The organism is Paenibacillus sp. PK1-4R, from assembly GCF_030369595.1.
Lineage (GTDB): Bacteria > Bacillota > Bacilli > Paenibacillales > Paenibacillaceae > Paenibacillus.
In genome coordinates this window covers 3,978,351-4,209,036 of sequence record NZ_CP126535.1, presented here as the reverse complement: position 1 = coordinate 4,209,036, position 230,686 = coordinate 3,978,351, and the positions used below count along the sequence as shown (strand labels likewise).

The window sequence follows — 230,686 nt, the reverse complement described above, 5'->3', positions numbered from 1 at the left end:
GTGTAGACAAGCTCAACATTATCATGGCTGCCGATATGCACTTCGGACTTCTATCTGGCCCTGCACATGCCAAACGCATGGTAGAGGAGATTAATGCACTGAAGCCGGATCTGGTGCTGTATCCTGGAGATATTATTGATGACAATCTGGATATGTACCTCAATAGCGGAATCGCGGATATTATCAGTGACATTCAGGCTCCATACGGTGTCTATGCTTCTCTCGGGAATCACGATAAGTTCGATGGTCCGATTGAAGATCTAATTGCTGCGCTGGAGAAGAGCAACATGCAAGTTCTGTACGATGACAAGATTGTCCTGGATGACAAGATCACCCTCATTGGACGGAAAGATCGTACAGAGAAGGATCGTGCAGAAGTAGCTACTTTAATGCAAGGTACTGACTTGAGCCAACCGGTACTTATGATGGATCATCAGCCGTATGATCTGGATATTGCGGAGCAGAATAATGTAGATCTGGTCGTATCTGGTCACACCCATCGTGGTCAAATTGCACCGGCTCAGTTCATCACACAGGCCATTTATGAGAACGATTGGGGTTATCTGCAGAAGGGCTCTATGCACTCCATCGTAACCTCAGGATTTGGATTCTGGGGACCTCCAATTCGTACTAGTAGTCGTTCGGAGATTGTACAGATTAATGTGACGTTCCAGCAATGATGAAAGGCCCTTCGAAAGAAGGGCTAGCTTATATGCCACGTCAACCGTAGATTGATGATACCGGCTCCGCTTTTATGATGACAAGATCAAATCTACTGTCGTCATAAAGCGGAGTATTTCTTATGCAAATTTAGACGGATACTGATTAATTCGTAAAATAAAACGGCTCGATCTCCCGGAAATCGGAGCTTCAAGCGCTTGTTTTTTATTATGTAAGTTAGTTTCTTACCCCTTTTGAAGGAATGGCTTCAAACGAATAAAATGCGCCTTTTGTATTGATTTTACCGATAAGCGTTGTGGCTCCTTTTTTTGTAAAGGTGTATTCGTTTTCTTGGATACGAACGGAATAACCTTTTAGCTCAATATCAAATATAGATCTGACTGTGGGTATAGCGATGGATAGTGCTTTGTTTTTGCTGAGCTTGGGCTTGGCAAAAGACTTTTTGAAATCAGCATCATTTTTCCAGTTGATACCTAGTTCGTTGGTGACTTTCCATACCCTTCCCGTCTTGCTGCCGATATGTACGTAATTTAGATTGTCGTCATCCCTATACTGCCATAACATATCTTTTCCTTCTACGGTAAATAAGGTGTAATCAAAAGCTTTTACTGAGGGTATTCCAAGTGTTTTGAGTGAATTTCGTGCTATGTTTGTCATCCAGGTATAGGAATCATCGATTTTATATTGCAGAATTGCCGACATTTGATTACCTTTGTCCACATCGATGTAAAGTTGTTGACTTGGTCCAAAGATGACCCAGTAGTTTTGAAGTAAATGTCCATGTTCTGGATCATTGGCTTTGAAACGCCAGAAACCACCTTTAATGAAGATATCTTCATCTTCAAACGTTTTTAAGAAGGCATCAAGCTTCAGGCGCAGCGCATTATCCATGACTTTATTCAAATCAGCGTTATCATACATGATATGGGTGGACGCGACACGATTTGTATCAGGATCGTATGTTTGTGTGAAATAGGCGAACCCGGTTCCATCAATAGTTCCGTTAATGACCCACGGATCAAATAATCTGTCTATTGTGGTGAATTGAATGTTCTGTTTCCCCACGAGTTTAACTAGTTCATCACTCAAAAGTTGTTGTGTCTTCCGATCCAGCTGGTCAGCAGACTCTTGATTCTCAATCAACGAGAGGTCATTGGAGTTTGCGGCCAAGGTGAGTGGCGCAGATAATAAGAGTGACATGGCAGCAATGAATACAGTCATTGAAACGATTTTTTTCAAAATGAATCCTCCTGTTTAGTTTAGGCCATACTAAATAATGCTTACATATCATTTAATGTAACATAAAAGTAAAATATTGCATAAACATAATAACCCAAACATCGGTTTCCTGTTGACACCGTTTTCAGGTTATGATAAATTATATCCGAGGCTTGTTACCGGTAATGCGGGCAAAACCACTATGGAAATGATTTTATTATTTCTGTTTTGGTTTTGCCCTTTTTTATTCCTCAAAAAAAACCAGGTGGGTCCAGAATGATTATTAAACAGATATTTAATAACAATATTGTCAGTACCGTGGATGACAAAAATCAGGAACTACTGATCCTCGGCCGGGGTATCGGATTTAAGTTCAAAGCAGGCGATGAGATTGATGAAGAGCGGATTGAGAAGATATTTCGTCTTCAGGATGCATCGATCTATGAGAAATTCAAATCCATCGTAGCTGAAGTGCCGATTGAGATTCTGCAGGCAACAGATGATATTGTGACACTGGCACGAACGCAATTGAACAAAACCATCAGTGACGGGATCTATGTCTCGCTGTCTGATCACATTCACTTTGCTGTTCAACGCTTGGAAAAAGGAATGATTACTCGTAATCCACTTTCTTGGGAAGTTCAGCATTTCTATAAGGCGGAGTATGATGTGGCCAGAGAAGCACTGACCTTGCTGAAGGAAAGACTGGATATTGAGTTTCCCAAAGATGAAATCTGTAATATTGCCTTACATTTCATCAATGCGGAAGTCAATGATTCCATGAACGATGTCACCCATCTGATGCAGCTGTTGCAGGAGATTATGAATATCATTAAATATCACTTCAACGTCGAATTGGATGAAGATAGCGTCAATTATTTCCGCTTCATCACCCATTTGAAATATTTCTGTCAGCGTGTCATTACACATTCTTCACATGATGATGCTGAGGAGTATTTATATGAAGTGGTTCGGAAAAACTATCCGGAGACGTTCAAATGTATTGGCAAGATCGAGACTTTTATCCATAAGAACTATCAGTATGACATGACTCACTCTGAGCAGTTATATCTAACGCTCCATCTGGAACGTCTGATGAAAACCAAGCGGGACGAGAAGTCCACGCAATAGAATCAAATTACAACTGGATATCCTATGGGCTTGTTACTGTTCAATCAGGCAATACCCGAATGAGATGGCGCCATCAATATGCGCTAGATTCGTTCGGGTATTTTTTATTGGAAAAATGAGGAGGAAAACATCATGAAACATCAGGAAACGGCACAGGAAATCATTAAAGCCGTTGGGGGAACAAACAATATTAACTCGGTGTATCACTGCGTCACACGTTTGCGCTTTGATCTGAAAGACAACGAGAAAGTCGATAACGGCTCACTCAAGAAATTGGATAAGGTCATGGGAACGAATATTTCCGGTGATCAATTCCAGGTCATTATCGGTAATGATGTGGCAAAAGTATTCGATGCCATGGTGAAGGAAAATCCGGCAATCCAGCAAACTACAGAAAAGAAAGAGCCAAAGTCGGATAAAAAACAAAATGTCGTGCTGAAAATTTTTGAAACAATCGCAGGTGTCTTTGCCCCAATGCTTCCAGCGATTACTGCGGCAGGTATGCTCAAGGGATTACTTGCACTATTCGTGTCAGTAGGTTGGATGTCTGCCGGAACGGATACGTATCGTATTCTTTCAGCAATTGGTGACGGCGTATTCCACTACCTGCCTTTACTGATTGCAGTCAGCGCTGCTCGTAAATTCGGCAGTAACCCGTTTGTCGCGATTGCACTAGGTACGGCACTCATGTATCCAGACATGACAGCATTGTTATCTAGCGGTGAATCGGTTGGATTTTTGGGAATCCCGGTTACAGCAGTAAGTTATGCTTCATCGGTTATCCCGATTCTTCTTGCAGTATGGTTGATGTCCTATGTTGAGAAATGGGTTGACCGAGTTATCCCTGCTGCGCTCAAGCTATTGCTTGTGCCACTGATTACCTTGCTTGTAATGGTTCCGGTAACGCTGATTGCAATTGGTCCATTGGGTACATTTGTAGGTAGCGGATTGTCTGGCGGTATCAACTGGCTGTTGAATGAAGGCGGATTGATTGCAGGTATTGTTCTTGGCGGCGCGATGGCGCTCATTATTATGACAGGAATGCACTATGCACTTGTGCCGATCATCCTGAGTAATATCGCTACACTGGGCTTTGATAAATTCTTGCCATTGACCTTTATCTCCAATATGGGTCAGGCTGGTGCAACACTCGGCGTATTCTTCCGGGCAAAAGATAAAAAACTTAAAACCGTGGCATTGTCAACGAGCTTTACAGCTCTGATGGGTGTAACGGAGCCAGCTATGTACGGCGTAAATATGAAATACAAAAAACCATTTGCAGCAGCCATGATTGGTAGTGCAGTGGGTGGCGGATTCGCCCTTGCTTTTGGCGCGAAAGCTTACGTTCTTGCGGGCAATGGTGGTCTCCCAGGACTTCCTTCCCTAATCGGACAGACCTTCTGGTACTCCTTTGGGGGCATGATTTTGGCCTTTATCGTGGGTGCAATCATGTCTACGATATTTGGTATCAAAGAAGAAGAAGGAGACGCTGAGGCGTTAGCTCAATTCTCACCGGGTGCTTCTACAGCACCAGCGAAAGTTGTTTCCAACGAAGCTGCAACCGTAAATGTGGACGACATGGGCGATCCAACACCAACGAGTGATGCAGTAGCTGTTGCACCGATGACAGGTAAATCCATCCCGCTCAAAGAAGTCAACGATCCAACATTTGGTGATGAATTGATGGGTAAAGGTGTGGCATTTGTTCCAACGGTGGGCGAATTGGTTTCTCCAGTGACAGGTACCATCATGAATGTGTTCAAAACGAAACATGCGATCGTTGTCCGCAGTGATAACGGAATGGAATTGTTGATTCATGTTGGAATTAACACGGTAAAGCTGCGTGGACAGTATTTTGATGCACATGTTACTACAGGAGCACGTGTTCAGGCTGGAGACAAGTTACTTACATTTGAACTGGCCGAGATTGCAAAAGAATACGACATCACAACCGCTATGGTTGTTACCAATACGGCTGATTACAAGCAGGTTCTACCTGTGAAATTGGGCGAAATCACGATGGGTGAAGACGTATTGAAAGCTGAGATCTAAACTGTCCGTCTTAGGACTAACAATATCAACAAAAGAAGGAGAGATACGAATGATTAATCGACAAGGGTTCGCGGAAGGTTTTCTATGGGGCGGCGCTATTGCCGCTAACCAGGCTGAAGGTGGATTTGACGCTGGTGGCAAAGGATGGTCGACAGCCGACATGGTTCCTTATTTTGAAAAAAAGGATTATACCAACCTTAGAGAACTGATGCATGTTACGAGTGCAACGGTCGAGAAAGCGATGGCACATCACAGTGCAGAAGGTTATCCGAAGCGTTACGGGATTGATTTTTACCACCGTTTCAAAGAGGATATTGCGCTGTTCGCCGAGCTGGGCTTCAAGACATTCCGTCTGTCCATCAACTGGCCGCGTATTTTCCCGAACGGTTATGATGCCGAGCCAAATGAAGAAGGACTGCGTTTCTATGACGAAGTGTTCGATGAACTCCGGAAATACGATATCGAACCACTGGTAACCCTCTCGCATTACGAGATGCCTATGGCACTTGTTCTGAAATATAATGGCTGGGCTGGCCGCGAAGTGATTGGACATTTTGTAAGATATGCGGAAACCGTGATGACCCGATACAAGGACAAAGTCAAATACTGGTTGACGTTTAATGAGATTAACACAACGATTATTGAACCGTTCACAGGCGGCGGTATTATTGAAGATCGGGTTGAAAACACGATGCAGGCTTCATATCAGGCACTTCATCATCAATTTGTAGCCAGCAGCCTGGTGACAGAGAAAGCACGTCAGATTAACCCGAACTTCCAGATCGGATGTATGCTTGCTCGAATGATTCACTACCCGGCGACGTCGAAGCCAGAGGATGTACTGCAAGCACAGATTGATAACCAGCTGAACCTGCTGCATACGGATGTACAAGTTCGTGGTAGTTATCCAACGTTCATGGCTCGGTACTGGGCAGAGAACGGGATTACGATTGCCATGGAACCAGGAGATGAGCAAATCCTGCGTGAGCATACGGTTGATTTCATCTCATTCAGTTATTACACATCCTTGGTGTCCGCAGTGAACCCAGAGGAATATGGAGTAACTGGAGGTAACCTGTACAGTACGATCAAGAACCCGAACCTGGAGCGTACGGAATGGGGCTGGCAGCTTGATCCGATCGGTCTGCGCGTTGCACTGAAAGAGCTGTATGACCGTTATCAATTGCCGCTGTTTGTGGTGGAGAATGGCCTTGGCGCGAAAGATACGGTTGAGGCAGATGGTTCCATCAACGATGATTACCGTATGGATTATCTGAGAAAACATATTACACAAATGAAAGAAGCCGTTATGGATGGTGTGGACCTGATGGGATATACCAACTGGGGAGCGATTGATATCATCAGTGCATCCACTTCGGAAATGTCCAAGCGTTATGGCGTAATCTACGTGGATCAGGATGACAACGGACAAGGCACATTGAATCGTTATAAGAAAAAGAGTTTTAGCTGGTACCAAAAAGTTATTGCCTCGAATGGCGAGAACTTGGAATAGATCAACCTATATAGGCACCCCGGGCGTAGCTGGTATTACGGCGCCGGGGCGCCTTTTTAATATAATCAGGTGGAATTCTCATCAACGCTATTGGCATTTTAAGGTAAAAAAGATGACTACATAACATTCTGGATGGTATACTGTGATCGTATTGGGGGAGGGATAACCATGAAGAAGCCTATTATTGCTGTAGATATGGATGACACGATATGTCATCTGGTCAAGCGGGCTATATATCACAACAACCTCAACTTCCCGACCCATCCGTTGCGCTATGAGGATATGATTCATTGGGATACATCCCATTTGCGTCATCCAGAGAGCACGCATGATGTATTTTATGGTCGGCCGGGTCTGTTCGAGGAATTGGAGTTATACGACGAATATGTTGTAGATGAGATGCGAAAGCTGAACGATGCTTATGATGTTATTGTTGTGACGGCAGCAGAACCAAGAACAGTTGTTGAGAAGTGGAACTGGCTTCAGCAGCACATGCCTTTTATAACCGCAGAACAGTTTATTACATGCAAAAGAAAAAATCTGCTCGCTTTTGATTTGCTTATTGATGATGGGGCACATAATTTGATTCCCGCGCATGAGGATGGCAAAAAGGTCATCTGTATCCCGCATCCATGGAATATACAGGAGCGTGAGCGATACAACTTTCCTTTGATGTCTTCATGGAAAGAGGCCAAGGCATACATAGATGAAGTGTTACAGGTTGTTGGTGTCTGAAAGTTATGAACCTTATTGTCCAGAGTGCTGTGCTCTGGATTTTTTGCGATAGGCGAGAGGTGTTTCGCCTGTTATTTTTTTGAATGCAGCATAGAATGAATCCATATCCCGATATCCGACCAGCTCGGCAATCAGGCTGACTTTGTGCCGTGAACTCTTAAGCAGTTCACAGCTTTTTTGTATACGGAGATGTTGCAGGTGGGCGCTAAAGGTCTGTCCGGTATGCCGAAGAAACATTCGTCCAATTTGCTTTTCGCTCCAGCCTGATACACGTACCAGATCAGATACTCGGATTCGGTCGCTCACGTGTTGTTTGAGATAGTGAAGAATGTACTCAAAATCAGTGGAATGAATCGCTTCATCCTGAACCTCTTGATAAAGTTGTCTGTAGGTCATCAATACCAACTGGCTCACCAGGGTGTATAACATGGTAGACGAACCGATTCCGGGAACGGAGGATTCACGGTACATCTTCACCATTAGTTCTTCAATCCGATTGTTGTGATCCACAACGGATATATAAGGAACTTGATTTTGTGCCAGATCCAACAGATGATGGATGATTTCTTTTTCCTGAATGATCGCTGTCAGCGTGTTGATCAATTCAGCATTAAATAAGCAATTATATAGAATTAACGGATGTTCGGTTACGTTTGTACTCACAGGACGAAAGACATGAGGAACGCCGACAGGAATAACAAACAGCATCCCTTTTGTCACCGGAATGACATCTTTACCGATATGATGAAAGCCCTTTCCTTCGGCAACATAACTATACTCAATAAAATCATGTGCGTGAAAAGGAAGCACAAAATCTTCAGAGCAACGATTGACGAAAAGTTGCAGATGATTATGCAGAAAGTATTCGCTTTTCATGAGTTGTACAGATGAATTCACAAGCAACCTCCTCGCACAAATGGCTGAATCACCGGATGAAATAGTCCTGATTACCGGGTATTTAGGGCAACAGGATCGATATAATTATATCGTAACCCCGAATGGGAAGCCAAGATGGAAAGGACGATCTGCTAATGTTCAACGTGAGTCACCTTCGCTGTGAGTATAGAATCAATCCGATAGGCCTTGATGTCAAATCACCGAGATTAAGCTGGCAGTTGCAGTCTGATCGTCGAAACTGCATGCAATCCGCATACCAGATCCAGCTTTGCCTGTCAGAAGATTTTGATGAGATTGCATGGGATTCTGGCAAGATAAGCACGGATCAATCCATACATGTGGAATTAAACCATTTTCAGCCTTCTCCGCGAACGAGATACAACTACCGAATTCAGGCATGGGATGATGCAGGAAGTGATTCGGGCTGGTCCGAAACGGCTTATTTCGAGATGGGACTTAAGGATAGTCATAACAAGTGGCAAGCAGAATGGATCACAGCTCAACCATCAGATGATGGAGATACGTCATGCCCACGTATGCGCAAGCAGTTTAATGTGAAACAACCTGTTACGTCTGCCAGAATATATGTGACAGCACTTGGATTATACGAGTTGCATATGAACAACACAAGAGTAGGAGAAGATTATTTTACACCTGGTTGGACCTCTTATCGTAAGCGATTACAATATCAAACCTATGATGTAACTCATCTACTTCAGGATGGGCAGAACATATTAGGCGCTTATCTGGGTGATGGCTGGTACCGAGGGTATCTCGGCTGGAACAAAGAACGGGAGATATTTGGTTCAACGTCCGCATTGCTGCTGGAACTGCATATGAAATACGCAGATGGATCGGAGGAATGGATTTTATCTGGTGGGGATTGGACCGCTGCTCCTAGTGCGATTCGTATGTCGGACATCTATATGGGGGAGACGTATGATGCACAAATGGAGTCTGATTGGTCGGATTCATCTCAGACGAATTGGGCACCTGTGAACGTACTGGATCATCCCAAAGATATCATCGTTGCGCAGGAGAACGTACCCGTCACCCAAGTAGAACAGCTACAGCCAATCGCTTTGTTAACAACCCCACAGGGAGATCGTGTAATAGATATGGGGCAGAATATGGTGGGATGGGTGAGATTCAGCATTCAAGGTGAGACGGGTCAGACGGTTGAGCTGCACCATGCTGAGATATTGGATCATGAAGGCAACTTCTACACAGATAATCTTCGCGCCGCCAAGCAGTGTATTCGCTACACCTGCAAGGGGGATGGCGTGGAAACATTTGAACCGCATTTTACGTTCCAAGGGTTCCGCTATGTGAAGCTGGTTGGCTTCCCGGAACACGTTTGTCTGGATGAATTCACCGGAATAGTGCTGCACTCGAATATGGAGCAAACAGGTCAGTTCTCATGCTCCAGTCCACTGGTGAACCAACTGCATCACAATATATTGTGGGGGCAAAAGGGGAATTTCCTTGACGTGCCGACAGACTGTCCACAGAGGGATGAACGGCTCGGGTGGACTGGCGATGCACAGATGTTTGTCCGCACGTCTTCCTACCTGATGAATACGGCACCCTTCTTCACCAAATGGCTGCGGGATCTGGCAGCGGATCAGGGAGAAGATGGCGGTATTCCATTCTTTGTTCCGGATCTGAGAAGTTCCACCTCAGAAGGGTGGGGAGACACCAGTCATTCCTCCGCCGCTTGGGGTGATGCAGCAGTCATCTGTCCTTGGACCATCTATGAGGTGTATGGGGATGTTAGGTTATTGGCCGAGCAATATGAGAGTATGAAGCGGTGGATTGAGTATATTCAAGCGCAGGGTGACAATCCGTACCTGTGGAACACGGGATTCCACTTTGGCGATTGGCTGGGACTGGACTCCAAGCCCGATAGTTATGTCGGCGCAACGGACACGGATTATGTGGCAACTGCATTCTATGCCTATTCGGTTTCGTTAACACAAAAAGCGGCTGAGGTACTTGGAAAGACAGACGATGCTGAATATTACAAGCAGTTGCATACAAACATTATTCATGCATTTCGAAATGAATTCGTGACTCCAGCTGGCAAAATTGCTGTTCCTACGCAAACAGCGCATGTTCTTGCGCTCCAATTTGACCTGCTGGACACCACTGCCCGAACTCGTGCTGTCGATCAATTGGTTAAACTCGTGAAAGAGGCGGGGGATCATCTTACCACTGGCTTTGTAGGCACGCCTTATCTGAATCCGGTGCTGAGTGACGCGGGTCTTCACGACCTGGCATATAAATTACTTTTTCAAGAGGATTATCCGTCCTGGCTATATCAGGTGACTCAAGGCGCAACGACGGTCTGGGAACATTGGGATGGGATCAAAGAGGATGGCAGTCTCTGGAGTGCTGATATGAACTCATTTAACCACTATGCGTACGGAGCGATTGGGGAATGGTTGTATCGTTATGTCGCTGGCATCCGGTCCGATGGACATCAGCCAGGATTCCGAATGGTGCATATCGAGCCGCAACCCGGACCTGGACTGGATTGGGTGGAAGCGAGTTTGGAGACGATGTATGGTCAAGTTGCTTCAAGCTGGCACCGGCTGGCGGAGGGAGACATGGAGATACGGGTGCATATCCCCGCCAATACGAGAGGTACGGTGCGTCTTCCTGGAGCGGGTTCGCAGACTGTTCTGGAGCAAGGGAAACCGTTGGATCAAGTGAGTGAAGTTCAGGATATTCGAAGTATTGGAGACGATGTTGAAGTCACACTTGGATCTGGAAGTTACCAATTCACGTACAAGGACACGGGTGCGAAGAGGGAACGAGATGTTCAGGAGGCTACATTGACAGAGTCCGTATAATAATAGAATAAGCGATAAGAGGTACACTTGAAGAGGATCTGCACACACGCAGGTCCTTTTTGGAACTTGTCTGAGAGTAAATTTGTAGTTTTTGAACAATGAAAGGAGCATGACCATGGCAGAACCTGCATTCAAAGATGTACCTTTACGCCGCGAAATAGAGGATTTAGCTAAGCAACAAGATCACCATACATTGGCCTGTTGGGCTACGGAGTGTGCGGCACGTGTCTTGCATATATTTGAGAAGAAGAAGACGGAGGATCTCCGCGCCCGTGATGCCATTAATGCAGGAAGAGGTTGGATCCGTGGAGAGATTACCATGGTTGATGCTCGAAAGGCCGCTTTTGCAGCTCATGCTGCTGCACGGGAAGCCGATAATATCGCTGCCTCTGCTGCATCTCGTGCGGCGGGACACGCAGCTGCAACGGCCCATGTCAAAGGCCATGCGGTGCATGCCGCAACGTATGCAGTGAAAGCTATCTTTTATGACTGTTTGATGGAAGAGCAAGAACGTCGTGTCCTGGAAGAGAGAACGGGGCAATATCAATATCTGTTGGGAGGAAATACGGGTCATGGGGAAAGAACACGTTAGATTAATTAAACCATCACAAGCGTATAAGGATGCGTATTTGGCATTTTATGAAGACTGGGTCAGAAGTGGAGAATTGATGGTACCTTGGGTCATTTCCAAAGATCCTTATGCGTTCGATGAGATGTTGGCGTTTTTGCAGCGCAATGAACAAGGGATCGACATCCCGGAGGGCTGGGTCAAAGACAGTACATACTGGCTGGTCACGGAGAGTCAACAAATCGTGGGTGCCGTCAATATAAGGCATGAGCTTAACGACAAATTGTTCAACAGTGGAGGGCATATTGGATATGGTATTCGTCCAGGAGAGCGGCAAAGTGGCTATGGTTCTGAAATTCTCAGGCTTTCTTTGGAGAAAACGATAAAACTTGGAATCTCCAAAGTGTTGGTCGTATGCGATGCGGTTAATGAGCCTTCCAGAAGGGTTATCCTTCGAAATGGTGGCATTCGGGATGAAGACTATGTGGAGTCAAATGGCAACATTGTTGAACGATTCTGGATAGAAAATGTCGAATAATGCAGAATAATGATGTAATATAACGAAAATAATATGGATTATGATTGTATTACCCTCGTGTGCTGATTAAAATGAAGCATAGAATCTGGATTGCGGCCGGAAACTATCATCCCATATCAGGCACAAGTGAGGTTATCTTTATGAATCAACCGGTTAATCGGCCCCGGCGAATTGAGTACCTGGATCTCTATCGTGCGTTTGCCATCATGGCAGTGGTAGCTATTCATGCAACTTCAACTGCAGTTGCGCATTACCCCAAGCATACATTAGATCATGATGTGTATTATTTCTGGAACACGTTTTTGCAATTTGCCGTTCCAGCGTTTCTGTTCCTTTCATCCCTGGTCTTGTTCTACAACTACAGCTCCAAGGTGAATGAGAAGGGTTGGATGCTCGCTTTTTATAAGAAGCGTTTATTTAATGTATTTGTACCCTATGTGGTGTGGTCCCTTATCTACTTTGCTATTAAACAGTTGCTTGCGGGCAAAGAACCTTTGACCCATGGTGTTCAATTTGCCAAACAATTAGTGATGGGAACCGCTCATACGCACTTGTACTTTTTTTTGATTATTCTTCAATTCTATATCGTTTTTCCATGGCTTCTGTCCCTTACACGACATCGTTTGTTTAATCGTTATTTGCCATTATTTTTTATTGCTGGCCAAGCGATCTTCTATGCACTACATTTGCAGTTTCACTTCGAACGGACAGGGAGTTTGTTACCCAGTTATCTGATCGTGATTGGATTTGGCGCATGGGTTGGGTTGAACTTTGAGTGGGCATTGAAGAAACTATATGCTCACCGTTATGTGCTTATAGTTGCATTGTTGAGCGGAGGTGCCATTTTTATATATGGTAATGCTTATATCAAAACCGCTTTCGCTGCATACCCGGTTATTATCTATACCGTGCTGTTCCTGTTCCGAAATCTGTTTACGCTGTCAGCCTGCTTGCTCCTTCTGATCTTTACTGAACGAATCGGCACAGGAAAACATACCGAAGTTCGTAAAGCTACGCATGTTTTGGACTCCTTGGGTACCGTTGCATTTGGTGTATTTTTAATGCATCCACTCGTACTGCTCTTCTGGAGACGTGAATTCACAGATGAACTGGCTCGGCACTTCAGCGTAGGCATCATACTATCTTATGTTGTAGCGCTCCTAATCTCATGGATCTGCGCGATGGGATTGCGCCGGATGAAGTGGGGATGGGTACTGATTGGACGTTAAGTTAAAATAAACATATGTCATTTAAGATAAGAGATTTCAAGCCCTCACGCGTTGAGGGAATCACTTGAAACCTCTTTTTTATTTGCCCTAAAGAAGGTATTATAGAGTTTAATGTCCATAAAATTGAATTAATGGAATGAACACTACCTTGTCAGGAGTGATCGAAATGAAATTGGTGATTATTTTTGGTCCGCAGGCTGTGGGCAAAATGACGGTTGGGCAAGAACTGGAGAAGATAACAAAGCTTAAATTGTTTCATAACCATATGGCCATTGAATTGGTGTCTCCTTATTTCAGCTATGGTACACCACAAGGCAAAAGACTGGTGAGCCTGTTCCGGCAGGAGATTTTTGAAGAAGTGGCAAAGAGTGATTTGCCGGGTCTGATTTTTACTTTTGTATGGGCGTTTGATTTGGCGAAAGACGGAGAGTACATCCGTCAAATCAGGGAGTTATTCGAATCTAATGGAGGACAGGTCTGTTATGTGGAACTGGAAGCCGATGCATCGGAAAGATTGGAGCGCAATAAAAGTCCGCATCGCCTGTTACATAAGCCAACAAAGCGAGACATCGCGTGGTCTGAGCGAGATTTACTAGATACGATGAAGCATTATCGACTGAATTCGGAACCTGGAGAAATCACGCATGAGCACTACATACGGATTGATAACACACACAAGAGCCCGGATGAGGTGGCAAAGTTAATTCAGGAACGATTTAATTTGTAATCTATCAAACGTTTATCTTAGCAGAGTAGATATTTTATATGAGAGGGGGCATTACATATGTATTTCGTTATTTTTTTGCTCATTGGACTTGTTTTATGTTATCTGATCCCATTTGGTCCGATAGTGGCCGGGGGCATTATTTTTGCACTTGTTGTAGACCAATACCGTCAGACGATGCATATGCGTGAAGATATCCGAGACATCAAGAATCATCTGGGGCTAATGAACAAAGGCGAGGCGCAAGAGTACGAGATGGATCAAGAATACACTCAAGTCGATCGTTTGGATGCAGAAGAAATGAACATGATTAATCGAAGAATTGAAGCCGAACTGGAGAAAGGAAGCAAAAACAATAAACCGTGAATCCTTGTAAAATAATTCTTGTTTTGCACACTCCTGTGAGTATATTTACTTAGATCAGGAGTCATGTTAATACGATATTAACTTTTTGTTGCACTGTGTAGAAATTTGTAATATTATGAGGGAAGCGCGTACAACATATCGGGTTGTAACTGTTGAATCAGGCAAAGCCGTATACCTTGAGAAAAGGGATTGGTTTGTCTTTTTCTGTATATTGGAGTGATAAAGTGAAAATCGAGAAGGTGCTGAACAATAATGCTGTAGTTGCAATGAATGACGAACAGGAAGTTATTATCATTGGCCGGGGGATTGCTTATCAGAAGCGGGCGGGTGATATGGTTTCCGAGCAGCATATCGATAAGATATTTACTTTACAGAATGAAGATATTCAGGAAAACTTCAAGGCATTAATCTCAAGCATTCCTCTGGAATACATGAAAGTATCCGAGGAAATCATCGCTTACGCCAAATTAAAACTTGGCAAGAAATTAAATGAGAGCATTTACTTACATCTCACAGACCATATTCACTTTGCCATTGAGCGGTATCGCAAGAATCTGCCCATACGCAACGGGTTAATCTGGGAGACAAAGCAGTTATACAAAGAGGAATATGAAGTCGGAATGGAAGCGCTCAATATGATCTGTGATCAGTTTGGTGTGATCTTGCCCGAGGACGAAGCCGGTTTTATGGCACTTCACTTTGTGAATGCAGCTTTGAACGAGGAAATGCCCAACATCAAGAGTATGACGCAGGTCATGCAAGAAATCTTGACGATCATCAAGTATCATTTCAAGATTGATTTTGATGAAAACTCACTAACATTTTATCGCTTTGTGACGCATTTGAAGTTTTTCGCTCAACGTTTGGTGAAGGGAAAACATTACAAGAGCAACAACGATGATGAACTGTTCCTGATGATTCAGAAAAAGTATCCGGCAGCACACAAGTGCTCGGAGAAAATTAAGAAATTCATTGAAAGCAACTACACGTATCAACTAACTGACGAAGAATTGATGTACTTAACAATCCATATTGAGAGAGTTGTGAATGCAACTTCTGAATAATCCCATAGATCAGCTTGCAGGGTTGCAACCACTAGGGCAAAACCTGAACGCTTGAATGACAGAACATACCGTTAACCGGATGTTCCATACATTCAGATGTTCAGGTTTTTTTATTCTCTCCAATATGCTTTGAATCCGTGTCTAGCCAGAAAGGAAGAAAAGACTTCATGAAACACGAGCAATTAGCCAAAGACATTCTGTCTGGCGTTGGTGGTAAACAGAACATTAACAGTGTGGTGCACTGTGCGACCAGACTTCGTTTCAAATTAAAAAATGAAAATAATGCCAAAACAGACGAACTCAAAAATTTACCTGGAGTCATAACAGTAATGCAAAGCGGGGGGCAATACCAGGTAGTTGTGGGTAACGAAGTGTCTGATGTATATAAAACCTTGTTACAGGTGGGTAATATGAATGCGGATGAACCGGTCTCAAGTGATGAGTCAGAATCTTCCGGTAAAAAAGAGAGTCTTTTGGGTCAGTTTATCGACTTGATCTCAGGTGTATTTACACCAATTCTCGGATTGCTAGCTGCAACAGGGATGATCAAAGGTTTCCTGTCCATGTTCACTTCTCTCGAATGGCTGGACCCGGCTTCAGGAACATATCAATTGTTGAATGCTGCAGGAGACTGTCTGTTCTACTTCTTCCCAATCTTCCTGGGTTACACAGCTATGAAAAAATTCGGTGGATCTCCATTCCTCGGGATGGCCATCGGAGCATCACTTGTATATCCGACCTTATCCGGTCTTAGTGGTGGGGAACCGCTCTATACGCTGTTTGCAGGCACATTGTTTGAATCACCGATTCATATCACGTTCCTGGGTATTCCCGTTATCTTGATGAGTTATTCCTCATCCGTTATTCCGATTATTATTGCTGCTTATTTTGGGGCAAAGGTAGAAGCGTTCTTCAAAAAGATCATTCCATCTGTTGTGAGAACGTTCCTCACGCCATTCTTTACGATTCTGATTGTTGTACCTGTAACATTTCTCTTGATTGGTCCAATCGCGACATGGGCAAGTCAGCTGATTGGTGCCGGGGTATCGGGCATTTATGACTTGAGTCCGTTGGTGACTGGTATTGTTGTTGGTGGATTGTGGCAAGTGTTGGTGATCTTCGGGTTACACTGGGGTATCGTACCAATTATGTTGCTCAATCTGTCCACACTGAAAGCAGATCCGATTCTGGCGATGATGTTTGCTGCTTCCTTTGCTCAGATTGGTGCCGTTCTTGGCGTTATGCTTAAAACGAAAAATACCAAACTCAAATCACTGGGTGTTCCTGCCTTTGTGTCCGGGATTTTTGGTGTAACTGAGCCTGCTATTTATGGTCTTACTTTGCCATTGAAGAAACCATTTATTATGAGTTGTATTGCTTCTGCAACCGCTGGTGGTATTATTGGCTTCGCTGGTTCCAAAATGTTTGTATTTGCTTCAGGAATCTTTGGTGTTCCAGCGCTGATTAGTCCCACAGAGGGGATCAACTATGAATTCTGGATGGCCATGATTGCCACTATCATTGCTTTTGTACTAGGTTTTGTTCTCGTTTATTTTGTAGGATTCAAAGATCCTGCTAATCCAGAGGCTGCCAAACAGGCTCCAGAGCCAGTAAAAGAAGAGAAGGCTGCACTTGAGCCTAATCCAAACAATCGTTACGAAATTGCCAGCCCGATGACGGGTGAGGTGGTTCCTTTGCAAGAAATTAACGATGCTACATTTGCTGGTGAACATATGGGTAAAGGAATTGCTATTCGTCCAACCAGTGGGAGAGTTGTATCCCCGATTAATGGTGTGGTACAGACAATTTACCGTACCAAACATGCGATTGGACTTGTAGATGATCAAGGTGTAGAGATTCTGATCCATATCGGTCAGGATACGGTACAGCTCAAAGGTCAACATTTCACTGCCCATGTGAAAGATGGAGATCGTGTGAGTGTTGGCGATCTGATTGTTGAATTCGATCTGCAGGCCATTATTGAGGCGGGTTATGAGACCGTAACACCGATTATTGTGACCAATACGGCTGATTATTTGGACGTAGTTGCTACAACAAATCGTGAAGTGCAAGAAAAGGATAAATTGGTTACGGTTATTGGTTAATTCTGCTTTAGTGCGTATTTATAAATATGAACATTATGCAACACAGGGACAATTTCGATGTTTTCGAAGTTGTCTCTTTTTTCATTTTCGGTAACTCAAATGTATTTGCGAATTTAATAAAAATAAGTGTTGCAAACGTAGTTCAGATGTACTATGATGAGTTCAAGAAGTAAGCGCATACATCAATCGGGTTGTAACTGTTCAATCAGGCAATTCCGACCATCCTCAGTTAGAGGATATGGAATGCAACTTACTTTCGTTATCCAAATAATTAAATACCAATGTGTACAGCCTTACAGGGTTGCAACCGTTAAGGGCAAAACCTGAATTGCTGAATAACACGACTGATTTCCGGACGATCCGGTATGTTGTGTATGTTCAGTGGTTCAGGTTTTATTTGTTTCAAAAGTCATGGGGAGTCTACTTAGAGAGGGAGAATTACAATGAGCAACTACGATCAATTAGCTAAAGACATTCTGTCACGTGTAGGTGGTCGCGAGAATGTAAACAGTGTATTCCATTGCGTAACAAGACTGCGGTTTAAACTAAAAAATGAAAGCGTAGCCAAAACGGAAGAACTTAAAAATCTGCCAGGTGTTATTACTGTCATGCAAAGTGGTGGACAATATCAAGTTGTTATCGGCAACGAAGTACCGGATGTATATAAAGCAGTCGTTAAAGTAGGGAATTTCCCAAGTGAAGGACAAGTTGAAGAAGAAACGGACAACTCAGGCAAAAAAGTAGGGTTGTTCAGTCGATTTATCGACATGATCTCCGGTGTGTTCACACCGTTACTCGGTTTGCTGGCTGCGACAGGTATGATCAAAGGTTTTACAGCCATGTTTTTATCCTTTGGATGGATTACGGAAACTTCTGGAACGTACCAACTGTTGAATGCAACGGGTGACTGTCTGTTCTACTTCTTCCCAATCTTCCTTGGGTATACGGCAATCAAGAAATTTGGCGGTTCACCGTTCCTGGGAATGGCGATAGGTGCTTCGTTAGTTTATCCTTCGCTGTCCGGTTTGACTGCTGGAGATCCATTGTACACCCTGTTTGCAGGTACGTTAATTGAATCACCGATTCACATTACGTTCCTGGGTATTCCAGTTATTCTGATGAGTTATTCAACATCGGTTATTCCAATCATTATTGCTACATTCTTCGCAGTTAAAATTGAAAGATTCTTTAAAAATATTATTCCTAAAGTTGTTAGCACGTTCCTTGTTCCATTCTTTACATTGCTCGTTATCGTTCCGGCAACGTTCATACTGATTGGTCCAGTATCCACTTGGGCAGGCCAGTTGATTGGTGCAGGAGCAACAGGCATCTACGATCTAAGTCCAGTGGTTACAGGTTTGCTTATCGGTGGATTGTGGCAAGTGTTTGTACTGTTTGGACTCCACTGGGGACTCGTGCCAGTCATGCTTCTTAACTTGAGTACTTCTGGGGCTGATCCGGTAATTGCAATGTCTTTTGCTGCCTCCTTTGCTCAAATCGGTGCTGTACTTGCCGTTATACTGAAAACCAAAAATACGAAATTGAAATCTTTAGGTATTCCGGCCTTCATCTCTGGGATCTTCGGTGTAACCGAGCCAGCAATTTACGGTGTGACACTTCCACTGAAAAAACCGTTTATCATGAGCTGTATTGCAGGTGGTATCGGTGGTGGTATCTTGGGACTGGCCGGTTCGAAATTATACATCTTTGGTGGACTGGGCGTGTTCGGATTCCCAAGTTTCATTAATAAAGCAACAGGTGTTGATTCTGGTTTCTATATGGCTCTGGTTGCATGTGGTATCGCATTTATCCTTGGTTTTATTCTGACGTACGTGGTTGGATTCAAAGACAAAGTGGAAGCTGCACCAGCTCCAGCACCTGTACTTGATCCAAATCCGAACAGCAGATACGAAATTGTAAGCCCAATGGCTGGTGAAGTTGTTGCATTGAACGAAATTAATGACATAACGTTTGCAGGAGAGCACATGGGTAAAGGGATTGCAATTCGTCCAACCAGTGGCAGAGTGGTATCTCCGATCACAGGTGTCGTTCAAACCGTATATCGTACCAAACACGCTATTGGTCTTGTAAGCGATGATGGTGTAGAGATGCTGATCCATATTGGACAGGATACGGTAAAGCTGAAAGGTGAACATTTTACAACCCATGTGAAGGATGGAGACCGCGTTAACGCTGGTGACCTGATTGTTGAGTTTGATCTGCAAGCGATTAAGGATGCAGGTTATGAGACGGTTACACCGATCATTGTCACGAATACTTCAAATTATCTGGACGTTGTAGGAACAAAAGATGCATCCGTTCATGAGAAAGATAAATTGATCACGGTATTAAGCTAATTGAAATCACAGATGGTTTAGGAGGAATGCCTCAATGAATGAAAAAATTACAGCCTTCCCGGAGAATTTTCTCTGGGGAGGAGCAACTGCAGCGAATCAATTGGAAGGGGCTTATCTGGAAGGTGGCAAAGGTTTAACAACGGTAGATCTGATTCCGATTGGTGCCAATCGATGGAATATTGCTCTGGGTAACCTGGATTCGTATGAGCCAAAAGCAGGGGAATTTTATCCTTCACATGAAGCCATCGACTTCTATCATCGATATAAGGAAGATATTGCGTTATTTGCTGAAATGGGATTTAAGTGCCTCAGGCTTTCCGTAGCCTGGGCACGGATTTTCCCTAATGGCGATGAAGCGGAACCAAACGAAGCAGGCTTACAATTTTATGATGATGTCTTTGATGAGTTATTGAAATACAACATTGAACCTGTCGTGACGATCTGCCATTTCGATGTACCTGTACATCTGGTCAAGACTTACGGCGGTTGGAAGAACCGCAAGATGATTGGTTTCTTTGAGAAATATGCAACGACTTTGTTCAATCGATACAAGAATAAAGTGAAATACTGGATGACGTTTAATGAAATCAATATGTTGCTGCATCTCCCGTACATTGGAGCGGGTATTGTTCTACAGGATGGTGAAAACAAAGAACAGGTTCTATATCAGGCAGCACATCATGAATTGGTAGCGAGTGCACTTGCTGTTAAGGCTTGTCATGAGATCATTCCGGGTGCACAGATTGGTTGTATGTTAGCCGCTGGAATGGTGTATCCATACAGCTCTAATCCAAATGACGTGTGGAAGGCGATGGAGAAAGACCGTGAATCGTTCTTCTTCATCGACGTGCAATCGAAGGGAGCATATCCGGGTTATACTAAAAGATTTTTCAGGGAAAATGATATTCGAATTGAAATGCATCCGGAAGATGCGGAGATTTTGATGCAGAATACGGTTGATTATATCGGTTTTAGCTACTATGCAAGCCGCTGTACAAGTACGGACCCTGAGATTTTGAAAGATTCGACAGAAGGCAATGTATTTGGTTCGGTGAAGAATCCATATCTTCAAGCATCTGAGTGGGGATGGACCATTGATCCTAAGGGGCTTCGAATTACGCTTAATCAACTGCATGACCGCTATGGCAAACCGTTGTTTATCGTAGAAAATGGACTTGGGGCAACCGATGTGTTGTTAGACAATGACTCCGTTGAAGATGACTATCGCATCGAATATTTGAATAGTCATTTTGCCGAGATGGCTGAAGCGATTCAAGACGGTGTAGAGCTCATAGGTTATACAAGCTGGGGACCGATTGACCTGGTCAGTGCGGGTACCGGAGAGATGAAGAAACGTTATGGCTATATCTATGTAGACAGAAATAATGATGGCACGGGCACACTTCGCAGAGTGAAAAAGAAGAGTTTTCACTGGTACAAAGATGTCATTGCGAGTAACGGCGCACAATATTTCTGATACAAGATGTCCGACGCTATAGAATAGACAAAGAGCAGTCTCGTTATTACGGGATTGCTCTTTGTTTATGAGGAGATGAATTTGACCCATGATGTAGCTTTTAGATATAATAAAAAAATCAAGAGAATCTTGTCACTTAAGAAAGGGGAGCATTCACTCATGAAGAAAAAATCACTTGCATTTATATCTTCGGGATATGGATACTCCACTGCTGTCTTTTTCTAGAATCTATTCCAAGGGTGAAGTCTGCCCAAAATCGGAAGAAAACTAGGAAATAACGCAGAAAAATCTTAAGAATGATGAGGTAATTCAGATGAATATTGACAAAATTACTAGAAAAAATCCAGAAAATATGCCAGCTCCTGTAGGTCAGTACACGCATATTACAAGAATCCCGAAGAATGCAGAGTTATTTGTGACTTCGGGTCAAATTGGAGCAGATCATAGTGGACTCTTTCCAGAGAGTCTGAATGAGCAAGTCACTAATACATTTAATAATATTAAAACAGTTCTCGAATCTGAGCGTTTAGATGCTGGAAATATTATCAAAGTGAACATATGGGCAACCGAGAAAATCGATTGGGATTTCTTATATGCGGAGTGGGGACAATTATTTAGTACGGATTATCCTGCAATGACGATTGGATATATTACGGCGTTAGGTCTACCAGAGATTAAAATTGAAATAGAGCTTTGGGCAGCAAAAGTGTAACATCGAATACTTTTTAACCAAAAGAAGGAGCATCTCACTTACAGATGACCCTTCTTTTTTTTATTCGTGAAAAATGGAAAGGATATGCCTTTGAGCAATCATGAGCGATAGTAAGTGTATTATGGCACCTGCAAGCTCTGATAGGCATTCAGTCGACCATACGTCCAATAGATCCCGGAGCCTGATACCGGATCAGAAGCGAAACACAGCGCATCACGGATCTGGGCATTTGTTTTCCCACGTGCAGCAAGAAGGGCAGCGACTCCAGCCACATGAGGAGCAGCCATGGAAGTTCCGCTAAGGTAGGCATAGGAACCACCCAGGTATGTGGATAGAATGGTATCGCCCGGAGCAGCCATATCAACCCAGGAGCCATAGTTGGAGAAATTGGATTTGAGATCGGAGGTGTTGGTTGAAGCGACAGCAATCACGTTGGGATACGATGCAGGTACAATAGGGAATGAAGTGTTGTCGTTACCGGCTGCAGCAATAATCACAGCTCCCCGATCCCAAGCATATTGTACCGCAGCTTGAAGGAAAGCATCTCCCATCGGACCACCGAGGCTCAGGTTAACAACCTGTACACCGTTATTGGCCGCATAGACAAGCCCGTTACCGACATTACCTACCGTTCCTTGCCCGTTGTTATCCAGTACCCGGAGCGGAACGATGGATGCGAGTGGTGCAACACCTGCGATACCCACACCATTGTTGGTAACGGAGGCAGCGATCCCGGCTACATGGGTGCCGTGACCGTTCCCGTCCTCAGGGATGTTATCATAATCAACATAATCATAACCGGGGAGAAGCTTGGAGGCCAATTCTGGGTGGTTCAACTGTACACCGGTATCGATAATGGCGATTTTGACAGAGCTGTTACTTTGAGTAATGTCCCATGCGGTGGGTGCATTAATTTTGGACAGGTTATACTGGTAAGGAAAGAACGGATCATTAGGGGTGAAGGATGCCTCAACGAGGTAATTCGGCTCAGCATGTTCAATCAGCTCATGATCTTTGTAATGTTTAAGCATCCGGTGCATTTTTTTGCGGGATTCCACACGGTACCATCCTAAATCTTCATAGGTCTCAGCGACCTTACATCTCCCTTTTTTGTGAAGGGTGTGCATCTCATCCTCCGTTGTACCTTCCTTGAATTTGACTAAGAGCTGCTTGGGAGCATGAGGGTGAAACTTGCTCTCGGCACGTCGGTCCAGATAACGATACACGAACACGATTATTGCTAGCAAAATGAAACCAAAAACACCTAACCATAACCACATGAGCGTTTCTCCCTCCAATATGGATTGTGACACGCCTTATCGTATGCGAACTCTATCAGACTGCGTGGGCACTCTTTCAATTTGGTTAGTAGTGTAGATAGATTGATAGGAAGGGATAAATTCGGTAAGATGATATGAAGAGAGCCGATCTGGCATGAACAAGATTCAAGGAAGGGCCAAGAAGTAGCTCCTAATACAGAGGATAAGGAATGTGGATTTATTGACACAACTTCAGAGTATACCGACAGTCACACCAGTTCAGGCACACCAGATTCATGATGCCATTGATTTTGCCATGCGTGTACGCAGAGAAGTGTTTCCGATGCTGGATCATACGAGATTACCTGTGGACTTCGAGCAGTTCAGAGAACATTATCTGGATTCCGATGGTTCGGTCTTTCTTGTAGCAATGATGGGGGATGCGGGCATCGTCGGAACGATTGGAATATTACCATATGATGGACGTATTCAGACCGTAGACGGTCGATATGCAGCCCAATCCGCAGCCGAAATTGTAAAATGTTATGTAGATCCTGCGTATCGCAGATATGGCATTGGTTCCATGCTGGTAAAAGAACTGGAGAATGTGGTGAAGGATATGCACTATACTACACTCTACTTGCATACACATCGCTTCTTGCCAGGAGCCGTAGATTTCTGGAAACGTCAAGGGTTTACGGTTATTGCTGAGGAAAATGATGACTGGCAAACTGTACATATGGACAAGTTGGGATGAAGGTAATCATAACTCAATGACATTACAATGGTATTGGAGGAGATCTATCCATGTATTCAAGTCTGATTGAGAAACTGGAACATACCGAGGCTATACGCTGGTTCCCGAACCATCAAGTTCAAGAGAGCTGGATTGTTGAAGTTGAACAAGAGTTGGGCTTTTCGTTACCCCCATCCTATCGCTGGTGGCTTCTGAATTATGGTCAAGCGCTGTTAAGCGGAACAGAAATTCTGACGATTACGTCTTCGGAACACCGAGAGTATACCGATGCTGACATTTTGTATAGATACCGACTTGCCGATGAAGAGGCGAAGAAGGAAGGGAAGCTGGAGCTGTTTGTACCGGACGAGGATGAATATTACTACTTTGATACGCAGACGGCTGATCACCTTGGGGAGTATAAAGTGATGCGTTTGGATTACTTTAATGGGGAACCTGAGGTATACGCGGATTCTTTTGCCGGATTTTTGGAGAAGTTGATCGATCAGCGAACACCACGAAATAGGTAATTTTATATCAGGAAAATGCCTGTCGGCACTCGCTAAGTTAGACATAGACAACATTACATGACAGGGGCATAAGCAGATGCAAGAAATGAAGCGGAAAATTGTATTTATTGATATTGATGGCACATTGGTAGATGATGACGGAAACATTCCGTTGTCAGCGCAGAAGGCTTGCAAACAGGCCAGAGAAAATGGACATTTGCTCTATTTATGTACAGGCCGGTCCAAGGCGGAAATCTATGATTCCATCTGGGATGTAGGGTTCGATGGCCTGATCGGTGCAGGTGGAGGTTATGTGGAGTTTGGCAAGGATGTGTTGTATCACAAAAGGGTAACAGCGGAAGACGTACGTCATATGGTTGATTTCTTCAATGAAAACGGCATTGACTTCTACCTTGAATCCAATTCGGCTCTGTATGCGAGTAGTAATCTGCAACCTCACCTGGAACGCCGTATCTATGGTGATGTGGAGAATGATCCTGTAGCCAGAGAGAAGAAGGAACTGAAGCCACACCCTTTTATTGCTGGATTGACTTATGGAGAGGCCGACCTGTACAAGGATGACGTGAACAAAGTATGTTTCTTGGAGAGCTCGGTCATCCCGTTTGAGCGAATCAAGCAGGAGTTCGAAGGCAAATTTGAAGTCATTCAGTGCACGGTGCCGATTTTTGGTGAAGGAAGTGGCGAGCTGATGATCCCAGGCATTCACAAAGCCATTGCAATCGCCGATCTGCTGAAGCATCTGGGCATGTCCCAAGAAGATACATTTGCCATCGGTGATGGCATGAATGATGCCGAGATGCTGGAGTTTTGTCACGTCGGCATTGCGATGGGCAATGCAAAGCCAGGTCTGAAAGCCATTGCAGACGATATTACTGGAACCGTTGAGGAAGATGGATTGTATCATAGTTTTGTGAAGTATGGATTGATCACTTGATAAAGAAAACAAGGTGAGAGATAAAAACGGTTAATACGTACACCCTTTGTCCCAAACCTTATTTTAGACCCTGCATATATTATTGCAGGGTCTTTTTTTGGTTTAAACAGATCAATTTATTTTTCGCAAAAGGGTTGTAATCAGACCATAACATCTAAGTGGAGGAGAGAATCGAAATGGCCATTCTATCAACCGGACCTATCGAGAATAATACCGTAAGTGATGTACGGCCAACACAACAAGTTACTGTTAAAATTGATAACAGGAATTCTCTGGATGAATCCGTTCTTTTGATACAAGGGTATAATTTGACCTCTACGAGGACTTTATATGTCAGCGAGCAGATTTCACTTGCTCCGGATCAGGTAGTGACAAGAACTTATTTTGCCAATCTTGATGCATTTGAATTTGTCTTTACAGTTGAAGGTGTAGCCATAGAGCAGACGGAGATTTCCGTGTGGGGCAAAAATGAAACCGGCCAGCTTGTTGCCGCACATCGATTAGTTTCTTCCGAACTTGAAATAGAGGGGGATACTACGTCAGTCAACCGCATATATGTAGCCAATTTTAATAGTAACGATGTTTCCGTCATTAATGGGGAAACGAATACGGTGATTGCTACCATTCCTGTGGGGACGAATCCTGCAGGGATTGATGTCAATCCACTAACGAGTCGTGTTTATGTCGCAAACAGAGGCAGCAATACCATTTCCGTCATTAATAGTTTAACCAACGCAGTGATTGCTTCTGTTCCGGTTGGGAGTGAGGCAGGTGACGTAGGGGTCGATATAGCGACCAATGCTATTTATACGGCAAATTTTAATTCATTGGATACAACTGAAGATGTAACCGTTATTGATGGATTGACCAACACGGTGATTGATACTATTACTATTCCGGGACTCAATTTTTTAACGGGTATAGGCGTCAATTCCTTAACCAATCGGATCTATGCAGTAAATTTTAATTCTGATGCTGTGTCTGTGATCGATGGAATAACCAATACAGTGATTGCTACGATACCCGTTCAGGTTAATCCATTCCGCGTAGGGGTCAATCCAGCCACCAACCGTATTTATGTATCGAATTTTACCAGTAATACAGTTTCCGTTATTGATGGTGTGACGAATACCGTAATTGATACCATTCCGGTCGGCGTTACGCCAGCTGAAGTAGCGGTTAATACCTCCACAAACGCCATTTACGTACCAAATCGAGATACGGATAATGTTTCAGTAATTAGTGGATTAACCAATACGGTGATTGCTACTGTTCCTGTCGGAATTAATCCAAACGGAGCGGGCGCCAATCCGTTAACCAATCGAGTTTATATAAGCAATCAAGATGACAATACCATTTCTGTGATCGATGGCGAAACGAATACGGTGATTGCTACCATTCCGGTGGGGGCACGTCCGTTCGCAGTAGGTGTAAATCCGTAGAAAGGTGAGGGGATTCGTATGAAAGAAGTTATAACGGCATCAGACTTAATGGAGCAGCTGATCACCATGAACAAAGAAAATTCTGTATGCCAAGTTAGGATTCCAGGTAAGGGAATATATGCAATTGTATTACAGGGCGATTATTCAACTGTACCATCTTCAGATCAAATGTTGAGTGATACAGAGAACGAAGTGAGCGAAAAAATCGGATCTGAAATAAAGAGGAATCCGTTTCTCTGAAAATAAGGAGAATCGTGAGTCTTGAAGGATCAGATCAGAAAGGAACAGGCATCTCTTCAATGGAGGTGTCTATTTGCATAGTACTCAGACTACAGACAAGATCCAGTAAAGAACAACACTAAATGTTCCAACACAGAGGACAACAAGGAGCCCAAATAGAATGACGAATTTTTTTCCGTTCATAGAAATAGATGACCCTCCTTTTGACTTTATTATTGCATAACTCCTAATGAAAGTTTATTATAAATTTTGCAAACAAGGAATTTATTGGTTTTCAGTTGTCGAAGTGCATGAAATATAAAGTTGATACATGGAGGATGCTGGATGAGTAATGTAGCTCTGTTGTTTCCTGGACAAGGTTCTCAGATGGTTGGGATGGGTAGAGACTTTTGGAATAACTTTGATGTGGCTAAGAAGTTATTTGAAGAAGCCAGTGATGCCATTTCTTTCGATTTGAGAAAGTTATGTTTTGAAGGTAGCATGGCTGATTTGACAATGACAATGAACGCTCAGCCTGCACTTTTGACTGTTAGTGTCATAGCATATCAGGTGTATATGCAAGAAATAGGGATGGAACCTGCTTATTTGGCTGGGCATAGTTTGGGAGAATATTCGGCTCTGGTATGCGCAGGTGTGCTCTCATTTCATGACGCCATTAAACTGGTAAGACAACGAGGTATCATTATGCACAATGCAGACCCGGATCAGAAAGGTACCATGGCCGCCATTTCAGGTATTCATTTAGATACACTTCAAAACATATGCGAACAAGTTTCCACGATCGAGCGTCCTGCTTGTGTGGCTTGTATGAACGCTGACCAGCAGTTTGTCATTTCGGGACATCGGCACTCTATACAAGAAATTATTAAAAGGACAGAAACCCTGGGAACGAAACATTCTTATATCAATGTAAGTGGTCCCTATCATTCTCCCATGATGCAAACCGCAGCAGAACAATTCAAAGTTGAATTGGATCAATATCAATATGCCCATGCAATAACCCCGATTATTTCCAATGTTACAGCAGCACCCTATGAGTCTGATCGATCTGTCGTTGAATATTTAAACATGCAGATGACGATGCCTGTAAGATGGTCAGAGTCTATGCTCTATCTGGTTGCAAATGGGGTTACTGAAGTTATAGAGTTGGGTTCTAAACATGTGTTAGTTAGTCTTATGAGTAAAATAACGAAGCGTATTATACCTTACTCGCTAAGTCAGACTTCCGATTTAATAATACTTACAAATACACAAGAAAGGAAAAATAAACGGTTAACGATTCGTAAAAAGTTGTTATCAGAACTAATAGTAACCGCACTCATTTCACGGAATTATAACCCAGATTCGATATCATATACCCAAACGGTTGCCCCCTTATTTCATCATTTACAACGGGTACAGGAACAAATACACAAGAATGGATACGAACTCAGCGAAGAAGAGATAAATGATGCTCTACAGGTATGTCATTCCATTATTATAGCAAAAAAAATTCCATTGGATGGAACCGCGTTGATTGATGCAATCTAGTACCCGATCTGTTCTTTTGCAAGATCTATTTTACAGCGAAAGGCTACCTTTTTATAAGGTAGTCTTTTTGTCCTTTAATGCATCTGAACTTGTTGAAGCTTCAGATGTTTTGTAATAAATATGTCAATAACTCACGAATCAATCTCTATTTTTTACCATATAGTAACAATAAATTGATTGATTTTACATATATTTCTATGGTAAAATTTTGCTTGAAAATATGTGTAAATAATTAGATAAGCATGTTAGAGATGATTCATTTGGAGGAGAGATATGTATACTAATCAGTTTCAAACACTAGTGGATGTTATCCGCGACAGAGGTAAAATAACGGACCGCGGTATTCGTTTTATTGATGCGGACAAACGTGAAACTTTTATATCTTATCATCAATTATTTACTGAGGCACAAGGGTATTTAGGTTATCTACAAGCCATCGGAATTAAACCTAAACAAGAGATTATTTTTCAGATTCAAGAAAACAAACGGTTTTTAGTCGCATTCTGGGCTTGTATACTCGGTGGAATGATCCCTATCCCTGTAAGTATTGGTGAAGATGAAGAACAAAACTTGAAAGTATGCCGTATTTGGAATTTGCTAAATAACCCTTTCATGATTGCATCTGAGAATGTGCTGGATAAAATGAAGAGATTTGTTTTGGAACATGACATGCTTGATTTCCATCATCAATTAGAAGTCAGAACGGATATGATCCAAGACACCATATATCATTATGAATCTATTAATAATATAGTTGAACCTCAGTCTGATGACTTGGCATTTATTCAATTCTCTTCTGGATCAACCGGTGATCCCAAAGGCGTAATGCTCACCCATCGAAACCTGATTTATAATACTTGTGCTGCTATTAATGGCACACAAATTAGCTCAAACGATAGTTTTCTCTCCTGGATGCCCCTTACCCATGATATGGGTTTGATTGGATTTCATCTCGTACCCCTCGTGGCAGGAATTCATCAGTACTTGCTCCCAACGGAATTATTTATTCGCAAACCGATTCTATGGATGAAAAAAGTAAATGAACACAAAGCAACCATACTGTCTTCTCCTAACTTTGGTTATAAATACTTCCTGAATTTCTTTCGCGAAGACAAAGCGGAGGGATGGGATCTGTCATCTGTCAGAGTCATTTATAATGGGGCGGAACCTATATTACCCGAAGTGTGTGATGAATTCCTAAATGTATTGTCAGCATATCACTTAAAGAAAACAGCCATGTTTACCGTATATGGATTAGCAGAGGCCTCTGTTGCTGTCTCCTTTCCCAAGGTAGATGAAGAATTTACTGCGGTGTACGTTCACCGGGATCATCTGAACTTGGGGGAGCGTGTCATCGAAGTCGAGAAACATGCTGAACATGTAGCATCATTTGTTGCCGTTGGCGAAGCAATTGATTATTGCCATGTTAGAATTTGCGATGAGGAAATGAACAGTGTTCCCGATTTGGTTATTGGAAAAATTCAAATCAAGGGGGATAACGTTACCCAAGGTTATTATAACAATTCACTAGCAACGGAGAAGTTATTAACGCACGACGGATGGGTGAATACAGGAGATCTGGGTTTCATCATGAACGGAAAACTGGTTGTAACAGGGCGGGAAAAAGACATTATCTTTATCAATGGTAAAAATGTATATCCCCATGACATTGAACGTGTCGCCATACAATTAGATGATATTGAACTCGGAAGAGTTGCTGCTTGTGGTGTGTATGATTCGAATAGTCAAAGTGAAGAAATTATTTTGTTTGTCGTGTACAAAAAAAAGATCGAACACTTCCTGCCTCTTGTTAAAGAAATCAAAAGACACCTATATAAACATGGGGGATGGAGTGTCAAAGAGGTACTGCCCATCAAAAAATTACCCAAAACAACAAGTGGGAAAATCCAGCGGTATCAGTTAGCCAAGCAGTATGAAGCAGGCAAATTCTCAACAGAATCTGCATTCATCCATGACTGGATCAAGAATGACAATGACAAGGCAAAAGAAAAGGTTGCTGTTTCGGTTCGAGTCATAGAACGTGAATTAACTTCACTATTTTCTGAAGTGCTGGTTGGGAAAAAGGTTGAACTTGAGGATAGCTATTTTGATATGGGTGCAACTTCATTACAGCTGGCCCAAATTGCTGAACGTATAGAACAAAAATACGGAGAAGAGCTTGCTGTTACGGACCTCTTTACCTATCCCTCGATAACTGAATTGGCAGCATATCTGGCTAGAGGCTACAGCGAGACCATGCAAGTCAACAAAAATCAAGAGGATCATACGCCATCCAAAGATATTGCTATTATCGGTATGTCTTTGAATCTCCCTGGTGCATCAAATGCAAGCGAGTTTTGGCGTGTTTTGGAAAATGGAACACATAACATTCGGGACTACCCGGAAAGTCGGATAAAAGACGCAGCGGATTATATACAATCCATGCGAAGTGAAATGAGCGAAATTCAATGGATCAAGGGTGGTTACTTGGATCAAATTGATCAATTCGACTATTCTTTCTTTGGCATAACCCCAAAAACTGCACAATTTATGGACCCGAATCAAAGGATGTTCTTGCAAACGGCATGGCATACGATTGAAGATGCCGGGTATGCAGGGGAAGGAATCAATGGAAGAAATGTGGGCGTGTACGTGGGATATTCCAAAGTTGGGTATGATTACGAACGGCTCGTGACGGCGAGTTACCCCGCAGAACTCAAAAATTATATCATTGGAAATTTACCATCTGTACTGGCGAGCAGAATTGCATATTTCTTGAATTTAAAAGGCCCGGCCTTAACGATTGATACCGCTTGTTCCTCCTCACTTGTTGCTGTTCACATGGCATGTAAAGGGTTGCTCGCTGGAGACTGTGAAATGGCAATCGCAGGAGGCATTCGAACGGCATTATTACCGATAAGTATCGGACTGGATATGGAATCTCCAGATGCATTGACGAGAACGTTTAGTGAAGATGCCAACGGCACGGGATTTGGCGAAGGTGTTGGGTCGGTCATGTTGAAGCCAATGCAGCAAGCGATTAAGGACGGGGATCATATCTATGGTGTGATTAAGGGAAGTGCGATTAATCAGGATGGCAAGACGGTAGGAATCACAGCACCTAACCCGGAGTCACAGACCAATGTGATCGAACAGGCTTGGAAGGAAGCCGGTATTTCTCCTGATACGCTTAACTTTATTGAAGCACATGGAACAGGGACAAAATTAGGTGATCCGGTTGAGTTCAATGCTTTGCGTAAAGCTTTTGAGAAATATACGGCTCGGAAACAATTTTGTGCAATCGGATCTGCCAAAGCTAACATTGGACATGGCTTTGAAGCGGCGGGGATCGCTGGATTAATTAAATCTATTCTTATGTTTCAACATAGAAAGATTCCACCATTGGTTCACTTTGACAAGCCTAATCCCCTGCTTAAGTTTGAAGCTTCACCTTTTTATGTGAATCAGGAATTAATGGCTTTTGGTGAAGTAGAGGGTCCATTAAGATGCGGGGTTAGTTCTTTTGGTTTCAGTGGTACCAATGCGCATGTGGTTCTCGAAGAATATGTTCCTTCCCCAACCGTAGATAAAAGAATGTCCCAAGAGCCTAATTTATTTGTTCTGTCTGCTGCCACGGAACGGGCGCTGGATGAATTGGTCAGAACGTATCATGAATATCTAACTGATCACACGGATGTTTCCATACAACAAATCTGTTATACAGCCAGTACGGGAAGGGCTAATCTGGATTATCGGCTTGCCATCGTAGTCACGAGTACACAAGAATTACATGAAAAATTGAAACGAATTGCAAGCGGAGAGGGTAAACTGCCAAATGTTTATTTTGGTTATGCCAAAAAAGACAAAACGCTTGTTAGCGATCATCTCTATGCTGGGGGAAAGGCAGAATCTTTAAATGAACTCGGTCAGTTATTTACACTGGGGGCAGTGATTGATTGGGAAAGGTTTTATGATCATGAAGTCATTCGGAAAATTCCATTGCCTCTATATCCATTTGAGCAGAAGCGGTGTTGGATTGAAGTCAAACATACGATACCAGCGGGACATAGGTCAGAGAGGAATGAGGTTCAAATGGAGATGAATACAAACGATATTGAATTAAAGATTAAAACAAGCATCAGTCGTGCATCTGGTTTGAAGTTGGAAGAGCTGGATCATCAAGCTCATTTTCTCCAAATGGGATTGGATTCCATCATTCTTGTGCAAATTCAAAAGGAGATCTCAGAGCTGTTCCGTTTGAATATCCCGATGGAAATGTTTTTTGAAACCCTTACAAATATTAATTCCTTAGTTAAATATGTGTCAGAGAATATAAAGCATAACGATATATCTGAAAATATAAACAATCAAACAGTTCAGGAGCATACTGAACAACGAAATCTGGCATCTGTGAACAATATAAACACGGCAAAATCATCAGGGAATGTGTCGGAACAAATTGTGATGTCTGCCATTCAGCTCATGGAATCCCAATTAAAAAGTTTGAATGTGCTGTTAGGCGAGCAAATGACTGCTGTTCAATCGCCTCTTTTGGAGATGAAACAGCATGAAACCAAACATCATGAAACCAAACCAACCAAAGAGATCCAACCCAATTCGGAATCGAAGGAAGCCAAACCTTTTATACCGTATCAATCGTTGAAAATTCATGAAGAGAGTGGATTCTCAGCGCTTCAGAACCAGTATGTTGAACAATTTATAGCCAAGTATACCGCAAAGACAAAAAGCTCCAAATATAAAACGAGCCAAACTCGTTATGCCCATGCGAATAATCGCAATGTGTCCGGATTCCGTTCGTATTGGAAGGAAATGGTGTATCCTATCATTTCAACTCGTGCAGAGGGATCTAAGATATGGGATATGGACGGGAACGAGTATTTGGATCTGACGATGGGATTTGGTGTGAATCTATTTGGCCATAATCCAGCATTTATTCAAAATGTAATAGCAGACAGCCTCCAGGAACAATTGCCTCCATTGGGCCCTATGTCAGACTTGGCAGGAGATGTCGCAGCTAAAATTTCCGAGCTAACGGGTGTAGAGCGTGTCGCATTTTATAATTCAGGAACAGAAGCTGTCATGGTTGTACTTCGTTTAGCGAGGGCAGCAACGGGGCGTTCCAAAGTTGTATTATTTTCAGGATCTTATCACGGTACACATGACGGCGTGTTGGGTATAGCGAATCCTGAGGATGCTTTATCGTCTGCGCTGCCTATGGCTCCTGGTATTGTAAATAGCGCTATGGAAGATTTGATTATTCTTAATTATAACCATCCACAATCCCTGGAAATGATTCAGAACCTGGGTGATGAATTGGCTGCTGTGCTTGTAGAGCCGGTGCAAAGTCGAAGACCTGATATGCAGCCAACACAATTCTTGCGGGAACTTAGAGAGATCACGAAACAGTTTGGTATTGCACTTATTTTCGATGAGGTCATCACTGGATTCAGAATCGGTCTGGGTGGAGCACAGGATTGGTTTGGGGTTCAAGCCGATTTGGTTACGTATGGGAAAGTGGTCGGTGGCGGGCTGCCTATTGGCATAGTCGCGGGTAAAGCTGAATTTATGAATCCGGTAGATGGTGGAACCTGGAACTTTGGTGATGATTCTTACCCTTCCGATGCAGATAAGAAAACGTTTGTCGGTGGAACCTTCTGTACACACCCTCTTACGATGAGAGTGACGTTAACGGTACTGCAGTATCTTCAATCCGAAGCAGGAACTTTATATAAGGAATTAAATGAAAAAACAGATTATCTTGTTAAAGAATTAAATGCGTTTTTCAAAACAGCGAATGTACCGATGCAAATGGTGAACTATGGATCTTTATTTCGATTTATATCATTTGGAGATATGGAATTATTCTTCTACCATTTAATTTATAAAGGTTTATATATTTGGGAAGGCCGTAACTGTTTTATATCGACTGTTCATTCCATGGGTGACATGGATACGATAATCAGAATCGTGAAAGAGACGATCCATGAACTACGCGAGTGGGGGTTTATCCCTGGTGAATCGCCTGTTTCGGAATATCCGCTCTCTTTAGAGCAAAAACAATTACTGTTAACTTCATTACATGGGGAAGATGCGAATGCTGCATTAAATCAGAGTGTTATTTTAAAAATGAAAGGTGGAATAAAGCCTTCCACACTGGATCAGGCCGTGAATCAGATCGCACAGCGTCATGAAGCCCTGAGAACAGTCATTCATGCCGATCGTGAAACACAACAAATCAGATCCGTAATGGAATTTCAATGTACATGGTTGGATTTCTCGGCATATGCAGGTGAGGATCAAGAACGGGAAATTTCAAATTGGTTATCTGCCGATGCAAATGAAGCCTTCGATTTACAGTCTGGGGAACCTCTATTTAGAATCACCTTGCTTAAAAAGGCAGCCGATCAATACCTTATGGTGCTGACATTTCATCATATTATTGTAGATGGCTGGTCGATTGCTGTATTCATTCAAGAGTTGGAACATACCTATTCTGCTCTGGTCCGAGGAGTTCCGATTCAATTACCTGAAGCCACTCCATTCCGTGAGTATTTAAGATGGCAACGCCTTGAACATGAAAAAGGCTCATTTACCGAAGGAGTCCAGTTCTGGAAAGAACATTTTTCCTTATCCTATCCCAACATTTCACTTCCAACGGTACAGTCCGATGATGTGCCCAGGGGATATTCTGGTGAAAGGTATTCCATCAAGTTGGATCATCAATTAACAGAGTCTTTGCGAACGTTAAGTATAAATAATAAGAGCAGTTTGTTTGTAACGATGTTTGCAGCGTTTCATTTATATTTGCATCAACTAACAGGGCAGTCTCACCTTGTCATCGGCGTGCCTACAGCGGGTCAGTCTCATATGGGAAAAAATGCGCTGATTGGCAACTGTGTCAACATTGTACCTGTTCATCATGCCTTGTTAACGAAGCAGTCCGTCGTAGAGCATGTTCTTCAGCTCAAGGAAACGCTGGCTCTTGTCATGAAGCATCAGCATGTCCCACTGACTCTCGTATCCGAACAGCTTGCTCATATGACTGCACCGGATACCCGGATTTTATTCAATATGGACAGAACGATTCATCATCTTCAATTTGAAAATATCAAGACTGAATTCATGTCGTATCCGATCAAACATATTTCTTACGATTTATTTCTTAATATTACGGATGTTAGCCATGAATTGTATCTGGATTTTGATTACAATACCGATCTCATTGGACCTGAGATGATGAAATTGTGGTCCGAAGGATTTAAGTGTTTACTGCAAAATATGGTGAGTCATCCAGAGGCTGAAATTTCGTCTTTGACGTTGTTCTCATCCGAGCAACAGGATCAATTACAAGAGATGTACAATCGATTTGTTACGGAGCGTCTTCCTCACGTTAATCATGCAGCCATATTCGAGCCTCCAGTCAATGTAGTGGAGAAAAAGCTGGCTTTGATCTGGGTAGACGTATTATCCCTCGATCAAGTGGGGAGACATGATCACTTTTTTGATCTCGGAGGAAACTCGCTCAAGGCGACTGTAATGCTATCCAAGGTACATGAGCAGTTTCAACATAAAATTTCAATCGTTCAATTCTTCCAAAACCAACGTCTGAAAGAGCTTGCCAGTCTGATTACAGGCGAGAGCGAGGAAACATTCATTCCAATCAAGGCATTGGACGTGAAGGAGTTCTATGAGACGTCAGCTGCACAACAGCGAATCTACTTTCTGGATCAATTTGAGCCTAATAGTGTGTTTCAGAACATGTGCGGCCATATCACGGTCACAGGAAATATCGATGAAGCTAAACTAATTTCGTCATTGGAACAAATCGTGCACCGTCACGAAGCTTTTCGCACCAGTTTCCATCTGATGGATGGAGAGCTTTACCAGCGTATTGCTCCAACGATTGATTTTGAAGTAAAACAATCTCAGGAAAGCTCTGCTTCATTCGAACAACATGTTAAGGCGTTTGCAAAACCATTTGATTGCTCCAAAGCGCCATTAATACGTGCCGAATTTATTCGTATAAACGATGATCATGCAGAGATTCTCATCGAGATGCATCATATTATATCGGACGGATATTCCGTTGGCATTCTTGCGAATGAACTGATCGATGTGTATGACGGAAGAAACATGCCGGAAATTGAGATTGAATACAAAGACTTTGCAGCTTGGCAGAAAGAATTTCTGGCGGGGGAGTCTTATAAGCAGCAAGAAAAATATTGGCTGGATCAATTCAAAGGAGAACTCCCGAACCTTAATCTGCCTAATGATTTTGTTCGGACACCTCATTTGACTTCGGCAGGTTCAAGATTGTCATTTGTGTTGGACGCACACTTGAAGCAGTCGCTGGAGAAGCTTGCGAAACAAACGGGAACTACGATGTTTATGGTGTTATTGGCAGCGTATAATGTGCTGCTTCATCAATATACGGATCAAGAAGACTTGATTGTAGGTACACCAACATCAGGAAGAAACCATCCGGATGTCGAGAATATGATAGGTGTCTTTATCCAGACGGTAGCGATTCGATCACAGCCGGTGGGGAATAAGTCATTTCGATCCTATCTCGAGGAAATAAAAAAACAATCCCTGGATGCATTGGATAACCAGGACTATCTTTTTGACAATCTTGTAGAGAAATTAAACACACATCGTGATACCACTGGGACAGCACTTTTTAATACGATGTATATCTTCTTAAATACCGCGTTGAATCAACGGCAAGAACAGGATTGCAGCTTTAAAGTTAGAGAATTAAATGTCGGTGTATCGTTGTATGATCTGATGTTCATCGTTGAGGATGATAACGAGTGTCTGGAAATGCACTTTAATTACAAGACGGAGCTGTTTGAACGGGATACCATCGACAAAATGAAAACACATCTGTTTAACATCCTCAGAGACATTGTGATCGAACCTGATATTGCCTTGTCCGATATTCAAATGCTGTCTGAACATGAGCAGAACGTTCTTTTATATGACTTTAATGATACCAACATAGAATATTCCCGGGATCAGGCCATCCAGGAATTATTCGAAGCACAGGTGGAACGGACACCCGATCAATTAGCCGTCGCTTTTGGAGATGAGCAATGGACGTATCATCAATTGAATGAACGGGCGAATCAGTTGGCATATACGCTTAGAGCTGAGGGAGTGCAGCAGGATCAATTTGTAGGTATTCTGACAGATCGTTCGATTGATATGATCGTTGGCATCTTTGGCATTCTAAAAGCAGGCGGGGCGTATGTACCGATTGATCCGGATTCTCCTGAAGAGCGTATCCGCTATATCCTGCATGATTCGGGGGCAACGTTGTTAGTCACGCAAAAGCATTTGAAGCAGTTGGTATCGTTTAATGGAAAAATGATTGATTTGGACGATGAAGAAACCTATGCAGCTAATCTGTCGAATCTGGAACCGGCAGGGAATTCAGAGCAGTTGGCTTATGTGATCTATACTTCAGGCACAACAGGCATGCCAAAAGGTGTGATGATCGAACATCGTCAGGTTCATCATTTGGTTAAAGCGTTGTACATTCAAGTTATAGATGATCAGCATAGCGGTTTGCATGTCGCTTTACTTGCGCCTTACTATTTCGATGCATCTGTGAAGCAGATTTTTGGTGCACTGCTGTCAGGACATGCCTTGTACATTGTAGACAAGGACACGGTACTGGATGGACAAGATTTGATGAATTATTATCAGCACCACCAAATTGATTTGACGGACGGAACACCTGCACACCTGAAATTGCTTTCGAAGGCAAAAAACGTTCAAGGCATATCGCTAAAATATATGCTCATTGGCGGTGAAGCTCTTTCTCAGCAAAGTGTAAATGATATCACATCATTATTTGCTCACAATCATATAACGCCTCCAACCATAATTAATGTGTACGGTCCAACAGAATGTTGTGTGGATGTTGCGACATACCGTGTACTTCCAGAACACCTGGATACAGCGAATCAACGAGCTCACCTACCGATTGGTCGAACATTAGGAAATAATCGCCTGTATGTATTGAACAAACATGGCAAAGTTCAGCATGTAGGCGTCGTAGGGGAATTATGTATCTCTGGCGATGGGGTTGGTAGAGGATACTTGAATTTACCTGAGCTGACAGCAGAAAAATTTGTACGCGATCCGTATGTCCAGGGAGCGACAATGTATAAAACGGGAGATTTGGTGAAATGGCTTCCCGATGGCCATATCGAGTATTTGGGAAGAATGGATCACCAGATTAAAATTCGCGGATACCGGATCGAAGTAGGGGAAGTCGAAGCAGCACTGTTAAATATAGAGTGTGTGAAAGAAGTTATCGTTATGTCACATGAGGATGATCACGGGGACAAATCGTTATGTGCATACTTTACAGCGGATTCCACGCTGACGGTGGGAGAGTTAAAACAAAGCCTCTCTAAGGTGTTGCCGAATTACATGGTTCCAGCCTACTTTATACAATTGGATCACATGCCTCTGACATCGAACGGGAAAATCGATCGCAAATCGCTTCCGAGTCCAGAAGAAAACATACAAACGGGAAGTGAATATATAGAACCCCAAACTGGGGTGGAAAAACAGTTGCTGCCTATTTGGCAGGATGTGCTTGCCGTGAAAAAAATCAGTGTAAAAGATCATTTTTTTGATGTAGGAGGCAACTCTTTACGTGCGACCAAACTGGCCGCCAAAATCAATCAAAAGCTGAATATCCGCATATCGGTAAAAAACGTCTTTGAATGGCAGACCATTGAACAGATGGCTCAATCTATTGAACAAATGGAACAGGATGTATTAGTGTCCATTCCTCAAGTAGAGGAAAAAGAATATTATCCTATTTCTTCGGCGCAAATGAGAATGTACATTATGAGCATCAAAGCCGGCAAGGAACTCATGTACAACATGTCAGGTATGTTTATGTTGGAAGGATCGCTTGATCGGATCAGATTGGAAGAAGCATTCCAACAATTGATTCATCGTCATGAATCGCTTCGGACCGCATTCAAAGTCATACACGGAGAACCGAAACAGATCGTATATTCTGAAGTGAATTTTGGGATTGAATCGATCAAGTCAACGGAAGAAGAGATCGAAGACCAGATTGAACAATTTGTTCGATCATTTGATCTCGGGCAAGCACCTCTTATGAGAGTGAGGCTGATTGAGCTTCAGCAGGAGCGTCATGTATTGCTGGTAGATCTCCACCATATCATTGCAGACGGACTATCTGTACAGCTTCTAATGACTGAACTTAGCCAGTTCTATAAGGGAGAGGAGCTATCTCCTCTTCGAATTCAATATAAGGACTATGCTGAATGGCAGCAAATGCAACTTCATAGTGAGCGGATGAAAAAGCAGGAGAAGTATTGGCTTACTGTGTTTGGTGAGAGTATCCCGCTATTGGATCTGCCAACAGACTATGAAAGACCTGAAACGCTAAGCTATGCGGGAGATGTATTGGACATTGTTGTGCAGGAAGACCTCCTTCCAGGCTTGAGAAAAATGGAAGCTTTGACAGGAACAACGCTATACATGATTCTATTAGCCGCCTATACCATTCTGTTGTCTAAATACAGCGGACAAGAAGATATCATCGTGGGCACGCCGATTGCAGGCAGGACACATGCTGAGCTGGAGCCGGTCATGGGGATGTTCGTAAACACACTGGCTATTCGAAATTATCCTGCAGGGGATAAAACTTTTACGGAGTATCTGCTGGAAGTCAAAGAAAATATGTTGAACGCATATGAGAATCAGGATTATCCGTTTGAAGAATTGATTGAGAAAGTAAATGTAACCAAAGATGCTCGGAGGAATCCGTTGTTTGACACCATGTTTGTATTGCAGAATACAGATGCTTCAGAGATTCAGATGGATGGAGTAACCTGTAAGCCTTATGCTCCTAATACGAGAGTATCCAAATTCGATTTAACGCTGTATGTTACCGAATTGCAACACAAGTTAGAAGTGGCCTTTGAATACAGTACGATTTTATTTGAGAAAACAACGATTGAAGCGATGTCACAAAATCTGTTGGTCATATTAACAACCATTGCCAACGACCCTCATATTGAAATCAACAAGATTCAATTGGTTGAAGAATTAATAGATGGGGATACGCTGGCTGATCTAATTGAAGTAGATTTCTAAAATAACTAAAAATATAAATGTGATCGGGGTGCCGTATGTCTATTTTTAAGAAACAGGAATCGTATTGGGCAAGCCGATTTGAAGATGATGATCATCTTGTTCATTTGCCTTATTGCAAGACAACCTCCAAACACCCAGACGATACGCAGCACCAGAATGCTATATATAAGTCTTTGTCAGCCGATGTTTCACATAAAATCAAGTCCATGTCGCGAAATGCTCCTATGGCGATATATACGATCTTATTAACGGGAGTTCAGTGTCTGTTATATAAATACACGAATGAAACCAAGATGATTATTGGCATACCAACGATGGAAGAAAAGAACAATGATCTATCGCTCTCGAATAAGGTTCTTGTCTTAAAAAATAATATCAATCATGCGATGACATTCAAATCCTTATTTAATCAAGTGAAGTCCAGTTTAACCGAAGCTATTCAGCATCAACGAATCCCTTTCAGAAAAATGGTTGAACGTTTAAATGTTCAGTATGATTCGAACCATGTACCTCTGATTCATACCTTGGTTTCGTTGAATGAAATTCATCCTGCCCTTGATGAAAATAACGTAAAAGCGGCGACAATGTTCCACTTTGATCTGGAGAACGACTCCATTCAGTTAAGATTAGTTTATGATGATGATCGTTATGATCGAGAGTATATGGTTCAAGTTGTAGAACATCTTGACCAATTGTTATCCGTTGTGCTGTACCAACCTGATCTGGAGTTAAGTCAAGTTGATATGTTATCAGAGTTTCATCGAAACAAGCTGTTATATGACTTTAACGATACAAGGGTGGGGTATCCACAGAACAAGACGATGCATCAATTATTTGAAGAACAGGTGGAACGAACACCGGACCATCCGGCAGTCGTATTTGAGAATAGACAGTTAACGTACAGAGAGTTAAATCAAAAATCCAACCAATTGGCCCGATTGCTTCAAGCTAAGGGGGTGCAGGCGGGTCAGTTCGTTGGCATTATGGCAGAGCGCTCACTTGAGATGATCATAGGTTTATTCGGTATTCTAAAAGCTGGCGGGGCATATGTCCCAATCGATCCGGAATATCCGCCAGATCGTATTCATTATATCCTTGAGGATTCAAAAGTGGCTTGGTTGCTGCATCAAAGTCATATACAGAAACCTGAACATTATGCAGGGACATTTGTTATTCTGGATTCTGAAATAAATCACCATGATCATCATTTAAGTTTGGAAGATGGAGCGATCTCCAGTGATTTGGCATACATGATCTACACGTCTGGAACAACAGGTCATCCCAAAGGCGTAATGATTGAACATGCCAGCATTGTGAATTCCCTGCAATGGAAATCGGATTTTTATCATTTTACCGGAGATGATCGGGTATTAATGCTGAATCCTTTCGTTTTTGATTCATTTATTACTCATTTCTTTGGTCCGATGATATCTGGCTCGACAGTGTACTTGTTAAACCAGCAACAGTGTAAAGATGCTGTAGCCATCAATACGATGATCAAAAAACAGGAGATCACGCACATTCAAAGTCCACCCAGTTTCTTGATGACACTGTTGGAACAAGTAAGCGCGGAAGATTGGGCATCCATGAAAAATGTGGTGGCTGCGGGAGAGAAGATTGTTCCTGCCTTAATACACAAATTACAGCGCATCAATCCACTGATTGAAGTGTGTAATGAATACGGTCCAACCGAAAATAGTGTTGTATCCACAGTTCTGTCGATCAAGTCGGCAGATCAAAATATCTCAATCGGGAAGCCTATTGCGAACAATAGAGTCTACATTTTAGGAGAACGGAATGAATTGCAGCCTATTGGAGTTCAGGGAGAATTATGTGTAGCCGGAGCAGGGCTATCCAGAGGTTACTTGAACCGTCCAGATCTGACGGCGGAGAAATTCGTGGATGATCCATTTGTTTCGGGAGCGAAAATGTACAAGACAGGTGACTTCGCAAGATGGCTGCCCGATGGGAACATAGAGTATATAGGAAGGGGAGATCATCAAGAGAAAATTCGTGGACACCGGATTGAACTGGGTGAAGTGGAGACGGCTCTTCTAAATAGTACCCAGATAAAAGAGGCCATCGTCATAGCCAGAGAAGATGAAACGGGAACGAAACAATTATGTGCGTACCTGGTAGGAGAGGATGCAATCACGATTGGGGAACTGCGGGGGGCGCTGTCCCAGCAGCTGCCAAACTACATGATTCCGTCCTATTTTGTACAGCTGGATCAGATGCCGCTCACGTCTAACGGGAAAATCGATCGCAAAGCTTTGCCTGCTCCCAAAGAACATATGTTGAAGGGCATGGAGTACGAAGCACCCCGAACGATGGTGGAACAACAACTTGTATCGATCTGGGAAGAGGTACTTGGGGTAGAGAACATTGGGATTTTGGATAATTTCTTCGAGCTTGGAGGAGATTCGATTAAATCCATTCAAGTTTCTTCGAGGTTATATCAAACAGGTTACCAGGTGCAGATGGATCATCTGTTTAAAAATCCAACCATAGCAAGATTGATTCCCTATGTTCAACCCATAAGTACCCTGTCAGAACAGGGAATCATCACTGGAAAAGTGATGCTGACTCCAATTCAACATTGGTTTTTTGAGCAATACAAGGTGGACGCCCATCATTATAATCAGTCCGTGATGTTGTATCGGAAAGAAGGTTTTCATGAAGCCACACTTCGCCATGTATTCGATAAACTGAGTGAGCATCATGATGCACTTCGTATGGTATATCGCCATACGGAGCGGGGGTATGAAGCGTGGAATGAAGGGCAGGAAAAGGAATCCTTATATACACTTGAAGTGATGGACTTTAAGTCATTAGCAGATCCGTCTCAAGAAATCGAGAAGAAGGCAAATGAAATGCAAAGCACGTTTAACGTGGAACGTGGACCCTTGATGAAGCTGGGCGTATTTCAATGTGCAGACGGAGATCATTTACTAATCGTTATTCATCATCTAGTCATCGACGGAGTTTCATGGCGAATTTTGATCGAAGACCTATCGAGGGGTTATGAACAATTAAGTGATGGCGAACCCATTCAACTACCGCAAAAAACGTCTTCCTTTCAATTATGGGCAGAACAGCTCCAGTTGTATGCGAACAGTGATGCGATAACGCAAGAGATTGCATATTGGAATGAGATTGAAAAAGCAACCTATAAGCCGTTACCTACAGATTTTAAAGCGGATCATGCACTGGAAAAAGACAGCGAAGAAATCACGATGGAATGGTCAGCGGCAGAAACGGAGCAATTATTAAAACAAGCGAATCGTGCTTATAAAACGGAGATTAGCGATTTGCTGCTCAATGCACTAGGCATGTCTATTCACCAATGGACAGGCATGGATAAAGTGCTGGTCAATCTGGAGGGACATGGAAGAGAACAAATTTTACCGGATCTCGATATTACACGAACGATCGGATGGTTTACAAGCCAGTATCCGGTTGTACTTGATATGGAAACAAGTTCAAATATGTCTCTTTTCATCAAAACAAACAAAGAAATGATTCGTCAAATCCCTAAAAAAGGGATTGGTTATGGTATTTTACGATATTTAAGTGCACATCAGCAAGAAACGCCCTTTACCTCGAATCCTGAAATTAGTTTTAACTATTTGGGACAATTTGATCAGGATCTTCAGAATAGTGGGATGCAGATCTCTCCCTATCCAGGCGGAGCAACAGCAAGCGACAATCACAGAAGAAATGTTCTTATCGATATGAATGCCTTAATTGTGGAAGGCAAATTGACGTTGTCACTTCGGTATAGTCGTACCCAATATCAAAAAGAAACGATGGAGCGAGTGGTAACATATTTTCGAGATCATCTGCAAGAAATAGTGATGCATTGTGTGACAAAAGAGAAGCCGGAATGTACACCAAGTGATCTAACGTTAAAAGGAATTACGATTGAAGAATTAGAAGGATTTGTTCAAGAATCGGAACACATTGGTGAAATCGAAGATATATATGCTTTGTCACCGATGCAAAATGGGATGTTCTTTCATCATTTGCTTCATTCAAAATCGGAAGCGTATTTCCTTCAAACCACGCTGGATCTTCATGGTCCGTTAGACGTGGAAGCTTTTACGAAGAGTCTGGATCAGTTGATGCAGCGAAATTCGATTCTCAGAACAAATTTTCATAGCAAATGGAAGAATGGACCTCTGCAAGTGGTATACCGTCATAAACGGAATGGGCTAATATACGAAGATTTGCGTGAGATGAACGAAAAAGATCGTGAAGCATACGTGGCAGAATATACAAGAGCAGATAAAATGAAAGGTTTCGACCTGTCTCAGGATGTGTTAATGCGTATTTCGATCTTGCGAACGGATGACCAAACCTATCGTTTCATTTGGAATTATCATCATATTTTGATGGATGGCTGGTGCCTGTCTCTTGTAATCCAGGAGTTGTTTGATGGATACTTTGCTATTCAGGAACAACGAAAACTGGAGGCAAAGAGTACGATTCCATACAAACACTATATTGAATGGCTGGACAACCAAGATCATGAAGAATCCCTGAAATACTGGAGTGACTATTTGCAAGGTTATGATGAGCAGACGACTTTGCCAAAAGAACATGCAATTACGAAGAGTGATGAATATCATTCAGAGCATATGATTTGTACACTTAGTCGGGAATTAACCGGACAAATCGCACAAGTCGCCAGTCAGAATCAGGTGACGCTGAATACGTTCATGCAGACAGCCTGGGGAATGTTGCTACAGATATATAACGGCAGTGAGGATGTTGTATTCGGAAGCGTGGTGTCGGGCAGACCTGCGGCGATTGTCGGAGTTGAGCGAATCATTGGTTTATTCATCAATACCATTCCTGTACGCGTTCAGACTAAAGGTAACGAGACATTTGCAGCGGTTATGAAACGGAATCAGGAACAAGCTGTGGCTTCGCATCCACATGACACGTATCCGTTATACGAGATTCAAGCGGAAACATCGCAAAAGCAAAATTTGATTGATCATATCCTGATATTCGAGAATTATCCTGTACAGGGCATTATGGAACAGTTTGGGGATCAGGAGGAGACAGCTCTTCGGATTACGAATGTAGAAGCAGATGAACAAACGAATTATGACTTTAACCTGATTATTAAACCAGGCCAATCCATGAAATGCATGTTCTATTACAATGCTAACGTCTATGATCGGGCAAGCGTAGAACGCATTCAAGGTCATTTGATTCAGATGTTGAAGCAAGTGGTCAACAATCCGAATATTCCGATCCATGACATTGACTTGACGACAACACAGGAGAAAACACAAATTTTGGAACAGTTTAATGATTCTATGGCTGAATATCCAATGGACAAGACAATTCATGGACTGTTTGAGGAACAGGCGGCAAGGACTCCTGCACACGTTGCGGTTGTATTTGAGGATCAACATTTGAACTATCAAGGGCTGAACGAGAAAGCCAACCAATTGGCAAGAACGCTGAAGGCTAAAGGCATTCAAAATGATCAGTTAGTCGGGATCATCGCTGATCGTTCGCTAGACATGGTTGTAGGAATCCTTGCGATTTTGAAAGCGGGTGGTGCATACGTGCCGATTGATCCCGAATATCCAGAGGATCGTGTAAACTACATGCTTGAGGATTCGGGTGTACATGTATTATTGCTGCAAAGTCATTTGCAAGAACGCATCTCTTTTGCAGGAAAGGTCGTTTGCCTGGATCTATCTGAGTCCTATCATGAAGATCATTCCAACTTGGGAGTGACTGCTGCACCAACAGGCCTGGCATATGTAATTTATACCTCAGGAACAACAGGTAAACCAAAAGGGACATGTATTGAACATAAAAATGTGGTGCGATTGTTGTTCAATAGTAAAAATTTGTTTGATTTTAATGCATCAGATACATGGACATTATTCCATTCTTTTTGTTTTGATTTTTCGGTATGGGAAATGTATGGGGCATTGCTCTATGGCGGAAAACTGGTTATCGTACCTCAAATGACGGCAAAAAGTCCGGAACAATTTCTACAATTGTTAAAAGACGAGCAAGTGACGATATTGAATCAAACGCCAACGTATTTCTATCATCTTCTTCAGGAAGAACTGGCAGGTCATGCAGCAGATCTGAAATTAAGAAAAGTGATTTTTGGAGGAGAAGCCCTCAATCCCGTGTTATTGAAGGGATGGAAGCTGAAATATCCATTTATCCAGTTAATTAATATGTATGGGATAACCGAAACAACGGTTCATGTAACTTATAAGGAAATAACCGACATTGAAATACATGCTGGAAAGAGCAATATTGGAAAACCAATCCCGACGTTGCAGACCTATATTCTGGATAAACATCAACGCATTCAACCGATCGGTGTTCAGGGAGAATTAGTTGTAGCAGGTGAGGGCCTTGCCAGAGGTTATCTGAACCGGCCTGATTTAACCGCAGAGAAATTTGTTGATCACCCCTGGATTACAGAAGGGAAAATGTATCGCACAGGAGATGCCGCAAGATGGTTGCCGGATGGAAATATTGAATATCTGGGACGAATCGATCATCAAGTGAAAATTCGCGGTTACCGAATTGAGCTTGGCGAAGTGGAAACTGCACTTTTGCAAATAGACTCCATTCAGGAAGCAGTCGTTATTGCCCGTGAGCATGAGGATGGTTCGAAGCAGTTGTGTGCGTATTGGAAAGGCCACAGCTCACTGACAGCGAAGAAAATCAGAATGGCATTATCTCATGAAATTCCGGATTATATGATCCCGTCTTATTTTGTTCAATTAGAGCATATACCGTTAACTTCCAATGGAAAGGTTGACCGAAAGGCATTGCCATCTCCACAAGAACATATGCAAAAAGGGACCGAGTATATGGCGCCGCAGAACGCTGTAGAACAAGCGATCGTCTCTGCCTGGGAAGCTGTGCTTGGTGTTCAAAAGATTAGCACATTAGATCATTTCTTTGAACTCGGGGGCGATTCGATTAAATGTATTCAAGTTTCCTCACGACTGCTTCAAGCAGGGTATAAAGTGGAAATGAAGCATTTCTTCACCTATCCAACAGTAGCAGAGTTGAGTGAACACGTTACATCTGTGAGTACTATTTCTGACCAAGGGGAAGTTAGGGGACAAGTGATGCTGACACCTGTTCAGCGCTGGTTCTTTGATCAAAATATGGTGGACGCACATCATTACAATCAGGAAATGATGTTCTTTCGTGAAAAAGGGTTTGATGTCCGCTTTATTCACAGCATCATGGATAAGATCGTTAAACAGCATGATGCTCTCCGCATCCTTTATCGTCAAGCGCCTGAAGGTGGATATGAAGCGTGGAATCGAGGGGCAGACGAAGATGGATTATACAGCCTTGAAATCGTTGACCTCAAAACAGAAGCAGATCCTGCATCGTTCATTGAAAATAAAGCAAAAGAAATTCAGAGTGGTATGGATCTGTCTCACGGGCCTTTGATCAAACTTGGGTTGTTCCAATGTGCTGAAGGGGATCACCTGCTTATTGCCATCCATCATTTGTTGGTAGACGGGGTTTCATGGCGTATTTTATATGAAGATATTCAGACAGGACATGATCAGTTCTTGAGAGGCCAAGAAATCCAGCTTCCTCAAAAAACGACCTCGTTTAAACAATGGGCAGAACAATTGTCTACGTTTGCAGACAGTGCGGCGATGAAGCAAGAGAATCCATACTGGAGTCGTGTGGAGCAGGCCCAGCTAAGCCCGCTGCCTAAAGATATGGATTGTGATGAGACGATTGGCAAAGATAGTGAAACGATCACCATTCATTGGACAGCAGCGGAAACGGAGCAATTATTAAAACAGACACATCATGCGTACCATACGGAAATTAATGATATATTGCTAACGGCATTGGGAATGGCAGTTCATGATTGGACAGGCATGGGAGAAATTCTTGTAAATCTGGAAGGGCACGGTAGAGAAGACATCCTGCCAGAGCTGGACATTACGCGTACAGTGGGATGGTTTACGAGCATGTACCCCGTTATGATTACGATGGAGTCCGGGGCTGACTTATCAAGGAGGATTAAGACCGTCAAGGAAAGACTGCGTCAGATCCCAACTAAAGGCATTGGTTACGGGATTTCAAGGTATTTGTCACATGGAAATGAAGGATTCAAGTTAGAGAAAAATCCCGAAATTAGTTTCAACTATATGGGACAGGTGAATCAGGATTCGGGCCAAGATGGCATTAAATTCTCGCATTATTCCAGCGGACCATCCATAAGTGAAAACAACAAGAGACCTTTTGTACTTAATATGAATGGCATTGTTACAGAGGGTCGGTTGTCGCTGTCCATTAACTATAGTCAAAAACAATATCGCCGGGAAACGATGGAGCAATTGGCTTGTCTCTATAAGGAAGGTCTTAATAGAGTCGTTGAACATTGTGTAACGAAGGAACAAACCGAGCTTACGCCAAGTGATATTTCATGCAAGTCATTAACCATTGATCAATTGGATCAAATCGTGGAACAAACTGGGCACATCGGTCGAATCGAAAATGTGTACCCACTTACACCATTACAGAAGGAAATGTTGTACGAAAGTGAACGGAATCCAATTTCGGGCGCTTACTTTGTACAAATCATGTTTGATATGCGTGGTGATTTCGATGTTGCCTCTTTTGCGCAAAGTTTGGATCAATTAATGCAAAGGCATGCGATATTAAGAACTAATTTTTACAGTGATTTCGTGGACATCCCTCTTCAAATTGTGTATCAAGAGAAGGAATTTGAATTTATCTATGAAGATGTAGCTGGCAAAAGTGAGCTGCAAGGTAAAACGTATGTTGACGAGTATATTGAGCAGGACAAGGCAAGAGGATTTGACCTACAACGAGATTCGCTAATACGCATGTCTGTTTTACGAACAAAGCCTGAGGAATACCGCGTTATATGGAGTTTTCACCATATTTTGATGGACGGCTGGTGTATGTCTCTTGTAAGCAAAGAGATATTTGAAAATTATTTTGCGATTCGGGAAAATAGAAAGCCTCAAGTGACTCTATTAACACCGTATAGTCAATTCATTGAATGGCTGGAACAGCAAGATCATCAAGGTGCAATAACCTATTGGAGTCATTACCTGGAAGGTTATGAAGGGCAAACGAAATTGCCTGGAGAAAAAATCAAACCGAAACATGAAAGACAGGATTCCAGAACGCTAAACTGTTATTTGGATGATGTACTAATCGAGCAAATGAAACAGATTGCGGAACAGCAGCATGTAACGCTCCATACGTTAGTTCAGACTGCTTGGGGTGTATTGTTGCAGCAATACAATGAAAGCAATGATGTTGTATTCGGAAGTGTTGTATCGGGCAGACCGCCTGTTATTCCTGGGATCGAAAGTATGATTGGATTATTTATTAATGCGATTCCTGTTCGTATCCAGGCTCAGGCCGATGAGTCATTTATATCTTTAATGAAAAGGAATCAGGCACAAGCTGTGGAGTCACATGCATATGACACGTATTCGTTATATGATATTCAAAATCTGACCAAGCAAAAACAATCTCTGATTAACCATGTTGTTGTATATCAGAACTTCCCGGTAGAGCATCGAATGGAGAGTTTGGGCCAAAAAGGCGAAATACCGCTTGAAATTATGAATGTTGGGGGTACAGAACACAATAGTTTTGATTTTACTTTGATCGTCAAGCCCCATGAGAACATGAAGATCATATTGATGTATAATGCCAATGTGTATGACCTATCTACCGTTGAACAGATTCAAAAACACTTTATTTCCATGATTCAACAGGTGGTAAGTAACCCGGAAGTTAAAATAAACGAACTTGCGTTGAGTACGTCGAACATTTATTAATGGAAAAATAATGGGCCTCTCCAAAAGTGAGTTTCCTCCTCACTCAAAGCGCTAACGAATCTGACGCGTCTTAAGAGGTAGATCGATGTGAACGGCAAACTTTAACGAATCTCAGTAACGTTATTTCATCATATCGGGGTGTCAGAACCTAAAAAACGACCCAATCGACGAAATAACGTCTCTGTGATTCGTTACACCACAGACTTGTGCAAATCAGAGCGAATAGCGTGTGCCAGGTTCATTAGAATAAAATAACTTTAATAAGGGATGTCCTCAGTCATGCTCATGACTTATGGCATCCCCTTTTTATGCTCCATTAATGATGCAAGGAACTGCCTGAAGCTGAGGGTGGTTATGATTGATTGGAATGGATTTCCGTATACATTTTGATCGACCTTTTAACAATTCCTCCCTTGTGACCGATATATAATAAGTACATCTATGTAATCAGAAAGTGAAAGGAGTGCAGAACATGGATATTGCAGCATTATCAATGGCGATGAGCCAAGCTTCAGTAGTGCAGTCGGCAAGCTTGCAAGTGATGTCGATTACAAAAGACATGGCACAGCAGCAAGGCCAGCAGATGGCGGAAATGTTGAAGTCAATGCCTGCTCCTCATCCCAATCTGGGTGGAAGTCTCGATCTTTCGGTTTAGTTGAAATTACAGCATGTGTCCTCATGTAACACCCATTGCAGCAAGCAAAACCCAAACAGCTCCAATTCGAATGAATTGAAGCCGTTTGGGTTGTTTTTTTTCTAAATACTCATTCCCGAAATTACGATCCTTTTATTTCGATCTTCTCAGCGAAACTTTGACAAACTTGGCAATCTGCCTTCAAAGGGCAGTGTGTCCTTCAATGTCCATAACTCATCGTAACTGGAAATCTGAAGATCGGCTTTGGACAAGTCCTGATTGCCTGATCCCGGATTACGATATCCGATGCAGCGCATGCCTGCACTTTTGGCGGCCTGAACACCATTGCGCGAGTCCTCGATCACCAGACAATTCGAAGGGGATGCACCAATCATCTCAGCGGTGGTCAGGAAAATATCTGGTGCTGGCTTGCCGTTTGTAACTTCCTCACCTGTCATTCGCACCTCAAAGTATTGTCCAAGTCCGGTTTTGTCCATGATCAGATCAATCAGTGCACGTGGAGAGGAAGAAGCAACGGCTATGGGTACGTGTTGCTCATGCAGCCAGCTTAACCAGCGTTCCACGGAAGGCATTGCTGTGAGATTCGGATGGGCAAGCATCGTTTGCATCACATTATGCTGATGATAAGCAAATATTTCTTCCAGCGTAGCTGTCAGCTGATGTTTGTCCAATACTTGCTGCCACATGGATTCCAGCGTAACGCCAACATAGGTATGATGTTCTTCATCAGTCACCCTTGCTCCAAAATGGGTAAAAGAGCTGCGCTCAATCTCGAAATAAATCGGTTCGCTGTCAATCAGTACACCATCCATGTCAAAAATGACTGCTTGAATGCTGTCATCATCGGCCGCTTCCAGTCCGCCAAACTCTTGGTTTGCTACCATGTTGTATTCCTCCTCCAGGATTGTGTATACATATATCTCTAATGTAATCCATTCATGGTTAACCTTCCACTTTAGAAACTGGAACCGCTGGATTGCAGCACAACTTTAATGGCATGTGAAGAGGCTTGAAGTGTGCGTCCCTGAATATCACAGCCAAGTGTACGGAATGCCTCTTCGTAATCCTCCAACGGGAAGGAGTGGGTGATGATTTTTTTTGCCGGAATAATCCCTTGTTCAATCATATAATGTGCGGTAGCAAATGTCCCCAGAGAATCGATGGAACCAATAATTTTTAGACTGCGGTCCACAACTTCCTTGGGATTGAAGGATGTGTTTCCATCTCTCAGACCAACCAGCATCAGATAACCGCCACTGGCGAGCTGGGAAAGCACTTGTGTGCCCACAACACCTGTTGTATCCACGATCATATCGACCTGATGGGTTGCGGGTGACAGCGATTCTATTGCACTTTCGAAGGATGAATGAACTTCCCAACGATCGGGTGCAATGGAACCGGCAATGGCTAAGCGTTCTTCGGAGATGTCGACCAGACAGCCGGTAACACCTTTGGAGGCGAGCGCATAGCTGTACAGAATGCCAATCGGGCCTGCGCCAAGGATGATTGTTCTGAAATTCGGCAGTAGATGGATCTGATTAATCCCCGTCAGCATACAGCTGAGCGGTTCCGTCAAAGTTGCTTCTTCATAGCTCACATGGTCCTTCAATTTGTACAAAAAACGATCCTCGGTCACATAATAATCTGTAAATGTTCCGTCAGCACTCACACCTGTCTCGGTAACAGACTTGTGTGTGCAATGATTTTGTCTGCCTGTTCTGCACATGTCACATTGTCCGCAATAGTAGGTAGGGTCGATCACAACACGGTCGCCCGGTTGTAATGTCGTTACCGCAGAGCCAACATCAATGACTTCTCCGGCAGACTCATGACCGAGAATGACAGAAGGAACTGCATGATATTTGCCGCTGACAATACCGAGATCGGTACCACATACTCCGGTTGCCCGAATACGAACCAACACCTGATTATCTCTTGTAATTTCCGGGACAGGCCGTTCCTCAAGCGCCACATCCCAAGCCGATTTGTATACCAATGCAAGCATGATATGACCTCCTTATAATTATATAAAAATATAAATATAGCGATTCATCTTAAAACTGTTTCTGACAAGATACAAAGTAGTGAAGGGACGAAATCGATTCTGGAGAAGCGGGAGCGTTCGCCTCAAAGCTTTCTGAAAGAAAGCTGCTTCGGAAGCATACGCTATCAACGGATTTTTCCCTTGGGAAAAGGGGAATCAAAAAATCCGGGGATAACAGCGATCGAAAGGTTGTTCTGTTTGCGTAGTGTTCGAGTGTAATATGAATTACTCTCTAATGAACGCTGGCAAGCACTGAATCCAGCCGCTCCACAATCTCAACCAGTTCGTCTTCGGTTGTGGTAAGGGAAGGCCGGACTTTAACAACGTTACCGAAGCCATATCTTGAACTTCTCAAGATCAGATGCTCAACTGTAAAAGCACGGTCAACAATGGCATTGGTTTTTAGTGTATCCGGTTCATTACCGTCACCTACGATCTCCAACCCCCACATTAACCCGACGCCACGAACTTCCCCGATACTTGGGTATTTCGTAGCCAATTCATGCAGCAATTCACCCAGAATTTCACCTTTGCGTGTCACGGCATCCAGAAATCCGGGTTCAGATACCACCTCCAGGGTGGATTTGGCAGCGGTTACGGAGATCAGATTGCTTCCAGAGGTGAAGGAGTGTTCGTGCTTTTCGAGCACATTTAAACGGGATTGCATTAATACAGCAGCAACAGGTACGCCGATTCCGCCAAGACCTTTTGCAAGGGTAATCATATCAGGCTGGATATCAAACAGTTCACTGGCAAACATGGTTCCAGTACGACCAATGCCGGTCTGTACTTCGTCAGCAATGAGAATAATATTGTACTCATCACACAGTTTACGCAGACGTTTGAAATATCCGGCAGGAGGGATGATATTGCCGCCATTGCCAAGAATGGGTTCGATAATCATGCAGGCGACTGAGCCGGAACTTGCATATTCTATCGCATCGGATATAGCTTCAACGCATTGATAGCCGCAGTCTCCATTGGAAGATTTGAATGGGCAACGATAACAGTATGGGGCAGGTACATGGACAGCGTTAGCCACAGCCGAATTGGGGAACCGTTTCCGCCTGAAGGCATTCCCAGAAATCCCGGTGGCAAATTGAGTCTGCCCATGATGGGACAGATACAGGCTGATGATGTCTGTTGATTCGGTATACTTCTGTGCAATTTTGGTTGCACATTCGTTTGCAGTTGAACCAGTGATATCCCGCATCCATCCGGCATTAATGTCGTTTGGAGCATATTCGATTAAGTGATCAAGCACTTCATTTACGTACGGTTCGGTGAAGGAGGAAGACATATGCGTCAGATTGCCGACTTGTTCCTGAATTTTGCTGACTACATGTGGGTGATTATAGCCCAGTGACAGATTGAACGTGCCCGACACGCCATCCAGGTATTCAACACCTGAATCGTCAATCAACTTAATCCCTTTTCCGGCTATGAAGCGGTTGTTGGTTAAAGTTTGCATACGATTTCCTCCAATATAATGGTGTACTAGCTCGAACAAAGCTCAACAATCCCGGATGATGCGGGCATCACCTCCCTTAAGAAACGATGTTTACATTTCCTTGCTATGTTGTGCGAGAGCAGCACGTACTGCATTATTTTTTACAGTCCATAGATGAGAGACCATCAATGTGAGCAACAGGATCAGACAGAATCCGGCCAAAATCCAGATCGTATTCACAACAGGCCCTGTACTCATACTCCATCCAGTCACATACTGCAAGATGGCACCTCCAATACCACCCGATGCGATCAGGATACTGGTTGTCCGCTCGGTCATACCGGGAATCAGAACATTTGCATAGACCAGTGCGATACAGAACAGCCCTGACATGAACAGACCGGTTCCGAAGATGAGCACATACGTTGCCCACTGTCCAGTTACAAATACCATAGCGACCGTAAACAAAAGCGTGCCAACCGTACTCCAGATCAGGAAAGGCATATAGTTGACGGATTCGGCTATTTTTCCGGAGAAAAGACGACCGATGATCATCGCAATCCACAGGATGGAGACACTCAGCGATGCGACAGATTCCTGAAGCTGCAATCGTTCTACGAGAATGGAGGGCAGGAAGTTCATTAATCCCAGTTCCAGTCCCATGTAGATGAAAAAGAAGATGACAAAGATCGTCAGCAGACCCAGCTGTTTTCTAGAATATCGGGCTTTACCTGCTGAGTGTGCCACTGTATTCTCGCCAGCCTGTTCCAGATACAGTGCGGCTGAACGGGGCATGGTGATCCACAGTAGCATGAGAACGAGTGACAACACGGCCACTGTATAAAAAGTAAGATGCCACAGATCCATCCAGATAAATAAAGCAGCGACAGCGGGGATGAGAAGTGCTCCAAGAGCAAAGAACACATCAAGCTTGGACATCGCTACGGCTTTCTGATTCTCAGTGAATTCGATCGTGAATGCTCCAACGGAAGGCTCAATAATGCCTGAGCCAAAGCCGATGAGAATAGTAAGTAGAAGAACGCTAGTCCAAGATGGCAAAAATCCGAGAACAGCATAAGCCGCTACAATACAGACCAGTGCAATCAGTAGCATAACTTTTCTTCCGATCCGGGCAGTCATTGAAGGAGCGACAAGAACCCCGACAAGAAATCCAAGGAACTGCAGAAATAACAAAAATCCGCCATCACTATAACCGCGCTCATAATATGTCAATAAAACAGGGAGAAGGGCGCCGAGCACAACGCTGGTTATGCCGATTAACAGATAAAAACCGCAGCTTAGAGCGAATATTCTTTTCATAAGTCTGCCTCCTAGTTGGATAAAAATTTTATATTATGTAATTAATGTTTATTTCATATATAACTTATACCATAAATGCACAAATGTACATGCTTTTTGTTGTAAAATAATGTTAAATTTTGATGAGGAGAAATATTTCTCGTGCAAAGTTTCATCTAAAACGATTTCGTGTCGAAAGGATAAATATGATCCAATCCATATGACCTTTTAACAGGGTTTGGCATTTGTATTGATCGAGGATAGTAACACGTGCATATATAAAAAACGTTCCCTGTCTGAGTAGACGGGAAACGTTCTGATTAGCCCTTTTATATGATGTTACCTGACCTCAACGTATCGCCATTAAGCAGTCTGTACAAAGAATATTCCATCGAATGGCGCGTGAGCAGACGCGGGACCCCTTCGCAAAAATAAATAACCGTTTGCATCGGGAAGACCCAATATATCCCGATAAGGCTCAGGAAAATCTCCGGAATATATTTGACACACCAGTTGATGTTCTTCTACCAAATGGTCAATTCCTTTCACACCATTTGGTAACGTGGGAGAGAAAAATGAGAATGCAGGGAATGCCTGATCGTCTAACTCCATTTCAATCAAACGTACGCCGCTTAACGGAATGGGTGGAACGGGACATACGGAAGTGAGTGGATGCGAAGATACCGAGACATAAGTGCACCCGGCGAGAATATTCTCGTTCCATTCCAGCTCATCTCCCGTATAGGTTACCTGATCCAGAAAATATTCGGAGGCGGAGTAGGTCGAGAAGACCGAGATATATTTATCTTGTGGTAAAGAAGGGATATGGACCTGCTGTGAAAGTGTATTACAATTAATGGAGAACAGATGCAATAAAGGCTGCCCCTCGGGGTTGAGAGGCCAGTCGGAAACGTATGCAGTTTCTCCACCAATCCACATGCCAGAGTCTTGGTTTGGATCATCGGGGTCAACTGTAAATCGAGTAACTTTGTACATGAGAAACTCCTTCCAGCGTGTATTTTGGCATTCCTATGTAACGTTGTATGTGTTTTTATATAACCATTCATTGCTTCGTTTCAGTATAAATGAGATGATGTGGAATGAAAATCAGTACAAGGTACTAACTCATTGCACGAAGCGAATGAACGTACCAGCACTCTAAGAACCAGTGGCAATACTATAGATGAGAAGTGGTGACACATGTTAATTAACAAATACATAAGTGAAACGGGATTCTGCTCCCGCAGGGAAACGAACCGTTTAATTGCAGCTGGACGCATAACGATCAATGGCAGGGTATGTGAAAAAGGGGCGGAAGTTGAACCTCATGATGTGGTACTCATTGATGGCAAGGAGATTCCTCGTAATGACAGTGAACCTGTCTACATTGCTCTGAACAAACCCATCGGTATTGTCTGCACAGCAGCAGCACATGTGGAAGGGAATATCATTCAATATATGAATTATCCTTCTCGCATATTTGCGATAGGCAGGCTGGATAAGGCATCTGAGGGGTTGATTTTGCTTACGAATGATGGAGGCATTGTGAACAAGATGATGCGTTCGGAGCATAACCATGATAAAGAATATGTAGTGACTGTAGACAAACCCATAACAGATCAATTTGTAAAGTCCATGTCTGAAGGCGTTGAAATTCTGGACGTGGTGACCAAGCCCTGCGAAGTGTATAGGCAAAGTGAAGATGTATTTCGTATTATTCTGACACAGGGTCTCAACCTGCAGATCCGTAGAATGTGCAAAGCCTTGGGGTACCGAGTGTTGAAGCTGGAACGCATCCGAATTATGAATATTAGGCTGGATCAACTGGAGCGGGGGCAATGGCGTCATCTGGAGCAAGAGGAACTGGAGATTCTGCTGTCTCAATTAAATGAGATAAAATGAATGACTTCTGCGCATGTCAACGGTGGTCAACCACGATGTCCAGTTTTATCAGTAAAAAATGAAGCAAACACTAACCCCTATGCGGATTAGTGTTTTTGTTGTTAAGCTTGTGTCCTTTTCGTTCTGAAATGTAAGAGCCAAATAGGGTTAAGAACGCACCGAGAACAATCACCCAGGTTATCTGCTCTTGAAGAATCAGTGCAGATGACACAACTGTAATGACAGGCACCAGATAGATATATACACTCGTTTGGATAGCTCCGAGAAGATTCACGGCCCGGTTCCAGGTCACGAAACACAATGCGGAGGCACCCAGACCGAGGTAGAGAACATTAGAAAGGTTGGTCATACTTGTGAAGCGTCCGAGTTCCCAATGGAATTCAAACAGGAACAGAGCTGGCAGCATGAAGATCAGGCCATAGAAGAACACTTTGCGAGTCGCACCAATGGTGTGATAACGAAGCTGGCCAATTTTCCGCATTAACACAGAGTAGATCGCCCATACCGCAGGTGCTATAAAAGCAAGCAGATCACCTACCGGATTCAATTGCAGAACGAAACTGCCGTTCAGTGCGATGAGTAGGATGCCGCTCAAGGCAATCCCAAATCCGATAAGAAAGCGGCGCGTTAACTTCTCACCATCCAGGAAGAAATTGGCGAGCACGGCAGTGAAGAACGGGGCAATGGAGACAATAACACCCACGTTGGAAGCGGTTGTGTACAGCAGGGCAATATTTTCAATGAGAAAATATAGAGTCACTCCACATATTCCTGCTCCGATAAATAACCATTCTTCTCTGAATGAGGCGATCCGCAGTGAACGCGGATAGATTAGCAACAGTACCAAATACCCGATCAGGAAACGGAAAAATAGAATCTCCACTGGAGTGAAATCAATCAACAAGACCTTTGTTGAGACAAACGTAGTTCCCCAGATCAATATGGTAAATAAGGCGAGCAAATGTCCGGTAGCAGCATTAGTGTCATGATGACTCGTCATACGAGGTTATCGATGGTTCGTTTCAACTCCGTATCATGGTTGAAGATACGTTTGTATTGCTTCGGCGTCAGCCCGATCAGTTTTTTGAAAAAATTCGTGAAATGGCTCTGGTCACTGAATCCTGTCTGTGCGGCTACTTCAATGGGAAGCAGGCCTTGTTCCAGCAGACGTTTGGCTTGATTAATGCGAATCGTTTCCAGATAGCGGTAAGGTGATATGCCTTTCTGGCGAGTGAATAAACGCAGCAGGTGATACTTACTCATCTCCGTCAGATCGGCTAACTCGTTCAGCGAGATGCTCTCCATGTAATGAGCTTCTATGTAATCACATATGCGTCTGATCTCTGCGGTAACATCCTGCGTGGATACAGGCGGTTCAGCATCCGCATAATCTCGCATTAATTGATCCAGCAGAAAGAGTAACAATTCTTCTTTGCAGAAATCCGATTGCTCCTCCAGAATCATCTGATGAAGCTCGTGCAGGGAACCCACAAGTTCACTCTGATAGAGAACGGGGGATGTGAACCGTGGCAAGTATGCTTGTCCAGTAATCTCTTTTGCATACTCTCGCATAACCTCAGGCTGGACGTTGATACAGCGATAATCGAGGGTTCTGCCATCGACCTGTTCGCAGGCATGAGGATCATGTGGATTAAAGACAATCATGTCGCCACTATTCAGAATGTATTCTTCGTTGTTGCAGACGAGGTGACGCTTGCCTTGCTCAATAAATCCAATGACGTAATAGTCATGAAAATGATTGGGAAATTTCTGCATAATGCCTTCAAATTGATAAGCTTCTAGCTGTAGATCGGTATCAAATACCACAGTCCGGACTTCCCGAGTCATGATGCACCTTCTTTCTGGTATGTTAAGGTCATTATAGGTTGCAAAGAAGGAATTTTCTTGAACGATATTGCTATTGCTCGAAGTGTTTGATCGCACAGATAGCTCCAAAAACAAAATACCCGCAATCCCGGAGGGAAAGCGAGCCCTTTGCATAGTATAGTTGATTCATGAGTTCGAACCTATATATAGGGGAGAAAAAATGTCTGGAACAATTAGTAATTGTTCTTAGTGTAACGTAGCCAGTGCTTCAGGTGTAAAAGCCTGAATCTCAGATACGCGGCCTTCGCGTATTTTGGCAGCCCATGCCGGATCACCAAGGAGTGCACGTCCAACAGCTACCAGATCAAATTCCTGCTGCTCATATCGCTTCATGAGTTCGCCCATACCTGGATGTTTTACTTCATTTCCTTCTTCTTCAGGCTCATCTGCCATACCTACAGAACCGACCGTTATCGTGGTTTGACCACTTAGCTTCCGCACCCACCCTGCAAATCCAAGATCAGATCCTTCAAACTCGGGCTCCCAGAAGCGTCGTGTCGAGCAGTGGAAGATATCTACACCTGCATCAACCAGCAAACGAAGGAATTGTTCCAGTTCTTCCGGTGTGTCGAACAGTCTGGCTTGATAATCATTCATCTTCCATTGAGAAATCCGCATTGCAATAGGGAAATCAGGACCTACCGCAGCACGAACTGCCATGACAAGTTCAACCGCGAATTGAGTTCGTTTCTGTAGGTCACCACCATAGCGGTCCGTTCTCCTATTCGTTGTTTTCCAGAAAAACTGATCGATCAGAAAACCGTGTGCACCGTGAAGCTCAATTCCGTCAAAACCGATGCGTTGCGCATTAACTGCTGCATCAGCATAAGCTTGAATCACAGTTGCGATCTCTGCCTCCGTCATGGGCGCACCTACTTGAGTACCTTCCATATCAACTCCCGATGGACTCAGAGATACTGCTTCCGGGTGAGGGTCAGATCCTGAAGGACGAACGATTCCCATGTGTAAAATCTGGGGGAAGATTTTGCCGCCAACATCATGAACTTGTCTGACCACTTCAGCCCAGCCTTGAAGAGCTGCTTCTCCATACATATGAGGGATTCTAGGCTCACTTGATGCAGACGGATGTTCAATGGTTGCACCTTCTGTAATAATGAGTCCAACACCATGCTCGGCACGTCGACGATAATATGCGGCTACGTCGGGGCCAGGGACACCGTCCGGAGAGAAGGCACGAGCCATGGGGGACATGACGATGCGTGAGGGCAGGGTTAACTTTGAAACGGTGTATGGTTGAAACAAACGCTCTGTAGAAATAATGTTATATTGTGGATTACTCAAAATATGCACCTCCATTATGTTGTACCTCTCAGTGGGTACGAGTGCAATGTTAGCAAGGTCTAGAGGCATGCTCAACCAACAGTTTGATTGTTTTGTTGCTTAAGCGAAAGACACGGATTATTGTATGGTGTCTTTGCACTTACTTTCACTTGTTGAACAAATAACACTTATCTATAATGAAGGAGTCTAACCAAATATTTTGTGTACAAAGGAGGATTGGGACATGTCGGGTGTATTGTCTCCAAACTCGAACGATCCGCGTGTGATTCGCACTCGGCAATTAATCCTTGATGCGTTTTTAGTTCAACTGAACCTTAAAAATTTCAACAGCATTACGATTCAAAACATTACGGAACAGGCCACAATTAACAGAGCCACATTTTACGCCCATTTTCAGGATAAATATGCACTCCTTGAATCCTTGTTATCGGATGCTTTTATGGAATATGTAACAAAAAGGGTGGACCCGGATGCACGGTTATCAGCGGAAACCATACAGCAGCTTATATTTTCATTATGTGATTATCACGTCTCAAGTAATGAGTGCATCAAAAAATATGAGACGGTTGCACCAATTATTGAAGAGAACATCAAGACTCAACTGGAGCAATTCCTTCTTGAATTAATGAGCAAAGTGGCGAAGGATGTAGATCCCAAAACGCTAAAAATGACTGCAACCATGCTAAGCTGGTCGATCTATGGAATGACGTATCGATGGAATGTGGATGGAAGACAGGAATCCCCTGCTGAGTTAGCTCAACGAGTTGTCCCCTATATGATGGGCGGATTGGAATTGTTGAATTAAATTGATTTGAATGAGCTGATCAAATGAATCAATCAAAGGCATGAGAAAAAGAGCAGATGATCTGCTCTTTTTTGGTATTCGCACTAACCGAATTTACTTATACAGCTTCATCGGAAGGTTTGTTAAGGACTGCCCAGCGGCAGATGGAGTCAGGTTTTCTTCCAGGATGAACCCTTGAACAGGTTCAATTTTGGTGAATGTCTTTAGGAATGCGGTTAATACGATCTTCGCTTCCAGGCGCGCCAGAGGAGCCCCAAGACAGAAGTGCGTACCGAAACCAAACGCAAGCTGTTTGTTATTGTTCGAACGATGAATATTCAGTGTGAATGGATCTTCGAACATGTTCTTGTCCATATTGGCTGCACTCATCCACGCCACGATGGCATCTCCTTTATTTAACTTAACCCCAAGAAGATCGTTATCCTCTTTGACCATGCGGTCCATTTTACTGATGTGAAAACGATATCTCAGCATTTCTTCTACCGCGGCTGGAACAAGTTCAGGATGATCTCTGAGTTCGGCATACAATTCCGGTTGGTCATATAGAAGGGCGTAGAACGAGTTGGCCAGCAGATTACTGGTCGTTTCGATGCCAGCTCCCAGAATAAACATTGTGGTTCGCACAATCTCTTCATCTGTAAAAAATTCGCCATCCAACTCAACCTGAATCAGGTCTGATATGATATCTTCTCCCAGATTGGATCGTTTGGACACAACGAAGGGATACAAGTACTTGAAGTATTCTTCACCGGCAATCTTTTTCAATTGGTTAATCTGTTCAAAGGTTGCATCGGTAGTAGGCATAAACATGGTGTCCACCCAATCCTTGAATAGATTACGATCTTTGGAAGGAATACCGAGCAGGTCAGACATGATAATGACAGGAAACATACTCGTATATACTTCAACAATATCCACTTCAGGTTGATGTTCAAATGCGCTGATTAATTCTTCGGCCACGGCCTCAATTCTTGGTTCCCAGAGCTTGAGACTTCTTGGTGTAAATGCACTGGCGAGTAAGGATCTCCGCTTACGATGTTCCGGGGGATCTACGTTGTGAATATCCAGCTTGTCCGGCATATGGTGCTCGTTCCCCGAACCTTCTTCTTCATTCGAATATCCTACGTTAACAATCGATCTTTTTCTCACACTGGAGAAGTGCTCGTGATCATTAAGCACCGTTTTGACAAGATCATACCTGAACACATGCCAGGAATCGGTTTCTTCGTTGTAGACGACAGGTTCCTGATTCAACATGCTGCGATACCAACGGTAGGGACTGAATTCTTCTTCTTTCGATTGAAAATTCGTGATTTCAGATAGAGAAATTATAGCGCTCTTCTTCATTCGTTTCGCCTCCTTGGTTGGTCTCATTGACAAATATACCAAACAAGAGTACTTTAATTCAAGTAGTTTATATTATAACAAACAAGGTGGAGTAGACAGTGAAGAACATACTGAAGCATGGCGGAGTCAAAGCAGGCATATTCATGATTGTTTTTTATCAGATCGTAATGTTGATCGTTTTTATGTCAGGGTATAGTGCCATCCCGAAAAATGTAACGAATCTTACCGTGGCTATTGTAAACGAAGACCAGCAATCCGGTACGGAATTTGTACAAAAATTGCAAGAGCAATTGCCGTTTAACGTGGTAATGGATGAATCGTTGCAACAGGCGAAGACAGGACTTGATGACCGGGATATTCATATGATCATTCGTATACCGGGTGATTTTACGGAGAAACTGTCTGAACAGGGCGGGAAAGCGCAGCTCCAGTACCTGATTAATGAATCGAACCCAACAACAATTACGAGCACCATGAAAAATGTAGCTGCTGAAATTACTGCGCAGATGGGAACTCAGATTCAGGCACAGAGCTTCGAGGGGGTACTGAGCAGTATGCAGGTTCCAGCGGAGCAATCGAAGCAGATTGTGGAATCCACTATGGGAAAAGTGTCATCTGACATCGTTCTGAGTAACCCGCAACCAGCAGGCATGCAGAATCAGATGGCACCGATGTTCATCACCATGGCGCTGTATGTCGGGGCTATGATCTATGCGATGCAAAGCATTGGCGGAATGCAGCATCTTCAAGGACAGATGGGGAAATGGAAAGCATTCTTTGCAATGCGAGGAGCCAACCTGCTTATTTCCATCCTTGCTCCACTTGTAGGGATCGGCATTTATTTTATGGTGCAGGGGTATGGGGTGGAAGTGTTTTTGAAAATGTGGATGGTACACAGCTTGCAGCTGTTTGTGTCGATTGAGTTCACAAGTATCTTTATCATGCTTCTCGGTCAAGGTGGAATGCTGATCAATATGATCTTTGTACTCAGCCAATCCATTGCGAACGGGACGTCCATGTCACCGGAGATGATGCCAGGATATTTCAAATTCGTAAGTCAGATTACACCGATGTTCTATTCAACACATCTGGATTATAATATTCTCTTCGGCGGAGGGAAAACAGTAGAATATGCGGTCGGACTGGCACTGGTGGGTGTGGGAGCCTTTATTATCAATACGGCCATCCATCATTTCAAAAAAGCCAAACAGATCGATACAACACAGGAGCCTGTACAACAGCCCGTTATGATATAAAATAGAAGTTATGAGGGTAGGCGATTAGGACCAAGCTGTACCCTTGGATGAGCAGAATGGGGGCAGTCACAATGTCGATTCAAATATTTATACTCGGTGCACTAAGTGAAGGGAATTATTACCCTTATGATATTAAGAAGCGTATTGGTAAACATCTGGATCAAACCGACGCCAAAATTACTGAAGGCACTATCTACTATAATTTTGAAGTGTTGCTGAAGAAGGGCCTGATCGAGAAGGTAGAAACGATCCAGACGGAAAATCGACCGGACAAAACGACATATGGAATCACCGAAAAAGGGCGACAGTCACTTGAAGAAAGCATATATAAGGTCTTCCAGAAGTTTACGAATGTGCAGTCACTGTACGCTGCGTTGGTCAACCTGGATAAGGTGGACAATCAGAAGATTGCTTACCTGATTGAGGATATTATCGAAAAGATGAAAAAGAAAATAGAGTATATTGAGCTTCATACCCCAGAACAGATGGATACTAAAGGGGAGCTGAAAGATGCTCTGTTATTAATGAGAGATCATGCTTATCAGAGTATTCAAAGCGATATCAACTGGTTGGAGAAACTGCGAAAACATGTTGAAAATAGAGTAGCAAAGAATTAACAGAGGAGGAATAACAAGATGTTTGAACATTTGGTTGTTTTTAAATTAAACGATAAAACCACGCTAGCCAAACAACAGGAATGGGTGGCTCAATTGCTCGCACTACAGGAACAAATCCCGGGAATTGTCACGCTGACCGCAGGAATCAATACAACGGAAGAAACGGACCGTATTCAAGGTTACACGATTGGATTGAGAGTGACGTTTGAAGATCAGGACGCATTGCGCGCTTATGGACCACATCCTGCTCATCAGGCATTTGTAGCTTCCCTGGATGGTTGGGTGGAAGATGTCATTGTAGTTGATTATGCGATATAAAGCCACGTTATCAGAGGGTTAACGAATATAGGAGTTGAAGATTCCCATGTGTTTAATTTTATTTGCTTACAACATGCATCCAAAGTATCCGCTTATTCTGGGATCAAATAGGGATGAATTCTATCACAGACCTACGGCTCAAGCACACTATTGGGAAGATCATCCTCATATATTGGCGGGCAGGGATTTGTCGAAAATGGGAACCTGGATGGGCATAACAACAGGTGGACGTCTGGCTGCTGTTACGAATTATCGTGATCCGAATGAAGAGGTACAGGCCAAGGGCTCAAGAGGAGATCTGGTTGCTGACTTTTTAAAAGGAACGTCCACACCTGAGAAATATATACAACATGCGGAGAGAAGTCGCAATGAATATCCTGGCTACAATTTGTTAGTAGGTGATCCTGACGACCTCTATTATTATTCTAATGTGGGTAATGTTGTAATGAAGTTGAAACCGGGAATATACGGGATTAGTAATCACTTGATTAATACAGATTGGCCCAAGGTGAAACGTGGGAGAGAAGGGCTGGAGAAAATCATTCAAGGGGAAGACGAAGATACCCTGACAGAACAAATGTTAGGTTTGCTGCAAATTGCAGATCCTTCAGTGGATGAACTCTTGCCTCATACAGGCGTTCCATTGGAGTGGGAACGTTTGTTATCACCCATCTTCGTTAGAAGTGAGAAATTCGACTATGGGACCAGAGCTTCATCCGTTGTTCTGATGAACAGAGAAGAAGTGTTTTTTACGGAGATGGTTCACCAGAACGGAGAGGTAATGGAGCAACGTTTTAACATTAAGCCTCTCAACTGGACAAGCTGAGAATATGAAATAAATGATGTTCAGACCTTATGCATTAATGTGTCAACTTATATAACGCGACATAAACGGTATGAGAATTCCTTTTGTATAACATGCCCAATTTTAGTTGGGCTCTTTATCTCTTATCACAATTCTATGTTATGAATCATGGAACTTCCCTGAATAGTTTATATAATGTGAATCAACATAACATGATTTTGCAGCGGTTCAGTTGATTCTAATTTCAGGGGGGCAACGTGGGATGAAAGAAACCAAAAAGATGAGAGTTTTTTCACTGGGGATTCAGCACGTACTCGCGATGTATGCGGGAGCAATTCTGGTGCCTTTGCTTGTGGGCAGAGCACTAAATCTGACTGCAGAGCAGTTGGCGTATCTGGTTTCCATTGACCTGTTAACGTGTGGGATTGCAACATGGCTTCAGGCTCGGAAAGGAAAGTACTTGGGTATTGGTTTGCCAGCGGTGCTCGGAAGTTCTTTTGTAGCGGTGACACCCATGATTGCGATTGGATCGCAATACGGGATTCCTGCCATATATGGGTCGATCATCGCAGCCGGGTTATTTATCGTCATCTTTGCTGTATTTTTTAGCAAAATCGTCAAATTGTTTCCGCCAGTTGTGATTGGTACAGTGGTAACGATCATCGGTCTTGCGTTAATTCCAACCGGTATTAAAAATATGGCTGGTGGAGCAAACAGCGAGAATTTCGGAAGTTTGGACAATTTGGCGCTTTCATTTGGTGTATTACTGTTCATTCTAATCCTGAATCGATATGCTCCCGGTTTTTTTAAATCTCTGGCTGTTCTCCTTGGTATTATCGTGGGGACCCTCATCGCAGCCTTCATGGGAAAAGTAAATTTTGCCGCTGTACAGGAAGCCTCTTGGTTCCATTTACCTCAACCCTTTTACTTTGGGTGGCCTACCTTCGAAATCGGCCCAATCATCACAATGATTATTGTAGGTACAGTCGTTATCATCGAATCAACAGGTGTATTTATGGCTTTGAGCAAAATCTGTGATCAACCGATCAACGAAAAAGATCTGGCACGGGGATATCGCGCAGAAGGTCTCGCGTTTGTCCTGGGCGGCATATTTAATGCTTTTCCATACAATACATTTGCACAGAATGTTGGTTTGGTTCAGCTCTCCAAAGTGAAAACGACCAATGTTGTTGTTGCAGCCGGAGGTATTCTGGTCTTTCTGGGACTTATTCCGAAGGTAGCTGCTTTTGCAACCATTATTCCAAGTGCTGTCCTCGGAGGAGCGACTGTTGTCCTGTTTGGAATGGTCGTCTCATCCGGGATCAAAATGCTGCAAAACGTTGATTTTGGAAAACAATCCAATCTATTAATCGTGGCTTGCTCCGTTTCGCTTGGGCTCGGTGTTACTGCTGTACCCGATCTGTTTGCCCAGCTTCCTCAGAGTATTCGGATTATTGTTAGCGATGGTATTATCACGGGAAGCCTGTCAGCGATCCTGCTTAATGTCTTCTTTAACCTCGCTTTGAAAAAAGAGAGCTTGCCAGTACAGCCTATACAGGCTCAAGAAGCACACACGTAATCCTTGTAATAACAGACGTGTCATCTGGTAGTAAGTGGAATAGATCCAAGATGGTTTTCTGGGAAGTGGAATGAAAGACAATGATTCCACTTGGCAAAGAAACCTCTTGGATTTTTTTTGCTTACGATTCATGAGGAATGCAAAAGGCATGCAAATATGCTAAAGTTTCATCAAGAACATTTAATATGTTCGTTTAAGTCAACATCCTCTTGAATTGAATTTCCATGCGACTACATAAATGAGCATCGGTTCACAAGGCTACAATATAACCAAGGGATATCCCTGGTGCAGAAAAGGAGTTGTGATCACATGCAACAAGAAACATTGAACAAAGGGTGGAACTTGGAGAATAGTTATGCGGAGTTACCGCAACCCTTCTATACAAGTCAGGGCGCAGTGCCTGTTCAATCACCAAAGCTAATCATTTTTAATAGACTGCTTGCTTCCAGCTTGGGACTGGATGTGGAGTCTCTTGACAGTGAGGAAGGAGCACAAATTTTTGCAGGTAACCTGATTCCGGAAGGAGCTGAGCCTCTGGCTCAGGCCTATGCAGGACATCAATTCGGAAATTTCAACATGCTTGGTGATGGACGTGCTTTGCTGCTGGGTGAACAGATTACGCCACAGGGCGAGCGAGTGGATATCCAGCTGAAAGGTTCAGGAAGAACACCGTACTCTCGTGGAGGAGATGGACGTGCTGCTGTAGGGCCCATGTTGCGAGAGTATATTATTAGTGAAGCGATGTATGCACTGGGTATCCCAACGACACGCAGTCTGGCGGTGGTATCAACAGGAGAAAACATTATCCGCGAAACAGAGCGGCCTGGGGCTATATTAACCCGGGTGGCTTCCAGTCACATCCGGGTAGCAACCTTTCAGTACGCAGCAAGGTGGGGATCTATTGAAGATCTCCGGGCGTTGGCTGATTACACATTGAATCGACATTATCCTGAGGTTGCTCACGTCGAAAATCGTTATCTTCTGCTCCTTCAGGAAGTGATTAAGCGGCAGGCGGCTCTCATTGCCCAGTGGCAGCATGTTGGATTCATTCATGGCGTGATGAACACGGATAACATGGCCATTAGTGGTGAGACCATCGATTATGGTCCGTGCGCCTTTATGGATGCTTACAATCCTTCAACCGTATTCAGCTCCATTGACAGGCAAGGTCGCTATGCTTATGGTAATCAACCGTATATTGCCGGGTGGAATTTGGCTCGTTTTGCCGAGACACTTCTGCCGTTGTTGCATGAAGATGAAGAACAGGCGGTGCAACTCGCTCAGGATGCTATGGCACAATTTTCTGAATTGTACCATCATCATTGGCTCAAGGGAATGCGTGCCAAATTGGGCTTGTTGGATGAAGAGGCCGAAGATGAAGCGCTGATCAAGGATCTTCTTGAACTTATGGAGAAGCATAGTGCAGATTACACCAATACGTTTCTGGCATTGACCTTTGATAGGTTGGAAGGGACAGCTTTGTTTGGCACGCCAGAATTTGCTGAATGGAATGAGCGGTGGCAAGCAAGATTGGAAAGACAGCAAGAGGAGAAGGAAGTCTCTCGGCAGTTGATGAGAACGAACAATCCAGCGGTCATCCCTCGCAATCATCGGGTTGAGGAAGCCCTTGAGCGAGCGGAGAACCACGGAGATCTTAGCGTGATGCAGAAGCTTTTGGCAGTTCTTTCAGATCCGTTTGCGCACTCACCTGAGCAGGCTGAATATGCCGAACTGCCTGCACAATGCAATACTTCGTATCAGACTTTTTGTGGAACCTGATTGAATAGTATGGAATGAGGAGGCTGCCTTGGGCAGCTTTTTCATTTTTCATTCTGTCTTCGACGTTAGAATCCAACGAGGGTATTGAATTTGGAGAATGTCATGCAATAATTAGAGAAGTAGAGATTTACTTTTACAGAGGCAGGTGCATTCATGTCCAACATGTTAAGCAAACAACAATTGGCAGACATCCTTTTACAGCTTTTAGAGCGTACATCTTTCCCTAGGGAACAGATGCAGAACTATGTTAACCGCTTGTTTGAGAGCTTTAAATGGGATGGTGTGCCCTATGTAGAGAGTGGAGAAGATACGTATATCGTTCGAATATACGAACGTGGTCTTGTCTCATTGGAGAAACGGGTGAAACAGCCGGATGAAGTCATCTATTGGTTGCTGGAAGATATTATTTTCACTGCGACGCATGTAGGGTTGTTGGAAAGACATGGCGTGGATAATAAAAAGACGCATTTGAACTATACAAATGAAGTGATGAAGGACCTGAACAGGGGTGTTCTGGAAGCCTTCCAGCAGATCGGTAATCCGTATTTACATTGGCATCAGACGGGTAAACGTCAGGAGTTAGAGAGCATGGCATAAAGAAAAGTGAGGTGTGTAACGTGAGTGAGCAAAATATTAATGATGTATGGTATGACTATGCTGTGTTATTTGTCGAGAAAAAGAATGAATCTGAACAGGGCTGGACTTCGTTGACTTCGAACGAGCAGGACATTGCTGCTTTGTGGCTGTTAGAGGCGGATATCTTTAATGGCGGTTTTATACAGTTTTTCTGTAACTGGGGGGAAGAGGTGTACCGTTACGCATTGCGGGCATTACATATCATTGGTGCGACTCAAGTCGTGGAGATTATAACGTCAGCATACGGCTGCATTGAGCACTTGAAAGAGGATGAAAGGCTTACTGAGTTGTGGGATATTCCTAAATTCCTGACAAAGGAACAAGAGCAGCAGTTAGATGCGCTGGACCAGCAGTTTTGGAACAATGAGGATCAGATCGCGGAGAAAGCCTATGGTTATTATCACGGAAAATTGAACATGATGATCATATAATCTGGTTTCAACTATGCATGCGTTGTTCTGTTCAATGATTAATACTTGGTCTTGCAATGACTGAAACGTTCGGCTATACTTGCTATAAATTGAATACATGAATCACGTTGATAGAGCGCAGTAGCGGCTTTGTCCCTGTTACAGAAAGTCAGGGGTTGATGGAACCTGATACATACAAGGGCTGCGAATTACACTCTGGAGTACTTGGGTAATGCCAAGCGGATGGGCAAACGATATATTGCCAAAAGTGGTATGGATAACGTGTTAAGGTCACGTGTTGTCCATGCAATTTGGGTGGTACCACGGTTATGATAATCGTCCCTGTGTCTAATGAAGACAAGGAGGCGATTTTTTTGTGTCCAAAAAAGCCGTTCCAGCGTGTTATTTCGTAATTTAACGTAGATCATGACTGAATCTTGAGGATAGAAAAGGGGTTATACGAATGAATATTATTGATGAACTACAGTGGCGTGACGCCATTAACCAGCAGACGGATGCAGAGGGACTGCGTGAGTTGACCGAAACCAAATCAGTTTCATTGTACTGTGGCGTTGACCCTACAGGGGATAGCATGCATATCGGACATCTCATTCCATTCATGATGCTGAAACGTTTTCAACTGGCAGGACACCGTCCGGTTATTTTGATTGGTGGGGCTACGGGCACAATTGGTGATCCAAGTGGTCGTCAGGCAGAACGTTCTTTGCAAACGATGGAGCAAGTGCAGGAGAATGTGGATGCACTGACAGCACAGATGAAGAAGTTGTTTGTAACAGACGGTGATAATCAGGTTCGCATGGTGAACAACTACGATTGGACGCACAAGATCAATGTCATTGAATTCTTGCGTGACTACGGCAAAAACTTTAACCTCAACACCATGCTGGCTAAGGATGTAGTTGCGAGCAGACTGGAAGGCGGAATTTCTTTTACCGAGTTTTCCTACCAGATCCTTCAATCACTCGACTACCTGCACCTGTTCCAGAACGAAGATGTACAGCTTCAAATCGGCGGTTCTGATCAATGGGGGAATATCACGAGTGGTCTTGATCTGATTCGTAAAAAAGAAGGATCTGAAGCGAAGGCGTACGGTCTGACTATTCCGCTCATGCTCAAATCCGACGGTACGAAATTTGGTAAAACAGCTGGCGGAGCAATCTGGCTTGATCCGAACAAAACGACACCATTTGAATTCTACCAGTTCTGGGCGAATACAGATGACCGTGATGTGATCAAATACCTGAAATACTTTACCTTCCTGAGCAAAGAAGAAATTGAAGCTTTGGCTGAAAAGGTAGAGACAGAGCCGCACAGACGTGAAGCACAGAAAGCACTCGCGGAAGAAATGACAAAATTCGTTCACGGCGAAGAAATGCTCGAACAGGCTAAACGTATTACAGCGGCGCTGTTCAGTGGTGATATCCGTTCCCTGACGGCGGATGAAATCGAGCAGGGATTCAAGGAAATGCCAACATTCGAGACGGACGGCGAAGCGAAAAATATCGTGGACTGGCTCGTAGATCTCGGCCTGGAGCCATCCAAACGCCAGGCGCGTGAGGATGTCACCAAAGGTGCGATCTCCATGAATGGTGAGAAAATCACGGAGCTTGAATTCACAGTGTCTGCAGAACACGCCATTGGCGGTAAATTCATCATTATCCGTAAAGGTAAGAAGAACTACAGCTTGGTCAAACTTCAATCGTAGTTTCCAAGAAATAGTACGTAACACAGGCACGTATAGAGACTAGAATAGACACACAAATAAAGATACAAATACAGAAACAAAAAGACCGTCTTCCATCTCTGTCAGGCGACAGAAGGGGAGACGGTCTTTAGTATAAGAGGTCATTACTTGACCTATAGTTTATTGATTAACGATCGCTGTGATTTCTTCATCCAGATCAAGTCGTACATTCTCACGGTACGCCCGGATGTTGTATTCACTGTGCAGGTAGCGAAGAATCGCTTCAATCATATTGGACTCGACCAGATATTGACTGCGTCCTTGGATCCAAACTTCAGCGGAATAACCTGTATCTTCTTCCCAGCTCAGTTCTACATTCACATCGGTTGGACGTACACCCTTACGTTCTGCCATATGAATACAGATTGCATTCACAATTTCATCCATGCTCAGAACCATAGAGATTAGTACCGTCCGTTTCTGTTACGGTCATCATCACGATCATTGCGACGGTCATAACGACCATCCGCTGCAGGTTTACGACGATTGGAGATGGCTCTGAAGAGTGCCATAGCCAGCATAACAATCAACATGATTGCTGCAACGTTCACGAGCAATCCGAGGATGTTACCCAGAGCGCCCATGCCACCGAACAATCCGCCAAACATCATACCAGCAAGACCACCAAGCATCATGCCTTTCATGAATCCGCCGCCACCGCCGAAGAATCCACCACCACGGGTTGCAGCTGCACCAGTACCGGAGTTATTACCGGAATTGGATTGATTCACGTTGTTGTTGGAGTCGGATTTCTTAGGAGTGTTGGTATAACTTTTTGTACCGGATTTGAATCCGCCACCACGTCTAGCATCCGCTGAATCCGGATTCGTTACTCCCACTGTTGCGAACAATAATGTAAAGGCCATAAATACCATCATTAGATGTTTAACTCCAAATTTTTTCTTCATTGTAAAGATCGTAACCCCCCGATTAATTTGTTTGAATCGCCCAAAAATGGGCCTTACTCATGTAATACGGTCAACTTGCAGGAACGTTTCAAATTTTATTAAATTTCTGAAACGCTTGGACTTGGGTCTTGAATTGCAGCTTGGCCATCAAGCAATTGGGTAACCCAATGACACCATTCCAGGCCTGTTTGTGCGTGCATTAACCCTTTTTGTACCAGGATGTAGCTTCCAAAATCTCGGTTGCCTACACGAAGATTATCCTGAGGTATACGTGACTTCAGATCCTCGAAATAACGTATGCGTTCCATAAACCAGCTTTTACGCTCATTCAGAATGCGTCTCATGCTTCCGTCTTCCGCTATGCCAACACACAAAATACGCAAATTAAATTCATCGCGTGTAACCGGTGCGGTAACAGGAGTGATCATCCATTCCAAGAGCTTTTCAATGCCTTTGTCCGTAACTGCGTACATTTTCTTGTCCGGTTTGTCAGACTGTTGTACCCAGCGGGAGGCCAATAACTCATCGTTTTCCATCTTGGACAGGAGTGGGTAGATCTGGCTGTGTTTCGCTTGCCAATGCGGCTGGATCTTCAGCATCAGATCATAGCCCGATGACTCCTCGCGGGTAAGCAGCCCGAGCAATCCGTAGGAAAGTATGTTCATGCACATGTCTCCTTAATATTAGGGCTAGGTCAGAGAGAACAATCGTTTTTACTTTCTTTGACCGCTTTCATAAAAAGTGTACACTGAAACTGTATGGTTTGACAACCTGACAGAACAACTGCCTTAATTTAGACAAAAAAAGTGCGAACCATAAGGTCCGCACTCCAAACCATTTAGAGAGATGCCTGTTGTCCATACCCCTCAGCGACAAGATCAAGCTCACCTGTGGCAGAATCGATAACCATGCCGTGGACGGGTACATTGGGAGGAAGTAAAGGATGCTTCTTGATCACTTCCACAGTATGTTTTACCCCTTCTTCGACGCTGTCAAACCCACGCAACCATTTTTGCAAACGGATGCCCGAATTCTCCAGAGTAGTCATGACTTCTTCCGATACACCACGCTCTACCATATGTCCAATCATGGTCTCAGCGTGAAGGGAAGCCATACCACATTCCGTATGACCCACTACCAGGACTTCATCTGCACCCAGTTCATAGATGGCGACAAGTACACTACGCATTACACTCCCGAAAGGCTGAGAGATAATTGCGCCTGCGTTTTTGATGATTTTCACATCACCGTTTTTCAGGTTCATGGCCTTGGGCAGCATTTCCACCAGACGTGTATCCATACAAGTGATGATAACCATCTTTTTGGTTGGAAACTTGCCAGCCGTATACTTTTCGTATTCTTTGGTCTCGACAAATGATTTGTTGTAAGCCAAAATCTCTTGAATGTTGTTCATGTCCATTGCCTCCTGTTATCCAATACGACGAGCACGGCCACTTGCATATGATGCAGCTTGTCCTACGCGCCTTTGCTTTAATAGTATTTCACGGTCAGCAGATGGCATTACTCCAACCCTTTAGAGGTTGTTCAAAAAGTCCACTTTTGATTACAAATCATGCCTGAGGGCATCATCGGCATCGAAGTTGAACGCCATTTCCATCTTCTCGGTAATGAAAACCAGACTTTTTGAACACGTATCTTTAGGAGAACAATGCAATTTTCATCTGTTAAAAGTTGATTATACGCAATGCAAAAAGTATCATCAATAGGGTATAACATTTTTTTTGAAGAGGTGAACGATAACAATGGATAAACAAACACAGGAACATTTGGAATCCTTCCGTAATCTGGCTCGTAAAATTAAGAGCTATCATGAAGCCATTGGTTTGCTTCACTGGGATCTGCGCACAGGTGCGCCGAAAAAAGGCGTTCCGACTCGTTCGGAGACGCTGGGTATGTTGTCCACCGAAGCATTCAAGCTGCAAACCTCGGCTGACATGAAGACTTACCTGGATGCATTAACGACTCCAGCGGTATTGGAACAACTCGAAGATATAGATCGTCGTCTGGTTGAAGATTGCAAGAAAGAATATGATCGCAGTCAGTCTGTACCACCTGAGAAAGTACAAGCATATACCGTGCTCACAGCCAAGTCGGAAACGGCATGGGAAGATGCCAAGCATAACAGTGATTTTGCAGGGTTCTCCCCATATCTGACAGATATCGTTAAGCTCAAACAAGAGTTTATTGATTACTGGGGTGTAAAGGATACGCGTTATGATACGCTGCTTGATATGTATGAACCGGATCTGACGGTTGAGAAAGTGGATGCTGTATTTGCCCGCCTCAAAGCACGTTTGGTGCCTCTACAAGAGAAGATTAATGCTTCAGAAAACAAGCCAAATACAGAGTTCCTGAATCAGTTGTTTGACACCGAACAGCAGGAAAAATTCAGTTTGTTCATCTTGGAACAAATGGGCTATGACTTTGAAGCTGGACGATTGGACGAGAGTGTGCATCCATTTGCAACGGGTCTTAACCCGGGTGATGTGCGTATTACAACACATTATCTGCAAGATGATGTAGCAAGCGCAGTCTTCAGTTCACTGCATGAGGGCGGACATGCCCTGTACGAGCAAAATATTGATGACAGTTTGGCGGGTACCCTTCTTGCCGAAGGAACGTCCATGGGGATTCATGAGTCTCAGTCCCGTCTTTGGGAAAACATGATTGGTCGCAGCCTGCCATTCTGGACACGTTATTACAAAGATTTGCAGCAGCATTTCCCGCAATTGAGCGAGGTTGAGCTGGAAGATTTCTATCGTGCAATCAATCGGGTGGAGAGTTCACTCATTCGGATTGAAGCGGATGAACTGACCTATAACCTGCATATTATTATCCGATATGAGATTGAGAAAATGTTATTCAACGATGGTCTGGAAGTGAAAGACCTGCCGGAGACCTGGAATGCAAAATACAAGGAATACCTCGGTATAATGCCAACGAATGATGGAGATGGCGTTCTTCAGGATGTTCACTGGTCCGGTGGTGACTTTGGTTACTTTGCATCGTATTCTCTGGGTAATATGTATGCAGCTCAAATTCTACATACATTGCGCAAGGAAATGCCGGAGTTTGATACCCTTATTGCCGAAGGTAATCTGATTCCAATTAAGGAATGGCTTACAGACAAGATCTATCGGTATGGTAAAAGTCGCACACCTTCCGAATTGATTGTTGCCGTAACAGGTGAAGAATTGAACCCGGATTATCTGGCCGATTATCTGGAAGCCAAATATGCCGAGATTTACAAGCTGTAGATATCCTATAAATAACATATTGAATAACATTTCGAAGAGCTGAAGAGTCGGGCATCATTGCCCGGCTCTTTTTTGCATTTAAGTTCTTAACCTTTTGTTGGGCATCGGCATATCCATAATAGAGAGAAACTGCTGAAACCAGTGAAGGAGGGAAACAACATGAAATACACGCCATGGTTCGTCCGGGGCATCGTTATTCTGCTGATTATCATTGTGGCGCTCACCAGCTGTAATAAGGAAGAGAATGAAGCCAAGATTACGATTGGCGAAGTGACTCGTTCGGTATTTTACGCACCGGAGTATGTGGCTGTGGCTCAAGGTTTTTTTGAAGAGCAGGGACTTGAGGTGGATATTCAGACGACTGCTGGCGGTGACAAAACGATGGCGGCATTACTCGCAGGTTCAGTGGATATCGCACTGGTAGGAGCGGAGACGTCCATATATGTCTATCAGCAGGGAGCGGAAGATCCGGTCATTAACTTTGCCCAGCTCACCCAGACGGATGGTACATTTCTGTTCGCTCGTAACACAGAAGGTAGCTTCGATTGGGAGCAACTGAGGGATTCCACATTTCTCGGTCAGCGCAAAGGCGGCATGCCGCAAATGGCAGGGGAGTTCGCACTGAACAAACATGGCATTGATCCGCAAAGTGATCTGGAGCTGATACAGAATGTGGACTTTGCCAACATTGCGTCTGCTTTTGCCTCAGGCACGGGAGATTATGTTCAACTGTTTGAACCCCAGGCATCCATCTTTGAACAAGAAGGTCGGGGCAAGGTTATTGGATCGTTTGGAACAGAAAGTGGTCGTCTGCCTTACACGGTCTTCATGACGAAACAGAGTTATCTGAACGACAATAAGGATATCGTCCAGAAGTTTACGAATGGTCTGCACAAAGCGCAGACATGGGTGGATTCCCATACGTCTGAAGAGATTGCTGAAGTCATTTCTCCTTTTTTCAAAGACATCGATCCGGCCATTTTGGTGAGCAGTGTGAACCGTTATAAGGAACAGGGCAGCTATGCAACGGACCCGATCATTGATGAGGAAGAGTGGAACAATCTGCTTGATGTCATGAGTGCCGCCGGCGAGTTGAAAGAACGCGTGGATTTGAGTGCAATTGTGGATAATGCTTATGCGGAAGAAGCTACGAAATCAAAGTGATGGGTATTCAGGAAAGGAAGTGAGCAGAATGCCTGAATCCGAAAGTGTGATCCGACTGGAGGGGATCTCTCAAGTATACGTCAGCGAGCGGGAAGCTTCATTGGTGATTGAAGACTTGAGTCTGGAGATCCAAAAAGGAGAGTTCGTCAGTCTGGTTGGACCGAGCGGATGCGGTAAAACGACATTGTTGTCGATCATCGCCGGGCTGCTCACACCCACCCGAGGAGAGGTTAAGGTTAAAGGAAAACTCGTTGGCGGCCCCTCAGCACAGATTGGTTATATGCTTCAACAAGACTATCTGTTTCCATGGCGGACCATTCTGGATAATGCATTGATCGGTCTTGAACTGACAGGCAGACTGGATGAACGGAGCCGTGAGCGTGTGCGTGAACTGCTGGTAAGTATGGGTTTGGCCGGAACGGAGAATCAGTACCCATCAGAGCTTTCAGGAGGCATGAGACAGAGAGTGGCTCTGGTGCGCACGTTAGCAACCGATCCGGGAATTTTATTGTTGGATGAACCATTCTCAGCACTTGATTATCAAACCAAGCTGCAACTGGAGGATCTGGTCTCGGATACGTTAAAACAGTTTGGCAAAACATCCGTTCTCGTCACCCATGATTTGTCTGAAGCCATTGCGGTCAGTGACCGCGTCATTGTGCTTGATCGCAATCCCGGCCGCATCCGCCGTGAGTTTATTATCCCTGATGGTATTCGGAAGGCTCAGCCGTTTCATGCTAGGGAGCAAGAAGGATTCAATGCGTTGTTTCAGGCGTTGTGGAGTGAACTGGATCAGTCTGGGGGAGGTGAGGAAGACGCGTGAATCCAATGAATCCGAAGCAGGAAAAGCGTGACGAATGGATGGGGCAGCTGCATCGGAATCATATTCAGCAGGTGGCCAGATGGCGACATCAAGTGCTTGCCGTACAGTTATCTATGCTAGTATGTATGTTTTTGCTATGGGAAGTGGCAGGCAGACTCCGTTGGATTGATGTACTGTTATTCAGTTATCCGAGTAAGATTTTTGCCCAGATTGGCAAGGACATCGCTAGTGGCGAGTTGTGGGCACATGTTGGGGTAACCGTAGGGGAAACGGCAGTTGGTTTTTTATTGGGAACACTGGTGGGAACCTTGCTTGCGGTTTTAATTTGGTGGTCTCCTTTTTTGTCCAAAGTGCTGGACCCCTATATGGTTGTGTTCAACAGTATGCCGAAGGTAGCACTTGGCCCGATCTTTATTGTGATGTTCGGCGCAGGTTTTACAGCGATTGTCATGACCACATTGTCCATCACGGTCATTATCACGACACTGGTCGTGTATAACAGCTTCAATGAAGTGGATCCCAATTATATTAAAGTCATTCGTACGTTTGGTGGAGACCGTTCCGAGATTTTTACGAAAGTTGTATTACCTGCTTCTTTTCCGGCGATTGTATCTACTTTGAAAGTGAACGTTGGTATGGCTTGGGTAGGTGTAATTGTGGGTGAGTTTCTTGTCGCTAAACAAGGGCTCGGTTATCTCATTATCTACGGATTCCAGGTATTCAACTTCACGCTTGTATTATCAAGTCTGTTAATTATTGCAGCAGTTGCAACAGCCATGTATCAACTTGTTGTCTATGCAGAACGTAAAATGCTGGCTGGCCGCAGGTGATTCGGACGTGTTTTACTCGTAATGTGACCGGGTATGATATGTATACAATTTCACAAGGGGTGTCACGTTGCCCGATACCGTAAAATCAAGTACCATATTTAGTATGAATATTCCGCGCAGATCCGGAATGAATGCGATGATTGGAGAAGAGGGCCTTGAGGTTCTGTCGCAACGATCTAACTTGCCAGCGTCCCTCATTCGGGGCGTGTTGCTGTGACCGGCATGCATGCGCATGTCGGTTGATGTCGTCTAGTTTACATTTGGATGAGACATACTAGTCATGATAAATGAATGAGGCGACGAGCTGGCTAAGAATTTTTTTGCAGCTTAGAGGAGATGGAATGTTAAATGGGTTTTAGGGTAATTAAAACCGCAATCGCCGCATTAATGGCCGTGCTGATTGCGGACTGGTGCGGCTTGCCAGGACCGACATCAGCGGGATTGCTTGCCATTCTCGGGGTGGATGTAACGAGAAAACGAAGTATTCGTACCATATCGGCTCGATTTTTTGCTTCAGTAGTTGGACTTTTATTTGCAAGTGTACTTTTTCACTTTCTAGGCTTCCATTACTGGGTACTGGCCGTATACATATTGATCGCATTCCCGGTTATTGTCCGGGTTGGCTTCAAGGAAGGTATTGTAACAGGTTCGGTCGTGGTATTTCGGGTGTTCGGCGGCGGGGAAATGGACGTGCATGTCGTCCTCGTACAAATTGCTTTGCTTCTGATTGGTCTTGGTTCCGCAATGGCGGTTAATCTGGCCTATATGCCGGCAGCGGATCCTCAGATGCTGCGCATTCGCAAACGAATCGATGAACTCTTTTCGAAGATTTTCAAGGAATTCGCGGCCACGCTGCGTAATCCCAATGAAGCATGGGCGGGGAGAGAACTGATTGAAGCGGATAAAGCTATCCTTGGCGGTATCGATGCAGCCAAGCGTTCTCTGGAGAATCAGGTGATTCATCCGAACGAAGAATGGAGTGTCTACTTCTATATGCGCAAAACGCAGCTGGACTCCATCCAGCATATGATGCATCTGGTGTCCCAGATCTATCAGAAGATGCCACATGCGGAAATGGTATCGGAGCTGTTCGATCAGCTTAGTCAGGATGTACTTACTGAATCTTACACCGGACGAACTGAAAAACTTCTTGCGGATGTGCAAGAAGAATTCAAACGTATGGAACTACCGGATACAAGGGAAGAATTCGAGATTCGTTCTGCAATTCTCCAGTTGTGCCGCGAACTCGCGCTGTATCTGAAAGTCGCGAAGAAGGACAAAGCACCGTCCCCAATCTCGGACCGGTCCCAATCTACAAACGAATAATAGAAAATAGTTGTCACCCTAGACGAATGCCCTGCATACACTTGTAGTGAATGATTGTATGGAGGAGGTTTAAAGATGTCATTGAGTCATAAACATCAATGTAGAGAGATTATCACGAAGGCGATCTGCGGCAAAGGTCGTAAGTTCTCTACCGTAACACATACCGTGACTCCGCCAAATGGTCCGACAAGTATTTTGGGGGCTTGGATTATCAACCACCAATATGAAGCCGTATCAGCGGGTGACGGAATTGAAGTTATTGGTACTTACGATATCAACATTTGGTATTCCTATGACAAGAATTCGCAGACGGATGTAGCCAAAGAAACGGTCTCGTATGTAGAACATGTGCCTTTGTCCTATCTGGACCCGAAACACCGGACTTCCACAGTGGAGGTATCTGCGGATGCAACGCAGGAACCTAGCTGTGTGGAAGCCACAGTATCCGCAGGTGGAAGCAGTGTAATTATCCGGGTAGAACGGGAATTCGCTGTGGAACTCGTTGCCGAAACCAAAGTTTGTGTGAAGGTCTGCACAGATGGTTGCGGTGATTACGAAGACAAGGACTATGACTTTGGCAGTGGCGATGGAGATTATGACGATCTCGATCCCGATCTGCTCGACGATGAGCTGTGAGTTTGATTCATCATGTATTTGTTAACCTAAGGTATCATATGCGCCAGAAGGCGCGATGAAGAGGGCGTAAGCCCTCTTTCTTCTTAAATATTGAAAAATGGGTGTTAACGAGCCTCGCAATATGCCTGGAATACCTTTCATGGGAAGGCTCCGCATTGCGGGGTTATTTTTATTTTAGTTGCATGCTCCGGGAGGGGGGACGTCATGAATGTGTTAGAACAAGCGGAGGAGGCATTACTCCGATATGAAAGGATGACTTCTGGAGAACGTACAGAACGGTTAAAACAGGCAGGCATTGAAGTATTGTCACTGCACGATCGGCGCAAACGCGAACCAGGCTTGCGTGTACGCTATGATGTAGAGATAAGTTGTCTGCAGGCGATCCGGATCAAGCGCAAGGATACTAGTGGCATGGGAGGGGCACAGGAAACTCTGTTGGAGCGTGAAGCGAGTTCAACCTTGTTCAAGCGCATAGAACGACTTGCGATCAAAACGCTGTATACGCTAGGACTGGATCATGGAGCTGTTCGAATGGAATCTTCAGGGAATGGCGGATGTGCAGTGATTTCGATTGATCCGGGTCCCTGGAAAGGGGTGACCAACCTTGCTGCTACCTATAGGGAAAGCTGGAAGCAGCATCAGGAACTACTGGATGAGGAAGTGAGTCACAGACCCACTCCGATACTCGGCATGGACCCGGAGTTTCTTCTGGTGCAGATGCCGGAATCCAAAATCGTACCCGCCTCTAGATTTCTTGAACGTACAGGAATGGCAGGCTGTGATTCCGTGACGATTGGTGGACGGCGCATATATCCGGTTGCCGAACTGAGACCTGCTCCCAGCTCCGAACCACGAGAACTGCTTGCTCATCTGATGAGGGCATTCGCAGCAGCTTCCCGCAGCATCAGTGATCACTCACTCATCTGGCAGGCAGGAGGGATGCCACAACGGGGGTTACCTCTGGGTGGTCATATTCATTTTAGCGGCGTGAATCTTACCGGGGAACTGCTTCGTGCACTGGACAATTATCTGGCATTGCCACTGGCATTTCTGCAAGACCCCCGTGGATCGGGAAGACGACCCCGTTATGGAGCACTTGGTGATTTTCGTCTGAAATCCTATGGTGGTTTTGAGTATCGTACGTTACCCAGTTTTCTTGTGTCACCCCTTGTTGCGAAAGGTGTTGTGGCCTTGGCAGGTCTTATCGCGAGCGGATATATTCAATTACGGCAGCGTCCGTTGGCAAAAGCTGAGGTTCATACCGCTTTTTATGAAGGAAAGCGCGAAGTGATTAAGGAACACATTCCAGCTCTCGTAGATGATCTGAAGAGGTTGGATGGATATGCACGTTATGAACGGTATGCGTCTCCGTTACTCCTTCAATTAAAACTGGGAAGAACTTGGGATGAGAGCCGCGATATTCGCAAACTCTGGAATATTCGGGCAGGTTCATGAAGTACGGACGTTTTTTTGATATAATAAGAAACAAGTCTTTTATGAGCATTAAGCTACTACGGAAGATATGGAGCAGCAACCCTTGAAGGAAGTGGCAAATAGCCAAAACATAAGGCGGAGGCGCAAACACAGTGCCTGACCGTCTTATTGTCCTTCCAGGACGCGTTTCTTCCTGACATTATAGGAACGGATGGAGGATATTCATCATGGCTCAGTATACGCCAATGATTCAACAATATTTGCAAGTGAAGGCCGAAGCACAAGATGCTTTTCTATTTTTTAGACTGGGTGACTTCTATGAAATGTTCTTCGAGGATGCGATTAATGCTGCTCGTGAACTAGAGATCACGCTGACCGCACGTAACGGAGGCACGGATGACAAGATTCCGATGTGCGGTGTACCTTATCATTCGGCTGACAATTACATACAGCGTCTGATTGAAAAAGGATATAAAGTAGCGATATGTGAACAGATGGAAGATGCGAGTGTAACCAAAGGCATGGTACGACGCGAAATTGTACGTGTGGTTACACCCGGAACGGTGATGGAAGGCAAAACGCTGGGGGATAAATCCAACAACTACATGGTGTGTCTTACAGGTAATCAAAATACGCTGGCGCTCGCGGCCTGTGATCTGTCAACGGGTGAGTTGTATGTGACATCCGTGCCCTATTCCAAGGAATGGCTTAAGGATGAAATCGGCATCTACGAACCATCCGAGCTGGTGGGGGATGCAGCGCTGCTTGAAACGGTAGAAGCCGAGGCGTCTCCAATCGGTCGCCCTGTGGTCTACACGTCGTGGACAAAGAATAAGGAAGATCTGGTCCGTCAGCAGTTTGGCGAGGCTGTCTGGGCAAGATTAGAGCCTGAACGTCAAGCATGCATTGCACGTCTTTTCTCCTATCTGAGTGAGACACAGAAACGTTCTCTTGGGCAATTAACTCAAATCTCTACCTATGAGCCCGATCATTATATGATCTTGGACCCGTTTACGCGCCGGAACCTGGAATTGGTGGAAACCGTGCGTGAACGCTCCAAAAAAGGTTCATTACTTTGGTTGCTTGATCGGACGGAGACATCCATGGGTGCAAGAATGCTGCGTCGCTGGGTCGATAAGCCATTATTGCAAAAAGGGAAGATTAATGAGCGTCTTGAAGCAGTGGATACGCTGTACAACCAGTTTATATTGCGTGAGGACCTGCGGGCAGAACTCAAAGACATCTATGATCTGGAGCGTTTGGTAGGCCGGATTGCGTTTGGTAATGCCAATGGTCGTGACCTGAATGCGCTCAAGTCATCGCTGGAGAAAATTCCAAGACTTCGTCAGCATTGCGCAGGATCATCTTCTGCAACATTGCAGCATATTGCCGAAACCATGGATGATTGCAATGATCTGCGTGAAGCTATCGGGCAAGCCATTGTGGACGAGCCGCCGGTATCGGTAAGGGACGGAGGTCTGATTCGTGAAGGGTATCATGAACGTCTGGATGAATTGCGTGAGGCTTCGGTTAACGGGAAGCAGTGGATTGCGGAGCTTGAAGCGCGAGAGCGTGAGGCGACAGGCATTCGATCGCTGAAGATTGGATATAACAAAGTGTTTGGTTATTATATCGAGATCACCAAGTCCAATCTGTCCTCGCTGCCAGAGGGACGTTATGAACGTAAACAGACACTTGCCAATGCAGAACGTTACATTACGCCGGAGTTGAAGGAAAAAGAGACGCTGATTCTCGAAGCTCAGGACAAAATGGTTGATATTGAGTATGGACTTTTTGCGGAACTTCGCGAGCGGCTGAACAAAGAGATTGCAAGATTGCAGAAGCTGGCTGAACAGGTAGCGGAAATTGATGTGTATCAATCTTTTGCGGTGATCAGTGCTGAGCGAAACTTTGTACGTCCTACGTTAACCGACGGTTATGATCTGGTTGTGGAAGAAGGACGCCATCCGGTCGTTGAGGCGGTCATGCGAGATGGCGCATTTATTGCCAATCACACAGCAATGACCAAGGAAGAGGCACGTATTCTGCTGATTACTGGACCAAATATGGCTGGTAAGAGTACGTACATGCGACAGGTCGCTTTAATCTCCATTTTGGCGCAAGTGGGTTGCTTTGTGCCTGCGGGTCAGGCGGAGGTGCCGATCATGGATCGCATTTTCACACGGATTGGAGCCGCGGATGATCTCATTGGCGGACAAAGCACATTCATGGTGGAGATGGCTGACATTCAGGTTATGACGGACAAAGCGACACCACGCAGTCTGATTATTATCGATGAATTGGGACGGGGAACGTCAACCAGCGAAGGTATGGCGATTGCTCAGTCTGTTATTGAATATGTACATGATATTATCGGATGTAAAGCCCTTGTATCAACTCATTTCCATGAGCTTGCTCATCTGGAAGAGAGTCTGGACAAGCTGGCCAACTACTCGATGGCGGTACAGGAGAGCGGGGACAAGGTGAATTTCCTGCGCAAATTGATTGCCGGAGCAGCCAGCAGCAGTTATGGTATCTATTGTGCACGCCTTGCAGGTTTGCCTGATAGCATTATCGAGCGCGCGAATGGACTATTGCATGGATTCGAACATGCGGCCGCGCAAGTAGCTGTGGGCAGTGAATATATCGGTAGCGAGAAGCAGGAAGCAGGCTTGAAATTAAAAGGTGGAGAATTCCAGCACACGGATTCAGTACCATTGATCCGGGAACACGAGATTGTGGAGAGTGCAGAGTACACACCTTCTATTGAAGAGCCGGTCGGGAAGCAACATGCCAAGAAATCAAACAGCAAGGTACAGTCCAGTGCAAACCATTCGGATGTGGTTCAACTGTCTATCTTTGGGGATGATGAGCCGAATGTGGCAACGAAACCGGATGTAGTTGCGGTGGATAAACCAGCGCGAGAATTCATCCGTACGATGAAAGATATCGATGTCATGAATATGACGCCTCTTCAGGCGATGCAGATATTGAATGATCTCAAATTGAAGGCACAGCAATTATCCTGAATATAAGGGAGGGGAAAACCTGTGGCGAAAATACATGTGCTTGATGAACATATTGCCAACCAGATTGCGGCGGGTGAAGTGGTCGAAAGGCCTGCTTCGGTTGTCAAAGAGTTGCTCGAAAACTCGGTGGATGCAGGCGCCACCAAAATTGAAGTAACTGTGGAAGAGGGCGGACTCCTCAGTATTCGCGTCAAAGACAATGGTTCAGGTATCGAGCCAGAGGATATGGAAACTGCCTTTTATCGTCATGCGACCAGTAAAATAGCTCATGGCCGAGATCTGTTCCAGATCACAAGTCTTGGATTCCGCGGAGAAGCCCTGGCGAGTATTGCCGCAGTGTCCAAGGTAGAGGTATTATCGGCAAGTGACAATGACGGGCGAGGACGCCGCATTGTAATTGAAGGTGGGAACCTTGTTTCTCATGAAGATGCAACCTCACCCCAAGGTACAGATTTTGCAGTGAGAGAACTATTTTACAATACACCAGCCAGACTCAAATATATGAAAACGATCCAGACGGAACTGGGACACATTTCAGATGTTCTTTACCGTATGGCTATGTCTCACCCGAACATTTCGTTCCGATTGCGCCATAATGAGAATGTGTTGCTTCAGACGTTGGGTAACGGCGATCTGCTGCAAGTGGTTGCAGCGATCTATGGGACAAGTGCAGCGAAAGCGATGCTTCCCATCCAGGGAGAAAGTCTGGATTACCGGGTGAGCGGGCTGATCAGCCTGCCAGAATGGACACGAGCGAATCGTGGTGGGATGTCGACGATTGTTAATGGGCGATTTGTTCGCAATTACGGTCTCAATCAGGCGATTCTCAAAGCCTACCATACCTTGCTGCCCATTAATCGCTTCCCGCTTGTCGTGGTGCAGTTGGAGATGCACCCATCCCTTGTGGATGTGAACGTGCATCCGGCCAAGTTGGAGGTTCGCTTCAGCAAGGAACCAGAACTATATGAATTTATAGAGACGACGCTACGGGGGATACTCCGGCAGGAGGTATTGATTCCACAGGTCAAAAAGCAGCAGATTCGACGTGGAGACGATAGTTCCTTTATCCAGGAACAATTCCTCTTTCCACGTGGTCCTCTGAAAGATCCATCTGATGCAGAAGGATATGGTCAACAAGGTCCGCTCGGGAAACCTGGTAGTGCGCCGCTGAAGTTGACTGCGGAAGATGATGATCTGGATTTGGATGCTCCGGCGGATGTGACCACAGGACAACCAGTATCTGAAGAGGGTCAGTCGGTGCCGCTGCCCGAAGCTCCACCTGAGATTACACACCCCCCTGAGCAGTTAGAAAGTTGGAACGGGGATATCTTGCAGAAGATTGCTAGTCATGACGGGGAGCAGACATCTGTTAACGTGCAAGAAGGCACTAAGGATGTAAGTACAAGTACAAGTACAAGTACAAATTCAAGTACAAGTTCTACCGAAACTTTTCCGAAAACTGACCTCTCTTCTCAAGATCACGGAGATCATAGAGCAACAGAGAAACCGTTGGGTGAAGGCACACCAGCTACGTACCGCTCCGATTCCGTATATTCATCAGTTAGGGAAGCACGTTCATCGTATAGCCCGTCTTCGATTGCGAGAAATGAACGGACGTGGAAAACTTCAGCTTTGCCTGATGCGACCAAACTGGCCGCTGCCATTAAATCGGATGCATCCATGCCCGCATTTCCGGAACTGAGTCTGATCGGACAGCATCATGGTACGTATTTGATTGCGCAAAATGACCAAGGTTTATATTTGATTGATCAGCATGCCGCTCATGAACGTGTAAATTATGAGTATTACTACGAGAAATTCGGTAACCCTGCCCAGGCCTCACAAGAGTTACTGCTGCCGATTACGCTGGAGTTCACACCTTCGGAGACGGAAAAGCTGAAAACAAGACTGGCCTGGTTTGAACAGGCGGGTGTATATTTGGAGCATTTCGGTGGACAGACGTTCCGTGTGCGTTCCCACCCGTTCTGGTTCCCTAAAGGGGACGAGAAAGACATTATTGAAGAAATGTCCGAATGGGTTCTTAGTGAACGCAGTATAGATGTCGCCAAGATGAGGGAAGCTGCATCCATTATGTGCTCCTGCAAGGCGTCTATCAAAGCCAACCAGAAGCTGACGGATCAGGAGGCAGAGGTGCTGATTCAGCGTCTGGGTTCATGTCGACAGCCCTACACGTGTCCGCATGGGCGACCGATAGTGATTTCATTTTCAACGTATGATCTAGAGAAATTATTTAAACGAGTGATGTAGCTATTTAGGGGGACATTATGTACATTACAACCGGTGACAAGGAGATTGCCTCTCAGGTGGAGCGTGCACGTAAGCTCGCCGAAACGACTGGAGGTACCTACGTACCGCGCAAGAGAACGTCTTTACCCAGACTAATTGAACATTATGGTATCGATGAAATCCTGGTCGTGCTCAATGGCAGAGCGCGCCTGTTTCGCAAGGATGCAACGGAGCTTGAGTTTCACCCCAGTATGGGATTTGTTCGCGCTAAACGTGTTCTAAGAGGTGAAGCCGATCCTATGCTGGAAGCTGGTGCGGTACTCGAAGGAGACACGATTGTTGATTGTACCGCTGGACTCGGCTCAGATGCGCTGGTATTTTCGGTTGCGGCTGGGAAGAGTGGACAAGTCATTGCATGTGAAAGTTCTCAACCGCTCTATACCCTGCTGCTGGAGGGCATGTCTCATTATAAGAGCAATCAGCCCTTGGTGGATGAGGCTTTCCGGCGCATAGATCTGCGGCATGTGGATCATCTTGAGTTGCTGCGTTCCATGCCAGATCGAAGCTGTGACACCGTATATTTTGACCCCATGTTCCGTGAGCCAATGATGGATTCAAGTGCTATACAGCCCTTGCGAGATTATGCAAATGCTCACGCGCTGGATGAACAGAGCATTATGGAAGCAAAACGAGTTGCCCGTAAACGGGTAGTGATGAAAGAAAAGCGCGGCAGCGCGGAGTTTGACAGGCTCGGATTTGAAATAATTGATCGGGCGAATGCAAAAACCCTGTACGGAGTGATTAATGTTGAAAGTGGAAGTTAAACCAAAACCTAAACTGCTTGTGCTGGTTGGACCAACAGCAGTAGGCAAAACAAGAATGAGCATCGAGCTGGCCCAAGCTTTCAATTGTGAGATTATCTCAGGGGATTCGATGCAGGTATATCGTGAAATGGATATCGGAACTGCCAAGATTACCTCTGAAGAAATGAAGGGTGTACCTCATCATCTTATTGATATCCATGAACCGGAGTATCCGTATTCTGTGGCCGAGTTCCAGGAGAGTTGCACACGATTGATTAGTGAAATCCATGAACGCGGTAAAATGCCTTTTATTGTAGGTGGCACCGGTCTATATGTGGAATCAGTATGTTACGGCTTCCAATTTTCGGATAGCGGTTCGGATGAAGCGTTCAGAGAGGAACAATTCAGCTATGCTGAGCTAAATGGAGCTCAGGCCCTTCATGATCGATTGAGGGAAGTTGATCCCGTTAGTGCGGATCGTCTGCATCCAAATGACCAGCGGCGAATTGTACGTGCGCTTGAGATCCATCACCTCACAGGCGAGAAGTGGTCTGATCAGCTGGCAGTACAGAAGAAAGAGTCGCCTTATGACCTTCTTATTGTTGGTTTGACAATGGATCGGCAGAAGTTGTACGCCCGGGTAGAAGAGCGGATTGATCTGATGATCGAACAAGGTCTGGTGGATGAAGTGAAGTCCCTGTTGGAACGTGGAGTGGCCAGAGGTCATATTTCCATGCAAGGACTGGGGTATAAGGAAATTGCAGCGTTCCTGCAAGGGGAAGTGAGTTGGGAAGCTGCGGTTGAGTGGTTGAAGAGGGATACACGTCGGTTTGCCAAACGGCAGCTTTCCTGGTTCCGTCATATGAAGGATATTGAATGGGTGGACATGACGGATACCCAGGATTTTGAAGGGAAATACAAGCAGATAAGTGAATTGATTACACGAAAATTTGATTGATTTGAGCGATTATTAGTATTCTTCTGACAGGCATCGATTAGATCAAGATATGTAAACCTCTACCTTTTAGTCATCAAAAGGATAGAGGTTTTTACTTATCACTAGAACAGATGGTAGAGATTAAGCATTCACCAAACAACGAATAAGTGTGCTTTAAAATGAAGATTTTGTCCCTCTTTTGCAAAACAGACAAGCGGTGTATAATGGATAAGTCTTCTATTTGTTCACCTCGCCAAGAATGGGGGTAAAATAGCAGACAAGGGGTTTTTGTGGATTATATGAAACTGTTCATGATATAATAGCACGAAAGCTACTCAGCGATATTGAATATTACTTGAACACGAATTCAAATGAACCAATGGGGGTACGGCTAATGAACAAGTCCATCAACATCCAAGATACGTTCTTGAACCAACTGCGGAAAGAAAATATTCCTGCTACGGTCTATCTGACCAACGGCTTCCAAATCCGCGGGACGATCAAGGCATTTGACAATTTTACGATCGTCATTGACAGCGACGGACGCCAGCAAATGGTCTACAAGCATGCCATCTCCACGTTCACGCCGCAACGCAGCGTATCGCTGATGCAGCAAGATAACAGCGGCGAAGCTTAAAAAAATTACGAAACCTTTTCACCAACCATTTCGTCTACAAGTATAGGTATTGAAACAGAGCAACCTGAATAAAGGGTTGTTCTTTTCATTCCGGGCAAAATATGTTTAATATATGCCTGAGCCTACAGACGATTAGAAATTATGCAACCGAAAGGGAGTCAGGAGGTAACATGCCAAACGATCCGTTGTCGAGGTCTAACAATCGCAACAACAATAACAAGTCACCCAAAAAAGCGAAGCCAAAGACCTCTAAAAAGAAAAAAATTACGGGTAAACGCGTTGGATGGACACTGTTTTTCACAATGGCAATCGCCATATTCTGTGCACTAGGCGGATATTTATTTATTATGGTGAGTGGTGAAAATCTGCTCAAAGCCAACAAGGACAAAACCACAATTAATGAAACTTCAAAAGTATATGATCGCAATGGCCAATTAATGGGGGAGCTATCCATTCAGAAGTTGGAACCCGTCAAAGAAGATGATATTCCTGAGCTGGTGAAGCAAGCCTTTGTTGCAACGGAGGATAAACGCTTCTACGATCATCAGGGCGTGGATATCTGGTCCATAGGGCGTGCGGCGGTTAAGGACGTCATGGCTCGTTCCATGGTGGAAGGTGGTAGTACACTAACCCAACAGCTTGCCAAGAACATGTTCTTGTCCCGTGACAAAACGTTCTTCCGTAAAGCAACGGAAGTATCAATTGCCATGGCATTAGAGCGCAAGTACACAAAAGACGAGATTCTGACGATGTACCTGAACCGGATTTTCTTCGGTCATCAGCGTTACGGGATTAAAGCAGCATCTGAATTTTACTTTGGAGTTACTGATCTCAAGAGGTTGAAGTTGTGGCAAATTGCTACATTGGCAGCTATGCCGAAAGGGCCTTCTGCCTATAATCCGGTGAGCAATCCAAACGACTCAAAAGCACGTCGAGGTGTGGTATTGCAGCTGATGTATGAACAAGGCTACATTACCAAGGCGGAGATGGACGAAGCAAAAGAGATTAACTATAACTACAAGCGACCAGAGAAAGACAGGAAGTATCAAGGTTTTATAGATTATGTGCTCCGTGAAGCTGAACGAGTAACAGGTAAAACGGAAGATGATCTGAATATCGGCGGATACAAAATCTATACAACTATGGATGCTCAGGCTCAAACAGCCATGGAAACTGCGTTCACAGATGATAGTCTGTTCGAGGCAAGTAAAGATGATCAACAGGTTCAAGGCTCCATGGTTATTATGAACCATGAGAATGGTAGCCTCGTTGCCCTCCTGGGTGGACGGGATTATCAGACTAAAGGTTATAGCCGTGTAACGCAGAGTCGAAGACAACCAGGTTCAGCTTTTAAACCGATTGTGTCTTATGCACCGGCGCTTGAATCAGGAAATTACAGTGCCAACTCGTCGCTGAGTAATGCAAAGCAATGTTTTGGTAACTATTGTCCTGGTAACTTGCATGGATATTCTTCGACGATCAGTATGACGGAAGCCATTACGAAATCGGAAAATATTCCTGCGGTTTGGCTGCTTGATAAAATAGGCGTTAACACAGGCATTAATTTTGCCAAGAGTGTAGGTATACAGCTGACAGATGAAGACAAAAACTTGGCGATTGCCCTCGGTGGTCTAAGTAAAGGTACAAATACACTGGAAATGGCGCAAGCCTATAGTGCATTTGCCAACCTCGGAGAATACCGACAAGCCTATTCGATTAAGGAAATTAAGGATAGCGCAGGCAAAACCACGTACAAACACGATAACTCGGACACAACGCGTGTCATGAGCGAGCAAAATGCGTATCAGCTTACACAGATGCTGCAGAACGTTGTTAATGACGGTACGGGACGTTCAGCACGTCTGGATCGCCCCGTAGCGGGTAAAACAGGAACTGTTCAAAGTGGTATCTCTGGCAACAGTGCCAACCGTGATGTATGGTTTGTTGGATACACACCGGAATGGACTGCCGCAGTCTGGATGGGCTATGACAATCCGGATGCCAATCACATGCTTAAGAACAGCAGTAAGCTGTCGGCAGCTTTCTTTGCCAAAGTCATGGGAGATGCTTTAAAAGGCGTTCCAGTGAAGCAATTCAAAGCACCAGCTGGAGGGCAGGCACCTCCGCCAGTAGAAGAACCAGAAAAGCCGGCTCTGTCCGTTAGTGGGCTGAGTGGATCATACGATCCAAATGCACAAACCGTCTCCCTAAGTTGGACTGGAACGGGTGACGCGAGTACGCAATATCGGATTTATCGGAAAGAAACATCGGAAGCCCAGTTCACTCATCTCATTGATGCAATAGGAGCGACCAATGCACAAGATTTAAGTGCGTTGCCTGGTCTAACCTATGAGTACTATGTGACAGCTTACGACTTGGCATCAGGACTTGAGACGGATCCTTCCAACACCATTTCCTTGATGATTGAAGCACAGGAAATGCCGCCGGAGGAACCTGATCCTGGTATAGACCCTGGAACAGAGATAGATCCTGAGCAGCCAGGTACGGAGAATCCGGACAATGGTTCACCGGATAATGGCAACTCGAACGGTAATAACGGTAATGATAATGGGAATGAAAATGGCAACAACGGAAATGGTAATGGTAATAACGGAAACAATGGCAACGGTGGTAATAACGGTGGACCCGGCCAAGGAAACGGTCAACCTGGGGGAGGAAACACGACCCCACCTGGCCAGGGGACAACAGAGCCAGGCGGTACCGGTGAAGGCTCCGATGATGGGGCCGTAACAACGCCGGGCGAGGTTGTAACTCCGGACAGCGGAACGAGTGGGGATACTGGAGGAACAGATGCACCTGCAGATTCTCAAGCTGGAACCGGCGGTTAAGCCAATGAATCACTAAATAGCTACATTAAAAAACTGCTTCCCGGAATTTCGGTGAAGCAGTTTTTTTTGTTATATGGAACCAACTGTAATGGAAGCTGATTTGATGATTAGGTGGGACAAAGCTTGATTTTGAGTGTAAACCTTAAATATGGTAAGCTGTAACTATTCGTAATACGTTGTGCAAGGGCGGGCCCAGAGCGCTGGAATCCATCAGGCGGACGTTATTACATTGTTCACCAATAACATCAGAGCAGGTCACGGACCTGTAGTCGGCAAAGAGGGGTTCGTATGAAACGGAAATTCGGGGACCGCGCGAACTGGCGCCGGATTACGAACCGACAATTCACATGCCGGTTCGTTCAATCCAAAATTTTCACAGGTTATATTACGTTGTACACCATACAGGATTTGAAAGAATCTCTGTGGAAAACTTATGGAGGCAGTACCTTCTGTATCGCAGATAAAGGTTATTCCTGGCTGCAATACTATCCGAAGGGAGAGCACTTTGTTGTAACGGCGATGTTTGACGATCAGGAACGGATTGTAGAGTGGTACATTGATACATGTCGTAGTCAGGGGATAACCGATCAGGGTGTTCCTTGGTTTGATGACCTGTATCTGGATGTCGTTGTACTGAAAGATGGAGAAGTATTTTTGCTGGATGAAGATGAGCTTGAAGATGCGCTGTCACGGAAGCATATTACTACAGGCGATTATGACTTGGCTAACAAGACGGCAAAAGAACTGCTGCATGCCATTGATGCACATGTATTCCCATACTTTCAGTTATCACTGAAGCATAGGCAGAGTTTGTTTGAGAACGGAGAGTTTCGAAAAAACATTCAGATTTGAGACATCTATTTATCCGTAGAATTCTTCATGATCCTTCTAATATTGGAGCACCTGATAGAATACATTAATAATCAGGAGAGTTCAGCCCGATAAAATAGAGGTGATGGCGAATGAACGGACGGGTCATGGCTGCAGGAGAGCAACCAGGAGGCAGACCATCCAGACAAATTAATATTGTGTTGCGTAACCAGGAACCTCAGATGTTGGTCAAAGATGAAGCAGCGGCAGTACAGGCAGCCAAGAGTATAACCAAACATGCTCATTTCCAGGAGATACAGGGTGAATTGGAGCAACTGGTTGGACTTGAAAATATCAAAGACTTGGTATTTGAAATTTATGCTTTCCTACAGATTGCTCAGATGCGCACTGAAGCAGGCCTACTTAGTGGTGCGCACGTGTATCATATGATCTTCAAAGGCAATCCGGGAACTGGTAAGACCACCGTGGCGAGGATCGTTGCCAAACTCTTTCAGAAGATGGGGGTGTTGAGTAAAGGTCATCTTATTGAAGTAGAGCGTGCGGATCTGGTTGGAGAATATATTGGTCACACGGCGCAGAAAACAAGAGATTTGGTCAAGAAGGCACTCGGTGGGATATTGTTCATTGATGAAGCTTACAGTTTGGCCCGCGGGGGAGAGAAGGATTTTGGAAAGGAAGCTATTGATACGCTTGTTAAGTCCATGGAAGATAACAAAAATCAGTTTATACTGATTCTTGCCGGGTACTCGGAAGAGATTGATTTTTTTCTCCAGACGAATCCGGGATTACCTTCTCGCTTTCCCATTCAAGTGGAGTTTCCGGACTATAGCATTGATCAGTTGATTCAAATCTCTGAGATTATGGCCAAAGAGCGTGATTATATTCTAATGCCTCAGACCATACTCAAACTTAAGCAGCATTTGCTTCAGGAAAAAAATGATTCGCTGCATGCGTTCAGTAACGCCAGATACGTTCGTAATGCCATTGAGCGTTCGATCAGGCATCAGGCGGTTCGTTTGTTGGAACAATACTCGGAAGGCAGTCCAGGAAAACTGGAGCTGATGACAATCCGTACAGAGGATTTGAACTTTGAGCGAAAGTAAGCGATAATATAGTTTTTACACCAGCCGGCCGGGCCAACCGGTTCGGCTTAAGGCATGCCATGGCATATTCGTGGTAATGAATATCAACAGAATAGTAATTAGAGGGAGTGAACATATACATGACAAATGGCACACATGATACAGATATGGTCAAAAAAGATCGCGCCGTCTTGGTGAGTCTTGTTACGGATGATGTAAAACGTACAGGTATCAACCCTGAGTACTCTTTAGAGGAACTGGTGAAACTTGCCGAGACAGCTGGAGTGGAAGTGCTAAGTGTACTTTCTCAGAACAGGGAAAAACGTGATACCAAATGGTTCATTGGTAAAGGTAAGGTGGAAGAGCTTCGTGCGATTGCAGAGGAACTCGGAGCAACTACAGCTATTTTTGATCAGGAATTGTCAGGTGCACAGGTTCGTAACCTGGAAGAAACCCTCGATCTCAAAATTATTGACCGTACCCAATTGATTTTGGACATCTTTGCACAACGTGCCAACACTAGAGAAGGTATTATTCAAGTGGAATTGGCTCAACATAGCTACTTGCTGCCACGTTTGTCGGGTCATGGCAAGAACCTGTCCAGACTCGGGGGCGGAATCGGAACAAGAGGCCCAGGTGAAAGCAAGTTGGAGACAGACCGCCGTCACATCCGTGGTCGTATCGATGATCTGAAGCGTCATCTGGAAGAATTGACTCGTCATCGCAAGTTGCATCGTGAACGCCGCAAAAAGACAGGTATTGTTCAGGTGGCCCTCGTTGGTTATACCAATGCTGGAAAATCAACCTTGCTCAAACAGTTGACGGCTGCAGATGTGTATATTCAAGATCAGCTATTTGCTACTCTGGATCCAACATCACGTACGATGGAACTTCCAAGTGGAAAAGAAATCGTACTTACCGACACGGTTGGTTTTATTCAAAATCTCCCGCATGATCTGATTGCAGCATTCCGGGCAACGCTGGAGGAAGTGAATGAAGCAGACCTGATCCTGCATGTTGTGGACGCCTCATCAGCTATGCGTGAAGATCAGATGCGGACGGTTAATACGATTCTGCAAGAACTTGGTTCAGGGGACAAGCCGCAGTTAGTCCTGTATAACAAAAAAGATGCGTGCACACCAGAGCAGCTTGAGATGCTTCCATTGGATAAAGGTCACATTAAGGTAAGCGCATTAGACTCTGAGGATCTGCTTAAAATCCGTGAATTGATTCAGACAGAGCTGACAGGTGATACGAAACGCTTCCGTATTCCGGCAGAACGTGGTGATCTTACGTCGGTACTCTACAAAATTGGTGATGTAGTGGATACCAGCTTTGAAGAGAATGATGTAATTTATGAAGTTGAATTGCAAAAAGGTGAATATGAGAAATTTGGTTATATGCTTGAAGAATTCATTGAATTGTAATATTCATGACATATTGATGTGATAAGTTACACGATAATGGATATTCAACGTCAGATTCGTGCTATGAAGGGGAATGAAGTAAGATGGTAAGCTTTGATTCAGAAATATCTGAACTTCAACGTCAAGTGGAGCGTCAGATTGAAGGACAACTGCAACAGATTGATCGGATAACAGATCACAATCAATGGAAGGTGATTAATGCTTTCCAACAGCGAAAAGTAAGTGATTTTCACTTTGCAGGTTCAACAGGTTATGCCTATAACGATCGTGGGCGTGAAGTGCTTGATGAAGTATATGCTGATGTTTTCGGCGCGGAAGCCGCGTTGGTGCGTCCTCATTTTGCTTCAGGTACTCATACGATTAGTACAGCTCTCTTTGGTGTTTTGCGTCCAGGTGACGAATTATTGTACATCACGGGTAAGCCTTATGACACATTGCATAAAGTTATTGGCAAACCCGGTGATGGTACAGGTTCATTACGCGATTTTGGCATCGGTTACCGTGAGACGGCCTTAACTGATGAAGGTGGAGTGGACTGGGCAGCGGTTGAAAAAAGCATTACACCGGCTACAAAAGTCATTGGGATTCAACGTTCACGTGGTTATGACTGGCGATCCTCCTTCTGTGTTGCTGAGATTGCTGAGATGGTTACGCGTGTTAAAGGGCTTAAGGAGGATGTCATCGTATTCGTAGATAATTGTTACGGTGAATTCACAGAGGAACGTGAACCGACAGAAGTCGGAGTTGATCTGATGGCCGGATCACTGATCAAGAATCCTGGTGGAGGCATTGCGGAAACCGGTGGATACATATGCGGGAAGGAACAGTACGTACAGCTGGCAGCTTATCGTCTGACAGCCCCTGGAATCGGGGGAGAGGTGGGAGCGATGCTGGGGACAACACGTGGCATCTACCAAGGACTTTACATGGCACCGACAATTGTAGGACAAGCTATCAAAGGAAGTACGTTTGCTGCTGCGATGTTTGCTGAATCTGGATTTGTAACCAAACCCGCCTGGAATGAAGCTCGCACAGATCTGATCCAGGCTGTTCAGTTTAGCTCTGCTGAGCATCTGATCGCCTTCGTGCAGGGGATTCAGCGTGCAGCAGCTGTGGATAGTCATGTGGTTCCTGAACCTTGGGATATGCCTGGTTATGAGCACCCTGTCATTATGGCGGCAGGTACGTTCATTCAGGGTGGAAGTCTGGAATTATCAGCCGACGCGCCTATTCGGGAGCCGTATATCGGGTATATGCAAGGCGGATTAACGTACTCTCATGTCAAATATGGCGTTTTGATGGCGTTACAGACTATGAAAGATCGTAAATTATTGTGAGTTTATCTAACACGTCATTGACACTTGGTAATAACTAAATGTACAATAGGGTGAAGAATAGATGACTGGAAGGTTGATGAACATGGGTGATGAAATTCGCAGAAATATGGCCTTATTCCCGATTGGTATTGTAATGAAACTTACGGATCTGTCTGCACGTCAGATTCGTTATTATGAGCAGCACAGCTTGATCGTTCCTGCGAGAACGTCAGGTAATCAACGTTTATTCTCTTTTAATGACGTAGAGAGATTGCTAGAGATCAAGGCTTTGATTGAAAAAGGAGTTAACATCGCGGGCATCAAACAAGTGATGAATCCTGTTTCGAAAGAATCCGAGGAAGCTACAGTTATCACGCCAGACACTGAAGTTAAACGCAGAGAGTTGTCCGATACGCAGTTGCACCGCTTGCTGAAGCAGCAGCTTGTATCAGGTAAGAGACCTGGACAAGTATCTCTCATTCAGGGAGAGCTTTCCCGATTCTTTAATAAAAAGTAAATTCGCATAACTTGGCGAGTGAGGGGAAAACATGCACTTTTGGTGTGAGACTCCTTGACCCGTGGAACTTTCTAATGTACAAATATAACAGGCAAGCCAAATACGCAGATAAGAAAGGGAGAGGTTATAGTGAGTTATACAAAAGAAGACATTCTCCGCATTTCGAAAGAAGAAAACGTACGATTCATTCGATTGCAATTTACTGATTTGCTTGGAGCTATCAAAAACGTTGAGATTCCTGTGAGTCAGTTGACTAAGGCTCTGGATAACAAAATGATGTTTGATGGATCTTCCATTGAAGGTTATGTACGTATTGAAGAGTCCGACATGTACCTCTATCCAGATCTAGATTCTTGGCTTATTTTCCCATGGGTTGCAGAGAACCGTGTTGCACGCCTGATTTGCGACGTATATCTTCCGGATGGTAATCCGTTCCCAGGAGATCCACGTGGCATCTTGAAACGTAACCTGAAGGAAGCCCAAGATATGGGATTCACTTCCTTTAACGTTGGTCCTGAACCCGAGTTCTTCTTGTTCAAAACAGACGAAAAAGGAAACCCAACTAACGAACTGAATGACCAAGGTGGTTATTTCGACCTTGCGCCTACGGATCTTGGTGAAAACTGTCGTCGTGACATCGTTATCACACTTGAAGAAATGGGCTTTGAGATCGAAGCTTCCCACCATGAGGTAGCTCCAGGTCAGCATGAGATCGACTTTAAATATGCTGATGCCCTGAAAGCAGCTGACCAGATCCAAACGTTCAAACTCGTTGTTAAAACGATTGCACGTCAGCATGGTTTACATGCTACATTCATGCCGAAACCGCTGTTTGGTATGAACGGATCCGGTATGCACTGTAACCAATCCTTGTTCAAAGGCAATGAGAACGCATTTGTTGATGAGTCGGACGAGTTGGGTCTGAGCAAAACTGCTCGTCACTTCATGGCTGGAACTCTGAAGCACGCGCGTGCGTTTGCAGCAATTACTAACCCAACTGTGAACTCATACAAACGTCTTGTACCAGGTTATGAAGCACCTTGTTATGTAGCATGGTCTGCTAGTAACCGTAGCCCAATGATTCGTATTCCAGCTTCCCGTGGTTTGAGTACACGTGTTGAGGTTCGTAACCCGGATCCGGCTGCTAACCCTTACCTGGCTTTGGCTGTTTTGTTGAAAGCAGGTCTGGACGGAATCAAACGTGAGCTTTCCTTACCTGCTCCAATTGACCGTAACATCTACATCATGTCAGAAGAAGAGCGTGTGGAAGAAGGCATTCCAAGCTTGCCAGCTGACCTGAAAGAAGCATTGAATGAATTGATCCGCAGCGAAGTCATCTGTGACGCTCTCGGCGACCACGCCTTGGCTCACTTCTATGAGCTGAAAGAAATTGAGTGGGATATGTACCGTACACAAGTCCACCAATGGGAACGCGATCAATATATCACTTTGTACTAATCGAAAAAACCTTGTAACTACGGGGTTTTGAAGGAATGAACCGGGGGACGTTTCGAGGGAATTGCACTTCTATTGAGGTTGCGTCCCCCAAACGTCCCCCGGTTTTTGATTTTCTGATCCAAAAATACGGGAAGTGTACTCTTCATATTTATCAATGTTTCTCTTTTCTAGCTTTTTAGAAATATGAGCATACACATCGGATGTAATTTGCACGCTGCCATGCCCAAGTTGCTCTTGTACAAATTTTATGTCAGCCCCAGCTTCAAGCATGACCACGGCATAGGTATGTCTCAAGGAGTGAATTGTTAATTCCTCACTCAAATCAGCTTTTCTCAAAATCCTCTTCGAAGCATTAAAGAGACTAGATTTAGGCATCGGACTACCGTCGTTTTTGCACAAGACTAGGTTTAAATCGTGTCTGTACATTGACTCCCCTAAATTGATCTTATTTTGATTCTGCCATGAAGCATGGTACCTCAAATCATTTATGATGCCGTTACTTGCACTAATGGTGCGTGTAGATTTTTTGGTTTTTGTATCTCCGAAAAGTTCATCCTCGTCTTCAGCTTGGAAATCGAGTGTTTCATCCACGCGGATCGTCTTTTCTTTGAAATTGATATCCGACCACTTTAAAGCGGCAGCCTCACCTTTTCGTAACCCCGTTTCAATCAGCACTTTGAAGAAAATCCAATAAATGTACCCATCTCCTCGAGCTGTATGAAGAAATTTGGGAATGTCCTCTGAATCAATGAATTGGATCGTCTTCTTTTTGTGCTCTCCTTTAATAATTGAACCTTTACATGGTTGCGTATTATTTTCCCTTGAATCAATGCATGCTCTATGGCTGAGTATACTTTTGAGTTAATGATCTCGACCGTTCGTTTACTGAGTCCCTTTTTAAATAGAGAGTCCAAAAAGACTTGATACATATCTGGTTTTAAATCCTGGAGCATTAGACGCTTAAAATAAGGTTTGATGTGGGTGTTAAGATTGTTATCATGTAGTTTGATTGTGTTCTTTCTTACAACGCCTTTTTTGTAATTATCAATCCAATTACGAATGTAATCGACCAAAGGAATGTCCGTCTGTTCGAACCCTTGCTTTAGCTGCCTTAAAAATTCAGCAGCAGCTAGTTCAGCCTCTGGTTTAGTTCGAAAGCCAGCCTCGGATTTCTCCTTTTGTTGTTGAGTGAACGGATCGGTGTACTTTAACCGATACCTCCAGCCGCTTTTTAATTTCTTAAAAATTGCCAATTTCATTCCTCCTACTAGAACGTTAGTTCTTTTTATGTGTATGTAAAATCGCCTCACGGCGATGCAAGCGCAAGTTAATCAATTTGAGGCGAGCAGTGAAATGTTTTTGTTGAAAGATGAAAAAGGAAGAACTTCGAATAAGAGTCGGAAAAAGATATTTTAAAAAAAATCATCAAAAAACGAGCCTTCGGTAACTAAGGCTCGTTTGTGCAGGAGTCATATTTGGCTCCAATAACTATGTTTGGATTAGTGCAGAAGTTTCTTGCGGAAAAGTAACTAAAACAATTCTACCCTATTTCACAGGATTTGACCATACTTTAGCTTTAAAGCTCGAGACCAGAAATTGTACCGATTGCCGAAAAGGACAAGGAAATGATCTGATTACCGATTAGATAAGTATTTAACTACTTGTCACTGCTCTAATTCATTAAGCTAGCGGGCAGTTTAGTTTAAGATTAAACTGCGGTGAACCATATCATCGCTAGTGATAAAGCAGAGAATTGAACTGGATATCGCATCGGCAACGCTGAGTTTGCAGGAAGGAGCTTAAAGTATTCACGTACTCGATACATGTGGAGTGTCTAATATTGATGGTTCGTAAGGAATAGATGAGATATGACAGTTTAGCTCAAACGACTTAATTGTATAGTGTTGACACTTCGCCCACTTGGAGTAATATGTTACTATTGAGATAGCATTCTATTTCCGATGAAGACATATTTTAGTTTGAATGTTATTTAGGAAGGAGAGACACTATGACAATGTTCGAGATATGTTCTATGCAAAGTCTATTTTATGAACAACGGCGGTTGTTTGTATAGAGCTAATAATATAAGTAACCGCTTAAATCTGGATAGTGATAATTGTTATAGTGTAGACTTTGCTACCTTAAAATTCAACTATTTTAAGGAGCGGCTATCATGAGATATGTAAATGCCGACATCATCTTTCCGGAAGAATTACTAAATGAAATACAAAAGTATATGAACGGTGAATTGGTTTACGTCCCTAAATCAAAAGCTTTGCGTAAAAAATTGGGGTGAAAATTCAGGCAGCAGAAAAATTATAATCTTAGAAATGATGAAATCCGGCGAAAGTTTCTCGATGGTGACACTATCGAGAAACTTTCAGATCGATTTTGCCTTTCAAGCGATACTATTAAAAAGATCGTTTATACAAAATAATAGCTTAACAAAAGTCGCATTGAAAGAAATTCCAATGTGACTTTTTTGTGTATAGTATAGTTTAAATTGTTTATTACATATTTTCAAGCTTTTACTATCGTTATAATAACATATAAGAGAAGTAGTTGATTTACTTCATAAAAACTGCAGGGGGATAACAAATGAATGATTTTTTTAGATTTGATACTGATGTAGAACGGCGGGCGTTATTAATCAGAGCAAGGAAAGTCGCTTTATCTGCAATTCGAAAGTATGACTTAGAATGGGATAACATCCAGTTTATTCAACTATCCGGCGATACGATCACGTATAAAATTGAAACCAGTACAGATAACAATTATTTACTTCGCATTCATTCGGACCGATTAAGCAGAGAGGAAATTCGTTCGGAACTCCTACTGTTACAAGCACTGAACAAATCGAAAGATCTAAAAGTACCAGAAGGGATGGCAAATTGTGATGGTATTTATGTATTGGAGATCGAAACAGAGACAGGATATAGGCGCCCTTATATAACGATGATGCGATGGATAGAGGGTGAAAAAGCAGCAGGTGAATTTACAGATAGTCAAGCATATAATATGGGTGTATTGATGAGCAGGCTCCATGAAGCAGCAAAGGATTTCAATCCACCTTCTGATTTTGTAAGACCTACTTGGGGAGTAGAAAGTTTTAAACGTGAAATGGCTAAGTTGGAACGTTACTATGAGCGTTTTTTATCCGAAGAGGGATGGAAGCTGTATCAAGATGCAGCTGAGAAGGTTGTATCCCAACTTACCACGATGCATCCAAGTGAACATAACTATGGACTCATTCATGCTGATTTACATACCGGTAATATGGTATTTGAGGATAATCAACCCTATCCGATTGATTTTGGAAGATGTGGGTACGGATATTATCTCTACGATATGGCAGGCACCATATTGGAGCTTTGGCCAAAGCATCGATGGATGCTTATCCAAGGTTATGAGATTATTAGGAAGTTGGAAACCGACTATATTCGGGATCTGGAATGTTTTTTTGTCATGTTCATGATCGAGAACTGCTGCCATCACGCCTCTGATCCAAGAGAAACAACCAGTTTAATCGATGAACAAAAGTATGCCCAAGCATACATAAGAGAATATTTAAATGGTAATCCATTTTTATTCGAAGTGATTGAGCCTGTAAATGTGGATTAATACTAACCGATACCGGGCTAAAATAATGATATCTTATGGTGATGATTTACAATAGGTCGCTGTTTAGAGTGTTTGTTCGTATCATCTAGTTTTAAAAACGTGAGCTATGACTTCGAGTTTATATAAGATCTACTTGTGTACTTAGCGCTGAAACTTTTCTGTTTATTATGAAGATTTATACTTATTCATGAAGTTTGTCCGATCCAGTTGTTCTTCAGCTTCTCTAGTTCCCCCTTCATTTTCGGGGTATATTTTGACGGAGCTGTTTGGGTCGTTTCGTGATTTTTTAAACTGGCATTGAGTTGGAATGAAGGCGACTCGAATTGGTGGGTCGTCTTTTTTCTTTTCTAGGGGCTTGATGGTTTGCGCCGGATGTTCAGGTCAGCGAGATGCCAAATACGGTTGAGGCATTATGGAAGATCGAGCTTTTATATGGAAAGCATCCGTCCTATACGGAGAGTACGTATGCGGTAAAGTTAACAACAAAGCTGGAGGGGGAGCTTCGAAGTGCTCCTTGGTCAGCGATTTGAGGGATAAGTTCGATGAGTTCCTCAGAGATTTTAATGTTTTTGGAAGTATGGAGAAGGCAGAGCTGCATCAAACCATTGATTATGTGAAGCTTTAAACTTCATATTCTGCAGAATTAGCATAATGTATTTATTAAGAACCCCTTTTATATCTTTAAAGCCTCCTAATCCAATTGGACACTCGAAGCCACCTCAGATACACTAAATGAAATGAGGAGAGCGTCCATGAAAAGATGGAAACGGGGAGGTTACAGTCCCATCACACACGTTGAAAACAGCATTAATCAATCCTCAGTATGATCCTTTACAGACTAACGTTTCTCGGTTGGAGCGTCCAGAATGGGTAGCTGTAGGAATGATGGGAAAACTTCTGATAAGAGATGATGGCACATGTCGAGAGAACGGGTACTGTATAGAACGTTAGTTCTTTTTTTGTGTATGTAAAACCGCCTTACAGCGGTGTAAGCGCAAGTTAATCAAAGTATCGAACAGAGCAGTAAAATGTTGTTGTTGAAAGATGTAAAAAGGAAAATCTTCGAATTAGTAACAGAAAAGATATTTTACAAGATACATCAAAAAACGAGCCTTTGTATATAAGGCTCGTTTGTGCAGGAGTCATATTTGGCTCCGAAAGTTATGTTTAGTCTACTACATTTGTTTTATCGCTGAGAAAGTAACTATAACAATTCTACCCTATTTCAGAGAATTTGACCATACTTTAGTTTTATAGTTCATGTCCTTAGTTCGAGACCAGAACTTGTACCTTGTACCAAGTGTCGGAATAGAGATGTGTCTAATCATTGTGCGTTTAACTGAAAATATCATTTAGTATCCTAGCGCATGAGAAGTTACATATTATTATATAGCAACTGAAACGCTGAGATAGGGAATCAGATATTAAAAAAACGAAATATAGTACTGAAAATAGCTGTTGAGCAAAGGGGATTATACTGGTTAAAGCTATCATCATAAATATTATTTAAAAACTTTAAGGTATATAAGAGAAATTTTACCAAATTTATGTTATAATATTTTTGAGTTGGAAATACAATACTTGATTCTGTGAACAAGAGGTGAGAGCAACTATGAAAAATAGAAACATAACAGGTATTGTATTGGCTATAATCTATTGCATTGTTCTTTACTTTATTTTAACAGATTCTCCGCCTGGTGAAGCTCCAAATAATCCGTTCTGGGTTTATTTGTTTATTCCAATTGGGGCTATTGTGATTACATCTTTGTTTGATTACGTAATCAAATTCGATTTTTTTAGAAAAAAGAAAGATTAGAATTGAATGGAGGACTAAAATGATACAAACAATGAAAATTGCTAAAACATTTTTAGCCGGAGTCATGCTTTCTACATCTATCTCAATTCCAGCATTCGCTCAAGATCAGGCAAATTCTTTACCAGCACTTCAAGTGGAAAATAGCCTTTTAGAACTAGTCGAAAGTACAACCGATAATTCCATCACTTTTAAAGACGGTTCTACATTAATTCAATATGACAGCTATTATATTGCAACAGATTTAAATGGTAAAGATGAGTTAAAAATTACAAAAGTTGATGAGACTAAAGTAAAGTATGAAAATCTTCAAACTGGCGAAGTGAATTATGCTACAAACGAAATAAAACCTATTCACGAAGATCTCAGTTTCTCGCCACAAGCATTAGCAGACGGTTATGTATATAAAGGCAAAGTAGAAAATTCCACAGAGATAATATATGCAACTGCTTCTGCAATAGCAGGTATACTTGCTTCCTTTATAGGAGGACCTGTAGGTGGTAGAATAGCGGGCATACTTGTAAGCATCGGTGGTTATTATCTTTCTAAGGATGCACCCAGAGCCTATTGGGTAACAAAAACATATACTAGAGATGTTAAGCATAGTGATTTTAATGCGACTTTATTCATCAGGAAAGACCATCATTATTACAAATATCATGATTATACCGGTTTTATTGATACCGCTTCGACAATCCAGACTTGCCAACCTTTTGGTTGTGGTCCAGTGAACGAATATTAAATCTATTTATGTCGGATAGAAAATATCCCATTAAAGTCGCTATTATAGCGGCTTTTTTGTTTTATTCGTACAAGTTCATTTTTCGATTACCGATTAGATAAATATTTAACTACTTAGCAGAAACTAAATAAATTGATAGAGTGGTCTTACGAAAAAGCAAAGCTCAACCGATAAAGCAATTGATGCTTTAATCCGTTGGCAAAACATTAAAGGAGTAACAAGCAGGTTTCTAACTGGCGTAGGTGGTGTTGTCACTCTTCCAGTAGCTAAACCAGCTGATTAATGTACGTGCAAATACGAGTGATAGCTGCCATTGCTCACATGCGTGGTTATAATCCAAAAGATGATGAAGTTAAGACGTTGGTTTTTTCGTGTCTTACCAGACAAGCTGCTACAGATATTTTGAAGGCTGGTATAAAACCGGGCAGTATACCTGTAAAGAATGCGATTAAAAAGATTCCAAACGTAGCAATTAAGACTATAAATCAAGTTTGGTGAAAAAGGTATTATGTTTTCTTTCCAATTAAGTGTAGCCCAGCGGAATTAGACTTAAAAATAGTTTTAAGATAACGGACAGGATAGTGTAATTATTACGCGAATTATCCTAGGGAGTTGCATAAAGAAGGAAAAACCTATCTAGATAAACAAAAAAACTTCTTAGTGAGACTGGTGGAAAGTGTGCAAACCCGGGATGTTTAAGAATAGAGCCTGTTGATTACCATCAAATCAAGGTATGGGCAATTCATAAAAAACACGAAACTAGGCACATGATTGCGTGGAAAACTTAAAATAACTGATGATGAGTTATATAGATGGAAGCAGATAAAAGGGTCACCAAAGAAGCCTATGTTTGTCTGTAACCATGGCTTACTTTTAACATGATGTATTCGTTCACCGATATATAATCGTAAAGCTCTCTTTTCATTAATGAAAGGGGAGTTTTTTATATGTGGTAACTAAACATTTCTATTTTGAAGAAATGTATCAATTCATGTTAGTAACAGCGCAAAAACCATTGTCATTATCTAGTAACCCATTAAAGAGAAACTGAAATTAGAATGCTTTCTTACAGTGCATTAAACTGTCTGAAACAAAAGATTTAAATCAAACTTCCTTAGAAATTCTGATAGCCACGAAATAGAAAGGAATACTAACATTCACTCTTTTAAAATTCAAACCATCATTCCAATATATACAAATGGATGTTTCATTTGTATGTTGAAAGTTTCATATAGAAGAGGTATACTTTAATTAAATTTTGAGCAATTTAATTTTAAATAATTAATTGGAGATGTTAATATGGATCAAGCAAAACAACTAGTGACAGAACAACGTACATTTTTTTATACAGGACAAACTAAAAATATCGAGTATCGAATTAATGCGCTTCAACAGCTTAGAAAAGGAATTGAAAAGTATCAGCAACGGATTCAAGATGCACTTCGGGCAGATTTGAACAAATCTGAGGCGGAAGCTTACGGTTCCGAGATTCGCATTGTTCTGGGTGAACTGGATTTTGCATTAGAACATCTGCAGGAATGGGCTGCACCCAAACAAGTTCCAACCAATTCGGCTATGCCGGATGGGGTGAGTACCATTTACCCTGAACCATACGGAGTGGCGCTTATTATTGCACCTTGGAACTATCCTTTCCAATTGGCCTTCGGTCCACTGATTGGAGCAATTGCAGCCGGTAACTGTGCAGTTATCAAGCCTTCTGAATTAACACCAGCCGTATCTCGTCTGACGTATGATCTGATTCAGGAGATCTTCCCTCAGGAGTATATCGCAGTTATGGAAGGGGAAGTCGAGGCCAGCACAGCATTGTTGAAAGAGAAGTTTGATTATATTTTCTTCACAGGAAGCACGGGTGTTGGTCGCATTGTGATGAAGGCAGCTGCGGAGCACCTGACTCCTGTAACTCTTGAGTTGGGCGGTAAAAGTCCTGCTATTGTCCATAGCGATGCAGATCTGAAGCTGGTGGCCCAGCGTATTGTTCGTGGTAAGTTCCTGAATGCAGGCCAAACTTGCGTTGCTCCGGATTATTTGCTTGTACATGAACAAGTTCATGATGAATTGATCAATCTGATTGGTGCAGAGATCAAAGATAAATTTGGAGATGATGTGTTACAGAACACTGATTTCCCGCATATTGTCAATGCTCGTAACTTTGATCGGTTATCGAAATTCCTCACAGATGGCAAAACGCTGATAGGTGGACGATCTGTACGTGAGCAGTTGCTGATTGAGCCGACTGTACTTGGAGATGTGAACTGGGAATCAGCTGTCATGCAAGAAGAGATCTTCGGTCCGATTCTTCCTGTATTTACGTACAGTGACTTGAACCCTATGCTGGATGAGATTGTTCGTCGGCCAAAACCATTGGCGTTATATCTCTTCACACAGGATGAGCAACTGCAGGATCAGGTTCTGAATCAAGTATCCTTCGGTGGGGGATGTATTAATGACACACTTTCTCATATGACTTCACACTATCTCCCGTTTGGTGGTGTAGGGGAGAGCGGTATGGGCTCATATCACGGGCAACAGAGCTTTGATGTGTTCTCGCATCACAAGAGTGTTCTGAAACGCAGTGAATAATTAGCAGTTAAAACAATATAAAAATAAAAAAAAGAGGTTGTCCTGTTCATCAGGGCAACCTCTTTTCGTATTTCATTGCATCTAGTTTTGTTACTCGAGTTAAATATTAATGAATATCTCGGAAAAGGCCAATGACTTTACCCAGAATACTAACGTGTTTCAAACGTAAAGGTTCGAAGGTCGCATTCTCCGGTTGAAGGCGAATATGATCTTTCTCTTTATAGAACGTTTTCACTGTAGCTTCATCGTCTTCAGTCATTGCAACGACGATATCACCGTTATCAGCAGTTTGCTGCTGACGGACAATAACGTAATCTCCGTTAACGATTCCAGCTTCCACCATACTATCTCCCACTACTGAAAGCATAAACACTTTCTGTTCGCCTACATAATGTGTAGGAAGAGGGAAGTAGTCTTCAATGTTCTCGGTTGCAGTGATTGGAACCCCGGCTGTAACCTTACCAACGACAGGAATACGTGCAACGCTATGAGCAAATTGATGAGAATGCTCAGATTCTTCCTGGCTCAAAAGCTCAATGGCTCTTGGCTTGGTAGGGTCGCGTCGGATCAAACCTTTTTTCTCCAAACGATCCAAATGTCCATGTACTGTTGAGCTGGAAGCAAGTCCAACAGCTTCACCAATTTCCCGTACGGAAGGAGGATACCCCTTCAACCGGACTTCATTTCGTATAAACTCCAGAATAGCCTGCTGCCTGCTGGATATCTTCGACATACCGTATCAACCCCATTTTAGTAACGTTTGGGAAAATTATAACATAGAACCTCCGTTCGTACAAACATAAGTTCTAAATAAAATGGCATTAAATCAGTGTTTTTTAACTTTTAGAACCGAATTTGTCCAAAAGGCAGAGCATAATACTGCAAATGCTCTGCAAAAGAACTTTAATTAAGGTATTTCTCCTTCAAAAAAGAAGCGAACAATTGTTCTAAAAATCTATTGAACAAAACAAGTGTTCGTGTTATATTGATTTCAAGAGATAGGAACAAACGTTTGGAGGCGGGTATTTAATGAGATATTCTACTTATCAAAGCATTTATGAACCAATGAATTCGGAACTGGTGAAGTCTAACATAGGGAACTACAAGAAGGTTTTAGCACGTTTCAAGATTTCTTCATGGATGTTAAAGGTAGCCATTACTTCTTTGATTATATTTATTGGATGCAGCACTGTTTTAACTGTATTTGCTGGCAATGAGAATGATGTTCTGCCTGGAGGAAAGATAGCCGTTTCACAAGGGGAAACATTATGGAGTATTTCTTTGGAACATAAACCTACGAATATGGATACACGTATTTATATAGAAGCAATTAAGAAAGTGAATCAACTTCATACAACTTCCATCCAAGTGGGACAAGTACTAGCTCTACCGCAATTTGCAGAATAAAATGCACATCAATGAGTGTTAACGCGTGTCAGCTTGACAAGCTGCCTTTATAATGGCAAAGTTAATATGACTTTGTATTTTTGGAGGGGACAAGCTTGGATATAGATAGTCTGGTAGCACGCATTAACGAATTGGCTCGTAAGCAAAAGTCCACTGGATTGTCGGAGGAAGAACTTGCTGAACGTGCCGAGCTAAGAGAGATTTATTTGAGTAATATTCGCAGCAATTTCAGACAACAACTGGATACCATTGAGATTGTTGATGATGAGAATGACAAAGGCCACCAAGGCAAACTCAAACACTAACGAAACCTAATGATATCATTATGATATTTAGGTTTCTTCCTGTTATTTTGAGTGTGCAATTTATAGGGGGAAATGTTGGTTTGCAATTATGTAAGCCGATACAAAGACACATAAGGGGGATTCTCATGTCGCGTTCGTTCGAGAGAACGGTTAAGAAAAATTCCAAGCAGTTAAATCAGCAACGCAAAAAAAGTGGTCAACCAATCACAGGTACACCAGGTGAAGAAGTCTTTAAGGGACGCAGCTTGTTGTTCCCAATATTTTTGATTGGTCTCGCCTTTTTGTATCTGTTTATGAGCACATTCCTTGTGCAAGCTCCAATGACAACTTGGGACTGGGTGACCATGCTGCTTTACGTATTTTTGGCAGTCATCTTCATGCTTCGCCGTCCATACATCAAGATTAGCAGTAATCGGATTATCACGACGAAGGGTAATCGTGAACGTTCAATCGGGGTTGACGATATTGTCAAATTCAGAATTGAACCAGGTACAGTTGTTATCGAACATAACAGTCGCGGGAAAAGATGGGTGTTTACCAAGTTATTGAACCGTTACGATACAGATGCGATTGCCGAACGATTGTTGAAGTTTGCAAAAGCACACCAGATCACCGTGGAAACCGTCGAAAAGTAATTATTGCATAAAGGGGTAGATGATCGGAATGGCGTTAAAAGCGATTTTGTTCGACCTAGATGATACTTTATTATGGGATGAGCGTAGTGTTCGAGAAGCTTTTCATGAGACTTGTCTAATCGCAGCGCAAAAGACTGGGGTTAAACCAGAAGAACTTGAAGAAGCTGTTCGTAATGAGGCACGTGGACTGTATGAATCATATGAAACCTTTCCTTTTACTAAAATGATTGGAATCAATCCGTTTGAAGGCCTATGGGCTAACTTTACTGGTGGGGATCAACCTGAGTTCCGTCAGTTGGAACAGCTTGCTCCAGTTTACCGTAAAGAATCCTGGCGTCGTGGCTTGTTGAAGTTGGGTATAGATCGGGAAGATCTTGCTGAACAACTGGCCGCACAGTTTGGAGTAGAACGGAGATCCAGACCACATGTATACGAAGAAACGATGGATACCTTGCGTCAGTTACAAGGAAAGTACAAACTGTTGTTGTTAACAAACGGTTGTCCTGCTTTGCAACAAGAGAAGTTGGATGGTGTACCTGAATTGACTCCTTTCTTTGATGAGATTATTATCTCGGGTAACTTCGGAAAAGGAAAACCAGATCCGTCGATATTTGAACATGCTTTGAATAAACTGGGTGTTAAACCCGAAGAGAGCATGATGGTTGGAGACAAGTTAACGACTGATATTCGTGGTGCTTTATCATCTGGCATCCAATCCGTATGGATTAACCGTGAGCATAAGACCAACAATGAAACGTATGCGCCAGACCATGAAATAACGCATTTATCGGAATTAAATCAGCTTATTGCTAATTTCTAAGCAGATCAGCTATAACATCTTTCCTCAGCACCCTGAAACATTGGAAGCTTCTATGAACGATGCTGTCGTTCTTGAAGTTACCAATGTTTTTTTATTTGAGCTTGTTGACTAAATTACCTTGTTAAAAGAGATCTCCATTTTTTTTACTAAAAGTTATTGAAATTAGGGGGAAGCTGGATTAGAATATAACTAACATACTAGTATGACTAGTATTTAGATTGTCCTAAAGCAATTTCTTTTTGACTTACTTCATTAAAATGGAAGCAGGGAGTTATTGCTAATTATTTTCTATTGATTGTAAGCGCTTAATATTTTGAAAAAGCTTATTTCGATTTGGAGATCACACCACTTAGTAAGTGCTAATTAATGATGTGAAGCACCTTGGATTGTGTGATTCTACATAATACATCAAATTGATATCGCTTACATTTGGCATTTATCTATTTCGTAGTGGGGGTGAAGTTGAAGGATTGGTTGTCTTCTACAAGAGGAGAAACGATGGGAGTTGTACATGAATTACTCTTACTTATCAAGTCCTGGATCGGAGTGAAAACACATGGAGTCGGAAACCGCTAAAACAACGTTAACCATGACATCTTTACGTAAAGAGAGCAGATTACGAACGGCAGCAACTTTGTTCCGCAAAGACTGGCAGCTGTATTCACTATTAATCCTTCCCATCATTTATCTCCTTATTTTCAAATATGGACCGATGATTGGTAATGTGATTGCGTTCAGACGTTTTGTTCCCGGGGGAAGTATATTTGGAGAAACGTGGGTCGGATTAAGGTACTTTAAAATGTTTATTGAGGACCCTACCTTCTGGAGAGTATTCGGTAATACGCTGATGTTAGGCGGACTTGCGTTACTCTTTACATTCCCGGTTCCAATCATTTTTGCCTTGATGCTTAACGAAGTGAAGAGTAAACGATTCAAAAAGTTTGTACAGACCGCGTCATATCTGCCTCATTTTCTGTCCATCGTTATCGTTGCGGGTATGATCCTGCAGCTGACAGCAGTGAATGGTTCCATTAATGGGCTGGTGGCTTTCTTTACCGGAGACAATATTCCTTTTATGCAGCGGGCTGAATGGTTCAGAACAATCTATATCACTTCTGAGGTATGGCAGGGTATGGGTTGGGGAGCGATTCTGTATCTGGCTGCACTGACAACCATTGATGATTCTTTGTATGAAGCTGCGCGTATCGATGGTGCCAATCGGTGGAAGCAAACGATTCATGTAACAATACCAGGGATCTTGCCAACGATTGTGACGTTATTGATTTTGAACATGGGAAATTTCCTGGCTGTTGGATTTGAAAAAATCTTACTCTTGTACAACCCGTTGATCTACGAGACATCTGATGTGATCTCCACTTACCTTTATCGGGTCGGATTGGAATCCAGTAACTTCAGTTATGCTACCGCAATTGGCTTGTTCGAATCGCTGATCGGTCTGATTCTGGTGTTCTCCGTAAATGCCATCTCACGCAGACTGACACAAAGAAGCTTATGGTAAAGGAGGAGCATCATGCAGGAATCCAGATCTTACAAGGTATTTAAAGTATTCAATGTCATCTTTCTGCTGTTCGTGGTATTCATAACACTCTATCCATTCTTAAATGTCGTGGCACAATCCTTCAGTAGTGAGTCCTATATTAATTCCGGTAAGGTTAGTTTGTTCCCAAGAGGATTCAATGTGGAGACATACAAGACCATCTCGCGTGACAGCATGTTCTGGACCAATTATAAAAATACGATTATCTACACTGTAGTAGGTACGTTAATCTCCATGTTCATGACGACTATTTTCGCATATGCTCTGTCCAAAAAGAGGTTGATGGGTCGCAAGTTTCTGACGATGTTCGCCGTATTCACGATGTTCTTCAGTGGTGGATTGATTCCAAACTATGTCTTGATTAATTCCCTTGGGTTCAACAACACCATGTGGGCACTTGTTGTTCCTGGCGCAATTAGCATATACAACATGCTGATCATGAAGTCATTTTTTGAAAATATGCCTGAAGAACTGGAGGAAGCTGCCTCCATAGACGGTTTGAACACCTACGGGATCTTGTTACGCATTATTTTGCCGCTTAGTAAAGCAGTTATGGCAACCATGGTGTTGTTCTACGCAGTAGGTCATTGGAATTCCTGGTTCCCAGCCTTTCTGTATTTGGACAAAAAAGAACTGTTCCCGGTCACCATTTATTTGCGCAATATGATTGCAGGAGCGACAAGCGGGGCATCTGCCGGTGCAACCTCAGCTGATAACCTGACACAGATTGCTGCCAATATTAAGTCAGTAACGATGGTATTAACCATCTTGCCGATACTCACCATCTATCCATTTGTCCAAAGATACTTTGTAACCGGTATCATGTTAGGGTCTGTTAAACAGTAATGCGCAGCAGCTATATAAATTGAACTAAAGATGATTTACACGGAACACTCCGATGACAGAATAACCTTTCAATCGCTGTTATCCCCAGATTTTTTCGATTCCCTTTTTAAAAGGGAAAATCCGGTGATAGCATATGCTTCCGATGAAGCTTTCTTTCAGAAAGCTTTAAGGCGAGCGCTTCGCTTTTTCAGGTTTTTTCTGTCCTCTCCGTTTTGTGTAAATGAATAGTTCAATTTATATAGAAGTTTCACATGATTACTTTTAGAGATTGATTAAAAAGTTTTAAGGCAAGGTCAACCTAAACCAAATTCAGGGGGATAACCTAAATGAATCAAAAGCCACGTAAGTTTGTTGGTAAAATGGTGTTGGCAACAATGATGACCGTTGTTCTGGCAGCATGTAGCAGCGGTACCGGAGCTGGAGGTGACGTCACAGAAGTTCAAACCAAGGCAGCGATGGAGACGTACAATGTAGGGGATACATTCAAGGCGACTGAGCCATTTAATCTCTCCATACTATATAGTGATCAACCTAGTTATCCATACAAAAAAGACTGGTTACTTTTTAATAAAATTACCGAACTGACGGGTGTTACGCTTGAGCCAACGATTGTACCCATGAGTGATTACCCTCAGAAGAGATCTCTGTTGATTAGCTCCGGTGATGCACCACTGGTTATTCCTAAAACGTACCCTGGTGAAGAGTCTGCATTTGTATCCTCCGGTGCGATTTTGCCAATTAGTGATTATATTGATTTGATGCCAAACTTCAAGGATAAAGTGGAAAAATGGGGTCTGGAAGATGAACTTGAAGGACTTCGACAGGAAGATGGAAAGTACTATGTACTCCCGGGTCTGCATGAAGAAGTATGGCCAGATTACACACTACTCGTAAGAACGGATGTTTTTGAAGAAAATAACATCGCCATCCCGACCACATGGGACGAATTGTATGATGCAGCGAAGAAACTGAAAGAGATTTATCCGGATTCCATTCCGTTTTCGGACCGATTCCAATTTAATAGTACGTTGAACATCGCTGCTACTGGCTTTGGTACCAAGGCTGGATGGGGTTTTGGTAACGGATTGACGTATAAGGAAGATCAGGATGAGTTTGTGTACACGGCTACAACACCAGAATACAAAGAGTTGCTAACGTACTTTAACAAGTTGGTATCCGAAGGGCTACTCGATAAGGAGAGCTTTACACAGGATGATGATCAGGCTGTACAGAAATTTGTATCCGGCAAATCATTCATGATTAATGGTAATTCCCAAACGGTGGTGCTGCACCGAAATGACATGAACAAAACGCTGGGAGAAGGTAAATACTCAGTTGCAAAGATTACAGTACCTGGTGGACCAAAAGGGCAATTAATGTCCGGCTCCAGACTTGAAAACGGTGTTATGATCTCCGGGAAAATTCAAAAAAGCGAAAACTTCAAAGCTATTATGCAATTTATTGATTGGTTATACTACAGCGATGAGGGTCAAGAGTTTGCCAAATGGGGCGTTGAAGGCGAAACATTTACCAAAGAGGGCGGAACACGTAAATTGGTAGAAGACGTGAACTACAATGGCTTGAATCCGAAAGGAACGAAAGACTTGCGTATTGACTATGGATTCTCTGGTGGTGTATTTGCCTACGGGGGTACCACAGATTTGCTGCAATCCATGTTTAGTGAAGAAGAGTTGAAATTCCAGCAAGACATGAAGGATACCAAGGAAGTGATCCCGGCAGAACCACCGATTCCTTACTCTTCAGAGGACCGTGAACGGGTGACACTTCTGAGTACACCACTGAAAGACTATTCGGATCAAAATACACTTAAATTTATCTTGGGTGAGCGGAACTTGTCTGAATTCGATACATTTGCCAAAGAGCTGGAGAGTCAAGGTTTATCTAATTATCTGAAGCTGGCAAATGATACGTACAAAGCCTACAAAGAAAACAAGCAATAATATAGTTGATGTTGGCCAGATTACCGTTTCACACCGATATATAAGTGGAACGGTAATTTGTGCTAAGATGAATGAATACGGCTGATAGAAAGAGGTCTAGGCATGTCACTTAATCAAAAAATTAGAGGCTCGACCCGGGCATATTCATATAACCTGTTAAAAGAACGAATTCTTCATCTGGAACTTAAGCCGGGTACCAAGATTTCAGAGAAAGAGATTGCAGATGAACTGCAGGTGAGCAGAACACCCGTGCGAGAAGCATTCATGAAGCTTGCTGAAGAAGAACTGCTGGACATTATTCCCCAGAGTGGAACGATCGTCTCTCATATTAATCTGGAGCATGTGGAAGAAGGCAGGTTTATGCGGGAGAAGATGGAGAAGGAAATCGTGACTTTGGCTTGTGTTTCTTTTCCTGAAGAGTTCCGATTTCGACTTGAAACCAACATTGCAATGCAGGAAGTCTGTATAGGAAAAAACAATTTCTATCGGCTTTTTGAACTGGATGAAGAGTTTCATCAGATTTTGTTCCAGGGCACGGGTAAGCTGAGAACATGGAAAATGTTGCAACAACTGAATATTCCGTTTAATCGGTTGCGTTTATTACGTCTTGCGGAGGACTCCAACCTGGAGGTCATTATTTCCCAGCACAAAGAGATTTATCGGCTTATCACAGAGCGGCAGACTGAGCAAGCTGTTCAGGTGATGGAAGCTCATCTTAGACTAGTTGTTATTGAACAGGAATCGATTAAGGCGAAATACCCGCATTATTTTATATAATGCAACGATGTTGTATAATACTCTCCATATGCATATGCGAAAACCCCTGTTCAATTGAACAGGGGTTTTGGTTAAGCAAGTTGTAACACGAGAGTGTTAGGCTTGTTTGATAAAAGTAGGATCAGGGTATGGATCTGCAATCCAGCCATCTTTTTCGATGAACAGACGTACAGCAATAATTTGTTTATTCTCCATTAAAGTGAAGAAGTGCGGTGTATTCTCAGGTACAGAGATAACGTCTCCTGGAGACAATTCTACATTAAAGTAGCCTACATCGTCTGTAGCTTTGATAACAAAGATTCCTTTACCAGCGACAATTGCACGAATCTCATCTTCAGCGTGGGTGTGGATCTCTTCGAACTTGGCCAGCTTTTCTTCGATATCTGGTGTTTGTTCGGACAGCGTGATGACATCCCAGATCTGGTATCCACGACGTGCAGCCAAATCTCTGATTTCATAATCGTAAGTTTCCAAAACCTCAGTTTTCTGTTCATCAGTTAATCCAAAGTTATTTTGCAGATCAGTGTTCAGTTTGGATGCGTCCCACTTCTCGTATAATACTTCGTATTTGTTCAAGAAATTTCGAACATTTTCGTCACCAGTGATGCGTTCGTTCGTATTTCGGATAACAATTTCAGCCATGTTCTTTCCCTCTTTTCCACTTGGTTTAATTGAATTATATCGGATTGCTTTGTTTTTGTCGATTCTCAAATTCCGTTCATATTCGTGCAAACCCGCCATCTTTCGGGACCAAACCCGATCTTTCACATTAAGTTAGTTTCTGTTAAACTAAGATTTAACGTTTTGCGGGGGTGAAGATATTGGATAAGATTAGTCTACACGATGCATTAAAACAACGAATATTAATCCTCGACGGTGCAATGGGGACCATGATTCAACAAGTTGATCTGACTGGCGAAGATTTTGGCGGCGAAGATTTGGATGGATGTAATGAAATGTTAGTGCTTACTCGTCCAGAGCTGATCCAGCGCATTCATGAAGAATATCTGGAGGCTGGAGCCGATTTAATTGAAACCAATACATTTGGTGCCACATCCGTTGTGCTTGCTGAATACGATATTCAGGATCGGGCACGCGAGATCAACCTGGAAGCAGCCAGAATTGCGAAAGCTGCGGTTGATCGTTTCTCTACACCTGAATCTCCACGTTATGTGGTAGGTGCGATGGGACCAACAACCAAAACACTGTCTGTAACTGGGGGAGTAACGTTCCAGGAACTTATCGACAGTTATTTGGAGCAAGCGCTTGCTTTAATAGAGGGAGGCGTTGATGCGCTACTACTCGAAACCTCACAGGATACCCTCAATGTAAAAGCAGGCAGCATTGGAATTCAGCAGGCCTTCGAACAGAGTGGCGTTACACTGCCCCTGATGATATCAGGAACGATAGAACCGATGGGTACGACCCTTGCGGGTCAGAACATCGAATCCTTTTATATATCCTTAGAACACCTTAACCCAATTTCGGTAGGACTAAACTGTGCTACGGGTCCTGAGTTCATGCGTGATCACATTCGCTCGCTTTCTGGAATGGCATCGGTTGCCGTTAGTTGTTACCCGAACGCGGGTCTTCCGGATGAGAACGGTAATTACCATGAGTCACCAGACTCGCTTGCTCAGAAGATTGGTGCTTTTGCCGAACAGGGCTGGTTGAATATTGCTGGTGGATGTTGCGGGACAACCCCTGCACATATTCGGGCGATGCGCGATACACTTGCCCAGTACCCCCCAAGAGAAATGAACGGAACACATCCACCGGCATTGTCTGGTATAGAACCAATCTACATTGAACAGGACAATCGTCCATACATGGTTGGTGAGCGTACGAACGTGCTGGGATCACGGAAATTCAAACGACTCATTGTAGAAGGCAAATATGAAGAAGCTTCGGAAATTGCTCGTGCTCAAGTGAAAAATGGAGCGCACATTGTTGACGTGTGTGTACAAGATCCGGACCGTGAAGAGTCTGAAGACATGGTGAAGTTCCTTGAACTGGTTGTGAAAAAAGTTAAGGTTCCTCTCATGATTGATACGACGGATGCTTCAGTAATTGATCTGGCCCTTCAGTACTCACAAGGTAAAGCGATAATTAACTCCATTAACCTTGAGGATGGCGAAGAGAAATTTGAGTTGATTACGCCGTTGCTTCATAAATATGGTGGTGCGGTTGTTGTCGGAACGATTGACGAACGAGGTCAGGCGATTAGTCGGGAAGACAAGCTTGACGTAGCCAAGCGCTCTTACGATTTGCTAGTGAACAAATATGGACTCAAACCAGAAGACCTGATTTTTGATACGTTGGTGTTCCCGGTTGGTACCGGAGATGAACAGTACATCGGTTCAGCCAAAGAAACCATTGAAGGTATAAGAGTTATTAAGGAAGCGATGCCTGAATGTCATACGATACTCGGTATCAGTAACATTTCATTCGGACTGCCTGAAGCAGGTCGTGAAGTGCTGAACTCTGTGTTCTTGTATGAATGTACCAAAGCAGGTCTCGACTATGCCATCGTGAACACAGAGAAACTGGAGCGTTATGCGTCCATTCCAGAAGAAGAGCGCAGGCTCTCGGAAGAGCTTTTATATAACACGAATGATGACACACTGGCGGCGTTCGTAGCGGCGTTCCGTAACAAAAAGGTTGAGAAGAAGGAAAAAATCTCGAACCTTTCATTAGAAGAGCGTCTCGCTTCATATGTAGTAGAAGGAAGTAAAGAAGGATTGCTGCCAGATCTCGAACAGGCACTTGCCAAATACACAGCACTTCAAGTGATTAACGGTCCACTGATGCGGGGTATGGAGGAAGTAGGTCGTCTCTTTAACAACAATGAGTTAATTGTAGCTGAGGTGTTGCAGAGTGCGGAGGTTATGAAGGCTTCTGTAGCATATCTGGAGCAATTCATGGAGAAGAACGAGACTTCGGTTAAAGGCAAGATCATTCTGGCTACGGTCAAGGGCGATGTGCATGACATCGGTAAAAACCTGGTTGAAATCATCCTGTCCAATAACGGTTACCGGATCATTAATTTGGGTATAAAAGTACCACCAGAACGTATCATTGAGGCGTACCGAGAAGAAAAAGTCGATGCGATTGGCCTCTCGGGGCTATTGGTAAAATCAGCGCAGCAGATGATTCTGACCGCTCAGGATTTGCGAACAGCAGGTATTGATGTACCTATTATGGTTGGTGGAGCGGCGCTAACACGTAAATTCACCAAAAATCGTATTCGTCCTGAATATAACGGAATGGTTGTATACGCTAAAGATGCGATGGACGGTCTGGATCTGGCGAACAAATTGATGAATCCCGTTTCACGTGAAGCGATGCAACTGGAGATGGAAGCAGAAAAAGAAGCTGATGCTTCAGGTGCTGTAGCTGTTCAGACTCTTCCAGAGCTTACGCGAGTGGAACGTTCGGATATTGCTGTAGATAATCCGGTTCTTGTCCCGCCTGATCTGGAGCGGCATACAATGCGTAACTACCCACTATCACATATCCTGCCATATGTGAACATGCAGATGTTACTTGGTCATCATCTGGGATTGCGCGGTTCAGTAGAACAACTGCTTGCTTCAGGTGATAAGAAGGCTACCGACCTGAAAGCAGTCGTGGATGATATTATGCAAGAGGCTGTGCGTGACGGGATTATTCAGGCGCATGCCATGTATCGTTTCTTCCCTGCTCAGTCCAGTGGTAACAGCATCATCATCTATGATCCAAAGGACACCAGCAATATCTTGCATACCTTTACGTTCCCACGTCAAAAAGTCGAGCCGTTCCTGTGCCTGTCCGACTTCCTGAAACCTGTTGAATCCGGTCAAATGGATTACGTTGGTTTTATGGTTGTTACTGCCGGACACGGCGTGCGTGAACTATCCACTGCGTGGAAAGATCAAGGGGATTACCTTCGCTCGCATGCTCTGCAATCCGTAGCGCTTGAAGTAGCAGAGGGATTAGCTGAGCGTGTGCATCATATGATGAGAGATATCTGGGGATTCCCTGATTCTGCTCAGATGACCATGAAGCAACGTCATGGGGCACGTTATCAGGGAATCAGGGTATCCTTTGGATATCCGGCTTGTCCGGATCTGGAAGATCAAGGGCCGTTGTTCAAGTTGCTGCAGCCTGAGGATATCGGTGTGGAATTGACGGAAGGTTTCATGATGGAACCTGAAGCATCTGTATCAGCGATGGTGTTCAGCCATCCGCAAGCCAAGTATTTTAACGTAGAAAAGGCATAAATCATTAGAGTGTCAGGCAAAGCCCTCCGCAATGTCGGAGGTTTTTTGCTGGCAACAGAAAGAGGTGCGATCCAGAGTGGAACTATATTTCCTGGGAACTAATGCTGGTGTACCTACGCTTCAACGGAATGTAACTTCCATTGGGCTACGCATGTTGGATGAGCGCAGAGCTTTGTGGTTGTTTGACTGCGGGGAAGGAACGCAGCACCAGATTTTAAGTTCTCCGCTTAAACTGAGCAAATTGGAGAAAATATTCATTACTCACCTGCATGGTGATCATGTATTTGGACTTCCAGGACTGCTTTCGAGCAGAGCCTATCAAGGTGGCACCACACCATTAACCGTATATGGTCCGCCAGGTACGGAACGAATGATCAGTACAACAATGGAGCTTAGCCAATCCCGGGTGAACTATGATTTGAATATCGTGGAACATACGGGCGGCGTCCTGTTCGAGGATGACAGTTTTATCGTGGAAGCTGCTTTGCTTGAGCATCGGATTGACAGCTATGGATACCGGATTACGGAAAAAGATCGTCCAGGAAGCCTGGACCCAGCCAAACTGGCGGAATACGGTTTGAAACCAGGCCCATTGTTCGGCCGGCTGAAACGTGGAGAAACCATTACGCTGGATAACGGTGATTCGCTTCGTCCAGAAGATGTATTGGGAGCGCCAAAACGAGGCATGGTGATCACCATATTAGGTGATACACGTCCATGTGACAACGTACAGCCACTTTCCATCAATGCAGATGTACTTGTGCATGAAGCTACATTCATGCATGATTTGGCCGATACAGCGCATGAGTACTATCATAGTACTTCTAAACAAGCGGCAGAAGCGGCTAGAGCAGCCAATGTAGGGCAACTAATCATGACTCACTTCAGTTCACGCTATAAGGATGAGGATCAACTTCAGCCACTTTTGGAAGAGGCGCAGTCCGTATTCCCGAATACCAGACTTGCAAACGAACACCAGCTTATTCCTGTCGTGCATCGCAAGCAAGAATCTTAACCCTGATTGCGAACCAGTGCACGGCTAAACACGTCATATAAAGATCCGGGTAATTGCACGGGACTGAGGGAGAGGAACTCCCGCGGTCCCTTTTGCAATCTGGTCAGAAAGCGTGTAGGATGGGCAATATGAAGAGGGAAATGATTCAAATTATTTTCCGGGAAAGCGCAGGAAATGACAAGCTTGTACAGAAGACGCGCGAGTTAAACCGTCGGTGTTCGATCCGGTTCGACTTGTTGCGTGCATATGTCAGCAAGCCATTATTTTTTGCCTGAATACATAGGTTCGCGGTCAAGTTCGAGGTAAATGATTAAGGACATGAAATGTTAATGGAATGAAGAAAGGAAGTGCTGTGTGTGATTAAGGCCTATCTGATTGACTTGGATGGTACGCTCTATCATGGCAGACATCGTATCGAAGGAGCCGATCAGCTTATTCGAACACTGCAAGAGCTAGGAAAGCCGTATTTATTCGTAACAAATAATTCTTCCCGTACACCACAAGGTGTGGCAGATCATCTGAACGGGATGGGCATACCTGCCGACGCGTCTGAAGTATGTACTTCTGCTGTGGCGGCTGCTGAATATGTTGCTGAAGAGTCCCCTGGTGCAAAAGTGGCATGTATTGGAGAAGCAGGACTGCTGGAAGCCATTGAAAAAGGAGGACTACAGCTGACGGAAGATGCACCAGATTACGTGATACAGGGGATTGATCGTGAATTTTCCTACCATAAACTGACCAAGGCGCTAAGGTGGATTAATGCGGGATCAAAATTCATCATGACCAACCCGGATCTGCAGCTTCCTTCCGATGATGGACTGACACCTGGGGCGGGGACTATTGGAGCAGCAATTGAAGCAGCAACCGGAGTTCATCCTACCGTTATTGGCAAGCCATCGAGTGTTATAATGAAGTCGGCCATTAGCCGGCTAAACCTGGCGTCTCATGAAGTGGCAGTGATCGGAGATAATATGCGAACCGATATTGCAGCTGGAGTGGCAGCAGGGTGTGAGACGCTGTTGGTACTTACCGGTGTGACCACACGGGATAATATGGATGGACACATTCAAGCAGCCAAGGCTCGACCTGATCATGTGTTTGAAGATTTGCATAAATTGATGGAGTGGCTGTCGCAAGAGGCAGACCAAGCTTCCAAAAAGGGGTAATGTACGATGCCGGAACTACCGGAAATGGAAAATTACCGGACCTTGCTGTCCGAGAAAATACTTGATCTACTGATTACAGGTGTTGTAATTAACCGCGATAAAACGATAAATACGGAGCCTGATCTGTTCATCAATGAACTTACAGGTAATCGCATCATATTTGTTGAGCGCCGAGCGAAGCATCTGATTTTCCACTTGGCTAATGGCAAACGTCTGGTGCTGCATCTCATGTTGGGCGGTATGATTTTCTGGGGCACGGAAGAGGAACGCCCTGATCGTTCCACACAAGTGGAAATCCAGTTTGGCGATCACATTTTATTCTTTATTGGACTGCGCTTGGGTTATTTACATCTGCTTACTTCGAAAGAAACCGAAGAGGCGATGTCTGATCTTGGACCTGAACCATTGGATCGACGGATGAACGTGGAACGTTTTGCTTCTCTGTTGAAAGGTCGCCGGGGTACACTTAAGACAACGTTGGTAAACCAGCATATCATTGCAGGGATTGGCAACTGTTATTCGGATGAGATTGCTTTTGCTGCTGGTCTGAGACCAAGCTCCAAAACGCAGAACATCGCGACTTCACCTGAGCTGACGGAGCGCTTGTTCCATTCGATGCAGTCTGTGTTGCGTGAAGCGGCTTCTGAGGGTGGTTATATGGAAATGCCACTGATGCAAGGCGATACGAAGACAGGAAGTTTTGACGAGCAATGTCGAGTGTACGATCGGGAAGGCGAGACTTGTCCGCGCTGCGGGGGAACAATTGAACGAGTGGAAATTACGGGCAAGAAGGCGTTCTTCTGTCCGAAATGCCAGCATGAGGCCTAAAACCGGTATCGGGGCACATGTTAGCACCAGAGGTGGATTTCTTCAGGCAGCCAAGAGAGCGTATGAGATGGGGGCAACGGCGTTTCAGTATTTTCCGAAAAACCCGCGCAGTCTCAGCCTGAAAAGTCTGGATCTTAAGGATGCTGAGCAGTGCAGGGATTGGTGTGAACAGCATGGACTGGCTTCGATTGCACATTCACCCTATCCTACGAATCCGGCGTTGGGCGTGACCCGTGGAGAGGCGGGGTTTCATGCTACAATAGCTTCTATTCGTAATGATCTTGAAATTTCGAATGCTTGCGGTTCTGTTGGGACGGTGGTCCATTTTGGACATATCAAAACAAACGATCCGCTGGAGGGTTATCAGAACCTCATTCATTGTCTGGATACTGCCTTGGAGAATTGGAATGGACATTCAAAGGTGCTGATTGAAAATCAGGCAGGTGATCATGGCCCGATGGGCACGACAATGGAAGAAATGATACAGATTCGCAAATTAAGCCGATATCCGGAGCATATTGCTTTTTGTTTTGACACATGCCATGCTTTTGCTTCAGGTATGTGGGCGTCAGGCAACGAAGCTGCGATACTTGATAAGGGCAGGAAGCTCGGATACTGGGATAATGTTGCTGCTGTACATTTTAATGATTCCAAATATGCGTCTGGTTCGTGTAAGGATAGACATGCGAGAATCGGACAGGGATATATCGGAAATGAATCAATGAAAGCATTGTTAACTGCGCCTGAGTTCCAAAAAGCGGTTGTTGTGCTTGAAACAGAAACGGGCGAAGATGGAACGCACCGTGATGATATAGTGCTCATGCGTTCCTGGTTATAGTGGGGAGAGGAGCGATTGTATGCATGTTTTTTTGGATGACTATCGGGCATGTCCGAAAGGGTTTGTTCTGGCAACGAATGCAGAAGAGTGCCTGATGCTGCTAAGAGAAGGTGACGTGGACATTTTGTCTCTGGATTATGAGCTTGGTCCGGATTCGCCTAATGGCGGAGAGGTTGCGGCATCCATTGTACGAGAAGGTTTATTTCCGCGTGAGATCTATTTGCATACGTCCAGTATGTTTGGGAAACGCCAGATGTACGAGATGTTATATAGCAATAAACCGGATTCGGTAACCATTCATAATGGTCCAATGACGGGTGAGGTCATGCTGCGTGTTGCTGCGGGAGAAGAACGTTAATGAAGCCAATTACATCCAAAATGTTAATGCGCGGCGTATGGGAAGGCATGCCACAGGCTGTATTTATATATACCCCTTTATGTGGGACATGTGCGGCAGCACGGCGTATGTTGGAGGTAGTGGAGCACATGCTGCCAGAAGGTATTTTATCCGAAATGAACATCCATGACATTCCTGAACTTGTGCAACAATTTCAAATTTCAAGCGTACCAGCAGTGATGCTGTTTGATGGCCAGCAAGATGTTCCAAAAATGGTTTATCGGATGAGCTCTGTGGAGCATTTACTCTCGGAGATCCGGAAGGCGGTGCTGAAATGAGTATAATCTCGATGGAACATGTCTCACTTCGACGAGAAGAGAATCAAATCTTGGATGACGTACATTTGTGCATCGAACAAGGCGAACATTGGGTTATTCTGGGTCGGAATGGTTCTGGCAAAACAACGTTGCTGGAAATGATGAACGGATATATGTTTCCAAGCCAGGGACGCATTGAAGTACTCGATAATCTGTATGGACAATGTGACGTCAGGGAAGTACGTAAGGAAATCGGTTATATCAGCCAAACGTTGATTGAGAAACTCACACCCAGAGATCCGGTATGGGAGGTCGTCGCTACAGGAGCTTATGCTTTTTTGCGTTTTTATCAGACAATTCCTGATGAAGTAAAAGCAAAGGCAATGAGTTTGTTAGATGACATGGGCTTTGCCAACTTGGCCAACAACCCGCTTGGAACGTTATCCCAAGGGGAGCGTAAAAAAGTCATGCTTGCTCGTTCATTAATGGCTGAGCCAAAATTGCTGATTATGGACGAGCCTTGTGCCGGACTAGACTTATATGAACGTGAGAAAATGCTGGCTGAGATTGATCGTCTGCGCCAGCGTAACATTACAGTTGTGTATGTAACACATCATGTTGAAGAGATCGTACCTTTATTTACGCATGTGGCCTTGATCCGCGATGGACGTATTGCGGCAGCTGGCCCCAAGCATGAAGTTTTGACACAAGATACAATTAAGCATACGTACGATGTGCCGGTCGATATCCAGTGGGATAATGGTCGTCCGTGGATACGCGTACGTTCTGGAGGGTAACACAATTTGAGTACACAATCGTCTTGGGAAGAAGGCAACTTCTCCCGTTTTATCTGCACGGCCAATCATGGCTTTGCCCCTTATGCTCAGGAAGAGTTGCGTCGTACGTTTGGTGCGGTGAAGAGCACGGTACTCGTACCAGGAGAAATATTGCTTGCGGGTCTGCCTGTAGCGGAGGAAGAAGTTGCAGATAAGCTGTGGGCAGAGTATCCAACGTTTTTACGTCATATTCAACCTGTTCAGTTTCAGGAGAATACAGAAGATTCGGAACAATCTATCGAGAAATTGATTGCATTTGTGCTGAATCATAAGGAACTGACTGGTACCCCTGTCGTGCTGCAGGTACGGAAGACAGAAGGGTCCTTTTGGCAAGAAAATGCGGCCTCATTGAAGCAATTGCTGACAGAAAAGCTGGATGAACTAGGCTGTGAATGGGTTGTACGTGATGCTGAATATGTCATTTCCGTATTTGCTGCGAATGATATGTTGTATGCTGGCGTATCCAGACCTGAACAGAACCTGTCAGACTGGAGCGGGGGAGCCGTACGTTTTCAAAAAGAAGATGGACAGATTTCGCGTGCTAAGTTCAAATTGCTTGAAGCCGAGCAGACGTTTGGCATTGACTTTACTTCATTTCATAAAGCACTTGATATCGGTGCAGCACCAGGTGGATGGACCTCGTTCCTGCTTGAACGTGGGCTTGAAGTTACGGCGGTAGATCCGGCGAAGATGGATGCAACGCTGCTGGCATCACCAAAACTGACTTTCTTGAAGAAAAACGCAGGGGATGTTCGTTTCCGCGAAGGAGAATTCGACCTGCTCGTATGTGATATGAGTTGGAGTCCCAAGCTGATGAGCCGACTTGTATCAGACCTTCTATATAGTCTGCAACCCGGGGGAACAGCGATTGTTACCGTGAAGTTATTGCATAAAAAGCCGCTCGCACTCATTAAAGATGTGATTGATACGTTTGAGCGTTCGCGGATGCAGATTCAACGTTCCAAGCAGTTGTTCCATAACCGGGAAGAGATTACACTTTATATGGTCAAATATTAAGAGATCTAGCCTTGATTAAAGCAGCTAAAGGCATTATGAAATTGATTCGATTAAGCTCATTAAATTTTGTGCTTTACAATCTATTCCTGCCTGTACTATAATGATACCAATATTAACCATAACAAACCTGAGGGAAAGCATCCCGAAGTGAACGAAACCGGATATCCGGTCTGTTCTACTTCGGTGAAGCTTTCCCTTTTTTTGTTGTGTAATGAAGGAGGAATTGATATGAGACATCCGGCCAGGCTGGAACGCGGAAGCCTGCTGGGAGGTAGATATCGTATCGTATCCATTCTGGGAACAGGCGGAATGAGCCATGTATACGAGGCGGAGGATCTCAAGTTGCCGGGCAAGATATGGGCAATTAAAGAAAGCGTAACGATTATGCCATATGAAGGCAGTATGGAGACGGAGGCCGCTCTTCTGACATCACTTCGCCATCCAAGATTGCCGCAAATTGTTGATTTTTTTGTCCCGGATGAAGATGGGTACACGTACTTGGTGATGGAATACATCGACGGGTTAACGCTCAGTGAGTATTTCAAGCAGTGTCGTGGGAAGATCCCGATGGAGCAGTTGACGGAGCTTGTACTTCAATTGCTCGATGTGTTGAGTTATTTGCATAATCTGAATCCACCTGTGATCTATAGGGATCTGAAACCATCTAACATCATGATTACTCCGGAACATGAAGTAAGATTAATTGATTTTGGCATCGCCAGAAGTTACAAACCGCAAAGTGCCGAAGATACCGTTAAGTTGGGAACCGCTGGTTTCGCCGCTCCAGAACAATATGGCTCGGGTCAGACCGATGCGCGTTCAGATCTATATGGACTCGGAGCATTGCTGCTGTATCTTATGACAAGTGGGGCCTATACGGAATGGATTCAGGGTGTGGAAAGTTCTATCCGGAGCGATGTTCCACGGACGTACATCCCTGTGGCAAGAAGATTGTTAAGATATAATGCCGAGGAGCGATTCCAATCTGCCGATGAGGTGCGAAAGGAACTGCTCCGAATACCCGGTGGAATAACGCCTGGTGGAGATGCAACCATGACCTTGAATGGCGGAACAAGAGTTATTGCCTTGACTGGTGCTTCATCTGGTGTAGGGGTTACCCACACGGCTATAGCTATCAGTCATTATCTCGAAAGGCAAAACTTCAAAGTAGCTGTGATTGAAATGTCACCTCGCTCTCAATCCTTTGCAAGAATTCAACAAATCGCTCAAGCGGGTAAACCGGTGCCAGCAGGCAGACAGTTTGCAGTGGATGGTGTGCATTATTGGAAACAATCCGGGCGAGCGGATATTTTGTCTTTGCTTGGGGGGAGTTATCAATTCATCGTGATGGATCTCGGTAGTGGTCAGGACCAGAACCGGCTGGAAGAATTCCTGCGTGCAGATCTGCCGATTGTGATAGGCTCAGGTGCCGAATGGCGACAGGCGGAGATTGGCGCTTTTGTTCGATCACATCATCGGTATCCACAAGAGAAATGGATATATTGTCTGCCTCTGGCAGCAAGTGAAGCAGTTCAGCGCATTCGTAAAGCTCTGGATACATCGAGTGTATATGGTCTGCCGTTACATATTGATCCTTTTGACAAGGATGGACAGATGGATAAAGTGTTTTCTCATATTTTAACGCATATGATGGCACAACAACCCAAGAAACGGTCATTCTTTTCACGAAGGAAAGTACATGATTAGAAGAGATTACGAAAGGAGAGCCTCTTTTGTCTAAATTAAGAAAACAAAGCCGTCAACTGATCTATGCCGGACTTATCGGAGCAGGAGCTGTAGGGTTGGTGTTCGGAGGATATGTTATCTACAATGTCAAAACGATGGGGGATGTCAGGTCAGCCGTAGAAGCCCGGTATTTATCGGCATATGAGGAAAAGGAAGCTGAATTAAAGCAACAATGGGATTCGGGAGCACAAGGATGGGTTACGATTCGGGATATTGAAGCAGGTGAACCGATATTACCGGAGGATCTGAAGCTCATTGCTGTTCCGGATGCACAAGCACCGCGAAATCTCTGGTCCAGTACCAAGCAGATGGAAGGCCAAGTGGCCAAAATAGAGTTGAAAAAAGGAACAGCCATTACCACCGAGATGGTGTATGAGGATGCACCGGCTCCGCCCGATTTAAGAAATCGAGAGCTGCAAGTTGTATTACTGCCGTCCTCACTTGTTAAGGGAGATATTATTGATGTTCGTATCCAATTCCCTACCGGACAAGACTATGTTCTTTTATCGAAGAAGAAAGTGGAACGACTCAATGCAGCTACCTTATGGATTACGATGACGGAGGAAGAGATTCTGTCACTCTCAAGTGCAATTGTAGATGCCTATTTACATAAAGCTTCAATCTATGCCTTAACCTATGTAGAACCACAGTTTCAGACACCTGCAATCGCGACGTATCCTGCCAATTCAGAAGTGTTAAAACTGCTGGAGAGTGATCCAAATATTGTTCGACGAGCCGAACAGGAGTTATCCAGACAGGTGCGAAGTTCGCTTGAAAGTTCACTGGCCGCCTCCGTGACAGCACCGTCAAAAGGAGTGGAACAGGATGTGGCACAATCCTCAGTTACCTATAACAGTCGTCCATCAGCCAATAATCCGGCAACGTCGGATGGAGTGATGTGGAATGATGGTTCAGGAAACGGGGCAGGAGCTAATTCTGGAAGCGTAAATAATCCTGCTGAAGCTTCACAAACAGAACAGCAGAGTTTGCTAACGGGTGGAGAGTAGAGATTAATCTAAGGTTTTCACATTAAAATAATTCAGATAACAGAGGTTTAAAGAAATAGAAAGGGGTGTAACATCTATGCATACATGGATCTTTGCGGGTTTATGTGAGAAGAATGATCTGATGTTGTATCTTTGCAAGATACTGGCTTCGACAGGCAACAAGGTCTTGCTCGTAGATGGAACCTTACAACAGAAGTATGGGTACGGTGTAGGTGACAGTCAGCAGTCTTTGCGAATTACGGAATTTGAAGGATTTGATATCGCTTGTCATTTTGTCACTTCAGCAGCTGTAGAGAATCATCTTGAAGTAAATGGAGAGCGATTGGACAGTTATGACTATGTGTTATATGACATGGAGACCTCACACTTTGCTTCCCGTAGTCTCTGGCTAACCGCTGATGTAAGAGTCTGGGTGAGTGATTATGAGCGTTACAATCTGGAACGTGGCAAGGGATGGTTGAAGCGGTTGCTTGAAGAACAATCATTGCCTGGTGAGCTGTCATTTCAAAGGCTCTTCATTAACGGGGTTGACTGCAAGCTTGAAGCTCGTTATCTGTGGGCGTATCTGGAGGGGAGTCCGTTTGTGTGGACAGGAGAATCCATAGTGCTTCCATGGGATGAGTTAACAGCGGCGGTTAAGCTTGAGAATGAGCATCATCGCCGAGTTCACCTGGGACCTTTGCCACGAAATTACAAAAAATCGTTGTGTCGTGTGGTCGAGCAGTTAACGGGTTGGGAAAGTGTTCGTAGTCGCCGTGCGATGAAAGAAGCAGAGAGGATGAGAGCATGAGCACCATTACCTTTTGGAGCCCTTTTGCAGGAACAGGTTGCACTTCAAGCACATTAATTAGTGCTTATGCGATGGCACTTCACTACAGGACAAGAGTGTTACTTGTTAATGCAGGCCTTGCCGGAACTGGCACAGAAGCTGCTCTACCGTCCAAAGATACGGATTCAGCTGATTTTATGTTCTCCTTCGAAGAGGGTGGCTGGGATGCGATTGAACGGCTGCATTCGAGCGGAAGTCTGAATAAGCATAATCTCAGGGATTATACCAAGCCACTTCTGAAGGAAAGACTTGATTTCCTAACCGGAAGAATGGATGAGATGGAACGTTCCCCACAGGAACATGGTGAGACTGTGAAAAAGCTGCTAAATGTAGCTAACGAGTATTATGATCTGGTTCTTCTGGATGCGGATCATGCTGGTGTCGATTCACAGCTCAAGCTGCAACAGGCGGACTATGTTGTAATTAATCTCGATCAAAATATGCGAAATCTGGAGTTGTTCTTTGAAGAGATCCTGCCAGAACGAATGAACAATAAGAATATACATGTTGTCATTAACAAATACGATTTGCATTCCCGTGCAACGCTTTCCAATATTCGGCGCCAGTTCAAATACAAAGGCACGATATCTGCGATCCCGTACACAACCGGATACCTGGATGCAATGAATCGCCGAGATGTAGCTAGATACTTGCAGTTGGAAAGTTTGACTGAGGATAAGGATATTCGTAAAGGGAGCTTTGCTGCAAGCATGAGCGAACTCGCTCGCCTGATTATGGACGGTGCAGGTATGCGCACAGTTCTGAAGAGGCTGGAAAGGGGAGCCTGAACCTCCGATGCTCTGGAATACCATATGGATAAGTTTAATTTTGATTCTGTGCCTGACTTATATCTGGTTCAAGTATAGAACGCTTCTGCGTGAAAAGAATGCTCGTGTTCCTGAACAGGAATCATTCACGATTGACATGTTGATTGAGAAGGTGAAGAACTCACTTCATGAGCTTAGTCATAGTCAGCTCGCGGATGCGGGTCTGCATGAAGAAGAATATCGTCGAAGAATCAATCAACGTGCCGAGATGAGAAAAGCACTGAAGGGCTGTGTCTCAGGCAGTATCAGCGACAAAACGTATGTCAAAAATCTGATAGGGGATTTGCTGACCCGAAGCATAGGGCTGAACAAATCAAATGTAGATGAAATTATTTTGTTTGCAGAACCAGATTTGTTGACGATCCAGGACCGATTCGAAATTGTGTTTTATCTGTACCGACAGCAGTTCGGTGTTGATGCACTCTCCCGCATGATTGATACCTACGATCTTGGCAGAATGAGGATGGAGGAAGGTACGGACGATGGAGGAAGTTATTATATCTCTGAGGAGGATATTCAGTATGTTTTCGAGTGCGAATATCGAGAGCTTGGATTCAGAGAAAAGACGGATATTATCGTTCAGCGTATCTATCAGCATTATAAAGGGTTCTCTGTTGTTGATGAGATAAGAGACCAACGTATTGACGGCGTTAGTGGTGGTGTTAGCGGTATGCTTGATGCTGTTCATAATATGGGACTTCAAAAACCGGCATCATGGAATGATTTGCTGGATCAAGGACTGGAGGATGATGAACATGAAGAACCGCTTAGCGGCATGGAAAGTGTCTGGATTTTCTATAAAGGTAAGTCCATTCATCTATCCTTTCTGTCATTTGGCAGCATCCGTGAACTGAAAAGGGTATGCCAGAATATATACAAATACAATTATCCCGGGCAGTTGTCGGAAGCAAGTGGATACAAGGTGAACGAGATGAAAGACGGCTCCCGTGTCGTTGTTGTTCGTCCTCCTTTTGCAGAATCATGGGCGTTCTTCGTCCGGAAGTTCGATATTCCGAATGCTTCACTTGAACAGTTGATTACGGGTAACAACGCAAATTTGCCAATAACACTGCTTCAATACCTGATGAAAGGAAGCCGGATCACAGCTGTAACCGGGGCCCAAGGTTCTGGTAAAACAACGTTGCTTATGGCTATGGTCAAACACATCTATGCATCGTACACCCTTCGGGTGCAGGAGATGGCGTTTGAACTTCAATTAAGACGGATCTACAGCCGACGTAATATTTTGAGTTTCCGAGAGACTGAACACATTTCAGGTCAACAAGGACTTGATTTGCAGAAAAAAACGGATGGTACCGTCAATATTCTCGGTGAGGTTGCGAGTGATGAGGTGGCCGCATGGATGATTCAAATGTCTCAGGTTGCCAGTCTGTTCACCCTGTTTACCCACCATGCCAAAACGTTTCGTGATCTGGTCTTCTCCCTCCGTAATTCCTTGCTCAAGACAGGTATGTTCCAGCATGAGCATATTGCTGAGGAGCAGGTTGTGAGTGTCATCAATTTCGATGTTCACATGAAAAAAGATGCTGAGGGACGAAGATATATCGAACGTATTACGGAATGTCTTCCTCGTGCGAATCAAGGTGATAGCGTGGAAGAGAGGGCAGGTTTTACATTTCGTAATGTTGTGGAGTACAGAAATGGAGAGTATATTGCAACAGCTCCAATTTCCTCTGGAAGCATGGTGGATATGCGAGACCAGATGACATTACAGGATGCCGAGAAATTTGAACAGTTTATGAAGCAACACTGGGGTGATCAGCATGACAATTAAATGGATTTTGCTCCTCGTATTAAGTATTTGTGCAGGAGGTTTGCTGATCACACTTCTGGTTCTAAGTATGTTACGTCACAGAGGAGGTGGTTCAGCAAGTCAGCCCGGCGTTATTCTTGCTCCTAGCGGGAAGGGACTCAAGGGAGTCGGATCAATCTTGTTGCAATCCTACCGTCTTGGAATGAAGGTCCCACTGTTATCAGCGTATATTTTACAGGTGCAGAAGCGTATTTCATTCCGTCATGTTGGGGATGAGCCTTCACTTCGCAGGCTGACGATGACAGTGGTTCTGATTATTCTTGGAGGTTATGGAGGCATTAGTGTCATTCTGTTTTTTCTACAGCCGGGCATCGCTTTTGTAATACTATCTGTGCTCTGTGCTGTGGTGTTAAACAGTCTGGTATTGGATATGTGCCTCAGTCGTATGGAAAAAAGGTTGCTGGTGCAGATGTTGGATCTCTTCGCAGATGTAAGGCATCGGTATCATCAGCATGGCATGGTTGAGGAAGCGCTATATGAGGCCGCTGAAGCAGGTACAGGAGAAGCAGCAGAACAAGTAAGACTGATCTACGAAGCTCTAACTTCTCCAGATCCGAATGAAGCACTTGAGCGTTATTATGAAGTGGCTCCCAACCGTTTTCTCAAAGGATTCGCCGGCGTTTCCTATATGGTCATGGAGTTTGGGGATAAGGACAGAGCCCAAGGCTCTATTTATCTTAAAGGACTGGGTAACCTGACTCAGGAGATTCATCTGGAGATTTTGCGGCGGGATAAATTGGATTACCTGCTCAAAGGACTTAATATCATCACGCTAGCTCCGGTATTGTTCACCGCTCCAATCGAACGCTGGGCCAGAGTCAGTTTTCCAACGATGGATGAATTTTACCGCAGCAAAATCGGTTTTGTTACCAAAATATCGATCTATGTCATCATCATCCTTGCTTATTTGCTTCTGCAAAGGCTCCAGCAATACGATGAAACTCGTTACCGGTCAGGGCATAAGCATTCATGGTTGGATCAGTTTCTGTACAAGCAAATCTTCATACGGAAATTGGCGATGTTGTTTGCAGCGAAACCTGGCAGTGCACAGTACAGTCAAACGATACGGCTCATGAGGGAGAGCAGCTCAGAGTTGAAATACGAATGGCTTGCCATTCGTCGAGTGATGTTATTCGCAGGTTGTTTGGTCCTTACAATGGTGTGCATCTTGCTGTTGCACCAGGTTGAACGTAATCATATCTTGTATGATCCAATCCGCGATGATCGAATGTTTGGTGCAATGGCTGAAGCGGATCTCAGGAAAGCTGAGGAAAAAACAGCGTTGGATCAATCCGTGTTGGAAAGTGTAGAAATGAACCGAGGAGTTACATACGAAGAAGTCTCCAAAGCGTTACAGCAGTTATCTCCAGTTCAGTTAGACCATGATACCCAGAATGAGACCATCACGCGCATTATGCAGAAACTTGAGGTGTATAACAAGCAATATGTACGCTGGTGGGAAATGATTATAGCCATTCTCATGGGTGTAGCAGGGTACTACATGCCCGTATGGCTTATGTTATTTCAGCGGAAAATGCGAAGGTTGGATATGCGACATGAAATCTATCAATTCCAGACAGTGATTTCCATTTTGCGTGAGATGGACCGGATGTCAGTCGAGGAGATATTGGAGTGGCTAAATCGATTTGCCGTCATTTTCAAGCGCCCGCTACAAAAATGTTTGTTGCATTTTGAACATGGGCCAGAGCTTGCACTTGAACAATTAAAGGAAGAGGCGGGCTTGCCCGAGTTCCAGCGACTGGTTGATAAATTACAGCTTGCGCTTGGCAAAATATCAATACGCGAAGCCTTCGATGATCTTGAGAGCATGATGGCATTCTATTTTGAACAACGTAAGCAGGAGTACAGCAAAATGATAGAAGTCAAAGCATCATGGGGGAGAACCATTGGATTTACACCTATGTACGCCCTTATCTTTTTGTATCTGGTTATTCCATTGGTCGGTATGAGTTTCTTGCAGATGAACATTTATTATGAGCAGATTCAGAAACTGTAGCACAATTCATCTGTGTGACAGTCTGAAATAGTTTAATAACTTATAACTTGGGAGGATTTATCATGAACAATGCATCAAGCGCTTTAAAGGTGGCAGCAGGGATTTTCTTAACAATCGCTTTGATCACAATTGTAGTTCTGTTGTTTATTTCGGCTCAGGAGGCAACCAAGACGGCCCAGAACAATTTTGCTGATATCCAAACCGAGTTGTCCCAGGCTGCATTTACGGTATATGACGGAACAACCATCAGTGGATCGCAGGTAACGAATGCGCTGCGTAAATATGCGGACAAGGATCAGTTCGGTATTCAAGTTATTACAGGTAAAAATAAAGCGGGTCAATGGTACGGCAATCAACTAAACATCTCACAGGATCTCAATAATGCGGACTACGGCTCGGTTATTGCACCCGACGATAAAGTGGGGATTATTAACCAGACCATGAGTGAAAAAGACAATCAATATGTAAATCCAAGTGGTAAATTCAAAGCCATTATCGTAAAAGACCGATCCAACGTGGTAAGAGGGCTGATCTTCCAGCAATCCTGACAGGAGTTGGTTTAACATGTCCCGGAATACACAGCATCTTATGTTGTTTTGTACGGCGGTTGTCCTGTTTGTGACAGCCTGCCTGTACGGGCAACAGAATGTTAAGATTTTATCAGCGGCCTTGAACGACAGAGTACAGACAACAGCAGGCATGGAAGGTCGGCTGACAACAACACTGCATACCACCAATCCGTCCCGGTATAGTGGTGCGGAAGTGTTGCATACCGTGAGACAGATGACAGGCACAGGCATTCCTGTAGAGGTAGACGGGACTTCCTATGTGATCGATCCACTTGTCAGCAAAACAGCGACTATTCCTGTCCAGCTCTATGTTACCTACAGACCAGAGTTTATACGAAATGAAACTGGAGAACTGCTCAAGATTGTTTTTTGGAAGGAGACCAGTGTGAATTGATTAATGCCGCATCCAAGCTGCTTGCCGTATTGCTCGCAGTCCTTCTGCTCTATGTGTACCCAACTGCTGAAACAGCTGATCGGCAGGATGATATAACACGTATGACGGCTGTTCAGAATGTAACACGTTTTGTTGATGCTGTCCGAACGAAAGGATATATTTCACCTCGAATGTTGGCTGAGTTTGAGGAGCAACTGGCCCAGACGGGCAATCTGTATGAGGTGTCGATGGAACATTTACATAAGAAATATGTACCTCATTATACAGACCCGATGGACAGTAACAGTTTTACCGGGACCTATGAGGTAGTGCAGGATGGATATTATGAAGCTCAGATTCGAGAAAGACTATTCCCATCCTCAGGTGTGATACCGGTTGATGATCCTGGCCGAAGATATACGTTGACGACAGGGGATTTTTTCACCGTGACGCTCCAAAATACAAATCGTACACCTTCCATGCTCATTCGTGAATGGTTGAGTGGCACGGCTCAGGCTTCAGCAGTATTTGTAACATACGGAGGTATGGTCCTCAATGAAGATTACTGAGCTATCCATTGTATTTGTGCTGATCTTCTTCCCGCTCTTCTGGATCATCTCACTCCATACCCAAGATGCCGAAGAGGCTCAATATCTTGGTCAACGATACAGATCTGCACTTCAAACCGCAGTCATGGATGCAGGTGCAGTCATGCATCAGAATGAGAAACAAAATGATGAAGCAGGTTATGATTCAACCAAATTTGTTAAAGCGGATAAAGAGCTTGCCTTGTTAACATTTACTCAGACGATGGCTTTGAATATGGGGATTCAGGATGATCCCGCAGCTATTCAAAACATGTTTAATTACATTCCTGCCGTGGTTATTCTGGATTATGATGGCTATTATATGTTGTCCACAGAAACAGAGATGACGGGTAACCGTGAAGATTCTTTCAGGCAAGTGTGGAGCCCCAAGAAACCTTATACATATTCAGATTCTAATGGTAACAGTATTAACTTTACACTGGACGACTACGTATATGCCTATGACGCAAACGCAGGGAAATGGATTGAAGGATTTCAAAAAGAACTGGCCTCAAGCACACAGATTCCTTTACTTCAGAATACCAGCGTATTTGAACAAGTTAGACTAAGCCGGATTGTGACTACTGTGCAGGATGATCTGGCTGATGTGATTAACCGCCATAATGAGTTTGCCAGAAAGAACGGTATTTCCTATACGTTCACGATGCCCCTGGTTGCGCAGGAAGATTGGTACAACTCCATTAACGATACAGGGATTATGGCCTTTATCCAAGGTATAGGTGTGGGTGACCAGAAGATCAACAATTATGCGATCGGTGGAGGCAGACTTGTGAAGAAAACGGCCATCGTAGGTGGGGTAGATCCTTTAACGGGTATCAGGTACTATTACCCCTCCACATGTGGTAATGGTTACCGTGCTGAAGAGGTGTTCACAGACGCAAGACAAGCAGCTGCGCAAGGCTATTTCGAATATAAATGCTCTAATCGTTAGGGTAGCCTGTATGACAAAATCATGTAAGAGGTTCTTGAACTGTTTACATTACTTTCAGAAAAGACGGGACCTGTGCTAGAATAGGGTTTCGGAACAATAACAAAAGTAATGTCTAATAGATAGGAGCAACCTCATCTTATGAGTTTATTGTCAGTAGAGAACGTAAGTCACAATTTTGGAGATCGCACGTTATTTAAAAATGTATCATTTCGTTTACTTGCCGGAGAGCGCGTAGGACTTGTTGGTGCCAATGGTGTGGGTAAATCCACATTAATGAACATCCTTACCGGTAAATTGCTTAAAGATAGTGGAAAAGTGGAATGGACACCTAAGGTCCGTTATGGATATCTGGATCAGCACACGAAGCTTACCCCAGGCAAAACCATTCGTGACGTGCTTAAGGATGCATTCCTTCCGTTGCTTGAATTGGAAAAAGAAATGATGAATATTACGGACCAGATGGCAGATGCAGATCCAGATAAGCTGGAGCAGTTGCTGGAAGAGATGGGCGATATTCAGGAACAACTGGAACAGGGCGACTTTTATCTGATTGACGTAAAAGTGGAAGAGATGGCCAATGGTCTTGGTTTGTCCGCAATTGGTCTTGATCGGGATGTCGCAGCTCTAAGTGGTGGACAACGTACCAAGGTGCTTCTTGCCAAGCTTCTGCTTGAGAAACCTACAGCTCTTTTGCTGGATGAGCCGACCAACTATCTGGATGTAGAGCACATTGAATGGCTGTCACGTTACCTGAAGGACTACCCGCACGCGTTTCTTTTAATCTCCCATGACACGGAATTCATGAATGAAGTCGTAAATGTCATTTATCATTTGGAATTTGCCAAATTAACGAGATATGCAGCGAACTATAACAAGTTCCTCGAGATGGCTGATATGAATAAAGCCCAGCATATTGATGCATACGAGAAACAGCAAGAGTACATCAAGAAGCAGGAAGATTTCATTCAGCGTAACAAGGCACGTGCTTCAACTTCAGGTCGAGCGAAGAGTCGGGAGAAACAGCTGGACAGAATTGAACGTATTGATCGCCCAGATGAAGCGGCCAAACCAACGTTCAAATTCAAGGATGCCCGTGCGAGCAGTAAAACGGTCTTTGAGGGTATTGATTTTGAAATTGGATATACGTATCCTTTGCTGCCTAAGATGACAATGACAATCGAACGTGGTGAGAAAATTGCCATCGTAGGTTGTAATGGTGTGGGTAAATCGACGCTGTTGAAAACCATCCTGGGAAAAATATCTCCACTCAGTGGAAAGACTTTCTTAGGAGATTACCTCGAAACAGCCTATTTTGAGCAGGAGGTTCGTGCTGGGAATATCACGCCGATTGAGGATGTCTGGAATGAATTTTCACATTTGACCCAAAATGAGGTCCGAGGTCATCTCGCTCGCTGCGGGTTGAAAAATGAGCACATTACTCGTCCACTTAATATGCTGAGTGGTGGAGAACAAGCCAAGGTTCGTTTATGCAAACTCTTGATGCGTGAAAGCAATTGGATTCTATTCGATGAGCCGACGAACCATCTGGATGTCACAGCCAAAGCGGAGTTGCAGCGTGCTTTGAAAGAATTCAAGGGAACGGTGTTACTGGTATCTCATGAACCTGATTTCTACGAGGGATGGGTCACCAAAACATGGAATGTCGAAGAATGGTCTGAGAAAAACTAAACGATTCAAGACAATGTTTAACAGAAATGACGGTGACAAAAAAAACCGTCTATGGTAACATAGGCTACAACTTCATATGAACACTAGGGGGGCCGCACGATGCGGCTGAGATGGAAGAATGCGATTCCGGACCCTTTGCACCTGATCTGGATCATACCAGCGTAGGGAAGTGGCGAGCGCGTTTCAGTGAATGACGTGAGCAAACGGCAATTCGAAAGAATTCAACCGTCTTGCTTAGTAAATTGAAACATGCAGTTGCGTGTATAACGTTATGGCTATAAGGTCTATAGCTTTATTGCACGAAATGAACTGTATGTATCAGTCAGTCATCTGGTCCTATAATTAATACGCAGCCACTCCCCTACGGGAGTGGCTTTTTTGTGTTTTCATAGCATTCAAGTCTGGAAGGAGATGAACAGTACGGTAATTTCTCATGAACATGTTCAAGAATCATTTGAATTGCATGTTGTATCTACGGGTGCAGGGGATCAGGCATCTTTTGTAAAAGCTGCAAAGGACGTTTGGCCTTTGGTGGACTATATTCACATACGAGAAAAACAACTCACATGGCAAGACAAGATCGGTTGGGCTCAAAGTCTGCGTAGCGTTGGCATTCCATCTTGCCGCATTGTTATCAATAGTTCAGAACTTCCTCCACAGAATGACATTTATGGCGGTGTACATTGGGGGCAAGATGCGATACGAAATTATAACCCTGCTGTTATAAGCAATGTGCAGCGCCTTCGTCTGGGTGTATCTGTTCATTCAATCGATGAGGCAAAAATCGCTGAAGAACGGGGAGCCGATTATCTTTTCTTCGGGCATGTCTACTCAACCAACAGTAAGCCTGATCTTGACCCCAGAGGATTACATGCTCTTGCTGAAGTGTGCAGGCGTGTCTCCATTCCTGTCATGGCGATTGGGGGCATCGAACCGGGAAACATTCAAGCTATTCGCTCTGCAGGGGCACAGGGAGTCGCCGTGATCTCGAATGTATGGGCGAGCGAGTCACCGGATCGGGCGGCTGCATTATTAAGGCAGGCTATCGTTGCTACAGAAAGTCTGAGTCCCTGAATCAAGGAGATGAGAGGATGAAAGAGATCGTTATTGATAAACCAGATAAGTTTCATGCAGAAACGATTATTGTAGGTGGAGGCGTTGTTGGTTGTGCTATCGCTTATGAGCTTGCTTCCCGTGGACAGGATGTGCTGTTGCTGGAGCGTTCGGCGATTGCAGGAGGCACTTCTTGCGCGGCGGCTGGAATGCTGGCGGCAGACAGTGAGGATTTTGCTCATCCTTTGATGGCTAAGCTTGCCAGACAGAGTAGACAGTTACTTATCGAGCAACAGGTGCTAATGGCTACACTCAGTGAGGTAGAGACTGGCCTGCAACGCCAGGGATTCCTAACTCCTTTTCGTTCATACAGAGAATTAAGTAGTTATAAGGACAATCGGAAGTCTGCGTTGTCTGCTTCTGCTGATGAGGTATGGTGGGATCGTTCCGTTGTGCAACAGGAGGCATCATGGCTTAACAGAGATACGTATGGAGCCTACTACAGACCTTACGAGAGTGAGATTCTTCCAGTCCATCTAACGAAGGCATATGCTGAATCCGCTCAAGCATTGGGAGCACGGGTTATGGAGGACATACAGGATATACGTGTGCAAGCAAACGAACTTGGCGTGCAGGGAATCACCACATCGATCGGTGAGATGAGATGCAAACATGTCATTATAGCGGCTGGATTACAGAGTGAAGAGTTGATGAGACATGTGAATCTGAGCATGCCTGTGTGGTCGGTAAAAGGAGAAATAGCCGCCGTTCAGTTCTCAGATGAACATGCAGGGTACAGACCTGACAGAACGGTGTATGCAGAGGATATCTATATTGTTCCCAAAGCCAATGGCGAAGTTTGGCTCGGGGCAACCAGTCTGCCAGGCAGAACGGATCTTAACGTTTCTGTACAGGGTGTCCAGAAGCTGCTAACAGCGGCTACCCACTGGGTACCTGGGATGAAAGAAGCACAATTTATGCGAGCGTGGGCAGGCGTAAGACCGGCAACTCCAGATGGACTGCCTTATATAGGTGCTTGCAAGAGTATACCAGGGCTGTTCGCCGCCTTTGGGCATTACCGCAACGGTATCTTGCTTAGTGCGATAACAGGCAGGCTTATCGCTGAGTTGCTCGCTGGCAAAAGCTCAGAAGAACTCGGAATTGAGGCGCTGAGTCCGGAGCGATTGAACAGAAAGGGAGTGGTGCAGTGAATATCATCGTTAATGGTCAACGGATGGAGATTGAAGACAGATTGAATCGTGTGGATAAACTGCTTAAATCTTTTGATCTGCAAGTCAAGACTGTAGTTGTAGAGCTGAACAAGCATATTTTAACCCGTGAGTATCATGAGTCAACGGCATTAAGAGAAGGCGATCGAATTGAGATTGTACATTTTGTAGGAGGCGGTTGATGATGTTGAATATTGGTAAATATACGTTTGAGTCCAGATTGTTGCTCGGAACAGGCAAGTTTTCGGATCTGGAAGTGCAAAGTCAGGCTGTGGAAGCATCTGAAACGGAAGTTTTAACCTTTGCTGTTCGTCGTCTGAATCTGGAGGAGCGCAACCAGAAGCATTTCCTGGATACATTGGATCTGGACAAATACACTCTTCTTCCGAATACGGCTGGAGCTTCCAATGCGGAAGAGGCGGTGCGAATTGCCGAGCTTGCGCGGGCTTCAGGACTTTGTGATATGATAAAAGTCGAAGTCATCGGAGATGGAATGACGTTACTCCCAGATCCGATTGAAACGTACAAGGCTTGCGAAATTTTGCTTGAAAAGGGCTTCACGGTATTGCCTTATATTTCGGATGATGTCATTCTGGCCAAAAGGCTACAATTGCTTGGCGTACATGCTGTAATGCCTGGCGCTTCTCCCATCGGAGCTGGCAGAGGCATCATCAATCCCTATAACCTTGAGATCATCATTGAGCAGGCCGTTGTACCTGTAATTGTGGATGCAGGATTGCGCTCCCCAAAAGATGCTGCTTATGCGATGGAACTTGGTGCAGATGGCGTATTGTTAAATACAGCCGTATCCGGATCAGGGGATCCAGTGAGCATGGCTAAAGCGATGCGATTGGGGGTAGAAGCAGGTAGATTGGCATATGAGGCAGGCATGATTCCCGTAAAGCGTTATGCAGCAGCCAGTAGTCCTGTGGAAGGAATGGTTCATACATGACAGATCAATTAACATCCTCAGAACAGGCGGTTCGTTATTCCAGACAGGAACGTTACGCGCCACTTGGCAAGGAAGGCCAGGCCAGATTAAAGGGCAGCAGAGTTTTAATTGTAGGCGCTGGCGCACTCGGAACAGGAATTGCAGAAACGTTAGTTCGTTCAGGAGTTGGACACTTAACAATTGTGGATCGTGATTATGTGGAGTGGAGTAACCTGCAGCGACAGCAATTATATGTAGAACAGGACGCGATTGAACGGATGCCGAAGGCGGTGGCAGCGGAAAAACGGTTATCTGCCATTAATTCCACGGTTCATGTGGAAGGGAAAGTGTTGGATGTCAGAGTAGATGAATTGGAAGAACTCGTTCAGCATACCGACTTGATCATGGATGCAACGGATAACTTTGATACACGATTACTCATTAACGATATGGCACAGAAACACCGTATTCCCTGGATTTATGGTGGATGCGTAGGTAGTTACGGCATCACCTATACGTTTATGCCTGGAGATACGCCATGTTTAAATTGTTTGCTGGGTGAAGTCCCTCTGGGTGGAGATACATGTGATACGTCTGGTATCATACCTCAAGCGGTACAGATGGTAACGGCAAATCAGACAGCAGAAGCGATGAAGTTACTTAGTGGCAATGCCAATGCATTGAGACGTAAGTTATTGTCATTTGACGTGTGGAGGAACGAATACATATCCATCAATGTGGATGGTGCGAAAAAGCAAGACTGTCCTTCCTGCGGCACTTCGGCAACATATCCATATCTTTCTGCGTCCAATCTGGAGAAAACCGATGTGTTATGTGGCAGGGACACCGTTCAGATCCGACCTGCACGGCGTATGAATCTGGATCTTCAACATACGGCGGAACGTCTGAACAGGCTTCAAGAAGGAAAAGTGGAATCCAATCCGTTTCTGGTTTCTTTTACAACAGGAGTCCATAGAATGGTTATTTTCCAAGATGGACGTGTCCTCGTACACGGAACAAAAGACACAGCTGAAGCACGTACGCTCGTCCATCGCTACTTTGGTTAAAGCAAGAAAGAAGCAAAGTCTGTTCCCTTGAGGGAATGGACTTTTTCATATTACGGCATGCTATCTGTACCAACCATTGCTGCGAGCAGTGGGGATAGAGACAGGCCGGGTGAAAAAGAGTGAAAACAGTCATTTTGCTGATTGGAGCAGGAGAACAGGTCAGCCGTATTCAGGATATTTTATGTAGCGAAGGGTACGAGGTGCAACGAATGAAGTGGTCCCAACTAAACCAATCCGTCGAGCCTTCGTTGCTGCATATTAAACTGATCATCCTGGTAGAACGGGAAGAGGGAAATGAACATTGTGGCCAGGATCAGAAATTAGAGTTAAAACGATGGATAGATAAGGGTCAGGTTATACCTCTACTGGTTATTACTTCAAATGCATCTCCTCAGTTCATCGTGGAATGGCTGGATTACGGAGCTAATGACGTGATGGAGGAACCGATCCACTTAACCGTGATGCTTGCCAGAATACGAAATTTATTGCGTGTTTTTGCGAATGCAACACCAGAGGGTGAGGAAGTAATTGTAGTTCATGATCTTAAAGTCAATTTGCGTTCAAGAAGGGTAAGTCGTACGGGTGAATACCTGACATTAACGCCAAAAGAGTACGAATTGCTGGAATTCCTGGCCCTGCATGTAAATGAAGCATGTACCCGGAGTGATATTTTGCGGGAAGTATGGGGATATGAGTATGCGATGGATACCAACGTTGTGGATGTGTATATTAAACATCTAAGGGTTAAGGTGGATAAGGGAAGAAGTGTGAAACTGATTCATACGGTGCGTGGGATCGGTTACATGCTTCATGATAAAAATTAGATGTATCACCGAATTCCATGAAACTCCAGTTTAGACTGTGGCGAAAAAAGGGTAAATAAAAAGACCGGAACATATCGTCCGGCCTTTACTTACTAGCAATATATAATTCTAAAGTACACGACGAGCTTTAACATACGTTCTCTTCCAAGTACCAGAGTCCAGATCAGAGAGGGTTACGCCTGGAGATCCATACGTATGCAGAATCTTACCATTTCCCGCATAAACACCTACGTGAGTGACATTAGAACCGGTAGACCGGCTACCACTGGAGAAGAATACCAGATCTCCGACACGCAGATTAGCTTTAGACACAGCTTTACCTTCTTTGGATTGTTTCACGGAAGTGCGCGGCAAATCTACACCATACTTTTTGAAAATATATTTCATAAAAGAAGAACAGTCAAAAACTTTGGTTGTTGATGTTGAAGCACCAAATTTATATGGAGTTCCAGTAAATTGTTTACCATAGTTAACAATCTGTTGACCTGTGGATACAGAAGCAGTTGCTGCCTGTGCAACAGGTGCGTTAGTCATTAATACAGCTCCAAAACCTAGTGTAGCGCACAACCCGACGGTTACGGCCTTTTGGACAAAGATGTTTGTTTTCATGTTAGTTAGTACCTCCAAAATTCGTTTTCGTTAAGTTGCTAGAGCGAGTATAACAGCTTTGTAACAGCCTAGAAATTGGATAGGGAAGTGTAATCCCTTGCGCCACAATGGTTTGGGTATGTTTATTAAAATATGATTAAAAATGTCAAAAAATTAATCATTGACGGACGAAGAATAAAGATGAAACAACAAAGACCCTTGAATATCAAGGGTCTTTGTTATGTGTGAACCTATTTTCTTCATTCAATCACTGGTTACAAAAACGTAATAAATAACTATGAAGCATTCGAATAGATTCAATCTTTGCTCTGAATTATCAGTAATAAGCCACTATCAATAGTGACTGTACCGGAGGAGCCTAAGAGCTTGTTGCTTACACCCAAGGATTGTCCCATGCGAATGGTGGCTTGATCTAGCGGATACATAAAACCATCTAGAGTTATTCCTGCAACTTCATGAGTCAAGGGCAGCAGAGAAACATATTTATAGTCTCGGTGTTCAACCACAGCTTTGGATGTGGTCAGTGTCATGTAGTTGTGTTTGTCCTGAATGGCACAGGAGATATGATGTTGCATCGCGCGAACCATGATATGTACATTAGCGAGAGTGTGATCCATACGTGTACCTGTAGCACCTAACATTAAGATGTGAGAAGGTTCGTAATCTAGCGCTGTCTCAAAAGCCATTTCTGTATCAGTAAGATCCTTATGAACAGGGTCACATGTAATGAACCGAATGCTATTGTTGCTTACAATGATACGTTCCTCTTCAGTAATGGAGTCGAAGTCTCCAACTGCAATGTGAGGCTGAATGCCGTGTTCAATTAAAAATAATGCACCGCGATCGGCCGCGATGATCATATCATCTTCTCGTATTTCCTGAAGTAATTCTACAGATAAGTTTCCGCCTGTAAAAATAACTATCCGTTTCACCGTCATTTTATTTCATCCTTCCTAGTTCAGAGAAAAATAGTTCATTGTTCAAATATAATGTTGGAACCTGTACAAATATATTCACCAAACCAGTATAATCCACAAAATGTGGTTGCACAATTTCAGTGCTCGCGGATACAATGGGTAGAGCGACATGGAGATGACTTGAAAAGTGAGGTTTGAACAGGTTGGACTTACACATTTTTGAAGTATTCAGCATTATAGGCACTATCGCATTTGCAATGTCCGGTGCCTTCGTAGCAATGGAAGAGGAGTATGACATTCTGGGTGTACTAGTGCTTGGACTTGTCACGGCATTCGGAGGCGGGATTATCCGGAATGTACTTATAGGTATACCTGTAACGACACTGTGGAGTCAGGGATCACTTATTATGTTAGCCTTAGTATCTGTAGCGATTGCGTTTATATTGCCTCTCAAGTGGATAAGTCACTGGAAGCGAACAGAGGCGTTGTTTGATGCAATCGGACTCGCAGCATTTGCAATTCAAGGGGCGCTGTACGCGGCGAACATGGGACATCCTATTAGCGCAGTTATCGTTGCAGCAGTAATGACCGGTATTGGTGGAGGCGTTATTCGTGATGTGCTTGCGGGACGTAAACCGCTTGTATTGCGTGACGAAATTTATGCTGTATGGGCAATGACAGCCGGTTTTGTTATAGGTATGGGTTGGTTAACAACGAATGCCGGATTATTATTTTGTTTCGCGGCCGTTGTGTTCTTCCGGATGTGTTCTGTACATTATAAATGGAAACTGCCACGTCGTTCGTTGGTGCCATCTGAGACCGGGAACGTCACTCCTCAGCCGGAGAGCATTGTGACACAGCCAACATCGTCGGTACTGCAAGGTACGTTAAGCAAGGGGGATTAATATGATTAATGTTTTGTTTGTATGTCTGGGCAATATATGTAGATCACCAATGGCTGAAGCCGTTTTGCGTCACAAAGTCCTGGAGAAGGGGCTTGAACACCAGATTCGTGTGGACTCAGCGGGTACAGGGGACTGGCATGTTGGTAAACCTCCGCATGAAGGGACTCGAAAATTGCTGGATTCGTACCAGATTTCTTATGCCAACATGGCAGCAAGACAGTTCGCCAGCGAAGACTTTACTCAATTTGATTACATTGTGTGTATGGACAATTCCAATGCAGATAATGTGCGCAACGTTCCAGGCGGAGCTGAGGCGGACATCATCAAGTTCATGGACATGCTTCCCGAGGAAAAACTCAGAGAAGTACCTGACCCGTATTACACAGGCAATTTTGAAGAGGTGTACGAGCTGGTTAACGCAGGCTGCGATGTTCTGTTGAGAAAGATTGAAGCGGAACATTCCTTAGCTTAAAAAGTAAACGAAATTCATGCTTAATTTGTAATCGGGCAAAGAAGCAGGATTAGAGCACTTAAAGCAAGCAGGACATCCTGCTTCTTTTTCAGATTACAATTGTAAGCGGTATCATTAAAATGAAAAACAATAGCGGCATTTCAGCCGCCTGTTAATGTGGTCCTTTTATCTCTCCTGGAGAAAATAAAGTAATGCTTCGGGCAATTCCTTCTGCCAAAAACCCCATTGGTGTTTTCCGTCTTTCTCTTGATAGGAGACGAGGGCACCACGTTTTTCCAGCAATTCTCGAGTATCCCGGTTTAATTGAACAAAATCATACGTACCGGTATCTGCCTTAAAGGCAGTTTCCTGTAAACCAACGATCATCCAGATCGAGAGCCAAGACAGATCTTCAGCTGCGGCATAGATTTCTTGTGAAGCAGAGTAGAAGGCACCAGACATGCTGATGACACGTGTGAACAGATCCGGATATAACAGAGCAAGATGAAGCGAAACACTGCCACCAAGCGAGTCTCCGGCAAGAATGCGTTCCTGCGGAGAACGGCGCACAGGATATTTCTCTTCTATATAGGGAATAATCTCTTCAGCGAAGCAAGCGGTATATGCCTTGAACCGATCTCCGAATGGAGCATATTCCTGCGTTCTCACAGACACATCGACCTGAACCCCTACAATAATGAAAGGTTCGGCTCCTTCGTCCAGAATAATTTGGTTAGCTGTTGTAGCAATTCGTCCGAAATTAAAAAATTCTTCGCCATCCTGACAATATACGACAGGGTAGCTAAGTAATTCGTTATAGCCCGGAGGGAGGTAAATACGGAGCGTTCGCTTCTCTCCGAGATAGCGACTTTCAATCTCTTCCTTCACAATCGTGCGTTTCAAATAGCGGGAATCCGTCATAAAACGTCACCTTTCTCGGTTAATTTTTTGCATTCGACCGCGCAATACGGTAAGATTACCCTTGTGCGGGGTTAGGTCAAACACGCAATCATGTATTATGCTGTTATACCAATATTAATCCCCTGTTATACATACAATCCGGCAGGAAACATAAAAAAATTACGGATTTCTTTGACGTATGGAGTGAAACAGGTGTATAATAATATTATAACAGCGGAACTTGATATTCAAATTTTTTGTTGAGGTGAAGAAAAAAATGAGCAAGGTTCCTTATGAAGTGTATACAGAGGATGTAGAAGCTCTGTCCGTGCTGTCTCCTGACGGCGAAATTGTTAACAAAGACATGATGCCTACACTTTCCGATGATCAATTAAAAGAAATTATGTACCGCATGGTATTTACCCGTACTTGGGATGACCGTGCAGTAAACCTGGGCCGTCAAGGTCGTCTTGGTTTCTATGCTCCAGTATCTGGTCAAGAAGCTACAATGGTTGGTAGTGAATTTGCAATTGAAAAAGAAGACTTTGTATGTCCTGGCTATCGTGACATTCCGCAACTCGTATGGCATGGACTTCCTCTTTATCAAGCATTCTTGTACTCCCGTGGACACCAACATGGTGGACAAATTCCAGATGGCGTTAATGTATTGATGCCACAAATCATCATTGGTGCACAAATTCTGCATGCAATGGGTATCGCTATGGGTTACAAATTGAAGAAACAAAAACAAGTTGTTATCACTTACACAGGTGATGGCGGTTCTTCTGAAGGTGACTTCTATGAAGGTCTGAACTACGCTGGTGTATACAAACTGCCTGTTATCTTCTTCGTACAAAACAATGGTTATGCCATCACAACTCCTTTTGCTAAACAAACAGCAGCTCTGTCCATCGCTCACAAAGCGGTAGCAGCAGGTATCAAAGGTGTTAAAGTTGACGGTATGGACATCTTCGCTGTTATCAAAGCTGTTCAGGAAGCTGCTGAGCGTGGACGTAACGGAGAAGGCGCAACATTGATCGAAGCAGTAACATATCGTTTCCGTCCTCACTCCCTTTCGGATGATGCTTCCAAGTATCGTACAAAAGAAGAAGAGGCAGAATGGTCTGCTAAAGATCCTATCGCACGTTTCGCTAAATATCTTGAGAAAAAAGGTCTTTGGACTGAAGAAGATACAGCACGTGTGAAAGAAGAAGCAAAAGCTAAAGTAAATGAAGAGATCAAAAAAGCGGAAAAAACCGAGAAAATGACGATTTCAGGCTTGATCGACAGCATGTTCGAACAAACGCCTAAGCACTTGGAAGAGCAAAAAGCTGATTTCCAATAAGTTTTTTCCGATAAAGCATAAACATCCGTGACTTTAATGTCCCGGTATACATGTACGAATTCAAATGTGAACTGTCAATGTTTAAGGAGGAAATGAAGCAAATGGCACAAATGAACATGAAAGAAGCAATCCGTGATGCGCTTCGCGTGGAGTTGAAACGTGATCCTAACGTTCTGCTTTTCGGTGAAGACGTAGGTAATGTAGGCGGCGTTTTCCGTGTAACGGAAGGTCTGCAAAAAGAGTTTGGCGAAGAGCGTGTATTTGATACACCACTGGCTGAGTCCGCTATTGGTGGTCTGGCTGTAGGTCTGGGTGTACAAGGCTTCCGTCCGGTTGCTGAGATCCAATTCGTTGGTTTTATCTTCGAAGCCCTTGACCAAATGGTAGTGCAAGCTGCTCGTATGCGTTTCCGCTCCGGTGGAAAATACAATTCTCCAATCGTATTCCGTACACCATTCGGTGGCGGTGTAAAAGCGGCAGAATTGCATACAGATTCCCTGGAAGGTCTGCTCACGCAAACACCAGGTATCAAAGTCGTTGTTCCTTCTAACCCTTACGATGCAAAAGGACTGATGATCGCTTCTATTCGCGATAACGATCCTGTATTCTTCATGGAGCACTTGAACTTGTACCATGCTTTCCGTGCAGAAGTGCCTGAAGAAGATTACGTTGTTGAGTTGGGTAAAGCGAACGTTGTTCGTGAAGGTTCTGATGTAACAATCATTACTTACGGTATGATGGTTCACACTTCTGTGAAAGCAGCAGATGAACTCGAAAAACAAGGAATCAAAGTTGAAGTTATCGACCTTCGTACGGTTAGCCCGATCGACATCGATACTATCGTTGCTTCCGTTAAGAAAACAAACCGTGCAATTGTTGTACAGGAAGCTCAAAAGAGCGCAGGTGTTGCAGCTGAAGTCATTGCCCAAATCAATGAAAAAGCAATCCTGCACCTGGAAGCACCGGTTCTGCGTGTAGCTGGTCCGGACACTGTATATCCATTTGCACAAATCGAAGATACATGGCTGCCTAACCCGGCGCGTATCGTTGCTGCGGTTAACAAAGTCGTAAATTTCTAATTTAATCATCTGACATGCCGCAAGGCGCAGTATGGTGATTCACACCGCAGCGCAAGCTGCACTGTAAACAGCCATTAGCCCCTTGAGTAACAGTTATTTGCATTAGCAGTAACAGTTGTTTCTTGGAGTTAAGGGTTGTTTTCAGGATTGAGCACATAATCAAGGAGGTTTTTCAGTTGGCTAAATTTGAATATAAATTCCCTGAATTGGGCGAAGGCCTACACGAAGGCGAAATCATCAAGATGCACATCAAAGTCGGTGACAAAGTAACTGACGACGACATCATCATGGAAGTACAGAACGACAAAGCGGTTGTGGAAGTACCTTGTCCGGTTAACGGAACAGTTACAGAAGTATTCGCTAAAGACGGTCAAATCTGCCACGTTGGTGAAGTTGTAGCGATCATCGATGCAGAAGGCGAACTTCCTGAGCAAGACGACGCTCCTGCTGGCGATCAAGGCGAGCAAGAGAAAGATGCAGCTCAAGGCGGAGCTGACACAAGCGGTTCTTCTGCAGCAGCTTCCAGCTCGGATGCAGCTAAAGAAGGCGGCAACAACAGCGTTCCGGCAGTACCTGCCAAAGACGTTCTGGCAACACCAAGCGTGCGTAAATTTGCTCGCGAACAAGGTGTAGACATCGCACAGGTTAACGGCACTGGCAACAACGGTAAAGTAACCAAAGAAGATGTTGAATCCTTCAAAAACGGTGGCGGTTCTTCCGCAGCGGCATCTTCCGAAGCTCCGGCTCAAGAAGAGAAAAAATCCGCAGCACCAGCAGCGGCTGCAGCTGATCAATACCTTGAAGAAGAGCGCGTACCATTCAAAGGTATCCGTAAAGCAATCTCTAATGCGATGGTTAAATCGGCTTACACAGCACCTCACGTTACAATCATGGACGAAGTGGACGTAACTGAATTGGTTGCTTTCCGTACTCGCATGAAACCAATTGCAGAGAAAAAAGGAACAAAAGTTACTTATCTCCCATTCATCGTTAAAGCACTGGTTGCGGCTTCCCGCCAATTCCCGGCTCTGAACGCTATGATTGATGAAGAAGCTAACGAAATTGTTTACAAAAAATACTACAACATCGGTATCGCTACAGATACAGACAACGGCTTGATCGTTCCTGTTATCAAAGATGCTGATCGTAAATCCATCTGGATGATTGCTGATTCTATCCGTGATCTGGCTGCTCGTGGTCGTGAGGGCAAATTGAGCGCGAATGAAATGAGAGGAAGCACAATCTCCATCAGTAACATCGGTTCTGCTGGCGGTATGTTCTTCACTCCAATCATCAACTTCCCTGAAGTTGCTATTCTCGGAACAGGACGCATCAGCGAAAAAGCAGTGATCAAAAACGGCGAAGTAGTTGCAGCACCTGTAATGGCTCTTTCCCTGAGCTTTGACCACCGTATCATCGATGGCGCAACAGCACAAAACTTTATGAATTACATTAAACAGCTGCTCGCTAACCCTGAGCTGCTTGTTATGGAGGTGTAAGATATGGTAGTAGGCGACGCTTCTCTCAATATCGACACATTAGTAATTGGTGCGGGTCCTGGCGGCTATGTAGCTGCCATCCGCGCTGCTCAACTGGGCCAAAGCGTATTGATCGTAGACAAATCCGAACTGGGCGGTGTTTGTTTGAACCGTGGATGTATTCCATCCAAAGCCCTGATCTCTGCTGCACACCAATATGAGTCTGCACTTCACGGTGAAGCTTTTGGTATCTCTGCTGAGAACGTAAAAGTGGACTTCAGCAAAACTCAAGAGTTTAAAAACGGCGTTGTTAAGAAAATGACTGGCGGCGTAGCTGGTTTGCTCAAAGGCAACAAAGTTGAAGTTTTCAACGGTGAGTGCATGTTCATCAACGAAAACGAAGCTCGTGTATTCAATGACCACGAGTCTCCACGTTACAAATTTAAAAATGCAATTATTGCAACAGGTTCCCGTCCAATCGAACTGAAACCTTTCCCGTTTGGCGGACGCATTCTGTCTTCGACAGAAGCTCTGAACTTGCCTGAAGTACCAAAAAGCATGATCGTTATCGGTGGCGGATATATCGGTGCTGAGCTTGGTCAAATGTACTCCAAATTCGGTGCAAAAGTAACAATCATCGAAGGTTTGGATACAGTACTGCCAGGTTTCGATAAAGACATGACTAGCCTCGTGGCTAAAAACATGAAGAAAACAGGCATCGAAATCGTAACGGGTGCAAAAGCTGAAAGTGCTGAGCAAACGGATAAAGATGTAACTGTTAAGTACTCTGTAAATGGTGAGTCCAAAGAAGTAACTGCAGATTACCTGCTGGTAACTGTTGGACGTCGTCCAAACACAGATGGAGAACTGGGTCTCGACATGATTGGGGTTGACGTTGACGAGCGTGGATTTGTCAAAGTTGACCACCAAGGTCGTACCAGCATTCCTCACATCTTTGCTATCGGTGACATCGTATCTGGCTTGGCTCTGGCACACAAAGCTTCTTATGAAGGTAAAGTGGCTGCTGAAGCAATCGCAGGACAACCATCTGTAGTTGACTACAAATGTATGCCAGCTGTTGTGTTCACAGATCCAGAGTGTTCCAGCGTAGGTTACACTGAAAAAGAAGCTAAAGAAAAAGGTTACAAAGTAAAAGCAGGCAAGTTCCCTTATGCGGGTAACGGCCGTGCTGTATCTTTGAACCACGCTGAAGGCTTCGTGAAAATCGTAGCTGACGAAGAAAGCGGCCTTGTATTGGGTTGCCAAATCGTAGGTCTGGAAGCTTCCAACCTGATTGCTGAGCTTGGTTTGGCAATTGAGATGGGCGCTACTTTGGAAGATCTGGCTCTCACAATTCACGCTCACCCAACTTTGGGCGAAATCGTGATGGAAGCTGCGGAATTGGTTATGGGTCACCCGATCCACATCATCTCCCGTTAAGATCATCTAAGCTTCGGATCCGTCCGGCATTATACGTATATCAGAAGAGACGAATGACGTTAACGCGTTATTCGTCTCTTTTTTTTGAGCAAGAGCCGAAAAATTTAAGATACTCGTGTATGTGATATGATGAAAAGTTACACGCTCAAAAGTTTTAGTGAATTGATTTTATCGAACAACACAATTGTGGTACACTGTAGTAATGATCAGTTATGATGTGGCTCCAAGCCAATCACGGTCTATGTAATTAGTATTGAAGTTAAACTAATCTTTTACACGAGAACGTAGAGGACAGAAAGAACCTGAAGAAGCGGAGTGTTCGCCTTTATCCCCGGATTTTACCTTTTGAAAAGGAAATCAAAAAATCTGGGGATAACAGCGATCGGAAGGTTGTTCTGTCATCGGAGTGGTAAGTGTAAATATTCTTTAGTGAGGGGATATCAACATGAAAAACTATCTCGATTTATTACAGGATATTCTAAACAACGGCGTGCATAAAGGAGACCGTACAGGAACAGGAACACAATCTGTATTTGGCAGACAGCTCCGTTATGATCTCTCCGAAGGGTTTCCGCTGGTAACAACCAAACGAATTCATCTCAAATCGGTTATTCATGAACTGTTGTGGTTTTTGAGTGGCGATACCAATATATCTTATCTGAAAGAAAACGGTGTGAAGATCTGGGACGATTGGGCGGACGAAAATGGGGATCTCGGTCCGGTATACGGCTCGCAGTGGCGCACATGGGAAGCGCCAAACGGAGAAAAAATTGATCAGATCGCCGCAGTCATTGATTCGATTAAAAATAATCCGGATTCACGTCGTCACCTTGTCAGCGCATGGAATGTGGCTGAGATCAACAATATGAAGCTTCCACCTTGTCATTTTGCGTTTCAGTTTTACGTTGCAGAGGGTAAATTATCATGTATGCTTACGATGCGTTCTGTGGATACGTTCCTCGGGTTGCCGTTTAACATCGCGAGTTATGCGCTCTTGACTCATATGATCGCTCAGCAATGTGATCTTGAGGTGGGTGATTTCATCTGGTCTGGAGGGGATGTTCACATCTACTCTAACCATGTCGACCAGGTCAAAACGCAGTTGGAGCGTGAACCTTATGCTTTACCTAAGCTGGTAATCAAGCGTAAGCCGAATTCTATTTTTGATTATAAGTTTGAAGACTTTGAGTTTGAGAACTATCAGCATCATCCGGGCATTAAAGCTCCAATTGCAGTCTAATTATGTGTTCAATCTCGATAAGAGACTTGGATTGAAGGAGTGTATTACCCTTGAGTATTGAATTGGTATGGGCAATGGGGGAGAACGGTGTGATCGGATTAAACAATTCGATTCCATGGCGTTTACCCAAAGATATGGCCTTTTTCAAACAACGTACGTTAAACAAAACAATTATCATGGGACGTAACACGTGGGAATCTTTTGGTGGTAAGCCGCTTCCTCAGCGCCGTAATATCGTAGTGACAAGAGATCTGAACTACAAGGTGGAACAGGCTGAAATCGTACATACGATTGAAGAGGGTCTGAGTGTAACCAAAGGTGAGGAACTGTGCGTAATTGGGGGTTCCCAAGTGTATCGTGAGTTCCTGCCACTTGCAGATCGTCTTGTGGTGACCAAAATTCATGAGAATTTTGAGGGAGATACGTTTTTTCCTGAAGTGGATTGGTCCGAATGGGAACTGATTGAACAGATTGAAGGCGAACAGGATGAGAAAAATGTTCATGCGTATACTTTTGAATTTTATGAACGTAAACGGTAAATATGGCATAAGAAATTCCTGACTTCGGTCGTATTTGTATGATGAGAGGCGCTGATTGCGAAATATTCGTGAACAGCGTCTTTTCTTTTATAAAAAAAAGAGTCACTTGTTTAAATTGGAATACATATAACATTAATGTAACATAATTAAGTGGTATTTATGTATAATATACATACGACCAAGCATTAAATAGTAAAAAAGTGTAAAAGTTTTGAGGTTTTAACGTTGTGAAGCCCTAAAACGAGTCTGATATTTGGAATTGAGAACGATTTATAGCAAAATATGTTGGATTTGATGACAAATTATCTGACATTCACTTAACGTTTCGACCTTTTATTTCTTTAACAAACACCAGATTTCGCAGTTCAAAACCACATTTAACACCAAAATAAGGGTATTGACCATGGGTAGACTTGAAAGATATGATGTATAAAATACAAATAATTATGCGGATAATCCATTTAATATTCAGCACAGTAAATGCTACTATAATTGAAATATCTTCGAGAAGATTTTGTGATACAATAGACAAAAACTCAAGTAATGAGTAATCCATTTCATATAGAACCATGCACATGAAGGGATTAAGACAAGAACGGATGGGGGAAAACGTAAGATGTCTACACCTACTGGATTTATGGAATACAAACGTCAACTGCCAGCAGATCGTGAGCCAGCGGAGCGGATTAAGGATTGGGAAGAGTTTCATAAACATATGGCTGAAGAAGAGCTCAGAACACAAGGTGCACGATGCATGGATTGTGGTACCCCGTATTGCCATACAGGTATAGATATGATTGGCGGCACGTCAGGTTGCCCCGTGCATAACCTGATTCCAGAATGGAATAATCTTGTATATCGCGGACTGTGGAGAGAAGCACTTGAGCGCCTTCACAAAACGAATAATTTCCCAGAGTTTACAGGTCGCGTCTGTCCAGCTCCTTGCGAAGGATCTTGTACAGTTGGCTTAATCGGTCAGCCTGTAACCATCAAAACGATTGAAGAAGCAATTATTGAAAAAGGTTTCGAAGAAGGATGGGTAGTTCCCCAACCTCCTGAAAAACGTACGGGTAAACGTGTAGCTGTGGTAGGTTCAGGTCCAGCGGGATTGGCTACTGCGGCTCAGTTGAATAAAGCAGGCCACTTGGTAACCGTATATGAGCGTTCGGACCGTGTCGGTGGATTGTTGATGTACGGTATCCCAACGATGAAATTGGATAAAAAGGTAGTTCAACGTCGTGTTGATCTGCTTGAAGCAGAAGGCGTTCAATTCATCACGAATACCGAGATCGGTAAGGATATTGCAGCACAACAACTCGTAGATGATTATGATGCTGTTGTATTGTGTGGTGGTGCAACGAAGCCGCGTGAATTCAATATTGAAGGCAGCGACTTGAAAGGCGTTCATTACGCCATGGATTTCCTGAATGGTAGCATTAAGAGTTATCTGGATTCCAACCTGGAAGATGGTCAATATCTGTCCGCTAAAGATAAAGATATTATCGTCATTGGTGGCGGTGATACAGGATCTGACTGTGTGGCTACATCGCTGCGCCATGGTTGTCGTACGATCACTCAATTCGGTACGCATACACAAGCGCCTATGGAACGTGATCGCATTAACAACCCTTGGCCGCAATTCCCGAACGTATACACACTTGATTATGCGCAAGAGGAAGCCAAAGCGTTGTTTGGTCAAGATCCGCGTGAGTTCTCCATCATGACAACAAAATTTGTCGGAGACGATGAGGGGAACCTCAAAGAATTGCATACAGTACAGATCGAGCGTATTGTGGATGAGACTGGTCGCAAGATTTATCAGCCGATTCCAGGTACAGAGCGTGTATTCCCGGCTCAGATGGCCATGATTGCCATTGGTTTTGATGGACCGGAACAAACGTTGGTAGAGCAACTGGGACTTGCAACAGATCGTCGTACAAACGTTAAGGCACGTTACGGCAAATACAATACCAATGTGGATAAAGTATTTGCAGCAGGTGACATGCGTCGTGGTCAAAGCTTGGTTGTATGGGCAATTAATGAAGGCCGTGAGGCTGCTCGTGAAGTGGACAAATACTTGATGGGTGCTTCGGTTCTGGTGTAAAAGTATAGAACAAGATATCAATGACAACCTTCGCGATTAGCGAGGGTTGTTTGCTGTTATTTTAACCAAGTTGACTATATATTTCATCTAAGTGTGAGCAATATCATTGCTTTTTAAGTGATAAAGATTTATTATTATATTATAATGATTATAAATAAGGATTCAGTGAAACCTAGAATCAGTAAGATAAAAGTAAAATCTAATGAATATAAACCGGAGGTGCGACCTGCTATGGCAAGTAACCGGGACAAGTCCATTTCAGAACAGATCTTTCACATTAAAAATCAATTGGTTGAAAAAGGATATAAGTTAACACAACAACGGGAAGTTACTGTACGTGTATTGCTTGAACATGAAAAGGATCATTTCAGCGCAGAGGAAGTATTTCTCCTGGTTAAGGAGCAGTTCCCTGAGATTGGATTGGCTACCGTATACCGCACTCTCGAACTGCTGAGTGACCTTCAGGTCGTTGAAAAGATTAACTTTGGTGACGGCGCTGCGCGCTTTGATTTGCGAAGTACAGACGGTTCCCATCACCACCATCATTTGATCTGTACAGAATGTGGTAAAGTAGAAGAGATTATGGAAGATGGTCTGCTTCGTTTGGAACAACAAATCGAACGTCAGTATGGCTTTGCTGTTACGGATCATCGTCTGGATTTCCAGGGTGTATGCAAAGAGTGCAGACAAAAACATGTATTAAAGGAACAGGCAGCAGGATAATTCATTTCGGGAAGGTGCTCCCGAATCCAAAATCTGATATAATGAGTTTCAGAAGCAAGGGGCTTCCGTCGGCGGAATGCCCCTTTTTGCCGTCATGCGGACGGTGAAGGAGGAGAGATGGACGGATGAAGACACTGGTTATAGCGGAAAAACCCGACATGGGTCGAACCATTGCCGCCGTCATAGAACCAAAGGCCAAGAACAATCGCACGTATCTCGAAGGTGAACATTACATCATCACATGGGCGATAGGGCATTTGCTTGGACTGGCTGAACCGGATGCCTATGATACAAAGTACAAGCGCTGGAATATAGCGGACCTGCCGATCATACCCGATCAGTTCAAGATTGTACCCAATCCGAGGACAAAAGATCAGCTCAAAATGATTGGAGAACTGGCAAAACGGGCTTCAGCGATCGTTAATGCTTGCGATGCAGGGAGAGAAGGTCAGTACATCTTCGCCCTCATACAACAGCAATTGAAGCTGCGTCAACCTGTAAAGCGTTTATGGATATCGGATTTGACGGCAGAGAGCATTAGACGTGGTTTTGATGGTCTGAAGGATGCCTCTGAATTTGAAAATTTGACCCATGCTGCTCGCGCCAGAAGTGAAGCTGATTGGCTGATTGGGATGAATGCCTCGCGGGCGTTTACAACCCGCCATAATGCATTGTTGTCCGTAGGCCGTGTGCAGACGCCGGTACTCGCGCTAATCTACGATCGGGAAATAGAGATTGAAGCGTTCCAGTCACAGACCTTTTATGAAGTAGCCGCCTGGTTTCGGCAGGAAGGTGTCGAGTACCGGGGACTGCGTCAGGGAGATAAATTGACCGATGCGGAGGCAGCAGAGGCCATTGCAGCCAGTGTGAAGGGCAAGACAGGGCAGATTACCAAATACGAAGCGAAGCAGACAAAAGAGTATCCGTATCGTTTGTATGACCTGACCCTTTTACAGCGTGAAGCCAATGCCAAGTTCGGATATGGTGCCAAAAAAACACTGGATATTGCACAGGCCTTGTATGAAAAACACAAGGTGATTTCGTATCCGCGGACAAACTCCAACTATGTTACAGAACAGAATATTGAAGGTATGCACAAAACACTAAACCTGCTTAAAAATGGTAACTATAGTGAGCTTGCGCAAGGGGCCAAGCCAGAGCTTGTTCATAAGAATAATAAAGGGGTATGTAACCCGAGCAGGGTTGAGGATCACCACGCGATCCTACCTACTTTGAAGCGACCAGGTACTTTATCCAAGGATGAGCAGAACATCTATGATTTGATTGTCAGACGTTTCTTGTCTCACTTTTATCCTCCGGCGGAGTATAAGCAACATACCGTGCTCACCGAAGTGGAGAAACATCAGTTTAAGACATCTGTCAAAGAACTGCTGTCCCTCGGATGGAAAGTGGTTCTCGGTTCTGGAGATCAGGAACAGGGCGGTGCAGGCAAAAAGAAGACTAAGAAAAACGGCAATGAGGAAGAGGAAGCTGAAGAGTGGACGGACAAGGCTTTTGCTGTACAACCCGACTTGCCTGTTCAATGTACGAAGAGTGAGTTTAAGGAGAAGGCGACCCAGCCTCCCAAAAGTTATACCGAGGGAACATTGCTGAAAGCGATGGAGAGTGCAGGCAAGCAGATCGAGAATGAAGAGCTGCGAGATGCGATGAAAGATAGTGGTCTGGGTACTCCGGCTACACGTGCGGCTACAATTGAACGCCTCAAAAACGTGGGTTACATTACGCTGCAAGGTAAGAAAATGCAGTTAACGCTCAAAGGCAGAACAGCTATTGAGTTGATTCGCCGTGCGGGTGTAGATCTGTTAACTTCACCTGAGATGACCGGGCAATGGGAAAGAAGGTTATATCAGATTTCCAAAGGTGAGGCGGGTCAGGACAAGTTCATGGAGAACGTCAAGAAATTCACCTTGTCCATCATTGAGAAAGTGCGTGTACAAGCTCCTGCTCCAGCAGATGCTTTTGGAGAAGATTCACGGGCAGGCAGGGGGAAAGGTAAAGGAGCAAGAACCCAGGCCGGCATTACAAGGACATCTGCCAAGACAGCTAGTGGCGGTTCGACTGTAAAAACGTCCCATCAGACTTCGGCATCTTCATCGAGAGCCGGCAGTGGGAAAAGTGCGACCACCAAGGCTCCGTCTTCTAGTGCGAGTCCATCGGGAGTGAGAGAGATACTGGCACCTTGTCCTTCTCCCGGCTGCACGGGTCAGATTATAGAGGGCAAGAAGGGTTATGGATGCTCACGTTTCAAGGAAGGCTGTTCGTTTGTAGTTTGGAAAGAGTATGCGGGCAAAAAAATCACCAGTACGATGTTAAAATCGCTGATTGAGAAGGGCAGTACCCAGGTACTGTCGTTCAAACGAAAAGACGGGAGTACAGTGAAGGCACGTATTATTTTGCAAGATGTGGTAACAGGCAAGTTATCTGGTGAGAAACAGGATGCTTGATCTTAGTTAACTGTTAACATACAGCAAAAGGACCCTTATCCAAGGGTCCTTTTTTGTTGCTGCTGTTGTATATTTTCGTGTATGACTTTTGGTACCTCTTCCAGTGCAGTGATGGTATACATCGATGTTTCCGGATTAGGTTGAAGTTCTACGATGTTGTATTGCCATTCATTCGGTTGTTTGATATATATGCTGTGAATTCCGGCTTTTACCGCGGGCATAATGTCTGTCCGCAGTGAGTTGCCAATCATCCAAGTTGCACGACGATCAAACGGACCATTAGACAGAATGCCTTCCAGTGCCTCAACGTTTTTGTGTTGTCGGATATAGATCCGATCATCAAAATAAGCCGAGAGTTTCATCTGATCAATCTTGCGCTGCTGAATCACGGTTTCGCCGCCGGTATATAAGTAGAGGGAATGTCCAGCACCTTTGAGGTTCTCAAGCGTTTCAACCATATGAGGGTAGGGTTCAACCTCCTGGTCGTACACACTCATACCCAACTTGCTCAGATAGGACTCTTCTCTGGGAGAAGTTAATCTGTTGAACTTTCCGGAGAAGTAACGATAGGTATCAATCAGGGATTGCGGGAAATGATGACTTGCAAAACCAAGCTTGTTCACTCCGGTTACATCGATCTCCAGCTGTTTTTCTCGAATCTCTTGTGTTGTCAGAGAATGTCCATCAAACCACTCTTGCATATTCTCAAAGAATTCTCCCAAAATCAGGTTGAAGTACTTGTTGCAATATACAAGTGTATCATCAAGGTCAAACAAAATATGTTGTTTCATTATTTTCATGATCTAACTCACTCCTTGTAGCCAGTAACTCCACAATGGTTCAACTAAATTAAATGCGAATGTAGGATTCCAGGAACATATTCAATTCAGATACGCCATCCGGCCGAATACTGTATTTCTCTTTGCGGTTACTTCCGAGCAGATGGGTCCGTAGCAGACCTGCGATGCGTAGCGCCATAACCTGGTCTTTGACCGTGTCTTCGTCTTTACCCAATTCTTCACACATCTCAGCGAGGGATTTGGGTTCATCCGATACGTAACGAAGCAGGCGAAGTCTTTCGGGATCAGCCAATGCATGGGTAAAACGTAAAAGGCATGTTGGCGGCTGGTCTTCGTTCTCTTCAGGTGCATCTACGGGATACTGCATAATCATCATCCCCTCATAGAAGCAGTACATATTAATAGGGCGATTGTGTACCGTTGGAAACAGGATGACTTCGTTCAGTCCAGGCATCGGTTCAACAAGAACGCCCGCTGTAGCATATTCAATAAGCAGTTCTGGGCCCATTTTATCAAGCAAAATGCGTTTTTCTTCGGCATCTTCTTCCAGCCACACACGCTGATCTTCGCTCATATTCTGACAGTAGTGTTCATCCCATAGTCGCAATAATGGGACATAACTGTTCCGAATGCGCGTAGATTCTTCTATTGTAAGAGCGGGCAAAAGAGGAGACACACGTGCAAACAGGTCTTCCGCTGTCATTCCGGCAAGCATGTCCAGAAATTCACGATTTTCCTTCGTATCATTTTGATACGCAGCCCATGCAAACAGGACATCAAAATCATCAAAAGGCCAAGTGGCAGCAGGCGCGAGCGCAGCTCGTACATTGGAACTTAGTTTGCCTTCCACTTCCAGAATCCATTCAGGACCGATATCCAGATGCTGAATCCATTTTTTCGTAACATAAACCAGAAAGCTGTTGAGCATTTCATATATCGGTGAAACATCAATTTTCACATGATAAGCCATAATGTTGCAGAATCCTCCCGTCACATCTAAATGTACGCAGCGACTTAAGTACGATTAGTGCGTGTTCAAAAAGTCTGGTTTTCAGTACCAAGAAGATGGAATGAAGATAGAAATGGAGTAGCGGAGCGTAGGAAAACTACGTGAGCAACGGACATTTCGGCTGAATTTCATCTTCGAAGCTGATGATGCCACTAGGCATGATTCGTAATCAAAAGTGAACTTTTTGAACAACCTCTATTATGGCTTGTTTTGCAGGGCGTTGTCCACTATAATGTTCAAGTCCGGGGCAAAGCCCTGATTCAAGAATAGCAGTCTAAAACCATATGTATACCATACAAAAGTCGTCAGCGATGGCGATTTTTCTTTGTGTGCTCGCAGGAGGAATGAATTCGTGTCATCGATTACTCGCCCCAAACTATCACACTCGACAGCCAATTATCTGATTTTGATTACGGTTATTGTGGTAGCTGGAATTAGTCAGGGGCTTTTGCTGCCTGTGCTTTCGATTTTTTTGGAGCAAAAAGGGGTTTCACCAGGTTTAAACGGATTAAACGCTGCTGCATTGTACATTGGCTCTTTTGCCATGACTCTAGTTGCGGAACGACTATTAGGAGCACTCGGGTTCAAAAAACTGATTGTGGGTGGCCTGATATTGGTCATGGTCCCTTTAATACTATTTCCGTATTTACCAGATATTAAAATATGGTTCATATTGCGCCTGATCGTTGGAATAGGAGACAGCGCACTGCATTATGCGGCTCAGCTCTGGGTGCTTCTTGTTACGGCACCTGAGAAGCGTGGACGCTACATATCGTTATATGGCATGTCCTACGGTCTGGGATTCAGCATTGGTCCGCTGGGAATCAAGCTGCTTGGCTTCGGTGATGCTGTCCCGTTCTGGGTATTGTTCGTATGTATGGCAGCAGTACTTATACTGGTATTAATGAAGCTTCCGAATACGAAGCCGGAAAAAGCAGAGCATGGCCAGCTCCCTGAACGGCGCTTCCGTCGTAGTCTGGCATGGGCTTGGTACGCACTGCTACCTGCTCTTTTATACGGATATATGGAGGCCGGTATGAATAGTAACTTCCCCGTGTATGGCCTGCGTATTGGGTTCGACACCGATCAGATTTCGTCGTTGCTTCCCTTTATCGGGATTGGAGGTTTGTTCCTTCAATTGCCTCTGGGGATGTTGAGTGACCGATACGGGCGTAAAAAGATATTGATGTCTGCGGGCATCAGCGGGGGAATCATTTTCATGCTGGTTCCAGTCGCAGGTACGCATTTCTGGTGGACACTTGTATTGTTAACAATCGCCGGTGGCCTGGTCGGCTCCTTTTTCTCATTGGGCCTTGCCTATGCCGCAGATATTTTGCCTAAAGTGTTGCTGCCTGCAGCCAATGTTGTGGCATCCTTTCATTTCACGATTGGAAGTATTATTGGACCGAATCTGGGAGGTCAGATGATCAATTGGATTTCACCCGGAAGCATGTTCACCTTGCTCGGAATCATGTACCTTATTTTCGGCTTGGCAGGTATATTATTTCGTCGTAAACCTGAGTTCGAATCTGTGTTAAAATAGAAGCTGGTGTTCGCATGGAAATTGATGTCCATTTCCGAGTACACTAGTGGTAGGGAAAAACATGGACAAGAGGAGACATCGCGATGATCAGAGTAGAGAACTTGAGTAAATCCGTTGGCGTGGACCGCGTTCCCGTTCTACGGGATATTCGATTTGATATGCAACAAGGTGAGATGATAGCTGTAGTTGGTTCAAGTGGTAGCGGAAAAAGCATGCTGCTCAAATGTCTGGCTATGATGGAGAAATGGGATTCCGGTCGGTTTACGGTGGATGGCGCCGAGATTTTGAAAGAAGGCTGGTCCGGAAAACGGAAAATTAAACGGGAATGGGCTTACTTGGAACAGAATCCAGAATTATTTCCCAGACGTACGGCTCTTAAAAATGTATTAATCGGACGATCGGGTCAGACTCCCGTATGGAGAATGGTAACCGGTATGGTACGTTCCGATGATTATATGGGTGCTATGGATTATCTCGAAGGATTGGGATTACTTGATAAAGCACATCAAATAGCAGAGAAGCTCAGTGGTGGCGAGAAGCAGCGTGTTGCCATTGCAAGAGCACTTGCTCATGGTGCCAAAGTTGTTTTGGCCGATGAACCAGTGATTGGTCTTGACCCTCACACAGCAGATTCGGTGCTGGAAACGCTGCGCAAATTATGTGAAGAAGAACGTGCAACAGTCATTGCAGTACTGCCTATTGAACTTGCTGAGAAACATGCCACACGGATCTGGGGATTGGCAGAAGGCAAGATTGCTTTTGATATTCGTGGACGAAGACTGACACAGCAAGAAAAAAACCAGATTTAAACTATTGAAAAGAGTGATGAGATTGTTTAATTCACGGTGGGGACGCTTTGTAGCAGCAGGAACTATGGCAATTATGCTTGGTTCTGTTCTAAGCGGATGTACAGTCATAAGTGACCCCAAGGGTTTGATGAGAAAACCAATGATGTCCACCGATAAGGAGAAACTGTACAACGTGGTTCAGGTTAAACTGCCGCCAGAGAGTACATTGATTCGTCCCAAGGATATGAATAATACCAGCATGATTCGGGTGGAAGACCTGAACGGGGATGGAACTCGGGAAGCGATTGTTTTTTATGAGACACCAAATGAGAATGTGCGAATCCATGGCATGATTTTGGAAGAGCAGGGAGGCACATGGGTTAAAAAGCTTACATTTGATGTGCCGGGAAATGAGCTGCAATCCTTTAAAGTATTGGATATTACGAATGACGGAAATCCGGATATTATTCTTGGTGTAAGTCTGCAGGAGCAGAAGGCCCTGACTGCATATTCCTACAAGGGCGGGGCACTGGAGCAGGTCTTGGGTGGAGTTCCGTATAATCAATATATCATTGATGATGCGCAGGGGAATACGCTGGATTTGAGCGGAGATGGTAAAAGTGATTTTGTTATCATTTCGCTGAACAACAGCGGTTTTGCAACGATTGCGTTATACCAGTATGAAGATGGCAGCTTCAAGGAAGTTGATCGGGTGCAGACCGATTATACCGTTAAAGAAGTTTATAATGCTCTGGGCGGAGAGATCGCGGAAGGACAGATGGGCATTGTACTGGATGCCGAGCTGGATGATCGGAGTTCCTTCTCGCAAATTATGTATGTTAAAGATAACAAGTTAGTCAATGCTTTCAAATCACCGGATCAAACGTATAGAGATGACAAAATTTTAAGCGGTGATGTTGATAATGATGGTATTATTGAGTTTGGACTTAAAGAGACTCCGAAAGGCTGGGAGCATTACGTATTTGACTCTCGGTTGTGGTTCTACACCTATTATCAGTGGGATGGCAAAGACAGCAAGAAATTTGTCTCATTCCAATTCCGGGATGATGCTGATTTATTTCATCTAAATCTCAAACCAGAGTGGTACGGTAAGATCACTATTGACACCAAATCGGAAAAGGAAAAATATATTCGATTTAAAATGATTGATACGGACGAAACCGTGGCAGAGATCAAATATTTCACCCTTTCCAAGTGGGAACAGGAGAAGGGTAAAAGCTGGAAGGAAATTACGCGTACCAAAGATCGGGTTATTGCTTCACGAGTAGCACAATCAGAGGCGGGTAAAGATGCACTGAGCAATACTTCCCAGCTGAATAGAAAGGGAGAACTTAATGAGTAAAGTACTTATTCTTGAGGATGAAGAATCCATCCGCAGTTTTATAGTAATTAATTTAAAGAGAAACGGATTCGAAGTGCTTGAAGCGGGTGACGGTCATGAAGCGCTTCGCATACTGCAAACGGTACCGGATATTGATCTGGCTCTGCTGGATGTCATGGTACCTGGTATTGATGGATTCGAGGTGTGTCGACGGATCCGTGAGACCAATGAACGCTTGGGTATCATCTTTTTAACCGCAAAAGTGCAGGAACAGGACAAAGTGTATGCACTTTCCGTTGGTGCAGATGATCATGTAAGCAAGCCTTTCAGCCCTACAGAGTTGATTGCACGTATTCAGTCTTTATTACGCCGTGTGAACGTGCATCGGGAAACCGCGGCAAAGGTTACGTTCCAGTCTGGTCCATTTTCACTGGATCTGATCTCGAAGCAATTCAAGAAACAGAATGAAGCCATTGAATTGACTCCAACGGAGTTTTCCTTGATTCAGTTTTTCCTGGAAAAAGAAAATACACCGCTCAGCCGCGATGTGTTGTTAGATCATGTATGGGGAAAAGAGTACATGGGTGATCCCAAAATTGTGGATGTCAACATTCGTCGTCTGCGTCAAAAAATTGAGAACAATCCTTCCGAGCCCGAATACCTGCAGACAGTATGGGGTCACGGGTACAAATGGAAGGGCCGGGAGCAATGATTAAAAAAGGCATTACTCGGCAGATCGTACTACATTATTTCTTTGTAGTTTTTCTCGCTCTGCTGTTGGTCGAATTCGTATTTATGTTGGCAGTTCAAAGGTATTATTATGAAAGTATCTACAATACGATTAGTACCCACATTTCTAATTCAAAGGACTTTTTCGAGCCGATCGCTCGTGAGAATACTACGGAGGATGGCAATAATCTGTCCAGATTGATTGTGAATTTGGCCTTATCCAACACTGAATTGGAAATTTTGGATCTGAACGGGCGCGTATTGGCGAGTTCAACTGCTTTTGAATCCGACCGTGCTGTGCTGCAAACCAGTGATATTATGCAGGCTCTGAATGGGGATATGGGACGCTGGATTGGAAGACAACCAGGTACTGGAGAATCCGTCATGGCCGTTTCACACAAGTTTGATCTGGGCGGCGAAAATACTTATGTTATTCGTTATCTGACTTCACTCGAAGATGTAAATTCAAAGCTGTTGAATATGGGACTACTCGCCGCTGCGGTCGGTGTTGGCGTGCTTGCTATAGTGTTAATCATCAGCATTGGTATGGCAAATTCCATTGTACGTCCAATTAACAACATCACCGCAGTATCTGCCCAAATGGCCAGAGGACGGCTGGATGTCAGGGTTAAGGGGAATTATAAGCACGAACTGGGTGAATTGGCATCAACACTTAACTTCATGGCACATGAGATTGTGCGCAGTAATCAGATCAAAGATGATTTTATCTCTTCGATCTCACATGAGTTAAGAACACCTCTGACCAGCATTAAGGGCTGGAGCGAGACACTGGACTCAGGTGGTTATGATCCGGAAGAAACCCGTATCGGGATGGGCATCATTTCTAAGGAGACCGAACGACTGATTGGACTTGTTGAAGAGATGCTGGATTTCTCCAAATTGCAGCAGAATCAGATGAAGCTGGTCAAAGGAACGGTCAACATTCGTGAAATTGTACAGGAAACGATGTTGAATGTCTGGGCCAAAGCGGAACAAAAACAGGTCCATCTCAAGTTGGAAACGGACGAAACTCGTGCTTATAATGTCCATGGAGACGGCAACAGATTGAAACAAGTCTTCTTAAACATTGTTGATAATGCGATCAAATTTTCACATGAGAATTCCTGGATCTTCTTGTCTGTCAAAGAGGAGAATGGTCAGATCATTGCAGCAGTTCAGGACACCGGTATCGGAATTAGTGAAGAACACCTAATCAAAGTACGGGACCGTTTCTTCCAGGTAAATCATCAAAATGGGGGAACCGGATTGGGTCTTGCGATTACGCAAGAACTGGTAGAACTGCACGAGGGGACGATCACGATGCAGAGTGAACTTGGATCTGGTACAACCGTTACGGTTACATTACCGGCTGTGTCTGAGGAGATGGGTACAGAAGAATCTGAAACCGCGTCTGGTGATGCTGAATTCACAGATGAGCGAACAGCAAGCGATACAAAATCGGATATAGAAAAGTCTTAAGATTTTAAAAGATAAGAGACTTTTCTACCTGACGATCGAGCATGTACGCTTTATAACATCCATATCAACACAAAAAAAAGGTGAGCCATCCAAGGCTCACCTTTTTTGCGTATTATTATGAAGAAAGTTCACCAGTGCGCAGGCGCCCACTTTTTTCATATACTTCTTTCAACATACGAACAGGTTGCGTACGGACAGCCGGTTTGGCAGAGATGATCTCGTTAGGTCCAACGACCACAATTTCATCCGCCGTACCTTTAACGATTGCACCGTCCTTGATTATTGCACCTTCACCAATGATGGCGCGTTCGATGTGAACCCCACGGCCTATGCGTGCGTTAGGCATAACGACACTGTCTTTAACCTCAGAGCCTTTACCTACTTCTGCACCGCAGAAGATAACGGAACGTTCTGAACGACCTTCGATTGCACAAGAGTCGTGAATCATGGAAGTAACATGTTCGATCTTTGTATGTCTTGCTTTGTAAGCACTTGGCTTGGAGCGCCAGTCGCGAGTAAACATCGGCCAGTTTTCTTTTTGCAGACTCCAGTCTTCCTCGTTGTGTAACAGATCCATATGTGCATCCCAAAGGCTCTTAACCGTACCTACGTCTTTCCAATAACCATTAAAGTTATAGACAAAGAGGGGATTATTTTCGTTCAACATTTGAGGAATAACATCTTTACCGAAGTCATGGCTGGATTCAGGGTTAGCGGCATCTTCCAAGAGATGGCGTTTCAGATAATCCCATTTGAACATGTAGATGCCCATTGAAGCCAGATTACTTTTTGGTTCAGCCGGTTTCTCGGCAAACTCGGTTACACGCAAATCCGCATCAGCAGCCATAATCCCAAAGCGATGTGCTTCATCCCATGGAACTTCCATAACTGAAATCGTTGCTGCGGCGTTATTAGCCTGATGAGCCTCCAACATATCACGATAATTCATATGATAAATATGGTCACCCGACAAAATTAGAACATTTTCGGGGTTTTGTTGGTCAATATAGTCGATATTTTTATAAATAGCATCCGCCGTTCCCAAGTATTCGTCATTTCCTGTATGATAAGATGGAAGCAAGGAGATTCCTGCCTCATTTGAGTTGCCATGTCCCCATGGTTCTCCTCCACCGATATGATCGTGTAACGATTCCGCTTGGTACTGCGTCAATACTCCTACAGTATCGATCCCTGAGTTTACGCAGTTACTGAGAGGAAAATCGATGATCCGGTAGTGCCCGCCAAACGGTACAGCGGGTTTTGCGATACTTGAGGTTAAAGGGGCTAATCGCTTCCCTTCTCCTCCCGCCAACAGCATAGCGATGCAATCTTTATTAAACATAATCGTTTCCCTCCCAAAATATTGTGCATTGTAGTACATCATTAACGCAAAGTAGAGCAAATGAAACGATTGTTACTGTAAAAATTCTGAAAATGTACAACATTTTCTAATTCACCGCATTTTTCTTTTCAACTTGGCTAGAATGGGGTAATGGTTACTGTTATATCTATTTTCTTGAGAAGAAGGTGATCTCTTGGCCATTCAACCGTTAGCACACCCGGATATATTGCCGGAGCATATTTATTTATTTCATGAAGGTAACCTTCATCACAGTTATCGAATGTTGGGCGCGCAGCCTGAGACTTGCGATGGCCTTCAGGGGTATCGCTTTACCGTGTGGGCACCAAATGCCGTAGAAGTGGGACTGGCTCTGGACCGCAATGAATGGAAAGGCGAAAAGGAACCTTTATATAAGATACCCGAATCAGGATTTTGGAGTCGTTTTTTTCCGGAAATCAGCGAAGGAACTTTATACAAGTTCCGTATATTAACGGAAGATGGAACAGAATTGCTCAAAGCGGACCCATATGCGTTTCAAGCAGAGGTTCGACCACAGACAGCCTCTGTCACCAGTTCAATCGAAGGGTACAAATGGAATGATGGAGCCTGGAGACGCAAACAACGTGCCATGTATAACAAACCTCTACATATTTACGAAATGCACATGGGAACCTGGAAGCGCAAAGAAGACGGAAGCCTCTATAGTTATCGCGAGATGGCTGATTTGCTTGTTCCTTACTTATTAGAAATGAAATATACACATGTTGAAATGATGCCCCTTAGTGAGCACCCATATGACCTTTCGTGGGGCTACCAAAACACAGGGTTTTATGCGCCTACCAGTCGTTATGGGCATCCAAAAGATCTGATGTATCTAGTGGATACACTACATCAGGCTGGGATTGGCGTATTGCTGGATTGGGTTCCTGCACATTTTGCCAAAGACGCTCATGGGTTGCGTATGTTTGATGGTACGCCTTTGTATGAGTATGCAGATCCGATGTTAGCAGAGAAGCCGGGTTGGGGTACACTCAGCTTTGACTACTCGAAACCTGAGATTCGTTCATTTCTGATCTCCAATGCATTATATTGGATGGAGATGTATCATTTTGACGGACTCCGTGTTGATGCGGTTACGAGTATGCTTCGGCTTGATTTTGAGAAGCAGCCAGGACAATATCGTACCAATGATGAAGGCGGTCTTGAGAACAAGGAAGCTGTAGCCTTTTTGCAGCAGCTGAATGAAACGGTGTTCAAGTATTTCCCTTATGCATTGATGATGGCTGAAGAATCTAGTGCATGGCCAATGGTGACTTTACCTGTAGATGAAGGTGGTCTGGGTTTCAACTACAAATGGAACATGGGCTGGATGAACGATACGCTTGATTACATGGAATCTGATTTTCATGAGCGTCCTTCCAAACATCATTTGCTGACTTTCCCGGTCGTATACTCCTTTGCTGAAAATTATGTGCTACCTCTGTCACATGACGAGGTTGTTCATGGCAAAAAGTCGCTCCTCGACAAGATGCCAGGAACCTATGAGCAGAAATTTGCCGGCATGCGTGCTTTTCTGGGCTATTTTATGACTTTCCCAGGGAAAAAGCTGTTGTTTATGGGTGGAGAATTTGGCCAGTTCATCGAATGGAAAGATGAGGATCAACTGGACTGGTTCTTGCTGGATTATGACAGTCACCGCAATTTGCATAAGTTTGAGCGTGAGCTGTCTAACCTGTACTTGAGTGAAAAAGCTTTGTGGGAGCTTGATCATTCCTTGGACGGTTATGAATGGATCACTCCGGATGATCAGGACCAGAGTGTCATCTCATACGTACGCAAAGGAAAAAAACCTGCGGATACACTCCTTGTGCTCATTAACTTTCAGCCGGTCAAGCGGGAGCGTTACCGGATTGGTGTCATGCGTCCCGGTATGTATACCGAAGTACTGAACAGTGACCATTCCGTTTACGGCGGTTCAGGCATTACTAATGATATGCAACTGCCTACCGAAAAGATTCCTTTTCATGGGCATCCGCATAGTCTTGAATTGGTATTGCCTCCGCTGAGCATCGTGATTCTAAAAAAGAATACGCGTCGGAAAACGGATGAATCACCTGCGAGTATCACTTCCGTCAGTTCAAAAACGAAGAATAAAAATGAAAGCAACACGCTCAAACCGAAGAGGAGGACAAAGGCATGAATATTCTTTTTGCTGCTGCTGAAGTACATCCATTTATCAAAACAGGAGGCCTTGCTGACGTAATCGGTGCTCTCCCGTTTGCATTGAAGAAGAGCGGGGCAGATGTGCGGGTGATTATGCCTAAGTACAAGGGGATTCCCGATGAGTATAAAGACGCGTTACAGCCCGTAATTACAACGGATGTGCCTCTTGGCTGGCGCAGACCCTATTGTGGAATAGAAATGCTGGTTCATGATGGGATTCCAGTATATTTTGTGGATAATGAGTATTATTTTGGGCGTGATGGAGTGTACGGTTATATGGATGATGGCGAGCGTTTCGCCTTCTTCAACCGTGCAGTGCTCGAAGTGTTGCCACAGATTGAGTTCAAGCCTGACGTGCTGCACAGTCATGACTGGCATGCAGGAATGATTCCTTTGGTGCTTGAAGCCCATTACAGACATGATTCATTCTACAGTGATATTCGTACGGTATTCACCATACATAACTTGTTGTACCAAGGGGTATTCCCGCATGAGTTATTCAGTGAAATCCTTGAGTTGGACGATCGATATTTCACCGTGGATGGAGCCGAATATTACGGTAATGTCAATTTCTTGAAAGCAGGAATTGTGTATGCTGACCATGTGACAACCGTAAGCCCAACATACGCACAGGAAGTGCAAACGTCTTATTATGGATATGGCCTCGACGGACTGCTCAGTTCACTTGGAGATCGTTTCAGCGGGATTGTGAACGGGATTGATACCAAGAGTTACAACCCGGCAACGGACACCAAAATTCCAGTGAAATACAGAACAAGTCTGTCCAAGAAAACGGAGAACAAAATTGAGCTGCAAAAGGAACTTGGACTTCCTGTTCGTCCTGATGTACCACTTATGGTGATGGTGACAAGACTCGTGGACTCTAAGGGGCTTGATCTCGTCTGCCGTATCCTGGATGAATTGCTGTACTATGATGACATTCAATTTGCGGTACTGGGAACAGGAGAGCCTATGTATGAACACTGGTTCCGTGAAGCCGCGAATCGTTATCCGCTCAAAATGTCTGCCCAGATCACGTTTAACGATGGGTTATCCCGACGTTTCTATGCTGGCAGTGATATCTTCCTGATGCCATCGAGGTTCGAACCATGTGGTATTAGTCAGCTACTGGCTCTGCGGTACGGTAGTGTGCCTCTCGTAAGGGAAACAGGCGGTCTGAACGATACTGTGCATGCATACAATGAGTTTACTGGAGAAGGGAATGGCTTCTCATTCACGAGTTTTAATGCACATGACATGATGAATACCATTCGGCGTGCTGAGGAGATCTACAAACAGCCAGAACACTGGAAGAAAATTGTGAAAAATGCAATGGGCGGAGAATACAGCTGGAATGTCTCAGCTGAAGAATATATGGATATTTATCGTCGGATCACACTTGATCCAGTAAACTGATGCAATCCTGAATGAGTCACAGCATTTCTGCTGTGACTTTTTTTATCAAATAAACAAAACACTTCCAAAGTTCAGAATGAAGTATCATCTGTGACGGTGGAAGTGTTTTTCTTTTCTTTTATATGACTGTTCAGAATTTAAACCTCAGTAGTGTGGAATAGTTGCCGGATCAAGCTGTCTGTACAAAATGCGGTACCCATAGGGGTCAAGCTTAATATTCATCATTCCATCGGTTGGAAACACAGGCTCTTCAGTTAATGCATCCTTCCAGTCTTTAGTTTCCATAGGATGAGAAAGCGTTTGATCTTGAGGTGTATTGTTCATCCATACGGTAAAATGAAGGTTGTCATCCACACGCTCGTACACGATACAGGGATCATTGTGATCAGCCTTGAGAAATCGGAAGCGTCCTTTGCGCAGGGCTTCATTGCTTTTGCGTAAATCGATCATCAGACGATAGAAATCATACAATTCTCTGTCTTGCTTGGCCGGGTCCCATTCCATACATTTTCGACAATCCGGGTCAGCATCACCACTAATTCCCACCTCATCGCCGTAGAAGATACAAGGTGTACCGATATAGGTGAAAAGAAATACAACAGACAATTTTAAACGGCGTTTGTCTTCTCCTAACCGGGTTAGCAGTCGTGGGGTATCGTGGCTGCAGAGCATATTAAAGATCACTTCGTTGGTCTGTTGCGGATAGCGCATAATCAGTGAACCCATCTCGTTGGCAAAATGATAACCATCCATTGAACCACAGAAGAACTGAAGCACTTTGTCAGCAAATGGATAATTCATGACCGAATCAAATTGATCTCCCATAAGCCAGGTCAAGGAGTCGCTCCATACTTCACCAACAATATAGGCTTCAGGATTCGCCGCTTTAACAACCTTGCGAAAATCACGCCAGAAATGGTTGTCCACCTCATTTGCTACATCCAGACGCCAGCCATCCAACTTGATTTCCTTAATCCAGTACTCTGCTACATCAAGTAGATATGCCTTAACCTCAGGGTTGGCTGTATTGAACTTGGGCATGTTGCCGTAGAACCCAAACGTATCGTAGGTTGGTATACCATCCTTGATTTGAACCGGATATTCATTGATGTGGAACCAATCGGCATACTTAGAGTTTTTTCCATTCTGGAGAACGTCTTGAAAAGGAGGGAAGTCTTCGCTGCAATGGTTAAACACCGCGTCAAGCATGACACGTATACCCAGGCGATGACATTCTTCTGTCAATTGTTTGAGCAGGGCATTATCACCGAAATGGGGGTCGACTTTTTTATAGTCAATCGTGTCGTATTTGTGGTAGGAATTGGCCTGGAATAACGGGGTAAAGTAAATGGCGTTCACGCCAAGTTCAGTTAGGTCATACAGATGATCCAGCACACCTTGCAGATCTCCACCAAAATAATTGTCCAACTCAGGTTTGCCACCCCAGTCATGCGTTTCTTTTGGATTCAGCTTGGGATCTCCATTAGCAAACCGTTCAGTCATGATCTGATAAAAGACGGCTTCTTTGGCCCACTCGGGCACCTTAAACACATCAATTTCATGTATATACGAGAACTCATAATATCCTCCAGTTGGATAGGGGGTCTCATAATGAATTCCATTATCCGCTAGAAAAACATCTTCTGAACCGGCAGTTATCCGAAATATATAGGTGAGACGTTTGAATTGTGGCTTGACGGCAGCCTCCCAATAATCAAACATGTTATCCGAAGCAGACTTCTCCAATTGAATTTCCTTGTACGTTCCATTCCAATCGTACTTATCTCCGGTCAGTGCAGTCACGTATTGCACATCATTACGTTTGGTTCGTACGCGCAGATGTATGGTAGACGAATTATAGGCATAAGCCCACTTGTCACGAGGAACATGATACATGGCTTCGAGCAGCATGACAGCACCTCCTGAATATAGGATAAGTTATAGAGGTTGTTCAAAAGCCCGCTTCTGATTACAAGTGATGCCTATCGGCATCATTGGCATCGAATATGGAATTCAGCCGAAATGTCCGTTGCTCACGTAGTTTTGCCTACGCTCCGCTACTCCATTTCTAGCTTCATCCCATCTTCTCGGTACTGAAAACCGCTCTTTTGAACACGCACTTATAGTTATAATTAACCAAGTTAGCCAGCAAATGAATCACATTTACTGTAATAAAATGTATTATTTTCATCATTTTCAAAGGTTTCTTTCACAGCATCTCCAGCTTCTTGCTGAATATACTTACAGCTAAATCAAGAAAAGGGTGCCTTGAACAAGCTTGGATTTCAAGTTTGTTCAAGGCACCCTATATAACATGTTGAAAGTGAATCTTAGCGAATAGATTGCTCGAACTCTGTACGGATGGTTCGAAGCAGCTCTGGCTGGCTCAGTACGTCATAGGCTGTTGTAGCAAGTGCCTTGGCTCCCAGAATCATGCCATCCAGCGCGCGCTCCTGAAGTGCAAGGTCACGGAAGGCTATGGAGTGCAGGGTATGAACCTCATCCACAACACGGATGTACGGATGGATTGCAGGACATTTCAAGGAAACATTACCGATGTCCATGGAGCCATGATCATTACCACTTACAATCTCTTCTTGCGGGATGCCGAGTTCCATGAGATTTTGACTAAACGCAGCTGAGAATGCTTCATTGGTAACCATCTCGTCATAGGACGTTTCATAGTTGGATGTCACCAGCTTGCAACCTGTCTGGAGAGCAGATCCTTCAGCAATCTGAATTACACGTTCTGTGAGGATATTCAGTTCTTTGCGAGTTGCTGCCCGTACATAAAACTGCGCAGAAGCATAGTCAGGAATGATATTTGCTGCCTGACCTCCGTTGTTGATCACACCATGAATCCGAACGGTGCTTTTCACTTGTTGCCGGAATGCATTGATTCCGTTGAACGTTTGAATGACGGCATCAAGAGCATTAATACCTTCGTGCGGACTTGCAGCAGCATGTGAAGATCGGCCATGGAATTCAAATTGCACAGCGTCAATCGCCAGCGAGCTGCCTGACTTTTCGTAGGCATAATACGGATGCGCCATAAGGGCAACATCACAGTCATCGAACAAGCCTGCTTCCGCCATCGGAACTTTGGCACCACGTGTCTCTTCTGCGGGTGTACCAAATACTTTAATCGTTCCACCTACTTCGTCCAGAATGGATTTCAGCCCAACAGCAGCTCCAAGACTCATCATACAGATCAGATGGTGACCACAAGCGTGACCGATCTCCGGCAAGGCGTCATATTCACACAATAACGCAATGGTAGGGCCGGGTTTGGCGGCTGAATAGGTTCCGATAAAGGCTGTCTCCAGTCCAAGGATTGGAGCCTCTACAGTGAAACCGTGATAGACCAGTTCTTCTTTTAGACGAGCAGAAGCAAGGAACTCTTCATTTCCCAGTTCGGGATTGGCACCGATATATGATGAAATGGCTTTAAAACGGGAAGCATATTGATCAATAACCGTCAGTATCTGTGATTTGTTAGATGTCATTAGTAAACTCCTTATGCAAAAATGAAAATAATTCATTGATTATATCATGTTTGCTTCAATTTTTCAGAAACAAGTCAAGATTTGTAATGTCAAAATGCATTGCATAATCATGCATTGTACTTTATAATGACTCAGTCATCAACATGAGAAGCATACAAAGTATTGTAAGGGGAGAGAACAAGGTTGAAATTAATAAGTCGTTACACCATGATGCTGTTGACCTTTGTTATTCTGCTGACGACTGCCGTTCCTGTGGCATTTGCAAGTGGAACTACAGATAATTCAAGCAGTAAAAAGCTGGTGCTCGGTACTAGTGCCGATTTTGCACCATATGAATTCCATAAAGTGATTAATGGCAAAGATGAAATCGTCGGCTTCGATATTGAGATCGCCAAAGAGATTGCCAAAGATCTTGGCGCTGAGCTCGTGATTGAGGATATGGGCTTTGACGGTCTTCTGCCTTCATTGCAAAGCGGGCGTGTTGATCTGGTGATTTCAGGTATGACGCCGACGGATGAGCGGAAGAAAAGTATCGATTTTTCCAACACCTATTATAAATCAAAACAAGTGATTATGGTTCGCAATGTGGATAAAGACAAATATCCAACTATGGCAGAACTTGAAAATGCGAAGATTGGCGTCCAGAAAGGCTCCATTCAGGAAACGATCGGACAGAGTATTCCAGGAGCGAAGCTTACTGCGCTGGATAAAATCTCGGATATTGTGCTTCAACTGCAAACAAAACGCATTGACGCGGCAATCGTTGAAGATACCGTTGCTGCAGGTTATCTGGACGATATCATTGGACTTGCTGCTGCTGTTCCGGACGAAGAGCAAGCAGAAGCCGCAATCGGGATTCGTAAAGGTAATACCGAGCTGCTAGCTGCAGTAAATGGAACACTGGAGCGATTGAAAAGTGAAGATAAAATCAATCAGATGGTGACGGACGCCAGCCTCTTGATGGCGGATAAAGCGAACAAATCACAAAATATTTTCCAAGTATTCTGGGAGTACAAAAGTTTCTATGCTACAGGAGTAGGATACACACTTCTGTTGTCCGCACTGGGTGTTATTTTCGGGGTAATTATCGGATTAATCATCTGTTTGTTCCGTTTGCATGACGCTGCAATCTTGCGCTGGATCGGTACTGCTTACGTTGAAGTGATTCGTGGCACACCGATGCTGGTACAATTAATGATTATTTACTATGGTTTTTCCCTGAGCTTTGGCATTAACTTTACTGCACTTCAGGCAGGTATCATTACACTTTCAATCAATAGTGGTGCATATCTGGCGGAGATTTTCCGTGCAGGTATCCAAGGTGTGGATCGTGGTCAGTTGGAGGCAGCGCGTTCCCTCGGAATGGGCAGAGGTGCAGCAATGCGTTACATTATATTGCCACAAGCCTTCAAAGCTGTATTACCAGCGATCGGTAATGAATTTATAACTATCATCAAAGAATCCTCCATTATCTCAGTTATCGGTATGGTGGATATTATGTATCAGGCAAGTGTAGTCAAAAACATTACGTATCAAGGCTTGAGTCCATTTTTGATTGCAGCAGCCATCTACTTTGTAATGACGTTCATTTTGTCCAAGCTGCTGGGACGACTGGAAAGGAAGTTGAGTGCAAGTGATAGACGTTAGACAATTACACAAATCTTATGGAAATAACGATGTGCTTAAAGGCATTAACGTGACAATTGGCAAAGGTGAGGTTGTCGTAGTCATCGGCCCTTCCGGTTCAGGTAAAAGTACTTTCTTACGTTGTCTGAATCTGTTGGAACAGCCTACCTCGGGTGAGATTGATTTTGAAGGCGTGTCAATCACTGATCCGAAGCACAACATTAATGCAACTCGGGAAAAAATGGGCATGGTGTTCCAGCATTTCAACCTGTTCCCACACAAAACGGTACAGCAAAACATCACGATTGCTCCAATTAAAGTGAAGAAACAATCCACTCAGGAAGCGGAGAAAATTGCTGCTGATCTGCTTAACACCGTGGGCTTGTACGATAAAAAAGATACATTCCCGAATCAGCTGTCTGGTGGACAGAAGCAGCGGATCGCCATTGCTAGAGCATTGGCCATGCAGCCGCATGTGATGCTGTTTGACGAGCCTACTTCGGCACTGGACCCCGAGATGGTCGGTGAAGTGTTGGATGTCATGAAACGTCTTGCAGAAGGCGGGATGACGATGGTCATCGTAACACATGAGATGGGTTTTGCACGTGAAGTGGGAGACCGGATCCTGTTCATGGATGGCGGGGTTATTGTAGAAGAGGGAACACCTGATGAGGTGTTTGGAGCACCAAAAAATTCACGTACACGTGATTTTCTTGCGAAAGTACTCTAAACGAAGTGATCAAATAGCGTTACTGACTTCGAGTCGGTAACGCTATTTTTTATGGATAATAATCACGTATGAATTCGAAAAAGTAACTATTCTGTTACCAAATGTAAAGTATCGGATCTCCCAACTTTTCTAAAGTATCCAGTATTCTTAATTATGCTTACATGCTAAAAAACCATTTGGTAAGAATTACTACAAGTTCAGGTTACAAAATTGTGATATATTGAACTCTGCCGAAACTTCCGGACAGGGAGTGCGGGGGATGTAACGATGCAGATTGTGCAGGGGGAAGATCTACAGCACACTGCTTGGGGTGAATTAGGGGTACATAACGTTTTAAATGTAATGAAGAACCTATAGGGTGGGCTCCTCATCCGAATCCGACAACTAACTTCGCAGGCACAATGAGGGAGGAAGACCATGATTAACAAGAAACGTATAGCCAAAACAGCAGTAGCATTATTGACAACAGCAATGCTCATTCAAGCCGTTCCGGCTCACGCCGATTCAGTTCATGTGGCCAAAGAAGGGGATACCTTCTACACCTTATCAAAACAATATGGAGTAGCAATGAACACGTTGGTTAAAGCAAATAACGACATTTCACCTTACAATATTTATGGTGGTTTGAAAATTACGATTCCCGGTAAGGCAAACAATGTAGCTGCCGCGGCGACGGAGAGCAAGACCCAAGCCAAAACGGTTACTACAGCAAGCTTGGACGTTAACGCAGATAACAAAGTGGTTCAAGCCTGGGGTAAAACATTTGATTACAGCAAAGCTGTGAACGTGAAAGCAACGGCATACTCTGCAGATCCGTCTGAAAATGGAGGATGGGGTGCAGTCGATTATTTCGGAAATGACCTTGAACTGGGTACGATTGCAGTTGATCCAAGTGTAATTCCACTCGGAACCAAAGTACTGGTAACTGGTCACAGCCATCCAGGATTGCCAAAACAGGCTTTTGTAGCCACAGCGCGTGATGTGGGCGGTGCAATCAAGGGTCACCGGATTGATATCTTTATCCCGGGTAGCAAACAGTCCGTAAGCACATTTGGTTTCCAGGATATCGAGCTGTACATTCTTAAGTAGAAAGTAAATTACATCTAACGAATTCAAACAGGGTGTCTGCCAGTCGCTAATTTGCGATTGAACAGCACCCTTTTAATATTGCATTATTTGCTATCACGGTCATCTTAATCTTTGGCCTTTGGCAATCCCAACATCTCGTCCAAGGTGACCAGTTCATATCCCCGGTTACGCAGTTCTTCAATTATTTCAGGCAATGCCTCAATCGTACCGTTCAGGTTAGATCCCACACCGCCTCCTGCATGTTGCAAAACGATGGAGCCAGGTTTCACGGCAGATAGGATGTTATCCTTCACCTCTTCCTTGGAGAGGCCTTTCCAGTCCAGTGAGTCAACGTTCCAGTTTACAATGCTATAGTGTTGTCTAGCAGCCCATTGCAGCTGTTCTTCATTAATGTCTCCATAAGGCGGCCGAATTATCTTGGGCGTATATCCCGCCAAATGTCGAATAATATCCCCGGTATGTAAAATTTGTTTGCGAAAGGCATTCATCGACAGCTTACTGAATTCAGGATGATTGTAGCTGTGATTACCAACCATATGCCCTTCCTTAACGATGCGTTTCACCAGATCCGGATGTTTCTCAGCACGACTACCCACGATGAAGAATGTAGCTCTGACATTGTATTTCTTCAATACATCCAGCACTTGTGGAGTAAACCGTGGATCAGGTACATCATCAAAAGTCAGTGCAACCTTCTTTGTTGAAGGACCATTGGTTTTGAACGTATCGGCATATTTTTGACGTAACTGTCCCAATGTCAGTTGTTCTTCTTCCGCAGAATCCGAACCTGATACTGATTCACTTGGCGGGCTTGAAACATCCCGCGATGAAACTGGAGCATGATATCCTCCGAGAAAAATAACGATAACCATCAGCATAATGAGGCGTACGCGCATAATAACGGCCTCCTTTTCCAAAATGACGTTCTTCTTGGTATGCCCGGGGGTTTCATAAAATATGCGTAGTGTGAGAAGTTTCATTGCGGATTTAGCTTATGACAGCCATAATTCCTCCATATATAACATATAGAAAAGGATAGGTGGATAGGATATGAGTACATATGATTTGAAATCCATACGTTTACAGGTGATTGAAGCAGGAGAGGATAAGGTTTTTCTCGTTACCGGAGGAAAGGCGCATATTGGCGCCGTAGCCACGTTCTACGTGGATCATGAGCGCGTCAGCGGGACGACGGTACATATTCCTGGGCATAAGGAACAAGAGCTGTGTGAGCGGCTTGCCCGAAAGGCTGCCCTGCAGCTGAAAGTAACCGTTACGGTGATCATGGGTATTCATTTTGATTCCATCACGCGGATGCAGATCGACGAAATCGTGCAGACTGCAGAGAGGTTGATGGAGGATCATTTGAACAAAGATAAACGAACTTCCTGACATAAGAGCCATCGAATGTTTTGATTTTATTTGCTAAAATTGAAACGAGTTGTAGATTGTTACGTATGTATGTTTATATACGATGTAATATCGACTAGGAGGAATAACATAATGTCCATTTTCAAACGTTTGCGTGATCTAACCATGTCTAACATCAACTCCATTATTGACAAGGCGGAAGATCCAATCAAGATGACAGACCAATATATCCGTGACATGCAAGAGGATCTGGAAGATGCGGAGAAAGCAGTAGCTCAACAGATCGCCATTGAGAAGAAATTCAAGCAGTTATTCGAAGAGCAGGAAGCTCTTGTGAAGAAACGTGAAGAGCAGGCGCATACGGCGGCACGTGCTCAGAATCTGGATTTGGCTCGACGTGCTCTGGAAGAGAAAAAGGCTGCTGAAGAGAAGATGGCTGAGTACAAAACCAGCTATGACCAAAACAAGGCTTCTGCAGATAACCTGCGTGGCAAGCTCGACGAGATGCGTAAGCAACTGACTCAAATGAAGAACAAACGCGAAACACTGGTAGCCCGCTACAATGCAGCAAAAGCCCAAACGGAAATCAACAAAGCGTTGAATGGGTTTGGTTCTGATACTGCAAGTGCTGGTATGAAGCGTATGGAAGAGAAAATGATGCAGATGGAAGCACAGGCGGAAGCAAGTAACGAAATGTCTTCCAAAGGCAAGTCTTTGGATGAAGAGTTCGAGCAGTTGGGTAAAGATCAGGCTGTTGAAGACGAACTCGCAGCATTGATGAAACAGTACGATAATAAGAACTAATACCTTGGTTGTCAGCAGGGTTAACCAGCGGAGGAGAAGAGTATTTCTCCTTCGCTTTTAAATGCGGTTCATGTTGATATGTGGGGGCTGTGTAAATGGATTTGAATATTTTGGCGATGCTGGTCTGGACCGGATCTGGTTCGGTTTTGCTGTTTGTCTTGATGTATGTAGATTCACTGTTTACGAAATATAAGGATTTTGCTGAAGTTAAGGCGGGCAATATGGCCGTTACTACACGAATGGTTATGAAGTTATTTGCACAAGGATATGTACTCGCTACGTCCATTTCTACGGCTGGTCATCTTGGAGAAGCATTGTTGGTCTCCGTTGTATCCTTTATCATTTTGTTGATTCTGGAGAGTGTTGTACACTTTATGATTCGCAAGTGGGCCAATCTGGATCTGGATACGGGAATTCAGCAAGGGAAGACAGGATACGGGTTGTTCTCTGGCGCTTTACATATCGTGGGCGCACTGATTATTGCAGCTTGTTTATAAGATAAGGAACAGGAGTAATTCTCATGAGTGTATGGAAACGAATTAAAGGAATACTAACAAAACCTGAACCACCGCAGGCAGAGAAAACGATGCTTCAGCTTGCACCTGGTGATATCTGTGAGGTTTCTCTGGTCACTTATGAAGTCGTTGGTCGGGTACAAAATCGCGCTAGAAATGCAGTTGTGCTCACGCTGCAGGATGGTACCGCATTTCGATATTTGCATATCGAAGAACGGGAACTCACACGTTACGCTCTATATACACCAATTGATGGCAGGCTTGATGCACCTGATGAGGTGCCCACATTGCTGGACCTGGATGGACGCGCATTTCATCTGGAGGAAGAGTATGGAGGCATGGTATCAACGGCAGGTAGAACTCCATATGGCCAGGCTGGAGAACAATTGGTATGGCAGTATCAGTCGGATGATAATATGCTTCTTCGGGTGGAGTGGCAAGACAGAAGATTTACACTGTATGAGGGTGAGTCCATTCTTCCTGCGGATATCAAAGTAATTCGTTCGAGCTAGGAGAGGTTCCCAATGAAAAAACGCTTGGCACATGGATTAAAATTAATGCTGGTCCTCAGCCTTGTGATGTCTCTGTTGTCCGCGTGCGGAGCACCTTCTGTTCAGGACACATATCCGCTTGAATCGGTTAACGGCAGTGGTAACTCAACGTCCTATGTGTACCGGGCTTCAGACCGTACCGTTCCGGAAGTTGCTCAGGAATTGTCTGACCAAAGGCAACCGGATCAGATCTCGGCAGAGAACACAGAGCGTATGTTCCTCGTGTATCAGGACGAGTATTATCACCTGCAACAAGACCCGAATAAGCCGGAGGATACCTTAGTAGAGGTGGACTCCAAGGAATATGTTCGGCAGAACTACGATTCATCTTTTTTACAAGGTTACCTCACCGCTACATTAATTGGTAATCTGTTCGATTCTTTTGGCGGGCGAGGGTATGGCAACTATCGGGGATATACCAATAAAGATACGTATAAACCGAGTGCAGGATCTTATCGTGCACCAACAAGTAATGACAAGAAGCTTGCTCCACCTATTACTGTTGATCGGAAAGGTACGATTACAAGGCGCGGAAGCGATAAAGATTCAAGCGTGGGATCTGGCGGAGGATTATTCAACCGCAACAAGGATCAGAGCAAGGGAACCATTGATCGTAACAAGAGCAGTGGCGGGTTGTTTGATTCACCTAAGAAATCCTACAAAAAACCAAAAACCAGAGTGGGCGGCGGCCGAATTAAGAGGCGAAGATAATAAACATCTAATCATAAGGATGGCTGCCAATCGCATAGTTCATTTAAGAACAGTGACAAGGGAAGGCGGATTCACCTCGCCGGCACATGACCTTGGAGCTGTTCTTTTTCGTTTACGATTTGCGAACATGATTTGACTTGCGTACACGGGGAATCGTTGAAGCAGGCTGTTTGCGAATCCAGCGGATAAATGGAATCATTCGTTCATCCTGTCTCAGGGATTGCAGATCCGTGAGACCAAGGGTTACAATGTCGCGATTAGTGTATAGCGAATGAATCTGTTTGTGACAGGGGATGCACAGGTTGGCTGTTGGCAGAAATGTTCCTCCCATTTCTTTCGGTGTCAGATGATGAACGGTCGTGTTTACAGGTTCTCTGCCGCATAATTCACATCGTTTACTCATGATCATCGCCTCCCTTTGTCAATTATATTATGGGCAGACAAGTTGCCTTTCATGTTGAATATAGGTCAAGGAATGTTACACCTGTATGAAATAAGATTTTGTCACAGTATTCAATACGTGATGTACTTGTTATCTTACAGTATTCGGGCTACACTTTCTTAAAAGATGAATGTCTCTAGGAGGTAAGAATACTTTTGAAACTGAACTCACATTCACATGATATGACAACTGCCAAATTCAATCGTACAGCTGTACAGGTGCCGGATGCCCAAGCCAAAATCGCTGCAAGAGTTACTTTAGGCTCCATAGAGAAAGTTCACCTTGAATCTGCTCATGGCCGTACACTTGCAGAGACTATTCAAGCACCTCATCCGTATCCATTCTTCCGGAGATCGGGTATGGATGGATTCGCAATTATAAGTACAGATACCATAGATGCATCGAGTGATCATCAAGTTTGGTTTCGAGTCATTGATGAAATTCCTTGCGGGTACACCTCGGACCACAACATTGTTTCAGGTACGACGGCTCGAATAATGACCGGTGCACAGGTTCCAGAAGGTGCAGATGCGGTAGTCATGATGGAGATGACCGAGAGCAAGGTAGAGAACGGAGAACAATGGATTGCATTGAAACGGCACATATTGTCGGGTGCTAACATCACCCCAATCGGATTGGAAGTCCAAGAGGGACAGCAACTGCTCGAAGCAGGAACGATCATCAGGGCAGGAGAGCAGTCCGTGTTAGCTACTTTTGGCATAGCAGAAGTTCCCGTATTTCAACGTCCAAAGGTGGCGATATTCGCAACCGGCACGGAATTGCTTGATGTAGATGAGCCATTGCAACCAGGTCGGATTCGAAACAGCAATAGTTACATGCTGCGCTCTCTGGTTGTTGAAGCAGGAGGAGAGCCTGTGATGTATGGTTCCATTGCAGACGATGTGAATACGGCAAGGGCCAAACTGGAAGAAGCCATTCAAGATAATGATATCGTGGTGACCACAGGTGGTGTATCTGTCGGGGATTATGATATTATGGGCGAACTTGTGCTGGAAGAACATGTGGAGATGTTGTTTAACAAAGTGACGATGCGACCAGGCAGTGTGACCACAGCTGCTGTATATAAAGATAAATTGCTATTTGCACTTTCCGGTAACCCTGGGGCTTGTTTTGTGGGCTTTAGTTTGTTTGTTCGTCCAACCATTCGTTCCATGCAGGCGGATGCTCATCCTTATTTGGAAGAATGGACTGCGATCTTGGAAGAAGAGTACACCAAAGTGAACAATTTTACACGATTCGTTCGTGGACGCACAGAGATCCGCAACGGCATGGTGTACGCGATACCGGCTGCCGCCCGTGTAGATGAATCCAGCGTGATGATCACCATTAAGGACAGTGATTGCCTGATTGTTGTTCCACCTGAGAAAAAAGGTATTCCTGCGGGTGAGCAGGTACGTATTATTAAACTTCCCACAGGTCATGTGAGGTAGTTGATAGATGACTACAATGAGTGATACAAAACCACATATCATACAGATTGTTGGATACAAAAACACGGGCAAGACAACCCTGACAGCCGCGCTGATCAGGCACTTTTCTTCCTTGAGACTTAAGGTAGCTGCGATTAAGCATGATGGACATGACCATTTTGAGATGGATCAAGAAGGAACGGATTCGTATCAATTTGGAGAGGCTGGGGCCTCGGCGGTGGTTGTCATGTCAGAGAAACGTACTGCGATTATGGAGCGACAGGCAACCAAGTTGGAGGATATGTTAAGTCATCTGTCCGGTTATGATTGGATTGTCATTGAAGGATTCAAGGATGCTTCTTATCCCAAATTCGTGATGGTTCGAGAAGAGGAAGATCTGACCTTGGTTGATCAGCTTAAAGGGGTAGTTGGTATGATCTCATGGTTACCTTCAGAGCAGTTTATAGAGCGGAGCACCGTAAGCAGAGATATAACATGGTACTCGGTTCATGAAACGGAGGATATAGCCAAAGCGTTGTTACAGATGGTTGAGAGCAAGTGAAGACAGAATGGTGAATTCGAATCGTGGAAACGTCAAGAAGTGGGATATTATGGTGGCTTCACATGATTGAATGTACAGAGAGCGTGATTGATTCTTTTTTAAATATAACGTAATATTTATTATGTGAACTATAATTATTTCTACTTATGCTCTTCTTCTTGAATGATGCAAAAAAACAAAAAAGCAGCAGACCTTTCTCGGATCGAAATCCTTGATGTGGCTTGCTGCTTTTATTCTGTCCGGGATGTTACATCCCGTCATCAGTACGACGTTCGATGGCTTCGGACATCGTTTTGTCGGTAAGGTGAGCATAGATCTCGGTCGTTTCCGTAGAAGCGTGTCCAAGCTGCTCTTTCGTTTTGTAAATATCATTTTGCAAATAATAGTCGGTTGCGAATGAATGGCGTAATTTGTGCACAGTCAAGTATGGTTTGCCAAAGCGCTTGGCGTATTTCATAATCATGGCCTGGATCGCTCTTTTGGTCATTCGACTTCCTTCTGAATCTCCGTTACGCAAAGCAATGAACAGACCTTTCTCACGCTTGGGCGTACGGTAACGTGATTGCCGCAGGTTCATATAAGTTGCGAGTTCGTCCTTGGCTTGCTCCCTGAAATAAACGGGTGTTTTGTACGTCTCATCATTGTTACCTTTGCGATAAACATACAGGAGTTTGTTGTTCAGATCGAGGTCATCGACGTTCAGATTCACAACCTCCGACACCCGTAAACCTGAATTGAGGATCAGGCTGGCAATGCAGGCGTCCCGTTCTTTGTTGAGCTCATGGGAATACAGTGCCTGTTTGTTCTTTTCCATATCAACAGCGTACCCTTCAAGGATATAGCCGATAAATTCCAGCAGTTCCTCTTCCTCCAGAATTTTACCTTTGAGTTTGGCAGCGGTGTCCTTGGGTTTATGGGTTCGTTTGATCTCGATTTTGGCCATAATGTTCCGCTTCAGCAAAGGATAAAAGTCTTCATCTTCCGCAATCTGGCTCAAATAATGGAAAAGGGAACGAAGGGAAGAGAGTTTGCGAGAGACGGTAATTCTGGAATTGGTTCCTTCCCGTTTGGTTGTGAGAAATAACCGATAGGCGGTAACCGAATCCATGCGAAGGACTTCCAGTTCATTCAAAGTTACTTCTTTATTAGAGCTTGCCTCGGACAGCCCTTCTGCTCGCAACCATCCGAAGAAAGCTTCGTAATCTCTCAGATATTCGAGCAGGGTAGAGGGGGACAGGTCAGGTAGCTTGTAGTCCATGAATTGCTGAACGAACCAAGGCATGGAAGGTAGTTTGTCATCCAGCTTGCGTCGATCAATCTCTTTTTGCACGTTGGTCAAGTTCGACACCTCCATGTGAAAAACATATAAGATTAATATTCAATTTAATAGTATTCTATGCTCTAGTGTACCATAATTTACATGCTCACAGCTTGTTCACCAAAGCAGGCAGTAAGTAGAGGATGCTTCCTTGCCCTTCGGCGCGTAAACCATTAAAGTAATTAGTATACGTAAAGCAGAGGAGGTGAACCGGATGAATATGAAAATAGAACTGGTTCCCCGGGAACGCAGTCAGGTGATTCGGCATTTAATGCAATTTTATCTATATGATTTTACCAAATATCTGAATATTGATGTGGACAGTAACGGCATTTTTCCGGAGTATCCGGGTCTGGAAGCATTCTGGACAGAAGAGGACCGTAAGTTTCCTTTTTTGATTACAAGTGATGGGGCACCTGCAGGGTTTGCTCTGGTGGAGAAGTTGGAGCCTGGAAGTAAGGATAACGACTACTATTTGACTGAGTTTTTTGTGATGCAAAAATATCGGCGCAGTGGAGTGGGCACTCGGGCAGCCTATGAGCTGTTCAAACGTTTTCCAGGAAGATGGAAAGTGACCCAGGTTCGTAACAATGTTATTGCGCAGGCGTTCTGGCGAAAAATTATAGGGGAGTATACTGGAGGCCGCTTTCGAGAGAAGTTCCATCCGGAACTGGGCAATCCAAGCCAATATTTTGTAACCTGATTCCAATCGGGACTTCACTTACATATAAAGCATTCTGTTTGAATGCAGAAATTAAAAAACTAATGAAGGGGTGAGTAACATGAACGTACCCACATTCCATCTTGATGGACAGACAGCACTGGTGACAGGTGCAGGGAGAGGGATCGGAAAAGCAATTGCGATTGGACTTGCCCAGTCAGGCAGTGACGTTGTACTTGTATCCCGAACGATGAAAGAAATTGAGGAGACAGCCACCTACATCTATGAACAGACAGGGCGTAAAGCGCTCGCTCTGACTGCGGATGTGACATCAAAAGGACAACTGGAAGAGACGTTTCAAGAGGCAATCTCGGAGATGGGTAGTCTGGACATTCTGGTGAATAACGCAGGTATGAACATACGGACTCCAGCACTTGAAGTAACGGACGAGCAGTGGGAGACCATCATGCAGACAAACTTAAAATCGGCTTTCTTCGCTTCGCAGTTGGCGGGTCAGCATATGAAAGAACGTGGGACTGGGAAGATCATCAACATCTCTTCGGTAGGTGGGCATACGGCTTTGCGGACAGGGGTTGTATATGGTGCGACCAAAGCTGCATTAATTCATATGACCAAAGTTCTCGCACTGGAATGGGGCAAGTATGGAATCCGTGTCAATTCAGTAGGGCCATGGTATTTCCGAACACCTTTGACTGAAAAGCTACTGGATGATCCCCAGTATTTGCAGGAAATTGTAAGCCGCACACCGCTTCAGCGAGTGGGAGAACTGGAAGAAGTGGTAGGGCCAGTTGTATTCCTGGCATCAGATGCAGCGGGGTACATAACGGGTCAGACGTTATTGGTTGACGGTGGAATGTCCATTTATGGCTTCTAAATAAATGAAGTTGGTTGTAGTTTAGAAAAGTGGGTGGCATAACCAACTCATGGGTAATAACATAGGGAAAGTTAATCATTTCTATTTATCTGTACCCAATTCACTGAACTTGGAGGAAGATAACCATGGAAACGCGCAAGTACGGTAATACTGGCATGAACGTAAGTACACTTGGATTTGGCGGAGCGGAAATAGGCAAAAATGTATCCAAAACGGATGTAGCGACATTGCTGAATAGTGCCCTCGATGCAGGATTAAACGTAATTGACACAGCTGAATGTTACGGGGACAGCGAGGAATTAATCGGTGAGGTGCTGTCACATCGGCGTGATGACTACTATTTGTTCACCAAATGTGGACATGCTGCCGGGATCGAAGGTCCAGATTGGGATGCCAAAGTACTGGAGCAAACGATTGACCGCAGTCTGAAAAGGCTGAAAACGGACTATGTGGATGTTATCCATTTGCATAGCTGCTCTGAAGAAGTACTCCGCCAAGGAGCAGTAATCGAAGTGCTACAGCGTGCCAAGGAAGCAGGAAAGACCAGATTTATCGGATACAGTGGGGATACAACAGATGCGCTATATGCGATTCAGACCGGAGTATTTGACAGCCTGGAGACTTCATTAAATATCGCAGATCAGGAAGCAATTGAACTTACGTTGCCTGAGGCAAGAAAGAGAAACATGGGTGTAATCGCGAAAAGACCAATTGCCAATGCGGCCTGGACGTATGAAACACTTTCGGAAGAGGCTTATCCATTTATATACTGGAAGCGCTTAAGTGAACTAAACTATGGTTTTCTGGGTGAAGATGCCCAGGCAGCGGTGGAAACAGCACTGCGATTTACGCTAAGTACCGAAGGTGTAGACACAGCTATTGTAGGAACAGCTAAGCCAAATCGCTGGCAGCAAAATGCTGATCTTGTGGCTAAAGGCGCATTACCACAGGAAATTTATGATGAGATTAGAGCACGATGGAAAGAAATCGCCGGAACAGACTGGACTGGCCGGACTTAAAAAATGAAGAATATTAGCGAAGCCGCCATTATGGCGGCTTTTTTTATGACCAACATAAAATATTTTCAATATATGAAAAATTCATAATAGCATTCGGAACAGAGGCTGCGAAAAACTTTAGGGGATAATGTCTATACGTCAGCCTAGCGCGAAAACTGGTAAAAAAGGATAAAAAGGAAAAATCCCAGGAAGTAGCCCTTCTTATAAACAACTAAATTTATAAAAAACGACGAAGCTATTAAGAAAATACGAAAAAGAGGCAGTCTACGTTCAAATTAAAAGAAATAACGACTTATTCTATAATATTTCATCATATGAAAAATTCACAATAAAAAAATCATTTTCTCACCTTAGTTACCATCTCTCATATAGCCACATTGACGCACCTCCAAGTTTAAAAGGAAAACCATTTTAAGCGATTGAAGTCAACCACTTTTTTTGCGGATTTAAATAAAATTTAAAATATATCTTTATGAATAATGCCTAAAAGCATACAGCTTAATTTCATTATCAGAATGTTTTTAACATATTAATTATTATGTAAACTAATAATAATTCTTTTGGCAATACAGACATAAAACCTCCATGACCTGTAAATCGTAAGGGGATAAGGTAGAAGGAGGAGCTTCATGAAAAGTCAGCAACACCGTAAAAACGACGACGAAAAACTAAGTTGGGTCAGCCTATCCTTGTTTGGCGCGGGTTGCACACTGGGAACGGGATTTTTTCTAGGGACCAGTCTGGCGATTCATTGGGCCGGGATATCCGTACTTATATTGTTGGTGCTGGCGGCGGCAGGTACTTACTTTGTATTTGGTGCACTGGCACAGATGACCGCAGAAGATCCAAAGGAAGGTGCTTTTCGAACGTATGCAGGCGAAGCATTCGGACCTTGGGCTGGTTTTGGTAGTGGATGGATGTACTGGTTCTCTGAAATGCTCATCATGGGCAGCTCATTAACGGCACTTGGGCTGTTCTCTCAATTCTGGTTTCCCAAGTTTCCGCTTTGGGCATTTGTTGCGATCTATGCCGCTATAGGTTTGTTCATTGCTGCATTGGGAGCGAAGGGATTAACCAAAACGGAGAATATTCTTGCTGTAATCAAACTTGCTGCAACGGTTGCATTTATAGCTATAGCAGGAGCGGCATGTCTGGGTTGGTTACCTGTAAAAGTAACACCAGAGCAATTGAAGAATGAATGGTTCCCGCATGGAGGTAAAGGGGTATGGACCGGTTTCATCTATGCATTCTTTGCTTTTGCCGGGATCGAGGTTATGGGCTTAATGGCAGCTAACCTGAAAGAACCAAAAGATGCAGTGAAATCAGGTCGAGTAATGTTATTATCGGTGAGTACACTCTATGTGATTTCAATTGCGTTGATCCTGTTGCTTGTGCCTTCAGCTCAGTTAACTCCAGATGAAAGTCCGCTTGTCAAAGCCATGTCAACCATTGGATTAACCGTTGTGGTCCACATTCTCAACGGAATTCTGATTATAGCCGGATTTTCGACGATGGTGGCTTCGTTATATGCCATTACGTCCATGTTGGTGAAACTCGCAGAAGATGGAGATGCACCAAAGCTGTTCACAAAGACCTGGGGTAAAAAGGACATGCCAATTCAGGCATTGTGTTGCACAGCGGCTGGATTAGTCCTGTCTACGTTGATGGCATTATGGATGCCCAAGAGTTTGTTTGAATATGTGACGACAGCAGGTAGTCTGGTATTAATGTATACATGGCTGCTCATCTGCATCACGTACATTAAGAAAATGAAGCCCGTGAAGTGGAATCGCATAAAAGTATGGATTGCCATAGTATTCATTGTGGCTGCTGTTGCTGGGACAGCGATGGAAAAAGCCAGCAGAACAGGTCTGCTGGCAAGTGTGGGACTTGTGGTGTTCCTTGGGATTATCACATATGTTGTTCATAAGGTACGTGGCTCGAAACCACCGCAGTCAGCACCATCCAAGCCATAAGCAAGTTTCAGCAACTTTCGTGGAAGTTGCACAACGAATTAATGAGTGCTTTAAGATTATTTCGTCAACTTGCCTAGGGCTTGCTTCATCCGCATGAATGGACATTTGGAAGGTGTCTGCTCATCATCAGGCAGGAAATACTGTTTCCATTCCAGATTATCCTGCTGACCATACCACATCAGCGAAGGATGAGCAGGTACAGCATCATACGCAGCGAGACGTTTGCGAATTAAGGTTTTCATTTTACGGCCAAGAGGGGTGTTGTCATTAATGGATTCGAATACCCAACGTGGTTGAAAGGCAAACATGAGATAAGGAAAATGCCGGCTGGCTCGGAGTTCATGTGCAGGAGTTGCACAGAAACAAAAGTAAGGCTCTCCGCCAAAGCAAAACTCCCATGATGAATCATGAGGATCGGTTGAAATATGTTCCGGCCACGGCTCGGTATCGTGTGAACTTACCCGATTAAGCATTTGCCAGAATAACGTCTGATATTGCTCTACCGTTGTATGATCTTTCAGATCACTTGGCGTCTCACAGATCACAACCATGGAAGCGTAATGGCCAGTGTCTCTGGAGACAGGACCATATTGTCTAAGCAGATCGGCCATATCTTCGGCAGCATGTTCAGATCGGGGGTCACACGTAAAGCCGTACCTCAAATGTCCTGACAGAAATCCCATTCGTCCAGGTACACATGGATACGTATTATCTTCATCGGCGATCATTTTACCAAATTGCGAATAAGCGTCCTGCTGCCAAGATGGAAGACGCTCAAACAAGGTGTTTATTTCGTCGGCACTATACAGCTCCGCCATTGATTCCCAACTCCATTCCACATGATACCGTTACAGTATTAATGTGGGGGAAGTTGGGTGACTGTCCAGTCTGATTTTATTGTCAGAAAAAAATGGAACGTACAGCTTCGTACCCAAAATACAAACCAAATCCGATCAGGCAGATTCCCGAAATGATGGAGATCCAGCGCAATACATTTTCACTGCTATGTTTGTGGAATCGACTGGCCATTCCAGCCATAATGACATCCCACACCAGGATACCAATGAATATGCCTGAGCTGTAGAGCAGCAAATGAGCCATGTCCGTGTGCTTCACAGTTGTCGCGAGAATAGAGCCATAGATCCCAAGCCAAAATAAAATGTTCAGTGGATTGGACAGGGCCATTAAAAAACCGGAAATAAACGATTTTCGAACAGTCGCTTCCGCAGTAGATGTACCTTGAATCCCCTGTTTCAGCTTCGAGAGCGTTTCCACTCCCGTGTAAATCAGAATAAAACTGCCAAATGACCAGAGAAAAGAGCGCATGAACGGCGTGTCCAGAAAATGGGCAACTCCAAAATAAATCAGCAGCATATACACTAAGTCTGCAAACATAGCTCCGAGTCCTAGAATCCAGGCATGCATGAATCCATGTCGAGCTCCACGGTCCAGTTGAGCTGCATTAATCGGACCGATTGGAGCTGACAATGATATTCCCAGAATAATATAACTGAACAGTACAGACATAAACACGTTCACTCCTTAACGGGTTCGACGAATTGTACCAGTAGTCACATAAAATGGGTACAAGTCATCGTATTCCCGCAAGGAGTGAATTAGAACAAACTGTGAGGATATAACACTTTAAACGGCAGGCGACTCCACATCGAGTTGAACAGGTGTACAATGATAGCCATTGCAAGAACTTTCCTCGCACGGACAAGCTGATAAACCGATGATCAGATCCATCAAAGCTTCCATTTCAACATAATCGCCTGCACATGATTCGGGAGCGATAACATCAATTTTGCCTTCACCATCTACTACGGAATTCATAAACAGATTGAAAGGATAATGTTGATCAGGGGGAGAGATACCGAAAGGTTCAAGAGCAGTATTCAGATTATTATAACAACTGGGATGGTCCTTTTTATCATATAAGACCTCATACATTTCCGGACGACAGGCCGAATTGAAAAAATCATGAATGCCTACAGTTTCACTGACAATGGAAATGAGAGGTTTATAACGGTTGGAATACAGGCATTGCCCCGGTTTAATTCTGTAATTGCGCAGGACATCGAGGGTTACCCCGGGATCAAGCCGATTATTAATATTCTGTGCATCATAAGCGACAAAGTCAACCACTTGCTGCCCCTCCAGATCAGTTATACGGATCAGTGAGCCTTTTTTCACTTTAAGAGCGTAGCCTGTCTTAGCAGGAATGTGAATAGATTGCTTATGAGATTCCGTTGAATTCATCACTGTCTCCTCCGAGGTCTTTTTACTTCAGTATGCGGAGATGACATTGCTTTCATGCACTATAGCAAGTAATGTAGGCATGCGAATATGAAGAATAAGAATAGGGTGCATGAAAGATTACTCATGAGAAACGTGTGAAATATTGCGTTTATGCTGGGAACAGCGGATTACCTTTCATCCCAATCCAGAGGTCTGATTGTTCAAGCTGTCCAGCCAGATGTAACAACCAATCTTCGCGTCCCTTGGTTGCCATCACTTGAACGCCCATTGGCAAACCTTCAGGTGTCACATGCAGAGGTACACTTATCGCAGGCTGGCCTGTCAGATTTGCAAGCTGGGTGAACGGTGTATACGTAAGACTTGGCTCAAACATTTCATAGATGAGTTGCTGCTGCTGGGTCTTGTCCAATTCACTGATTCGCATCAGATTACGGATCTGTTCGTCATGAGGTGTCAGTTCCCCAATCTTAGGCGCAGGAAAAGCATTAACAGGTGTGACGTAGAAGTCATAACGCTCGAACAAAGTGGACATCTGGGCTGCAGCTACATCCCATTCAGCTAAGCTATGTACAAATTCCGCAGCGGACACCTTTTTGCCTGCTTCAGCCAGAACCCAGGATTCAATCTCCATATCATCGGAGGTCAGAGCCCGGCCCATGGATCGTTCCATGGAAGAGATCATCGCGGCCATCTCACCACTGTTCATCATGTAATAGTTCTCCATCAACCGAACTCCATTGACTGGACTCAGTTTTTCTTCAACATGATGACCTTGATCTTCCAACCAGCGAACGAGCTTGTATACAGACTCTTTGGCTTCTGCGCTGACAGGTGTACCCACGGGCGAATCCGTTGTGTATGCAATTTTCAGTTTGCGTTGATGTGGATAGCTCATATCTGCCAAGTAACTGCCTGGAAAGAGTGGAGCATGGAACGCAGCTTCGGGCTGAATGACTTGTAACGTATCAAGCAATGCAGCACTGTCCCGAACCGAGCGAGAGAGGGCAAAATCAATCGATGCGCCTTGCCATTGACGACCAACTCCCGGTCCTACAGGTGTGCGCCCGCGTGTTGGCTTCAATCCAAACAATCCGCTAAAGGAAGCCGGGATACGAATCGAACCACCTCCGTCACTGGCTCCAGCGAGAGGAACAATACCCGAAGCTACAGCCGCGGCAGCTCCACCGCTTGAACCACCTGGGGAGTGATTGATATTCCATGGATTGCGAGTTGGACCATGGAGGCGGGGCTCTGTGATATTTTTCAAGCCAAATTCAGGCGTATTGGTATGTCCTATGAAGATAAAGCCTGCATCACGGAGTCGAGTGACAAAATTGGAATTGCGTAATGCACGATGCTCGCTGAACAAACGTGAGCCTGAAGTCAGAAATTCACCTTCCAAGGATTGCGAAATATCTTTCAGGAGCAGGGGCACACCGGCAAAAGGTTGTTCTCCAGGGCGAACCAAGCCAGCCTCCTCCCGTGCCCGATTTTCATATGTACGAATTACCGCATTAAGTTGCGGATTCACTTCTTCAAGGCGTGCAAACGCCGCTTCCAGCATTTCAACCGGGGATACTTCCCGGGATCGGATCAGTTCAGCCAAACCTACGGCGTCGTAGGAGGTATATGAGAATGAAGACATCATGATCGTTCCTCTCTGAATATAATTCATCTGTTTATTCCATATGTCATCGTACCACCGGATTGGATAAAAGACAAAACATAGAAGAGACTTAGCGCGATGATTTTGATATTCGGTATGAAAGGAGAGAATAGAGGAGCATTTGCATTTGTGATATAGAAATAAAGCACAGGGGAATAGCTCATAGTGCTAATTGAGAAAATGATCGAGTAATATCGAGTAAATTGAGTAATGGAAATAAAAAACCACTGCTCATCTAATTTGATGTGCAATGGTTTTATTTTATATTTGACTATTTGTTTATATGTGAACCTCAGATATATCTACTTAATCTGTACGCAGCTTCGGTGCAGCATCGGCCGCAGTTGATGATCTTTCCTGCTGTCTGGAAATGGCGAAGAGGGCCACCCAGATCAGGATAAAACCAAGCAGCTGCTCCCATGTAATCAGTGTACGGAAAGCAATCCAGTTCACCAACACACCCGCCATCGGGAAGCTAAGTTCCGCGAGTGTTGCAACAGATGCTTTGGTTGACGACAGACCTTTGTAATACAACAAAAGACTTAGCAAACCTGGTAACAATGCCTGACCGAGAATATTGAGGATGACAGCAGTCTGTTCACCCGTTCCGGACGGAAATGTCCATGCCGCACCTTCGTTCCACGTCATAAAAATCAGGAGCGGGAGAGCAACGACAAAGCGAAGGGAGGTGACCGTTTCATAACGCGCCTGTCCCAGCATCAATCGGCCCATAACGGTTGAACCTCCCCATAAGGCAGCAGCCCCAAGGGATAACAAGCTTCCAGCATGAATCCAGTTGTCCCAGTTACCTAATGGCAATGTGAAGCCAAATGTAAGCAGGTAGGTTCCTGCTAATGCAATGAAGAACAATCCACCGAAGCGACGAGGCAACGTTTCTTTCAGTAACAGTTTAGCCAGAACGATAGCGAAGAGTGGTTGCATTTTTTGCAATAAAAGCACCGTATTCGGATCGTTATGTGTTAGTGCCATGGTGAACAATACCGTTGCGAGTGCTGATCCTCCCCATGAAATAAAAATCACGGCAATCCAGTGGCGAGCGCGTAGGTTTTTCAGATCAGCCCGAAATTTCCACAGCACGGGTATGGCAATAAGACTGACGATGATGTGTTCCACCAGTACAATCTGCGTGGATGTCATCGTGTTTAGCAAAATAATGCGGAAGAGTGGGTCGACACCCCATAAGGCGGCGCCGAGAACTACAAGCCAGAATCCAGTATTACTTCGTTCCTTGCGGTAAACAGGTGATGCTGCTGATGTCTTTTCCATATTCAGGACTCCTTCGTCAGAACACGGAATCTTCAGTTGGCAAAATCGACAAAAGCCCCCGTTTTGGTATATACCAAATAAACGGGGGCTCATCCAAAGACATGCGTCAGGAAAGAGGCCTTCCCGAGAACGGCATGTCAATGTGTTGATCTTCTCTCATCCGGACTGTACCGTCGGCCTTGGATTCACACCAAGTCAGTCGCTAGATGTCCTTCGTTAAGAACTAATAGCGAGTCGCGGGCTGGTTCCGAAGAACATCACCGCCGGTTGGGAATTGCACCCTACCCCGAAGATCCTATTCAATTATATAGTGTGTTGAACAAGCTGTAACATTAATAAGTTCATCTTATTCCTGTAAGCGCTAGCAGTTCAAGCATTTTTTTTAGAAAACGATTTTCCAGCTTCCTTGCTGTCTGCGAAGGAGCACGATCTGACCTGCGTGATACGCATCATGGAGTACCCAGCGAGCTAGTTCGTGTGCCCATTTCTCTTCGGAGTCCATATATGCGGCATCAAGATCTGACTCTTGTAGTGCAGCCAATTGATCTCGCAACTGCTGGGCTAATCGAGTTGTACCCTGTAGCAGTGTATTCCATCCAGCTGCGTCCGTTGCATCTCCGGAATTCCCAAATGTGTATTCATTGGAGTCTACAGCAGGAAGGGTAGGCTCCTTACCTTGCATGCGACATAATAAGCGATGGTTGTAATAATACATATGGTTAACCAACTGCCAGATGCTTAATCCCCCTGAGGGTGGAATCCAGGCTGCTTGTTCTGCTGTAAGACCCTCCAAGGATTTCGACAAAGGTACAATCCAATTACATTGATCCCAAGTATCATCCTTTTGAATAAGTAACACATCTAGTGCTGTTGTTTTTGTCATTGCCTTTTCCTCCTTGCGTATAATTGTGATTTGTGATGTAACTAGCTAAAACTGATTAATGAGGTTACACTTAATATAACACATCAAAGATGAGTTGTAACCTTCTTTGTTTAATTAGATGGTTACATCAAACGGAGGTATATATGGACAGGTTATGGACCGATTTTGTAAACAGCGATTATCATGACTGGCGTGGGGGAGATCGATCGGAGGACAGACTCGGGAAGGCGAGCTGGCAGCAAGACTTTCTGGAACGATGGCAACTTAATGCTTCTGTCCCTGCATCTCCAGAAGATGAGTTGTCGATGAGAAACTTCAGGAATGAATTGTTGGCTCTTGGAGCCCGCTTGTCTTCTGGAGCATCATTAACGGATATAGAAAAACAATGGTTGAATGGCGTTATGGAAGCAGGGCATGTGAGAAGAACATTGACTACAATTGATCAGGAACTGAAACTCCAACTGGTAGCTATAGAAACGGGTTGGCATCAGGTTATGGCTGAGGTAGCTGCTGACTTTGTTTTGACTTTGGTAGAGGGAGAAGGAGGCAGGATTCGGATCTGTGATAATTCGGATTGTCGCTGGATGTTCTATGATGATACCCGAAGCAGAACACAGAAGTACTGTGATGATAAGATGTGTGGAAATCTGATGAAGGTCAGAAGATTTCGGGCGAAACGCAAATCCCAAAATTGATAAATACTAACAATAACTATATAATGTATATATACTAGCGAAAAAATAGTCAGAAGCAGTACGGATTCGTAAGCAGGATATGATCGTCTTTCAAAGCAAATCAGATGGGAGATGTGTCTTGTGCGGACAAGTTATCTGTTGAAAAATGGCTGTGTGTTGTCGATGGATGCTCGAATTGGACAGTATAAGAGGGCGGACGTTCTGATTCAGGATTCACTGATCATGGCGATCCAGCCCGACCTGGATATTCCGGATGCAGAGATCATTGATGCTTCATCCATGATTATTATTCCTGGGCTGGTGGACACGCATCGGCATGTGTGGGAATCACTGGTCAAAACAGCGGGGACCAACTGGTCCTTGCCAGTTTATTTGCAAAATCTCTATTATGGTGCGATGGGAAGCAAGCTCCGTCCACAAGATAGTTATATTGCCAACCTGCTCGGTTCCTTGGAAGCGCTTAACGCAGGAGTGACGACAGTAATGGATTGGAGCATGCCGTATTCCCCTGACCATACGGATGAACTGATTCGTGGACTTCAGGATGCTGGCATTCGGGCGGTATTTGCTCATGGAGTCCCTGGTGAGACGGACTACTGGAATCGGGATAGTCAACTCACGTATTCGAATAATGATGTGAGAAGAGTCAAAGAACGTTATTTTTCATCACGGGATCAATTACTTACTTATGGGCTTGCCATTCGTGGCCCAGAATTCAGTCATTGGGATACAACCGTGAAAGAGATCGAACTAGCACAAGAACTGGATGCAATCTGTTCCATGCATGCCGGATTTGGCAGTTGGGGATCTGTGGATCGCTCGATTAACCACTTGTACGAAGCGGGACTGTTAAGTCCACGGGTGAATATCGTTCATGGTAACACCATGGGTATGGATGAATACAAAATGCTGGCAGATAGTGGCGCTTCCTTGTCGGTCACACCTGAGATTGAAATGATGATGGGTCATGGATATCCAGCCACCGGCTATTTTCTTGAACATGGGGGAACCCCTACACTTGGTGTAGATGTAGTGACGTCCACAGGCGGAGATATGTTCTCGCAGATGAAGTTTGCACTTCAGGCTGAACGATCCAGAGCTAATGAACAACTTCTGCAGCAGGGTGAGATGCCTGGTGAGTTGAACTTGCAGTCCAGCCAAGTGCTGAGATTTGCTACTTCAGCTGGTGCCCAAGCATTGGGATTGGAGCAGAAGGTGGGTACGTTGACCCCAGGGAAGGAAGCGGATCTGATCATGATTCGTACCACCGATCTGAATATGTTCCCCGTTCATGATCCAATCGGCGCTGTTGTGCAATTTGCCAATCCATCCAATGTGGATACGGTCTTTGTGGCAGGTAGACTCGTGAAGCGAGAGGGTAAGCTGTTGAATGTTGATCTGGACGCAATTCGGGATACGGTGATGCAGAGCAAAGATTATTTGTTATCCCAATACCGGATGTCGGACGCGGAGAGAATCGCTTTTTCATAATTTACTTTTTCATAAAAACCTGAAATGAAGTCAGTTCGTATTTTTATATACACCTCTACCTATAGTAAGAAATAAAGAGCCGCATAATGATATGTGGCTCTTTTACATGCCTTCATATCGTCGAATTAGACAGGATAAGGGAGGAAGATACAGCGGAAAAAGACGAAAAGAGCTCTCTTTCTCTTAACTTCAGATAACAAGGGATATAAGATATTTTTTACGTAAAAATAGGCTCATAAAAACTGCGCATAATATAAATTATACGCAGTTTTGTTTTAAATCGATTTTCATATTTGTCCACGTGCAACAGTTCATGATAATTTTCGCGAAAAAAGAACAAAATAAGTGATCCTTAAAAATAAATTTAACCAAGCAACGCGATAACGTGTAGAATTCGATAGGTTTTTATAGGTGATCGATAAGATAGAACAAATGACTTTTTCATAGAACAGATGGGAAGCCATCCAATCGCTGCTACATCCATAGCACAATCAAGATTCATGACGAGAGGAACATGACTATGCGTGAGAACGAACATCAATCTTCATTATTTCGTAAAAAACCAATTGCCTCGGAGGGCGATAACAGCAGTGCATTGAAACGGGCGCTTGGTCCGTTGGACTTAACCACACTTGGGGTGGGTGCCATTATTGGTACCGGGATTTTTGTGCTGACCGGTGTAGCTGCCGCAACGTATGCTGGCCCTGGCCTTGTACTGTCATTTTTGCTGGCAGGTATCATATGTGCCTTCGCTGCATTGTGTTACTCTGAGTTTGCCTCAAGCATACCGGCATCGGGTAGTGCGTACACGTATAGTTATACTGCTTTTGGCGAAGTGATTGCCTGGATTCTGGGATGGGATTTGATATTGGAGTATGGATTCGCGAGTGCAGCGGTAGCCAGCGGATGGTCTGGATATTTCCAGACGTTATTGTCCGGATTTGGATTGGAGTTACCACATGCGCTGACGAGTGCGTTCAGCCCGGAAAAAGGAACCTATTTTGATATCACGGCTGCGGTCATTACGTTAATCATCACCTTCCTGTTAACCCGAGGGGTGAAAGAGGCGGCTCGTGCTAACGGTATCATGGTAGCGATTAAAATTATCGTGGTGCTGATCTTTATTGGTGTAGGTGTCTTCTATGTAGAGCCAACTAACTGGCAACCATTCTTGCCTTTTGGTATCTCAGGCGTAACTGCGGGAGCAGCAACCGTATTCTTTGCTTACATCGGATTTGATGCGGTCTCTACAGCGGCAGAAGAGGTTAAGCGGCCACAACGGGATTTGCCGATCGGAATTATTGCGTCACTGGCGATCTGTACCGTTCTCTACATCGTTGTATCGTTGATCCTGACAGGGATTGTGCCTTATAACATGTTGAATGTAAGTGATCCGGTTGCGTTTGCATTTGAATTTGTCCAATTGAAGGAATTGTCCTGGATTGTGTCCTTAGGAGCGATTACGGGTATTACGACGGTATTACTGGTCATGATGTATGGTCAGACACGTCTGCTCTATTCCATGTCTCGTGACGGACTCCTGTCACCGGTCTTCTCCAAGGTTAGTGGTAAAAGTCAGACTCCAGCGGTAGGGACATGGGTTGCGGGCATCATCGTCGCTTTGTTCTCCGGGTTCATCTCGCTGGGACATTTGGCGGAGCTTACGAACATCGGAACGTTGTTTGCTTTTGCAGTTGTAAGTCTGGGCATTATCGTGTTGCGTAAAAATAATCCTGATCTCAAACGCGGTTTCCGCGTTCCACTTGTGCCACTGATTCCGATTCTGAGTGCCTTGGGTTGTGTATACTTGATGACACGCCTTGCGGCTCTGACATGGATTACGTTTTTTGCTTGGTTGATCATCGGATTGATTATCTACTTTGCGTATGGACGTCATCATAGTCATCTGAATCCGGCACGCCGGATCTCCAGTGCTTTGAGAGCGAAGGATAAATAGATTAGTTGAGAACGTCTTTAACCGAGAACATCTTCATTTATCCTCATTTCGTATCGCTTAGGCGAAGCGGGATGGGGATTTTTTTATATAGAAAGATAAAGGAAGATAACAGCAGGGGAAGGTTGGAATTTTCTTCATATATGGGTAAGTAATTAGGGACGTGACGAACTTAATCACGGGGGCGGGGTTGCGGCTAAGCCAAATATGAAATATATTTGGGGATGTGACATGCCATCAGACATAAGAGAGGGGATGTATCATGAACACACCATTACATACGAATTCAGATCATCAAAATGCAGCTTTTGGATTTGCACTGGCTGACTCAGCTGTACTTGCAGAGGCGCAATTAATTGTTTCACAATTAGAGGATTCACAAACCTTACAGTTGGATATTGATCCACAGCGTCTTCTGAAGGATGGACGTAAGGTATCTGTCATTGCACAACAGTTGGATTCACCCGTCAATCGTCAGGATGCCAATATCATCTATGGTCAGGAGTTAGCATACGTGCAGTATGCTGTTAACCTGAAACCGGATAGCTCGATCTCCATTGCTTCTATTGAAGGCGTTGAACAGTCTGTTAATCTTGGTTGGGCAGCATTTCAGGAGGGGGAATACGAACTTCGAATCTCCCTGCATATGAAAACACCTCGTATTGCTGAAGGTACACTCGAACCTGAACAACTTGCAATGGTTAAGTATGCGCAAGTTATCACCGTATATATATCGCTTTTCCCGGCAGAAGCAGCGTCGTTGAGTTCACCATCTCAAGCTGTGTGGAGCAGAAACCATCATGTGTTTGACTCCTACGGGAGAGGAGGATTTATTCTCGCTGACCTGCCTCGACTCGCTAAGCGTGTGGAGGAACTGATTGGACCAGGTAACCATAATCTGATCGAACAATTTGCGGAAGGGGAACTGTCGGATACGTTGCTGGAAGAAGGGTTGATGGCGATCGCATGGGGAGTGACTCCGTGGTGTTATTCACTCTATTCTGCACCAGATGAGCAGTCTGCTGGAATACTTGCCGTGGACAAGCTGGGCGATGAACCTGAACGGCAAGGGATCTACCGTATTGATCCGTCCATTCAACAATTAAGTATCGTACCTGCGAATGAGCTGGCTTATTGGCCTGCCTGCGTTCAGAACGATTGGCCTGTCATTGATGTGGCGGGTGAAGGCGAGACGTTGCACATGAATTTATATACTCAGATCTGTGAATCCGTGAATGGGCTGCACGAGAATCCATTGCCATCGTTTGTACTTACCCGTAGTCAAGGCAAACCCGAAGCGATCATTCCGCTGATTGACGTTGTCATTGTGGATGAAGCGTAGGAGCACTGCTTAGCTTAGACTATAATAAATATATAAATTGAACTATTCATTTACACGATAACGGAGAGGACAGAAAGAACCTGAAAAAGCGAAGCTAAAAGCTTTCTGCAAGAAAGCTACTTCGGAAGCATACGCTTCGCCTTTATCCACGGATTTTCCCCTTTAGAAAAGGGAATCAGAAAAATCTGGGGGTAACAGCGATTGGAAGGTTGTTCTGTCATCGTAGTATCAGCGTAAATAATCTTAGTCAATTTTAAAGAACCGAATCGAGGTGACGTAGACAGATGATGACTGAGGAGATCCAGGAGCAATATGCGGACGAGCTAGAAGCTTTTCACATATGGATGAAGGATGCCGGATATACAGGCCATACGGTAAAATCATACACGGGTGACGTGGTGGAATTCCTGGTCTCCATTCAAGGAAAGTCACTGGAGCAGGTCAAAAAGCTGCATGTGTTGTCTTTTCTGTCCCGCGCTCGGGAGCGTGGGGTTAGTGATGCCACGAGAAATCGCAAACATGCGGCGGTGAACTGTTTTTACAAGTCCCTCATTGAACTCGAATTGTTAACAAATAATCCGGCGTTTGGGATCAAGAAATCCAAAACCGAAAAAAACCGTGCGCCCGTTTTTCTTGATGAAAGTGGGCTGACACGTTTCCTGGAGTCGGTAGAAGGCAAGTATCGCACACGTAATCTGGCTGTTTTTCTACTGATGGGATATATGGGATTACGGGTTGGAGAAGTGCATGCGTTGGATTGCAAAGACTATAATGCGGAGCGACGTACATTGGATGTATTTGGTAAAGGTCGTAAATGGCGCTCGCTCCCTGTACCGGAGACCGTGGCAAAAGTATTATCTCAAGCGATGGCTGAGCGTCTCGATCCTTGGAGGCCAAAAGAGGAAGCGTTATTTGTCTCGCAAAAAGGGAAAAGACTGTCGATTCGCAGCATCCAGCTCATATCTACGGAAACTTTTGAACGCTTCCAGCAGGAATCACCAGCCAATCAACGTCAAAACTACTCCAGTCATAAGCTGCGTCACTCCTTCGCGACCATGATGTTACGGCGTGGAGCCGACTTGCGTACGGTTCAGGAACTGCTTGGTCATGCATCGATACAAACGACAACCGTGTACACACACGTCACCAGTAGGGAGAAAGAAGAGGCTATGGCTCTGCTGGACGTTAAACTTCCGTCATATTAGAAGAAAAAAGCCAATATTTAATCCAAAAAGGAGTCTGTCCAAGTGACAGGCTTTTGTTGTTATTGATTTAATGATGGATATTTAAACATAATTAATATTATGTAAACTAATATCTGATATCTAAATACTCATATAAATAGAAGTCAAACTAAAGAACCATTCGCTTCTTCTCTCTGGAAGAAACAATGGTTCTTTTAGCTAGCACAGATATTCTAATTCACAACGGTTAATATGTTTAATCGTTCACGGTATGAATGATTATGTGGTCGGATTACTCCAATCCAGCGATTTGTTCTTTTAATTTGTTAGCAGATGCTTGGAAAGCCACTTTCTCGGTTTCATTCAACGGAAGAGGCAGAATCTCGCGCACACCGTTGCGATCAACAACGCATGGAACGCCTAGGTAAACATCCGATACGCCATTGTAATCTTCAAGCAATGTGGACACGTTCAGAACGGAGCCCTCGTTGCCGAGAATTGCAGCTACAATGCGGTCCAGAGCGAGGGCGATTGCATAGGAAGTCGCTCCTTTGGCATTAATAATCTCATACGCTGCATTTTTGGTACGGTCGAAGATATCCTGTTGTGTTTCTTCATCCAATTCCAGATCTGTTCCTGCAACGTTAGCCAGGCTCCATACCGGTACTTCGGAATCTCCGTGCTCACCAATAATGTGTGCGTGAATACTACGCGGGTCGATTCCTTTATTTTTACCAATCAAGTAACGGAAACGTGCGCTATCGAGCAATGTACCTGAACCGATAACACGGGAAGCAGGCCATCCACTTTGTTTCCATGAAGTATAGGACAAAATATCTACAGGATTGGTTGCAATCAGCAAAATACCATGAGAATTCACTTCAGTAATACGCTCGATAATATCTTTGAAAATGCTTGCATTTTTCTTCAGCAGATCAATCCGAGTTTCGCCCGGCTTCTGGGAAGCACCCGCTGTAATAATAATGATATCTGCATCTTTGCAGTCGGAATAATCGCCAGCCCATACTTTCACGCCTCCCGTAAACGGCAGACCGTGGTTCATATCCAGCATTTCGCCGGTTGCTTTATCATGATTCACATCCACAAATACCAACTCGGACGAACGCTGTCTCAACATTAGCGTGTATCCCGTTGTTGTTCCCACCGCACCCATGCCTACAATCACGACACGACTTGGTTTCAGAGCTGCATTATTTGTCATGTTCATATCCTCTCCTTTTTGGGTTATACTCCCATCCATATTAAGGGATTAGAGAATATAAAGCGAGTGTTGTCTATAAAATAGTTCACATTTCATGTCTTTTTACCAATTATTCCGTCGAAAAACAGTTTAGGATGAAATTAATGGTAATAAATGTGCGCGACATATTAGCCTGAGCATAAGATGGAACAAGGAATGGGCTGTCCGTGAGTGGGCTATGAGCCTTTTACATAAGGTTTGTGGTAGAATAGGAGCAGTGGATTCTGATGAATCGTAAATAAAACGCCATAGGACAGGCATGCGCGCCTGTATATTGGATGAGAGAGGTGGAACCCACTTGCGTTCGCAATGGATTAAAATCGCGCAGACAGCATTGCTGTCTATAGGTATAGCAGCTGTATTGGCTGCATGCACCGACTCAGATCAACCTCCGGTAGCAGAGCCTCCGCAGCAGCAGGAGGACGCCGGGAATACAGGGCAGACATTAACTGTCGTTCCCCCTGTGAACAGTACAGAATCTGCAGATATGGCCAAGTACCAGATACAGACTCGTTTGACCGATTTTCAGTTGCTCAATGACAACGGAGGATTGGCGTGGGGTGTGACGCGGAATGCGCTGCGCCTGTACTACACTCAGGATCAGGGAAAGACCTGGACTAATATTTCACCTTCGGAAAATGTACAGTTTCCGGCTAACCCTAAATATGGACAAAGCATTTATTTTGTAGATCGTGCACATGGTTGGATTGTTCGTGAAGGCATGGGTGGAACAGATACCATGGTGCTTCGCACCAACAATGGGGGCGTAACTTGGAGCCTGTCTTCTCTGTCCAAGACGGATAAAGTGACTGCGATCTCATTTGTATCTCCTGAAAAAGGCTGGATTCTCACCACGGTTGATACCGCTATTGGTAAACAGGACAAGAAACTTTACTTCACCGAGGACGGTGGAATTACCTGGAATCGGATGTCATCCAGTGATGAAGATGGTAAACAGGAAGCAGAAGAGATTTCCAAACGTGGATACACCACGGGGATGACTTTCTCGGATCCAAAGCATGGTTTCTTAACAGCGCTGGAGTTCGGCACACCGAAGTTGTATGTAACATCAGACGGCGGAGAGAACTGGAATACTGGACCATCTTTCTTTGATCGAAACAAATTCAACGGGTGTGGTAATTTCAGTGTTAGTTCACCACAATTTTTTGGACGTGAAGCGCAATCAGCCTGGATGTCAATGTCCTGTTCTCAAGGCGAGAGCACGACATTCAATGGATTCTTTACCACCGATGGCGGAAAGAGCTGGAAGCTGTCCAATTTCACTTTAAACAAACAAAAGGGTCCGAATCGTAACCTTTCACCGGTATTTCTAAACGCATCGGAAGGTTGGGCGATGCAAAAGGGCATAACCTACCACACCAAGGATGCGGGCAAAACGTGGAGCGCTCTTCCTGCAAGCAGTGTACTGGAGAAAATTCTCGAAGATTATCCGGAAATTGTGAAGATTCAGATGGTTAACCCCAAGCTTGGCTGGATATTGGTTGAAAATACAGATGCCAAAAGATCGTTGTTATTGCAAACGGTAGATGGCGGTGTACATTGGAAAGTACTATAAGTGCAATATGTAATAGATGTAAATAGATAGGGAAATTAGAGGAGCCTGAGGGTTCCTTTTTTTTTTCGCTTAGTTTGTGAAATAAATCACAAATAAATCCTCTAGAAGGTGATATATTTAACTCAACAAGAGAAGGAGTGATGAAGATGAGAACCAACGGTCAAACTCAATTCACGCAGGCGGATGAATTAACCAGATATATGCTTCAATTATGCTACACATGTGACGATGCGAATCGTTGTACGACAGAGGAAGCGGTGAAGGCTTGCATGGCAGAACACGCACAGGCAGACCAGCCCGAACCAGCCGAAGGTGGAGAAGTAACTCGCGGGTTTATGGACTTGATGTACGCTTAGTTATCAAAACGGATCAAAGAAGGCTGATATATCAACGTTTTGCCCCTGAAGTACCCCCCCCCTAGAATAGGACATTGGAAAAACCTCTGGGTTTAGCCGATGAAATTCTAGGGGGTGTATTTTTTTATGGCGATTAAAGGACACTTTGAAAGTGTTATCTCGGTTGTTATCACGATTACTATTGTAAGAGGAACGTTAGCAACTGAATCAGTTATTTATTCCGCGACATCTACGAATGACTTTGGCCCTCTGGCACCACAGATTATCACATTTCCAGCAAAAGATTTCAATCCACCACTCTTACTACAATTGACGTACACTGCTTTTATAGGCACTAGCCTGGTACCTGTTATTCGTGTAGGTCCTGAGAACTTCGATTGGTTCATTGTCTCAGACTAATCTTAACAAAAAGGATAATTATGGTGATATAGGAACAAATCCGATAGCATCGGTAAATATGACTTCACTGGCATAAAGCTGGAGGAGTCATTTTTTATTATTTGGATTTTAAATCCTACAACTGTTAAAGTTAGGATATCCGACAGAAGAGAGGGGAATACTTAAATGGAAACTATAGCAAATGGAGTTCTCAAAAATTTGACTTACCTTGTTTTAATTATTGTTTTATTCGCAGTTGGATCTATGTTACTCAATAACCAACTTACGCAAGCCAGAACGAGATTTGATGTTAGTCCTTTTTTGATAACAATTATACCAATTGTTTTCTTCGGAGGTATTGGTGTGGTTCTTGGATTAATGATTAGAGGACAATTGAGATCAACAAAACAACAGGACACATCGGGTTTCCTACTGATAACTTTACCGGCTCTTATTGTTTCTTTAAGTTATGTATGGGCCTCATTTGGATGGTTAAATGATTCTGTATATCAATATATTGTTGTTAATGACTATTTAGTGATTGTGGCTAGTGTAATCTTAGGATTCTCTATAATGTCAGCTTTACCAAAGAAAATTTAGGGTAATATCGGAATTTAGTTGGAAAGGTTCTCAGTAAAAATCCAACTTCTAATACCTTTAATTATATTACAGGCTGGGGTTATGTGAATTGGTATCCTGACTCAACCGTTTCAGGTCCTAGAGGTAACTCTGAAGGAACTGTAACTGCTACAGGTATGGGCTCGGACTACAAGTTATTCTTATTCTATGCATTAACTAAATAATTGGACTTATAAATTATGAACGAGCTCCACTACTAAAAGTTAGTGGGGCTCTATTTTTAATTATAGAGTTTTATCAAGCAGCGTGTCCGGCTCTTGTTTGTCTGCAGCTCAGCAGTAGCCTTCGGCCTAGTAAACGTTTGAGAATCCGGACCGCTTGATAATACTTATCTGCCCCATTCCTATAAATGTATGTGATGTCTCCCGCGCTGTTATACTTCCAAGGTAAAGTTATCTCCAATAGAACAATTCTGTTTTTTTCTGGAATTTATGACCGGTAGTATAATTGGGCTTAATGAAATATCTCCTGAATTGAATACATAAATAGAGCAGGAGGGATTACCTCACTGCTCTTTCTTTTTATTTGGTCGTATATTCACTTACTTCAAACGTTAGAATTTTATCGAATATCACGTAATTTGTACGCTTACTAAATGGACCTTTGTTGTTGCTGTATTTGTTGATGGCGAACTTGGCCGGTCCAGCTCCTCCATCACGAGCATCATACCAGTTGAGGAATGCATTTACCTCACTCATTGGAAGATCGTATTCTTTCTCTAAACCAGTTGTCAATGTGACTACTAGGATAGCACGATCCCCAGATGGTTGTTCAGGCTGTGGTTCTGGGATAGAAGGTTGTTCTGGTTCAGTTTACAGCCCTCAACTAAATGCCGTCGAGGGATTATGGAAATGGCTGAAATCCGATGTAATTAACAACGTCTTCTACCACAAAGTGACTGAAATTCGCATCAACGTAGAGCAATTCATGAACGAGATTATGCAAGTGCCTTTGACAATCATAGATCTGCTCTGCGTCAGGTTCTAGCGAGTCGTTTCTTTAGTTCCATCTAAATAGAACTCAGATGAGAAGCAATAAATCAGCTTGTACAACTACAAACGTATGTGAGAGAAAATTATAGTAAGATGGATCTGATGTACGCTTAGACTAATGATTCATGGAGAACGCTCCTGCGGGAGTGTTCTTTTTGATTTGTTGATAAATGTATGCGTTTTTAAATTCACTTCGCAAATATTGTAGCATGGGTTATTATAGAAATAATTAAGGTAAATCACTCAAAATGTGGATTTTTTTTATTGACTTTATCTGAAAGAGAAAGGACATGAAATTGTAGAAAGGACAAAACTATGAACATTCAGGATCTCTCAATTGAAATAAAAGAACATATAGGGGAAGTCCAGAAAATCACTTTTCCTAAGCAAGGTCATACTTCTACTGTGGCTATTCTGGATACGTTTGATCAAAAGTACATCATCAAGAAGACAGAAAACGATCTTTATAATGAATGGTTATCCGATGAATATAAGGTGCTCCAATACCTTTACCATACGGGACTCCCTGTTCCAAAGGTATATTCATTTCATACTGAGGACACATCGAGATGGCTTCTGATGGATTACATTGATGGAATAAGTTTAAGAGAATTTCTCTCTAAAATGCCTGACCTCCAAAGTAAAGAAAAAGCGATTTTTAACTTTGGGCTTTGTTTAAAGAAATTACATGCATGCTCTTGTCCTGTTGAATTATTGAACAATTTAACTCCTTGGTTAGATACAATGCTCAACAAAGCAGAATATAATCTAACTCACTTTGCTGTAGACGGCTCAGCAGAACTACTTCAACAGTTAAAAGAAGCAAGACCAAAACTAATAGAGAACACTGTCATTCATGGAGATTTCACTATAGATAATGTGCTAGTTAATGATTGCAATATTGTTGGAGTTATTGACTGGGCAGGAGCAGCTTATGGCGATCCAAGATATGATGTAGCATTAGCCATTAGACCGAAACATAATGCTTTTGATAATGAAAGAGATAGAGAAATCTTTTATAAAGGGTATGGAAAGTTAAGAATAACGGATGAAGAATACAATTATTTTGAAGACGGAATATATAACTTCTTTTAGCCTGGCAATAAATTGTTCTTCAAACGTATATTAATCTCTTAAGAAGGAGTCGAATAAATGAGCCATCCAAAACATATCTTATCTGCCGCTGCAATCGTGATCAACGAACAAAATGAATTATTACTTATTAGAGGACCACGAAGAGGATGGGAAATGCCAGGTGGTCAAGTAGAAGAAGGAGAATCTCTAAGTCAAGCTGCGATCAGAGAAACAAAAGAGGAATCCGGAATCGACATTGAAATCATCAAATTCTGTGGAATATTTCAAAATATCGAGAATTCAATATGTAACACATTATTTCTAGCCAAACCAATAGGAGGAGAATTAATCACATCAACGGAGAGTTTAGAGTCTGGTTTCTTTCCGATCGAAGAAGCCATTTTAAAAGTCGAATGGAAAAACTTCAGAGAAAGAATAGAGTATTGTTTAAAACCTGAGATGCAACCTTTTTGCATTGAGTTCAGTGATAAGAATAATATTTAAAAGTTTCCGAAAAAGCGTGGTGTTATCTAATTTTTTTGGGGAAATTTACAATTGTTTGTTTATTGACCAAAACTACAATAGGGGGAATTACATTGAACGCAACCTTTACTAAGGTGGCCGGAGTTAGCTTCATTATTTTATCAATCTTAAGACTAACTCCTTATATTAATGTGACTGGTAAGTGGTTGTTATACATATCGATAGCAGCATTTTTTCTTATCCTGTATGACTTAATGGAATTTGTGATTAAAAGAATAATGGCAAGTAAGGGTTTGAAACTAAGCAAAGTTTTATCTAGTTTTCGCCCATTGTTTCTTGGATGTGCAGTGATGGCTATTATAGTTTTGCCTAATATAAAGGTCGCTATCTCTGTTAAAGAGGTGAATACTTATAGTGATTTTTTCACTTTAATTAGCCTAGGAATAGCAATAATGTTACTTGGATTTAAAACTGAAAGAGAAGAATCTACTTCGCTGGAAAAATCAAAAGGGAATGAGATAAGAGAATTTTTGAATTCAACTGAAGGAGAAATGATTATTAAAAAATATATAGAAGAACAAACAATAGAAAATAACAAAAAGTAGGCTTTCAACGTGAAGGTGAATTAAGAGATTACGAATATATTAACGGTGCATATTTAAACAGGATTATTTATGGTTTGAAAGCAGATCAATGGAGAACGTAATAAATCAAATTTTATTTTAACTAAAGGAGCTAGTTATGAGAAAATTACCACTTTTTGTAGTGACAGGCGCAAGTGGAACAGGAAAAACAACGATCTCTTCACATGTTCGGAAGCAACTTCCCGAATTTGACGTCTTTGATATGGATATCATCGATAACGTGGATTGGCAGATTGCCAAAGAGAATTGGTTGAGGATTGTGTATAGCATATCCCTAAGTGGACGAGGGACTGTTTTATGTGGAACGATGGTGCCGGAAAACATTGCATCGTCCGATTACATAGATCGATTTGATCGAATTCTATATATGAATTTGCATTGTGACAATGTTACTCGCGAGACGCGTTTAAGAGTTCGTGGGTGGGACGAGAACCTGATAGAAGATCACAAGAATTTTGCAAATTGGTTACTCCAGAATTCGGAAACTGCGTTTGACCCGCCAATGCAAACAATTGATACGACAGAACTTACAGCAGTGGGAGTAGCTGAACAAATTAAAGAATGGGTTTTAAAGAACTGGTGCGAGGAATGAACACCTAAAATAACCTCATAGTTAGATTGAGTGGGAGGAACAGGATGCTGCCTTTTCAAGTGAATGAATCTATTGTATTAAAGCTGATCCAATCTCAAGATAGAGATGAGTTGTACGCGTTGATTGATGAGAATAGAAAGTACTTGAGAGCGTGGTTACTCTGGGTCGATAAACGACAATCGCCCAAAGACTTAGATTCTGTAATAGATGTATGGACACATAATTATGAAGAGAGGAACGGTTTTGATTCCGGAATATGGTTCAATGAACAATTGGTCGGGATGTTAGGATTGCATTATATTGATTGGAACAATCGAACAACGAGCATTGGATATTTTTTAGCAGAGTCAGCACAGGGCAAAGGAATCATCACCAAATCAATAGAACAATTGCTTAAATATCTTTTTAACGAGTTGAAGTTAAATCGTGTAATCATTCAATGTGCAGAAAACAATTTTAAAAGCAGAGCAATACCTGAGAAAATCGGATTTACAAATGAGGGTACATCCAGAGAAGCTCAATGGGTTTACGACCATTATGAGAATATAGTGACTTACAGTCTGTTATCTGGCGAAAGGGATACTTAAACGGTAGAGTATATCGTCTGATGAAGCGAAGGAGGTCACGAATTGTTTCTCAATGTCTTACTTTGGTTGATTATCCTCTGGGTGATCTCCCTTTATTTCAGTTTTCCTAAGAAAGATCGCATGTACACAGTCAATGTGCCAAGTACATATTACATTCAATCTTCAAATCGGTTGGATATTCAGAAAAACTACGAATGCGCTGCATTTTCCAGTGCTTTTGTCTTGAGACATTTCGGTTTGGAGTCCAACGGAACAAAGATTTATGAAACCTATCCTCGCAAATTACTGGATGGGACAGTATATCCCAAAGCGGTCGTTGTTTTTTTCAGGAAGCTAGGATATCAGGCAATGTACTTACGTGGAAATGTGAATACGTTGAAGAAACAGATCAGCCAAGGGGTGCCTGTTATATTATTTATTAGAGTACATCCCAAACAACGTTATTTGCATTTTGTTCCCGTCGTTGGTTATGATGAAACGCATTTTTACTTGGCAGAATCGTTAGAACACAAGATCAATTGTGATGAAGAATATTACAATCGAAAAATCAGCATAAGTGAACTCAACACGTTATGGAGGTCATGGTTGCCCTTTTGTCAAAACTCATATATCGTTGTACACCCGACGCAGATGTAAGACGGCCCTCTTTCAAGGGACAGGATATATTGGCTTTGAACGAACTAATCGGTATTATTCGGAACGTCTGTGTGGTTAAATCATGGAACTCATGCCCAAATGGCATGAGTTTTTTGGTGAACCAATCTCCTCACGTAAACCAGTTCACTTTAATCGATGGTTATAAACAAAATAGATTAAACATACAGGCAGTTGCTACCGATTTTATTGTTTTACCTGATAATCAGCGGAGTTTTTTAATTAAATTGGTTGTTCGTCCACGCATCTATTCATCTGCATACGTACGTTAAACTATGTCTATAGGGAGGTGTCCACACTGTGAGTTATTCAGAAGTGAAGAAACGTATGAAGAGAAAAAAGGCAACATTACATCCATGTAAAGTTAAAAGAAAAGACCGCCGACTGAAAGTGGTTAAAAAATTCGTTCAAGTAAAATGTCCGCCTCCAGAAGTGAACATATCTAACCCTACTGTTGTTGGCCCAACAGGACCACAAGGTATACAAGGCGTACAAGGCTTACAAGGTATTCCAGGTAAACAAGGGGTAGAAGGGCCACCTGGAGCTCAAGGACCAGCAGGAGGGCCACCTGGACCACAAGGACCTCAGGGACAGCCAGGTCCTGCTGGAGCGGTAGGCGCTCAAGGTCCGGTGGGACCTGCTGGCCCCGTGGGAGCACAGGGGATTCCGGGAGAAGCAGGGGCTGTAGGACCACAAGGTCCGCAGGGTAATCCCGGACCTGCCGGAGCGATTGGACCTCAAGGTTTTCCCGGAGCTGTTGGGCCGACGGGTGCGACAGGAGCTGCAGGAGCAGTAGGAGCTGTAGGCCCCGCTGGAGCAGTAGGCCCGGCAGGCCCAGCTGGTGCAACAGGAGCCGTGGGTCCTGCTGGAGCAGTAGGTCCGACAGGTGCAACGGGAGTAGCGGGTCCCGCTGGGGCAACAGGATCTACAGGTGCAACAGGAGTAGCCGGAAGCGTACTGGGATTCGCTGACTTTTTCGCACTGATGTCACCTGATAATGCAGCAACGGTTGCTCCCGGTACAGATGTAAGCTTTCCTCAGGATGGGCCAACAAGTGGAACAACTATCGCCCGCACGGGGCCTAGTGCATTCAATCTAGCAGCCATTGGTACGTATCAGATTTTATTCCAGGTGAGCATCAATGAAGCAGGTCAACTAATCTTAACTCTCAATGGGGCAGATTTGGCTCCTACTGTAGTTGGGCGAGCAACGGGAACGTCTCAGATTGTTGGTATGGCTTTGGTGCAGACAACCGTGATTAATTCTATTCTGACCGTGCGGAACCCGGCTGGTAATGCTACAGCATTAACAATCACGCCACTTGCGGGCGGAACTAGACCTGTATCCGCACATCTTGTGATCACACAATTAGCATGAGTACGTTATTAACCTAGGCTAATTGTCCTTTGCTTTATTAAATATGCATCCACAATGGTAACATTGGTTTGCTTGAACTGAGATAGCAGTGCTTTACTCAAGGCTGTTATCTCAGTTGGAGCTGATGTTGTACATAGCTTGGTTATATATGATGACCAGAAATAATATCGGCAATGTTTCGGTAGCGGACGAGAGTCATTCAATGAAGCGCAACATATTTATTCACTCATTCTTTGATTTTATTGCTCAAATATTTAATCGGATTAACAAGTTCCGTGTTCGTCCGCATATACATTACAGGAGACGGGTCAAGACTCCGGCTGTCCTAAGTTGTATGAACGGAGGGAGAGACATGGGCATTGAATCATCCTGGATGTTTGATTTGTTTGGAACCGTCTTTCCGGTTGTATTTGTTCTGATTATAGGTATAGTCCTTCTGTCGATGGGAAAGGAGGTATGGAGGTGGGGACGCAACAACTCGGAGCCGCTATTGACCGTGCCTTCACGAATCACCAGCAGACGGATGAAGATGAGTCAGTCGCAATCTGAACCGGGCAGTACAGCACGAACGTTATACTACGTCACCTTTGAAGTAGAAAGTGGAGATCGGCTTGAATTCAAAGTCAATGGCGAAGAGTATGGTTTGTGCGCTGAGGGGGATGAAGGACGGCTCTCGTTCAAAGGAACACGTTATGTAGGCTTCGAGCGATATAATCGCGTATATTCTGAACGCCTACGTGGTTAAACTGAGCAGCTTGCGCCAAGATGGCGTGAGCTTTTTTTGATTATTTACTGGACAAGCGTTTCTTAATGGCCCTGACGTGTATTTATATAAGAAGAGGCATAATGAAATTATGATCAAAGGATCATTACCATAGAGGAGGCAATGAATATGTCATTTACAGATCAGGTTGTTGTTGTAACTGGTGCCGCTCAGGGAATCGGACGGAGTGTGGCTGAGGCTTATGCGGTCGCTGGGGCCAAAGTTGTACTTGCTGACTACAAGGAAGCGGAGGGGGCGGCAGCCGCAGCTTCCATTCGTAATGAAGGCGGAGAAGCCATCTTTGTTCAATGTGATGTTCGGAGCGAGCAGGATATTACGAATCTTTTTCGTACAACCGTGGAAGAATTCAAGCAAATCGATGTTCTGGTGAATAATGCAGGACTCGCCAAGTGGAAGTCACCCTATGAGCTAACGCTGGAAGAATGGGACGATGTACTCAATACCAATGTGAGAAGTTGTTTTTTGGCGAGTCGGGAAGCAGCCAAACATATGAAAAGCAATGAACATGGAGGTGCCATTATCAACATGGCTTCTACCCGTGCGCTGATGTCTGAGCCGGATACCGAAGCTTATGCCGCATCCAAAGGAGCGATTGTAGCTCTAACGCATGCGCTGGCGGTCTCACTGGGCAAGGACCAAATTCGGGTCAATTGTATCAGTCCGGGATGGATTGAGACAGGTGACGCGCAGAAATTGAAAAAGGAGGATCATGAACAGCATCCCTCCGGTCGTGTGGGTGTTCCTTCGGATATCTCCCGTGCTTGTCTATATTTATCTGATCCAAGCAATACCTTTGTCACAGGGACCAACCTCGTTATTGATGGAGGCATGACCCGAAAAATGATATATGAGGACTAGAACCGGGATTGAGCCGGGCGAGCCCTAAGCTATCCCAACTTAAGAGCAATAAGCCCAAGTTAAGCACTTGGGCTTATTTGTTTTTAATAACTCGGTTGCTATAATAAATGTGATTTTACAACAGTAGAGGAATGGAGGGAGTATATGTTCGGGAAACAATCCCGGAAGGTATTTTGGCTGTTACTGCTGATCGGAGGGATGATAATGATAGGGAATGAGTCACCTGCTGAAGCTGACGGCGCAGATATACGGGCGGCCTGGGTATGGCAGGCACAGTCTGTTAGCAACGGAGATGAGCTGTTGGCCAATGCAGCTAAACATAAGATAAACAGACTGTACGTGAATGTAGACATGACGATGCCCAAGGAGGTATACCAGACGTTCATAGCCAAAGCCAGTCGTGCGGGTATTGCGGTTGAAGCTTTGGGAGGCGATCCATCCTGGGCAATCAGTGGTCGTGAAGGTCCCATGCTCAGATTAGCCTCGTGGGTAAGTGATTACAATCAAGCTGCTGAGACCAACGAGCAATTTGATGCCATACATCTGGATATCAAGCCCTATGTGTTACCAGCCTGGAAAGAAGATGCTAAGCCACTGGTACAATCCTGGGTAGCCAATATGAATCTGTTATTTGAGCAAGTGAGACAGGATGGCGCAGTTGCAGTGAATATTGACCTGCCATTTTGGCTGGATTCCTACACCGTCACAGGAAATAGAGTTTCTGAGGATGCAGATAACGAACCATTGTCACGTTGGTTCATTGAACGAGTGGAGCATGTCACTTTACTCGCTTACCGTGATAACGCGCAAGGGAACAATGGTATTATACGTTTAATTGAACAGGAAATGAACTGGGCCGATACTAGCAATGTGAGCGTTACGGTTGGGTTGAACACCAAGCCAATGCCTGGCGAGGAGTTCACGACATTTGCCGGTAAAGGTGCAGCACAACTGGAAAGCGTTATTGAAGAAGTTGCCTCCGCATTCAGCGAACATAGTTCCTACGCAGGTTCTGCTGTACATGACATCGTATACTGGGGACAACTGGAGCCATCAGAACTGCCATCACCGGAGATTCCATCCAATCAACCAGAGATTCGGGGAACGTATATCTGGGAGGCCTCTCAGGTGACAAATGACGGGGGAGAGCACATACTAGCGTTTGCTAGAGAGCAGAATATTAACTGGTTGTATGTCCGTTTGGACCTGGATCAACCCTATTCCAGTTACCGCAGTTTTGTGAAACGGGCAAAAGCGCAGGGCATTGAGATCCATGCGATGGGTGGACACCCCATCTGGGGCAAAAAGGAGAATCGTCCACGCATTAAGCGATTGATTGATTATGTGAAAAACTATAATGCTGAATCCGAGCCGGATGAACGATTTGAAGGCATCCATCTGGATATTGAGCCGTACACTTTGCCAGAGTGGGAGAATAGTCGGGACACCCTGTTGATCGAATGGGCTGCCAACATTACATTTTTCCAGGAAGAAACGAAGAAGGACAGTGATCTCGAAACAAGCGCAGACCTTGCTGTATGGCTGGATAGCTTCGCGTTGCCAGGAAAGGATACATCTGTGGCTGAATTTATGATCCGTACACTCGATCATGTGTCGCTGATGGCTTTCCGTAACAACGCCGAAGGTTCCAATGGGATTGCTGCTGTTGTGAGCCAGGAGATGGAGATCGCGGATCGTTTGGAAAAAAGGTTAATGATTTCGGTAGAAATGAAGCAGAACCACGAAGGTCCTCATATTTCTTTTTATGAAAAAGGGGCAGCGGAGATGGAACTTCAGCTTGCCAAGCTTCCGGATCTGCTGGCTGAACATCAGGCTTACCAAGGCAACATTGTTCATGCCTATGATTATTGGATTGAAGCCAAGCCTTAAACAGGCGAGTATTATAAGAAACGAGTTGCTTCGGGACTTCACCTTGGGTGAGGTTCCGGGCTTTTTTTTATGGAAAAAAGATGGAATCGTGTCACCGAATGGGCTCCTGCACAATACGATGTACGGTGATGAACAGCTGAAACAAGGGAGGAAACAGACTATGGCTGTTATTAAAGCCAACTCAGAGGACGTCAAGCTGCTGGCTAGGCTCATGAGGGCAGAGGCTGAAGGTGACGGCGAACAGGGTATGTTGCTTGTGGGCAATGTAGGTGTGAACCGAGTGCTGGTGGATTGTCTGGATTTCAAGGATATTCGCGATATCAATCGTATGGTATTCCAGAATCCAGGAGGCTACGAGTCAACACAGAAGGGGTACTTTTACCAACGGGCAAGACAGTCCGAGATTCGTCTCGCACAACGGGTGATCAATGGAGAGCGCATCTGGCCAGCGAGCAATTCATTGTGGTTTTTCCGACCTGTGGGCGACTGCCCACCAACATGGTATGACCAGCAAAATACAGGACGTTTCAAAGCGCATTGTTTCTTCAGTCCGACAGGCGATGACTGTCCGGAAGTATATTAAATTTTGGGAGGAATCACTATGATTAATCAGCCTTATCAACCAACGACTCAAACACTGGGTCAGCAAGCCAATTCTGTGTTGGGTCAACAAGCCAATTCTCAGGTTCAAGGTACGTCTTACAAAATTGGTAACGGAATGCCTGCCATGTCACCAACGCCAGGGATGGTATCACCAAGCTCGACAAGTGTACCCCCACTCGTATCCAGTGGAAGCCCAATGACACCAACGGGTGCAGTGATTACAACAACGGCTCCACAGTTTGAGCAGTCATACATTGAGAATATTTTACGTCTGAATCTTGGTAAATTCGGTACGTTCTACATGACATATGAAGGAAATAAAGAATGGAACGCTCGCATATTCCAAGGTATTATTGAAGCAGCGGGACGTGACCATATTATCATCAGTGACCCGAAGACAGGAAGACGGATCATGCTGTTGATGGTCAACTTTGACTATGCTACATTTGATGAGCCGTTGTTGTATCAATATCCAGGAGTGGTAGGCAATTACCCGCAAGCTCCAAGCAGATAATCATTGGCCCTCATCATTTTGATTGATAACTGACATGTCTAACACATACTGATTTACTTCGCTGTCCTGAATGTGGAGGTAATCCGCAGACAGGACAGCTTTTTACATAAACATATATACGAAGGTTACTATAGGTTTAGAGTCATACGTAACCTTTTGGCGATAACATGGCACTTATACATGAATAGAACAAGCAGCATGCTTATATGAAGGGAGTCCATAGCATTGAATTCATGGATTGAAGGAGCGATGAAGGGCGAACCCGAGGCTTACGCACAACTGATGTCTCAATATCGCGGGATGGCACTTGCTGTTGCCTACCACCGACTGGGGGATACATTTTGGGCAGAAGATGTCGTGCAGGAGGCGTTTACTGAAGCCTTTGGCAATCTGTCCAAGCTGGAAACTCCTGAGGCTTTTCCCGGGTGGTTCAAGGTGATCGTGGAGAGGCAGTGTTATCGCTGGCTAAGACGCAAGCAGCATACCATGATTCCAGTTCAGGAGCTGGAGCATGTATTCCATGAAGAGGATCAGGCGCATAATCCGGAAAAACAAGCGGTGCAAAATGAAATGCATCGTACGCTTCGTGATTCCATTGCAATACTGCCATCATCGATGCGGATTGCTGTTGAACTGTTTTATTTGGAAGGATACTCGCTCAAGGAAATATCGGATTTTCTCGGGGTCAAAGTACCTGCATTAAAGAAAAGATTGTTCGATGCCCGATCCAAACTCAAGCGCTCTATGCCTGTAAGGGATCTGGTCTCTGTATTCAGTGACTTGTATGAAGGGGGAAAAGGATTGTTACACATTATGAATGGGGATCACGCTGCCAATCGTTTAAGAGAGAGTGGAATTCAGGGAGACATCCTGGTATGGAGAGAGTTGTATACGTTCGGCCCGGTAGCCAAAGAGATGGGAGATACGCAGGAGCGGCAGAATCGGGCATCCGTGTTAGAGCAGCATTTGGGCATTCCACAGGCGGAATACTTGAAGATTGAGGAGCTTGAACGCAAGTTGCATTCGTTTCAACAATACAAGGAAATTGTCTTATGGTTCGAATACGATCTCTATGATCAGACGATGTTATCTTATCTATTGCATTATTTCAGAGGACAAGCGCTCCAGAATACGAAACTGAATCTGCTCTGCATTGACTCGTATCCAGAGATTGAGCACTTTAGAGGACTGGGACAGCTTACCTCCACACAGATTGAACGGCTTTCAGGCAGTTGGCATGTGATTGAGAAAAACGAGTTACAAGCCGGTGCACAGTTCTGGGAAGCCTATACGTCGACTGATTTCCGGTATCATCTGGATTACTTGCAGGCAGACACTTCTGCGCTACCCTTTGCAAAAGCTGCCTTTAAGGCACATTTGTCCCGTCTGCCATCTGTATCGAACGGTCTGGGGCTCATTGAGCAGACAACACTAGAGACCATTAGAGCAGGTGTGGAGCATCCGTATCCATTATTTCGCGAGGTAGGGGACAAGTTGCATATTCTCGGGATGGGTGATCTTGAATACTGGGCACATCTGAAGAGGATGACAGAAGGACCTCATGCCCTGCTTCAGATGAGCGGTGCAACCACTTTCCCTAATTTCAAGCAGCATGATGAAAAATTCCGTGACGGTGTCCTGTCGCTAACGGAACTCGGAATTAAGGTGTTGAATGAAGAAGTCGATTGGGCACTGCTGAAGCAGGATGAATTCTGGATCGGTGGATTGCATAACCCAACCGGGAAACAAGCCAAGTGGCGCTGGAACCCCGCTTCGGAAACCGTAGTGGAGATTGAGTCGACATCGTAATTAGCGGATAGAATCTGAGAAAATAACAGTATTACAAAAAGAGAGTATTCAGCCATGCGAAAGCATGAGCGAGGGTGCTCTCTTTGGTTAGTTAAGAATTAGTTGTGATTCTCAAAATGATTTTTCCTTTTTTAATAGTTGTTTGACTAGATGCATACCTATACAGTAGACTGTACATATTACAGTTTACTGTATAGGTATAAACTAAAGTGTAAAGGAGTGAGTTTATGAATCAGTACACTGCAAAGCGTATCTCAGAAATTCTTCAAGAAGATGATACTAAGATGAATCTGAGGACGGTTCGGTACTATACACAAATAGGCATGATTCCTCCGTTAGAGTTGGTAGGAAATAAAAGAGTATACACCGATAAACACATTCATTATTTTCGAGCAATTATAACTTTATCTAGAACTGGTGAAAACTTATCATCCATCCAAGAAAAATTAAATTCTCTTTCTTTAGAGGAAGTGGAAAAAATCGGCCAATTGATGAGTTTATATAGTCCAGACCGTGTCTTGGAAAACGAAACTCTAACAATAACAGATGATGTTTCAATTACATTAAGTCCTCGAGTTTCAGCCGAATTAAAACAGAAGGTAATTGATTCTGTTTCACAGGTTTTGAAGGGGGGAATTTAATGATGCTTAATTTACGGCTGGCTAAAAAAAAGATGGAAAAAGAAGAAGGAATGAATCATTTATGGATTGAGCTCACCCATACCAATAATTTATTTGAAAATGCAATATTACGTATTCACCTCCCAAATGGTCTTTATCGAGGATTAAATTTGAATGGGAATTTTGAAACAGAAACAGGTGAAATAAAATTAGTGTCACAAGATAAAGACGTATTTATTGAGTTTTATACACAGTCGAGAATAGATTGTGATGAGGCATTGATTAATGTGGAATTATGTTATCAAAGTAGTCATCTAAATTGGAAAGGAATAAAACAGGACATAACAGTTCGCTTTGTAGACGAGGAAGATGTAGATGATGAGCATATCGATCATCAAGTCATTGAACGAGTGATGAGACTCGAAATTAATTCGTCTAGCAAGGCTGGCTCAGATAAGGAATTATTAGTTATCAGACCAAGAACGTATCAAACAAGAGACAGTGAATATGCTTATCTTGAAAAGGACTATCGAATAAACTACTAGTGGAAGAGAGCGCTCAACGTATTTTACGAATGCGTAAACTTATTGATAATGTGATTGTAAAGCACAATAACAATGGGTAGGTGATTAAAAATGGACCGAGAGGCAATCGAATATTCCGTAGAATTCCAAGATTCTTATGGAATCATATACACTCGAGAATTGAGAGCTGAAAGTATAGCTGAAGCCAAAATTATCATTCAGAATAACTATCCTGATGTTATAGTTCGAGCAGTCACACGTATTACAGAAAATGAAAAGGAATAACTATCTGATGATCTGGAATTTAATCATTTATCAATACAAATACACACGTTGCAGAGGATTCAACTAGTGTAAAAATAAGAAGCATAACGGCGTATTTAGTAAAAATTATTTCCGTGAAAACAGCGTAATCGAGACTTTTGTTAAAGAAAAAAGGCGTTTGTGCCATTTCGTTGTCATAGGACACGGATTGACTGTGTAGTGTAGAATTATATAATAAAAGAAGCATATCTTTGTTATTCGACAGAACAAGGTGGAGGTGGAAGCATTGGGAAGTTGAAATTGCATATGAACGGCAGAATGGCTAATATCCTACATTTTCGAAGGAGGTGGACCTATTTGCCGAAGAATGACGGCGAATAGGATGAAAATTTGAGTGACCCCTTACCGAGTATTTTAAATTTAGTAATAATTGGTTTACTTGTATTAATGAATGGTTTCTTTGTGTCGGCGGAATTTGCGATGGTGAAAGTTCGTGGAAGTCGGATTGAGGCTTTGGTGGAAACAGGCAACAAAAATGCCATCTACGCTTCCAATATCGTACGTAATCTGGATGCATATCTGTCAGCTTGCCAACTAGGTATAACTTTGGCTTCACTGGGACTCGGGTGGCTGGGAGAACCGGCAATTGCACATCTGTTAGAGCCCGTGTTTACCGCATTTGGACTGGGACCAGTCTACGTTCATGGAATCTCTATTGCCATTGCATTTGTGATTATTACGATCTTGCACATTGTACTGGGAGAACTTGCTCCCAAAACGATGGCGATTCGAAAGTCTGAGACGATCACGTTGTGGTCTGCGGCTTTGCTAACGTTCTTCTACAAGTTAATGTATCCATTCATATGGGCACTGAACGGTATGGCTAACGGCTTGTTGAGACTGTTCCGAATGGCACCAGCTTCGGAGATGGACGACGCGCATAGTGAAGATGAATTACGTATTCTCATGAAAGAAAGCAATAAGAGCGGTTTAATTGATAACACTGAATTAGCACTTGTTGATAATATATTTGATTTTACGGATACAACCGCCCGTGAAATTATGATTCCGCGGACGGAAATGATCTGTCTGAACGCCAATGAGTCCATGCTGGAGAATCTGGAGATTGCCAGCGAAAGTATGCGAACAAGGTATCCGGTATATAACGGAGACAAGGATCATATTATCGGCTTTATTCACATTAAGGATCTGATGCGATCCCAACTCACGGATACTATCTCCGTAATCCGGCCCATCCTGGCTGTGCCAGACACCACGCTGATCAGTGATCTGCTCAAGCGTATGCAGCGTAGCAAGACACAGATTGCGATTCTGATTGATGAATACGGCGGAACCTCCGGGCTTGTCACACTTGAAGATATCATGGAAGAGATCGTAGGCGAGATTCAGGATGAATTCGACCAAGAACGTCCTGCCATTGAGCAAGTGGATGAGATGGAATACTCCATTGATGGATTGATGCTGATTGAAGAAGTCAGTGAACGATTTGGACTGGAGATGGACCGTGCTGATTACGATACCATTGGAGGCTGGTTATACTCCAGAGTAGATGCCATTCCACCTGAGGTCGGTCAATCGGTTGAGTATGGGGGTTATGTATTTGTCATTCAAGAGACAGAGCATAAGCGAATTTCCCGAGTAAATGTGATTAAGCTGGAACTGTTGGTTGAAGAAGAAGGCGCGTAGCCGGATCGAAATTGTAACGAATGAAGCTGTATGTTGACGTAATGTCATCGTACAGCTTCTTTGCATGCTCATGATTCTTTGGGTGCATGAATGACAACATCAGCGTAACGGTTCTCCGTGACCAAGCTATTTTTGATATAAATTCGCTTATAAGTGACATAAACATTCTCTCCAGGAGCGAGGTCATGCTGGATATTCAGCTTTTTTCGAGTGGATTGGGTTGTTGTCGGTGTTTTAATGGTGATGATGTCGTACATATCGACGAAAGTAACCTCGTAAGAATTGTAATTCCCCACCTTAGTGGTGGATAACACCGGATTTTGCTTATACTGAGTTAGATGATCATTCACCATACTGAGTGTTGCTGGTAACACATAAAACAGAAGTACCAGAGGCAGAAGGCAGAAAGCAATCCCGAAAACACGTAAAAATTGGACATGGGAGAGGGTGCGACCGCTCTGCTTGAGGAAAAGAAAAGCAAGGATGGGGGACAGTACAAGTCCCCAGATCATAAAGGGCAATACATAGCGGTCAATACCCATACTTATCCAGCTTTCCCGAGCTGTAGCCAATAAATATAATAAGGTCCCTGCGGTAAGCGCACTCACCAAGATAACGAGCCAACGTTTGAACGAGCCGGAAACTTCGATGTGTAGTTCATTCGGATTGGAGCTGTGACGATGCCTTCTGGATTTGGATTGATGTTTACTCAAGTTATACACCTCATTTGCAAATCTTGTTGGTTAATATGATTTCGTGTATCCATTACCCAATACATACGGGCTGGAATAATTTAGGTTTCAACCATGCTGGAGATGCATGCAAAGACAAAAGACGCTGCCGACTGAAACATCGGAGCGTCTAATTTTTTTTGAAACCTGTCACCCGATCCGTCCGTTTATACCCTTACACAAAATCAAGTATGGAAGCGGAGGATGGATCAATATGCGGAAAATGAAAACGAAGAGTGCAGCATCTATACTAAAAATAACCCTTGTTGCCTTGTTAATGGTGCCAACAATCCTGGCTTTACCTACGTCCGCACCGGCCGTTGCAAGCCCAATGATCAATGTGTCCTCTGGTGCTCTTACACCCCCACCGCCGCCGGAACCATTCATCCATTCACTTGCTACCACTTCCGAACGTGGACATATTTATCAAGCGGTCGGTGCAGTCATCCCTGGGGGTGGACTATCGGCTATCGTCAATACCAAAACCACGACATATACAGCAATGAAGACACTTTCCGTAGATTATCGACTTGAGCGCTGGACAGGAACAGCATGGGTAACTTTCAAAACCAATTCCAACAATGCAACGAATACAAACTTACTGAATGCCACATCGGATTGGACCGTTATGCCAGGATATTATTATCGCGTTACGAGTATTCATATAGCGTATGATGGAAGTACCACGGATACAAGCAAACATGTCTCTGGCACCGTGTTATTTTGATCTTATCAGCGGGTGCTGCCGGGAAACTTCTGCTCTTGAAAATCGTTGGCAATAGCAGTCATTTCTTCTTCCGAAAGGGTGCCAAACAGACTCATATTGTTGGAACCCATCATCCACTGAAAGGAGTTATAGGGTGGGCCGATATACATCAGTGCTTCCGAGCCATCCGCCAGCTTTACGGTGCTCATATCACGAAGCATGGCCCCTTCAATTTTCTCCCCAGGCATGACATAGACATAATCAAACTGGATGATCTCATCCTCTATGCTCTTGCCTTCACTGGTATATTGAACTCTCATTTGTGTGGACTCATAATAATCGTCTGGATTCACAGGGTTTTCAGTATCAAGCACGAGTTCGAATTTGATCTTGTTGAATCGCTCGGGAATGGCATTGGATAACAGAAAGTCACCCATGAACCCTTCGCGTGCGATCTCTTCCGTAACAAGTACTGGACGAAGCAGGTGGCTCGATAACTCATACGAAGGTGTATTAAGAGCTTCTTCTTCTTGTACTTTAAGAATGTCGTCTAAGCTGGTTTCCGGTGGTGGAGGCGTTTTGGCCGTTGACGGATCAGCCCCCAGTTGGGTCGTGCGATCCTCAATGATAATGGATTTCATGCCATTGCCCCAATCCTTGATGGATTGTACAAAAGGGGATACCGCTTGCGTACCGGACGGCAGGCTGAAGATTACGGCTCCGATGGTCACGGACGCGGCTACGACAACTGAAAGTCGCAAGGTACGTATTCTTTTTTTACGTAAACCGATTCTGTTAATTTCCCTGTGTACCTTCTGCCAGGATTGCTGCATGGATTCGGTATGGGAGGCGGAAGGGGCAGAGACGGCCTGATGGAAAGCTTCATCAAAAGCCAGGTCAAACGCAGCGTCGAAATATTCGTCTTCCAGCTCTGAATCGAATCGCTCCACGTTTTTATCGGACTTGCCTTTGCTCAATGCTTCCACCCCATTCCTTATGTAATTTCTTCTTGATACTGCCACGGGCTCTGAACAAACGTTGCTTCACAATGTCTTCGGAGGTATCCAGCAGTTCGGCCATCTCTCGGTAGGAGAGACCTTTTTTCCACCGTAACTCCACCAGTACACGATATTCCGGTTTGAGCTGTCTGAGATAATATTCAATGGACTCTTCCATCATCTGCGTTTCTACCATGCTTTCCACGGAAGCTGCCGTCTGATTCATCGTCTCCATATCTATAAAAACACTATCCGTATCCAATTGGTTACGGTTATTTTTATTTTTTCTCAGATAATTAATAGCTGTGTTCCGTGTGACGACCTTGAGCCAGGCTTTCAGTTTGACCTCGTCTTCAAAGATAGGTTTGTTTTTAATGATTTTGATAAAAGCTTCCTGAATAATATCTTCTGCTGCAGCACGCTCCTTGATGATATAAACGATAAGACCATGTACCATATTATAATATTCATAATACACTTCTTCCTGAAGTGCAGAGCCTAAATTATGGAAATCTGAGGCTAGTAATAACTGGAGCCGATTGGCCATGATGTTCTCCTTTCTGGTGAACAATCCACAAACATTGGTATCATTACATTTTACAACATAATATGGAAACGATACAATGGGAGGTTGGTCCGGGAAAAACCAGATGAGGGAAGTGTGTATAACATGCGGGAAAGTTTGCTGAAAATTAATAAAAGGCCGTCTCACCAACCATGAATACATGGTTGCAAGACAGCCTTTTCTACTGTTCAGTGAAAATACATTACGGGAGATAACTCTCCGTGATCAGTTAGAATGCCCAATCTCCCTTAAGGAAGATGGCTTCGCGTTCGCCGTTTGCCGTGATACCGTAAATGTCCGTCTCGGGAGAGCCCATCATGAAGTCCACATGGGTGATGCTGGTGTTCATGCCACGAGCTGCAAGCTCTTCAGGAGACATCGTTTTTCCACCTTCAATATTAAATGCATAGGAACTGCCAATTGCAAGATGGCACGACGCATTCTCATCATACAATGTAGTGTAATACAGGATACCACTCTCAGAGATCGGTGAATGGAAGGGGACCAAAGCGACTTCGCCGAGGTAATGAGATCCTTCATCCATGGAAATGAGTCTTTCCAGCGTATCCTGACCTTCTTCGGCATGAAAATCAATGATACGTCCGTTCTCAAATGTGAGTGAAAAACGATCAATGATACTGCCGCCATAGCTGAGTGGTTTGGTGCTGGACACCTTGCCATTAACGCCATGTTTGGCTGGAGCGGTGAATACTTCCTCTGTCGGGATATTCGCGACAAAAGGGGTGCCTTGCTCATTCACGCTACCTGCCTGCGCCCAGATATGACCTTCTGGAAGCTCGACAGTAAGATCCGTCCCCGGTGAGAGGAAATGTAATGCTTGATACTTCTTGTTGTTCAGGGCAACGGCTTTGGTCTCCAGTCGTTCAATATGCTGTTCCCAAGCCGCTACAGGGTCCTCCAGATCGGCTCTCACCGCAGCAAAAATGGCTTCCCACAGCTGGCTAACCTGCTCGGCTGCCGGGAGATCCGGGAATACTTTGGCTGCCCAATCGGGGGAAGGACAAGCCACACCCGTCCAGCTCATTTTATCCGCCTGTTGATACTGACGGTACTTGGCCATCGCCTGACCAAATGTACGCTGATGGGTGGAAATCC

The 230,686-nt window shown here is 44.0% G+C and carries 192 protein-coding genes, 3 pseudogenes, 3 riboswitches and 1 other annotated feature (2 of these 199 only partly in view); of the genes and pseudogenes, 153 read left to right on the top strand and 42 right to left on the bottom strand.

Annotated features, from left to right (window positions below; genetic code table 11):
* Positions 1–680 carry the 3' portion of a metallophosphoesterase gene (locus QNO02_RS18115; RefSeq protein ID WP_289389572.1) on the top strand. It extends 424 nt beyond the left edge of the window, so the window shows 680 of its 1,104 coding nt (coding positions 425–1,104); the start codon falls outside the window, past its left edge; it ends in the stop codon at positions 678–680.
* Between the two features lie 217 nt (positions 681–897).
* Here QNO02_RS18115 and QNO02_RS18110 read toward each other — a convergent pair whose 3' ends face one another.
* Entirely contained in the window at positions 898–1,920 is a 1,023-nt protein-coding gene (locus QNO02_RS18110; RefSeq protein WP_289389571.1) for a hypothetical protein, read from the bottom strand.
* 255 nt (positions 1,921–2,175) lie between these two features.
* On the opposite strand from QNO02_RS18110, the gene licT (QNO02_RS18105) reads away from it, so the two are divergent.
* The 4 genes from licT (QNO02_RS18105) (at position 2,176) to QNO02_RS18090 (ending at position 7,330) form a co-directional block, all read left to right on the top strand.
* Entirely contained in the window at positions 2,176–3,030 is an 855-nt protein-coding gene (gene licT / locus QNO02_RS18105; RefSeq protein WP_091029168.1) for a BglG family transcription antiterminator LicT, read from the top strand.
* Between the two features lie 132 nt (positions 3,031–3,162).
* Complete coding sequence (locus QNO02_RS18100; protein ID WP_289389569.1) at positions 3,163–5,082, top strand: beta-glucoside-specific PTS transporter subunit IIABC; 1,920 nt, start codon at positions 3,163–3,165, stop codon at positions 5,080–5,082.
* 49 nt (positions 5,083–5,131) lie between these two features.
* A complete protein-coding gene (locus tag QNO02_RS18095; protein ID WP_289389568.1) occupies positions 5,132–6,595 on the top strand; it encodes a glycoside hydrolase family 1 protein in 1,464 nt (487 codons plus the stop codon).
* A 168-nt stretch (positions 6,596–6,763) separates the two neighbouring features.
* Positions 6,764–7,330 carry a 5' nucleotidase, NT5C type gene (locus QNO02_RS18090; protein WP_047843459.1) on the top strand — a complete coding sequence of 189 codons (567 nt, stop codon included), beginning with the start codon at positions 6,764–6,766 and terminating at the stop codon, positions 7,328–7,330.
* Between the two features lie 12 nt (positions 7,331–7,342).
* Here the strand turns inward: QNO02_RS18090 and QNO02_RS18085 are convergent, their stop codons facing one another.
* On the bottom strand, positions 7,343–8,227 hold the full coding sequence (locus QNO02_RS18085; RefSeq protein ID WP_289389565.1) for an AraC family transcriptional regulator: 885 nt from the start codon (positions 8,225–8,227) through the stop codon (positions 7,343–7,345).
* Positions 8,228–8,361: 134 nt separating this feature from the next.
* On the opposite strand from QNO02_RS18085, the gene QNO02_RS18080 reads away from it, so the two are divergent.
* The 11 genes from QNO02_RS18080 (at position 8,362) to QNO02_RS18030 (ending at position 22,222) form a co-directional block, all read left to right on the top strand.
* Positions 8,362–11,082, top strand: coding sequence for a family 78 glycoside hydrolase catalytic domain (locus QNO02_RS18080; protein ID WP_289389564.1), 2,721 nt, complete (start codon positions 8,362–8,364; stop codon positions 11,080–11,082).
* A gap of 115 nt (positions 11,083–11,197) precedes the next feature.
* Positions 11,198–11,674 (top strand): putative immunity protein, encoded by a 477-nt coding sequence (locus QNO02_RS18075; RefSeq protein WP_289389563.1) that lies wholly within the window; start codon positions 11,198–11,200, stop codon positions 11,672–11,674.
* Entirely contained in the window at positions 11,655–12,188 is a 534-nt protein-coding gene (locus QNO02_RS18070; protein ID WP_289389562.1) for a GNAT family N-acetyltransferase, read from the top strand. Before QNO02_RS18075 ends, QNO02_RS18070 begins: the two co-directional genes overlap by 20 nt.
* A gap of 140 nt (positions 12,189–12,328) precedes the next feature.
* Positions 12,329–13,417 carry an acyltransferase gene (locus tag QNO02_RS18065; protein ID WP_289389560.1) on the top strand — a complete coding sequence of 363 codons (1,089 nt, stop codon included), beginning with the start codon at positions 12,329–12,331 and terminating at the stop codon, positions 13,415–13,417.
* A gap of 166 nt (positions 13,418–13,583) precedes the next feature.
* Positions 13,584–14,144: a DEAD/DEAH box helicase family protein gene (locus QNO02_RS18060; protein ID WP_289389558.1), complete on the top strand. Its 561-nt coding sequence runs from the start codon at positions 13,584–13,586 to the stop codon at positions 14,142–14,144.
* 57 nt (positions 14,145–14,201) lie between these two features.
* Complete coding sequence (locus QNO02_RS18055; RefSeq protein WP_289389556.1) at positions 14,202–14,507, top strand: hypothetical protein; 306 nt, start codon at positions 14,202–14,204, stop codon at positions 14,505–14,507.
* 224 nt (positions 14,508–14,731) lie between these two features.
* Positions 14,732–15,571 (top strand): BglG family transcription antiterminator LicT, encoded by an 840-nt coding sequence (gene licT, locus QNO02_RS18050; RefSeq protein ID WP_036613486.1) that lies wholly within the window; start codon positions 14,732–14,734, stop codon positions 15,569–15,571.
* A gap of 167 nt (positions 15,572–15,738) precedes the next feature.
* The gene (locus tag QNO02_RS18045) at positions 15,739–17,676 is read left to right on the top strand and encodes a beta-glucoside-specific PTS transporter subunit IIABC (RefSeq protein WP_289389555.1); all 1,938 of its coding nucleotides are present in this window, start codon (positions 15,739–15,741) and stop codon (positions 17,674–17,676) included.
* A 443-nt stretch (positions 17,677–18,119) separates the two neighbouring features.
* The gene (locus tag QNO02_RS18040; RefSeq protein ID WP_289389554.1) at positions 18,120–20,033 is read left to right on the top strand and encodes a beta-glucoside-specific PTS transporter subunit IIABC; all 1,914 of its coding nucleotides are present in this window, start codon (positions 18,120–18,122) and stop codon (positions 20,031–20,033) included.
* 34 nt (positions 20,034–20,067) lie between these two features.
* Positions 20,068–21,510: a 6-phospho-beta-glucosidase gene (locus QNO02_RS18035; RefSeq protein WP_289389553.1), complete on the top strand. Its 1,443-nt coding sequence runs from the start codon at positions 20,068–20,070 to the stop codon at positions 21,508–21,510.
* A gap of 313 nt (positions 21,511–21,823) precedes the next feature.
* Positions 21,824–22,222 carry a RidA family protein gene (locus tag QNO02_RS18030; RefSeq protein ID WP_289389551.1) on the top strand — a complete coding sequence of 133 codons (399 nt, stop codon included), beginning with the start codon at positions 21,824–21,826 and terminating at the stop codon, positions 22,220–22,222.
* A gap of 119 nt (positions 22,223–22,341) precedes the next feature.
* Here QNO02_RS18030 and QNO02_RS18025 read toward each other — a convergent pair whose 3' ends face one another.
* Positions 22,342–23,502, bottom strand: a complete 1,161-nt coding sequence (locus QNO02_RS18025; RefSeq protein ID WP_133385235.1) for a S8 family peptidase — start codon at positions 23,500–23,502, stop codon at positions 22,342–22,344.
* Positions 23,503–23,713: 211 nt separating this feature from the next.
* On the opposite strand from QNO02_RS18025, the gene QNO02_RS18020 reads away from it, so the two are divergent.
* From QNO02_RS18020 to QNO02_RS17980, 9 genes are all read left to right on the top strand, one after another.
* Positions 23,714–24,238, top strand: coding sequence for a GNAT family N-acetyltransferase (locus QNO02_RS18020; RefSeq protein ID WP_289389550.1), 525 nt, complete (start codon positions 23,714–23,716; stop codon positions 24,236–24,238).
* Between the two features lie 50 nt (positions 24,239–24,288).
* Positions 24,289–24,747, top strand: coding sequence for an SMI1/KNR4 family protein (locus QNO02_RS18015; RefSeq protein ID WP_289389549.1), 459 nt, complete (start codon positions 24,289–24,291; stop codon positions 24,745–24,747).
* Between the two features lie 76 nt (positions 24,748–24,823).
* Complete coding sequence (locus QNO02_RS18010; protein ID WP_206105759.1) at positions 24,824–25,681, top strand: Cof-type HAD-IIB family hydrolase; 858 nt, start codon at positions 24,824–24,826, stop codon at positions 25,679–25,681.
* Between the two features lie 176 nt (positions 25,682–25,857).
* Complete coding sequence (locus tag QNO02_RS18005) at positions 25,858–27,123, top strand: YncE family protein (RefSeq protein ID WP_289389548.1); 1,266 nt, start codon at positions 25,858–25,860, stop codon at positions 27,121–27,123.
* Between the two features lie 18 nt (positions 27,124–27,141).
* A complete protein-coding gene (locus QNO02_RS18000) occupies positions 27,142–27,363 on the top strand; it encodes a hypothetical protein (protein ID WP_133385232.1) in 222 nt (73 codons plus the stop codon).
* Positions 27,364–27,687: 324 nt separating this feature from the next.
* Complete coding sequence (fabD, locus tag QNO02_RS17995; RefSeq protein ID WP_133385231.1) at positions 27,688–28,893, top strand: ACP S-malonyltransferase; 1,206 nt, start codon at positions 27,688–27,690, stop codon at positions 28,891–28,893.
* 273 nt (positions 28,894–29,166) lie between these two features.
* On the top strand, positions 29,167–41,067 hold the full coding sequence (locus QNO02_RS17990) for a non-ribosomal peptide synthetase (RefSeq protein ID WP_289389547.1): 11,901 nt from the start codon (positions 29,167–29,169) through the stop codon (positions 41,065–41,067).
* 35 nt (positions 41,068–41,102) lie between these two features.
* A complete protein-coding gene (locus QNO02_RS17985; RefSeq protein WP_289389546.1) occupies positions 41,103–50,924 on the top strand; it encodes a non-ribosomal peptide synthetase in 9,822 nt (3,273 codons plus the stop codon).
* 472 nt (positions 50,925–51,396) lie between these two features.
* Complete coding sequence (locus QNO02_RS17980; RefSeq protein ID WP_017687885.1) at positions 51,397–51,579, top strand: YjfB family protein; 183 nt, start codon at positions 51,397–51,399, stop codon at positions 51,577–51,579.
* A 146-nt stretch (positions 51,580–51,725) separates the two neighbouring features.
* Here the strand turns inward: QNO02_RS17980 and QNO02_RS17975 are convergent, their stop codons facing one another.
* The 5 genes from QNO02_RS17975 to QNO02_RS17955 form a co-directional block, all read right to left on the bottom strand.
* A complete protein-coding gene (locus QNO02_RS17975) occupies positions 51,726–52,463 on the bottom strand; it encodes an HAD family hydrolase (protein WP_249912370.1) in 738 nt (245 codons plus the stop codon).
* Positions 52,464–52,534: 71 nt separating this feature from the next.
* The gene (locus tag QNO02_RS17970; protein WP_289389545.1) at positions 52,535–53,584 is read right to left on the bottom strand and encodes a zinc-dependent alcohol dehydrogenase; all 1,050 of its coding nucleotides are present in this window, start codon (positions 53,582–53,584) and stop codon (positions 52,535–52,537) included.
* A 271-nt stretch (positions 53,585–53,855) separates the two neighbouring features.
* Entirely contained in the window at positions 53,856–55,094 is a 1,239-nt protein-coding gene (locus QNO02_RS17965; protein WP_133385226.1) for an aspartate aminotransferase family protein, read from the bottom strand.
* A gap of 90 nt (positions 55,095–55,184) precedes the next feature.
* Complete coding sequence (locus QNO02_RS17960; RefSeq protein WP_133385225.1) at positions 55,185–56,393, bottom strand: MFS transporter; 1,209 nt, start codon at positions 56,391–56,393, stop codon at positions 55,185–55,187.
* Positions 56,394–56,735: 342 nt separating this feature from the next.
* A complete protein-coding gene (locus tag QNO02_RS17955; RefSeq protein ID WP_133385224.1) occupies positions 56,736–57,368 on the bottom strand; it encodes a DUF1963 domain-containing protein in 633 nt (210 codons plus the stop codon).
* A 204-nt stretch (positions 57,369–57,572) separates the two neighbouring features.
* Here QNO02_RS17955 and QNO02_RS17950 point away from each other — a divergent pair, with 204 nt between their 5' ends.
* On the top strand, positions 57,573–58,274 hold the full coding sequence (locus tag QNO02_RS17950; protein ID WP_133385223.1) for a pseudouridine synthase: 702 nt from the start codon (positions 57,573–57,575) through the stop codon (positions 58,272–58,274).
* Positions 58,275–58,344: 70 nt separating this feature from the next.
* Here QNO02_RS17950 and QNO02_RS17945 read toward each other — a convergent pair whose 3' ends face one another.
* The 3 genes from QNO02_RS17945 to QNO02_RS17935 all read right to left on the bottom strand — a co-directional run bounded on the left by QNO02_RS17945 (position 58,345) and on the right by QNO02_RS17935 (position 61,463).
* The gene (locus QNO02_RS17945; RefSeq protein WP_133385222.1) at positions 58,345–59,274 is read right to left on the bottom strand and encodes a DMT family transporter; all 930 of its coding nucleotides are present in this window, start codon (positions 59,272–59,274) and stop codon (positions 58,345–58,347) included.
* Positions 59,271–60,122 carry an AraC family ligand binding domain-containing protein gene (locus QNO02_RS17940; RefSeq protein WP_133385221.1) on the bottom strand — a complete coding sequence of 284 codons (852 nt, stop codon included), beginning with the start codon at positions 60,120–60,122 and terminating at the stop codon, positions 59,271–59,273. Before QNO02_RS17940 ends, QNO02_RS17945 begins: the two co-directional genes overlap by 4 nt.
* Before the next feature lie 225 nt (positions 60,123–60,347).
* Positions 60,348–61,463, bottom strand: a complete 1,116-nt coding sequence (locus QNO02_RS17935) for an NADH:flavin oxidoreductase (protein ID WP_502921834.1) — start codon at positions 61,461–61,463, stop codon at positions 60,348–60,350.
* Positions 61,464–61,686: 223 nt separating this feature from the next.
* On the opposite strand from QNO02_RS17935, the gene QNO02_RS17930 reads away from it, so the two are divergent.
* Positions 61,687–62,268, top strand: coding sequence for a TetR/AcrR family transcriptional regulator (locus QNO02_RS17930; RefSeq protein WP_289389543.1), 582 nt, complete (start codon positions 61,687–61,689; stop codon positions 62,266–62,268).
* A 93-nt stretch (positions 62,269–62,361) separates the two neighbouring features.
* Here the strand turns inward: QNO02_RS17930 and QNO02_RS17925 are convergent, their stop codons facing one another.
* Positions 62,362–63,615 carry a cytochrome P450 gene (locus QNO02_RS17925; RefSeq protein ID WP_249912380.1) on the bottom strand — a complete coding sequence of 418 codons (1,254 nt, stop codon included), beginning with the start codon at positions 63,613–63,615 and terminating at the stop codon, positions 62,362–62,364.
* 98 nt (positions 63,616–63,713) lie between these two features.
* Between QNO02_RS17925 and QNO02_RS17920 the strand changes: the two genes are divergently transcribed.
* The 9 genes from QNO02_RS17920 (at position 63,714) to tyrS (ending at position 72,741) form a co-directional block, all read left to right on the top strand.
* Positions 63,714–64,871, top strand: coding sequence for a YhgE/Pip domain-containing protein (locus tag QNO02_RS17920; RefSeq protein WP_249912381.1), 1,158 nt, complete (start codon positions 63,714–63,716; stop codon positions 64,869–64,871).
* Positions 64,872–64,942: 71 nt separating this feature from the next.
* Positions 64,943–65,488: a PadR family transcriptional regulator gene (locus tag QNO02_RS17915; RefSeq protein ID WP_165980206.1), complete on the top strand. Its 546-nt coding sequence runs from the start codon at positions 64,943–64,945 to the stop codon at positions 65,486–65,488.
* Positions 65,489–65,506: 18 nt separating this feature from the next.
* Positions 65,507–65,806, top strand: coding sequence for a Dabb family protein (locus QNO02_RS17910; RefSeq protein ID WP_289389541.1), 300 nt, complete (start codon positions 65,507–65,509; stop codon positions 65,804–65,806).
* Positions 65,807–65,852: 46 nt separating this feature from the next.
* A complete protein-coding gene (locus QNO02_RS17905; protein WP_283945755.1) occupies positions 65,853–66,632 on the top strand; it encodes an NRDE family protein in 780 nt (259 codons plus the stop codon).
* Positions 66,633–66,873: 241 nt separating this feature from the next.
* The gene (locus tag QNO02_RS17900) at positions 66,874–68,190 is read left to right on the top strand and encodes a nucleobase:cation symporter-2 family protein (RefSeq protein ID WP_289389540.1); all 1,317 of its coding nucleotides are present in this window, start codon (positions 66,874–66,876) and stop codon (positions 68,188–68,190) included.
* Between the two features lie 309 nt (positions 68,191–68,499).
* Positions 68,500–69,969 carry a protein adenylyltransferase SelO gene (locus QNO02_RS17895; RefSeq protein ID WP_289389539.1) on the top strand — a complete coding sequence of 490 codons (1,470 nt, stop codon included), beginning with the start codon at positions 68,500–68,502 and terminating at the stop codon, positions 69,967–69,969.
* A 153-nt stretch (positions 69,970–70,122) separates the two neighbouring features.
* A complete protein-coding gene (locus QNO02_RS17890) occupies positions 70,123–70,566 on the top strand; it encodes an Imm63 family immunity protein (RefSeq protein ID WP_289389538.1) in 444 nt (147 codons plus the stop codon).
* 20 nt (positions 70,567–70,586) lie between these two features.
* Entirely contained in the window at positions 70,587–71,036 is a 450-nt protein-coding gene (locus QNO02_RS17885) for a DMP19 family protein (protein WP_289389537.1), read from the top strand.
* Positions 71,037–71,134: 98 nt separating this feature from the next.
* Positions 71,135–71,362 (top strand) — a binding site (T-box leader).
* 116 nt (positions 71,363–71,478) lie between these two features.
* The gene (gene tyrS, locus QNO02_RS17880) at positions 71,479–72,741 is read left to right on the top strand and encodes a tyrosine--tRNA ligase (protein WP_091011938.1); all 1,263 of its coding nucleotides are present in this window, start codon (positions 71,479–71,481) and stop codon (positions 72,739–72,741) included.
* 159 nt (positions 72,742–72,900) lie between these two features.
* On the opposite strand, the gene QNO02_RS17875 is transcribed toward tyrS, so the two are convergent.
* The 4 genes from QNO02_RS17875 to QNO02_RS17860 all read right to left on the bottom strand — a co-directional run bounded on the left by QNO02_RS17875 (position 72,901) and on the right by QNO02_RS17860 (position 75,102).
* A complete protein-coding gene (locus QNO02_RS17875) occupies positions 72,901–73,179 on the bottom strand; it encodes a YxcD family protein (RefSeq protein ID WP_017687903.1) in 279 nt (92 codons plus the stop codon).
* 5 nt (positions 73,180–73,184) lie between these two features.
* Positions 73,185–73,688 (bottom strand): hypothetical protein, encoded by a 504-nt coding sequence (locus tag QNO02_RS17870; protein ID WP_091029269.1) that lies wholly within the window; start codon positions 73,686–73,688, stop codon positions 73,185–73,187.
* Positions 73,689–73,786: 98 nt separating this feature from the next.
* Positions 73,787–74,353 (bottom strand): PadR family transcriptional regulator, encoded by a 567-nt coding sequence (locus tag QNO02_RS17865; protein ID WP_289389536.1) that lies wholly within the window; start codon positions 74,351–74,353, stop codon positions 73,787–73,789.
* Positions 74,354–74,526: 173 nt separating this feature from the next.
* Positions 74,527–75,102 (bottom strand): beta-class carbonic anhydrase, encoded by a 576-nt coding sequence (locus tag QNO02_RS17860; RefSeq protein WP_062835011.1) that lies wholly within the window; start codon positions 75,100–75,102, stop codon positions 74,527–74,529.
* A gap of 349 nt (positions 75,103–75,451) precedes the next feature.
* Here QNO02_RS17860 and QNO02_RS17855 point away from each other — a divergent pair, with 349 nt between their 5' ends.
* From QNO02_RS17855 to glnA, 19 genes are all read left to right on the top strand, one after another.
* A complete protein-coding gene (locus tag QNO02_RS17855; protein ID WP_289389535.1) occupies positions 75,452–76,966 on the top strand; it encodes a carboxypeptidase M32 in 1,515 nt (504 codons plus the stop codon).
* A 159-nt stretch (positions 76,967–77,125) separates the two neighbouring features.
* Complete coding sequence (locus QNO02_RS17850; protein ID WP_091029274.1) at positions 77,126–78,130, top strand: ABC transporter substrate-binding protein; 1,005 nt, start codon at positions 77,126–77,128, stop codon at positions 78,128–78,130.
* Positions 78,131–78,158: 28 nt separating this feature from the next.
* Positions 78,159–78,953 (top strand): ABC transporter ATP-binding protein, encoded by a 795-nt coding sequence (locus QNO02_RS17845; protein WP_091029275.1) that lies wholly within the window; start codon positions 78,159–78,161, stop codon positions 78,951–78,953.
* A 38-nt stretch (positions 78,954–78,991) separates the two neighbouring features.
* Positions 78,992–79,783 carry an ABC transporter permease gene (locus QNO02_RS17840; protein WP_347388738.1) on the top strand — a complete coding sequence of 264 codons (792 nt, stop codon included), beginning with the start codon at positions 78,992–78,994 and terminating at the stop codon, positions 79,781–79,783.
* A 348-nt stretch (positions 79,784–80,131) separates the two neighbouring features.
* The gene (locus QNO02_RS17835; RefSeq protein ID WP_091029278.1) at positions 80,132–81,109 is read left to right on the top strand and encodes an aromatic acid exporter family protein; all 978 of its coding nucleotides are present in this window, start codon (positions 80,132–80,134) and stop codon (positions 81,107–81,109) included.
* A gap of 75 nt (positions 81,110–81,184) precedes the next feature.
* The gene (locus QNO02_RS17830; RefSeq protein WP_062835006.1) at positions 81,185–81,745 is read left to right on the top strand and encodes an outer spore coat protein CotE; all 561 of its coding nucleotides are present in this window, start codon (positions 81,185–81,187) and stop codon (positions 81,743–81,745) included.
* A 204-nt stretch (positions 81,746–81,949) separates the two neighbouring features.
* Positions 81,950–83,200, top strand: coding sequence for a putative amidoligase domain-containing protein (locus QNO02_RS17825; RefSeq protein WP_289389533.1), 1,251 nt, complete (start codon positions 81,950–81,952; stop codon positions 83,198–83,200).
* Between the two features lie 206 nt (positions 83,201–83,406).
* Entirely contained in the window at positions 83,407–86,208 is a 2,802-nt protein-coding gene (gene mutS, locus QNO02_RS17820) for a DNA mismatch repair protein MutS (RefSeq protein WP_289389532.1), read from the top strand.
* 21 nt (positions 86,209–86,229) lie between these two features.
* Positions 86,230–88,476, top strand: coding sequence for a DNA mismatch repair endonuclease MutL (mutL, locus tag QNO02_RS17815; protein WP_289389531.1), 2,247 nt, complete (start codon positions 86,230–86,232; stop codon positions 88,474–88,476).
* A gap of 17 nt (positions 88,477–88,493) precedes the next feature.
* A complete protein-coding gene (locus QNO02_RS17810; RefSeq protein WP_289389530.1) occupies positions 88,494–89,279 on the top strand; it encodes a class I SAM-dependent methyltransferase in 786 nt (261 codons plus the stop codon).
* Positions 89,260–90,216: a tRNA (adenosine(37)-N6)-dimethylallyltransferase MiaA gene (gene miaA, locus QNO02_RS17805; protein ID WP_036672759.1), complete on the top strand. Its 957-nt coding sequence runs from the start codon at positions 89,260–89,262 to the stop codon at positions 90,214–90,216. Before QNO02_RS17810 ends, miaA begins: the two co-directional genes overlap by 20 nt.
* A gap of 373 nt (positions 90,217–90,589) precedes the next feature.
* Positions 90,590–90,832 carry an RNA chaperone Hfq gene (gene hfq / locus QNO02_RS17800; RefSeq protein WP_017687918.1) on the top strand — a complete coding sequence of 81 codons (243 nt, stop codon included), beginning with the start codon at positions 90,590–90,592 and terminating at the stop codon, positions 90,830–90,832.
* 170 nt (positions 90,833–91,002) lie between these two features.
* Complete coding sequence (locus QNO02_RS17795) at positions 91,003–93,681, top strand: transglycosylase domain-containing protein (protein WP_289389529.1); 2,679 nt, start codon at positions 91,003–91,005, stop codon at positions 93,679–93,681.
* A gap of 288 nt (positions 93,682–93,969) precedes the next feature.
* Positions 93,970–94,533, top strand: coding sequence for a ribonuclease FAU-1 family protein (locus QNO02_RS17790; RefSeq protein ID WP_289389528.1), 564 nt, complete (start codon positions 93,970–93,972; stop codon positions 94,531–94,533).
* A 110-nt stretch (positions 94,534–94,643) separates the two neighbouring features.
* Positions 94,644–95,615: an AAA family ATPase gene (locus QNO02_RS17785; protein ID WP_062834999.1), complete on the top strand. Its 972-nt coding sequence runs from the start codon at positions 94,644–94,646 to the stop codon at positions 95,613–95,615.
* A gap of 119 nt (positions 95,616–95,734) precedes the next feature.
* Positions 95,735–97,021, top strand: a complete 1,287-nt coding sequence (hflX, locus tag QNO02_RS17780) for a GTPase HflX (protein WP_076331536.1) — start codon at positions 95,735–95,737, stop codon at positions 97,019–97,021.
* A gap of 83 nt (positions 97,022–97,104) precedes the next feature.
* Entirely contained in the window at positions 97,105–98,358 is a 1,254-nt protein-coding gene (locus QNO02_RS17775; RefSeq protein ID WP_289389527.1) for a methionine gamma-lyase family protein, read from the top strand.
* A gap of 82 nt (positions 98,359–98,440) precedes the next feature.
* Positions 98,441–98,854 carry a MerR family transcriptional regulator gene (locus QNO02_RS17770; RefSeq protein ID WP_056689944.1) on the top strand — a complete coding sequence of 138 codons (414 nt, stop codon included), beginning with the start codon at positions 98,441–98,443 and terminating at the stop codon, positions 98,852–98,854.
* A 129-nt stretch (positions 98,855–98,983) separates the two neighbouring features.
* Positions 98,984–100,312, top strand: coding sequence for a type I glutamate--ammonia ligase (glnA, locus tag QNO02_RS17765; protein ID WP_091029299.1), 1,329 nt, complete (start codon positions 98,984–98,986; stop codon positions 100,310–100,312).
* A 69-nt stretch (positions 100,313–100,381) separates the two neighbouring features.
* Here glnA and QNO02_RS17760 read toward each other — a convergent pair.
* Positions 100,382–101,565, bottom strand: a pseudogene (locus QNO02_RS17760) (site-specific integrase).
* Positions 101,566–102,485: 920 nt separating this feature from the next.
* Here QNO02_RS17760 and QNO02_RS30335 point away from each other — a divergent pair.
* The 5 genes and pseudogenes from QNO02_RS30335 to QNO02_RS17740 all read left to right on the top strand — a co-directional run bounded on the left by QNO02_RS30335 (position 102,486) and on the right by QNO02_RS17740 (position 109,089).
* Positions 102,486–102,608 carry a hypothetical protein gene (locus QNO02_RS30335; protein WP_339309772.1) on the top strand — a complete coding sequence of 41 codons (123 nt, stop codon included), beginning with the start codon at positions 102,486–102,488 and terminating at the stop codon, positions 102,606–102,608.
* 302 nt (positions 102,609–102,910) lie between these two features.
* Positions 102,911–103,933, top strand: a complete 1,023-nt coding sequence (locus QNO02_RS17750; protein WP_289389526.1) for a phosphotransferase enzyme family protein — start codon at positions 102,911–102,913, stop codon at positions 103,931–103,933.
* A 783-nt stretch (positions 103,934–104,716) separates the two neighbouring features.
* Positions 104,717–104,884, top strand: a pseudogene (locus QNO02_RS30330) (peptidase G2 autoproteolytic cleavage domain-containing protein); the annotation flags it as partial.
* An 884-nt stretch (positions 104,885–105,768) separates the two neighbouring features.
* Positions 105,769–106,488, top strand: coding sequence for an adenosine deaminase (locus QNO02_RS17745; RefSeq protein ID WP_289389525.1), 720 nt, complete (start codon positions 105,769–105,771; stop codon positions 106,486–106,488).
* 1,299 nt (positions 106,489–107,787) lie between these two features.
* The gene (locus QNO02_RS17740; protein WP_289389524.1) at positions 107,788–109,089 is read left to right on the top strand and encodes an aldehyde dehydrogenase; all 1,302 of its coding nucleotides are present in this window, start codon (positions 107,788–107,790) and stop codon (positions 109,087–109,089) included.
* A 106-nt stretch (positions 109,090–109,195) separates the two neighbouring features.
* Here the strand turns inward: QNO02_RS17740 and lexA are convergent, their stop codons facing one another.
* Positions 109,196–109,822: a transcriptional repressor LexA gene (lexA, locus tag QNO02_RS17735; RefSeq protein WP_017688034.1), complete on the bottom strand. Its 627-nt coding sequence runs from the start codon at positions 109,820–109,822 to the stop codon at positions 109,196–109,198.
* A gap of 296 nt (positions 109,823–110,118) precedes the next feature.
* Between lexA and QNO02_RS17730 the strand changes: the two genes are divergently transcribed.
* The 8 genes from QNO02_RS17730 (at position 110,119) to QNO02_RS17695 (ending at position 117,398) form a co-directional block, all read left to right on the top strand.
* Entirely contained in the window at positions 110,119–110,496 is a 378-nt protein-coding gene (locus QNO02_RS17730) for a LysM peptidoglycan-binding domain-containing protein (protein ID WP_091020706.1), read from the top strand.
* A gap of 95 nt (positions 110,497–110,591) precedes the next feature.
* Positions 110,592–110,801 (top strand): DUF896 domain-containing protein, encoded by a 210-nt coding sequence (locus QNO02_RS17725; RefSeq protein WP_017688036.1) that lies wholly within the window; start codon positions 110,592–110,594, stop codon positions 110,799–110,801.
* Between the two features lie 125 nt (positions 110,802–110,926).
* Entirely contained in the window at positions 110,927–111,436 is a 510-nt protein-coding gene (locus tag QNO02_RS17720; RefSeq protein ID WP_017688037.1) for a hypothetical protein, read from the top strand.
* A gap of 28 nt (positions 111,437–111,464) precedes the next feature.
* Positions 111,465–112,256 carry an HAD family hydrolase gene (locus QNO02_RS17715; RefSeq protein WP_289389523.1) on the top strand — a complete coding sequence of 264 codons (792 nt, stop codon included), beginning with the start codon at positions 111,465–111,467 and terminating at the stop codon, positions 112,254–112,256.
* A gap of 589 nt (positions 112,257–112,845) precedes the next feature.
* Positions 112,846–113,775, top strand: coding sequence for an ABC transporter permease (locus QNO02_RS17710; RefSeq protein WP_371129062.1), 930 nt, complete (start codon positions 112,846–112,848; stop codon positions 113,773–113,775).
* A 12-nt stretch (positions 113,776–113,787) separates the two neighbouring features.
* Positions 113,788–114,660: a carbohydrate ABC transporter permease gene (locus QNO02_RS17705; protein WP_036613592.1), complete on the top strand. Its 873-nt coding sequence runs from the start codon at positions 113,788–113,790 to the stop codon at positions 114,658–114,660.
* A gap of 326 nt (positions 114,661–114,986) precedes the next feature.
* Positions 114,987–116,621 (top strand): ABC transporter substrate-binding protein, encoded by a 1,635-nt coding sequence (locus QNO02_RS17700; RefSeq protein WP_091029319.1) that lies wholly within the window; start codon positions 114,987–114,989, stop codon positions 116,619–116,621.
* A 102-nt stretch (positions 116,622–116,723) separates the two neighbouring features.
* A complete protein-coding gene (locus tag QNO02_RS17695; RefSeq protein ID WP_091020712.1) occupies positions 116,724–117,398 on the top strand; it encodes a GntR family transcriptional regulator in 675 nt (224 codons plus the stop codon).
* 96 nt (positions 117,399–117,494) lie between these two features.
* Here the strand turns inward: QNO02_RS17695 and QNO02_RS17690 are convergent, their stop codons facing one another.
* Positions 117,495–118,040: an acireductone dioxygenase gene (locus tag QNO02_RS17690; protein WP_047843398.1), complete on the bottom strand. Its 546-nt coding sequence runs from the start codon at positions 118,038–118,040 to the stop codon at positions 117,495–117,497.
* Positions 118,041–118,219: 179 nt separating this feature from the next.
* Here QNO02_RS17690 and metH point away from each other — a divergent pair, with 179 nt between their 5' ends.
* The 26 genes from metH (at position 118,220) to QNO02_RS17560 (ending at position 145,548) form a co-directional block, all read left to right on the top strand.
* Positions 118,220–121,660, top strand: coding sequence for a methionine synthase (gene metH / locus QNO02_RS17685; RefSeq protein WP_289389521.1), 3,441 nt, complete (start codon positions 118,220–118,222; stop codon positions 121,658–121,660).
* Positions 121,661–121,736: 76 nt separating this feature from the next.
* Positions 121,737–122,675 carry a ribonuclease Z gene (gene rnz, locus QNO02_RS17680; protein ID WP_017688042.1) on the top strand — a complete coding sequence of 313 codons (939 nt, stop codon included), beginning with the start codon at positions 121,737–121,739 and terminating at the stop codon, positions 122,673–122,675.
* 356 nt (positions 122,676–123,031) lie between these two features.
* A complete protein-coding gene (nucF, locus tag QNO02_RS17675) occupies positions 123,032–123,841 on the top strand; it encodes a 5' nucleotidase NucF (RefSeq protein WP_289389520.1) in 810 nt (269 codons plus the stop codon).
* A 6-nt stretch (positions 123,842–123,847) separates the two neighbouring features.
* The gene (locus QNO02_RS17670; RefSeq protein WP_091029323.1) at positions 123,848–124,669 is read left to right on the top strand and encodes an Fpg/Nei family DNA glycosylase; all 822 of its coding nucleotides are present in this window, start codon (positions 123,848–123,850) and stop codon (positions 124,667–124,669) included.
* On the top strand, positions 124,659–125,507 hold the full coding sequence (locus QNO02_RS17665; RefSeq protein WP_289389519.1) for a deoxyribonuclease IV: 849 nt from the start codon (positions 124,659–124,661) through the stop codon (positions 125,505–125,507). The genes QNO02_RS17670 and QNO02_RS17665 overlap by 11 nt, the downstream gene beginning before the upstream one ends.
* 19 nt (positions 125,508–125,526) lie before the next feature.
* A complete protein-coding gene (locus tag QNO02_RS17660) occupies positions 125,527–125,865 on the top strand; it encodes a cyclic-phosphate processing receiver domain-containing protein (RefSeq protein ID WP_091029331.1) in 339 nt (112 codons plus the stop codon).
* On the top strand, positions 125,865–126,182 hold the full coding sequence (locus QNO02_RS17655) for a thioredoxin family protein (protein ID WP_062834898.1): 318 nt from the start codon (positions 125,865–125,867) through the stop codon (positions 126,180–126,182). Before QNO02_RS17660 ends, QNO02_RS17655 begins: the two co-directional genes overlap by 1 nt.
* 2 nt (positions 126,183–126,184) lie before the next feature.
* Positions 126,185–126,958, top strand: a complete 774-nt coding sequence (locus QNO02_RS17650; protein ID WP_289392813.1) for an ABC transporter ATP-binding protein — start codon at positions 126,185–126,187, stop codon at positions 126,956–126,958.
* A 6-nt stretch (positions 126,959–126,964) separates the two neighbouring features.
* Complete coding sequence (locus tag QNO02_RS17645; RefSeq protein ID WP_091029333.1) at positions 126,965–128,014, top strand: SAM-dependent methyltransferase; 1,050 nt, start codon at positions 126,965–126,967, stop codon at positions 128,012–128,014.
* Positions 128,015–128,242: 228 nt separating this feature from the next.
* Positions 128,243–129,721, top strand: a complete 1,479-nt coding sequence (locus QNO02_RS17640; RefSeq protein WP_289389518.1) for a serine/threonine protein kinase — start codon at positions 128,243–128,245, stop codon at positions 129,719–129,721.
* A gap of 26 nt (positions 129,722–129,747) precedes the next feature.
* On the top strand, positions 129,748–130,767 hold the full coding sequence (locus QNO02_RS17635) for an SAF domain-containing protein (protein WP_249912401.1): 1,020 nt from the start codon (positions 129,748–129,750) through the stop codon (positions 130,765–130,767).
* A gap of 76 nt (positions 130,768–130,843) precedes the next feature.
* Entirely contained in the window at positions 130,844–131,557 is a 714-nt protein-coding gene (locus QNO02_RS17630; RefSeq protein ID WP_289389517.1) for a hypothetical protein, read from the top strand.
* On the top strand, positions 131,554–132,384 hold the full coding sequence (locus tag QNO02_RS17625) for a CpaE/TadZ family protein (RefSeq protein ID WP_289389516.1): 831 nt from the start codon (positions 131,554–131,556) through the stop codon (positions 132,382–132,384). Before QNO02_RS17630 ends, QNO02_RS17625 begins: the two co-directional genes overlap by 4 nt.
* 7 nt (positions 132,385–132,391) lie before the next feature.
* On the top strand, positions 132,392–134,218 hold the full coding sequence (locus QNO02_RS17620) for a P-loop NTPase family protein (RefSeq protein ID WP_289389515.1): 1,827 nt from the start codon (positions 132,392–132,394) through the stop codon (positions 134,216–134,218).
* Complete coding sequence (locus tag QNO02_RS17615) at positions 134,208–136,274, top strand: hypothetical protein (RefSeq protein ID WP_289389514.1); 2,067 nt, start codon at positions 134,208–134,210, stop codon at positions 136,272–136,274. The genes QNO02_RS17620 and QNO02_RS17615 overlap by 11 nt, the downstream gene beginning before the upstream one ends.
* A 62-nt stretch (positions 136,275–136,336) precedes the next feature.
* On the top strand, positions 136,337–136,822 hold the full coding sequence (locus tag QNO02_RS17610) for a hypothetical protein (RefSeq protein WP_062834890.1): 486 nt from the start codon (positions 136,337–136,339) through the stop codon (positions 136,820–136,822).
* 16 nt (positions 136,823–136,838) lie between these two features.
* The gene (locus tag QNO02_RS17605; protein WP_289389513.1) at positions 136,839–137,237 is read left to right on the top strand and encodes a hypothetical protein; all 399 of its coding nucleotides are present in this window, start codon (positions 136,839–136,841) and stop codon (positions 137,235–137,237) included.
* Positions 137,234–137,785, top strand: a complete 552-nt coding sequence (locus QNO02_RS17600; protein ID WP_289389512.1) for a hypothetical protein — start codon at positions 137,234–137,236, stop codon at positions 137,783–137,785. The genes QNO02_RS17605 and QNO02_RS17600 overlap by 4 nt, the downstream gene beginning before the upstream one ends.
* Positions 137,772–138,755, top strand: a complete 984-nt coding sequence (locus QNO02_RS17595; RefSeq protein ID WP_091029352.1) for a hypothetical protein — start codon at positions 137,772–137,774, stop codon at positions 138,753–138,755. Before QNO02_RS17600 ends, QNO02_RS17595 begins: the two co-directional genes overlap by 14 nt.
* A 138-nt stretch (positions 138,756–138,893) precedes the next feature.
* Positions 138,894–140,444 carry an ABC-F family ATP-binding cassette domain-containing protein gene (locus QNO02_RS17590; protein WP_133385194.1) on the top strand — a complete coding sequence of 517 codons (1,551 nt, stop codon included), beginning with the start codon at positions 138,894–138,896 and terminating at the stop codon, positions 140,442–140,444.
* A gap of 75 nt (positions 140,445–140,519) precedes the next feature.
* A riboswitch (TPP riboswitch) is annotated at positions 140,520–140,629 on the top strand.
* A gap of 193 nt (positions 140,630–140,822) precedes the next feature.
* Complete coding sequence (locus tag QNO02_RS17585; RefSeq protein ID WP_133385193.1) at positions 140,823–141,518, top strand: thiamine phosphate synthase; 696 nt, start codon at positions 140,823–140,825, stop codon at positions 141,516–141,518.
* 17 nt (positions 141,519–141,535) lie between these two features.
* Positions 141,536–142,708: a glycine oxidase ThiO gene (gene thiO, locus QNO02_RS17580; protein ID WP_165980203.1), complete on the top strand. Its 1,173-nt coding sequence runs from the start codon at positions 141,536–141,538 to the stop codon at positions 142,706–142,708.
* The gene (gene thiS / locus QNO02_RS17575; protein ID WP_133385191.1) at positions 142,705–142,908 is read left to right on the top strand and encodes a sulfur carrier protein ThiS; all 204 of its coding nucleotides are present in this window, start codon (positions 142,705–142,707) and stop codon (positions 142,906–142,908) included. The genes thiO and thiS overlap by 4 nt, the downstream gene beginning before the upstream one ends.
* Positions 142,909–142,910: 2 nt before the next feature.
* Positions 142,911–143,678, top strand: a complete 768-nt coding sequence (locus QNO02_RS17570) for a thiazole synthase (protein ID WP_289392812.1) — start codon at positions 142,911–142,913, stop codon at positions 143,676–143,678.
* Positions 143,675–144,724: a ThiF family adenylyltransferase gene (locus QNO02_RS17565; RefSeq protein WP_289389511.1), complete on the top strand. Its 1,050-nt coding sequence runs from the start codon at positions 143,675–143,677 to the stop codon at positions 144,722–144,724. Before QNO02_RS17570 ends, QNO02_RS17565 begins: the two co-directional genes overlap by 4 nt.
* 119 nt (positions 144,725–144,843) lie before the next feature.
* A complete protein-coding gene (locus tag QNO02_RS17560; protein WP_133385189.1) occupies positions 144,844–145,548 on the top strand; it encodes a response regulator transcription factor in 705 nt (234 codons plus the stop codon).
* A gap of 108 nt (positions 145,549–145,656) precedes the next feature.
* Here QNO02_RS17560 and QNO02_RS17555 read toward each other — a convergent pair whose 3' ends face one another.
* The gene (locus QNO02_RS17555; RefSeq protein ID WP_091029367.1) at positions 145,657–146,157 is read right to left on the bottom strand and encodes a C40 family peptidase; all 501 of its coding nucleotides are present in this window, start codon (positions 146,155–146,157) and stop codon (positions 145,657–145,659) included.
* A gap of 296 nt (positions 146,158–146,453) precedes the next feature.
* On the bottom strand, positions 146,454–147,095 hold the full coding sequence (locus QNO02_RS17550; protein WP_091029368.1) for a thiamine diphosphokinase: 642 nt from the start codon (positions 147,093–147,095) through the stop codon (positions 146,454–146,456).
* A gap of 182 nt (positions 147,096–147,277) precedes the next feature.
* Between QNO02_RS17550 and QNO02_RS17545 the strand changes: the two genes are divergently transcribed.
* Together QNO02_RS17545 and QNO02_RS17540 are read left to right on the top strand one after the other, a co-directional pair.
* Entirely contained in the window at positions 147,278–147,979 is a 702-nt protein-coding gene (locus QNO02_RS17545) for a trimeric intracellular cation channel family protein (RefSeq protein ID WP_091029371.1), read from the top strand.
* A 1-nt stretch (position 147,980) separates the two neighbouring features.
* Entirely contained in the window at positions 147,981–148,451 is a 471-nt protein-coding gene (locus QNO02_RS17540) for a low molecular weight protein-tyrosine-phosphatase (RefSeq protein ID WP_091029372.1), read from the top strand.
* Positions 148,452–148,616: 165 nt separating this feature from the next.
* Here the strand turns inward: QNO02_RS17540 and QNO02_RS17535 are convergent, their stop codons facing one another.
* Entirely contained in the window at positions 148,617–149,351 is a 735-nt protein-coding gene (locus QNO02_RS17535; RefSeq protein ID WP_091029375.1) for an alpha/beta hydrolase, read from the bottom strand.
* A 256-nt stretch (positions 149,352–149,607) separates the two neighbouring features.
* Here QNO02_RS17535 and pdhA point away from each other — a divergent pair, with 256 nt between their 5' ends.
* From pdhA to QNO02_RS17490, 9 genes are all read left to right on the top strand, one after another.
* A complete protein-coding gene (gene pdhA / locus QNO02_RS17530) occupies positions 149,608–150,675 on the top strand; it encodes a pyruvate dehydrogenase (acetyl-transferring) E1 component subunit alpha (protein WP_017688072.1) in 1,068 nt (355 codons plus the stop codon).
* Positions 150,676–150,776: 101 nt separating this feature from the next.
* Positions 150,777–151,754 (top strand): alpha-ketoacid dehydrogenase subunit beta, encoded by a 978-nt coding sequence (locus QNO02_RS17525; RefSeq protein ID WP_076210115.1) that lies wholly within the window; start codon positions 150,777–150,779, stop codon positions 151,752–151,754.
* Positions 151,755–151,930: 176 nt separating this feature from the next.
* Positions 151,931–153,253, top strand: coding sequence for a dihydrolipoamide acetyltransferase family protein (locus QNO02_RS17520; RefSeq protein ID WP_133385187.1), 1,323 nt, complete (start codon positions 151,931–151,933; stop codon positions 153,251–153,253).
* 3 nt (positions 153,254–153,256) lie between these two features.
* Positions 153,257–154,672, top strand: coding sequence for a dihydrolipoyl dehydrogenase (lpdA, locus tag QNO02_RS17515; protein ID WP_036613658.1), 1,416 nt, complete (start codon positions 153,257–153,259; stop codon positions 154,670–154,672).
* Positions 154,673–155,117: 445 nt separating this feature from the next.
* Entirely contained in the window at positions 155,118–155,912 is a 795-nt protein-coding gene (gene thyA / locus QNO02_RS17510) for a thymidylate synthase (protein ID WP_091029380.1), read from the top strand.
* A 50-nt stretch (positions 155,913–155,962) separates the two neighbouring features.
* Complete coding sequence (locus tag QNO02_RS17505) at positions 155,963–156,451, top strand: dihydrofolate reductase (protein ID WP_036613663.1); 489 nt, start codon at positions 155,963–155,965, stop codon at positions 156,449–156,451.
* A gap of 616 nt (positions 156,452–157,067) precedes the next feature.
* Positions 157,068–158,555, top strand: a complete 1,488-nt coding sequence (locus QNO02_RS17500; protein ID WP_289389509.1) for a glutamate synthase subunit beta — start codon at positions 157,068–157,070, stop codon at positions 158,553–158,555.
* A gap of 231 nt (positions 158,556–158,786) precedes the next feature.
* The gene (fur, locus tag QNO02_RS17495) at positions 158,787–159,278 is read left to right on the top strand and encodes a ferric iron uptake transcriptional regulator (protein ID WP_036613667.1); all 492 of its coding nucleotides are present in this window, start codon (positions 158,787–158,789) and stop codon (positions 159,276–159,278) included.
* Positions 159,279–159,403: 125 nt separating this feature from the next.
* Positions 159,404–161,743 carry a type IA DNA topoisomerase gene (locus QNO02_RS17490; RefSeq protein ID WP_289389507.1) on the top strand — a complete coding sequence of 780 codons (2,340 nt, stop codon included), beginning with the start codon at positions 159,404–159,406 and terminating at the stop codon, positions 161,741–161,743.
* Between the two features lie 35 nt (positions 161,744–161,778).
* On the opposite strand, the gene QNO02_RS17485 is transcribed toward QNO02_RS17490, so the two are convergent.
* Together QNO02_RS17485 and QNO02_RS17480 are read right to left on the bottom strand one after the other, a co-directional pair.
* Positions 161,779–162,543 carry an HAD family hydrolase gene (locus tag QNO02_RS17485; protein WP_091029388.1) on the bottom strand — a complete coding sequence of 255 codons (765 nt, stop codon included), beginning with the start codon at positions 162,541–162,543 and terminating at the stop codon, positions 161,779–161,781.
* Between the two features lie 49 nt (positions 162,544–162,592).
* Positions 162,593–163,513 carry an ArsR/SmtB family transcription factor gene (locus QNO02_RS17480; protein ID WP_289389506.1) on the bottom strand — a complete coding sequence of 307 codons (921 nt, stop codon included), beginning with the start codon at positions 163,511–163,513 and terminating at the stop codon, positions 162,593–162,595.
* 391 nt (positions 163,514–163,904) lie between these two features.
* Between QNO02_RS17480 and QNO02_RS17475 the strand changes: the two genes are divergently transcribed.
* The 5 genes from QNO02_RS17475 to QNO02_RS17455 all read left to right on the top strand — a co-directional run bounded on the left by QNO02_RS17475 (position 163,905) and on the right by QNO02_RS17455 (position 169,433).
* On the top strand, positions 163,905–165,095 hold the full coding sequence (locus QNO02_RS17475; RefSeq protein WP_289389505.1) for an MFS transporter: 1,191 nt from the start codon (positions 163,905–163,907) through the stop codon (positions 165,093–165,095).
* Between the two features lie 83 nt (positions 165,096–165,178).
* The gene (locus QNO02_RS17470; RefSeq protein WP_036613671.1) at positions 165,179–165,904 is read left to right on the top strand and encodes a phosphonate ABC transporter ATP-binding protein; all 726 of its coding nucleotides are present in this window, start codon (positions 165,179–165,181) and stop codon (positions 165,902–165,904) included.
* 22 nt (positions 165,905–165,926) lie between these two features.
* Positions 165,927–167,246 carry a hypothetical protein gene (locus QNO02_RS17465; protein ID WP_289389504.1) on the top strand — a complete coding sequence of 440 codons (1,320 nt, stop codon included), beginning with the start codon at positions 165,927–165,929 and terminating at the stop codon, positions 167,244–167,246.
* Positions 167,239–167,937, top strand: a complete 699-nt coding sequence (locus tag QNO02_RS17460; protein WP_017688086.1) for a response regulator transcription factor — start codon at positions 167,239–167,241, stop codon at positions 167,935–167,937. Before QNO02_RS17465 ends, QNO02_RS17460 begins: the two co-directional genes overlap by 8 nt.
* The gene (locus QNO02_RS17455) at positions 167,934–169,433 is read left to right on the top strand and encodes a sensor histidine kinase (protein WP_289389503.1); all 1,500 of its coding nucleotides are present in this window, start codon (positions 167,934–167,936) and stop codon (positions 169,431–169,433) included. Before QNO02_RS17460 ends, QNO02_RS17455 begins: the two co-directional genes overlap by 4 nt.
* A gap of 115 nt (positions 169,434–169,548) precedes the next feature.
* Here the strand turns inward: QNO02_RS17455 and QNO02_RS17450 are convergent, their stop codons facing one another.
* Positions 169,549–170,775, bottom strand: coding sequence for a glucose-1-phosphate adenylyltransferase (locus tag QNO02_RS17450; RefSeq protein ID WP_289389502.1), 1,227 nt, complete (start codon positions 170,773–170,775; stop codon positions 169,549–169,551).
* A 193-nt stretch (positions 170,776–170,968) separates the two neighbouring features.
* On the opposite strand from QNO02_RS17450, the gene glgB reads away from it, so the two are divergent.
* Both glgB and glgA read left to right on the top strand, forming a co-directional pair.
* Positions 170,969–172,975 carry a 1,4-alpha-glucan branching protein GlgB gene (glgB, locus tag QNO02_RS17445; protein ID WP_091029402.1) on the top strand — a complete coding sequence of 669 codons (2,007 nt, stop codon included), beginning with the start codon at positions 170,969–170,971 and terminating at the stop codon, positions 172,973–172,975.
* Positions 172,972–174,414, top strand: a complete 1,443-nt coding sequence (glgA, locus tag QNO02_RS17440; protein ID WP_091029405.1) for a glycogen synthase GlgA — start codon at positions 172,972–172,974, stop codon at positions 174,412–174,414. The genes glgB and glgA overlap by 4 nt, the downstream gene beginning before the upstream one ends.
* Before the next feature lie 144 nt (positions 174,415–174,558).
* On the opposite strand, the gene QNO02_RS17435 is transcribed toward glgA, so the two are convergent.
* Complete coding sequence (locus QNO02_RS17435; protein ID WP_289389499.1) at positions 174,559–176,325, bottom strand: alpha-glycosidase; 1,767 nt, start codon at positions 176,323–176,325, stop codon at positions 174,559–174,561.
* A 419-nt stretch (positions 176,326–176,744) separates the two neighbouring features.
* Complete coding sequence (locus QNO02_RS17430) at positions 176,745–177,920, bottom strand: M20 family metallopeptidase (protein WP_091029410.1); 1,176 nt, start codon at positions 177,918–177,920, stop codon at positions 176,745–176,747.
* Between the two features lie 183 nt (positions 177,921–178,103).
* Here QNO02_RS17430 and QNO02_RS17425 point away from each other — a divergent pair, with 183 nt between their 5' ends.
* The 3 genes from QNO02_RS17425 (at position 178,104) to QNO02_RS17415 (ending at position 181,365) form a co-directional block, all read left to right on the top strand.
* Positions 178,104–179,567, top strand: coding sequence for an ABC transporter substrate-binding protein/permease (locus QNO02_RS17425; RefSeq protein WP_289389498.1), 1,464 nt, complete (start codon positions 178,104–178,106; stop codon positions 179,565–179,567).
* A complete protein-coding gene (locus QNO02_RS17420) occupies positions 179,554–180,276 on the top strand; it encodes an amino acid ABC transporter ATP-binding protein (RefSeq protein ID WP_017688094.1) in 723 nt (240 codons plus the stop codon). The genes QNO02_RS17425 and QNO02_RS17420 overlap by 14 nt, the downstream gene beginning before the upstream one ends.
* Positions 180,277–180,494: 218 nt before the next feature.
* Positions 180,495–180,691, top strand: a riboswitch (cyclic di-AMP (ydaO/yuaA leader).
* A gap of 2 nt (positions 180,692–180,693) precedes the next feature.
* A complete protein-coding gene (locus QNO02_RS17415; RefSeq protein ID WP_091029414.1) occupies positions 180,694–181,365 on the top strand; it encodes a 3D domain-containing protein in 672 nt (223 codons plus the stop codon).
* 104 nt (positions 181,366–181,469) lie between these two features.
* On the opposite strand, the gene QNO02_RS17410 is transcribed toward QNO02_RS17415, so the two are convergent.
* Positions 181,470–182,261, bottom strand: coding sequence for a polysaccharide deacetylase family protein (locus QNO02_RS17410; protein ID WP_289389497.1), 792 nt, complete (start codon positions 182,259–182,261; stop codon positions 181,470–181,472).
* 154 nt (positions 182,262–182,415) lie between these two features.
* On the opposite strand from QNO02_RS17410, the gene lpdD reads away from it, so the two are divergent.
* From lpdD to QNO02_RS17385, 5 genes are all read left to right on the top strand, one after another.
* Positions 182,416–182,757, top strand: a complete 342-nt coding sequence (lpdD, locus tag QNO02_RS17405; RefSeq protein ID WP_133385176.1) for a prenylated flavin chaperone LpdD — start codon at positions 182,416–182,418, stop codon at positions 182,755–182,757.
* 111 nt (positions 182,758–182,868) lie between these two features.
* On the top strand, positions 182,869–183,540 hold the full coding sequence (locus QNO02_RS17400) for a PspA/IM30 family protein (protein WP_289389495.1): 672 nt from the start codon (positions 182,869–182,871) through the stop codon (positions 183,538–183,540).
* A 95-nt stretch (positions 183,541–183,635) separates the two neighbouring features.
* Complete coding sequence (locus QNO02_RS17395; RefSeq protein WP_036613690.1) at positions 183,636–184,037, top strand: DUF350 domain-containing protein; 402 nt, start codon at positions 183,636–183,638, stop codon at positions 184,035–184,037.
* 23 nt (positions 184,038–184,060) lie between these two features.
* Positions 184,061–184,567: a DUF4178 domain-containing protein gene (locus QNO02_RS17390; RefSeq protein ID WP_076210134.1), complete on the top strand. Its 507-nt coding sequence runs from the start codon at positions 184,061–184,063 to the stop codon at positions 184,565–184,567.
* A gap of 12 nt (positions 184,568–184,579) precedes the next feature.
* Complete coding sequence (locus QNO02_RS17385; RefSeq protein ID WP_091029419.1) at positions 184,580–185,317, top strand: DUF4247 domain-containing protein; 738 nt, start codon at positions 184,580–184,582, stop codon at positions 185,315–185,317.
* Between the two features lie 112 nt (positions 185,318–185,429).
* On the opposite strand, the gene hlpB is transcribed toward QNO02_RS17385, so the two are convergent.
* Positions 185,430–185,720 carry an HNH nuclease-like protein HlpB gene (gene hlpB, locus QNO02_RS17380; protein ID WP_091029422.1) on the bottom strand — a complete coding sequence of 97 codons (291 nt, stop codon included), beginning with the start codon at positions 185,718–185,720 and terminating at the stop codon, positions 185,430–185,432.
* Positions 185,721–185,941: 221 nt separating this feature from the next.
* Between hlpB and QNO02_RS17375 the strand changes: the two genes are divergently transcribed.
* A complete protein-coding gene (locus QNO02_RS17375) occupies positions 185,942–187,210 on the top strand; it encodes a molybdopterin molybdotransferase MoeA (RefSeq protein ID WP_091034849.1) in 1,269 nt (422 codons plus the stop codon).
* Positions 187,211–187,217: 7 nt separating this feature from the next.
* The gene (gene mobB / locus QNO02_RS17370; RefSeq protein ID WP_091029424.1) at positions 187,218–187,751 is read left to right on the top strand and encodes a molybdopterin-guanine dinucleotide biosynthesis protein B; all 534 of its coding nucleotides are present in this window, start codon (positions 187,218–187,220) and stop codon (positions 187,749–187,751) included.
* A gap of 247 nt (positions 187,752–187,998) precedes the next feature.
* Here the strand turns inward: mobB and xerS are convergent, their stop codons facing one another.
* Positions 187,999–189,105, bottom strand: a complete 1,107-nt coding sequence (gene xerS / locus QNO02_RS17365; RefSeq protein ID WP_091029427.1) for a tyrosine recombinase XerS — start codon at positions 189,103–189,105, stop codon at positions 187,999–188,001.
* Between the two features lie 178 nt (positions 189,106–189,283).
* Here xerS and QNO02_RS17360 point away from each other — a divergent pair, with 178 nt between their 5' ends.
* The 4 genes from QNO02_RS17360 to QNO02_RS17345 all read left to right on the top strand — a co-directional run bounded on the left by QNO02_RS17360 (position 189,284) and on the right by QNO02_RS17345 (position 193,620).
* Complete coding sequence (locus tag QNO02_RS17360) at positions 189,284–189,772, top strand: GNAT family N-acetyltransferase (protein WP_076210139.1); 489 nt, start codon at positions 189,284–189,286, stop codon at positions 189,770–189,772.
* 79 nt (positions 189,773–189,851) lie between these two features.
* A complete protein-coding gene (locus QNO02_RS17355; RefSeq protein WP_091029430.1) occupies positions 189,852–190,625 on the top strand; it encodes an SDR family NAD(P)-dependent oxidoreductase in 774 nt (257 codons plus the stop codon).
* Positions 190,626–190,750: 125 nt separating this feature from the next.
* The gene (locus QNO02_RS17350) at positions 190,751–191,644 is read left to right on the top strand and encodes an aldo/keto reductase (RefSeq protein ID WP_133385168.1); all 894 of its coding nucleotides are present in this window, start codon (positions 190,751–190,753) and stop codon (positions 191,642–191,644) included.
* Positions 191,645–192,273: 629 nt separating this feature from the next.
* Positions 192,274–193,620, top strand: a complete 1,347-nt coding sequence (locus QNO02_RS17345; RefSeq protein WP_091029434.1) for an amino acid permease — start codon at positions 192,274–192,276, stop codon at positions 193,618–193,620.
* A 56-nt stretch (positions 193,621–193,676) separates the two neighbouring features.
* Here QNO02_RS17345 and QNO02_RS17340 read toward each other — a convergent pair whose 3' ends face one another.
* From QNO02_RS17340 to QNO02_RS17315, 6 genes are all read right to left on the bottom strand, one after another.
* Entirely contained in the window at positions 193,677–194,438 is a 762-nt protein-coding gene (locus QNO02_RS17340; protein WP_036613709.1) for a YqcI/YcgG family protein, read from the bottom strand.
* A gap of 82 nt (positions 194,439–194,520) precedes the next feature.
* Positions 194,521–195,147: a LysE family translocator gene (locus tag QNO02_RS17335; protein WP_091029439.1), complete on the bottom strand. Its 627-nt coding sequence runs from the start codon at positions 195,145–195,147 to the stop codon at positions 194,521–194,523.
* Between the two features lie 117 nt (positions 195,148–195,264).
* Positions 195,265–195,882 carry a DUF1989 domain-containing protein gene (locus QNO02_RS17330; RefSeq protein ID WP_091029441.1) on the bottom strand — a complete coding sequence of 206 codons (618 nt, stop codon included), beginning with the start codon at positions 195,880–195,882 and terminating at the stop codon, positions 195,265–195,267.
* 148 nt (positions 195,883–196,030) lie between these two features.
* On the bottom strand, positions 196,031–197,527 hold the full coding sequence (locus tag QNO02_RS17325) for an amidase (RefSeq protein WP_289392809.1): 1,497 nt from the start codon (positions 197,525–197,527) through the stop codon (positions 196,031–196,033).
* A 327-nt stretch (positions 197,528–197,854) separates the two neighbouring features.
* Positions 197,855–198,835, bottom strand: a complete 981-nt coding sequence (locus tag QNO02_RS17320; protein ID WP_091029445.1) for a DMT family transporter — start codon at positions 198,833–198,835, stop codon at positions 197,855–197,857.
* 144 nt (positions 198,836–198,979) lie between these two features.
* A riboswitch (FMN riboswitch) is annotated at positions 198,980–199,133 on the bottom strand.
* 84 nt (positions 199,134–199,217) lie between these two features.
* Positions 199,218–199,718, bottom strand: coding sequence for a DinB family protein (locus QNO02_RS17315; RefSeq protein ID WP_289389490.1), 501 nt, complete (start codon positions 199,716–199,718; stop codon positions 199,218–199,220).
* Between the two features lie 143 nt (positions 199,719–199,861).
* Here QNO02_RS17315 and QNO02_RS17310 point away from each other — a divergent pair, with 143 nt between their 5' ends.
* The 5 genes from QNO02_RS17310 to QNO02_RS17290 all read left to right on the top strand — a co-directional run bounded on the left by QNO02_RS17310 (position 199,862) and on the right by QNO02_RS17290 (position 206,405).
* Positions 199,862–200,413, top strand: a complete 552-nt coding sequence (locus tag QNO02_RS17310) for a CGNR zinc finger domain-containing protein (RefSeq protein ID WP_289389489.1) — start codon at positions 199,862–199,864, stop codon at positions 200,411–200,413.
* A 120-nt stretch (positions 200,414–200,533) separates the two neighbouring features.
* The gene (locus QNO02_RS17305; protein WP_502921833.1) at positions 200,534–201,904 is read left to right on the top strand and encodes an amidohydrolase family protein; all 1,371 of its coding nucleotides are present in this window, start codon (positions 200,534–200,536) and stop codon (positions 201,902–201,904) included.
* Positions 201,905–202,424: 520 nt separating this feature from the next.
* Positions 202,425–203,861 carry a branched-chain amino acid transporter BcaP gene (bcaP, locus tag QNO02_RS17300; protein WP_289389487.1) on the top strand — a complete coding sequence of 479 codons (1,437 nt, stop codon included), beginning with the start codon at positions 202,425–202,427 and terminating at the stop codon, positions 203,859–203,861.
* 259 nt (positions 203,862–204,120) lie between these two features.
* A complete protein-coding gene (locus tag QNO02_RS17295) occupies positions 204,121–205,200 on the top strand; it encodes a hypothetical protein (protein WP_289389486.1) in 1,080 nt (359 codons plus the stop codon).
* Between the two features lie 284 nt (positions 205,201–205,484).
* On the top strand, positions 205,485–206,405 hold the full coding sequence (locus QNO02_RS17290; RefSeq protein ID WP_091029457.1) for a tyrosine-type recombinase/integrase: 921 nt from the start codon (positions 205,485–205,487) through the stop codon (positions 206,403–206,405).
* 271 nt (positions 206,406–206,676) lie between these two features.
* Here QNO02_RS17290 and QNO02_RS17285 read toward each other — a convergent pair whose 3' ends face one another.
* Positions 206,677–207,606, bottom strand: coding sequence for an L-lactate dehydrogenase (locus QNO02_RS17285; protein ID WP_289389483.1), 930 nt, complete (start codon positions 207,604–207,606; stop codon positions 206,677–206,679).
* A 337-nt stretch (positions 207,607–207,943) separates the two neighbouring features.
* On the opposite strand from QNO02_RS17285, the gene QNO02_RS17280 reads away from it, so the two are divergent.
* From QNO02_RS17280 to QNO02_RS17265, 4 genes are all read left to right on the top strand, one after another.
* Complete coding sequence (locus tag QNO02_RS17280; RefSeq protein ID WP_165980201.1) at positions 207,944–209,221, top strand: WD40/YVTN/BNR-like repeat-containing protein; 1,278 nt, start codon at positions 207,944–207,946, stop codon at positions 209,219–209,221.
* A 146-nt stretch (positions 209,222–209,367) separates the two neighbouring features.
* Positions 209,368–209,577 carry a hypothetical protein gene (locus QNO02_RS17275; protein WP_091029464.1) on the top strand — a complete coding sequence of 70 codons (210 nt, stop codon included), beginning with the start codon at positions 209,368–209,370 and terminating at the stop codon, positions 209,575–209,577.
* A 126-nt stretch (positions 209,578–209,703) separates the two neighbouring features.
* Positions 209,704–209,976 (top strand): hypothetical protein, encoded by a 273-nt coding sequence (locus tag QNO02_RS17270; protein ID WP_053061591.1) that lies wholly within the window; start codon positions 209,704–209,706, stop codon positions 209,974–209,976.
* A 165-nt stretch (positions 209,977–210,141) separates the two neighbouring features.
* Entirely contained in the window at positions 210,142–210,555 is a 414-nt protein-coding gene (locus tag QNO02_RS17265; RefSeq protein ID WP_289389481.1) for a hypothetical protein, read from the top strand.
* 560 nt (positions 210,556–211,115) lie between these two features.
* On the opposite strand, the gene QNO02_RS17260 is transcribed toward QNO02_RS17265, so the two are convergent.
* Positions 211,116–211,292, bottom strand: coding sequence for a galactose oxidase (locus QNO02_RS17260; RefSeq protein ID WP_353959070.1), 177 nt, complete (start codon positions 211,290–211,292; stop codon positions 211,116–211,118).
* A gap of 115 nt (positions 211,293–211,407) precedes the next feature.
* On the opposite strand from QNO02_RS17260, the pseudogene QNO02_RS17255 reads away from it, so the two are divergent.
* The 17 genes and pseudogenes from QNO02_RS17255 to QNO02_RS17175 form a co-directional block, all read left to right on the top strand.
* A pseudogene (locus QNO02_RS17255) lies at positions 211,408–211,581 on the top strand (IS630 family transposase); the annotation flags it as partial.
* Between the two features lie 320 nt (positions 211,582–211,901).
* A complete protein-coding gene (locus QNO02_RS17250; RefSeq protein WP_289389480.1) occupies positions 211,902–212,681 on the top strand; it encodes a phosphotransferase family protein in 780 nt (259 codons plus the stop codon).
* Positions 212,682–212,738: 57 nt separating this feature from the next.
* A complete protein-coding gene (locus QNO02_RS17245) occupies positions 212,739–213,164 on the top strand; it encodes an NUDIX hydrolase (RefSeq protein ID WP_289389479.1) in 426 nt (141 codons plus the stop codon).
* Between the two features lie 92 nt (positions 213,165–213,256).
* Positions 213,257–213,748, top strand: a complete 492-nt coding sequence (locus QNO02_RS17240) for a hypothetical protein (RefSeq protein ID WP_289389478.1) — start codon at positions 213,257–213,259, stop codon at positions 213,746–213,748.
* Between the two features lie 136 nt (positions 213,749–213,884).
* A complete protein-coding gene (locus QNO02_RS17235; protein ID WP_289389477.1) occupies positions 213,885–214,379 on the top strand; it encodes an ATP-binding protein in 495 nt (164 codons plus the stop codon).
* A gap of 44 nt (positions 214,380–214,423) precedes the next feature.
* Positions 214,424–214,966: a GNAT family N-acetyltransferase gene (locus tag QNO02_RS17230; RefSeq protein WP_289389476.1), complete on the top strand. Its 543-nt coding sequence runs from the start codon at positions 214,424–214,426 to the stop codon at positions 214,964–214,966.
* A gap of 120 nt (positions 214,967–215,086) precedes the next feature.
* A complete protein-coding gene (locus tag QNO02_RS17225; protein WP_289392808.1) occupies positions 215,087–215,602 on the top strand; it encodes a C39 family peptidase in 516 nt (171 codons plus the stop codon).
* 318 nt (positions 215,603–215,920) lie between these two features.
* Positions 215,921–216,997 (top strand): collagen-like protein, encoded by a 1,077-nt coding sequence (locus QNO02_RS17220; protein WP_289389475.1) that lies wholly within the window; start codon positions 215,921–215,923, stop codon positions 216,995–216,997.
* Positions 216,998–217,349: 352 nt separating this feature from the next.
* On the top strand, positions 217,350–217,742 hold the full coding sequence (locus QNO02_RS17215) for a DUF2500 domain-containing protein (protein WP_017688132.1): 393 nt from the start codon (positions 217,350–217,352) through the stop codon (positions 217,740–217,742).
* A gap of 147 nt (positions 217,743–217,889) precedes the next feature.
* Complete coding sequence (locus QNO02_RS17210; protein ID WP_249912504.1) at positions 217,890–218,639, top strand: glucose 1-dehydrogenase; 750 nt, start codon at positions 217,890–217,892, stop codon at positions 218,637–218,639.
* A gap of 204 nt (positions 218,640–218,843) precedes the next feature.
* Positions 218,844–220,529 (top strand): hypothetical protein, encoded by a 1,686-nt coding sequence (locus QNO02_RS17205; protein ID WP_249912505.1) that lies wholly within the window; start codon positions 218,844–218,846, stop codon positions 220,527–220,529.
* A 160-nt stretch (positions 220,530–220,689) separates the two neighbouring features.
* On the top strand, positions 220,690–221,112 hold the full coding sequence (locus QNO02_RS17200) for a cell wall hydrolase (RefSeq protein ID WP_074095421.1): 423 nt from the start codon (positions 220,690–220,692) through the stop codon (positions 221,110–221,112).
* Between the two features lie 75 nt (positions 221,113–221,187).
* Complete coding sequence (gene gerQ, locus QNO02_RS17195) at positions 221,188–221,646, top strand: spore coat protein GerQ (protein ID WP_036613981.1); 459 nt, start codon at positions 221,188–221,190, stop codon at positions 221,644–221,646.
* 225 nt (positions 221,647–221,871) lie between these two features.
* Positions 221,872–223,455, top strand: coding sequence for a sigma-70 family RNA polymerase sigma factor (locus QNO02_RS17190; protein WP_289389472.1), 1,584 nt, complete (start codon positions 221,872–221,874; stop codon positions 223,453–223,455).
* A 227-nt stretch (positions 223,456–223,682) separates the two neighbouring features.
* Positions 223,683–224,096 (top strand): MerR family transcriptional regulator, encoded by a 414-nt coding sequence (locus tag QNO02_RS17185; RefSeq protein ID WP_289389471.1) that lies wholly within the window; start codon positions 223,683–223,685, stop codon positions 224,094–224,096.
* Positions 224,096–224,620, top strand: a complete 525-nt coding sequence (locus QNO02_RS17180) for a hypothetical protein (protein ID WP_289389470.1) — start codon at positions 224,096–224,098, stop codon at positions 224,618–224,620. The genes QNO02_RS17185 and QNO02_RS17180 overlap by 1 nt, the downstream gene beginning before the upstream one ends.
* 633 nt (positions 224,621–225,253) lie before the next feature.
* Entirely contained in the window at positions 225,254–226,570 is a 1,317-nt protein-coding gene (locus tag QNO02_RS17175; RefSeq protein WP_283945758.1) for a hemolysin family protein, read from the top strand.
* 68 nt (positions 226,571–226,638) lie between these two features.
* On the opposite strand, the gene QNO02_RS17170 is transcribed toward QNO02_RS17175, so the two are convergent.
* On the bottom strand, positions 226,639–227,283 hold the full coding sequence (locus tag QNO02_RS17170; protein WP_249912506.1) for a hypothetical protein: 645 nt from the start codon (positions 227,281–227,283) through the stop codon (positions 226,639–226,641).
* Positions 227,284–227,515: 232 nt separating this feature from the next.
* Here QNO02_RS17170 and QNO02_RS17165 point away from each other — a divergent pair, with 232 nt between their 5' ends.
* Positions 227,516–228,028: a hypothetical protein gene (locus QNO02_RS17165; RefSeq protein ID WP_289389469.1), complete on the top strand. Its 513-nt coding sequence runs from the start codon at positions 227,516–227,518 to the stop codon at positions 228,026–228,028.
* 5 nt (positions 228,029–228,033) lie between these two features.
* Here QNO02_RS17165 and QNO02_RS17160 read toward each other — a convergent pair whose 3' ends face one another.
* From QNO02_RS17160 to QNO02_RS17150, 3 genes are all read right to left on the bottom strand, one after another.
* Positions 228,034–228,984, bottom strand: coding sequence for a hypothetical protein (locus tag QNO02_RS17160; protein ID WP_289389468.1), 951 nt, complete (start codon positions 228,982–228,984; stop codon positions 228,034–228,036).
* Positions 228,962–229,552, bottom strand: a complete 591-nt coding sequence (locus QNO02_RS17155) for an RNA polymerase sigma factor (RefSeq protein WP_017688141.1) — start codon at positions 229,550–229,552, stop codon at positions 228,962–228,964. Before QNO02_RS17155 ends, QNO02_RS17160 begins: the two co-directional genes overlap by 23 nt.
* Positions 229,553–229,799: 247 nt before the next feature.
* On the bottom strand, positions 229,800–230,686 hold the 3' portion of the coding sequence (locus QNO02_RS17150) for an aminopeptidase (RefSeq protein WP_289389467.1). It continues 346 nt past the right edge of the window; 887 of the gene's 1,233 nt are visible here — the last part of the coding sequence; its start codon lies beyond the right edge, outside the window — the gene reads right to left on this strand; it ends in the stop codon at positions 229,800–229,802.

Excerpts from the sequence above, each read along its gene's own strand:
- licT (WP_091029168.1), top strand. The coding sequence starts at position 2,176 with ATGATTATTAAACAGATATTTAATAACAATATTGTCAGTACCGTGGAT.
- QNO02_RS18100 (WP_289389569.1), top strand. The coding sequence starts at position 3,163 with ATGAAACATCAGGAAACGGCACAGGAAATCATTAAAGCCGTTGGGGGA.
- QNO02_RS18095 (WP_289389568.1), top strand. The coding sequence starts at position 5,132 with ATGATTAATCGACAAGGGTTCGCGGAAGGTTTTCTATGGGGCGGCGCT.
- QNO02_RS18090 (WP_047843459.1), top strand. The coding sequence starts at position 6,764 with ATGAAGAAGCCTATTATTGCTGTAGATATGGATGACACGATATGTCAT.
- QNO02_RS18080 (WP_289389564.1), top strand. The coding sequence starts at position 8,362 with ATGTTCAACGTGAGTCACCTTCGCTGTGAGTATAGAATCAATCCGATA.
- QNO02_RS18075 (WP_289389563.1), top strand. The coding sequence starts at position 11,198 with ATGGCAGAACCTGCATTCAAAGATGTACCTTTACGCCGCGAAATAGAG.
- QNO02_RS18070 (WP_289389562.1), top strand. The coding sequence starts at position 11,655 with ATGGGGAAAGAACACGTTAGATTAATTAAACCATCACAAGCGTATAAG.
- QNO02_RS18065 (WP_289389560.1), top strand. The coding sequence starts at position 12,329 with ATGAATCAACCGGTTAATCGGCCCCGGCGAATTGAGTACCTGGATCTC.
- QNO02_RS18060 (WP_289389558.1), top strand. The coding sequence starts at position 13,584 with ATGAAATTGGTGATTATTTTTGGTCCGCAGGCTGTGGGCAAAATGACG.
- QNO02_RS18055 (WP_289389556.1), top strand. The coding sequence starts at position 14,202 with ATGTATTTCGTTATTTTTTTGCTCATTGGACTTGTTTTATGTTATCTG.
- QNO02_RS18045 (WP_289389555.1), top strand. The coding sequence starts at position 15,739 with ATGAAACACGAGCAATTAGCCAAAGACATTCTGTCTGGCGTTGGTGGT.
- QNO02_RS18040 (WP_289389554.1), top strand. The coding sequence starts at position 18,120 with ATGAGCAACTACGATCAATTAGCTAAAGACATTCTGTCACGTGTAGGT.
- QNO02_RS18035 (WP_289389553.1), top strand. The coding sequence starts at position 20,068 with ATGAATGAAAAAATTACAGCCTTCCCGGAGAATTTTCTCTGGGGAGGA.
- QNO02_RS18030 (WP_289389551.1), top strand. The coding sequence starts at position 21,824 with ATGAATATTGACAAAATTACTAGAAAAAATCCAGAAAATATGCCAGCT.
- QNO02_RS18025 (WP_133385235.1), bottom strand. The coding sequence starts at position 23,502 with ATGTGGTTATGGTTAGGTGTTTTTGGTTTCATTTTGCTAGCAATAATC.
- QNO02_RS18015 (WP_289389549.1), top strand. The coding sequence starts at position 24,289 with ATGTATTCAAGTCTGATTGAGAAACTGGAACATACCGAGGCTATACGC.
- QNO02_RS18010 (WP_206105759.1), top strand. The coding sequence starts at position 24,824 with ATGCAAGAAATGAAGCGGAAAATTGTATTTATTGATATTGATGGCACA.
- QNO02_RS18005 (WP_289389548.1), top strand. The coding sequence starts at position 25,858 with ATGGCCATTCTATCAACCGGACCTATCGAGAATAATACCGTAAGTGAT.
- QNO02_RS18000 (WP_133385232.1), top strand. The coding sequence starts at position 27,142 with ATGAAAGAAGTTATAACGGCATCAGACTTAATGGAGCAGCTGATCACC.
- fabD (WP_133385231.1), top strand. The coding sequence starts at position 27,688 with ATGAGTAATGTAGCTCTGTTGTTTCCTGGACAAGGTTCTCAGATGGTT.
- QNO02_RS17990 (WP_289389547.1), top strand. The coding sequence starts at position 29,167 with ATGTATACTAATCAGTTTCAAACACTAGTGGATGTTATCCGCGACAGA.
- QNO02_RS17985 (WP_289389546.1), top strand. The coding sequence starts at position 41,103 with ATGTCTATTTTTAAGAAACAGGAATCGTATTGGGCAAGCCGATTTGAA.
- QNO02_RS17980 (WP_017687885.1), top strand. The coding sequence starts at position 51,397 with ATGGATATTGCAGCATTATCAATGGCGATGAGCCAAGCTTCAGTAGTG.
- QNO02_RS17975 (WP_249912370.1), bottom strand. The coding sequence starts at position 52,463 with ATGGTAGCAAACCAAGAGTTTGGCGGACTGGAAGCGGCCGATGATGAC.
- QNO02_RS17970 (WP_289389545.1), bottom strand. The coding sequence starts at position 53,584 with ATGCTTGCATTGGTATACAAATCGGCTTGGGATGTGGCGCTTGAGGAA.
- QNO02_RS17965 (WP_133385226.1), bottom strand. The coding sequence starts at position 55,094 with ATGCAAACTTTAACCAACAACCGCTTCATAGCCGGAAAAGGGATTAAG.
- QNO02_RS17960 (WP_133385225.1), bottom strand. The coding sequence starts at position 56,393 with ATGAAAAGAATATTCGCTCTAAGCTGCGGTTTTTATCTGTTAATCGGC.
- QNO02_RS17955 (WP_133385224.1), bottom strand. The coding sequence starts at position 57,368 with ATGTACAAAGTTACTCGATTTACAGTTGACCCCGATGATCCAAACCAA.
- QNO02_RS17950 (WP_133385223.1), top strand. The coding sequence starts at position 57,573 with ATGTTAATTAACAAATACATAAGTGAAACGGGATTCTGCTCCCGCAGG.
- QNO02_RS17945 (WP_133385222.1), bottom strand. The coding sequence starts at position 59,274 with ATGACGAGTCATCATGACACTAATGCTGCTACCGGACATTTGCTCGCC.
- QNO02_RS17940 (WP_133385221.1), bottom strand. The coding sequence starts at position 60,122 with ATGACTCGGGAAGTCCGGACTGTGGTATTTGATACCGATCTACAGCTA.
- QNO02_RS17930 (WP_289389543.1), top strand. The coding sequence starts at position 61,687 with ATGTCGGGTGTATTGTCTCCAAACTCGAACGATCCGCGTGTGATTCGC.
- QNO02_RS17925 (WP_249912380.1), bottom strand. The coding sequence starts at position 63,615 with ATGAAGAAGAGCGCTATAATTTCTCTATCTGAAATCACGAATTTTCAA.
- QNO02_RS17915 (WP_165980206.1), top strand. The coding sequence starts at position 64,943 with ATGTCGATTCAAATATTTATACTCGGTGCACTAAGTGAAGGGAATTAT.
- QNO02_RS17910 (WP_289389541.1), top strand. The coding sequence starts at position 65,507 with ATGTTTGAACATTTGGTTGTTTTTAAATTAAACGATAAAACCACGCTA.
- QNO02_RS17905 (WP_283945755.1), top strand. The coding sequence starts at position 65,853 with ATGTGTTTAATTTTATTTGCTTACAACATGCATCCAAAGTATCCGCTT.
- QNO02_RS17900 (WP_289389540.1), top strand. The coding sequence starts at position 66,874 with ATGAAAGAAACCAAAAAGATGAGAGTTTTTTCACTGGGGATTCAGCAC.
- QNO02_RS17895 (WP_289389539.1), top strand. The coding sequence starts at position 68,500 with ATGCAACAAGAAACATTGAACAAAGGGTGGAACTTGGAGAATAGTTAT.
- QNO02_RS17890 (WP_289389538.1), top strand. The coding sequence starts at position 70,123 with ATGTCCAACATGTTAAGCAAACAACAATTGGCAGACATCCTTTTACAG.
- tyrS (WP_091011938.1), top strand. The coding sequence starts at position 71,479 with ATGAATATTATTGATGAACTACAGTGGCGTGACGCCATTAACCAGCAG.
- QNO02_RS17875 (WP_017687903.1), bottom strand. The coding sequence starts at position 73,179 with ATGGTTCTGAGCATGGATGAAATTGTGAATGCAATCTGTATTCATATG.
- QNO02_RS17870 (WP_091029269.1), bottom strand. The coding sequence starts at position 73,688 with ATGAAGAAAAAATTTGGAGTTAAACATCTAATGATGGTATTTATGGCC.
- QNO02_RS17865 (WP_289389536.1), bottom strand. The coding sequence starts at position 74,353 with ATGAACATACTTTCCTACGGATTGCTCGGGCTGCTTACCCGCGAGGAG.
- QNO02_RS17860 (WP_062835011.1), bottom strand. The coding sequence starts at position 75,102 with ATGAACAACATTCAAGAGATTTTGGCTTACAACAAATCATTTGTCGAG.
- QNO02_RS17855 (WP_289389535.1), top strand. The coding sequence starts at position 75,452 with ATGGATAAACAAACACAGGAACATTTGGAATCCTTCCGTAATCTGGCT.
- QNO02_RS17850 (WP_091029274.1), top strand. The coding sequence starts at position 77,126 with ATGAAATACACGCCATGGTTCGTCCGGGGCATCGTTATTCTGCTGATT.
- QNO02_RS17845 (WP_091029275.1), top strand. The coding sequence starts at position 78,159 with ATGCCTGAATCCGAAAGTGTGATCCGACTGGAGGGGATCTCTCAAGTA.
- QNO02_RS17840 (WP_347388738.1), top strand. The coding sequence starts at position 78,992 with ATGGGGCAGCTGCATCGGAATCATATTCAGCAGGTGGCCAGATGGCGA.
- QNO02_RS17835 (WP_091029278.1), top strand. The coding sequence starts at position 80,132 with ATGGGTTTTAGGGTAATTAAAACCGCAATCGCCGCATTAATGGCCGTG.
- QNO02_RS17830 (WP_062835006.1), top strand. The coding sequence starts at position 81,185 with ATGTCATTGAGTCATAAACATCAATGTAGAGAGATTATCACGAAGGCG.
- QNO02_RS17825 (WP_289389533.1), top strand. The coding sequence starts at position 81,950 with ATGAATGTGTTAGAACAAGCGGAGGAGGCATTACTCCGATATGAAAGG.
- mutS (WP_289389532.1), top strand. The coding sequence starts at position 83,407 with ATGGCTCAGTATACGCCAATGATTCAACAATATTTGCAAGTGAAGGCC.
- QNO02_RS17810 (WP_289389530.1), top strand. The coding sequence starts at position 88,494 with ATGTACATTACAACCGGTGACAAGGAGATTGCCTCTCAGGTGGAGCGT.
- miaA (WP_036672759.1), top strand. The coding sequence starts at position 89,260 with ATGTTGAAAGTGGAAGTTAAACCAAAACCTAAACTGCTTGTGCTGGTT.
- hfq (WP_017687918.1), top strand. The coding sequence starts at position 90,590 with ATGAACAAGTCCATCAACATCCAAGATACGTTCTTGAACCAACTGCGG.
- QNO02_RS17795 (WP_289389529.1), top strand. The coding sequence starts at position 91,003 with ATGCCAAACGATCCGTTGTCGAGGTCTAACAATCGCAACAACAATAAC.
- QNO02_RS17790 (WP_289389528.1), top strand. The coding sequence starts at position 93,970 with ATGAAACGGAAATTCGGGGACCGCGCGAACTGGCGCCGGATTACGAAC.
- QNO02_RS17785 (WP_062834999.1), top strand. The coding sequence starts at position 94,644 with ATGAACGGACGGGTCATGGCTGCAGGAGAGCAACCAGGAGGCAGACCA.
- hflX (WP_076331536.1), top strand. The coding sequence starts at position 95,735 with ATGACAAATGGCACACATGATACAGATATGGTCAAAAAAGATCGCGCC.
- QNO02_RS17775 (WP_289389527.1), top strand. The coding sequence starts at position 97,105 with ATGGTAAGCTTTGATTCAGAAATATCTGAACTTCAACGTCAAGTGGAG.
- QNO02_RS17770 (WP_056689944.1), top strand. The coding sequence starts at position 98,441 with ATGGGTGATGAAATTCGCAGAAATATGGCCTTATTCCCGATTGGTATT.
- QNO02_RS30335 (WP_339309772.1), top strand. The coding sequence starts at position 102,486 with ATGAGATATGTAAATGCCGACATCATCTTTCCGGAAGAATTACTAAAT.
- QNO02_RS17750 (WP_289389526.1), top strand. The coding sequence starts at position 102,911 with ATGAATGATTTTTTTAGATTTGATACTGATGTAGAACGGCGGGCGTTA.
- QNO02_RS17745 (WP_289389525.1), top strand. The coding sequence starts at position 105,769 with ATGATACAAACAATGAAAATTGCTAAAACATTTTTAGCCGGAGTCATG.
- QNO02_RS17740 (WP_289389524.1), top strand. The coding sequence starts at position 107,788 with ATGGATCAAGCAAAACAACTAGTGACAGAACAACGTACATTTTTTTAT.
- lexA (WP_017688034.1), bottom strand. The coding sequence starts at position 109,822 with ATGTCGAAGATATCCAGCAGGCAGCAGGCTATTCTGGAGTTTATACGA.
- QNO02_RS17730 (WP_091020706.1), top strand. The coding sequence starts at position 110,119 with ATGAGATATTCTACTTATCAAAGCATTTATGAACCAATGAATTCGGAA.
- QNO02_RS17720 (WP_017688037.1), top strand. The coding sequence starts at position 110,927 with ATGTCGCGTTCGTTCGAGAGAACGGTTAAGAAAAATTCCAAGCAGTTA.
- QNO02_RS17715 (WP_289389523.1), top strand. The coding sequence starts at position 111,465 with ATGGCGTTAAAAGCGATTTTGTTCGACCTAGATGATACTTTATTATGG.
- QNO02_RS17710 (WP_371129062.1), top strand. The coding sequence starts at position 112,846 with ATGACATCTTTACGTAAAGAGAGCAGATTACGAACGGCAGCAACTTTG.
- QNO02_RS17705 (WP_036613592.1), top strand. The coding sequence starts at position 113,788 with ATGCAGGAATCCAGATCTTACAAGGTATTTAAAGTATTCAATGTCATC.
- QNO02_RS17700 (WP_091029319.1), top strand. The coding sequence starts at position 114,987 with ATGAATCAAAAGCCACGTAAGTTTGTTGGTAAAATGGTGTTGGCAACA.
- QNO02_RS17695 (WP_091020712.1), top strand. The coding sequence starts at position 116,724 with ATGTCACTTAATCAAAAAATTAGAGGCTCGACCCGGGCATATTCATAT.
- QNO02_RS17690 (WP_047843398.1), bottom strand. The coding sequence starts at position 118,040 with ATGGCTGAAATTGTTATCCGAAATACGAACGAACGCATCACTGGTGAC.
- QNO02_RS17670 (WP_091029323.1), top strand. The coding sequence starts at position 123,848 with ATGCCGGAACTACCGGAAATGGAAAATTACCGGACCTTGCTGTCCGAG.
- QNO02_RS17665 (WP_289389519.1), top strand. The coding sequence starts at position 124,659 with ATGAGGCCTAAAACCGGTATCGGGGCACATGTTAGCACCAGAGGTGGA.
- QNO02_RS17660 (WP_091029331.1), top strand. The coding sequence starts at position 125,527 with ATGCATGTTTTTTTGGATGACTATCGGGCATGTCCGAAAGGGTTTGTT.
- QNO02_RS17655 (WP_062834898.1), top strand. The coding sequence starts at position 125,865 with ATGAAGCCAATTACATCCAAAATGTTAATGCGCGGCGTATGGGAAGGC.
- QNO02_RS17640 (WP_289389518.1), top strand. The coding sequence starts at position 128,243 with ATGAGACATCCGGCCAGGCTGGAACGCGGAAGCCTGCTGGGAGGTAGA.
- QNO02_RS17630 (WP_289389517.1), top strand. The coding sequence starts at position 130,844 with ATGCATACATGGATCTTTGCGGGTTTATGTGAGAAGAATGATCTGATG.
- QNO02_RS17625 (WP_289389516.1), top strand. The coding sequence starts at position 131,554 with ATGAGCACCATTACCTTTTGGAGCCCTTTTGCAGGAACAGGTTGCACT.
- QNO02_RS17620 (WP_289389515.1), top strand. The coding sequence starts at position 132,392 with ATGCTCTGGAATACCATATGGATAAGTTTAATTTTGATTCTGTGCCTG.
- QNO02_RS17615 (WP_289389514.1), top strand. The coding sequence starts at position 134,208 with ATGACAATTAAATGGATTTTGCTCCTCGTATTAAGTATTTGTGCAGGA.
- QNO02_RS17610 (WP_062834890.1), top strand. The coding sequence starts at position 136,337 with ATGAACAATGCATCAAGCGCTTTAAAGGTGGCAGCAGGGATTTTCTTA.
- QNO02_RS17605 (WP_289389513.1), top strand. The coding sequence starts at position 136,839 with ATGTCCCGGAATACACAGCATCTTATGTTGTTTTGTACGGCGGTTGTC.
- QNO02_RS17595 (WP_091029352.1), top strand. The coding sequence starts at position 137,772 with ATGAAGATTACTGAGCTATCCATTGTATTTGTGCTGATCTTCTTCCCG.
- QNO02_RS17590 (WP_133385194.1), top strand. The coding sequence starts at position 138,894 with ATGAGTTTATTGTCAGTAGAGAACGTAAGTCACAATTTTGGAGATCGC.
- thiO (WP_165980203.1), top strand. The coding sequence starts at position 141,536 with ATGAAAGAGATCGTTATTGATAAACCAGATAAGTTTCATGCAGAAACG.
- QNO02_RS17570 (WP_289392812.1), top strand. The coding sequence starts at position 142,911 with ATGTTGAATATTGGTAAATATACGTTTGAGTCCAGATTGTTGCTCGGA.
- QNO02_RS17565 (WP_289389511.1), top strand. The coding sequence starts at position 143,675 with ATGACAGATCAATTAACATCCTCAGAACAGGCGGTTCGTTATTCCAGA.
- QNO02_RS17555 (WP_091029367.1), bottom strand. The coding sequence starts at position 146,157 with ATGAAAACAAACATCTTTGTCCAAAAGGCCGTAACCGTCGGGTTGTGC.
- QNO02_RS17550 (WP_091029368.1), bottom strand. The coding sequence starts at position 147,095 with ATGACGGTGAAACGGATAGTTATTTTTACAGGCGGAAACTTATCTGTA.
- QNO02_RS17540 (WP_091029372.1), top strand. The coding sequence starts at position 147,981 with ATGATTAATGTTTTGTTTGTATGTCTGGGCAATATATGTAGATCACCA.
- QNO02_RS17535 (WP_091029375.1), bottom strand. The coding sequence starts at position 149,351 with ATGACGGATTCCCGCTATTTGAAACGCACGATTGTGAAGGAAGAGATT.
- pdhA (WP_017688072.1), top strand. The coding sequence starts at position 149,608 with ATGAGCAAGGTTCCTTATGAAGTGTATACAGAGGATGTAGAAGCTCTG.
- QNO02_RS17525 (WP_076210115.1), top strand. The coding sequence starts at position 150,777 with ATGGCACAAATGAACATGAAAGAAGCAATCCGTGATGCGCTTCGCGTG.
- lpdA (WP_036613658.1), top strand. The coding sequence starts at position 153,257 with ATGGTAGTAGGCGACGCTTCTCTCAATATCGACACATTAGTAATTGGT.
- thyA (WP_091029380.1), top strand. The coding sequence starts at position 155,118 with ATGAAAAACTATCTCGATTTATTACAGGATATTCTAAACAACGGCGTG.
- QNO02_RS17500 (WP_289389509.1), top strand. The coding sequence starts at position 157,068 with ATGTCTACACCTACTGGATTTATGGAATACAAACGTCAACTGCCAGCA.
- fur (WP_036613667.1), top strand. The coding sequence starts at position 158,787 with ATGGCAAGTAACCGGGACAAGTCCATTTCAGAACAGATCTTTCACATT.
- QNO02_RS17490 (WP_289389507.1), top strand. The coding sequence starts at position 159,404 with ATGAAGACACTGGTTATAGCGGAAAAACCCGACATGGGTCGAACCATT.
- QNO02_RS17485 (WP_091029388.1), bottom strand. The coding sequence starts at position 162,543 with ATGAAAATAATGAAACAACATATTTTGTTTGACCTTGATGATACACTT.
- QNO02_RS17480 (WP_289389506.1), bottom strand. The coding sequence starts at position 163,513 with ATGGCTTATCATGTGAAAATTGATGTTTCACCGATATATGAAATGCTC.
- QNO02_RS17470 (WP_036613671.1), top strand. The coding sequence starts at position 165,179 with ATGATCAGAGTAGAGAACTTGAGTAAATCCGTTGGCGTGGACCGCGTT.
- QNO02_RS17460 (WP_017688086.1), top strand. The coding sequence starts at position 167,239 with ATGAGTAAAGTACTTATTCTTGAGGATGAAGAATCCATCCGCAGTTTT.
- QNO02_RS17455 (WP_289389503.1), top strand. The coding sequence starts at position 167,934 with ATGATTAAAAAAGGCATTACTCGGCAGATCGTACTACATTATTTCTTT.
- QNO02_RS17450 (WP_289389502.1), bottom strand. The coding sequence starts at position 170,775 with ATGTTTAATAAAGATTGCATCGCTATGCTGTTGGCGGGAGGAGAAGGG.
- glgA (WP_091029405.1), top strand. The coding sequence starts at position 172,972 with ATGAATATTCTTTTTGCTGCTGCTGAAGTACATCCATTTATCAAAACA.
- QNO02_RS17435 (WP_289389499.1), bottom strand. The coding sequence starts at position 176,325 with ATGCTGCTCGAAGCCATGTATCATGTTCCTCGTGACAAGTGGGCTTAT.
- QNO02_RS17430 (WP_091029410.1), bottom strand. The coding sequence starts at position 177,920 with ATGACATCTAACAAATCACAGATACTGACGGTTATTGATCAATATGCT.
- QNO02_RS17415 (WP_091029414.1), top strand. The coding sequence starts at position 180,694 with ATGATTAACAAGAAACGTATAGCCAAAACAGCAGTAGCATTATTGACA.
- QNO02_RS17410 (WP_289389497.1), bottom strand. The coding sequence starts at position 182,261 with ATGCGCGTACGCCTCATTATGCTGATGGTTATCGTTATTTTTCTCGGA.
- lpdD (WP_133385176.1), top strand. The coding sequence starts at position 182,416 with ATGAGTACATATGATTTGAAATCCATACGTTTACAGGTGATTGAAGCA.
- QNO02_RS17400 (WP_289389495.1), top strand. The coding sequence starts at position 182,869 with ATGTCCATTTTCAAACGTTTGCGTGATCTAACCATGTCTAACATCAAC.
- QNO02_RS17395 (WP_036613690.1), top strand. The coding sequence starts at position 183,636 with ATGGATTTGAATATTTTGGCGATGCTGGTCTGGACCGGATCTGGTTCG.
- QNO02_RS17390 (WP_076210134.1), top strand. The coding sequence starts at position 184,061 with ATGAGTGTATGGAAACGAATTAAAGGAATACTAACAAAACCTGAACCA.
- QNO02_RS17385 (WP_091029419.1), top strand. The coding sequence starts at position 184,580 with ATGAAAAAACGCTTGGCACATGGATTAAAATTAATGCTGGTCCTCAGC.
- hlpB (WP_091029422.1), bottom strand. The coding sequence starts at position 185,720 with ATGAGTAAACGATGTGAATTATGCGGCAGAGAACCTGTAAACACGACC.
- QNO02_RS17375 (WP_091034849.1), top strand. The coding sequence starts at position 185,942 with ATGACAACTGCCAAATTCAATCGTACAGCTGTACAGGTGCCGGATGCC.
- mobB (WP_091029424.1), top strand. The coding sequence starts at position 187,218 with ATGACTACAATGAGTGATACAAAACCACATATCATACAGATTGTTGGA.
- xerS (WP_091029427.1), bottom strand. The coding sequence starts at position 189,105 with ATGGAGGTGTCGAACTTGACCAACGTGCAAAAAGAGATTGATCGACGC.
- QNO02_RS17360 (WP_076210139.1), top strand. The coding sequence starts at position 189,284 with ATGAATATGAAAATAGAACTGGTTCCCCGGGAACGCAGTCAGGTGATT.
- QNO02_RS17355 (WP_091029430.1), top strand. The coding sequence starts at position 189,852 with ATGAACGTACCCACATTCCATCTTGATGGACAGACAGCACTGGTGACA.
- QNO02_RS17350 (WP_133385168.1), top strand. The coding sequence starts at position 190,751 with ATGGAAACGCGCAAGTACGGTAATACTGGCATGAACGTAAGTACACTT.
- QNO02_RS17345 (WP_091029434.1), top strand. The coding sequence starts at position 192,274 with ATGAAAAGTCAGCAACACCGTAAAAACGACGACGAAAAACTAAGTTGG.
- QNO02_RS17340 (WP_036613709.1), bottom strand. The coding sequence starts at position 194,438 with ATGGCGGAGCTGTATAGTGCCGACGAAATAAACACCTTGTTTGAGCGT.
- QNO02_RS17335 (WP_091029439.1), bottom strand. The coding sequence starts at position 195,147 with ATGTCTGTACTGTTCAGTTATATTATTCTGGGAATATCATTGTCAGCT.
- QNO02_RS17330 (WP_091029441.1), bottom strand. The coding sequence starts at position 195,882 with ATGAATTCAACGGAATCTCATAAGCAATCTATTCACATTCCTGCTAAG.
- QNO02_RS17325 (WP_289392809.1), bottom strand. The coding sequence starts at position 197,527 with ATGTCTTCATTCTCATATACCTCCTACGACGCCGTAGGTTTGGCTGAA.
- QNO02_RS17320 (WP_091029445.1), bottom strand. The coding sequence starts at position 198,835 with ATGGAAAAGACATCAGCAGCATCACCTGTTTACCGCAAGGAACGAAGT.
- QNO02_RS17315 (WP_289389490.1), bottom strand. The coding sequence starts at position 199,718 with ATGACAAAAACAACAGCACTAGATGTGTTACTTATTCAAAAGGATGAT.
- QNO02_RS17310 (WP_289389489.1), top strand. The coding sequence starts at position 199,862 with ATGGACAGGTTATGGACCGATTTTGTAAACAGCGATTATCATGACTGG.
- bcaP (WP_289389487.1), top strand. The coding sequence starts at position 202,425 with ATGCGTGAGAACGAACATCAATCTTCATTATTTCGTAAAAAACCAATT.
- QNO02_RS17295 (WP_289389486.1), top strand. The coding sequence starts at position 204,121 with ATGAACACACCATTACATACGAATTCAGATCATCAAAATGCAGCTTTT.
- QNO02_RS17290 (WP_091029457.1), top strand. The coding sequence starts at position 205,485 with ATGATGACTGAGGAGATCCAGGAGCAATATGCGGACGAGCTAGAAGCT.
- QNO02_RS17285 (WP_289389483.1), bottom strand. The coding sequence starts at position 207,606 with ATGACAAATAATGCAGCTCTGAAACCAAGTCGTGTCGTGATTGTAGGC.
- QNO02_RS17275 (WP_091029464.1), top strand. The coding sequence starts at position 209,368 with ATGAGAACCAACGGTCAAACTCAATTCACGCAGGCGGATGAATTAACC.
- QNO02_RS17270 (WP_053061591.1), top strand. The coding sequence starts at position 209,704 with ATGGCGATTAAAGGACACTTTGAAAGTGTTATCTCGGTTGTTATCACG.
- QNO02_RS17265 (WP_289389481.1), top strand. The coding sequence starts at position 210,142 with ATGGAAACTATAGCAAATGGAGTTCTCAAAAATTTGACTTACCTTGTT.
- QNO02_RS17260 (WP_353959070.1), bottom strand. The coding sequence starts at position 211,292 with ATGAGTGAGGTAAATGCATTCCTCAACTGGTATGATGCTCGTGATGGA.
- QNO02_RS17250 (WP_289389480.1), top strand. The coding sequence starts at position 211,902 with ATGAACATTCAGGATCTCTCAATTGAAATAAAAGAACATATAGGGGAA.
- QNO02_RS17245 (WP_289389479.1), top strand. The coding sequence starts at position 212,739 with ATGAGCCATCCAAAACATATCTTATCTGCCGCTGCAATCGTGATCAAC.
- QNO02_RS17235 (WP_289389477.1), top strand. The coding sequence starts at position 213,885 with ATGAGAAAATTACCACTTTTTGTAGTGACAGGCGCAAGTGGAACAGGA.
- QNO02_RS17230 (WP_289389476.1), top strand. The coding sequence starts at position 214,424 with ATGCTGCCTTTTCAAGTGAATGAATCTATTGTATTAAAGCTGATCCAA.
- QNO02_RS17225 (WP_289392808.1), top strand. The coding sequence starts at position 215,087 with ATGTACACAGTCAATGTGCCAAGTACATATTACATTCAATCTTCAAAT.
- QNO02_RS17215 (WP_017688132.1), top strand. The coding sequence starts at position 217,350 with ATGGGCATTGAATCATCCTGGATGTTTGATTTGTTTGGAACCGTCTTT.
- QNO02_RS17210 (WP_249912504.1), top strand. The coding sequence starts at position 217,890 with ATGTCATTTACAGATCAGGTTGTTGTTGTAACTGGTGCCGCTCAGGGA.
- QNO02_RS17205 (WP_249912505.1), top strand. The coding sequence starts at position 218,844 with ATGATAGGGAATGAGTCACCTGCTGAAGCTGACGGCGCAGATATACGG.
- QNO02_RS17200 (WP_074095421.1), top strand. The coding sequence starts at position 220,690 with ATGGCTGTTATTAAAGCCAACTCAGAGGACGTCAAGCTGCTGGCTAGG.
- QNO02_RS17185 (WP_289389471.1), top strand. The coding sequence starts at position 223,683 with ATGAATCAGTACACTGCAAAGCGTATCTCAGAAATTCTTCAAGAAGAT.
- QNO02_RS17180 (WP_289389470.1), top strand. The coding sequence starts at position 224,096 with ATGATGCTTAATTTACGGCTGGCTAAAAAAAAGATGGAAAAAGAAGAA.
- QNO02_RS17165 (WP_289389469.1), top strand. The coding sequence starts at position 227,516 with ATGCGGAAAATGAAAACGAAGAGTGCAGCATCTATACTAAAAATAACC.
- QNO02_RS17155 (WP_017688141.1), bottom strand. The coding sequence starts at position 229,552 with ATGGCCAATCGGCTCCAGTTATTACTAGCCTCAGATTTCCATAATTTA.